General features: G+C 70.1%; 211 protein-coding genes and 1 tRNA gene. 75 read left to right on the top strand and 137 right to left on the bottom strand.

Annotation, left to right across the window (positions count from 1 at the left end; translation table 11 throughout):
- Positions 1–62 precede the first annotated feature (62 nt).
- The 3 genes from BGO45_RS11440 to BGO45_RS11450 form a co-directional block, all read right to left on the bottom strand.
- The gene (locus tag BGO45_RS11440; protein WP_366515009.1) at positions 63–926 is read right to left on the bottom strand and encodes a DDE-type integrase/transposase/recombinase; all 864 of its coding nucleotides are present in this window, start codon (positions 924–926) and stop codon (positions 63–65) included.
- A 7-nt stretch (positions 927–933) separates the two neighbouring features.
- Positions 934–1530, bottom strand: a complete 597-nt coding sequence (locus tag BGO45_RS11445; protein ID WP_292694343.1) for a recombinase family protein — start codon at positions 1528–1530, stop codon at positions 934–936.
- A gap of 185 nt (positions 1531–1715) precedes the next feature.
- Positions 1716–2120: a heavy metal-responsive transcriptional regulator gene (locus BGO45_RS11450; RefSeq protein WP_183151636.1), complete on the bottom strand. Its 405-nt coding sequence runs from the start codon at positions 2118–2120 to the stop codon at positions 1716–1718.
- A 54-nt stretch (positions 2121–2174) separates the two neighbouring features.
- On the opposite strand from BGO45_RS11450, the gene BGO45_RS11455 reads away from it, so the two are divergent.
- The gene (locus BGO45_RS11455) at positions 2175–2489 is read left to right on the top strand and encodes a hypothetical protein (protein ID WP_060921760.1); all 315 of its coding nucleotides are present in this window, start codon (positions 2175–2177) and stop codon (positions 2487–2489) included.
- Complete coding sequence (locus BGO45_RS11460; RefSeq protein ID WP_082750005.1) at positions 2486–3835, top strand: NAD(P)/FAD-dependent oxidoreductase; 1350 nt, start codon at positions 2486–2488, stop codon at positions 3833–3835. The genes BGO45_RS11455 and BGO45_RS11460 overlap by 4 nt, the downstream gene beginning before the upstream one ends.
- A 225-nt stretch (positions 3836–4060) precedes the next feature.
- Here the strand turns inward: BGO45_RS11460 and BGO45_RS11465 are convergent, their stop codons facing one another.
- From BGO45_RS11465 to BGO45_RS11480, 4 genes are all read right to left on the bottom strand, one after another.
- Positions 4061–4666 (bottom strand): phosphatase PAP2 family protein, encoded by a 606-nt coding sequence (locus BGO45_RS11465; RefSeq protein ID WP_292694360.1) that lies wholly within the window; start codon positions 4664–4666, stop codon positions 4061–4063.
- 80 nt (positions 4667–4746) lie between these two features.
- On the bottom strand, positions 4747–5439 hold the full coding sequence (locus tag BGO45_RS11470) for a DedA family protein (protein ID WP_366515010.1): 693 nt from the start codon (positions 5437–5439) through the stop codon (positions 4747–4749).
- Positions 5436–6680, bottom strand: coding sequence for a hypothetical protein (locus BGO45_RS11475; RefSeq protein ID WP_292694365.1), 1245 nt, complete (start codon positions 6678–6680; stop codon positions 5436–5438). Before BGO45_RS11475 ends, BGO45_RS11470 begins: the two co-directional genes overlap by 4 nt.
- A 129-nt stretch (positions 6681–6809) precedes the next feature.
- On the bottom strand, positions 6810–7115 hold the full coding sequence (locus BGO45_RS11480; RefSeq protein WP_292694367.1) for a hypothetical protein: 306 nt from the start codon (positions 7113–7115) through the stop codon (positions 6810–6812).
- A 228-nt stretch (positions 7116–7343) separates the two neighbouring features.
- On the opposite strand from BGO45_RS11480, the gene BGO45_RS11485 reads away from it, so the two are divergent.
- The 5 genes from BGO45_RS11485 to BGO45_RS11505 all read left to right on the top strand — a co-directional run bounded on the left by BGO45_RS11485 (position 7344) and on the right by BGO45_RS11505 (position 10837).
- Positions 7344–8027: a response regulator transcription factor gene (locus BGO45_RS11485; RefSeq protein ID WP_292694370.1), complete on the top strand. Its 684-nt coding sequence runs from the start codon at positions 7344–7346 to the stop codon at positions 8025–8027.
- Positions 8024–9037 carry a sensor histidine kinase KdpD gene (locus tag BGO45_RS11490; protein ID WP_292694375.1) on the top strand — a complete coding sequence of 338 codons (1014 nt, stop codon included), beginning with the start codon at positions 8024–8026 and terminating at the stop codon, positions 9035–9037. The genes BGO45_RS11485 and BGO45_RS11490 overlap by 4 nt, the downstream gene beginning before the upstream one ends.
- 341 nt (positions 9038–9378) lie before the next feature.
- Positions 9379–9705 carry a helix-turn-helix transcriptional regulator gene (locus tag BGO45_RS11495; protein ID WP_058233674.1) on the top strand — a complete coding sequence of 109 codons (327 nt, stop codon included), beginning with the start codon at positions 9379–9381 and terminating at the stop codon, positions 9703–9705.
- Positions 9702–10313: a cadmium resistance transporter gene (locus tag BGO45_RS11500; protein ID WP_160897565.1), complete on the top strand. Its 612-nt coding sequence runs from the start codon at positions 9702–9704 to the stop codon at positions 10311–10313. Before BGO45_RS11495 ends, BGO45_RS11500 begins: the two co-directional genes overlap by 4 nt.
- The gene (locus BGO45_RS11505) at positions 10310–10837 is read left to right on the top strand and encodes a signal peptidase II (RefSeq protein ID WP_058233650.1); all 528 of its coding nucleotides are present in this window, start codon (positions 10310–10312) and stop codon (positions 10835–10837) included. Before BGO45_RS11500 ends, BGO45_RS11505 begins: the two co-directional genes overlap by 4 nt.
- An 81-nt stretch (positions 10838–10918) precedes the next feature.
- Here the strand turns inward: BGO45_RS11505 and BGO45_RS11510 are convergent, their stop codons facing one another.
- The 8 genes from BGO45_RS11510 to BGO45_RS11545 form a co-directional block, all read right to left on the bottom strand.
- Entirely contained in the window at positions 10919–11791 is an 873-nt protein-coding gene (locus BGO45_RS11510) for a F510_1955 family glycosylhydrolase (RefSeq protein ID WP_278100873.1), read from the bottom strand.
- Positions 11792–11854: 63 nt separating this feature from the next.
- Positions 11855–12457, bottom strand: a complete 603-nt coding sequence (locus BGO45_RS11515; protein WP_058233676.1) for a DUF305 domain-containing protein — start codon at positions 12455–12457, stop codon at positions 11855–11857.
- Between the two features lie 88 nt (positions 12458–12545).
- The gene (locus tag BGO45_RS11520; RefSeq protein ID WP_292694386.1) at positions 12546–13013 is read right to left on the bottom strand and encodes a DUF6153 family protein; all 468 of its coding nucleotides are present in this window, start codon (positions 13011–13013) and stop codon (positions 12546–12548) included.
- A 90-nt stretch (positions 13014–13103) separates the two neighbouring features.
- Positions 13104–13508: a four-helix bundle copper-binding protein gene (locus BGO45_RS11525; protein ID WP_058233652.1), complete on the bottom strand. Its 405-nt coding sequence runs from the start codon at positions 13506–13508 to the stop codon at positions 13104–13106.
- Positions 13509–13600: 92 nt separating this feature from the next.
- Positions 13601–15658 (bottom strand): heavy metal translocating P-type ATPase, encoded by a 2058-nt coding sequence (locus BGO45_RS11530; RefSeq protein WP_292695164.1) that lies wholly within the window; start codon positions 15656–15658, stop codon positions 13601–13603.
- An 89-nt stretch (positions 15659–15747) separates the two neighbouring features.
- Positions 15748–18054, bottom strand: a complete 2307-nt coding sequence (locus tag BGO45_RS11535) for a cation-translocating P-type ATPase (protein WP_292694390.1) — start codon at positions 18052–18054, stop codon at positions 15748–15750.
- Positions 18051–18374 carry a cation transporter gene (locus BGO45_RS11540; RefSeq protein ID WP_292694393.1) on the bottom strand — a complete coding sequence of 108 codons (324 nt, stop codon included), beginning with the start codon at positions 18372–18374 and terminating at the stop codon, positions 18051–18053. Before BGO45_RS11540 ends, BGO45_RS11535 begins: the two co-directional genes overlap by 4 nt.
- Positions 18375–18402: 28 nt before the next feature.
- Positions 18403–18684: a metal-sensitive transcriptional regulator gene (locus BGO45_RS11545; protein ID WP_058233655.1), complete on the bottom strand. Its 282-nt coding sequence runs from the start codon at positions 18682–18684 to the stop codon at positions 18403–18405.
- An 89-nt stretch (positions 18685–18773) separates the two neighbouring features.
- Between BGO45_RS11545 and BGO45_RS11550 the strand changes: the two genes are divergently transcribed.
- Both BGO45_RS11550 and BGO45_RS11555 read left to right on the top strand, forming a co-directional pair.
- The gene (locus BGO45_RS11550; protein ID WP_076677834.1) at positions 18774–19151 is read left to right on the top strand and encodes a helix-turn-helix transcriptional regulator; all 378 of its coding nucleotides are present in this window, start codon (positions 18774–18776) and stop codon (positions 19149–19151) included.
- Complete coding sequence (locus tag BGO45_RS11555) at positions 19148–19819, top strand: cation transporter (protein WP_076677837.1); 672 nt, start codon at positions 19148–19150, stop codon at positions 19817–19819. The genes BGO45_RS11550 and BGO45_RS11555 overlap by 4 nt, the downstream gene beginning before the upstream one ends.
- Before the next feature lie 71 nt (positions 19820–19890).
- On the opposite strand, the gene BGO45_RS11560 is transcribed toward BGO45_RS11555, so the two are convergent.
- The 18 genes from BGO45_RS11560 to BGO45_RS11645 all read right to left on the bottom strand — a co-directional run bounded on the left by BGO45_RS11560 (position 19891) and on the right by BGO45_RS11645 (position 36488).
- The gene (locus tag BGO45_RS11560; RefSeq protein ID WP_176776671.1) at positions 19891–21597 is read right to left on the bottom strand and encodes a cytochrome c oxidase assembly protein; all 1707 of its coding nucleotides are present in this window, start codon (positions 21595–21597) and stop codon (positions 19891–19893) included.
- 236 nt (positions 21598–21833) lie between these two features.
- The gene (gene ccsB / locus BGO45_RS11565; protein WP_256334329.1) at positions 21834–22817 is read right to left on the bottom strand and encodes a c-type cytochrome biogenesis protein CcsB; all 984 of its coding nucleotides are present in this window, start codon (positions 22815–22817) and stop codon (positions 21834–21836) included.
- 11 nt (positions 22818–22828) lie between these two features.
- Positions 22829–23302: a DUF4307 domain-containing protein gene (locus BGO45_RS11570; RefSeq protein WP_308192667.1), complete on the bottom strand. Its 474-nt coding sequence runs from the start codon at positions 23300–23302 to the stop codon at positions 22829–22831.
- Positions 23278–23604 (bottom strand): M23 family metallopeptidase, encoded by a 327-nt coding sequence (locus BGO45_RS11575; RefSeq protein ID WP_239278227.1) that lies wholly within the window; start codon positions 23602–23604, stop codon positions 23278–23280. Before BGO45_RS11575 ends, BGO45_RS11570 begins: the two co-directional genes overlap by 25 nt.
- A gap of 535 nt (positions 23605–24139) precedes the next feature.
- The gene (locus tag BGO45_RS11580) at positions 24140–24805 is read right to left on the bottom strand and encodes a copper resistance CopC family protein (protein ID WP_083709108.1); all 666 of its coding nucleotides are present in this window, start codon (positions 24803–24805) and stop codon (positions 24140–24142) included.
- 749 nt (positions 24806–25554) lie between these two features.
- Complete coding sequence (lnt, locus tag BGO45_RS11585; RefSeq protein WP_239278247.1) at positions 25555–27120, bottom strand: apolipoprotein N-acyltransferase; 1566 nt, start codon at positions 27118–27120, stop codon at positions 25555–25557.
- Positions 27117–28043: a cytochrome c oxidase assembly protein gene (locus tag BGO45_RS11590; protein WP_076677849.1), complete on the bottom strand. Its 927-nt coding sequence runs from the start codon at positions 28041–28043 to the stop codon at positions 27117–27119. The genes lnt and BGO45_RS11590 overlap by 4 nt, the downstream gene beginning before the upstream one ends.
- 10 nt (positions 28044–28053) lie before the next feature.
- On the bottom strand, positions 28054–29742 hold the full coding sequence (locus BGO45_RS11595) for a cytochrome c biogenesis protein ResB (protein ID WP_076677852.1): 1689 nt from the start codon (positions 29740–29742) through the stop codon (positions 28054–28056).
- Positions 29723–30490 (bottom strand): cytochrome c biogenesis CcdA family protein, encoded by a 768-nt coding sequence (locus BGO45_RS11600; protein WP_076677854.1) that lies wholly within the window; start codon positions 30488–30490, stop codon positions 29723–29725. Before BGO45_RS11600 ends, BGO45_RS11595 begins: the two co-directional genes overlap by 20 nt.
- Positions 30487–31074 carry a TlpA disulfide reductase family protein gene (locus tag BGO45_RS11605; protein WP_076677856.1) on the bottom strand — a complete coding sequence of 196 codons (588 nt, stop codon included), beginning with the start codon at positions 31072–31074 and terminating at the stop codon, positions 30487–30489. The genes BGO45_RS11600 and BGO45_RS11605 overlap by 4 nt, the downstream gene beginning before the upstream one ends.
- On the bottom strand, positions 31071–31403 hold the full coding sequence (locus BGO45_RS11610; protein ID WP_076677858.1) for a DUF6804 family protein: 333 nt from the start codon (positions 31401–31403) through the stop codon (positions 31071–31073). Before BGO45_RS11610 ends, BGO45_RS11605 begins: the two co-directional genes overlap by 4 nt.
- Positions 31400–31942 carry a signal peptidase II gene (locus BGO45_RS11615; protein ID WP_083709109.1) on the bottom strand — a complete coding sequence of 181 codons (543 nt, stop codon included), beginning with the start codon at positions 31940–31942 and terminating at the stop codon, positions 31400–31402. The genes BGO45_RS11610 and BGO45_RS11615 overlap by 4 nt, the downstream gene beginning before the upstream one ends.
- A 423-nt stretch (positions 31943–32365) precedes the next feature.
- Positions 32366–33334 carry an NAD(P)-binding domain-containing protein gene (locus BGO45_RS11620; RefSeq protein ID WP_239278268.1) on the bottom strand — a complete coding sequence of 323 codons (969 nt, stop codon included), beginning with the start codon at positions 33332–33334 and terminating at the stop codon, positions 32366–32368.
- Positions 33335–33366: 32 nt separating this feature from the next.
- The gene (locus BGO45_RS11625) at positions 33367–34035 is read right to left on the bottom strand and encodes a thioredoxin domain-containing protein (protein ID WP_076677862.1); all 669 of its coding nucleotides are present in this window, start codon (positions 34033–34035) and stop codon (positions 33367–33369) included.
- Positions 34036–34114: 79 nt separating this feature from the next.
- Positions 34115–34549 (bottom strand): hypothetical protein, encoded by a 435-nt coding sequence (locus BGO45_RS11630; protein WP_076677865.1) that lies wholly within the window; start codon positions 34547–34549, stop codon positions 34115–34117.
- 111 nt (positions 34550–34660) lie between these two features.
- The gene (locus BGO45_RS11635) at positions 34661–35602 is read right to left on the bottom strand and encodes a cation diffusion facilitator family transporter (protein WP_076677867.1); all 942 of its coding nucleotides are present in this window, start codon (positions 35600–35602) and stop codon (positions 34661–34663) included.
- Complete coding sequence (locus BGO45_RS11640; protein WP_083709113.1) at positions 35602–35982, bottom strand: helix-turn-helix transcriptional regulator; 381 nt, start codon at positions 35980–35982, stop codon at positions 35602–35604. The genes BGO45_RS11635 and BGO45_RS11640 overlap by 1 nt, the downstream gene beginning before the upstream one ends.
- A gap of 263 nt (positions 35983–36245) precedes the next feature.
- Positions 36246–36488, bottom strand: coding sequence for a DUF305 domain-containing protein (locus tag BGO45_RS11645; protein ID WP_083709110.1), 243 nt, complete (start codon positions 36486–36488; stop codon positions 36246–36248).
- A 77-nt stretch (positions 36489–36565) separates the two neighbouring features.
- Here BGO45_RS11645 and BGO45_RS11650 point away from each other — a divergent pair, with 77 nt between their 5' ends.
- Entirely contained in the window at positions 36566–36814 is a 249-nt protein-coding gene (locus BGO45_RS11650; protein WP_292694422.1) for a hypothetical protein, read from the top strand.
- A gap of 516 nt (positions 36815–37330) precedes the next feature.
- Here the strand turns inward: BGO45_RS11650 and BGO45_RS11655 are convergent.
- The 6 genes from BGO45_RS11655 to menC all read right to left on the bottom strand — a co-directional run bounded on the left by BGO45_RS11655 (position 37331) and on the right by menC (position 43011).
- On the bottom strand, positions 37331–37528 hold the full coding sequence (locus tag BGO45_RS11655) for a hypothetical protein (RefSeq protein WP_143733834.1): 198 nt from the start codon (positions 37526–37528) through the stop codon (positions 37331–37333).
- Positions 37529–37715: 187 nt separating this feature from the next.
- Positions 37716–38519, bottom strand: a complete 804-nt coding sequence (locus BGO45_RS11660; protein WP_292694428.1) for an ABC transporter permease — start codon at positions 38517–38519, stop codon at positions 37716–37718.
- On the bottom strand, positions 38516–39526 hold the full coding sequence (locus tag BGO45_RS11665; protein ID WP_292694430.1) for an ATP-binding cassette domain-containing protein: 1011 nt from the start codon (positions 39524–39526) through the stop codon (positions 38516–38518). The genes BGO45_RS11660 and BGO45_RS11665 overlap by 4 nt, the downstream gene beginning before the upstream one ends.
- A 228-nt stretch (positions 39527–39754) precedes the next feature.
- Positions 39755–41143, bottom strand: coding sequence for a glycine--tRNA ligase (locus BGO45_RS11670; RefSeq protein WP_292694434.1), 1389 nt, complete (start codon positions 41141–41143; stop codon positions 39755–39757).
- 57 nt (positions 41144–41200) lie between these two features.
- On the bottom strand, positions 41201–41881 hold the full coding sequence (locus tag BGO45_RS11675; protein WP_292694437.1) for a hypothetical protein: 681 nt from the start codon (positions 41879–41881) through the stop codon (positions 41201–41203).
- Entirely contained in the window at positions 41878–43011 is a 1134-nt protein-coding gene (gene menC / locus BGO45_RS11680; protein ID WP_292694438.1) for an o-succinylbenzoate synthase, read from the bottom strand. Before menC ends, BGO45_RS11675 begins: the two co-directional genes overlap by 4 nt.
- A gap of 263 nt (positions 43012–43274) precedes the next feature.
- Between menC and BGO45_RS11685 the strand changes: the two genes are divergently transcribed.
- Positions 43275–44084 carry an SDR family oxidoreductase gene (locus BGO45_RS11685; protein WP_292694440.1) on the top strand — a complete coding sequence of 270 codons (810 nt, stop codon included), beginning with the start codon at positions 43275–43277 and terminating at the stop codon, positions 44082–44084.
- Positions 44085–44088: 4 nt separating this feature from the next.
- The gene (locus tag BGO45_RS11690) at positions 44089–44298 is read left to right on the top strand and encodes a multidrug transporter (RefSeq protein WP_292694443.1); all 210 of its coding nucleotides are present in this window, start codon (positions 44089–44091) and stop codon (positions 44296–44298) included.
- A 1-nt stretch (position 44299) separates the two neighbouring features.
- On the opposite strand, the gene BGO45_RS11695 is transcribed toward BGO45_RS11690, so the two are convergent.
- Positions 44300–44992, bottom strand: coding sequence for a GNAT family N-acetyltransferase (locus tag BGO45_RS11695; protein ID WP_292694446.1), 693 nt, complete (start codon positions 44990–44992; stop codon positions 44300–44302).
- Between the two features lie 142 nt (positions 44993–45134).
- On the opposite strand from BGO45_RS11695, the gene BGO45_RS11700 reads away from it, so the two are divergent.
- Positions 45135–45539, top strand: coding sequence for an MFS transporter permease (locus BGO45_RS11700; protein WP_292694449.1), 405 nt, complete (start codon positions 45135–45137; stop codon positions 45537–45539).
- Between the two features lie 42 nt (positions 45540–45581).
- Here BGO45_RS11700 and BGO45_RS11705 read toward each other — a convergent pair whose 3' ends face one another.
- Positions 45582–46907, bottom strand: a complete 1326-nt coding sequence (locus BGO45_RS11705; RefSeq protein WP_292695166.1) for a nitrate/nitrite transporter — start codon at positions 46905–46907, stop codon at positions 45582–45584.
- A 193-nt stretch (positions 46908–47100) separates the two neighbouring features.
- Here BGO45_RS11705 and purU point away from each other — a divergent pair, with 193 nt between their 5' ends.
- The 3 genes from purU (at position 47101) to BGO45_RS11720 (ending at position 49890) form a co-directional block, all read left to right on the top strand.
- A complete protein-coding gene (gene purU, locus BGO45_RS11710) occupies positions 47101–47988 on the top strand; it encodes a formyltetrahydrofolate deformylase (RefSeq protein ID WP_076493715.1) in 888 nt (295 codons plus the stop codon).
- A 181-nt stretch (positions 47989–48169) separates the two neighbouring features.
- A complete protein-coding gene (locus BGO45_RS11715) occupies positions 48170–48694 on the top strand; it encodes a helix-turn-helix domain-containing protein (RefSeq protein WP_292694453.1) in 525 nt (174 codons plus the stop codon).
- Complete coding sequence (locus BGO45_RS11720) at positions 48691–49890, top strand: MFS transporter (protein WP_292694455.1); 1200 nt, start codon at positions 48691–48693, stop codon at positions 49888–49890. The genes BGO45_RS11715 and BGO45_RS11720 overlap by 4 nt, the downstream gene beginning before the upstream one ends.
- Positions 49891–50025: 135 nt before the next feature.
- On the opposite strand, the gene BGO45_RS11725 is transcribed toward BGO45_RS11720, so the two are convergent.
- The 5 genes from BGO45_RS11725 to BGO45_RS11745 all read right to left on the bottom strand — a co-directional run bounded on the left by BGO45_RS11725 (position 50026) and on the right by BGO45_RS11745 (position 55006).
- Positions 50026–50913: an FHA domain-containing protein gene (locus tag BGO45_RS11725; protein WP_292694457.1), complete on the bottom strand. Its 888-nt coding sequence runs from the start codon at positions 50911–50913 to the stop codon at positions 50026–50028.
- 14 nt (positions 50914–50927) lie between these two features.
- The gene (locus tag BGO45_RS11730) at positions 50928–51203 is read right to left on the bottom strand and encodes a hypothetical protein (RefSeq protein ID WP_292694459.1); all 276 of its coding nucleotides are present in this window, start codon (positions 51201–51203) and stop codon (positions 50928–50930) included.
- Positions 51204–51306: 103 nt separating this feature from the next.
- A complete protein-coding gene (locus BGO45_RS11735; protein ID WP_292694462.1) occupies positions 51307–52248 on the bottom strand; it encodes a 3-hydroxyacyl-CoA dehydrogenase in 942 nt (313 codons plus the stop codon).
- Positions 52245–53516: an iron-containing alcohol dehydrogenase gene (locus BGO45_RS11740; RefSeq protein WP_292694464.1), complete on the bottom strand. Its 1272-nt coding sequence runs from the start codon at positions 53514–53516 to the stop codon at positions 52245–52247. The genes BGO45_RS11735 and BGO45_RS11740 overlap by 4 nt, the downstream gene beginning before the upstream one ends.
- Positions 53513–55006: an NAD-dependent succinate-semialdehyde dehydrogenase gene (locus tag BGO45_RS11745; protein ID WP_292694466.1), complete on the bottom strand. Its 1494-nt coding sequence runs from the start codon at positions 55004–55006 to the stop codon at positions 53513–53515. Before BGO45_RS11745 ends, BGO45_RS11740 begins: the two co-directional genes overlap by 4 nt.
- 107 nt (positions 55007–55113) lie before the next feature.
- On the opposite strand from BGO45_RS11745, the gene BGO45_RS11750 reads away from it, so the two are divergent.
- Both BGO45_RS11750 and BGO45_RS11755 read left to right on the top strand, forming a co-directional pair.
- Positions 55114–55821: a GntR family transcriptional regulator gene (locus tag BGO45_RS11750; RefSeq protein WP_292694469.1), complete on the top strand. Its 708-nt coding sequence runs from the start codon at positions 55114–55116 to the stop codon at positions 55819–55821.
- A 133-nt stretch (positions 55822–55954) separates the two neighbouring features.
- Positions 55955–57676 (top strand): helix-turn-helix domain-containing protein, encoded by a 1722-nt coding sequence (locus tag BGO45_RS11755; protein WP_076493217.1) that lies wholly within the window; start codon positions 55955–55957, stop codon positions 57674–57676.
- Between the two features lie 211 nt (positions 57677–57887).
- On the opposite strand, the gene BGO45_RS11760 is transcribed toward BGO45_RS11755, so the two are convergent.
- Positions 57888–58235 (bottom strand): metalloregulator ArsR/SmtB family transcription factor, encoded by a 348-nt coding sequence (locus BGO45_RS11760; protein ID WP_292694473.1) that lies wholly within the window; start codon positions 58233–58235, stop codon positions 57888–57890.
- An 88-nt stretch (positions 58236–58323) separates the two neighbouring features.
- On the opposite strand from BGO45_RS11760, the gene BGO45_RS11765 reads away from it, so the two are divergent.
- A complete protein-coding gene (locus tag BGO45_RS11765; RefSeq protein ID WP_292694476.1) occupies positions 58324–59646 on the top strand; it encodes an NAD(P)-binding domain-containing protein in 1323 nt (440 codons plus the stop codon).
- A gap of 62 nt (positions 59647–59708) precedes the next feature.
- On the opposite strand, the gene BGO45_RS11770 is transcribed toward BGO45_RS11765, so the two are convergent.
- The 4 genes from BGO45_RS11770 to BGO45_RS11785 all read right to left on the bottom strand — a co-directional run bounded on the left by BGO45_RS11770 (position 59709) and on the right by BGO45_RS11785 (position 65310).
- The gene (locus tag BGO45_RS11770; protein ID WP_083696652.1) at positions 59709–60767 is read right to left on the bottom strand and encodes an ABC transporter permease; all 1059 of its coding nucleotides are present in this window, start codon (positions 60765–60767) and stop codon (positions 59709–59711) included.
- On the bottom strand, positions 60764–63331 hold the full coding sequence (locus BGO45_RS11775; protein ID WP_292694479.1) for an ATP-binding cassette domain-containing protein: 2568 nt from the start codon (positions 63329–63331) through the stop codon (positions 60764–60766). Before BGO45_RS11775 ends, BGO45_RS11770 begins: the two co-directional genes overlap by 4 nt.
- 25 nt (positions 63332–63356) lie before the next feature.
- Entirely contained in the window at positions 63357–64076 is a 720-nt protein-coding gene (locus tag BGO45_RS11780) for an SDR family NAD(P)-dependent oxidoreductase (RefSeq protein ID WP_076493214.1), read from the bottom strand.
- 73 nt (positions 64077–64149) lie between these two features.
- Positions 64150–65310 (bottom strand): ABC transporter substrate-binding protein, encoded by a 1161-nt coding sequence (locus tag BGO45_RS11785; RefSeq protein ID WP_292694482.1) that lies wholly within the window; start codon positions 65308–65310, stop codon positions 64150–64152.
- 250 nt (positions 65311–65560) lie between these two features.
- Between BGO45_RS11785 and BGO45_RS11790 the strand changes: the two genes are divergently transcribed.
- From BGO45_RS11790 to BGO45_RS11805, 4 genes are all read left to right on the top strand, one after another.
- Positions 65561–66484, top strand: coding sequence for an alpha/beta hydrolase (locus BGO45_RS11790; RefSeq protein ID WP_292694484.1), 924 nt, complete (start codon positions 65561–65563; stop codon positions 66482–66484).
- A 26-nt stretch (positions 66485–66510) separates the two neighbouring features.
- The gene (locus BGO45_RS11795; protein ID WP_292694486.1) at positions 66511–68166 is read left to right on the top strand and encodes an NAD(P)/FAD-dependent oxidoreductase; all 1656 of its coding nucleotides are present in this window, start codon (positions 66511–66513) and stop codon (positions 68164–68166) included.
- A gap of 61 nt (positions 68167–68227) precedes the next feature.
- Positions 68228–68998 carry an SDR family NAD(P)-dependent oxidoreductase gene (locus BGO45_RS11800; RefSeq protein ID WP_076493209.1) on the top strand — a complete coding sequence of 257 codons (771 nt, stop codon included), beginning with the start codon at positions 68228–68230 and terminating at the stop codon, positions 68996–68998.
- Positions 68995–69225: a glutaredoxin domain-containing protein gene (locus BGO45_RS11805; protein ID WP_292694488.1), complete on the top strand. Its 231-nt coding sequence runs from the start codon at positions 68995–68997 to the stop codon at positions 69223–69225. The genes BGO45_RS11800 and BGO45_RS11805 overlap by 4 nt, the downstream gene beginning before the upstream one ends.
- Positions 69226–69230: 5 nt before the next feature.
- On the opposite strand, the gene BGO45_RS11810 is transcribed toward BGO45_RS11805, so the two are convergent.
- Positions 69231–70199, bottom strand: coding sequence for a serine hydrolase (locus tag BGO45_RS11810; protein ID WP_292694490.1), 969 nt, complete (start codon positions 70197–70199; stop codon positions 69231–69233).
- A 42-nt stretch (positions 70200–70241) separates the two neighbouring features.
- Positions 70242–72215 carry a M13-type metalloendopeptidase gene (locus tag BGO45_RS11815; protein WP_292694491.1) on the bottom strand — a complete coding sequence of 658 codons (1974 nt, stop codon included), beginning with the start codon at positions 72213–72215 and terminating at the stop codon, positions 70242–70244.
- A gap of 98 nt (positions 72216–72313) precedes the next feature.
- On the opposite strand from BGO45_RS11815, the gene BGO45_RS11820 reads away from it, so the two are divergent.
- The 3 genes from BGO45_RS11820 to BGO45_RS11830 are packed head-to-tail and all read left to right on the top strand — an operon-like array spanning position 72314 to position 74611.
- On the top strand, positions 72314–73642 hold the full coding sequence (locus tag BGO45_RS11820) for an MATE family efflux transporter (protein WP_292694493.1): 1329 nt from the start codon (positions 72314–72316) through the stop codon (positions 73640–73642).
- 42 nt (positions 73643–73684) lie between these two features.
- The gene (locus BGO45_RS11825) at positions 73685–74233 is read left to right on the top strand and encodes a hypothetical protein (protein ID WP_292694496.1); all 549 of its coding nucleotides are present in this window, start codon (positions 73685–73687) and stop codon (positions 74231–74233) included.
- 51 nt (positions 74234–74284) lie between these two features.
- Positions 74285–74611: a hypothetical protein gene (locus BGO45_RS11830; protein ID WP_292694497.1), complete on the top strand. Its 327-nt coding sequence runs from the start codon at positions 74285–74287 to the stop codon at positions 74609–74611.
- Positions 74612–74660: 49 nt separating this feature from the next.
- Here the strand turns inward: BGO45_RS11830 and BGO45_RS11835 are convergent, their stop codons facing one another.
- Together BGO45_RS11835 and BGO45_RS11840 are read right to left on the bottom strand one after the other, a co-directional pair.
- Positions 74661–75710 (bottom strand): hypothetical protein, encoded by a 1050-nt coding sequence (locus BGO45_RS11835; RefSeq protein WP_292694499.1) that lies wholly within the window; start codon positions 75708–75710, stop codon positions 74661–74663.
- Positions 75711–75808: 98 nt separating this feature from the next.
- On the bottom strand, positions 75809–76408 hold the full coding sequence (locus BGO45_RS11840; protein ID WP_292695168.1) for an RNA methyltransferase: 600 nt from the start codon (positions 76406–76408) through the stop codon (positions 75809–75811).
- Positions 76409–76624: 216 nt separating this feature from the next.
- On the opposite strand from BGO45_RS11840, the gene BGO45_RS11845 reads away from it, so the two are divergent.
- From BGO45_RS11845 to BGO45_RS11855, 3 genes are all read left to right on the top strand, one after another.
- Entirely contained in the window at positions 76625–77902 is a 1278-nt protein-coding gene (locus BGO45_RS11845) for an Nramp family divalent metal transporter (RefSeq protein WP_292694501.1), read from the top strand.
- A 9-nt stretch (positions 77903–77911) separates the two neighbouring features.
- A complete protein-coding gene (locus tag BGO45_RS11850; protein WP_076493198.1) occupies positions 77912–78547 on the top strand; it encodes a metal-dependent transcriptional regulator in 636 nt (211 codons plus the stop codon).
- A gap of 99 nt (positions 78548–78646) precedes the next feature.
- Positions 78647–79075 (top strand): hypothetical protein, encoded by a 429-nt coding sequence (locus tag BGO45_RS11855; protein ID WP_292694503.1) that lies wholly within the window; start codon positions 78647–78649, stop codon positions 79073–79075.
- Here the strand turns inward: BGO45_RS11855 and BGO45_RS11860 are convergent.
- Positions 79027–81510 carry an HAD-IC family P-type ATPase gene (locus BGO45_RS11860; RefSeq protein ID WP_292694505.1) on the bottom strand — a complete coding sequence of 828 codons (2484 nt, stop codon included), beginning with the start codon at positions 81508–81510 and terminating at the stop codon, positions 79027–79029. The genes BGO45_RS11855 and BGO45_RS11860 overlap by 49 nt on opposite strands.
- 42 nt (positions 81511–81552) lie before the next feature.
- Positions 81553–82500: an SDR family NAD(P)-dependent oxidoreductase gene (locus tag BGO45_RS11865; protein WP_292694506.1), complete on the bottom strand. Its 948-nt coding sequence runs from the start codon at positions 82498–82500 to the stop codon at positions 81553–81555.
- A gap of 188 nt (positions 82501–82688) precedes the next feature.
- Here BGO45_RS11865 and BGO45_RS11870 point away from each other — a divergent pair, with 188 nt between their 5' ends.
- The 4 genes from BGO45_RS11870 (at position 82689) to BGO45_RS11885 (ending at position 84511) form a co-directional block, all read left to right on the top strand.
- The gene (locus BGO45_RS11870; protein WP_076493705.1) at positions 82689–82859 is read left to right on the top strand and encodes a CsbD family protein; all 171 of its coding nucleotides are present in this window, start codon (positions 82689–82691) and stop codon (positions 82857–82859) included.
- A gap of 91 nt (positions 82860–82950) precedes the next feature.
- The gene (locus BGO45_RS11875) at positions 82951–83781 is read left to right on the top strand and encodes an HAD-IIA family hydrolase (protein WP_076493194.1); all 831 of its coding nucleotides are present in this window, start codon (positions 82951–82953) and stop codon (positions 83779–83781) included.
- 1 nt (position 83782) lies between these two features.
- Positions 83783–84358 (top strand): YdeI family protein, encoded by a 576-nt coding sequence (locus tag BGO45_RS11880; RefSeq protein WP_292694509.1) that lies wholly within the window; start codon positions 83783–83785, stop codon positions 84356–84358.
- A 12-nt stretch (positions 84359–84370) separates the two neighbouring features.
- Positions 84371–84511 carry a hypothetical protein gene (locus tag BGO45_RS11885; protein ID WP_292694511.1) on the top strand — a complete coding sequence of 47 codons (141 nt, stop codon included), beginning with the start codon at positions 84371–84373 and terminating at the stop codon, positions 84509–84511.
- A gap of 124 nt (positions 84512–84635) precedes the next feature.
- On the opposite strand, the gene pyrE is transcribed toward BGO45_RS11885, so the two are convergent.
- Entirely contained in the window at positions 84636–85214 is a 579-nt protein-coding gene (pyrE, locus tag BGO45_RS11890; protein WP_292694513.1) for an orotate phosphoribosyltransferase, read from the bottom strand.
- Positions 85215–85496: 282 nt separating this feature from the next.
- Here pyrE and BGO45_RS11895 point away from each other — a divergent pair, with 282 nt between their 5' ends.
- The 4 genes from BGO45_RS11895 (at position 85497) to BGO45_RS11910 (ending at position 88483) form a co-directional block, all read left to right on the top strand.
- Positions 85497–86342 (top strand): exodeoxyribonuclease III, encoded by an 846-nt coding sequence (locus BGO45_RS11895; protein ID WP_292694515.1) that lies wholly within the window; start codon positions 85497–85499, stop codon positions 86340–86342.
- Between the two features lie 81 nt (positions 86343–86423).
- Positions 86424–86651: a hypothetical protein gene (locus tag BGO45_RS11900; RefSeq protein ID WP_292694517.1), complete on the top strand. Its 228-nt coding sequence runs from the start codon at positions 86424–86426 to the stop codon at positions 86649–86651.
- A 168-nt stretch (positions 86652–86819) separates the two neighbouring features.
- Complete coding sequence (locus BGO45_RS11905; protein WP_022878177.1) at positions 86820–87248, top strand: YciI family protein; 429 nt, start codon at positions 86820–86822, stop codon at positions 87246–87248.
- Positions 87245–88483 (top strand): RNA polymerase sigma factor, encoded by a 1239-nt coding sequence (locus BGO45_RS11910; RefSeq protein WP_292694519.1) that lies wholly within the window; start codon positions 87245–87247, stop codon positions 88481–88483. Before BGO45_RS11905 ends, BGO45_RS11910 begins: the two co-directional genes overlap by 4 nt.
- A gap of 97 nt (positions 88484–88580) precedes the next feature.
- Here BGO45_RS11910 and BGO45_RS11915 read toward each other — a convergent pair whose 3' ends face one another.
- The gene (locus BGO45_RS11915) at positions 88581–89153 is read right to left on the bottom strand and encodes an NADPH-dependent FMN reductase (RefSeq protein WP_292694520.1); all 573 of its coding nucleotides are present in this window, start codon (positions 89151–89153) and stop codon (positions 88581–88583) included.
- Positions 89154–89296: 143 nt separating this feature from the next.
- Here BGO45_RS11915 and BGO45_RS11920 point away from each other — a divergent pair, with 143 nt between their 5' ends.
- The 4 genes from BGO45_RS11920 (at position 89297) to BGO45_RS11935 (ending at position 93344) form a co-directional block, all read left to right on the top strand.
- A complete protein-coding gene (locus BGO45_RS11920; RefSeq protein ID WP_292694521.1) occupies positions 89297–90562 on the top strand; it encodes a sensor histidine kinase in 1266 nt (421 codons plus the stop codon).
- The gene (locus tag BGO45_RS11925) at positions 90555–91235 is read left to right on the top strand and encodes a response regulator transcription factor (protein ID WP_292694523.1); all 681 of its coding nucleotides are present in this window, start codon (positions 90555–90557) and stop codon (positions 91233–91235) included. Before BGO45_RS11920 ends, BGO45_RS11925 begins: the two co-directional genes overlap by 8 nt.
- 100 nt (positions 91236–91335) lie before the next feature.
- Positions 91336–92220, top strand: coding sequence for an ABC transporter ATP-binding protein (locus BGO45_RS11930; protein ID WP_292694525.1), 885 nt, complete (start codon positions 91336–91338; stop codon positions 92218–92220).
- Entirely contained in the window at positions 92217–93344 is a 1128-nt protein-coding gene (locus BGO45_RS11935) for an ABC transporter permease (protein ID WP_292694527.1), read from the top strand. Before BGO45_RS11930 ends, BGO45_RS11935 begins: the two co-directional genes overlap by 4 nt.
- A 74-nt stretch (positions 93345–93418) precedes the next feature.
- Here BGO45_RS11935 and BGO45_RS11940 read toward each other — a convergent pair whose 3' ends face one another.
- The 4 genes from BGO45_RS11940 to BGO45_RS11955 all read right to left on the bottom strand — a co-directional run bounded on the left by BGO45_RS11940 (position 93419) and on the right by BGO45_RS11955 (position 97183).
- Positions 93419–93799: a VOC family protein gene (locus BGO45_RS11940; RefSeq protein WP_292694529.1), complete on the bottom strand. Its 381-nt coding sequence runs from the start codon at positions 93797–93799 to the stop codon at positions 93419–93421.
- Between the two features lie 16 nt (positions 93800–93815).
- Positions 93816–94481, bottom strand: a complete 666-nt coding sequence (locus BGO45_RS11945) for a hypothetical protein (protein WP_292694531.1) — start codon at positions 94479–94481, stop codon at positions 93816–93818.
- Between the two features lie 165 nt (positions 94482–94646).
- Entirely contained in the window at positions 94647–95372 is a 726-nt protein-coding gene (locus BGO45_RS11950; protein WP_292694533.1) for a hypothetical protein, read from the bottom strand.
- A 41-nt stretch (positions 95373–95413) separates the two neighbouring features.
- Positions 95414–97183 (bottom strand): glycoside hydrolase family 15 protein, encoded by a 1770-nt coding sequence (locus BGO45_RS11955; protein WP_292694535.1) that lies wholly within the window; start codon positions 97181–97183, stop codon positions 95414–95416.
- Between the two features lie 114 nt (positions 97184–97297).
- On the opposite strand from BGO45_RS11955, the gene BGO45_RS11960 reads away from it, so the two are divergent.
- Together BGO45_RS11960 and BGO45_RS11965 are read left to right on the top strand one after the other, a co-directional pair.
- Entirely contained in the window at positions 97298–98665 is a 1368-nt protein-coding gene (locus BGO45_RS11960; RefSeq protein ID WP_292694536.1) for a glucose-6-phosphate dehydrogenase, read from the top strand.
- A 96-nt stretch (positions 98666–98761) separates the two neighbouring features.
- Positions 98762–99346 (top strand): nitroreductase family protein, encoded by a 585-nt coding sequence (locus BGO45_RS11965; RefSeq protein ID WP_292694538.1) that lies wholly within the window; start codon positions 98762–98764, stop codon positions 99344–99346.
- Between the two features lie 118 nt (positions 99347–99464).
- Here BGO45_RS11965 and rraA read toward each other — a convergent pair whose 3' ends face one another.
- Entirely contained in the window at positions 99465–99932 is a 468-nt protein-coding gene (gene rraA, locus BGO45_RS11970) for a ribonuclease E activity regulator RraA (RefSeq protein ID WP_292694540.1), read from the bottom strand.
- Positions 99933–100104: 172 nt separating this feature from the next.
- Positions 100105–102306 carry an AAA family ATPase gene (locus tag BGO45_RS11975; protein WP_292694542.1) on the bottom strand — a complete coding sequence of 734 codons (2202 nt, stop codon included), beginning with the start codon at positions 102304–102306 and terminating at the stop codon, positions 100105–100107.
- A gap of 131 nt (positions 102307–102437) precedes the next feature.
- Between BGO45_RS11975 and BGO45_RS11980 the strand changes: the two genes are divergently transcribed.
- Positions 102438–103814: a DUF2252 domain-containing protein gene (locus BGO45_RS11980; RefSeq protein ID WP_292694544.1), complete on the top strand. Its 1377-nt coding sequence runs from the start codon at positions 102438–102440 to the stop codon at positions 103812–103814.
- 144 nt (positions 103815–103958) lie between these two features.
- On the opposite strand, the gene BGO45_RS11985 is transcribed toward BGO45_RS11980, so the two are convergent.
- Complete coding sequence (locus tag BGO45_RS11985; RefSeq protein WP_292694546.1) at positions 103959–104945, bottom strand: GlxA family transcriptional regulator; 987 nt, start codon at positions 104943–104945, stop codon at positions 103959–103961.
- A gap of 85 nt (positions 104946–105030) precedes the next feature.
- On the opposite strand from BGO45_RS11985, the gene BGO45_RS11990 reads away from it, so the two are divergent.
- The gene (locus BGO45_RS11990; RefSeq protein WP_292694548.1) at positions 105031–105276 is read left to right on the top strand and encodes a hypothetical protein; all 246 of its coding nucleotides are present in this window, start codon (positions 105031–105033) and stop codon (positions 105274–105276) included.
- On the opposite strand, the gene BGO45_RS11995 is transcribed toward BGO45_RS11990, so the two are convergent.
- The 4 genes from BGO45_RS11995 to BGO45_RS12010 form a co-directional block, all read right to left on the bottom strand.
- Positions 105249–106475 (bottom strand): glycosyltransferase family 4 protein, encoded by a 1227-nt coding sequence (locus BGO45_RS11995; RefSeq protein ID WP_292694550.1) that lies wholly within the window; start codon positions 106473–106475, stop codon positions 105249–105251. The genes BGO45_RS11990 and BGO45_RS11995 overlap by 28 nt on opposite strands.
- Before the next feature lie 4 nt (positions 106476–106479).
- On the bottom strand, positions 106480–107688 hold the full coding sequence (locus tag BGO45_RS12000) for a glycosyltransferase (RefSeq protein WP_292694552.1): 1209 nt from the start codon (positions 107686–107688) through the stop codon (positions 106480–106482).
- Between the two features lie 247 nt (positions 107689–107935).
- Entirely contained in the window at positions 107936–109966 is a 2031-nt protein-coding gene (locus BGO45_RS12005; protein ID WP_292694553.1) for an ABC transporter ATP-binding protein, read from the bottom strand.
- Positions 109963–111690, bottom strand: a complete 1728-nt coding sequence (locus tag BGO45_RS12010; protein WP_292694555.1) for an ABC transporter ATP-binding protein — start codon at positions 111688–111690, stop codon at positions 109963–109965. The genes BGO45_RS12005 and BGO45_RS12010 overlap by 4 nt, the downstream gene beginning before the upstream one ends.
- Positions 111691–111831: 141 nt before the next feature.
- Here BGO45_RS12010 and BGO45_RS12015 point away from each other — a divergent pair, with 141 nt between their 5' ends.
- Positions 111832–112425, top strand: coding sequence for a hypothetical protein (locus BGO45_RS12015; RefSeq protein WP_292694557.1), 594 nt, complete (start codon positions 111832–111834; stop codon positions 112423–112425).
- Between the two features lie 26 nt (positions 112426–112451).
- On the opposite strand, the gene BGO45_RS12020 is transcribed toward BGO45_RS12015, so the two are convergent.
- From BGO45_RS12020 to BGO45_RS12045, 6 genes are all read right to left on the bottom strand, one after another.
- Positions 112452–113165, bottom strand: a complete 714-nt coding sequence (locus BGO45_RS12020) for a potassium channel family protein (protein ID WP_292694559.1) — start codon at positions 113163–113165, stop codon at positions 112452–112454.
- A 67-nt stretch (positions 113166–113232) separates the two neighbouring features.
- On the bottom strand, positions 113233–113691 hold the full coding sequence (locus BGO45_RS12025) for a MerR family transcriptional regulator (protein ID WP_292694561.1): 459 nt from the start codon (positions 113689–113691) through the stop codon (positions 113233–113235).
- Between the two features lie 67 nt (positions 113692–113758).
- The gene (locus BGO45_RS12030; RefSeq protein WP_292694562.1) at positions 113759–114748 is read right to left on the bottom strand and encodes a DnaJ C-terminal domain-containing protein; all 990 of its coding nucleotides are present in this window, start codon (positions 114746–114748) and stop codon (positions 113759–113761) included.
- Positions 114749–114756: 8 nt separating this feature from the next.
- Positions 114757–115365, bottom strand: coding sequence for a nucleotide exchange factor GrpE (gene grpE, locus BGO45_RS12035; protein ID WP_292694564.1), 609 nt, complete (start codon positions 115363–115365; stop codon positions 114757–114759).
- 12 nt (positions 115366–115377) lie between these two features.
- Entirely contained in the window at positions 115378–117246 is a 1869-nt protein-coding gene (dnaK, locus tag BGO45_RS12040; RefSeq protein WP_292694566.1) for a molecular chaperone DnaK, read from the bottom strand.
- Positions 117247–117545: 299 nt separating this feature from the next.
- Positions 117546–119309, bottom strand: coding sequence for a DEAD/DEAH box helicase (locus BGO45_RS12045; protein ID WP_292694568.1), 1764 nt, complete (start codon positions 119307–119309; stop codon positions 117546–117548).
- Positions 119310–119447: 138 nt separating this feature from the next.
- Between BGO45_RS12045 and BGO45_RS12050 the strand changes: the two genes are divergently transcribed.
- Positions 119448–120830 carry an MFS transporter gene (locus tag BGO45_RS12050; protein ID WP_292695170.1) on the top strand — a complete coding sequence of 461 codons (1383 nt, stop codon included), beginning with the start codon at positions 119448–119450 and terminating at the stop codon, positions 120828–120830.
- 177 nt (positions 120831–121007) lie between these two features.
- Here the strand turns inward: BGO45_RS12050 and BGO45_RS12055 are convergent, their stop codons facing one another.
- Entirely contained in the window at positions 121008–121523 is a 516-nt protein-coding gene (locus BGO45_RS12055) for a MarR family winged helix-turn-helix transcriptional regulator (protein ID WP_292694570.1), read from the bottom strand.
- A 110-nt stretch (positions 121524–121633) separates the two neighbouring features.
- On the opposite strand from BGO45_RS12055, the gene BGO45_RS12060 reads away from it, so the two are divergent.
- Entirely contained in the window at positions 121634–122431 is a 798-nt protein-coding gene (locus BGO45_RS12060; protein ID WP_292694572.1) for a hypothetical protein, read from the top strand.
- Between the two features lie 238 nt (positions 122432–122669).
- Here the strand turns inward: BGO45_RS12060 and dcd are convergent, their stop codons facing one another.
- Positions 122670–123275, bottom strand: a complete 606-nt coding sequence (dcd, locus tag BGO45_RS12065; RefSeq protein WP_292694574.1) for a dCTP deaminase — start codon at positions 123273–123275, stop codon at positions 122670–122672.
- Between the two features lie 200 nt (positions 123276–123475).
- Here dcd and BGO45_RS12070 point away from each other — a divergent pair.
- A tRNA-Gly gene (locus BGO45_RS12070) sits at positions 123476–123549 on the top strand.
- 1 nt (position 123550) lies between these two features.
- Complete coding sequence (locus tag BGO45_RS12075; protein WP_292694576.1) at positions 123551–124231, top strand: SGNH/GDSL hydrolase family protein; 681 nt, start codon at positions 123551–123553, stop codon at positions 124229–124231.
- Between the two features lie 11 nt (positions 124232–124242).
- Here BGO45_RS12075 and BGO45_RS12080 read toward each other — a convergent pair whose 3' ends face one another.
- The 8 genes from BGO45_RS12080 to pcaH form a co-directional block, all read right to left on the bottom strand.
- Positions 124243–124683, bottom strand: a complete 441-nt coding sequence (locus BGO45_RS12080) for a BLUF domain-containing protein (protein WP_292694578.1) — start codon at positions 124681–124683, stop codon at positions 124243–124245.
- A complete protein-coding gene (locus tag BGO45_RS12085) occupies positions 124683–124964 on the bottom strand; it encodes a hypothetical protein (protein ID WP_292694580.1) in 282 nt (93 codons plus the stop codon). Before BGO45_RS12085 ends, BGO45_RS12080 begins: the two co-directional genes overlap by 1 nt.
- An 83-nt stretch (positions 124965–125047) precedes the next feature.
- Positions 125048–125437 carry an ester cyclase gene (locus tag BGO45_RS12090; protein WP_292694582.1) on the bottom strand — a complete coding sequence of 130 codons (390 nt, stop codon included), beginning with the start codon at positions 125435–125437 and terminating at the stop codon, positions 125048–125050.
- A gap of 73 nt (positions 125438–125510) precedes the next feature.
- Positions 125511–125891 carry a 4-carboxymuconolactone decarboxylase gene (gene pcaC / locus BGO45_RS12095; protein ID WP_292694584.1) on the bottom strand — a complete coding sequence of 127 codons (381 nt, stop codon included), beginning with the start codon at positions 125889–125891 and terminating at the stop codon, positions 125511–125513.
- Positions 125891–126673 carry an alpha/beta fold hydrolase gene (locus BGO45_RS12100; RefSeq protein WP_292694586.1) on the bottom strand — a complete coding sequence of 261 codons (783 nt, stop codon included), beginning with the start codon at positions 126671–126673 and terminating at the stop codon, positions 125891–125893. The genes pcaC and BGO45_RS12100 overlap by 1 nt, the downstream gene beginning before the upstream one ends.
- Positions 126670–128073 carry a lyase family protein gene (locus BGO45_RS12105; RefSeq protein ID WP_292694587.1) on the bottom strand — a complete coding sequence of 468 codons (1404 nt, stop codon included), beginning with the start codon at positions 128071–128073 and terminating at the stop codon, positions 126670–126672. Before BGO45_RS12105 ends, BGO45_RS12100 begins: the two co-directional genes overlap by 4 nt.
- A complete protein-coding gene (gene pcaG / locus BGO45_RS12110) occupies positions 128063–128623 on the bottom strand; it encodes a protocatechuate 3,4-dioxygenase subunit alpha (RefSeq protein ID WP_292694589.1) in 561 nt (186 codons plus the stop codon). The genes BGO45_RS12105 and pcaG overlap by 11 nt, the downstream gene beginning before the upstream one ends.
- Positions 128623–129435, bottom strand: coding sequence for a protocatechuate 3,4-dioxygenase subunit beta (gene pcaH, locus BGO45_RS12115; RefSeq protein WP_292694591.1), 813 nt, complete (start codon positions 129433–129435; stop codon positions 128623–128625). Before pcaH ends, pcaG begins: the two co-directional genes overlap by 1 nt.
- Before the next feature lie 91 nt (positions 129436–129526).
- Here pcaH and BGO45_RS12120 point away from each other — a divergent pair, with 91 nt between their 5' ends.
- The gene (locus BGO45_RS12120; RefSeq protein WP_076493066.1) at positions 129527–130279 is read left to right on the top strand and encodes an IclR family transcriptional regulator; all 753 of its coding nucleotides are present in this window, start codon (positions 129527–129529) and stop codon (positions 130277–130279) included.
- A 322-nt stretch (positions 130280–130601) separates the two neighbouring features.
- Positions 130602–131780: a 4-hydroxybenzoate 3-monooxygenase gene (locus tag BGO45_RS12125; RefSeq protein ID WP_292694594.1), complete on the top strand. Its 1179-nt coding sequence runs from the start codon at positions 130602–130604 to the stop codon at positions 131778–131780.
- Positions 131781–131793: 13 nt separating this feature from the next.
- Here the strand turns inward: BGO45_RS12125 and BGO45_RS12130 are convergent, their stop codons facing one another.
- The 5 genes from BGO45_RS12130 to BGO45_RS12150 form a co-directional block, all read right to left on the bottom strand.
- Positions 131794–133290 (bottom strand): amino acid permease, encoded by a 1497-nt coding sequence (locus BGO45_RS12130; protein WP_292694596.1) that lies wholly within the window; start codon positions 133288–133290, stop codon positions 131794–131796.
- Positions 133291–133343: 53 nt separating this feature from the next.
- Entirely contained in the window at positions 133344–134342 is a 999-nt protein-coding gene (corA, locus tag BGO45_RS12135; RefSeq protein ID WP_292694598.1) for a magnesium/cobalt transporter CorA, read from the bottom strand.
- Between the two features lie 72 nt (positions 134343–134414).
- The gene (locus BGO45_RS12140) at positions 134415–135284 is read right to left on the bottom strand and encodes an EamA family transporter (protein WP_292694600.1); all 870 of its coding nucleotides are present in this window, start codon (positions 135282–135284) and stop codon (positions 134415–134417) included.
- 19 nt (positions 135285–135303) lie between these two features.
- Entirely contained in the window at positions 135304–136572 is a 1269-nt protein-coding gene (locus BGO45_RS12145) for a serine hydrolase (protein ID WP_292695172.1), read from the bottom strand.
- A 171-nt stretch (positions 136573–136743) separates the two neighbouring features.
- Positions 136744–138117, bottom strand: coding sequence for an ATP-dependent RecD-like DNA helicase (locus BGO45_RS12150; RefSeq protein WP_292694602.1), 1374 nt, complete (start codon positions 138115–138117; stop codon positions 136744–136746).
- A 210-nt stretch (positions 138118–138327) separates the two neighbouring features.
- On the opposite strand from BGO45_RS12150, the gene BGO45_RS12155 reads away from it, so the two are divergent.
- Positions 138328–139410 carry a hypothetical protein gene (locus tag BGO45_RS12155; RefSeq protein WP_292694604.1) on the top strand — a complete coding sequence of 361 codons (1083 nt, stop codon included), beginning with the start codon at positions 138328–138330 and terminating at the stop codon, positions 139408–139410.
- A 39-nt stretch (positions 139411–139449) separates the two neighbouring features.
- On the opposite strand, the gene BGO45_RS12160 is transcribed toward BGO45_RS12155, so the two are convergent.
- On the bottom strand, positions 139450–139881 hold the full coding sequence (locus tag BGO45_RS12160) for a MerR family transcriptional regulator (protein ID WP_292694606.1): 432 nt from the start codon (positions 139879–139881) through the stop codon (positions 139450–139452).
- A gap of 51 nt (positions 139882–139932) precedes the next feature.
- On the opposite strand from BGO45_RS12160, the gene BGO45_RS12165 reads away from it, so the two are divergent.
- The gene (locus BGO45_RS12165; protein ID WP_292694608.1) at positions 139933–140769 is read left to right on the top strand and encodes an NAD(P)/FAD-dependent oxidoreductase; all 837 of its coding nucleotides are present in this window, start codon (positions 139933–139935) and stop codon (positions 140767–140769) included.
- 1 nt (position 140770) lies between these two features.
- On the opposite strand, the gene BGO45_RS12170 is transcribed toward BGO45_RS12165, so the two are convergent.
- The 20 genes from BGO45_RS12170 to BGO45_RS12265 form a co-directional block, all read right to left on the bottom strand.
- Positions 140771–141901, bottom strand: coding sequence for a serine hydrolase domain-containing protein (locus BGO45_RS12170; protein WP_292694609.1), 1131 nt, complete (start codon positions 141899–141901; stop codon positions 140771–140773).
- 134 nt (positions 141902–142035) lie between these two features.
- Positions 142036–144033, bottom strand: a complete 1998-nt coding sequence (locus BGO45_RS12175; protein ID WP_292694611.1) for a cytochrome c oxidase assembly protein — start codon at positions 144031–144033, stop codon at positions 142036–142038.
- A gap of 77 nt (positions 144034–144110) precedes the next feature.
- Positions 144111–144398 (bottom strand): HU family DNA-binding protein, encoded by a 288-nt coding sequence (locus tag BGO45_RS12180; RefSeq protein WP_022878194.1) that lies wholly within the window; start codon positions 144396–144398, stop codon positions 144111–144113.
- A 412-nt stretch (positions 144399–144810) separates the two neighbouring features.
- Positions 144811–145116 (bottom strand): 30S ribosomal protein S14, encoded by a 306-nt coding sequence (gene rpsN / locus BGO45_RS12185; RefSeq protein WP_022878196.1) that lies wholly within the window; start codon positions 145114–145116, stop codon positions 144811–144813.
- 4 nt (positions 145117–145120) lie between these two features.
- On the bottom strand, positions 145121–145291 hold the full coding sequence (rpmG, locus tag BGO45_RS12190; protein WP_013584775.1) for a 50S ribosomal protein L33: 171 nt from the start codon (positions 145289–145291) through the stop codon (positions 145121–145123).
- Positions 145291–145527, bottom strand: coding sequence for a 50S ribosomal protein L28 (gene rpmB, locus BGO45_RS12195; RefSeq protein ID WP_013584774.1), 237 nt, complete (start codon positions 145525–145527; stop codon positions 145291–145293). Before rpmB ends, rpmG begins: the two co-directional genes overlap by 1 nt.
- 139 nt (positions 145528–145666) lie before the next feature.
- Positions 145667–146365, bottom strand: coding sequence for a DNA-3-methyladenine glycosylase (locus tag BGO45_RS12200; RefSeq protein ID WP_292694637.1), 699 nt, complete (start codon positions 146363–146365; stop codon positions 145667–145669).
- Entirely contained in the window at positions 146362–147768 is a 1407-nt protein-coding gene (locus tag BGO45_RS12205) for a hypothetical protein (protein ID WP_292694639.1), read from the bottom strand. Before BGO45_RS12205 ends, BGO45_RS12200 begins: the two co-directional genes overlap by 4 nt.
- Positions 147758–148615 (bottom strand): TIGR03943 family protein, encoded by an 858-nt coding sequence (locus BGO45_RS12210; protein WP_292694640.1) that lies wholly within the window; start codon positions 148613–148615, stop codon positions 147758–147760. Before BGO45_RS12210 ends, BGO45_RS12205 begins: the two co-directional genes overlap by 11 nt.
- Positions 148608–149528, bottom strand: a complete 921-nt coding sequence (locus BGO45_RS12215; protein WP_292695174.1) for a permease — start codon at positions 149526–149528, stop codon at positions 148608–148610. Before BGO45_RS12215 ends, BGO45_RS12210 begins: the two co-directional genes overlap by 8 nt.
- A gap of 94 nt (positions 149529–149622) precedes the next feature.
- Positions 149623–150036, bottom strand: coding sequence for a Fur family transcriptional regulator (locus BGO45_RS12220; protein ID WP_076493036.1), 414 nt, complete (start codon positions 150034–150036; stop codon positions 149623–149625).
- Positions 150037–150078: 42 nt separating this feature from the next.
- Positions 150079–150939 (bottom strand): metal ABC transporter permease, encoded by an 861-nt coding sequence (locus BGO45_RS12225; RefSeq protein ID WP_292694642.1) that lies wholly within the window; start codon positions 150937–150939, stop codon positions 150079–150081.
- A complete protein-coding gene (locus BGO45_RS12230; protein ID WP_292694643.1) occupies positions 150936–151748 on the bottom strand; it encodes a metal ABC transporter ATP-binding protein in 813 nt (270 codons plus the stop codon). The genes BGO45_RS12225 and BGO45_RS12230 overlap by 4 nt, the downstream gene beginning before the upstream one ends.
- Positions 151745–152743: a zinc ABC transporter substrate-binding protein gene (locus BGO45_RS12235; RefSeq protein ID WP_292694644.1), complete on the bottom strand. Its 999-nt coding sequence runs from the start codon at positions 152741–152743 to the stop codon at positions 151745–151747. Before BGO45_RS12235 ends, BGO45_RS12230 begins: the two co-directional genes overlap by 4 nt.
- Before the next feature lie 61 nt (positions 152744–152804).
- A complete protein-coding gene (locus BGO45_RS12240) occupies positions 152805–155387 on the bottom strand; it encodes a glycoside hydrolase family 78 protein (RefSeq protein WP_292694646.1) in 2583 nt (860 codons plus the stop codon).
- Positions 155384–156424 (bottom strand): NAD(P)-dependent alcohol dehydrogenase, encoded by a 1041-nt coding sequence (locus BGO45_RS12245; protein WP_292694647.1) that lies wholly within the window; start codon positions 156422–156424, stop codon positions 155384–155386. Before BGO45_RS12245 ends, BGO45_RS12240 begins: the two co-directional genes overlap by 4 nt.
- The gene (locus BGO45_RS12250) at positions 156421–157314 is read right to left on the bottom strand and encodes a carbohydrate ABC transporter permease (protein ID WP_292694648.1); all 894 of its coding nucleotides are present in this window, start codon (positions 157312–157314) and stop codon (positions 156421–156423) included. The genes BGO45_RS12245 and BGO45_RS12250 overlap by 4 nt, the downstream gene beginning before the upstream one ends.
- A 6-nt stretch (positions 157315–157320) precedes the next feature.
- Complete coding sequence (locus BGO45_RS12255; RefSeq protein WP_076493024.1) at positions 157321–158205, bottom strand: carbohydrate ABC transporter permease; 885 nt, start codon at positions 158203–158205, stop codon at positions 157321–157323.
- A 65-nt stretch (positions 158206–158270) separates the two neighbouring features.
- Positions 158271–159566 carry an ABC transporter substrate-binding protein gene (locus BGO45_RS12260; RefSeq protein WP_292694649.1) on the bottom strand — a complete coding sequence of 432 codons (1296 nt, stop codon included), beginning with the start codon at positions 159564–159566 and terminating at the stop codon, positions 158271–158273.
- 93 nt (positions 159567–159659) lie between these two features.
- Entirely contained in the window at positions 159660–160709 is a 1050-nt protein-coding gene (locus BGO45_RS12265) for a LacI family DNA-binding transcriptional regulator (RefSeq protein WP_292694650.1), read from the bottom strand.
- A 137-nt stretch (positions 160710–160846) separates the two neighbouring features.
- On the opposite strand from BGO45_RS12265, the gene BGO45_RS12270 reads away from it, so the two are divergent.
- A complete protein-coding gene (locus BGO45_RS12270; RefSeq protein WP_292694652.1) occupies positions 160847–162289 on the top strand; it encodes an MFS transporter in 1443 nt (480 codons plus the stop codon).
- Between the two features lie 195 nt (positions 162290–162484).
- On the opposite strand, the gene BGO45_RS12275 is transcribed toward BGO45_RS12270, so the two are convergent.
- Both BGO45_RS12275 and BGO45_RS12280 read right to left on the bottom strand, forming a co-directional pair.
- The gene (locus BGO45_RS12275) at positions 162485–163123 is read right to left on the bottom strand and encodes a hypothetical protein (protein WP_292694654.1); all 639 of its coding nucleotides are present in this window, start codon (positions 163121–163123) and stop codon (positions 162485–162487) included.
- Between the two features lie 253 nt (positions 163124–163376).
- Positions 163377–165629, bottom strand: a complete 2253-nt coding sequence (locus BGO45_RS12280) for an alpha-L-rhamnosidase (RefSeq protein ID WP_292694656.1) — start codon at positions 165627–165629, stop codon at positions 163377–163379.
- 119 nt (positions 165630–165748) lie between these two features.
- On the opposite strand from BGO45_RS12280, the gene BGO45_RS12285 reads away from it, so the two are divergent.
- Positions 165749–166795, top strand: coding sequence for a LacI family DNA-binding transcriptional regulator (locus BGO45_RS12285; RefSeq protein ID WP_292694657.1), 1047 nt, complete (start codon positions 165749–165751; stop codon positions 166793–166795).
- A gap of 7 nt (positions 166796–166802) precedes the next feature.
- On the opposite strand, the gene BGO45_RS12290 is transcribed toward BGO45_RS12285, so the two are convergent.
- The 5 genes from BGO45_RS12290 to BGO45_RS12310 form a co-directional block, all read right to left on the bottom strand.
- Positions 166803–168116, bottom strand: coding sequence for a dihydrolipoamide acetyltransferase family protein (locus BGO45_RS12290; RefSeq protein WP_292694659.1), 1314 nt, complete (start codon positions 168114–168116; stop codon positions 166803–166805).
- 114 nt (positions 168117–168230) lie between these two features.
- Complete coding sequence (locus BGO45_RS12295; RefSeq protein ID WP_292695176.1) at positions 168231–169196, bottom strand: alpha-ketoacid dehydrogenase subunit beta; 966 nt, start codon at positions 169194–169196, stop codon at positions 168231–168233.
- An 8-nt stretch (positions 169197–169204) separates the two neighbouring features.
- Entirely contained in the window at positions 169205–170335 is a 1131-nt protein-coding gene (locus BGO45_RS12300) for a thiamine pyrophosphate-dependent enzyme (RefSeq protein ID WP_292694661.1), read from the bottom strand.
- A 132-nt stretch (positions 170336–170467) separates the two neighbouring features.
- Positions 170468–172123: an amidohydrolase family protein gene (locus tag BGO45_RS12305; protein ID WP_292694663.1), complete on the bottom strand. Its 1656-nt coding sequence runs from the start codon at positions 172121–172123 to the stop codon at positions 170468–170470.
- A complete protein-coding gene (locus BGO45_RS12310; RefSeq protein WP_292694664.1) occupies positions 172120–172770 on the bottom strand; it encodes an LmeA family phospholipid-binding protein in 651 nt (216 codons plus the stop codon). Before BGO45_RS12310 ends, BGO45_RS12305 begins: the two co-directional genes overlap by 4 nt.
- A 182-nt stretch (positions 172771–172952) precedes the next feature.
- On the opposite strand from BGO45_RS12310, the gene BGO45_RS12315 reads away from it, so the two are divergent.
- From BGO45_RS12315 to BGO45_RS12330, 4 genes are read left to right on the top strand one after another with little or no spacing between them, the layout of a single operon-like run.
- A complete protein-coding gene (locus tag BGO45_RS12315; RefSeq protein ID WP_292694666.1) occupies positions 172953–175676 on the top strand; it encodes an MMPL family transporter in 2724 nt (907 codons plus the stop codon).
- Positions 175673–177556: a YhgE/Pip family protein gene (locus BGO45_RS12320; protein ID WP_292694668.1), complete on the top strand. Its 1884-nt coding sequence runs from the start codon at positions 175673–175675 to the stop codon at positions 177554–177556. The genes BGO45_RS12315 and BGO45_RS12320 overlap by 4 nt, the downstream gene beginning before the upstream one ends.
- Positions 177553–178251, top strand: a complete 699-nt coding sequence (locus tag BGO45_RS12325; RefSeq protein WP_292694670.1) for a response regulator transcription factor — start codon at positions 177553–177555, stop codon at positions 178249–178251. The genes BGO45_RS12320 and BGO45_RS12325 overlap by 4 nt, the downstream gene beginning before the upstream one ends.
- A gap of 3 nt (positions 178252–178254) precedes the next feature.
- Positions 178255–179640: a HAMP domain-containing sensor histidine kinase gene (locus tag BGO45_RS12330; RefSeq protein WP_292694671.1), complete on the top strand. Its 1386-nt coding sequence runs from the start codon at positions 178255–178257 to the stop codon at positions 179638–179640.
- A 13-nt stretch (positions 179641–179653) separates the two neighbouring features.
- Here the strand turns inward: BGO45_RS12330 and BGO45_RS12335 are convergent, their stop codons facing one another.
- Positions 179654–181162: a glycoside hydrolase family 43 protein gene (locus tag BGO45_RS12335; protein WP_292694673.1), complete on the bottom strand. Its 1509-nt coding sequence runs from the start codon at positions 181160–181162 to the stop codon at positions 179654–179656.
- Positions 181163–181170: 8 nt separating this feature from the next.
- Positions 181171–182247: a histidinol-phosphate transaminase gene (locus tag BGO45_RS12340; protein WP_076492999.1), complete on the bottom strand. Its 1077-nt coding sequence runs from the start codon at positions 182245–182247 to the stop codon at positions 181171–181173.
- Between the two features lie 59 nt (positions 182248–182306).
- Between BGO45_RS12340 and BGO45_RS12345 the strand changes: the two genes are divergently transcribed.
- From BGO45_RS12345 to BGO45_RS12360, 4 genes are all read left to right on the top strand, one after another.
- Positions 182307–182711: a phage holin family protein gene (locus BGO45_RS12345; RefSeq protein ID WP_292694674.1), complete on the top strand. Its 405-nt coding sequence runs from the start codon at positions 182307–182309 to the stop codon at positions 182709–182711.
- A gap of 34 nt (positions 182712–182745) precedes the next feature.
- Complete coding sequence (locus BGO45_RS12350; protein ID WP_292694676.1) at positions 182746–183252, top strand: low molecular weight protein-tyrosine-phosphatase; 507 nt, start codon at positions 182746–182748, stop codon at positions 183250–183252.
- A gap of 27 nt (positions 183253–183279) precedes the next feature.
- On the top strand, positions 183280–184659 hold the full coding sequence (gene purB, locus BGO45_RS12355; RefSeq protein WP_292694678.1) for an adenylosuccinate lyase: 1380 nt from the start codon (positions 183280–183282) through the stop codon (positions 184657–184659).
- A 348-nt stretch (positions 184660–185007) separates the two neighbouring features.
- Positions 185008–188382, top strand: coding sequence for a discoidin domain-containing protein (locus BGO45_RS12360; RefSeq protein WP_292694679.1), 3375 nt, complete (start codon positions 185008–185010; stop codon positions 188380–188382).
- Positions 188383–188418: 36 nt separating this feature from the next.
- On the opposite strand, the gene BGO45_RS12365 is transcribed toward BGO45_RS12360, so the two are convergent.
- Positions 188419–189501 carry an amidohydrolase family protein gene (locus tag BGO45_RS12365; protein WP_292694681.1) on the bottom strand — a complete coding sequence of 361 codons (1083 nt, stop codon included), beginning with the start codon at positions 189499–189501 and terminating at the stop codon, positions 188419–188421.
- Between the two features lie 206 nt (positions 189502–189707).
- Between BGO45_RS12365 and BGO45_RS12370 the strand changes: the two genes are divergently transcribed.
- A complete protein-coding gene (locus tag BGO45_RS12370; RefSeq protein ID WP_292694682.1) occupies positions 189708–190748 on the top strand; it encodes a zinc-dependent alcohol dehydrogenase family protein in 1041 nt (346 codons plus the stop codon).
- Between the two features lie 153 nt (positions 190749–190901).
- On the opposite strand, the gene BGO45_RS12375 is transcribed toward BGO45_RS12370, so the two are convergent.
- From BGO45_RS12375 to BGO45_RS12395, 5 genes are all read right to left on the bottom strand, one after another.
- Positions 190902–191240 (bottom strand): amino acid transporter, encoded by a 339-nt coding sequence (locus tag BGO45_RS12375; protein WP_292694684.1) that lies wholly within the window; start codon positions 191238–191240, stop codon positions 190902–190904.
- Complete coding sequence (locus BGO45_RS12380) at positions 191237–191866, bottom strand: acyl-CoA synthetase (RefSeq protein ID WP_292694686.1); 630 nt, start codon at positions 191864–191866, stop codon at positions 191237–191239. The genes BGO45_RS12375 and BGO45_RS12380 overlap by 4 nt, the downstream gene beginning before the upstream one ends.
- A gap of 91 nt (positions 191867–191957) precedes the next feature.
- A complete protein-coding gene (locus BGO45_RS12385; protein WP_292694688.1) occupies positions 191958–193022 on the bottom strand; it encodes a DUF916 domain-containing protein in 1065 nt (354 codons plus the stop codon).
- A 59-nt stretch (positions 193023–193081) separates the two neighbouring features.
- Entirely contained in the window at positions 193082–195070 is a 1989-nt protein-coding gene (locus BGO45_RS12390; RefSeq protein WP_292694690.1) for a metallophosphoesterase family protein, read from the bottom strand.
- A 116-nt stretch (positions 195071–195186) separates the two neighbouring features.
- The gene (locus tag BGO45_RS12395) at positions 195187–196401 is read right to left on the bottom strand and encodes a HupE/UreJ family protein (RefSeq protein ID WP_292694692.1); all 1215 of its coding nucleotides are present in this window, start codon (positions 196399–196401) and stop codon (positions 195187–195189) included.
- A 126-nt stretch (positions 196402–196527) separates the two neighbouring features.
- On the opposite strand from BGO45_RS12395, the gene BGO45_RS12400 reads away from it, so the two are divergent.
- Entirely contained in the window at positions 196528–197178 is a 651-nt protein-coding gene (locus BGO45_RS12400) for a hypothetical protein (protein WP_292695178.1), read from the top strand.
- Positions 197179–197182: 4 nt separating this feature from the next.
- Here BGO45_RS12400 and BGO45_RS12405 read toward each other — a convergent pair whose 3' ends face one another.
- Positions 197183–197470, bottom strand: a complete 288-nt coding sequence (locus tag BGO45_RS12405; RefSeq protein ID WP_292694694.1) for an LPXTG cell wall anchor domain-containing protein — start codon at positions 197468–197470, stop codon at positions 197183–197185.
- A gap of 217 nt (positions 197471–197687) precedes the next feature.
- Here BGO45_RS12405 and BGO45_RS12410 point away from each other — a divergent pair, with 217 nt between their 5' ends.
- Together BGO45_RS12410 and ppsA are read left to right on the top strand one after the other, a co-directional pair.
- Positions 197688–198557 carry a pyruvate, water dikinase regulatory protein gene (locus BGO45_RS12410; RefSeq protein ID WP_292694695.1) on the top strand — a complete coding sequence of 290 codons (870 nt, stop codon included), beginning with the start codon at positions 197688–197690 and terminating at the stop codon, positions 198555–198557.
- Entirely contained in the window at positions 198554–200971 is a 2418-nt protein-coding gene (gene ppsA, locus BGO45_RS12415; RefSeq protein ID WP_292694697.1) for a phosphoenolpyruvate synthase, read from the top strand. The genes BGO45_RS12410 and ppsA overlap by 4 nt, the downstream gene beginning before the upstream one ends.
- A gap of 51 nt (positions 200972–201022) precedes the next feature.
- Here the strand turns inward: ppsA and BGO45_RS12420 are convergent, their stop codons facing one another.
- A complete protein-coding gene (locus tag BGO45_RS12420) occupies positions 201023–203149 on the bottom strand; it encodes an MMPL family transporter (protein WP_292694698.1) in 2127 nt (708 codons plus the stop codon).
- A gap of 82 nt (positions 203150–203231) precedes the next feature.
- On the opposite strand from BGO45_RS12420, the gene BGO45_RS12425 reads away from it, so the two are divergent.
- The gene (locus BGO45_RS12425; protein ID WP_292694700.1) at positions 203232–203726 is read left to right on the top strand and encodes a MarR family transcriptional regulator; all 495 of its coding nucleotides are present in this window, start codon (positions 203232–203234) and stop codon (positions 203724–203726) included.
- Positions 203727–203910: 184 nt separating this feature from the next.
- Entirely contained in the window at positions 203911–204318 is a 408-nt protein-coding gene (locus tag BGO45_RS12430) for an NUDIX domain-containing protein (protein ID WP_292694702.1), read from the top strand.
- 28 nt (positions 204319–204346) lie between these two features.
- On the opposite strand, the gene BGO45_RS12435 is transcribed toward BGO45_RS12430, so the two are convergent.
- From BGO45_RS12435 to BGO45_RS12465, 7 genes are all read right to left on the bottom strand, one after another.
- A complete protein-coding gene (locus BGO45_RS12435; RefSeq protein WP_292694704.1) occupies positions 204347–204928 on the bottom strand; it encodes a TetR/AcrR family transcriptional regulator in 582 nt (193 codons plus the stop codon).
- Positions 204929–204953: 25 nt separating this feature from the next.
- Positions 204954–205739, bottom strand: a complete 786-nt coding sequence (locus BGO45_RS12440; RefSeq protein ID WP_292694706.1) for a CoA ester lyase — start codon at positions 205737–205739, stop codon at positions 204954–204956.
- A 96-nt stretch (positions 205740–205835) separates the two neighbouring features.
- Positions 205836–207854 carry a biotin carboxylase N-terminal domain-containing protein gene (locus BGO45_RS12445; RefSeq protein ID WP_292694708.1) on the bottom strand — a complete coding sequence of 673 codons (2019 nt, stop codon included), beginning with the start codon at positions 207852–207854 and terminating at the stop codon, positions 205836–205838.
- Positions 207855–207859: 5 nt separating this feature from the next.
- On the bottom strand, positions 207860–209410 hold the full coding sequence (locus BGO45_RS12450) for a carboxyl transferase domain-containing protein (protein ID WP_292694710.1): 1551 nt from the start codon (positions 209408–209410) through the stop codon (positions 207860–207862).
- Between the two features lie 201 nt (positions 209411–209611).
- Entirely contained in the window at positions 209612–211099 is a 1488-nt protein-coding gene (locus BGO45_RS12455; RefSeq protein WP_292694712.1) for an SDR family oxidoreductase, read from the bottom strand.
- Between the two features lie 167 nt (positions 211100–211266).
- Positions 211267–211422, bottom strand: coding sequence for a hypothetical protein (locus tag BGO45_RS12460; RefSeq protein ID WP_292694714.1), 156 nt, complete (start codon positions 211420–211422; stop codon positions 211267–211269).
- Positions 211423–211585: 163 nt separating this feature from the next.
- The gene (locus tag BGO45_RS12465) at positions 211586–212755 is read right to left on the bottom strand and encodes an acyltransferase (protein WP_292694716.1); all 1170 of its coding nucleotides are present in this window, start codon (positions 212753–212755) and stop codon (positions 211586–211588) included.
- A 152-nt stretch (positions 212756–212907) separates the two neighbouring features.
- Here BGO45_RS12465 and BGO45_RS12470 point away from each other — a divergent pair, with 152 nt between their 5' ends.
- Positions 212908–213273 (top strand): bleomycin resistance protein, encoded by a 366-nt coding sequence (locus BGO45_RS12470; protein ID WP_292694717.1) that lies wholly within the window; start codon positions 212908–212910, stop codon positions 213271–213273.
- Between the two features lie 192 nt (positions 213274–213465).
- Here BGO45_RS12470 and BGO45_RS12475 read toward each other — a convergent pair whose 3' ends face one another.
- Positions 213466–214071, bottom strand: a complete 606-nt coding sequence (locus tag BGO45_RS12475) for a TetR/AcrR family transcriptional regulator (RefSeq protein WP_254845572.1) — start codon at positions 214069–214071, stop codon at positions 213466–213468.
- A 106-nt stretch (positions 214072–214177) separates the two neighbouring features.
- Here BGO45_RS12475 and BGO45_RS12480 point away from each other — a divergent pair, with 106 nt between their 5' ends.
- From BGO45_RS12480 to BGO45_RS12495, 4 genes are all read left to right on the top strand, one after another.
- Positions 214178–215008, top strand: coding sequence for a sugar phosphate isomerase/epimerase (locus BGO45_RS12480; RefSeq protein ID WP_292694720.1), 831 nt, complete (start codon positions 214178–214180; stop codon positions 215006–215008).
- Positions 215005–216132 (top strand): Gfo/Idh/MocA family oxidoreductase, encoded by a 1128-nt coding sequence (locus tag BGO45_RS12485; RefSeq protein WP_292694723.1) that lies wholly within the window; start codon positions 215005–215007, stop codon positions 216130–216132. The genes BGO45_RS12480 and BGO45_RS12485 overlap by 4 nt, the downstream gene beginning before the upstream one ends.
- A gap of 370 nt (positions 216133–216502) precedes the next feature.
- Positions 216503–216964 carry a GNAT family N-acetyltransferase gene (locus BGO45_RS12490; RefSeq protein ID WP_292694725.1) on the top strand — a complete coding sequence of 154 codons (462 nt, stop codon included), beginning with the start codon at positions 216503–216505 and terminating at the stop codon, positions 216962–216964.
- A 154-nt stretch (positions 216965–217118) separates the two neighbouring features.
- On the top strand, positions 217119–217876 hold a 758-nt coding region (locus tag BGO45_RS12495; RefSeq protein ID WP_292694727.1), incomplete at its 3' end, for a DUF222 domain-containing protein.

Here is a 217876-nt window from a genome sequence, read left to right on the forward strand (position 1 = left end):
CCAACACGGCCTCCGAGGGGATTTCCTGCGACGACCCCTACTTCGCCACCGATTCCACCGGATCAATTCCGGGGTTTGGCAACACGCCCTAGGTGTCCGGGGAGAGTAGGGAGGAGCTCGGTGTTGATGGTGCGGAAGAAGCGTTCGATCTTGCCGCGGCCTTGGGGCCGGCCCACCGTGGAGTGGATGATCCGGATGCGCAGCTCAATGGCAGTGCGTTCAAGATGATGGCTGGTGAAGTCGGAGCCGTGGTCGACGTGGAGAACGTCGGGAATGCCGCACATCGCCCACGCGGGATCGGTCTTGCGCCAGATCGCCTGCCGGAGCGCGAGGGCCGTGTTCATCGCGGAAGGGGCACTGGTAAAGACTGTGTATCCGCAGATCGCGCGAGAGTGGTCGTCGATCACGATCGTGAGCCAGGGGCGATCAGGCTTCCCGCCCGCGGCGCTGGTAATGAGGATGTCGAGTTCGGTGTGATCGGCCTGCCAGATCTCGTTGGGGCGGTCGGCTCGGCGGCGGTACACCAGCTCGTGCCGATCGCGATACGCGGCGGGTCCATCCAGCGCGAGCGTCACGAGCGCCGGATCGAGGGACTGCACAATATCTCGGACGGTGGCGTAGCTCGGCACCGCCAGGCCCCGCCGCTCCGCTTCGGTGCTGACAAGGCGATGCAGCGTCGTGAGCGCTGGCCTCGGCCTGGTCAACGCGAGGCGCTCGATGAACGCAACCAATTCGCCCGCCGTGCGACGAGTCCCCGCGTCGGCTCTCGGATGCGGGTTGAGTGCAGTGATGCCGTGGTCGCGGTAGAGCTGCTTCCAGCGTTGCAGCGTGCGCAGGCCGATCCCGGTCTCTCGGGCAAGAGCGGTGAGAGGTATCTGGTCCTCGACATGAAGTCGAAGAATCCGCCACCGCTCCTCGCCGCTCATCGCATCTCTACATGGTGACGCTCTCGCGGCCGGCGAGGGCTTGCTGGTGACGGTAGAGCGTGGCGCGACTCCATCCCACGAGCCGCGCTGCATCCTCGGCAGTGCGACCCTTCGCTCGAGCATCGGCTGCAATCGCAAGCTTGTCGGCAATCACCGCTGGGTCCGACAGTGGTCGACCGAACCGGGTGCCGCTCTGCCTGGCTGCCGCGATGCCAGCATTCACCCGCTCGACAATCAGCTCACGCTCGTACTCAGCGAGCGTGGCGAGCATGTTCAACATCAGCCGACCCGTCGACGTCGCCGGATCTATCCCATCCGAGACGGAGCGCACATGGATACCCCGTTCGCGCAGCAGGTTCACGGTGTTCAACACGTCGATGAGGGAGCGTCCGAGGCGATCGACGCGCCAGACGACGACGGTGTCACCGGGCTCTGCGTGCTCGAGGAGCTTCTTCATCCCACGGCGCTCGATCGCGGTCTTGCTGCCAGAGGTGACATCGGCGAACACGTCGCGCTTCTGAACACCCGCCGCGACGAGAGCGTCGAGCTGCAACTGAGCATCCTGACTCGATGTGCTCACCCGGGTGTATCCAAGAAGTCTCACTCGGCCATTGTGACTCACAAACCCCTCCACGTCACCACGTTGAGACACTTCCCGATGAGACGCGTTGTTGAGACAGGCGCTGACCCGGGATCACACGGAGCAGCCATCACGCAACCAGGATCCGGACGATGTCTCAGAAAACTGTAGCTTTTCGAGATGCCCTGCTGGTGCGTACAACGACGGGTTTACGGTAGCGGCCGCGGGATGACGTTGCAGATGCTGCGCTCCGAGCACGTCGCTGGGTCGACGGCCGAACTGGTGGTGAGCATGTCGACGAGTTCTGTTTCGAGACGGGCGAGTTCTTGTTGACGGACCCTGACTTCATTGAGTTTGCCATCGAGCAGCGAGTGCACGTGCGAGCAGGGCGCCTGCCCGTCTTCCCGGAGAGTGAGGACTCCGGCGATGTCGGCCAGCGTCAATCCGGCAGATTGAGCGGCGCGAATGAATCCGACGCGGGAAGCGACCTCATCGTCATAGACCCGGTATCCATTGCTTTGTCGACTCGGTGCAGAAAGTAGCCCTTCGCGTTCGTAGAAACGAAGGGTCTGGGTGCTGACTCCCGTGGTGGCGGCGAGGTCTCCAATGCGCATACCCCCATTTCACCACTTGACCTTGTACCGGGCTGCAACGTTTACGGTCGATGCATGCAGATCACGTTGCAGTACTTCGATGGGTGCCCGAACTGGGAGACGGCCGCGGATCGCCTCACGGTGATCGCCGCGGAACGATCCGACGTCACGGTGAGCCGGCAGCTCATCGAGACGCAGGAGGAAGCGGAAGCTCTCGACTTCCGCGGGTCCCCGACTCTCCTGGCCGACGGTGTGCCGCTGTTTCCCGCGCCAGAAGCTCCGCCCGGCCTGTCGTGCCGGGTGTATTTGACACCGGCAGGTCTTGCCGGGTCGCCCACGACAGAGCAGATCCGGGACGCCATCAGGACCGTCGAAGCGGGTATCCGGTGAGTGACGCGTTCGATCTGCTGGTCATCGGTGCAGGCATGGCGGGCACGTCCGCTGCGAACAAGTGTGCGGCGCAGGGCTGGCGGGTCGGGATTGTCGACGCGTTGCCCTACGGCGGTACCTGCGCGCTCCGGGGATGCGACCCGAAAAAGATCCTCCGCCGCGGCGCCGAAATCGTCGATGCCGCCCGGCTGATGAACGACACCGGCATTACAGAAGGCGGCCTCCGTGTCGACTGGCCGGCCCTGATGCGGCGCAAGCGCGGCTTCACCGACGGTGTCCCGAAAGGCATGGAAGACGAACTCACCGGCAACGGTGCCACCACTTTTCACGGCCACGCCGAGTTCACTGGCCCGAACACCCTCACCATCGATGGCACTACCCACCACGCCGACCGCTTCCTCATCGCCACCGGGGCCACCCCGAGGCCGTTGACGTTCCCCGGTGCGGCACACCTCATCGACAGCACCCAATTCCTCGACCTCGATGCTCTACCGCAGCGGATCGTGTTCATCGGCGGCGGCTTCATCTCGTTCGAGTTCGCGCACATCGCCGCCCGCGCCGGCGCGCAGTGCACGATCATCGACCACGGCCCGCGACCCCTGCGCGAGTTCGACCCCGACCTGGTGGAGTTGCTGACCTCCCGCACCGAGCAAGCCGGCATCCACGTCTACCGAAACACCAACGTCACCGCCATCGAGGCCGCCCCCGCCGGGTTCCAGATCAGCATCAACACCCACGGCACGACCACCCGTCTTGACGCGGACCTCGTCGTTCATGGAGCAGGTCGCGTCCCCGCCCTCGATGGCCTCCATTTGGACGCTGCCGGTATTGCCGGCAGCCTACGTGGAGTCACCGTCGCCGGGCACCTGCAAAGCACCACCAACCCCGCCGTCTATGCCGCAGGAGACGCCGCCGACACCGCGGGACGTCCCCTGACTCCGGTGGCCGTGTTTGAGGGGAAAGTCGCCGCGTCGAACATGCTCAAAGGAACCACCACAGCACCCGACTACACCGGGGTCCCCACGACCGTGTTCACCATCCCGGAGCTGAACCGGGTCGGCCTCCTCGAAGAAGAAGCCGCCACAAGCCACAACACCGCCGTTCGCTTCACTGACACCAGCAACTGGTACTCCACCTACCGGGTCGCCGAAACCACCGCCGCCGCGAAGATCATCATCGATACCGACACCGATCAGATCCTTGGCGCGCACCTGCTCGGCCCCGGCTACTCCGAACTGATCAACACCTTCGGCATCGCCATCAAACTGGGTCTCACCACCCGGCAACTCAAATCCACCACCGCCACCTACCCCTCCCTCGGCTCCGACCTCGGCTCCCTACTCTGACCAACTAACACACAGAGCCGACTACCTCTGCTTTCCGTCAGTCGCCGGCCAGCCACACCCGTCACTAAGCGATCACAAAACACCGCCAAAAAGCGACAATGTCCACAGGTTGTGAGACACGACTCGCGGAAGCAGCTCGGCGGTGGGGAATCGTCTCATGAACGGTCGTTGGTAAGACTCATCCCGTGATCGATCGCCAGGTTGGCGGATGAGAGGATTCGTTGATCAGCTGCTCTTTCGGAATCCGCCCAAGCGAGGAGCGATGACGTCGACCATGACCCATCGGGCGGTGGGTGCCATCGCTATGGCCCACGCGATGGAGGCCAAGACATCAGTTGGGTAGTGGAGCCCGTCGCTGACGACGGCGAGACCGACGGTGACGGTGGACGCCGTGCCGATGATGAGCGCGATCGGCGCCCCGCGGGTGCCGCGCAGAAGAAGCCAAAAGGCGATGGTGAGGGCGGCGACGAACGCGGTGTGTCCGCTGGGGAAGGACCCATCCGTCTGCGCGGGGGTGAAGGGATGGGCCAGGGTGAGAACGTCCGGTCGGGGGCGGTTCACAATGGCCTTGATGGCAGCGGTGGGCAGCCAGGTCAACGCAACGATGCCTCCGAAGACGACTGCTGTGCGTACGGATCGAAGAACGGCCGCGATTGTGATGAGGACGAGGAGCGTGAGGAAAGCGGCGGAGATGGGCTCGAGTGCGAGATAGATGGCGACCGCCGTCCACCCCCAGGCGCCGATGTGCATGCGGTTGAACGCTTCGACAGCGGGGGCGTCGATGGGTGCCGCCCGGAGGATGAAGCCGAGGGCGGTGAGTGCCAGTCCCACGACGGCGGCGAACCATATGACGCGAGGGCCGCGTGCCGTGGGGTGAAGCAGCGCGCTTCCAACGCGGTGCGTTTGGGATCTCATGTGTTGGCCCCGTTAGTTCCGGCGCTGTCCGGTGTGCGTCGTATGCGGCGGTTGATGATCCATTTGCGGATGATGGCGATGACGACGGGCAGCACAGAAACGAGGACAACGACGATCATGAGTGCGTCGATGTTGTTGACAACGAAAGGGATGCCGCCGAGGGCGAGGCCGATGGCGGTCATGCCGACCACCCAGAGGGTTGCGCCGGTGGTGTTCCAGAGCAGAAATCGCTTGTAGGGCATGTGAGCGGTTCCGGCAGCGACGGGGACGTAGGTGCGCACGATGGGGACGAAACGTCCGAGGACGAGGGATGCGCCGCCGTACTTGTTAAAGAAGCTTTCCGCGTCAAAGAGGCGTTCTGGGCGCAGGACGCGTGCACCGTCTTTGAACATGCGTCGACCGAAGCGTCGCCCGAGCCAGTAGCCGGTCTGGTCACCCAGGATCGCTGCGGGTATCCCGACGAGGAGAACCTGCCATGGCTGGATGCCGAGAGGGCCGGCGAGGACGGCTGCGGTGACTAGCAGGGAGTCCCCGGGTAGGAAGGGGAACAGGACGCCCGATTCGATGAAGATGACGAGCGCGATGCCGACGAGGACCCAGGGCCCGAAAGCGTGAAGGATGGCTGTCGCGTCGGGGAGCACGCTCGCTGTCGGGACGTGGAGGACGGCATTCACAGGAGGGATCATCATGAGGAAAGGGTGTTCAGAAGGGTGCTGAGGGCGCTTTTCTCGGCCGCGGGATCAGGGGCGGAGGCGCGTACGGATTTGAGAACGGTGTCGATCTGACCGTCGAGGACGGTCCACCCGGTGTCATCGAGTGGTTGAAGGGTGGGCTGATCCTCATCCCAGGCTGTCTCGAGGCCGGTAACGCGCGTTTGCGCGCCTGCGTTGTCACCGGCCATGACGAGACCCAAAGTGTCTTCGACGATGGAGCGGTAGTTTGCGACGTTGCCGGCGGGGAAGTTGAGGATGGCCGATTCTCCGGGCGCGAGGGTGACGGCTGTATTGGGACCCTCCTCGCTGGCGGCGGCTGTGCTGTGAGGCTGCGCATGCGCCCAGACGAGGACGGCGGCGGCGACGGCAGCGACCGCGGAGAAGTAGATGAGCACGCCGCGACGACGGCGAGGTGTTGTCAGAGGCGGGCGGGCCTGTGCGTTTTCTGCGGTATCCGTTCGGGTGATGGTCAGGTACACCACGGTGGCGAGGATGGCTCCCAGGAAGAAGATGCTCGTGGGTCCCACGCCGATTCCCAGGCCCCCATCGCGGGCGGGGAACCCCATCCAGTCGCCCAGATTCGCGCCAAGCGGGCGGGTGAGGACGTATGCCAGCCAGAAGGCGAGGACCGGGTTACCTCCCATGCGCCAGCCAGCGATGACTGCGAGCAGAAGGCCGGCAGGAAGAAGGACGGATACTCCTGGGCTCCAACCGGTGAGCTCCAGGATCCCGTCTCCCGCGGCGGTTCCGAGAGCAAACGTCACGAGAATGGCGAGCCAGTAGAAGAGTTCGCGGCGGGTGGTGGTGATGCTATGGATCGAGAGGGTGCGTTGACTAGCCCACCATGCGCCAAACACCGCGGCCAGCACGATCGCGAAAACCGTGGTGCTGACACCGAGGGGGACACCTAGGTCGTCGGTGAGGATGTCCGTGTAGAGGGTGCCGGTGACGCTCACGACCACCACCGTCAGCCAGTAGACAAAGGGCACGTAGCGCCGCAGCGCCAGCTGCCATGAAAGGGCCGCCGCAAGAACCACCGTGAAGATCACGGAAGTTGCTTCCAGCCCCACCCCGAGGGTGGTGTTGATCCAGTCGGCGAAGCTTTCTCCGACCGTGGTGCAGAGGATCTTGATGATCCAAAACCACAAAGTGATCTCGGGCACCTTACTCAGCATGACCCGAGCAGGTGCGGCTTCGGTCGCGGATGAAGTCGTCATACGCGGGACGCTAAAACCCGCGTTCTAAGAACCGACTCAGAATTTGCGCCCGTTCGTGAGAGTCGGAGGAGGCGAGCGGACACAGATCACGTGTGGGCGGCTGGTAGCCACCCACACGTGATCGGGTGATCAGTTCGCCGGAGTGGCGGCGACGTCGTCGGCGGTCTCGCCGTCGTTCGTGCCGTCCTCGACACCCTGATCGTCGGCGGTCTCGCCGTCATTCGTGCCGTCCTCGACACCCTGATCGTCGGCAGTCTCGCCATCGTTCGTGCCGTCCTCGACGGCGGGATTGGAGGACGCGGGCGCGGGCGAGACCACCGATGTGGTCGCGGCCGATGCGGGCAGGGCCATGGCGGCGACTCCTCCTGCGCTGAACAGGACGAGCGTTGCGACGCCGAGTCCGGCGCCCAGCCACTTGCGTTTGACGGTGCTCATGTCGTTCCCTTCTGTGACTCGCGGTGAGTCATGAAGCGATGGTCCCTGGCGGCCTCTAAGAATCCGTAAAGGCTCATCACGGCCATACGCGCGGCGCCGCTGTGTGATTTCTTAGAGCGCACGAGGCAGCCTCGACGGAGCCGATGTCCGTACTTCCGTGGCCGTTCCACACTCGCGGACGAGCCAGAGTGCGACGCGATTGACTGCGCTGGACAAGGGAGAGACAGAATGGCCGACACGGTAGCCACAGTGGCGACACGACCCCGCCTTCTGCTGATCGAGGATGATCCCCAGCTCGGCCCCTTGATGGCGCAGGTTCTCGAGGAGGTGTACGACGTGACGCTCTGTGCGGACGGCGGCGAAGCATTCGATATCGCCATGGAACAGTCATTTGACGCGATGGTGGTCGATCGCCGGTTGCCCACTGTTGACGGGCTCACCATCGTTGAGTCCCTTCGCAGAGCAGGGTCACAGGTGCCGATGCTCATCCTCACGGCCATGGGGACCGTTCAGGACAAAGTCAGGGGACTGGACGCCGGAGCCGCCGACTACCTAGTGAAACCGTTCGAGTTCGACGAATTGTTCGCCCGGCTCCGCGCCATCAGGCGCGTTAGCAGCGGGGAAGGCCCGTTCGTTCGCATCGGCGAGTGGGAGTTCTACCCGGACTCGCGCGCGGTCTACTCGCCGTACGACGGCCGCACCATCCTCACGGAACGTGAAAGCGCCCTCCTGCGATTGCTAGCAACGCACCCGCAACAAACCTTCACTCGCGCTGCGATCCTTCGAGCGGTGTTCTCTCCCGACGACACTCCGGGGACCGTCGACACGTACGTGCACTATCTGCGGAAGAAAACCGAGCCAAGCATCGTCCAGACAGTCCACGGCCGCGGCTACCGACTGGGCCTGGTGTGATCATCCGACGCCCCGCGCACGACCCGGACGCGCAGCTCATACGCTCCGCCGCGCGACGGGTCGCCCTCACCATTACCCTGGCAGTTTCCGCACTCGTCGTTGCCGTCCTGATCGCGGCATTCGCCGTCGTCTTTACCCAGATCCCCCTGCCTGACCTGCTCAACCCGCAGCAGAACGAAACGGTCGTCGACATTCAGGGTCTCGACATCATCGTGGGCGGAGTCAGCGTCGGTCTCATCGCGATCGCCCTCGCCGGCCTGTTGGGATGGCTCGTCACGCGACGGGCAGTTCGGCCCTTGGTGGATGCCCTCCGACGACAGAGGCAATTCGTTGCCGACGCCTCACATGAACTTCGAACTCCGCTGGCCGTATTGGATGCACGTATTCAGTTGCTGCAACGCAGCTCGCGCGCATCGGATCCCCACCAGGAGCTCGTGACACAACTCCGCCAAGACACCCTGTCCGTCATCGGAGTCGTCTCAGACCTTCTCCACGCCGCGGAAGTCCCCACCGGTTCCAAAGCAGAATCAACCCCCGTGGCAACCTGCGTCACATCAGCGGTGTCGGCCATGACCCTCCTCGCGCGCGAACGGGAAGTGCGCATAATCAGCGCTCCCATCGCACCGGAATTGTCCGCCGCGATCCCTGACACCAGCCTGCGACGAAGCCTCATCGCCCTTCTCGACAATGCGATCAAACACTCCCCGGTAGGGACAGCCGTCACCGTGAGCGCGAGCAAGACAGGCGGTCGGGTCCACATCGACGTGAGTGATGAGGGACCCGGTATCCAGGGGATCGCACCGAATCGTGTCTTCGACAGATTCGCGCGATCCGCGGATGCGATTGATGGGGGCGGCTCATCAAGAACGGGATTTGGAATCGGATTGTCACTCGTCCAAGACACGGTGAGCCGCTACGGCGGATCGGCGCAAGTGTCGTCGTCCACCGAGGAGGGCACCACCATGACGCTCACAATCCCCCTGCCTCGGCGACGCACAGGGATCCACTGACGTCCTGCCTGAGACATGACTCGGCTTCGGCGGGCAGCAATCCCAGACTCGGATCGAGCTCGGGGGGAGGTTCCCGCTTCCCACCCCGACCGCACGTACGGCCCCAGAGGCGATAAGCGCTGTGAAGGGCGGCTGCCGGTGGCTGGCGCGGCGCCGCCTCGAACCTCCTCATCGGACGCTGAGCGACGCGGTAAGTGCGACATCTATCGCCGCGATTTACAGCATCACATCTACCCGCCAATCCACGGGATCTTGCCGACGACCTCGGGGGTGGTGCAAAACCGATCGGTTTTGCACGCCCGGTATTCATCGGTGAAAACCGATATGATCGGCGAGTGACGATGACACAAGATCTTGCAGCTGCTGTCTCCCTGTTCCACTCTCTTGCCGATCACAGTCGCCTGTCGATACTGCGTCGGCTGTCAGCCGGTGAAGCTCGGGTGAGGGACCTGACCGATGAGCTCGGCTTGGCGCAATCGACCGTGTCGGAGCACGTTGGATGCCTCCGCGAATGCGGGCTTGTCGTTGCCCGCAGTGAGGGCCGGCAGAACTTTTACTCTGTCTCCACTCCTGAGGTGATCGATGTTCTCGAAGCGGCCGAGCGACTCCTCGCCGCGACGGGTTTCAAGGTCGATCTGTGCAAGACGTACGGGAGCGACGCCCGATGATCGGAACCATCGTGGCCGCCATCGGCCTGTTCGCGGCGACGAACATCGACGACATCGTCGTCCTCACCGTTCTGTTTCTCGCGTCCGCACGCGGAGCCCTCCCGGGATGGAAGGTCGTGGCCGGGCAGTACCTCGGCTTCATCGCCCTGGTCGCAATCAGCAGCCTCGCCGCCGCGGGCCTGACCATCGTCCCGGACGAATGGGTCGGGCTGCTGGGCCTGGTCCCACTTGCGATCGGTGTTTACGGGCTGATTCGTACGCTCCGACGTCGCGGCGACGATGACGGCGACGACGAAAGCTCCATCAGCGCCGGGGGCCTGCTCGGAGTTGCCGGCATCACCATCGCAAACGGCGCCGACAACATCTCGCTGTACACCCCTGTGTTCCGCACCAACCCTGTTCCGGACACCATCGTCACCATCATCGTGTTCTTGGTCCTGGTCGCCGTGTGGTGCCTTGTCGCCCGCTTCGTAGGTACCAGCAAAGCCGTCACAGAAGCCCTCGAGAAGATCGAGCACTGGCTCGTGCCGGCCGTGTTCATCGGGCTGGGCCTGTACATCCTGATCGAGTCCGGCGTGATCGTTCGCCTCATCGAAGTCCTGTCGTGAGCAGATTCACACGCCTCCTCGCTGCCGCTGCTGCCGTAGTTGCCGCCTTCACGGTCGACCAACTCACCAAAGCGTGGGCCCTGTCCTACCTCGACGGAGGCCGTGATATCGACCTTGGGCTGGGCGTATCCCTGCGCCTCGTGTTCAACCCTGGGGTCGCATTCGGTCTCGGCGGCGATGTAGGAGCGCCGCTTGTCGTCGGCGTTATGGTCCTTGTCGCCGCGCTGCTCACGTGGATCGTCATCCGAGTGCTGCGGAGGCAGAGCATGGGCGCTACTGCGCTGCTGGCTGCCGCCGCCGGCGGCGCGATCGGCAACCTGTGGGACCGCACCACACGCGCTGAAACCGGACCGCTCAGCGGAGAGGTCGTCGACTTCATCGCTGTCGACTGGTTCGCCATCTTCAACGTGGCTGACATCTTCACAACCCTCGGCCTGCTCGGGTGGGCAGCCTTGTATCTGCTCCGTCGAGACCACGCTCCCATCAGCGGGAGCACCGGTGACGGTTCCCAGCACCGCGGCTGATCTGGGAACGAGGAGGGCCCGCACGGGTATTCGTGCGGGCCCTTCGCGGGTGGCGGAGGGCGGTGCCCGCCGCGATGCGCGTTACTGCTGGTAGGGGATGAGGCTCAGGCCGCTGTCATCGACGACGAGGATGTCGCCGTTGTTGGTGATGGTGACTGCTTGGGCGGTGCCGTGGATCGTTCCGACTTCGAACCAGTTCTGCGCTCCCGCGGTTGTGGCCCAGATCCGTCCCTGGGTGCCGATACCGACCACGCGGTTGTGGTCCGGGGAGGCGCTGAGCCCGGCAAGAAGGGGAGCATCCGGCCACGCCTGAAATGTGGCAGCCCGATCGGTGCTGACCAGCAGACCGTCCGCGGTGGAGGCCATCACTCGCCCCGCTGCGTCAACGGCAAGCGACATGGCATAGACGGGTGCCCCGGTGGGCTGCCAGGAGACACCGCCGTCTGTGCTGGTGAGCATTTCATTGGCGTCGGTGGCGACGCCGTAGAGCGTTCCGCGGGGGTCCGCGGCGAGGGCGTGAAAGTCTTTCTCGCCTGTGAATGCGGTGGGTTGCCAGCTCTGCCCGTTGTCGGAGCTTCGGATGATGCCCAGGTTGGGGGCTCCCAGCTCGGGCGGGGTGGTCCGACCGGGGTGGCCGGATGCCACGAGTGTGTCGTCGAGGACGGTCAGGCCCATCGCATCGAAGTCCGTCTTCGCCAGGCGGGCGCCCAGCTCACCGTCACGGGTGACGGTGAAGATGCCCTCGTGGGTTCCGATAAGGAATCCATCGGTGGCGGGGTCATCAACGATGCCGTGCACGTGCGTGAGCGGCTGCTCGGGGTGGTCGTCACCGGTGAGGGACGGTGAAGTGGCGCAGCCTGCGAGAGCAAGCGCGACCATGGGGACGAGGGCGGCCAAGGACAGGGCGCGGGTGCGGGAGCCCGGCGCGGTGAGGTTGGTGTGGTGGTGCTGCATGGGGGTGCGTTTCGTCTGATCGGGTGGTGGGGCGCGGTGGTTTTCGCACCCCACCACGGGTGATCAGAGAGTGGCCAGAAGCTCCTCCATGGTGGCGATCTCGGACGTTTGCGATTCGACGATCTGGTTGGCCAGGGCGACGGCGTCACTGTTTTGGCCGTTGCCGGTTTCTTCTTGCGCCATCTCGATCGCACCGCGGTGGTGCTCGATCATTTGCTGGAGGAACAGGCGGGCAGCGTCCGTACCGGTGGCCTGCTCGAGCGACTGCATGTCTTCTTCGCTCATCATGCCGCCGCCGTGGTCCATGCTGCCGGTGTCGGGGGCGCTGGCGCCCCAGTCCTCCAACCAGCCTTCCATCTGCGCGATTTCAGGTTCCTGGGCGGCCTTGATCTGCTCCGCCAGCGCGGTCACCCGCTCGTCGATGCCGTCTTTGGCCAGGAGGGTGTCGGACATCTCGATCGCTTGCGTGTGGTGCTCGATCATCATGGTGGCGAACATGACGTCCGCTTCGTTGGCGTCAGCAGATTGCGCGGGGGTAGCGCTGCTGCTGCTTCCGTGGTCCATTCCGGGCATGCTGCCGCCGGAGGTGGTTCCGCCGGAGCATCCGGCGAGGACGAGAAGGCTGGTGAGGGTGAGCGCGGCGGTCGCCGCGGCGCGGGTGTTCATGGTGGTGTTCTCCATTAGTCAGTGATGAGGCGCGACGGTTGTCGAGCCGGAAGGTGCGTTGCCCGCATGGAGGCGGGCGGACGCGTCATCACGTGCGACTGATGCAGAGAACGGTAAGTGAGGGTGGCGGAACCGGGTGGGCCGATGCGGGCGATCGGGGGTGGATCATGGCGAGTACGTCGTCTCGCAGGGTGATCCGCCAGCCGATGCGCAGCCGCGCGAACAGGATCACGCTGACAAGCAGCGCGAGAACGCAGACCATCCAGGTCATCGCGTGATCGTCGCCGCAGTCGGTGCAGCCTGCATGATCCGTGGCGGCGGTGGTGGTGTTCACCGCTGCGGTACCGGGAGAGGCGTCGTGGTGGGCGCTGGGTGGTGCCGGCTCGGCGCTGACGGCCACCGTGCCGCCGTGGCCGGCGGTGGTGGCGTGGGTGTTGAGGGAGTGCATGGCCAGGAGCCCCGCGATGACGGCGCCGACGACAGCCACCATCATCAGGAGGGTGCGGGTGACCGCGCGCTGGCCACGCAACTGGTGTGCAAGGGCAATCAGCGACATTCTCACCTCCTGATGGATTTCTAGGCTAACTTTTCCCGGCAGTGACGGCGGGCTCTGGACCCGTCGGGGTGGGTCGTTGGTGTGCCGCGGTTACAACGCCGCGAGAAGGTCGGTGCACGCCTGCTCACAGCGACGGCACGCCTCTGCGCAGACGCGGCAGTGCTCGTGCATGTCGGCGTGCTGCTCGCATTCCTGCGCGCAGGAGGCACACGCGGTGCGGCACGCCTCCACAACAGCGCGAACCACATCGGCGTCCATCGTCGTCTGTCGAGAAAGCACCGCACCGGTCGCGGCGCATACGTCGGCGCAGTTGGCGTTCTTGGTGATGCACGTCACCAGCTCGGCCACCATGTCCTCCGACAAGCAAGCGTCGGCACACGCGGTGCAGGTCTGCGCGCACTCGATGCACGCCTGGATACAGCGGGCGAGGGCGTCCGCAGCGTCAATGGTTCCGGCCTTGGGGTGCGTGGTGAGCATCTGGTCAACAGCAGTCATGGTCGCTGGTCCTTTCCCGGGGACCGTCCCCGGCGCCTGCCACGATAAAAGCGGGCGCCGAGCGCGATCCGGGGGTTGCGGGCGCGGGGAAACTACTTCGCGGCGACGGCTTGCGGGCTGAGGTCGAGCCGGCGAAGAAGTTGCGCGTTGAGTGCGACGACGATCGTGGACAGCGACATCAGGATCGCTCCGACGGACATGGGGAGGACGAACCCGATAGGGGCGAGCACTCCGGCGGCGAGGGGGACGGAGATGAGGTTGTATCCGGCGGCCCACCACAGGTTCTGCTTCATCTTCCGATAGCTGGCCCGCGACAGGTCGATCACGGACAGCACGGAGCGGGGGTCGTCGCTGGCGAGGATGACCCCGGCGGACGCGATGGCGACGTCGGTGCCCGCGCCGATGGCGATACCGACATCGGCTTGCGCGAGGGCGGGTGCGTCGTTCACCCCGTCACCGACCATGGCGACCTTGCGGGATTCGTTCTGGAGCTGCTTGACCTTGGATGCTTTGTCTTCTGGGCGGACCCCGGCGAAGTAGCGGTCGATGCCGAGGTCGGCGGCGACGGAGGCGGCAACCGCTTCGGCGTCTCCGGTGATCATGACCACCTGCACGCCCCGCTGGTGCAGTGCGTCGACCGCGGCGCGCGATTCGGGGCGGATCTCGTCCGCCAGGCGCAGCGCTCCTGCCACCTGCCCGTCGATGAGGACGTGGAGGATGATCGCACCCTCCTTGCGCCACTCGTTCGCGATCGACCGCTCAGCGGCCTTCTCCTGCTCGAGCATGTAGGGGCCGCCGACCTGGACGGTGCGCCCGGTGACCTGCGCGCGGACACCGACGGCCGGTGACGATTCAAAGTCGTTGGAGGAGGGGACGGTGAGCTGCTTCTCTTTCGCGGCGTTCACGATCGCCCGAGCAAGGGGGTGTTCAGAGTCCGCCTCGGCGGCGGCGGCCAAGGCCAGCAGTTCGTCTGCATCGACCCCTTCGGCAGGGTCGATCGCGGTGACGGCCGGCGTTCCCTTGGTGAGTGTGCCGGTCTTGTCGAACAGCACCGTGTCGACGGTGCGCATGCTTTCCAGCGCGAGACGGTCCTTGATCAGAACACCGCCGCGCGCGGCACGCTCCGTGGCGATCGACACGACGAGCGGGATCGCCAGCCCCAAGGCGTGCGGGCAGGCGATGACCAGAACGGTGATGGTGCGGATGACCGCTTCGTCGGGGAATCCCACCAGGGACCACACCAAGGCGGTGACCGCGGCCGCGCCGAGCGCGAACCAGAACAGCCACCCCGCAGCACGGTCCGCGAGCCGCTGCGCGCGAGAGGAGGAGTTTTGAGCCTCAGTGACGAGCTTCTGGATGCCCGCGAGGGCGGTGTCCTGCCCGACCGCGGTGATTTCTACGCGAACTCCGGAATCGGTAGCGACCGTGCCGGCAACCACCTGATCGCCGTCGCCGCGGCGAACCGGACGGGATTCTCCGGTAATCATCGACTCGTCCATGCTGGCCGAGCCCTGCACGATCCGCCCATCCGCGGGAACCCGCCCACCGGGGCGGACCACAACCACGTCACCGACCTGCAGCTCAGCGGGGGCGACGGTGACGGTGGTTTCCCCGTCCACCTTCTCGGCCTCGTCGGGCAGGAGCGCGGCGAGGGAGTCGAGGGCGGAGGTGGTCTGGGCGAGGGATCGCATCTCGATCCAGTGCCCGAGAAGCATGATGACGACCAGCAGCGCCAGCTCCCACCAGAAGTCCAACTCGTGGTGCAACAGCCCGAGGCTTGCCCCCCAGGACGCGAGGAACGCGACGGTGATCGCGAGGGCAATGAGAAGCATCATGCCGGGCTTGCGGGCGCGCAGCTCGCTGACGGCGCCGGTAAGGAACGGGGCGCCACCCCAGACATACATGACGGTCCCGAGAATCGGGGACACCCATCCCACCCACGCCGCGTCCGGCAGCGGGTAGCCGATCAGCATCGAGAACATGCTGGAGAAAGCCACGACCGGCACCGCGAGAACCAGCATGATCCAGAACAGCCGCCGGAACCGGGCGACGTGATCACCGTGACCGGCGTGACCGCCGTGGTCGGCGTGACCGTGCCCGGCGTGCCCCGCCGCAGGTGCCCGATCATCCGTGCCGTGCGGGTGGCCCATCGCTACGTGGTCGTGTACTGCCGTTGCCGCCGGAGCGTTGTGGCCCTGGTGGTTCGTGCGGGCCGAGTGGTTGTGATGTTCGTGCTGGCTCATGGGAGCCTCCTTCGCTGGGTGCGCCGCCACGGCGCACGATTCAGGTTCGGTTGGGGCATGGGAGTGCGGGCGATGTGCACGGGTGCCGGCTCGGGGCGGAACCGGCGCAGCCGGAGGCTGTTGGTCACGACGAACACCGACGACAGCGCCATGGCCGCCGCGGCGACGAGCGGGTTCAGCAGCCCGGCCATGGCGATCGGGATGGCGGCGACGTTGTAGGCGAAGGCCCAGAACAGATTGCTCTTGATGGTGCGGAGGGTGCGGCGGGAGAGTCGGATCGCGTCGGCCACGACGGTCAGGTCGCCGGAGACGATCGTGATGTCACTGGCGGCGATCGCCGCGTCCGTGCCGCCCCCCATCGCAAGGCCGAGGTCGGCTGCGGCGAGGGCCGCGGCGTCGTTGACGCCGTCACCGACCATTGCGACCACGTGGCCATCGTTTTGGAGCCGGCGGATCACTTCGAGCTTCCCGGCGGGGGTGACGCCGGCGTGCACGTCGGAGATGCCGACCTCAGCGGCGATCCGTGCGGCCGTGGTGTCGTTGTCGCCGGTGAGGAGCACCGGGCGCAGCCCGAGTGCGCGGAACAGTGCGATGGCGGTCGAGCTGGTCGGCTTCACCGTGTCCGCCACGCCGATCGCGCCCAGGTACCGCCCGTCGCGGCCGACCGCGATTGCGGTACTGGTACGAGCGAGCGTGTTCAGCTCCGCTGCGGCCTCCGACGGTGGGTGGATGCCCCACTGCTCGGCCAGCCAGGAGGCGCGGCCCGCGACCACCGCGGCGCCGTCCACGACCCCCTGCACACCGAACCCGGCGTGCGAGGCGAAGCTGTCCGCATATGCACCAGGCGCGGTGGCGGTGATCGCGCGGGCGACGGGATGCTCGGAGCCCGCCTCGACCGCAGCGGCGACCCGCAGCAGCTCGTCCCGGGTGACACCAGGGGCGGGGTGAACGGTGGTGACGGTCATCTTGCCGGTGGTCACGGTGCCGGTCTTGTCGAGCACGATGGTGTCGACGGTGCGGGTCTGCTCCAGCACCTGCGGTCCACGGATCAAGATTCCCAGCTGCGAGCCCCGGCCGGTGCCCACCAAGAGGGCGGTGGGGGTGGCGAGGCCAAGCGCGCACGGGCACGCGATGATCAGTGTCGCGACCGCGGCGGTGAACGCTTGTTCCAGCGATGCCCCAGCGATCATCCAGCCGACGAAGGCGGCGGCGGCAAGTCCGATGACGATCGGGACGAACACGGCCGACACCCGGTCAGCGATGCGTTGCACCTTGGCCTTGCCGGTTTGGGCTTCCTCCATCAGCCGGCGCATGCGCGCGAGCTCGGTGTCGGCGCCGACCCGGGTGATTTCTACGGTGAGGCGGCCGCCGACATTCACCGTCGCTCCTACGACACGCGACCCAGTCGTCACCTCGACGGGGACTGATTCTCCGGTGAGCATGCTGGCATCGACGGCGGAGGCACCATCGATCACCAGCCCGTCGGAGGGAATCTTCTCCCCCGGTCGAACGAGCACAGTGTCTCCGACCGACAGCTGCGCGACCAGCACCATCCGTTCGGCGCCGTCGACGAGCTGCGTGGCGTGCTTCGCGCCCATCTCCAGCAGCGCCCGCAACGCCTCCGACGATGACTTTCTCGCGCGCGCTTCGGCATACCGCCCGGCCAGGATAAAGACGGTGACCAGCGCGGCCACTTCCAGATAGATTTCGTGGCCCCCGGCCTGCGGGGTACCGACAAGGGTGAACGTCATCGTCATGCCGGGCACGCCTGCGCCACCGAAGAACAGCGCGTAAAGGGACCACCCGAACGCGGCGATGACACCAACGCTGATGAGGGTGTCCATGGTCGCCGCGCCGTGTCGGGCGTTGACGGCCGCGGCCCGGTGGAACGGCCACGCGCCCCAAACCGCCACCGGGGCGGTAAGAGTAAGGGCAAGCCACTGCCAGTACTCGAACTGCAACGCCGGGACCATCGACAACACTGCCACCGGCAGCGACAGGGCGGCACTAATCAGCAGACGCCGCCGAAGCGCCCCGACCTCGCCGTCCTCTCGGTTTGGGGTGTTCTCATCGATATCACCGCTCGGTGGCGGTGCGGGGAGAGCCGCCTGGTACCCCGCGGATTCGACGGCGGCGATCAGGGTGGCAGGGTCGACGTCGTTCCCGCGAACACGTGCTTTTTCGGTGGCGTAGTTCACCGTTGCCTCCACACCGGGAAGCTTGTTCAGCTTGCGTTCAATCCGGGTCGCACACGACGCGCATGTCATCCCGGAAATATCGAGTTCGACGTCGACCGCGCTCATGCGGGTGCGCCGGCCAGGGTGTAGCCGGCCTCCTCCACCGCGGCCCGCACTGCGGCAGCATCGATCGGGGTCAAGCTGTGGATGGTGACGCGCGACGTACCGCCGGCGTTGAGGTCTACCGTGACGTTCTCTACACCGTCGATCGCAGTCAGCTCCTCCGTGACGCTCGACACGCAGTGCGAGCATGTCATTCCGGTCACCAGGACGTCTTCTGTCACCGTCGCCGCGGTGGACGCGGGTGCGTCTGTCGCGTCGGACGTGGCGCAGCAAGCGCAGCCGGCGTTGGTGTCTTTCAGGCCGAGGTCGATGCGGTCGGTCATGATTTGCTCCTCTGGGGTCGGTGCGGGATCAGGAACGGACGAGCCGTGCAATCGCGTCGTTGGCCTCACGAATCTTCTCTGCGGCAACCTGGCCGCCCTCTGCGCTCGCCTCCGCGACGCAGTGGCGGAGGTGATCCCCGAGCAGGGATAGAGCAACCGTCTCCAAAGCCTTCGTCGCGGCGGAGACCTGCGTAAGGATGTCGATGCAGTACTTGTCTTCATCGACCATTCGGGCGATCCCTCGTACCTGACCCTCGACGCGACGCAGCCGCTTCTGGAGGTCGTCTTTGTTGCCCTCGTATCCGTTCACCTAGATACCATACCCCCCTAGGGTATGTAGCGCAACACTCCTATTCATCCCCCTGCGCGCGTCCACCGGAGTGGGCCGCCCAACCGGGGATGATTATTCAGCAAGTCCTGTACTGTCGACACGTGTCCACAGCCACTGCGACTGCCACCGTGACGCATACCGCCGCGCTCGCGCGCCTCGGCCACGCGCTCTCCGACTCCACGCGCGCGGGCGTGCTGCTGGCACTGCGGGAAGCACCCGCCTACCCCTCCGACCTAGCGGACGCTCTCGGCGTCTCCCGACAGGTCATGTCGAACCAGCTCGCGTGCCTTCGAGGGTGCGGGCTCGTGGAGGCTGTGCCGGATGGGCGGCGCACCTGGTATCGGCTTGCTGACTCTCACCTCTCACCCGCCTTGGACGAGCTGCTACGCGTCGTCCTCTATGTCGAACCGGGCTGCTGCGCCGGAGAAAGCTGCACCTGCGCATGACCACCACGACCTCTCGCCCCACAGACGACCGCCGGCACACTCTCCAACGCCGCATCAAGTGGATCGTCACCGCGACGATCGCCTACAACCTCATTGAGGCCGTCGTCGCGATCACCGCCGGCACCGTCGCCTCATCGGCTGCGCTGATCGGGTTCGGCCTGGACTCCACGATCGAGGTCCTCTCGGCGGCAGCCGTGGCCTGGCAGTTCACCCGCCGCGACCCCGAGCGGTGGGAGAAGGGCACGCTGCGCGTCATCGCCGTGGCGTTCTTCGCCCTCGCCGCCTACGTCACCGCGACGTCGGTGCTCGCGCTCGTGGGCCAGGTCGACGTGCAGCACTCCACTGTCGGAATCGTGCTCACCGCGCTCAGCGTCGTCATCATGCCATTCCTCTCGCTGGCGGAACGACGCGCGGGCCGCGAGCTGGGATCGGCAACCGCTGTGGCCGACTCCAAGCAGACCCTCATCTGCACCTACCTGTCCGCCGCGGTTCTCGTCGGCCTCATTGTCAACAGCCTGTTCGGCTGGTGGTGGGCCGATGCGATCGCCGGACTCGTCATCGCCGCCTTCGCAATCCGAGAGGGTATCGAGGCATGGCGCGGTGACGCCTGCGCCACCTCCGTGGGGATGCTCCTCGAGGAGGAGCACGACGACGACCATCACCGCTGAGCGGGTAGAGCACCTCAGATCAGCCATGACGGCTTCTGTCGCACGCCGCATGAGGAATCTAGGACGTCGTTCTACCGCGCACGGGAGAGGAACACCACCCACCCACCCAGAACGACCGCGATCGCGGAGCCAGCAGCCAGCACCACTCCACCGAAGTCTTGGTCTTCGGCTGGTGCTCTACCCCAGGTGCGGCCCATCGCACCGAACCAGTCGGCGGCTACTAGACCGGCAGTAGAGATGTACACAGATACAACCGCCATCGCCACAGCTAAACCGACGACCATCAGCAGCTTCATCTGTGTCGGCCGGCGGCTGGACCCGTCACCACCTATCAAGCCACGCACGAGCAGAGATCCCACGACGAGGGTTGCTGCCGTCGCCATTTGCCGCCCTAGGAGATCCCCTACTGTCCAACGGAGGAGGTCAGAACTGAAAAGCAGCCAAATCAACATCGCGGTGGCCGGGACAGCGACCACGGGTGCCGAAGCGAAACGCACACCTCGCGAATGCATGAGCACCTGCGCCCATTCATACCCTCCCCTGCTGCCGTCTTCGCGGCGATGGGCTGCCTTGCGGGCGAGCTCGATTGGCGCCCCGGCTGCGAGAAGGGGCACCACCCCGACAAGGAGAATGACTATCCCAAGAACGTGCGCACTGTAGATGTAGCTACGGTAAGCGCCCAACGCTCCGCTAGTGACCCATACCAAGAGGAGCGTCCCTGCCACCCACGCGGTCGCCCGCCAGGGGTTCCATCGGTACCCACGCGCCTTTAGCCGCAGCACAGCGCTCACGTAGAAGATGAGTCCGAGCACGGCGGCAACTAACCACAGCAGGTCGGGGCTCCACGCCGTGAACCAACGCGACATAGTCCACTCAGGAGGTAGCGGAGCGCCGGTGAGTACCTCAGCGGGTGTGAGCGCGCCTGCAGGTTCGGGGAGAATCGGCGGCGGTGTTCTCGCGAGAGCGGCAGCCGCTCCACTAGCCATCCCCATCAATCCCAACTCCGCACACAACAGCAGCCAGAAAGTCTTGGCGTCGCTGGGGTTGGCGCGCATCCTTCGGAGTAGACGCAGTCGGTAGATCGCCCCCAGAACACCGATGGCGGTGAGGGCTACAACCTTGACGATGAGGATGAGGCCGTAAGGGGAGGCGAGAGCACCGAGAGTTTCTAGGCCGATGGCGGCTCGAACCGTGCCCGAGAACGCGACGAGCGCGAAGGCAATAACGGCGATGGTGGAGTACCGCATCAGAACTGTCGCCATCTCACTCTTGGAAGTGACGGAACGAATGATCGCCAGCAGCAGCAGACCACCGAGCCAGACCGCTGCGGCGATGAGGTGTATGACGATGGCTGTCGTGGCTTGCTGGTGAGAGGCCTCATCACCTGAATGGCCTTGTGTTCCCATCGGGACAAGCGCTGCCAGCGCGAGAAGTGCCACGGTTGCTGTCCCGCCCCACGAACGCACCGCAAATGTGAGCACCGCGAGAATGGCACCCGCGATGGTCGTCATCAACCACACACGTCCCCCCTCGGTCTGCACGAGGTACCGGCCAAGCTGAGACCCAAATTCGGGACCGGCATTCAAAGCGGGGTTGAAGATGACCATGAAGCTGAAGAAGCCAGTAGCAGCAGATGCCACGGTGAAGATGGCGGCAGATAGCGCAGCAACATCCAACGCCAATTCAAACCCGCGCTGTTCGACGCGCAACGAGAACAAGGCGACAAAGAGCGCCCCTCCCATTCCCGCGGCGCTCATGTTCACGACGAGCTTTGACACTGGCAGCCCCCACCGTGCGAGGGGCCCGGCGTCGGCCAGTTGCAAGGGGGCAGCGCCACCGCCGACTGCGAGAGCGCACACCAAGGCAGCGACTGCGCTGACGACGAGGATGATGAGCGCAATCACGCGGTACACGTTCCACCGGCGCGGTTGCAGAGACGGAAGCCGCGTGGAGCCAGGTGCCCCCACCCTTACCGTCGAGTGGGCGTGCCCGAGCTTAGCGCCGGAAGTAGGCATCAGTTCAGCCCCGAATAGGCATGCAGACCCTTGAAGAACATGTTCACGGCGGTGAAGTTGAACAGCACCGCAGCGAACCCCACGATAGACAGCCACGCAGAACGGTTACCGCGCCATCCACGGGTGGCACGAGCGTGGATGTACCCGGCGTACAGCACCCAGATGATGAAAGTCCACACCTCTTTGGTATCAAAACCCCAGAAGCGTCCCCAGGAGTCGTTTGCCCAAATCGCGCCGGCAATCAGGGTGAAGGTCCAGAAGATGAAGCCAATGATGGCGAACCGGTAAGCCAGGGCTTCCAGATCTTCAGAGGTGGGCAGGGTTCGAAGCAGGCCCCGCCGCGTGTTGACGGAGGGGCGACTCTCACGCCGGTGTTGCAGAAGTTGCGTCACGGACAGGCCGCACGCGATGGCGAACAGCGCAGTCGCAAGGGAGGCCACGAAGACGTGGATGACAAGCCACACGCTACGCAGCGGGTCCATCAGAGGGGTGACCTCGACGTAGAACCCCAAGGTCGCACCACCCAGAAGAAGGACGACCATCCCAAGCAAGAAGGAGCCGAGGAAACGCAGGTCGTACCGCCGAAGGGCGAAAAGGAACACGCCGACGATGAGAAGAGTGCCGGTGAGTGCGAATTCGTACATGTTCGCCCACGGCACACGAGCTGCGGCGATGCCTCGGAGGACATCCCCGCTCAGCTGCAGCGCGAATCCCAAAATGGTGAGGGCGGTTCCGATACGTGCCCATACGAGACGTTCGCGCTCACGTGGCGGCACTTGCAATTGCACCGCGGCCGCCGGGGGCGCCACCGGTGGAGCCACGTCCCCGACCGTCACGAGTTCCGCAGCGGGCGCCTCGACGCGAGACACGCGCACGGCAAGGTCGATGGCATACGCCGCAAAGGCGAGCGCGTAAACGCCGATGGCCGTCCACACCATCAGCAGGGACAGCCCATCAAGGGTGAGGGCGGATGATTCGGTCACGGGTGGAATCCTTAGATTGTCCAGCACTCTTTGACGGTGCCGGTGGTTGCCAGGGCGAGAGTCGGAACGCGCTCGGTGAAGGATCGAGTGGTCTCGGGGAAGGGGGCGTACTCGACGACCCGCCACCCCACGACGCCGAAATCCTCGTCCAGGGCTTGGATGGCGCACGCGAACCGTGCGCCGGAGGGAGGGGTGGCTTGAAAGGACACCGTCACAGCCCGCTCATCGACGACGAGGTAGCCGGTCTCGGCGATGGAGATGTCGTCCAAGCTATTTTGAAGTGTGATCCAGACCAGGTAGGCAATGGCAGCCACCGCGAACACAGCAACACTGATCCAGAAAGCTCGGCGACGCCAGGGAAGCGAAGTGCGGCCGTATCGATCGTCGAGTTTCTTTTGCAGTGCCGTTCGCTGCGGTGCGGCGCGGCGCCTGCCGCCGCGCTTTGTAATGGCGCGTTTAGTCACTGAGCATTCGCTTCCAACCACGCCAGGGAATCCACGGTGACGTCGTTGACGGACACCTCGAAATGCAAGTGGTTTGCGGTGGAGCGGCCTGTGCTTCCGACGAGTCCGAGGAGTTGGCCCGCCTGCACTTCCTGGCCGCTGCCGACCTGCCGGGTGTTGTACTGCATGTGCGGGTAGACGGCCCGGATACGTTGGCCGTTGACGACGGACTCAACGGTGACAGCGACGCCGTAGGCGCCATAGCTCTCGCTCGAGACATCGACTGTCCCGGCCACGGACGCGTAGATTGGCGTGCCGCCCGCGGTCACCATGTCGGTGCCCATGTGCGCCCCGCCTCTTGCTCCGAATTGGTCCGTGACTCTGAACGTCGAGGTCAATGGCCAGCGCACAACCCCGCTACCGGCGGCGAGGACGGGGACTGCGCGTTCAGCAGCGAAGGTGGTAGCGGGCCGAGCTGCGCGTGCTGCGGCGGCCGCGGCCGCCGCAGCCTCTCGCGCCTTTTTCTGATGAATTTCTTCCTGAGACGTCGCTGCGTAGCTCTGCCTGTCCAGGGGCGAAGCGGGGAGCGCGGAGGACACGGTGAATTGTTGTGAGTCGTCCGCAGCGGCTTGCTGCAAGGTCGGCTCGGAGTCCGTGACAGGTGAGGCCGCGTACGCCGGCAGCGCCAGAGGACACATGAGCGCCAGCGCCAACGCACTCGCAACAAGCGGGCGGGCGCGCATTGCGCGCGCGGCCTCAGGACCGTGGGAGCTCCGCGCCTCACGCATCCTGAACTCATCAGCGTGGCGCCGTTCCCTGCGCGTTAGAGGGCGTGACTGGTGTGTCGACCAAATCTCACTGCTCATTGACGGTGTTCCTTCACTGCCCCACCTGCTGCTGTCGTCGACGCCGTCCGGACGAGAAAAGCACAAGCGCCGCCGCGCCCAGAATGACGACAGCGACGCCAGTCACTAACAGCGGAAGACCGATTCCGCTCCGTGGCTCTTCGACCTCCGCCACGGCGTCTGCTGTCGCGCTTTGTTCTGGTGTCGACGAGATGGCCGGGCTCTGCTCAGATGAGGAGGGGGCACCCGTGGTTGCAGAGGGGTCCGGTTCGGCGGACGCCGTGGGCGTTACGGGAGCGTCAACCGTGAACGCGTACTCACCGCTGATGGGGTGACCGTCGCTGGAGACCACGCGCCATCGCACCGTGACTACGCCTGGAGACGTGACTGGCTTCACTGCCTGGGTCACCGTCGTGTCAGCGACGACCGGAGGCGTCAGTGCAACGTTCGCTCCTGAGGAGTCAATCACTTCGACCGCGATGGCGCTGGAGGCGTCGAAGACCTCCCCGCTGTATGTCATTGACACCTCAGCGGGCGTCGCTGAGACGACTGAGTCCGCTGCTGGGGAGGACTGGACCAAAGCGTCGTGAGCACGAGCCGGCGGCGAACCGGGTAGAACGAACATCAGGGATAGTGCCGTCACGGCAATGCCGGCGGCTGCGAACCAGCGAGGCGAACGGGGGGCGAAAAGTGTGTGCATGGCGTCTTTCAGTGGGACTGCGGCGCCCGGGGATTGGGCGCCCACGGCAGTCGTCGAGCGTCGGATCAGAAACGCTCCGAGTGCACCTGTACGGCCGCGCCCGAAGGGGTGGGAAGTTGCGTTCGACTACAACTTCGTTGGCGTCAGATCAGCCGAGAAGGTGTGATTTTCGGAGCCCCGGTACGGGTCAGGTCCGTGAGAGAGACAGTTCGGTCAAGCTCAGCGTCGTGGTGTGTGAGCGGACGGTACGTAAAACGTGAGGCTGATCGCGTCGAGGTGAGCGGATGACATTGAGATTCGACCGCATGAGACGGAAGCGATGCTCCAGCAGCATTCCCGCCACACACACGCCTACCAGGCATAGCGCTACGGCCGCCGCTGGGAGAGCCTGCGTCAGGCTGTTGACAACGTCACCGGCGGGCTCATCGAGGACTGTTCGACTACCTTGATCGCTCTCCCACGTGTGGGTCGCGGACGCCGCATCGGAGGTCGTGGAAGCATCAGAGTGGCTGCTTGACCATACAGCGAGCAGACACATCAAGATTAGGACGAGGCTGGCGATGATCCTCATTCTCACGACGGAGGCGGTACTGGCCCCAAGTGGGGCGCGTCCCGTGCTTACCGGCATCGCAGCGATGGTACCAATCCGAACTGGCCGTCACAGCCAAGCCGGGGCAGCCTGGCATCGGAGGCCAAGCGTGCGCTGCTCGCGCGGGGTGCGCGATGCGGTCTGCCGTTTGTCCAGCTCATCACCGTTTCCGCGCACGAACGTGGATGCGCAGACGAACGCACAACAGCACACCGGCCGATGCAACGACCATTGCAATTTCGATGGTGGGGCTGAGCCAGCTCGCCGGCGTGATCCCCGCCCGTAGCGGCACCTCGCTCACTCGGCCAGCGGCCGTGTCCACCCCGATGGTCTCTTCGGTCGACCCATCGGGGTTGATCACTTGGCTTGTTCCCACGGTGGAGACGTTGACCACTGCGCGCCCGGTTTCGATGGCTCGCATTCGCGCGATGGCGAGCTGCTGCACGTTCTCGTCTGTTCCGCGGAAGTCGGCGTTGTTTGTCTGGAAGATGTAGACCTGCGCGCCTTGCCGTGCTGCATCGAAGATCACGTCGTCGTAGATGACGTCGAAACAGATCGCCAGCCCGACGCGGGTGCCTCCTATATCCATCACTGGCGCCGATCTGCCTGGGGTGTACTCCCTCTGGATCAGACTGACAAGGTCAGGTGCGAGACGTTCAAACAGCCACCGGTCGGGCACGTATTCGCCGAACGGGACGGGGTTGAGTTTGTCGTAGCTCTGCTCGCTACCGTCCGTCGTCCACAGCATGGTTGAGTTGAACGTTTGCTCGCCTCTCGTGGTTGCGGCGTTCATTAGGAGCGGGGCACCGTACGCGGCGGAGATTTCACTCAGCACTCGACGTGTGGGTTCTGAAGACGCCGGGTCGATGTCCACGGAGCCCTCTGGCCAGGCGAGCACGTCCATCTGCTGGCCCCGAATCGTTTTCGATGTTGATGCTTGGGCTCGGAGCATGTCGCCTTCGTTGCGGTCGTCGAAATAGCCTGCCGGCCCGTTGCCTTGGACCCACCCGACGGTGAACGTTCCGATACTCCGGGTGGCGTACTGGGGTGTGACCGCCATGAGCAGGACTCCCACGAGCGCCGGCACGCCGGCACGCAGAGTGCGACGCCCCGGTCTGAGGGCCTGCACGAGGGCGGCGCACACGCCCACGACGAGGAAGGTCACACCCGTCGTTCCCACCCAGGACGCCACTTCAGGAAATGGTCCCGACACTTGCGTCATTCCTACCCGTGCCCAGGGGAAGCCCGAGTACGGCCACATTCCGACAAGTACTTCCCGCGCGGCCCACAGGGCTGCTACCAGCGCGGGGATACCCAGCAGGTCTAAGGCCCCGCCGAGCCTACGTACCTTCACCCAACGGTAGGTGAGGGTGATGGTTATGCTGCTGACACCGATCAGGACTGTCTGCAGGGCGCTGAGGGCCAACCAGGGCACTGGTCCGAGGAATTGCGCCACCCATACGAGGTGGGCAAGGTTGAACACGGCCCCGAAGACGCAACCCACGACGAAGGAAGCGAGCGTGCCTCTTCCGAGGAGAGCCGCGAGCAGGATCGTCACGCTCACGAAAGCAAGCGGCCACCATCCGAGGTCCGGTGTGGCCGCATCCATCAGCAACCCCGCCGCTGCCGCCAAGGGCAACGCCGCCGTCACGGGCAAGGAATCCGTGCCGCTGGTCCACATAGAGGGCATGCGCAGCGCGCCGGTTGCCCCTCGAAGTGCTGTCATGCGGACCCGCCTTTCTCTAGACGGCGCAGGTACTCGTTGTACTCGTCGAGCTCTGGATCCCCGTGCGCGTCCGCCCATCTGCTTGCGGCGGCGTCACGAACGGAGTCGTGCCGGAACCACCGGTGCATCACGATCAGGATCATGATGAGTGTGGGCGCCTCGCCATAGGACCATGCAAGACCGCCGGCTACGCGTTGGTCCTCGATGGGGTCGATCCCTAGGGCAATGGTCGATTCAGCGAATGTTCCTACTACCAGACTGGTCGCCATCATGAGGAACACCCCGAAGAAGGCGTGCAACGCTGCCTCAGCGAAAAGGTCGAGTGCCCGTCCTCCGTGGCTCATGCGGACCGGTAGTGGATCTGTGGAGAGCACCGGGATGGTGAACAGGATCCCGCTGATCAGGAACGCCGATTCTAAGGCGGTGTGACCGCCGGGGAGGGCTAGGACGGGATCGAGCAGATCTGCGATGTACAGGCCGTAGAAGGCCGCGAGGTAGGCGGGTAATGCGACCCAGGGGCTTAGGGCCCATCTTGACCCTCGCCACCGCAACGCGCCGTGCGCCACTTTGAGGACACTTTTTCCGACGCCGCGGTGCGGGGTGGCACGCAGCAGAAGGGTTCCCGGGGAACCGAGCACGAGCAGCGGTGGGATGGCCATCATCAATGTCAGCTGCTGAAACATGAACACCGAAAGCAGGGCTTTGCCGTAGTCCTCTACAGCGAGGCCGGTGACGGCGGCGAGGGCTGCGCAGCCGGAGACGAAGCTCACCGTGCGCAACACCGACCACCGTCGATGCTGCCGCCACAGACGCAGCGCCCCGAGGAGGTAGATGGTGGCCATCACCGTTGCGGCGCCCGGCAAAAGGGTAAAGGGGTGCGCTGCGGGCAGCAGGTAGTCGCCAAGGTCGAGGGGGGCGTTCATAGCTGTGGACCTATCGTGGCTGCGCGGCCGTATTCGCCCGCTCACACACTTCTGTGTGAGCCTCCGCTAGGTGCTGGACCGCGCGGGCAAGCCCCGGGTCGTCTCCTCGGGCGAGGGCGGCGTACTCCACGTGGATCGTCGAGTCGGTTGTGGTCGCCGAGTGGTGGACTTTCACCCAGATTCGGCGGCGAGGTATGAGAAGTCCGGTGAACAGCCCGACGCAGGCCAGCACAGAGAACGCGAGGACCCAGCCGCTGCTGGGGTCGCGTTGGATCTGCAGGGACGCGAACCGTTTCACCGGAGCACCGTCGGCTTCCTCCCAGGTGATGGTGCCCCACCCGTTGGGCAGCGCACCGGTGGTACCGGGCCTGAGTTCAATGGATTCCTGTCCGGTGTTGCCGCCGGTGAGCTGGGTGAGTTGGTCAACTTCCAGGGCGTAGACGGAACGGGGGGTTCCATCGTCGATGCCCAGGTCGCCTGCGAATGCGTTGAGGGTGATGACGGGGTTGATTACGTCGGGGTAGATCGAGGTGGCGGCACCTGAGGGCAAGGTGTCCTGTGTGGGGTAGAAAAAGCCGATCAGCCCGAGCTGCTGCGGCAAGCCATCCGGAACTTTCACGACGCCTAGTGAGGTCATGTTGGAGTCTTGCGGGAGGAAGGGTAGTGAGTCGCTATAAACGATCTGACCTTCCGCGTCACGGATGGTGAGGGTAGGCGCGTAACCGTTTCCGAGGAGATGGATGCGGTCGGTCCCTACAGTGATGGGGTAGTTGACGACCACCCGCTCGGTTCGGTCGTCTGCTCCGGGGGATCTGATCGTGACGTTGGCGGCGAAGTCGCCCGCTTGCCCACCGCCAGGGGAGCCTGCTGGCTGGTAGGTGACGTCGAAACGGTCCAGCGTGAGGGAGTACGGCGTCAGGTTGGATCCGTCCGCGAAACGGCCGGGGTCGAAGGAGGAGAAGTCGCTGAGGGTGTTGACGAAGGTTGTCCCCTCCACCACGACGCGCTGGCCGGTGTAGGCGAACGCCTTGCCGACGACGACGGAGACGAGCACGCCGACCAGGGCGATGTGAAAGAGCAGGTTGCCGGTCTCGCGGAGGTACCCGCGTTCGGCCGAAACGGAGGTCCACCCCTTCCCGTCGTAGCGGCGGACGCGATAGCGACGCCGGGCGAGTTCTGTTTCGGCAAGATCCAAAGCTGCCGCGGGGGTGAGATGCTCGCCGGGGATGGCTCGCTCGAGGTGTTCGGGGAGTCGAGCGAACCGGATGGGTGTGCGCGGCGGTTGTCCTTTGAGAGCGCGGTAGTGGTGTTTCGCCCGCGGGATGACGCACCCGATGAGGGATACGAACAGCAGCAGATAAATGGACGAGAACCAGGGCGAGTAGTAAACGTCGAACAATCCGACGGCGTCGAGGAACGGGAACCACTCGGGGTTGTTGCGCTCCCATTGGATGACGCCGTTGGGGTCGGCGCCTCGTTGAGGAAACAGTGAGCCGGGTACTGCGGCCAGGGCGAGGGAGAGCAGGAGGATGAGCGCGGTGCGCATGCTGGTGAGCTGGCGCCATGTCCAGCGGAGCCACCCTTTGCCATCCAGCTTTACCTGTGGGCCGTCTTGATCGTTCGGGGCCCCGTCAGGATGGTCCGCCGGCCGCCGCGGGTCTGAATCGACGTGGCGGGTATCAGAGCGGGAGGGGGACATTGATTACCACCTGTTGCAGAAGTGACATGAGCGAGGTCCACACGCCCGTCACCATGAGCAGCCCGAGCAGGATGAGCACGGCGCCTCCGATGAGGTTGAGTGTGCGGATGTGAGTGCGGAGGACTGTGACGGACCGCGCAGCCCACCCCCATCCGAGCGCCAGTACGAGGAAGGGCACTCCGAGGCCGAGTGAGTAAGACAGACCGAGGAGCCCGGCTCGGGCGGGGTCACCAAGGTTCCACGACACGGACAGGATTGCTGCGAGTGTGGGGCCAATGCACGGTGTCCAGCCGACACCAAGTGAGAACCCGAGAAGCGGAGCGCCGACGAGCCCGGCTCGACGACGGAGGGTCGGACGCATGCCACGCTGTCCAAGCCGGATTGCGCCTGTGAAGACCAGCCCCAGGACGATGTTCACAATGCCGAAGACGCGGGTAAGGAGATCGGCGTAGCGCGAGAGCGCCACCCCGAAGAATCCCCCCAAGACGGTCACGGCGACGAAGACCACAGTAAATCCGGCGATGAAGAGCAGGACGCCTGCTACGAGCCGCGGGCGTGTGGTGACCGTCGTCGCACCGTCTCCTCCGGTTGTGGAGGTGGGAGGGGCGGCCACACCGCCGAGGTACCCGAGGTAGCCGGGCACCAGCGGTAGGACACAGGGCGATAGGAAGGAGATGAGACCGGCGACCAGGGCGAGGGGGATGGCAAGCCAGAGTGCGCCGTCGACGACGAGCGCCCCGGCGCTCATGGTCTCTCCGCCAGCGTGTCCGCGACGATGGTGGACAGGATGGACGCGCTGGGAAGTTGGCCGATGATGCGGGCGGCGAGGCGACCCTGGCGGTCCATTACGAGCGTTGTGGGTGTGGCCTGGATCGGGGTGAGTTGCGCGAAGGCGAGTTTCACCTGACCGTCATTGACGTCGATGACGCTGGGATAGGTGACGTTGTTCTCGCGCGCGAAAGAGAGTGCTGTCTCAGCTTGGTCGTAGGTGTTCACTCCGAGGAAGTCGACTTCCTCGTTCTGGAAGCGCAGAAAGACCTCCTCGAGCATGGGAGCCTCGACGATGCACGGTCCGCAGGCGGCGTACCAGAAGTTCACCACGAGCACCTCACCTCGGTAGTCGTCGCTGGTGACGGTTTCACCGGTTTCGATGACGCCTTCGAACTGAACGGGTTCGCCTCTGTCCGACGGGGCAATCTCGGCCACTTGGAAATTCCCATCGGAGAACGATGCGCCCGCGCCGGCGTCCGTTGTTTGGGTCGTGGCGGTGCAACCGCTCATCACGCCGACGATGATGAGCGCCGTGCCGAGGGCGAGGAGTTTGCGATTCATGCCCGCTCCCTCTTGATGATGGCTCCCGCGACAAGGAAGACGACTGCGGCTGCGGGTTGCGCCGCGGTCCAGACAACACCTTCAGCGGGGATGGGGAGCACCGGGTTCCATGCCACCGCGATCACAGCAAACACCGGCACCCACCACAGCTGCCGCTCCTGGTAGGCGAACGAGGCGACGATGAGCGCCAAGATTGCCACGATGAAGCGCACAAGCGTGAACCAGCCGCTGTCCAGCAGCGCTGGCGCCACGAACAGGGCGGCTGCGGCGATCAGACCGGGGGCGAGGGCGTTTCGTTGATACCGAGATGGCGTCTTGGTCTTTTTCATTGCTTGTCCTCCGGGGGAACCCCGAACGTGGGTGGTGTGGCAGGCGCGACCTTGGTGCCACTGTGGGCGCGTTGGCGGAGCATCAGCATCACTGCAACCGCTATCGCTCCAGCGGCGAGGAAGACGTCTGCCAAGTTGCCGATGAACAGACGCCCGTATGCAAGGAAGTCGGTGACGTGGCCGATTGCGAATCCTGGCGGCGACATGAAACGGTCGATGAGGTTGCCGACAGCTCCACCGAGGAATAGCCCCACACCACCCGCCCATCCCACCGTTCGCGCGCGGGCCGCCAGGACGAAAAGCCCGGCAACGGCTGCCACGCCTATCAAGGTGAGAACCCAGGTCATGCCCGAGCCCGTTCCCAGCACCGCGCCGGGGTTGAAGGCGAGTTGCAGACCGAATGCGTCCCCAATAATGGGCACCCGTCTCCCGTCGGCAAGCGCAGTCAGGGCGATGGCTTTACTGAACTGGTCTATCAACACCGCGGCCGCTGCCACCATGCAGGCGACGGCGAACGGCCGCGTCTTCTCAGCGGTCACCTTCTTGGCCCTTCCGGAGGTGGCGGGTTCGCCGCGCTGTGACCAGAAGCGTGACCAGCGCTCCGCCGAGAATCATCGCCACCGCGGAGACTCCCAGCACGGGAGCGACCTCGCCACCGCCGGTGGGCACTCCTCGACCGTCCGCGCGTGGGGTGGCCGTGGAATGAGGATGGGTCTGGTGCCCAGGTGATGGAGTCTCGGAGCTCGTTACGGTGGTTCCTGAACGTTCGACGCTCAGAGGCGCAGTGGTGAAGCTGACATCCATGGCCGAGCTCAGCGCCGGGGCCACGACAGCAAAGGTCGGCGCGGCGGGTCCTGCAACGATGAGGGCGGCGCTAAGAGCGACAGTGGCGCACAGCGTCACCGTGACCTGCGTTGCGCGATGGCGAGGTCTGGATACGAGGAAGAATCTCATTGGTCTTTTCAAGGTCGGGCGTAGATGAATCGGGCAATACGAGCCGCGTCCGTCCATACCCCGGGAAGGGTGTTAGCTCTGGCCTGGCTGTGCACGGGGATTCCGGCAACGAACAGACCGGGTAGCGTCGTCGCGGTGGGGATGCGTCGCTGAAGCTGCGGCTGCGTGGGCAACCACTCGTCGCCCGCTTCGTACCCGGTGGCGAACACGACTGACTGGTAGGCCTGCCGGTAGCCATCCGCGAAGGCGAACTTGGCCCCGTCCACCCCAATCGTCTCGGCGCGAATGGAGACGCCTTTATCTCGGAGTGCGTCGTAGAGGGGTTCTGGGGCGATCTTCACGCGCCGCCACGGTGAGACGCGCGGCTGGGTGGGGAATTGCCGCGGATGCGCTTCAGCCCGTCGGGTGCGGACCGCCAGAGTGACGTCGTGCGACTTCGCGAGGTCGGAAGCAACTTCCGTCCCGGCGATACCACCGCCGACAATAAGTACCCGGCCTCGCGGAATCTGCTCGGGTGTTCTGTAGGCGTTGGTGTGCATCTGTACTCCTTCGACTTCGGCGTCCGCGGCCCATTTCGGAAATCGGGGACGTGCTGCGGCGCCGGTAGCGCACACGACGTTGCGGGTCTGCACTTCGCCAACCGTGGTGCTCAAGAGCAGGGTTGGGCCGTTGCCGTGGCGAGTCACGGCGAGGGCCTGGACACCCCAGACGGGGTTTACCCCGAGCTCCGCTTCGAATCTGTGTAGATAGCCTTCGATGTCTCCCGGGGTGGGGTACCGATACGGGTCACCCTCCAGTGGTCTGCGGGGGAAGCTGGAGTGCTCAGCATTGCTGAGCAACCGCATAGAAGGCCAGCGCGCACTCCACGTGCGTTGTCCCCGCGCGGAACTGTCGATGACCACGAAGTCACGCTGCGGTTCCATGCCGCGAGCGATCAGTGCCGCTGCAGTTGCCAATCCAGCCTGCCCTGCGCCCACGATGATGACTCGTCGGTGTGACAGGCCCGCCACTAGGGGGTGCCGTCCAAGCGGGTGGTGATGGCACTTTCAAGGTCGTTCCATCGTTCAATGACAAGAGGTTCGCCGTCGACGAAGAACGTAGGGGTTCGGTCCACGCCGAGGGCGCGTCCGTCGTCGAGGTCGGATCGAACGCGCTCGAGAGTGGCAGGGTCGGCGACAGCTTCGTCGTAGGCCGTCATATCCAAGCCCAACTCGGTCGCGTACGAGCGGAACAGCTCCGCTTGGCTTTGCTGAGACTCCCCCCACTGTGCTTGCGTCTCAAAGAGACGGTTGTACATGTCTTCGAAGCGTCCCTGGGCTGCCGCGGCCTCCGCAGCGACCGCTGAGTTTTCGGAGTTGATGTGGCCGGGAAGGGGGAAGTAGCGAACGACGTAGTTGATCTGTCCCTCATACTTCACACGAAGCTCTTCGACGACGGGGTAGTAGGCGCCGCAGGCTTCGCACTCGAAGTCCAAGAACTCCACGATGGTGATGGCGCCGTCGCCGGCGTCGTCGAGGACGTGGGAGTCGTCTCTAACAACCGCTATCGACCCTCCTCCCCGTTCCTCGGCGGCAACGCGGGTGTTGTTCTGATCGACTAGGACATAGATGACAGCCCCCGCGACGACCGCGACGGCGACGGCGGCGGTAATGACCGTCGCCTTCCAGTTGATTTTCATGGGTACTCCAACACTTGACGGCACAAGAAAAGCCCGGGTTGCCCGGGATGAGTGTCGCCGCGGGGGCGACGTGCCGATGTCAGGTTCTAGAGATACCCAGTTGCGCGATTGTGAGGGCGTGGCCCTCAGGCCTGCCGGACACCGGGTGGATCAAAGACGGCGGGAGGGCGCGCCAGACGAGTGTGATCCCAGCCGGTCCGCGGCGCACCAGGAGATGAACAACGAGGTACAGCACGAATCCGCAGACGACGCCGAGAACGCACAGCGCCATTCCGGGCGATACGTCGTACACGCTCGCCTCGACGATAGAGGTAGCGACGGGTGCGGCCGGGTCGTGCGGCGCAGTGTCAGATGCCGTCGCGACCACACCGCTTACCGGGGCGTTGTCGCCATGGTTGAGGGCCACGACTCCGAGCAGCAGGAGGGCCCCGAGGGCGATGATGGTAATGAGTCGCGTTATCGCTCCGTGCTCTTTCGCCAGCGCTGAGCGCCGGGCGTGAGCGTCGGTATACATCAGCAGCCAGTGTACGGAGAGGTTCTGGGCGAATGGCTGGGAACGGCCGACGGTGTGCCGATATGCGATCGGGCTGCGAACACGCCCGTTCGAGCGGTTCGGCGCCCGCGATTAAGCGTGACGGACATCCCCGGGTTCCGAATCTTGCAGGTCGGCTGTCTCAATCTGGAAGGTGGAGTGCAGCACGGACACCTCGAAGTGTTGAGCCACACATGCTCTGACGTCCTTAAGGACAGCGGCTGCGTGTCCGTCCGTGAAGCATTCGTCTTCAACCACGACATGCGCGCTGATTGTCGGCAGGCCGGTGGCGACTGTCGAGGCGTGTAGGTCATGGACGTCTATGACGTGGTCGAGTTGGAGAATGTGAGATCTCACATCGTCCAAGTCCAAACCGTCGGGGGTGAACTCCATCAACACCGACGACGTCTCGCGTAGCAACTTGAACGCACGCGGCACGATGAGAGCGGCGATGAAAAGACCGGCGATGGCGTCCGCTTGAAAGAAACCCGTCGTCCAGATGACGACAGCCGCGACGATAACCCCCAGTGATCCCAGCGCGTCATTCAGCACTTCCAGATACGCTGCCCGCATGTTGAAGTTAGCTCCGCGACTGGAAGACAGCACGAAGATGGCGATGACGTTCGCGACTAACCCAACGACTCCAAAACCCAGCAGTTCCGCAGCTGGCACCTCCGGGGGCTCGAAGAGCCGGCGTACCCCCTCGATGGCTGTGTAACCCCCTACCGCCATCAACAGAGCCGCTTGCCCGAAGGCAGCGATAACTTCGATGCGACGGAACCCCCACGTGCGTCGCGCACTAGCCGGCCGCAGCACCAGCGTCGCGGCGATGAGTGCAACGAGAAGTCCGGATGCGTCAGTGAGTGCGTGGGCCGTGTCCGTGAGGAGGGCAAGACTGCCGGTAAAGAAGGATCCAACCGCTTGAGTCACGGCGATTGCCGCGGTGATTGCAAACGCAATCCAGAGACGCGCCCGATGGTCGGTCGGATGCCCGGCCGCGCCGGTAGACGGTGCGTGCGTGTGACCGGCGCCCATCAGGCCGCGTCCGTTCCAAGGGCGAAGTCTTCACCAGGCTGATGAAGGTGAGCGCATAGCGTGACACGCGTGCCGGTGTCTCTCAGCAGGAGTTCGGCGGCGTTAATGAGAGCCGCAGTCGCCACAGGTTGCGCAAGATCGAACCAGGAAGCCCGACCCTCCGAGCGAACAGTGACTAGTCGGCAGTCCCGCAGGAAGCTGAGGTGCTTACTTACGGTTGATTGCGCCAATCCGAGGTGCTGGACGAGATCCCGGACGCGATGCTCGCCGGACGCCAGATGCTGGAGAACCGCCAATCGCGTGGGGTCCCCAAGCGCGTCGAATAGGTGCGCGTACACAGCGGTCGCGTCAGGATCGAGTAGACCACCCTCTTTATTCATCGCCACATAGCGATGATATCGTCAAATGCCGTGTCCGTCACGTCTGCATCCAACTGGGAACCATGCTCATTCTCGCCGGATCAGTGGGCCACCCGAATGCTCGCCCACAGAGCAAGCGCGACGATTGCGGTGAGGGTGGTGAAGGACAAGGCGCGGGGCCGGAGACCGGCGCGCGGTGGTAGTTGTAGTCGCGCCACAGGGTGCGTTTCGGCTGATCAGGTGGTGGGGCGCGGTGGGCTTTCCGCGCCCCACCCCGGGCGGGATCAGAGAGTGGCGAGAAGCTCCTCCATCGTGGCGATCTCGGAGGTCTGCGCCTCGATGATGGTGTTGGCGAGTGCGACGGCGTCGCTGTTCTGGCCGTTGGTCGCTTCTTCCAGGGCCATGTCGATGGCACCGCGGTGGTGCTCGATCATCTGCTGGAGGAACAGCCGGGCGGCGTCGGTTCCGGTGGCCTGCTTGAGCGATTGCATGTCGTCTTCGCTCATCATGCCGCCGCCGTGGTCCATGCTGCCGGTGGCGGGATCAACGGCTCATGACCGTCAACGGGGCGTGAGGGCCGCGCGTGGTACAGGTTTGGTCTCCGATGTCTCAGCTGCAGCGCTCCCCCGAGCCGGGGGTGTGGTTCGTCTTCGACCGCAGCAGACGAATCGCGATTGTGCGCGTGGTCGAGGTGCAGGGGCGGAAGCTGCTGCGCTCGGTGACGTTTCACGACGATCCGGCTCAGCGGCAACTGATCGGCTATTTTCCCGAGGACGGGATGAAGCTCGCAGTGGAATGCACCTGGGCGGAGTACGTCAAGCACACCGGTCCCTCGACGAGCAACCGGAAGTGAGGACTATCGCGCTCGGCCCTCATCACCTTCGGTCACAGGAATGTCCCCGTGTACCGTTGGCATAAACGGGGGATCGAAAATGCTCCCACCAGCCAGCGTTGACCGGCGACGGGGCGAGCTCCCCGCGTGAGGGGCGTTGTCGGAACTGGCGGGACGCTCACCTATCAGGGAAGGCCGCGGTTGCGGACGCTGTCGGGGCATGACGTTTCTCCTTTGAGAACGAAGACGGACTCCATGAGACAAATGTCTAGATGGACCGTAAGTCATCTTCGGGCGCGCCCCCGGGAGCGAGTCCGGAAAGTGATTCACCCCTCCCCCGGATGCTGGGATCGTGGCACGCGGTCGATCACCGTCAAGGGCGCTGCGCGTCGCGACGCGATGCGGCGTTGCCGCACCCTGGACCGTGCTCTCCCTTGCGCAAGATCGGCATGTATCCGGTGCGAGCAGCTGATGTGGTGATGCTCGAGAACGAAGGAAGGGACCGGCCCCGTGGGCACGGTCCCTTCTCAGCGCGTGTCAGGCGGTCTTGGAGACCGTCTGGGCCTCGGGGTCGACGCCGAATCTGCGGATGTAGGTCTGGCGGATCTCTTGAAGCTGTGCGCGCTCGCGATCGCTGATCGGGTCGGCCTCGCCTGCCGCGATGCGGCGCTGGAGGCTGCCCTTGTGCGATGTCACGAAGCGTCCGGTGAAGGACGAGCGGGAATGCCGAGCCATCTGATCACCTTCCTTCTCGGTCTATTTTCCGTCGCGATTGCGGGCGTGTCTACGGCGGCTGGGCGTTGAAGGTTCTTGATCGTGCGGTAGATCATCTTGCCTTCGGTGGGGGTCGCGTCCTCGAGCAGGGCCTGGAGGGCGTCGTTTGCAACCTCGCGGTCTTCCTGGTCATCGGATGCGGCCAGCCCTAGGCCTTCCGCATGTAGGCGCGGACCGTCAACGGCGCGAACACCGCCACGATGACCGCCGCCCCGACGAGCGAGATGATCGCGTCCGACCCGATCGTGCCCGCGTTGACGAGATCGCGGACGGCCGTGACGATGTGCGAGACCGGGTTGATGTCGACGAACCACTGCAGCCACGAGGGCATGGTGTTCGCCGGCACGAAGGCGTTCGACAGGAACGTCAGCGGGAACAGGATGAGCATCGAGACGCCCTGCACGCTCGACGCGGTCCGGGCGATCACGCCGAAGAACGCGAAGATCCAGCTGATCGCCCACGAGCACACGATCACGAGCAGCCCCGCGAGCACGACCGCACCGAGACCACCCTCGGGTCGGAAGCCCATGATGAAGCCCATCGTGAAGGTCAGCGTCGTCGCGATCGCGTACCGCACCGTGTCGGCCAGGAGCGCCCCCGACAGCGGCGCGATGCGCGCGATCGGCAGCGACCGGAACCGGTCGAACACCCCCTTGTCCATGTCCTCGCGCAGCTGCACACCGGTGACGACCGAGGTCGTGATCACGGTCTGCACCAGGATGCCGGGGATGATGATCGGCAGATAGCTGGCGACATCGCCGGCGATCGCGCCGCCGAAGATGTACGTGAACATCAGGGTGAAGAGGATCGGCTGCACCATGACGTCGATGAGCTGCTCGGGCGTGCGGCGGATCTTCAACAGACCGCGCCAGGCCATCGTCAGGGTGTTGCGGAACGTCTGACCGAGTCCCGCGGTGCGAGGCAGGTCGCGGGGAACGGTGATCGCGGTCATGCGCGGACTCCTTCCAGGTCGGCGGCGCTCTCGCGGGCGGCGTCGTCGTCGGCCGGCACTCCGCTGCCGGTGAGCGTGAGGAACACCTCGTCGAGGGTGGGCTGCTGCACGCTGAACTCGCTCAGGTGCACACCCGCGGCGCGGAACGCCACCAGCAGATCGGTGACCTCGTCGGGGTCGGACATCGGCACCGTGAGGCGCGCCGCCTCCGGAGACACGATGGCCGTGGCATCCAGGACTCTTCCGATCGTCGCGCGGGCGACCTCGAGATCGGAGCCCGGCTGCAGGCGCAGCACGAGCGACGCCTGACCGACGGATGCCTTGAGCTCGAGCGCCGTGCCCTCGGCGACGACGCGTCCGCGGTCGATGACGGCGATGCGGTCGGCGAGCTGATCGGCCTCGTCGAGGTACTGCGTAGTGAGCACGACCGTGGAGCCGGTCGCGACCAGGCGGCGGATCGTGTCCCACATCTGGCCGCGGGTGCGGGGGTCGAGGCCCGTGGTCGGCTCGTCGAGGAAGATGAGCGGCGGTTGGGCGATGAGGGATGCCGCGAGGTCGAGGCGACGGCGCATGCCGCCGGAGAACTTCGCGAGCGGCCGGGAAGCGGCTTCGGTCAGACCGAACTCCTCGAGGAGCTCGGTGGACTTGCGGCGGGCGTCGACCCTCGAGAGCCCGAGCAGGCGCGCGAAGATGATGAGGTTCTCGGTGGCCGAGAGCTTCTCGTCGACCGAGGCGAACTGCCCGGTGAGGCCGATGAGCTGCCGCACGATGTGCGCGTCCTTCACGACGTCGTGGCCGAAGATCTCGGCCCGCCCGCCGTCGGGACGCAGCAGCGTCGTCAGCATGCTGATCGTGGTGGTCTTGCCGGCACCGTTGGGGCCGAGAACGCCGTAGACGGTCCCGGCTTCGACGACGAGATCGACGCCGTCGACGGCCCTGTTCGAGCCGAACGTCTTGACGAGCCCTTCGGCTCGCACCGCGGGAACGCGGGTGGATGAGGTGGTCATGACGACAGGATGCGCCGGGCGCTCTGTCGTGCCGCTGTCACGGCGGGGGTGGTGCTGTCACGGCGCTGTCACGGGACCGACCCGGGCTGCGGGGCGGCGCCACGGCATCCCCATCGCCGAGACTGCAACCCGCCGACAAAGCCACTGCAGGCTGCAATGGAGATGTCAGGCGGATGCAGTCTCGCGGGGCGCGGGCACCGGGGCACCGGGCCGTGGACCGCGCTCGGGTCAGGCCCCGCGCAGGCGCTCCGCGAGGTACGCGTGCAGGCCGTCGAGCGGGATGCGCTCCTGGCCCATCGTGTCGCGGTCGCGGACGGTCACGGCGTTGTCGTCGAGCGAGTCGAAGTCGATCGTGACGCAGTAGGGCGTGCCGATCTCGTCCTGGCGGCGGTAACGGCGGCCGATCGCGCCGGCGTCGTCGAAGTCGATGTTCCAGCCGGCCGCGCGCAGCGTGTCGGCGACCTCGCGGGCGAGCGGCGATAGACGCTCGTTGCGCGACAGCGGGAGAACGGCGGCCTTCACGGGTGCGAGGCGCGGGTCGAGCTTCAGGACCGTGCGGGTGTCGGTGCCGCCCTTGGCGTTGGGCACGTCCTCCTCGCGGTACGCGTCGACGAGGAACGCCATCATGGCGCGCGTCAGACCGAACGAGGGCTCGATCACGTACGGGGTGTACTTCTCACCCGAGGCCTGGTCGAAGTACGTCAGGCTCGAGCCCGAGGCATCCGAGTGGCTCTTCAGGTCGTAGTCGGTGCGGTTGGCGACGCCCATGAGCTCGCCCCACTCCTTGCCCGGGAAGCCGAAGCGGTACTCGACGTCGATCGTCCCGGCGGAGTAGTGCGCGCGGTCGTCTTCGGGGACGTCGAATCGCTTCATGTTGACGGGGTCGATGCCGAGGTCGACGAACCAGTTCCAGCACGCTTCGACCCAGTGCTCGAACCACTCCTGCGCCTCGGCCGGGGGCGTGAAGTACTCGATCTCCATCTGCTCGAACTCGCGCGTGCGGAAGATGAAGTTTCCGGGGGTGATCTCGTTGCGGAACGCCTTGCCCACCTGGCCGACGCCGAACGGGGGCTTGCGACGGGATGCCGTGAGCACGTTCGAGAAGTTCACGAAGATGCCCTGCGCGGTCTCGGGGCGCAGGAAGTACAGGCCCGACTCGTCGTCGACGACGCCGAGGTACGTCTTGACCAGGCCGGAGAACGCCTTCGGCTCGGTGTACTGGCCCTTCGTGCCGCAGTTCGGGCACGGGATGTCGGCGAGGCCGTTCTCGGCCTTACGGCCCTTGCGCGCCTCGAAGTCCTCGATGAGGTTGTCGGCGCGGAAGCGCTTGTGGCAGTGGAGGCATTCGACCAGCGGGTCGGTGAAGGTCGCGACGTGACCCGACGCCTCCCACACGCGCTTGGGCAGGATGATGCTCGAGTCGAGCCCCACCATGTCGCCGCGGCCGCGCACGAACGTCTGCCACCACTGACGACGGATGTTCTCCTTCAGCTCGGTGCCGAGGGGGCCGTAGTCCCAGGCCGAACGGGAACCGCCGTAGATCTCACCGGCCTGGAACACGAACCCGCGGTGGCGGGCGAGCGAGATGACCTTGTCGAGGCGGGACTGTTCGGCCACGGTGGCTCCAATGGTCGGGAAAGCTGTGGGTGCGAGCGCGAGTGCGCGGCATCCAGTTTATCGAAGCGGACCGGCCTCACCCTGACCGCCCGACATCGCCCTGTCGCGCTCGGTGCGCCAGTTCTCGAGGTACGGCATGGCGACATTCGCGTCGTGCGCGGCGACGGTCGCGCGAGCAGCCTCCGCGAGGGCTTCGGGGGTCGCGGCGTCCGCGGCGGGCGTGTGCGCGATCGGGTACGGGAAGCGGTTGCGGAACATGTCCATCCACAGCAGCACCAGGTCGTCGCGATGGGCCAGCGTCGCGGTCTCGACCGCACCGCGTTCGTGCCGACGGATCTGCCATCCCCCGCGCGTCTCGGTCGCCGCGTAATCGGGGTCGCCGCCCCATGCCCAGCGGCCCCGACCGCCGGTGGGCGTTCCGTAGCCCCCGCCGTTCAGCGCCCGGGCGAGGGCCTCCGGCGTCCACGGCGCCGGGAAGAACGTCGACAGGCTCACGCCCAGCGCGAGCGGCGACAGGACCGACGACGTCTCGGCACCGCGCCGAGGCAGCTCCGCGTCGAGCGCGGCGGCGAGCGCGATGGTCGTCGCGGCGGGTCCGGCCCCGTCGAGGAGCAGCAGGAACGTCTGCAGCGACCGCACGTACGAGCGGTGGGCCGCGGCATCCGCGAAGGGCGGCAGGGGGATGCCGGCGACGGGCGGACGCCCCCACGGGACGTCGCGGCCGGACGTCTCGTTCATCGCGTGATCCGCTCGCGGTGCACGGTGAAGGCGTCGAGCGCCGTCTCGTCGATCTCGACGCCCAGGCCCGGGTCGGTGGGCACGCGCACGTGTCCGTCCTCCAGCACGGCGGGCGCCGTCACGATGTCGCGGTCGTAGAAGCGCGCGGATGCCGAGATGTCGCCGGGCAGCAGGAACCCGGGGAGAGCAGCGAGCGCGGCGTTCGCGGCCCGCCCGATGCCCGTCTCGAGCATGCCGCCGCACCACACGGGGACCCCGGCGGCGCGGCACCGGTCGTGGATCGCCAGCGCCTCGAGGTAGCCGCCGACGCGTCCGGCCTTGATGTTGATGATCGCCGCGGCACCGAGCTGCAGGGCATCGGCCGCGGCCTTGTCGGACACGATCGACTCGTCCAGGCACACCGGCGTCGTGAGACGCCGGGCGAGCGTCGCGTGGTCGACGATGTCGTCCTCCTGCAGCGGCTGCTCGATGAGGAGCAGGTCGAAGGCGTCGAGCCCCTGGAGCGTGTCGGCATCCGCGAGGGTGTAGGCGGAGTTGGCATCCACTTGCAGAGGGATGCCGCCGAAAGCCGCCCGCACGGCGGCGGTGTCGTCGATGTCGCGCCCCGGCTTGATCTTGATCTTGATGCGGACGTAGCCCTCGTCGAGGTAGCCGCCGACGGTGTCGACGAGGGCGGCGGGATCGCGCTGGATCCCCACCGAGACACCCGAGGGCACGCGGTCCTTCTCGGCGCCGAGGTACTGCCCGAAGCTGCGGCCGTCGGCGCGGAGCGCGGCGTCGATCACCGCGAGTTCGAGTCCGGCCTTGGCCATGCGATGCCCGACGACCGGGGCCAGGATGCCGGCGACCTCCTCGGGCGCGACCGCGCGGCGTTCGAGGAGGGCCGGCGCGAGAAAACGGGTGAGGACGTCCCACGCGCCCTGCGTGTACTCGCTGGAGTAGAACGGCTCCGCCTGCGTCACCACCTCGCCCCACCCCACGCCGTCGGACGTCTCGGCGCGGACGACGATGACCTCGCGCACCGTCTCGGTGCCGAACGACGTCGTGAACGGCGAGACCAGCGGCATGTGCAGGATCCGCAGCTCGACGGCATCCAGGGTCACGGGGGCGGCGGGGGTGCGGGGCGGCATGAGGGCAGGGTATCCGGCGGCGTCCCCGGCGCGCGCCCGCGGCGTGCCCGGCGTGCGCCCGCGGCGTGCCCGGCGCGCGCCCGCGGCGTGCCGAGCTCCGGAGAATTCGACGTTCGGGCCGCACCTCGGGCCTCCAGCGCCCCGATCACGCGCGTTTCTCCGGAGTTCGGCACGGGCCGCCGCGTCGGCGCGCGACCGTAACGCGCCCACACGGGCCTGGCAAGGGCGCTCGCCGCCGCCGTGCCCGCGCGTACCGTCGCGGCATGACCGACTTCTCTCCCCGCCACGCGATCGTCACCGGCTCGGACTCGGGCATCGGCGCGGCCACCGCGCTCGCCTTCGCCGCCGCCGGCATCGACGTCGCCATCACCTACAACAGCGACGAAGACGGCGCGCAGAAGGTCGCCACCGCCGTCCGCGAGCGCGGCGCCCGCGCGGTCGTGGCGCAGTTCGACGCCACCGACTTCGACGCGATCCCGGATGCCGTGAACTCCCTCGCCGACGAACTCGGCGGCCTCGACGTGTTCGTCAACAACGCCGGCGGCGGAATCGGCGGCAGCTTCCTCGACCTCGACATGAAGACGTGGCGCACCGACGTCGCGCTGAACCTCGACGGCGCCTTCCTCGCGCTGCACACCGCCGCGAAGCGCATGGTGGCGGCCGGCAACGGGGGACGGCTCATCGCCGTGTCGAGCGTGCACGAGCACCAGCCGCGCGTCGGCTCCGCCCCCTACGTCGCGGCGAAGCACGGGCTCGGCGGACTCATCAAGACGATGGCGCTCGAGCTCGGGCAGTACGGCATCACCGCGAATGCCGTCGCGCCGGGCGAGATCGCCACTCCCATCAACGACATGGACCCCGAGGATGCCGACCGCATCCACCGTCCTGGGATCCCGCTCGGTCGCCCCGGCAAGCCGAACGAGATCGCCGACGTGATCCGGTTCCTCGCGTCGCCGTCGGGCTCGTACGTCACCGGCGCGAGCTGGGTCGTGGATGGCGGGATGCTGCAGATGGGCCCGCAGGCGGGGTCGCACATGGAGTCGGACGCGTGGCGTTCGGCCGGAAAGGAGTGACGCGATGAGCGACGAGAAGAGCTTCGAGGAGAACCGTCACGACCAGCTGACGAGCGCACCGAAGGCGACGGAGGCCGACGCGGCTCCGCGCATCGACGTCACGCAGCACGACGGTGTCACCCGCATCGACGTGCGCGACGACGCGGCCGTGCGCCCCGGCCCCGGTCCCGGCGACCCCGCGGCGGAGGAGGACGTGCCCGTCTCGGGCGACTGACTCAGACGAGCAGGTAGCCGCGCGCGTCGACACCGCCGATACGAAGACCGGATGCCAGGTGCCCCCGCAGCTCCTCGCGCACCCGGTACCGCCACTCAGCGGCGGCCGCCGGGTCGGTGCGACGGAGCGCCTCGACGTCGTCGGGGATCTCGACGATCGCGCGCACGGCCTCGTCGGCGGGCGTGGGGGCGGGCGGCTCGGCCACCGCCCACGACACCATGAGCCGGTCGGATTCGTCGCCGCGGTTCACGTCGTCGGGCATCTCGCCGTACTGGTTCACCAGGTATTCGGTGGCGCTCGCGCCGAGGACGGCGAGGTTGAAGTGGGCGTTGCGGCGGATCAGCGGGTCGAACGTCCAGGTGATGCGGCCGATCCCCCGCTCGAGCGCCCATTCGCGCTGGTGCGCCTTGAGCTGGCGGCCGAGCCCGCGCCCCTGGTATCCGGGCAGGATGCCGGTGATATGCGAGTGCATCGTCCGCTCCGCGGGCGGGCCGAAGAACGCCGCGGACGCCCCGATCATCCGGTCGCCGTCGTACAGCCCGACGACGTAGTTGCCGGAGTGTTCGAGCGCCCGCAGGATGTTCGACGGCATCGTCGCGCGGTCACCCACCCACACGTCGTCGAACAGCTGCGCCCCGGCGACGATGGCCTCGAGGGTGTCGAGCGGGCGGATGTCGATGCCGGTCGTGCTCATGCGTCGAGTCTGGCACCCGCCGCGCGCGGCCGCGCCGCACCTCCAGCCAGGCGGGATCCCGCCGCGGCGTGACGAAGCGCCGCCACGGACCGTCCTATCCGTGAAGCCCGGATCGCCCGGGCCCGGATGAGAGGACGAGACGATGAGAGCCGGACGCGCCACGACCGCCCGCCGACCGCGCGGAGTCCTCGTGACGACGGGGATCGGAGTCGTGCTCGTCGTGCTCGTCGCCGCGGGACTGTTCCTGCCGCTCGTCGGATTCCTCGCCGGGGCCACGGCATCCACGGTCGGCCTCGTCCCCTTCCCCGGGCTGAGTGTGACGCTGGTGAGCCTGCTCGGGGTCGTCGTCTGCGCCGGCCTGCTGTTCGCGGCCCTCACCCGTCGGCGCACCGCGACCGCGATCGCGTGGACCGTCCTGGCCGTCGTGGTCGCGCTGGCCGTGACGGCGTTCCCGCTCATCGCCGTGGTCACCGGCTCGGCGGACCGCGCGTCCGACCTCGCGCCGATCATCGGCGACCTGTGGGGCCGCCTCACGGGCCAGGGCTGATCCCGGCCGCCCCGCCGGCCGACACGACGCGGCACCACCCGATCAGCGCGGCAGCTCACCGCCGACGTGACGGATCGTGCGGGCGCGCTCGACGACGATCGCGATGCCCCCGACCAGCCACAGCGGCACCTGCGTGAGGAACGCCAGGCGGAAGGCATCCAGGGAGTAGGTGTCGGGGGTGCCGGCGCCCTGGACGTCCATCGCGATGCCGATGAAGAGGATCGCCAGCAACGCCGCGAGGAAGCCGCCGCCGTTCACGATGCCGGTCGCCGTGCTCAGGCGATGGCTCGGCGTGAACGTGCGGGCGTGGTCGAAGGCGATCATCGACGCCGGGCCGCCGGTCGCGAGCGCGAACATCAGCACGATCAGCAGCCACAGCGGGGCGGGCCCCGGCCACGCGGCCACCGCGATCCAGGCGAGCGCCTGGAACACGACCGTGGGCAGCACCAGCCAGCGCGAGCGCCGGCGCGGATGCCGGCTCGACAACGCACCGATCACCGGACCGCACAGGATGCCGAAGAACACGAACAGCGTCATGATCGCCGATGCGGTCGCCGGCGGCAGCCCCTCCCCGGCGGTGAGGAAGGGGAATCCCCACAACAGCATGAACGCCGTGCCGGCGAAGGGCGTGGCGAAATGCGACCAGAACCCCAGACGCGTTCCCGGGTGGGCCCACGATTCGCGGAAGCCCTGCCGCAGATCGGCCGCCGAGGTGACGACGCGGATCGTGCCGGTCTGCGTGTCGACGGACGTGTCGACCGCGTCATCCCGCCGCTCGGGCGGGCGGTTGCGGATGATCGCGTACGTCAGCACCGCGAACAGCACACCCAGCCCCGCGACGCTGCCGAACGCGACGCTCCAACTCGTCGCGTGCAGGAGAGCGGCGAGGGGGACGACCGCCACGATCTGCCCGAGCTGGCCGATGATGCCGGTCAACTGCACGAGCACCGGCGCCCGCTGCGCCGGGAACCACGTCGCGATCACGCGCAGGACGCTGGGGAAGATCATCGCGTCGCCCGCACCGATCAGGACACGGGCCAGGATGCCGATCCCCACCGCGTCCGCGAACGCCATCACCAGTTGGCCCGCCGCCATCAGCAGCATGCCGATGGCGATCATCGGTCGCGCGCCGTAGCGGTCGAGCAGCAGGCCGACGGGGATCTGCATCGCGCCGTAGACGAACAGCTGGATCACCGCGAACAGCGACAGCGCCGAGGCGTCCGCGTGGAAGCGGGTCGCGGCATCCACCCCCACCGCCGACAGGGACGTGCGGTTGACGATCGAGACGACGTACGCGAGAACGCCCACGCCCCAGAGCGTCCACGTCCGCCACCCGGGGCGTTCGAGGCTGCTGATCACGTTTCCCAGGCTAGTCGCGGCCTCCGACGTCGATGCTCCGTCCGCCCTCCACGGGGAAGCCCGATCGCTGACTTCGGAGACACGTCCGCGAAAGCCGAGCGCGAGCGTACACAAGACCGAAGTCAGCGAGCAGGGACGGCGGGCGCGGGCAGGGACGGCGGGCGTGGTCACCGCCGTCACCGGGGCACGGCAGAATGGTCCGATGGTCTCCGCGAGCCCCCACCTGCAGCCCGATCACGCGTGCCTCATCGTCCACGGCAGCGACACCCCCGGCATCATCGCCGCGGTCTCGGCTCTCATCGCCCGCCAGGGCGGCAACATCGTCGCCTTCGACCAGTACTCCGACGGCACGCGCGGCGGGGCGTACTTCCAGCGCGTGGTGTTCCACCGCCCCGACCTCGCGGCATCCCTGCCCGAGATCCAGGCCGACCTCCACCGGACGCTCCGCGACGGCTTCGAGCTGGAGTGGAAGCTCACCGACCTCGCCACCCCGAAGCGCATGGCCATCCTCGCCTCGAAGCAGGACCACTGCCTCCTCGACCTGCTGTGGCGCCACCGCCGCGGCGACCTGCCCGTGAGCATCCCGATGGTCGTGTCCAACCACACGACCTCCGCCGACGACGTCCGGTCGTTCGGCGTGCCGTTCTTCCACGTGCCCTCGACCCCCGGCCCCGACAAGTCGGCCTCCGAGGCGCGCATCCTCGAGCTCCTGGTCGGCAACGTCGACTTCGTCGTGCTCGCGCGCTACATGCAGATCCTCTCGCCGGAGTTCCTCGAGAAGATCGGGGTGCCGGTGATCAACATCCACCACTCGTTCCTGCCCGCCTTCATCGGCGCGGAGCCCTACAAAAAGGCCAAGGAACGCGGCGTCAAGCTCATCGGCGCGACCTCGCACTACGTCACCGGCGACCTCGACGAGGGTCCGATCATCGAGCAGGACACCGTCCGGGTGACCCACGCCGACTCCGCCGCCGAGCTCGCCCGCCGCGGCGCCGACGTCGAGCGCCAGGTGCTCTCGCGCGCGGTGCTCTGGCACGCCGAGGACCGCATCATCCGCCACGGCAACCACACCATCGTCTTCACGTCCTGAGGACCGGGCCCGACGTCGTCGCCGCGGTGTCGGCGCGCCTCGGTGCCGAGACTGCATCCCGCCGACGACTCCACTGCAACCTGCAGTGGAGTTGTCAGGTAGATGCAGTCTCGCGGTTCCGGGCCCGACGACCCCCAAAGAGACATTTGACGGTCGGCCGCGAGCGCGCGAGCATCGGGGGATGTCCCGCATCGATGAGCTGCGCGCCACCGCGCACCCGCTCCGCCTCCGGATGCTGTCGCTGCTGACCGGAGCGGCCATGAGCGCCGCCGAGGTCGGGCGAGAGCTCGGCGTCTCCCAGGCCGCGGCCAGCTACCACCTCCGCGTGCTGGAGCGGGTGGGCCTCATCCGCGTCGTCGAGACCGTGCGGTTGCGCGGCGGGGATGCCAAACGCTACCGCCACGAGTCCTCCTCGCGCCGGATCGACCCCGACGCTCCCCCGACCACGCGCGTACCCGCCGAAGACGCGGCGTCGTACACCGAGGCGGTCATCGACGAGCTGCGGCGCCGCGAACGGCGGCGCGCCGACGGCCCCGGCGTCACGACCGACGCCGAGCTGTGGGTCGATCCGGAAGTGTGGCGGCGGGTGGTGCATCACGTCGCCGAGGCGTCGGCTCTGCTGCACGCCGCCGCCCGGCCGCCGCGCACCCCCGGGACGCAGCCGGTCTCGATGACGGCCGCCCTCTTCCGCCTGGAGCGCCCGTGACCGGGCCGGGACCGCTCCGCCATGCGGCCTTCCGGTGGCTCCTCGCGGCGCGGACGACGAGCATCGTCGGCAACGCCGTCGCCCCGATCGCCCTCGCCTTCGCCGTGCTCGACCTCACGGGCTCCGCCGCCGACCTGGGGCTCGTCGTCGCGGCGCGCTCGATCACGAACGTCGCCGTCCTCCTCTTCGGGGGCGTCCTCGCCGACCGCCTCCCCCGGAATCTCCTGCTGGTCGGGACGTCGGTCGCGGCGGCACTCACGCAAGGCGGCGTCGCCGCCCTCGTCGTCACCGGATCGGCGACCGTGCCGGCACTGGTCGTGTTGAGCATCCTGAACGGCGCGGTCGCCGGCGTGAGCCTGCCCGCGTCCGCCGCACTCGTACCCGACACCGTTCCTCCGGAGCAGCTGCGCCCGGCCAACGCGCTGCTGCGCCTCGGGCTGAACGCCGGCACGATCCTCGGAGCCTCGGCGGGTGGCATCCTGATCGCCGCGGTCGGGCCGGGCTGGGGTCTGGCCGTGGATGCCGCCGCCTTCGCGGCCGCGGCCGTGTTCTTCTCGCGGCTGCGCCTGCCGGAGCGGGCCAAGGTCCCGCGTGCGTCGGTGATCGCGGACCTGCGCGAGGGGTGGCGCGAGTTCACGAGTCGATCCTGGGTCTGGATCGTCGTGCTGCAGTTCGCCGTGCTGAACGCGGCGTTCACCGGCGCCGTCGCCGTGCTCGGGCCCGTGGTCGCGGACCAGACGGTGGGGCGCTCGGCGTGGGGGTTCGTCATCGGGGCGCAGACCCTGGGCTTCGCGCTGGGAGCGGTGGTCGCGCTGCGCTGGCGGCCCCGCCGCGCACTCGGGATCGGCGTCGCCGCGATGGCGTTCGCGGCGGTGCCGGTCGCGACGCGGGCGGCCGCACCCGTGGTCGCGGTACTCATCATCGGGTTCGCGCTCGGCGGCTTCGCGACCGAGCTCTTCGCGATCGCCTGGGACCAGTCGCTGCAGTCGCACATCCCGCGCGACGCGCTCTCGCGCGTGTACTCCTACGACATGGTCGGGTCGTTCGTCGCCGTGCCCCTGGGCGAAGCGGTCGTCGGTCCTGTGGCCCACGCGGTCGGGACGACCCCCGTGCTCTGGACCTGCGCCGCGCTCATCGTGCTGGCGACGCTGGCCGCCGCATCGATACGGAGCGTGTGGCGCGTGACGGCGCCCTGAAGCCGAGCGCGGGTCGCGGCCGGACCGGTCGGGCCCGTGTCCCCGAGAACGCCGAGACTGCACGGGCCCGACAAACCCCCCGCAGGCTGCAATGGGTCTGTCGGGCGGATGCAGTCTCGGCGTTCCGGGGCGGGCTCAGTCGGGATCGGATGCCGTGGCGAGCGGGCCCGTGCCCCCGCGGGGCGGTTGCTTGCGCTGACGCGCGAGCTCGCCGCCCACACGACCGCCGTAGGGACGGCCGTGGTCGGCCCACTCGGCGCGGAAGTACGCCAGGCGCCAGTCGCCCAGCTCGATCCGCGCGCCCGTGCGCAGGATGCGCCCGTCTCCGCGACGCCCCTCCGGCGCGGCACCGCCGCCGCCGACGACGTCGAACCCGTAGAGGACGTACTCGTCGTCGCCTTCGTGCCGGATCTCGGCGTGGATGGGGGCGAGGCCGGGGAGCCGCAGGTCGGCCCCGTCGCCGGACCCGATCACGGTCTTCGTGGGCAGCAGGTCGAACTCGCGGGGACGCGATCCGTCCCACGACCCATCGCCGATCGCGAAGATGAGCCGAGGGCGTCCGGAGCCCGGGGTGTAGTGCGTCGTGGTGATGCGGCGTCGGACGGAGCGGTTGACGGTCGGCACGAGAGGGAGCGGGGTGCCCGGCGGGACGGGGAATGCCAGCGCCTGCCCGTCCTTGCGTCGCGTGAGCAGGGGCGCGAGCGCGGCGACGGAGCCGAGCCGGATGTGCGGGGAACCCGTGACGACCCGTTGCAGCAGGCTGCTCTTGACGTCACCGAGCTGCAGGATCGGACCGTCCGGTCCTTCCACGCGCACCGAGATCCCGCGCGCAGCCAGGGCGTCGGCGACCGTCGACAGCTCGGCGAGCGTGCGACGGCCGTTGCCGGGCAGCCGCGACGGATCGCTCAGGGTGATCCGCACCTCGGAGCCCGCGGCGGTGATCGTGCCCTCGAACGGCGGGAGGGTGGCATCCGTCCCCGCCTCCTCCTCCGAGAAGGCGAGGTCGATGTCGAGGCGCACCATGACGGCGCCCGCCCTCAGTTGCCGCGGTACGGGTCGGAGCCCGGCGCGGTGTCGTCGCTGGTGGTGACGCGCAGGGTGCCGTTGAGCTTCCACGTCGCCCGGGGCGCGTCCGGACCGATGTCGCGCGGAACCTCGACCGTCATGTCGACGAACGAGTAGTTGACCGCGGCGCCGCGGCCGGTGAGGTACGACCACATCTCCCGACCGAGGTCGGTCCAGTCGGTGATCGAGTGCCCCTCGGGGCCGGAGGAGTTGGCGAACGGGTCGGTGGATGCGGTGGTGTCGGACATCGTCCCAGTCCTTTCTGGTGTTCGGGGGCACCAGGCTCCCACCGGGCCGGTTCGCGCACGGAGGGATTGCGTTCCCGGCCGATGTGCGGGATAACCGCCCGCCTCAGTCGGCCGAGTCCCAGAGCGGGGTCAGCGCCATGAGGCGGGCGTCGCGCCACCGCACGCGCGCGTCCCAGTCTTCGAGCGGCAGCGCCGCGCGACGCTCGGCGGCGACGCGGGCGACGAGCTCGGGGGTCCAGGGGTCGTGCTGGCCGCGCTCGGCACCCATGCGGGCGTACGACTCCCCCATGCGTTCGGCGTGGGCGGCGATGCCGCCGCGCACGTTGAGGTCGCTCGTCTCGAACGGGCCGATGATGCTCCACCGTCGGCCGAGACCGCTGCGGACGACCTCGTCGACGTCGGCGGCGTCCACGATCCCGTCCCGCACCAGGCAGTACGCCTCGCGGAGCAGCGCGCCCTGCAGCCGGTTGAAGACGAAGCCCTCGATCTCGCGACGCAGTACGACCGGACGCAGCCCCACGGAGCGGTAGATCCCGGCAGCGCGATCGACGGTCGGGGATGCCGTGACCGGCGACGGCACGACCTCGATCACCGGCAGCAGATACGGCGGGTTGCCGGGGTGTCCGACGACCAGCCGGGCGGCGACCTCGGGCGCGAGCCCCTCGGCCAGGACGGAGGGCTGGATCGCCGACGTCGAGCTCGCGAGCACGGCATCCGCGGGCGCGACCGCCGCGAACCGCGCGAGGACCTCGCGCTTGAGGTCCGCGCGTTCGGGGGCGCACTCCTGCACGAGCTCGGCGTCGTGCGCGGCCGCCGCGGCATCCGTGTGCCATCCGATCCGCGCCGCGACGACGGCAGGATCCTCGGCGAGGAGGCCGGCGTCCGCGAGCAGCCGCAGCCGCGCCTCGACGTCCGCGCGGCCGCGGTCCAGCGCGGCGTCGTCGATGTCGAACACCTCGGCGGTGCGGCCGGCCCGGGCGAACAGCACCGCGAACGCGACGCCGATCGCGCCCGAGCCGACGATCGCGACGGGTCGGCCGGTCACTCGCCCCACCAGTCGCGGTCGGCGGCGTGGCCTCGACGGAGGATTTCGAGCACCGCGTCGCGGCTCAGCTCGCGGGGGTTGTTCGCGGTCAGCCGCGTCGCCAGCATCGCCTGGTCGGCGACGAAGCCGAAGTCGTCGGGCGAGAGCCCGAGGGTCGCGAGGTCGGTCGGGGCGCCGAGCGCCCGCAGCAGATCCTCCACGGCCCGGATGCCGTCCCGAGCACGCTCCTCCTCACTCGCCGACGCATCCCCGGCGCCGAGCAGCCGCGCGATCTCGGCGAACTCCGCGACGCGGGCGGGCAGGTTGTACCGCATGATCCAGGGCAGCAGCGCGGCTACACCGAACCCGTGCGGGGTGTGGGTCAGGTTGCCGATCGGCGACTGGATGGCGTGCGCGCCCGCGGTGCCCGCGGTGTTAATCGCCATGCCGGCGCAGTACGACGCGAACATCGTGTCGGTGCGCGCGGCGAGGTCGGACCCGTCGGCGGCGACGGCCGGCAGCGAGCGACCCAGGAGCGCGAGCCCCTGCCGTGCGTAGACGTCGGTGAGGAGGTTCTTCCCGGCATAGAGCTTGGTCGCGAGTTCCTCCGGCGTGGGGTTCTTCGCACGACCCGTGAACGCCTCGACGAGGTGCGACAGGGCGTCGGCGCCGGTGGCGGCGGTGAGTCCGGGCGGGCAGGTCAGCGTCAGCTCGGGGTCGATGACGGCGACGGTGGCCTCGAGGTGCGGACTCGCGACCCCGACCTTCATCCCCCGCTCGCCGTCGAAGACGACCGAGATGCACGTGACCTCGGCGCCCGTGCCGCCCGTGGTCGGCACGGTGACGACCGGGACACCGGGCCCCGGGACGAGGAACTCGCCGTAGTAGTCGCGGACGTCGCCGCCGTTGGCGAGCACGACCGCGGACACCTTCGCGAGGTCGAGGCACGACCCGCCGCCCACGCCGACGATCACGTCGATCGGAAGGTCGCGGTAGCGCTCGGCGACCTCCATGACGTTCTCACGCGGCAGTTCGGGCTCGGTGCGGTCGAACACCTCGACCTCGACGCCCGCGCCCCGGAGCCCGTCCGCGATCTCGCGGAATTCGGTACTGGATGCCATCCGCTCGTCGGTGACGAGGAGGGCGTGGCGACCGATCTCGGCGACCACGCGCGGCAGCTGGCGACGTTGGCCCGGACCGAACAGGACCGAGCGCGGCTGCCGCAGCAGCCCGAGCGCGAGGTCGTTGTCGGTGCGGGTCGGGGCGGGGAGGGCGGTGGTGTCGCTCACGAGAGGGCTCCTTCTTCGTCGACGGTGACGGCCAGGTACTTCGGCTCGAGGAATTCGTAGATGCCGTCCTGCCCGCCTTCGCGGCCGAGGCCCGACGCCTTCACGCCGCCGAACGCGGCGGCGGGATCGGCCATGATCCCGCGGTTGATGCCCACCATGCCGAAGTCGAGTCGCCCGGCGACGGCGAACGCGCGGGACAGGTCGCGCGTGAACACGTACGCGGCCAGACCATACCGGGTGTCGTTGGCGAAGCGAACGGCATCCGCGGTGCTCTCGGCACGGTAGATCGCGGCGATGGGGGCGAAGAGCTCGCGGTGGCACACGTCGCTCTCGCGGTCGTGCACCTCGAAGACGGTCGGCTCGAAGAAGTAGCCGTCGCCGTCGATCGCGCGACCGCCGGCGAGGAGCGTCGCGTCGATGCGCTCGAACTCCGCGACGAGGTCGGCCACGCCGTCGCGCTGCCGGGCCGAGATGATGGGGCCGACGTCGGTGCCCGCGTCGAATCCGCTGCCGACCCGCAGGGCCTTCGCGAGCGCGACGAAGCGCTCGATGAACGCGTCGGCGACTCTCTCGTGCACGATGATGCGGTTCGCGGCGACGCACGCCTGACCGGCGTTGCGGAACTTCGCGACGATCGCCTGGGCCGCGGCGGCTTCGACGTCGGCGTCGTCGAGCACGACGAACGGTCCGTCGCCCCCGAGCTCCATGGAGGCGTTGACGATGCCGGGGGCCGCCTGCCGCAACAGCGTCGAGCCGACCTCGGTGGAGCCGGTGAAGCTCACCTTCCGCAGCCGCGGGTCGGCCATGACCTCGGCCGAGATCGCCGACGAGGACGTGGTGTGGACGAGGTTCACCACGCCGGGTGGGAACCCGGCTTCGGTCAGCACCGACACGAACAGCGCGCAGGTGAGCGGCGTCTCGCGCGCGGTCTTCACGACGGTGGTGCAGCCGGCCGCGAGCGCGGCGCCGGCCTTGCGGGCGATCATCAGCAGCGGGAAGTTCCACGGCGTGATGAGGAGCGTCGGCCCCACGGGCTGGTGGGTCGTGACGATGCGATATCCGCCGCGCGATCCGTGGGCGAACGAGCCGTGCAGGTGGGCGATCTGCTCGGTGTACCAGAGGAAGAAGTCGGCGCTGAGCTGGAACTCCGCGCGCGACTCGGCGAGGGGCTTGCCGCTCTCGAGCGTCATGATCTCGGCGATGGCATCCCCTCGCTGGAGGAGCAGTCGGTGCGCGCGGGCGAAGAGGTCGGCCCGGTCGCGCGGAGGCATGGCCGCCCACGCGGCCTGCGCGCCGGCCGCGGCATCCAGCGCCGCCTTCCCGTCCGCCGCGGTGCCGTCGGCGACGCGCGCGATCTCTCCTCCGGATGCCGGGTCGTAGACGGCGAAGTCACCGTCGCCGGCGCGCCATTCGCCGTCGATGAACAGATCCAGGGGCACGGAGTGTCCGCGCAGAGTCGCCGTTCGCGACGGCGGGGCGAGAGTGGTCATCGGTGATCCTTTCCGGAATCGTCATCTCGTATTACGGTAATAGCGACGCCCGCCGCCGACCGGCGAGTGTCTCGATGTGAGACAGCTTCCGAAAGGCCGGTGGCCCCATGCCCGTCATCGAACGGCACGCCGCTCCCCTGCGTCAGCAGGTGCTCCTCCTGCTCCGCGACGAGATCCTGGAGGGGCGACGCGCACCCGGCGAGCGCCTCCGCGAGAACGACCTGTGCGCCGCGTACGGCGTCTCCCGCACGGTCATCCGCGAGGTGCTCCGCCAGCTCGAGAGCGAGAGCCTGATCTCGGTGATCCCGGGTCGCGGTCCCATCGTGGCGGTCCTGACCAAGCGCGAGATCGAGTCGCTGTACGAGGTGCGCGCGGCGCTCGAAGGTCTCGCGGCGGCGCTGTTCGCGCGGCGCGCGAGCGCCGCCGATTGCGCCCGGCTGATCGACCATCACGCCGCGATGACCGCGGAATACCTGCACGGAACCCTCGCCAGCCGGGAGGAGAGCAAGTCGGAGTTCTACCGGATCCTGCTCGCCGGCGCCGACAACGACGTGCTCTCCGACGAACTGTCCGGCGTGCACACCCGGATCGGGCTGTTCCGCCGCTACGCCTTCCTCGACGACGACCGCGTCGCGCAGTCGTTCGAGGAGCTGACCGCCATCGTCCAGGCCACGGCGGTCGACCGCGACCCGGTCGCCGCGCGCGCCACGAGCGAGCACCACATCGAGCTCGCCGGACGCCTCGCCGTGCTCGAGTACGAGCGCCGCGTGACCCCCGAGGGCGGGCTCGTGCACCTCGACGAGGTCGCGGTATGAGCGCCCCGCGCCCCATTCCCCCACGCACGCGGGTGGGGTACTCTCAGCGCACCCGACAGCCCACCCCTCGCATCCGGATCACCTGATCCGCATCGACGGGCGAGCGAGCCCGTCCTCGACGAAGGAGTCGAAGATGACCCCCACCTCCGCACGGCTCATCGAGCAGGCCAAGAGCGAGATCCTGTCCGCCTCGTCGGCGACGGCCGCCCTCCGCCCCGACCTCGTGACCTCGTGGCAGCGCTCGAAAGAGGCCCTCGGTTCGCCCGATCGCATCCGGGACGTCCCGCAGGTCGGCGTCGACCTCCTCGACCGTCACCTTTTGGAGATGTTCCAGGCCCCGCTCGCCCGCGTCTCCGACGAACTCGACGGCACGGGTCTGGGTCTGCTGCTGGCCGATTCCGAGGGCCGCATCCTGCAGCGCTGGACCCACGACCGCGCCGCCGCAGATCACCTCGATCGGCTCGGCACCGTGCGGGGAGCCGTGCTGTCGGAAGAGACCGTCGGCACGAACGGCGTCGGCACGGTCGCCGCCACCGGACGCAGCGTCCAGATCACCGGCAACGAGCACTTCGCCGAGTTCTACCGCTCGGCGGTGTGCACGGGCAGCCCCGTGCGTCATCCGCTCACCGGGCGACTCCTCGCCGTGATCACGCTGTCCACGCACATCACCGAACGCCCCGAGCTCCTCCGCCCCCTCACCCACTCGATCGCCACGCAGCTCGGCCAGCACGTCATGGATGCCGAGCGCCCGGCGGCCCGCAGCATGCTCGCCGCGTTCCTCGCCGCCTCGCGCGTCCAGCAGGGGCCGGTCGTCGCGCTCGGGCCCGACGGCCTGCTGATGCAGAACCAGCGCGCATCCCGGCTCTCGACCGCGGACATGGCGCTCGTCCAGCGCCTGTGCGCCGAGGAGTCGCGCGGGGGTCGCGTCAACGTCGAACTGTCGTCGGGATACGCCGACGTGCAGGTCACCCGGTTGCAGGACGGGGCCGGCAGCGTCGCGGTCGTCAACGTCGGCGAGCGGCCCGTGACGCACGGCGGCTTCGGCCCGCTCCGCCCCGCCCTCGCCGGGCGGTCGACGGAGTGGCTCGCCGTCGCGCAGACCGTCGCCCGTCACCGCGAGGCGCGCACACCGCTGCTGATCGCGGGCGAGCCGGGCACGGGCAAGACCTCGCTCGCCCTCGGACTGCCGCACCGCCCCGGCGCGGCCCGCGCCGCGACCGTGGTCGACGCGGCCGAGCGTCACGTGCTGGGCGCGCGGCGGTGGTTGCAGCGCCTGTCCGAGCGGCTCGCCGCCGGAGCACCGGTCGTGGTCAAAGGCATCCAGACCCTCGAACCCGGGTCGCTCTCGGGCATGGTGTCGCTCATCGACTCGACGCCGTCGCGCGGCGCCGTGCTGCTCACGCTCTCGGCGGCGGATCGCGCCGAGGCGGGCTCCTTCGCGACCCGCGTCGGCTACCCCACGACGTGGGTGCCGTCGCTGCGGGAACGCTCCGGTGACGTCGGTCCGCTCTGGCGCGCGCTCGCCGACCACGCCGCCTCATCCGCACACCTCGAACCCACGCGTGACGCGCTCTCCGCCCTGGAGGCGCACGCGTGGCCGGGCAACATCGTGGAGCTCCGCAATGTGATCGAGCAGCTCGCCCTGAGCGGTCGCCGCGGTGCGATCGGCGCGGCCGATCTCCCCATGTCGGTCCGCGGGGCGCGCGCCATGACGATGATCGAACGCGCCGAGCTGGAAGCCATCCAGCGCGCGCTGCAGGAAGCGGGCGGCAATCGCTCCCGGGCCGCCGAGATCCTCGGTCTGTCCCGCGCCACGGTCTACCGGAAGATGAAGACGTATCGCCTGACGGCCTGAGGCGGGATCAGCCCGCCACGCGACGCTCGACGAGGATCGTGTCGCGCCACTGCCCCGCCCAGGGGCCGTACGCCATGAGGGCCGGAGTCGAAGGCGTCCCACGCCGGGGGATCGGTCTCGAAGGTGGCGTTGCCGGTGGCGATCCCCTGACGGAAGATCTCCTCGACCGCGGGCCCATCGGCCGCGACCATCGGTCGCACGCGGAGGAGGGTCACGGCCGGAGGGCGTCCGCGGCCTGCGCGAGCGCGTCGGTCACGACGCGGTAGTAGGCCCAGCGGCCGCGCTGCTCGCGGGTCGCGAGGCCGGCGTCCACGAGCAGCTTCATGTGGTGCGAAACGGTCGGCTGCGACAGGCCGACGGGCTCGGTGAGGTCGCAGATGCAGGCCTCTCCCCCGCTGGACGCCGCGATCAGCGACAGCAGACGCACCCGAGTGGGGTCGCCGAGAGCCTTGAAGGTGCGCGCGATCGCCTCGGCTTCCTCGGCGGACAGCGCCCCTCCGGTGACCGGCGAGCAGCACACGGCGGCGTCGGTCGGGAGCAGGGGGAGCGTCGTGGGCATGCAGCGATTCTGACATGACGCATTGACATTTGTCGATACATCGAAGACTCTCGATCTATCGAAGTCCGTCGATCCCTGGAGGAGTCCCGTGAGCACGAACCCGCTGCCCGTCGTCGTGGTGGGAGCCGGCCCCCAGGGGCTGGCCGCCGCCGCCCACCTCGTGGAACGCAACCTTCCCGTCGTCGTCCTGGAGGCAGGCTCCGGCCCCGCGTCCGCGGTGGCGGAGTGGGGGCACGTGCGCCTGTTCTCGGAATGGCCCGAGCTGGTCGACGCAGCCGCGGCGCGCCTGCTCGCGCCCACGGGATGGCACGCACCGACCGCCGGATACCCGACGGGCGCGCAGTGGGTCACCGCCTACCTCGCCCCGCTGGCGGCGGCACTCGGCGACCGGGTGAGCTACGGCGCGCGCGTCGTGGGGGTGTCGCGGCGGGGCCGCGATCGCCTGGTCGACGCGGGGCGCGCGGAGCAGCCGTTCACCGTGCACGTGCACCCGTCCGGGGGAGACGAGTACCTCCTGCAGGCGCGCGCGGTCATCGACGCCTCGGGCACCTGGTCGTCCCCGAACCCCGCCGGCGCCGACGGTCTGCCCGCTCTCGGCGAGCGCGCCGCGGAGGGGGCACTGACGTACCGCATCCCCGACTTCCGCGATCGCGCGGGCTTCGAGGGGAAGCACACGGTCGTGATCGGGTCCGGGCACTCCGCCCTCACGGCGGTCCTCGCGCTGGCGAGGATGGCGCGCCGTGACCCCGCCACCACGGTCACCTGGGCGCTCCGCCGCGCGACGGCCGCGAACGCGTTCGGCGGCGGCGACGCCGACGATCTCCCCGCGCGTGGGGCCCTCGGCATCCGCGCGAAAGAACTCGTGGATGCCGGACTCGTGACGCTGGTGACGGGGTTCCGCGTCGAGCGGGTGGACATGGATGCCGATCGGCCGACGCTCGTGGCGGAGGACGGCCGCGCCCTCACCGCCGATCGCGTCGTCGTGCTGACGGGGTTCCGGCCCGACCTGTCGTTCCTGTCGGAGCTGCGGCTGGAGCTGGACCCCACGCTCCAGGCTCCCGTCCGTCTCGCCGCGGAGATCGACCCCAACATGCATTCGTGCGGGTCGGTCGCGGCGACCGGGGTCGCGGATCTGGCGCAGCCCGAGCCCGACTTCTACCTCGTGGGCGCGAAGTCCTACGGCCGGGCGCCGACCTTCCTCGCCCTCACCGGCTACGAGCAGGTGCGCAGCGTCGTGGCGGAACTCGCGGGCGACCATGACGCCGCCCGCCGGATCGAGCTGACGCTCCCCGACACCGGCGTGTGCGGCGGCGCCGGACTCTTCGACGCTTCGGGCGCATCGCTCGGCGTCGCGTGCTGCACCCCGCCCGCCCTCTCCCCGCAGATCGGCCGCGCCCCCGCCGCGGTCTGACGGAATGCGGAAGGGCGGAGGCACCCGACGCGCCTCCGCCCCCGCCCCGCACCCGACCGCGGTCAGGACTCCCGCGCCATGCGGCGCACGGCCCGACGCCGGACGAGCACCGGCACGAGCTCACGGATCACCACGACCAGCACGAGCACGATCGCCTGCGTCAGCAACTGGAGCGCGTCGGGCCACCCGACCGACCGCAGCAACTGTCCGAGCTGCGTCAGGAACAGCGCGGCGACCGCGGTGGCGGCGATCGACGCGATGCCGCCCGTGAGCGCCGTCCCGCCGAGGACCACCGCGGCCACGGTCGGCAGCAGGTACTGGTCGCCGAGGAACAGCGCCGGGGTCTTCGTGTACCCGGCGAGCAACACGCCCGCGGCGCCGTAGCAGAGCCCCGCGAATCCGTAGGCCGCGACCTGGTAGACGCGTACCCGCACGCCGACCACGGCCGCGGCGGGCTCGCTCACCCCGACGGAGGTGAGACGCCGCCCGATGATCGAACGCTGCGTGACCACCGCGGCCACCGCGATGACGACGATCGCGATGAGCGCCGTGTTCGGCACCCCGAGCGTGCGCGCGAGGGCGAAGCGGTTGAGCTCGTCGGCGGCCCCCGAAGGTGTGCCGTTCGCGATCGAGAACACCGTGCCGAGGAGCACCGCGTTCATCCCGAGCGTCGCGACCAGCGGCATGATCCGCAGCCCCGCGACGATCGCGCCGTTGAAGAGCCCGAAGACACCCGGCAGCACGACCGCGGCGACGACCGCGGGCCACACGCCCCAGCCGTACTGCTGGGGCAGGGCCGTGGCGAGCACCGCGGCGAGCGCGATCATCCCCGGCACCGAGAGGTCGAGGCCGCGCTGCTGCACGATCAGCGTCTGCCCGGCGGCGGCGATCGCGAGGACCGACGCGAAGGGGAGCATCGACAGCAGGGGCGCGGCATCCAGGCTTCCCGGCGCGATCACCGGACTCACGAGGAACAGGGCGGCGGTCGCGACCGTGATCGGCACCCAGCTGCCCGCGAGCGCCCTCCGCCACACCGCTTCGGCCGAGCGGCCCGTCGGCGGCACGGGGAGCGATGTCGTCGTGGTCTCCGGCGCGGAGCGCGGAGCATCGAGTTGAGTCATGAGACACCTCCGGGAGAAGCGATGGCGGCACCGCGGGGGCGACGCCGCCGGCGCCCGCTCCCGCGCAGTGCGGCGTAGAGGCCTGCGGCGGCGAGGGTCACGAGGCCCGGCAGCCAGTACGACCACGCCTGCGACAGGCCGAGGAACGGCGAGACGTTGAGGATCTGCTGCACGAGGAACGCCGCCGCGATGACCGCGAGGAACGACCCGCGCCCACCGAAGATGCTCGTGCCCGCCAGGACGACGACGGTGACGGATGCCAGCGTGTAAGACAGCGACGGCCGCCCGTCGCCGATGCCGATCTGGGCCATGAGGATCACGGCCGCGGGGAGCACCAGCAGCGAGCACAACACGTACGAGAGGAACCGCACCCAGCCGACCCGGATGCCGAGGCGGGCCGCAGCCGCGTCGTGCGACCCCACGGCCCGCAGCTGGACGCCCCAGCGGGTGCGGCGCAGGGCGACCTCGAGCAGGACGAGCAGCACGACGCCGGCGATCGTCGCGATGGGCACGAGGCCGACCCGGGCCTGGATCATGTCCGAGACCCCCGCGAAGATGACGCCTCCGGGCGTGGAGCGCAGCAGCAGGTAGAGGCCCTGCAGCGCCATGAACATCGCGAGGGTGGCGACGACCGGACTGATCCCGAACCTCGTCACGAGCAGCCCGTTGATCACCCCCACGCCGACGGCCCCGGCGAGCATGAGCGCGAGACCGACGTACAGGTTGCCCCCGTCGACGATCCAGAACGACGAGAGCACGACGAGGAACCCCATGAGCGGGCCGACCGACAGGTCGAACCCCGACCCCAGGACGACCACCTGCTGCGCGGCGCCGACGAACAGCAGCGGCGCGATCATGAAGAGCAGGTTGTTGAGGTTGAACGGCGAGAAATAGGCGCCGTTCGTGGTCGCGACCGCGACGGCGAGGGCCACGAACACCGCCGCGAGCGCGACGGCCGGGGCGTGGTCGCCGCGCAGCCAGGCCCGCAGCCGGTGACGTCGGCCGTCGGTCTCCTCCCGCGCACGCACGGTCGTGGACGTCAGGGCCGCCCGCGCGATGGCAGTCTCGGTGACCTCCGCCCCGGACAGCTCCTGGACGACCTCGCCGCGCGAGAGGATCAGCACACGGTCGCACAGCCCCTCGAGTTCGACACCGTCGGACGACAGCACGACCACCGCGGCACCGTCGTCGGCGGCCTCGCGCAGGATCCGGTAGATGTCCACGCGCGCTCCGGCGTCCACGCCCTGCGTCGGCTCCTCCGCCAGGAGCACGCGCGGCCGGGCCAGGAGCGTGCGCGCGAGCACGACCTTCTGCTGGTTGCCGCCTGACAGCGACGCGACGGCGGTGCGGGGGCTGGGCGTCTTGATCGACAGGCGCGAGATCATCTCCTTCGCGCGGGCCATCATCCGCCGGTCGCTGACGAACCCGCCGACGGACGCCTGCGGCAGCGTGCCGGCCGAGACGTTCTCGGCGACGGAGAGCGGCAGGAAGACGCCCTCGCGGTGGCGGTCGGCGGGGACGTACACGACCCCCGCGGCTGCCGCTCCGGCGGATCCTCCGCTCACGCGACGGCCGTCGACGCTCACCTCCCCCGTGGATGCCTCGAGCCCGGCGAGTGCGCGGATGAGCGCGGCCTGGCCGTTGCCCTGAACGCCGGCGAGTCCCACGATCTCGCCCGAGCGGACGGTGAGGGAGACGTCGTGGAAGTGGTCGCCCCGGAGACCGCGGACCGCCAGCCGGTCGGCATCCCGGATCGTGCCGGCGCTGCTGCCCTTCTCGGGGAACACGGCCTCGAGCTTGCGCCCGATGGCGCGTTCGATGATCTGCGCCTCGTCGACCTCCGCGGCGGGGAACGTGCCGCGCACCTTGCCGTCGCGCAGCACCGTGATGCGATCGGAGATCTGCTTGACCTCGGGGATCCGGTGCGAGATGTAGACCACCGCGGCGCCGCCCGCGACGACCTCGCGCACGCGGGCGAACAGCTTCTGGACCTCCTCGATGCTGAGGTGCTCGGTCGGCTCGTCGAGGATCAGGACGCGCGGGTCGAGGGCGAGCGCCTTGGCGATCTCGACGACGAAGCGCTGTTCCACCGAAAGGTCGGCGACGCGGGTGCGCGGGTCGATGCTCATGTCCCACGGCGCGAGCTGCGCGGTCGCCCAGGCGACGGCGCGCCCGAGTCCTCCGACCCGGCGGATGCCGACGCCCACCGCCATGTTCTCGGCGACCGTGAGGTCGGGCAGGAGCGCGGGGTCCTGGCGGACGATGCCGAGGCCGAGGCGGCGGGCCTCCTGCGGATCGGCGGACGTGAGCAGGGTGCCCGCGATCCAGACGGAGCCCTCGTCCGCGGCGAGCGCGCCGGACGCGACCGCCATCAGCGTGGACTTGCCGGCGCCGTTCTCGCCGACGAGGGCGTGGATCTCCCCGGCACGCACATCCAGATGCACGTCGGTGAGGGCCCGGACGCCGGGGAAGGTCTTCGTGATGCCGTCCAGCCGCAGGAGCGACGAGACCTCGGTGCCCGCGCCCGGCGGCGCGGGGGCCGTTCCGATGTCGATGTCAGTCATGGCGAATCCGTTCTGTGGGGGTGCATCACTGGGCGAGGTAGCCGCCGTCGATGACGAGCTCGGAACCGGTGACGAAGCTGGCTTCGTCGCTGGCGAGGAACACGACGCCGGCGGCGATCTCGCGCGGCTGCCCGGCGCGGCCCATGGGGGTCTGCGACACGACGTAGGCGTTCACCTCGGCGGCCTGCGCGTCGGTGAGGGGCGTCTCGATGAAGCCCGGGTGCAGGGAGTTCACGCGCACGTTCTGAGTGGCGTAGGTGATCGCGGCGTTCTTGGACATGTTCCGGACGGCGCCCTTGGTCGCGTGGTAGGCGTGCGCGCCGCCGACCGCGGCCGAACCCCAGATCGACGAGATGTTGATGATCGAGCCGCCGCCCTGCGCGATCATGTGCGGGATCACCTCGCGCATGCCGAGCCAGACGCCGGTCTGATTGGTGGCCACGACGCTCTGCCAGTCGTCCATGGACAGCTCGTGGAGCGGGTCGTACGCGATGATCCCGGCGTTGTTGACGAGCACGTCGATGTGCCCGTGGGCGTCGAGCACGTCCCCGATGACGCGGTGCCAGTCGTCCTCGGATGCCACGTCCAACGGCGCGTACGCGATGGGACCGAAGGTGGGGTCCGCCGAGGAACGCGAGGTGGCGATCGTCGTCGCCCCCTCTTCGTGCAGCGCCTCGGCGATGGCGCGGCCGATGCCACGGCCGGCGCCCGTGACGACGGCGACCTTTCCGGTGAGTCGGTTCATGAGGGGTTCTCCTCCTGGGAGTGGGACGGGGTGCCGGGGCCGCGGCACGTTCGCCCGCGGCCCCGGCGGGGGATCACTGGAACAGCTGCTTCAGCTGGTCGACCGAGAGGCCGGAGGAGAGGATCGCGTCGGCGGGCAGGCTGCTCTCGCACTTCGGCTGCTTCGACTGATCCGTGGAGTCCTCGATGATCTCGAGGTTGTAGGTGGACGGCTCGTCGTTCGGCAGGCCGTTGGCCGCCGCGAGCGCCTTGTGCAGGGCCACCGTGACGATCCAGTTGCGGGAGGATTCCGTCGCGATCTGGTAGGTCGGCTGGGTGTCCTTGTACTCGTACCAGAGGCAGGCGAACTCGTTGCTGTCGTTGGCGGACCACACCGGGAACGGCTTGCCGGCGGCCTCGAAGGCACGGATGCCGCCGACCGAACCGCCGCCGTAGTCGGCCACGATCCCGTTGATGTCGCCGTACTTCGTGATGAGTCCGGCCACAACCTGCTGCGTCTTCCCGGGCTCCCAGTCGGTCGCGACGGGACCGTCGGTGTTGAGCAGCGTCACCCCGGGGTTCTCCTTGACGGCTTCGAGGACGCCCTCGTAGACACCCTGCGAGTAGGAGTTGCCGGCGATGCCGCCCAGCATGACGAGGTTGCCCTTGCCGCCCATGGTCTTGATGGTCCAGTCGGCGAGGTTCTTGCCGTAGGTGGTGATGTCCTCGGACACGAAGTCGACGTAGTCCTTGCCGGGCGTCCCGCCGGGCGACCCGACGAAGGGCACGACCTTCACGCCCGCCGCGGTGGCCTTCTGGATGGTCGGCAGCAGCGCCTCTCCGCCGTCGACGAACGTGACGATGACGTTCACGCCCTGCGCAACGAGCGAGTTGATGTCGCTGATCGCCTTCTGGGTGTCGCCCTGCGCGTCGGTGTAGAGGACCTTCTTGATGTTCGGGCACTTCGCGGCCTCGGCCTCGAAGATCGCGCGGGTGATCTTGCGCCAGGAGTTGCCGCCGAAGCCGTCGGCGAGGGCGACGGTGATGTCCTTGTCGCCGCAGAAGTTCGAGATGTCCTGGATGTCGCCCTGGACGCCGACGGTGCCGGTGGTGACCTGGCTGTCGGTCGCGCCCGCCGACGCGTCGTCGCCCGAACCGGCCGAGGACAGCGACCCGGTGGAACAGGCCGAGGTGAGCAGGAGTGCGCCGACGGCGGCGAAGACCGCCGCGGTGCGCAGCGCGGTGCTGTGTCGCATGTGCGTGCCAACTTTCTCGTCATTGAGAGCCGGCCGGAGGGTGGGTCCCCCGCTGTGGATGCCGGCACGGATGTGGTGGTGTCCAGCAGTCTGTTGCGGCGGGAGGGGGGCTGATCGCGTCACGGTGAGACGGGGGTGACTCATTCTGCGACACCCCGTCGCGGCGGCCGGAGGGCGGTTCATCCTGGGGTCACCGGGGCGCTCCGATGCCCCGCAACGACCTGGAATCCACGATGAGGAGGATCCGCGAATGGCCGAGAACAGGCCCACCGACCCCCTGGGGGAGATCTACGCCGAGTGGACCGTCGAGTTCACCGCCGCCCCCGACATGTCGCTCCCCGTCCTTCGATGGGTCTTCGAGGACTGGCAGCGCGCGACGGCCGAACCGGAGGACGTGACCTACCGTTCGACGAGCATCGGGGGTGTCCCCGGCATCCTCGTCACTCCGCTGGAGGCGGACCGCGAGCGGGTGCTGCTCGTGCTCCACGGCGGCGGGTTCGCCCTCGGATCGTCGGCGAGCCACCGGAAGATGGCGGGGCACCTCGCCAAGGCTGCCGGCTCGTCGGCGTTCGTCGCCGACTTCCGGCTCGCCCCCGAGCACCCGTACCCCGCGCAGCTGGACGACGCGGACGCCGTGATCGACGCCCTCATCGCGGACGGCATCGCCGCCGAGGCGATCACCCCGGTCGGCGACAGCGCGGGGGCGAGCATCGCGATCGCGACCGTCCTGCGTCGGCTGCAGCGCGGCGCGGCGCTCCCCGGCAGGGTCGCGACGATCTCGCCGTGGGTCGACATGGAGAACTCGGGCGAGACGATCGAGACCAACGACGCGACCGACTTCCTGATCGCCCGCGAGGGGTTGCAGGGCAACATCGACCGCTACCTCTCCGGCGGGGCCTCGCCCACCGACCCGCTCGTGAACCCGCTGTACGCGGACTTCACCGGTTTCCCGCCGCTGTTCCTCACCGCCAGCGACGCCGAGTCCCTGTACGCCGACGCGGTGCGTCTCGCCGAGCGCGCCGCACGCGACGGCGTCGACGTGACCTTCGAGACCGTCTCGGGCGAACAGCACGTCTGGCCCCTGCAGGCGGGACGCCACGCGGCCGCCGACACCTCCATCCGTCGAATCGCCGAATGGGTGCGGGCGACCAGCTCGACCCGCGTCTCGGCATGACCCCCTCCACCGAAAGGACCCCCGCCATGAGCGACACCCCTGCACGCGGCAGCGACCGCGACTACGACGCCATCGTCATCGGCGCCGGATTCTCCGGCCTGGCGATGCTGCACCACCTCCGCGAGATCGGGCTGCGGACGATCGCCGTCGACGGCGAGGACGGCATCGGCGGCACCTGGTGGGTGAACCGCTACCCCGGTGTCCGCACCGACAGCGAGTACTCGTACTACTCGTTCTCCTTCTCGAAGGAGGTGCGCGACGAGTGGACCTGGACCGAGCGCTACCCCTCCGGCGAAGAGGTGCTGTCGTACCTCAACTTCGTCGCCGACCGACTCGACCTCCGTCGCGACATCCGGCTCAACACCCGGGTCGAGTCCGCCGCGTACGACGAGGATGCCAACACCTGGACGGTCTATCTCGCGGGCGGCGACACGCTCACCACGAAGTACCTGGTCAGCGGCATGGGCGTGCTGTCGCAGCCGATCTTCCCCGAGATCCCCGGCATCGAGACGTTCCGCGGCGAGAAGTACCACACGGCGCAGTGGCCGCGGGAGGGAGTCGACCTGTCGGGCAAGCGCGTCGGGCTCATCGGCCTCGGCGCCTCCGGCATCCAGATCGTCCCCGTCATCGCCGGTCAGGTCGACGAGTTCTTCGTCTTCCAGCGCACGCCGAACTTCATCGTCGAGACGAACAACGACAAGGTCTCGGAAGAGGACATGGCGTGGCTCCGCGAGAACTACGACCTCGTGTACGAGAAGGCCGCCAACCACCCGTTCGGCGTCGCGATGGAACCCGCGGAGCACAGCGCGCTCGAGGTGTCCGAGGACGAGCGGCGCCGCATCTTCGAGAGCAAGTGGAACGAGGGCGGATTCCACTTCGCCAACGAGTGCTTCAACGACCTCGCGACCAACCACGAGGCCAGCGAACTGGCATCCGAGTTCATCCGCACGAAGATCGCCGAGATCGTGAAGGACCCCGACACGGCGGAGCTGCTCTCGCCGCGCACGTACTCGTTCAACGGCAAGCGCGTCCCCACGGGGCACGGCTACTACGCCGCGTTCAACCACGACCACGTGCACCTGATCGACACCGCCGAGACCCCCATCACGGCGATCACCGAGAAGGGCGTGAAGGTCGGCGACACCGAGTACGAACTCGACGTGCTGATCTTCGCCACCGGCTTCGACGCCATGACCGGCACGCTCACCCACATCGACATCGTGGGCCGCGGCGGCCGGACGCTCCGCGAGAAGTGGGCCGAGGACGGCCTGAAGTCGAACCTCGGCATCAACGCGCACGGCTTCCCGAACTTCTTCATGTCGCTCGGGCCGCAGACGCCGTACTCGAACCTCATCGTCCCCATCCAGCTCGGCGCGCAGTGGCTGCAGCGGGCGCTGAAGTGGGCCGAGGAGAACGGCGTCGAGTACTTCGAGGCCACGCCGGAGTCCGAGGACTGGTGGCGCGAGGAGACCGAGAAGACCGGCCGCCAGACCGTCATGTACACCGAGGGCAAGAAGGCCAAGGCCTGGTTCCTGGGCGAGAACATCCCCGGCAAGCCCGAGGAGTTCCAGGTCTACATGGGCGGCGGGCAGGTCTACCAGCGGTACTGCCGCGAGCTCGAGGAGTCGGGCTACGCCTCGCTCCTCCACCGCGCCGACGCCAAGCAGCCCGTCGACGCCTGACCGACCCACCCCGGCGGGGACGCGTGCGAACGCGTCCCCGCCGTCACGAAAGGACTCCCCCATGGCACGACTGCAGGGAAAGCGTGCGGTGATCACCGGCGCCGCCTCCGGAATGGGCCGCGCGACGGCCGAACTCTTCGCCGCGGAGGGGGCGCGCGTCGCGCTCCTGGACGCGCAGCCCGACGCCGGCGAGGCGGTGGCCGCCGGCATCCGGGACTCGGGCGGCGACGCGCTGTTCACGCGCGCCGACGTCACGAGCGAGACCGATGTGCGCGCCGCCGTCGACGGCGCCGCGGCGGCCTTCGGCGGGCTCGACGTGCTGATCAACTGCGCCGGGATCATCGGCGCCGACAAGCCCACGCACGAGGTCACGGAGCAGGAGTGGGATGCCGTCTTCGCCGTCGACGTGAAGGGCGTCTTCTTCGCGACCAAGGCCGCCGTCCCGCACTTCCTCGAGGCCGGGAAGGGCGCGATCGTCAACTTCTCGTCGATCTACGGGATCCTCGGCAACGACGAGTTCACGCCGTACCACGTCGCCAAGGGCGCCGTGAACATGCAGACCAAGCAGGATGCCGCCAGCTACGGCCGGCACCGGATCCGCGTCAACGCGGTGAACCCGTCGACCGTCCTCACCCCGCTCGTCGAGGGCATCGCCGCCGAGTACCCCGGCGGGATGCCGGCGTACGAGGAGATGATGACCGCGCACCAGTCGATCCGCCGACTCGGCCGCCCGATCGACGTCGCGTACGCGGTGCTGTTCCTGGCCTCCGACGAGGCCGACTGGATCACCGGCGTCACGCTGCCGGTCGACGGCGGGTACACGGCCCGATGAGCGAGATCGTGGTCTACGGCAAGCAGGAGTGCGCCGACACGCTCCGCACCCGCGCGCTGCTGACCGACCTGGGCGTCGCGCACGCGTTCGTCGACGTCGAGGCGTCGGCGGCGGACGCCGCGCGCGCGGCCGAGATCGGCGGGAGCACGAGGGTGCCGGTCGTGGTGCTGCCCGACGGCGCAGCGCTCGTGGAGCCGTCCGACGATGAGGTGCGCGCGCACCTCTGAGGCCGTCAGTACACGTACTCCATCAGCTCGACACCGAGGACGCGGAAGGCGTCGTGAGCGCGGAGCCGGTGCGCGATCGACAGGTCGTCGAAGTTCACGATCAGCGCGTAGGCCACACCCGCGCGCGGGCCGCCGAGCACACCGGCCTCGGCGCGCACCCCCTCCGACCGCCCCGTCTTGTTCACGAACAGCAGACCATGCCGGTCGTTCTCGTGCGCGAACGGGTCGAGGCCGGTGGCGGATGCCACGAGCGAGAGGTCGTGGTTGAGGCTCAACCACTCCGCGACCTGCGCGCTGACACCCGGCGACACCACCGTCGAATTCACCAGCCCCGCGAACACCGAGGCCATCTCGCGCGCGGTCGACAGCGCCACGTGCGGCGCGTCGTCGGGGCCGCGGTCGTCGCGGAACCGGTCGAGCAGGGCGGTGCGCCGCAGTCCCAGCTGCTCGATGCGCGCGCGGACCGCGGGCAGCCCGACGCGCTGCAGCAGGGCGTTGGCGGCCAGGGCGTCGCCCGCCGACGCGGCCAGCACCACCACGTCCACCAGCGGCAGCGCCGGAGCCTTCAGGTGCTGCCACACGCCCCCGGCCGACGCAGCGTGCACGGAGGACCGGTCGATGATCTCGAGCGCGTCGACGCGGCCGGCCTCGATCGCCGCGGCCACCTCGATCAGCAGCGGGACGAGCCCCAGCCCCGCCACCGGCAGAGTGACGAAGTCGTCGCCCTCGAGCACCGCGGAGCCGCCGTCGAGGTCGTCGATGCGCACCGACACCTTCGCCCCGGATGCCGCGAGCTCGTCGAGCGCGCGGAGCGTCGCCGTGAACGACCGGCGACCGGCGGCCGCCCGTCGCGGCAGGCGTCGGGGTCCCTTCCGCGCCGAACCCCGGAGGGCCGGGGCGTCGCGTCGCGACGATTCCACGGACCCTCCGGAAGGCTCGGGTGCGGCAGGCTCGGGAACCGGTGGCATGCCCACGAGCGTGGCTCCTTCCGGGTCAGGAGAGCAACAAACGCGACCTCACCAAATGGTGACGCGCTGGTCCGCGTCGAGCCACAGGGCATCGCCCTCGGTGACCTCGAACGCGTCGTAGAACGCATCGATGTTGCGCACGATCTGGTTGCAACGGAATTCGTTCGGCGAGTGCGGGTCGATCGTCAGCAGGCGGATGGTCTCGGCATCCCGGCCCTTCTGCTGCCAGATCTGCGCCCAGCTGAGCAGGAGCCTCTGGATGCCGCTGTACCCGTCGACCACGGGACCGTCCACGGGCTCGTCCTCGCCGAGCGACAGCCGGTAGGCGCGGAGCGCGATGCCCAGGCCCCCGAGGTCGCCGATGTTCTCGCCGATCGTGAGCGCGCCGTTGACGTGGTGCTCTTCGCTCAGCCCCTCGGGGACGAGCGCCTCGTACTGGGCGATGAGCGCCTTGGTGCGCTCCTCGAACGCCGAGCGGTCGGCATCCGTCCACCAGTCGCGCAGCGACCCGTCGCCGTCGAAGCGGCTGCCCTGGTCGTCGAACCCGTGGCCGATCTCGTGGCCGATGACCGCGCCGATCCCGCCGTAGTTGGCGGCGGCGTCGCGGTCGGCGTCGAAGAACGGGTACTGCAGGATCGCCGCGGGGAACACGATCTCGTTCATCAGCGGGTTGTAGTAGGCGTTGACGGTCTGCGGCGTCATGTACCACTCGTCGCGGTCGATCGGCTGGCCGACCTTCGCCAACTGCCGGTCGTGCTCCCACACATGGGCACGGCGGACGTTCCCGACGAGGTCGGCGGCGTCGATCTCGAGGTCGGAGTAGTCCTTCCAGCGCACCGGGTAGCCGATCTTCGGCGTGAAGGCGTCGAGCTTGGCGAGGGCGCGTTCCCGGGTCTCGGGCGTCATCCACTCCAGCGCCGTGATCGACTCGCGGTACGCCTCGATCAGGTTCTTCACCAGGACGTCCATGGCATCCTTCGCCGCGGGCGGGAAGTGCCGCTCCACGTACACCTTGCCGACGGCTTCGCCCAGCGCCGCCTCGACGAGGCCCACGCCGCGCTTCCACCGCTCGCGGTTCACCGGCACACCCGTGAGCTGCGTGCCGTAGAACGCGAAGTTCTCGGCCACGAACTCCTCCGACAGGAACGCCGCGGCGGAGTGCACGACGGCGAACCGCAGCCACGCCTTCCAGTCCTCGAGGCGGTCCTCGACCAGGAGCGCGCCGAGGGACTCGAGGAAGCTCGGCTGGTAGACGACGACCTCGGCGAAGGCGTCCTCGTGCCCCGGGGCGACACCCGCACGCCACGGGACGAGGTCGAGGCCGGCGAGGCCGACCATCTCGTCCCACGTGCGGAGGTTGTAGGTCTTGACGGCGTCGCGGCTGTCCTCGCGCGACCAGTGGTGCGTCGCGAGCTCGGTCTCGAGGGCGAAGACACGATCGGCGGATGCCGCCGGCTCGGCGATTCCGGCCAGCTCGAACATGCGCTCGATGTGCGCGCGGTACGCGGTGCGCGTGTCGGCGAAGTTGTCGAGCCGGTAGTAGCTCTCGTCGGGGAGCGACAGACCGCCCTGGTACACCACCGGGACGTAGCGCGTGGGGTCGCCCGGGTCGGGCTCGACGAAGAGGGTCAGGAGGCCGCTGAGGCCGTCGCGCTCGAGCTCGCCGACGAGGTGCAGGAATCCGGGCACGTCGGTCACGGCATCGACGCGGGCGAGCTGGTCCGCCAGCGGCGCCGCCCCCGCCTCCTCGATGCGCGCGGTGTCCAGGAAGCTCGCGAACAGATCGCCGATCTTGCGGGCCTCGCTGCCCGGCTCGGCCTGCTGCGACTCCTCCACGATGGTGCGGACGTCCTTCTCGGCCTGCTCGGCGATGAGATGGAAGCTGCCCCATCGGGCTTTGTCGTCGGGGATCTCGGTGCGCTCCAACCAGCGGCCGTTCACGTGACGGAACAGGTCGTCCTGGGGGCGGATCTCGTCGCTCAGTTCTTCGAGCGCGAGACCGGAGCGGGGGGTCTCGGTCATGCAGAACAGGATAAGTCCCCCGGCTCCACGCGGGCTCGGTGGGAACGCGGATGCCACGGCCTCCGGCACGTGTCGGGGGCCGGCCGTAGGCTCGAACGGTGACCACCCCCGCGCCGGCGACACTGAACCGCGCGATCGTGCGACTGGCCGTCCCGGCGCTGGGCGCGCTGATCGCCGAGCCGCTGTTCCTCATCGTCGACGGCGCCATGGTGGGACACCTCGGTGTGGCGCCGCTCGCGGGGCTGGGAATCGCGAGCGCGGTCCTGCAGACGGTGGTCGGACTGATGGTGTTCCTCGCGTACGCGACCACGCCCGCGGTCGCCCGACGCTACGGCGCGGGCGAGCTGGGTCGCGCGGTGTCGGTCGGCATCGACGGCATGTGGTTCGCACTGACCATCGGGGCCGCGCTCGCCGCCGCCGGCGTCCTCGCCACCCCGGCACTCGTCGACGTGTTCGGCGCGGCGCCCGACGTCGCCGAGAACGCCCGCGTGTACCTGTCGATCTCGATGTGGGGCCTTCCCGCGATGCTGGTCGTGTTCGCCGCGACCGGGCTGTTGCGCGGAATGCAGGACACCGTGACCCCGCTGTGGATCGCAGGGCTCGGCTTCGGCGCCAACGCGCTGCTGAACCTCCTGTTCATCTACGGCTTCGGCTGGGGGATCGCGGGCTCCGCGATCGGCACCGTCGTCGCGCAGTGGGGCATGGTGGGCGCCTACGTGGTCATCGCCACGCGCCTGGCCCGCACGCACGCGGCGTCGCTGCGCCCCGAGCCCGGCGGCCTCCGCGGCACGGCACGCTCCGGTGGATGGCTGTTCCTGCGCACCCTGAGCCTGCGCGCGGCGTTCCTGGCGACCGTGGCGGTCGCCACGGGCCTCGGGTCGGCCGAACTCGCGGGATGGCAGATCGCCTTCACGATCTTCTCGACCGCCGCCTTCGCGCTCGACGCCCTCGCGATCGCGGCGCAGGCGCTCGTCGGCAAGTCGCTCGGCTCGGGCGACGTCACGGGGGCGCGGCACGTGCTCTCACGAACGGTCGCCTGGGGCCTGTGGTTCGGAGTCGTGGTCGGGGCGCTCGTGGCCGCGGCATCCGGGGTCCTCGGTCTCGTCTTCACCGGGGATGCCGAGATCGCCGCCCTCATCCAACCGGCGCTCCTGGTGCTCGCCGTCGCGCAGCCGCTGGCGTCGTTCGTCTTCGTGCTCGACGGGGTGCTCATCGGCGCGGGCGACGCCCGCTATCTCGCGATCGCGGGGCTGCTCAACCTCGTCCCCTACGTTCCCGCGCTGGTGCTCGTGGCCGTGTTCGCCGGTGGCGGCGCGGCGGGCCTGGCCTGGCTCGCGGCGGCGTTCTTCGGGGTCTACATGCTGGCCCGGGCGGCCACCCTCGGGCTCCGTGTCCGCGGAAGGGCGTGGATGACCGCGGGCGCGTGACATGCCCACGCGACTCCCAGGAGTCGCGCGTACCGTGCCGCCATGAGGTCGAACCCCCCGGCCCGCGCGGCCCTCCCCGCCCTGTTCCTGCCGGCGCTGTTCCTGCTCGCGGCGTGCACCGCGACCGATGCGGCGTCGCCCGCGCCCCCCGCGTCCTCGGCCGCCCCCTCGACGTCCAGCCCGTCGCTCTCGCCCTCCGCGCCCTCCCCCGGCACGGTGCTGCCGAGCGATCCCGCGACGCTCGAGCAGTGGGCGGCGACGGCCCTGCCCGAGAACGGCCTCGGCGGCAGCACGGCCGTCGCCCGCGGGAGTGGCGAGGTCGGGCCGACCGGCGCGAGCGCGGCCCTCCAGCCCGTCGGCGGATCGTGGGACGTCGTCGTCGCGTGCGAGAGCACCACGGGCGCCCCCCTCACGGTCGCGATCGACGGCGACACCGGCACGACGACCGACGTCGCGTGCGGCATCCCCGGCGGGTCCGGTGCGTCACCGACCACGATCCGATGGGATGCCACGTCGGCGGCGACCCTCCGATTGGATGCGACCGAGGAGGCGGTGTTCGTTTACGAAGTGCATCCGCGCGCCGGCACGTGAAATCGACCCGAACCCGTGCATGTGGCGGGTGACGTCCCTATCCTGGGTCGCATGCGGGGGCATCTGGGGGCAACGCTGATCGTGGCCATCGCGCTGATCGTGGCCATGGCCATCTTCTGCGCGGGAGGCTTCTACTACGTCGAGTACCAGGTGTGGGATTCCGCGACCTCGACGTACGTGTACCGGGGCCGGCCGTTCTCGGGCGCGGTGCTCGGGGTTTCGGTGGTGATCAGCGGCGTCGTGCTCTGCACCGCCGCACTGCTGCTGCGACGGGCCGGTCGGGTCCACGGGAAGCCGGTTCTCGACGAATGCCCGAACCACGCGCAGGCCGGTCGGCCGGCGGGTGTCACGCCCAGCGGCGACACCACTCGTACATGACCACGGCGGTGGCCTCGGCCCCGGCCGACGGCGGCGCCGCGACGACGGGTCAGGAACCGGGCTGGTTGATGTAGCTCTGGGACACGGCGCGCTGATTCGGGTCGTTCGCGGTCGCCGCGCTGTAGCTGATCTGCGACGAGCCGCCCGCCAGCGGAGTCGCGCCGCTGCCGCCTTCGTACGCCAGGGTGAACTCGACGCGGTCATCGGCGGCGAGCGGGGAGGTGAGCGCGAACACCACCGATCGCTGTCCGCCCGAAACGGTGTTCGTCTGCTCGGAGAGCAGGTCGGGTGCGGCCGAGCCGTTCAGCGTGACCGCCTGGGCGACGACCAGGTCGCCGAGCGCCGGGTCGAACCCCACACGGACCACATCACCCACGGCGGTGGGGTTGGGGCCCACCGAGGTCAACGTCGCCCGCGTCGGGCGATACGCCGATCCGCCGCCCACGTCCACCCGTTCGAAATCGGCGGTCAGCGTGGCCCCGAAGGGTGTCGCGTCGACGGGGTCGCCCGGGCCGTTGACCCACACGCCGTCGGAGGGGTCGGTGTCGGACGGGTCGACGATGACCCAGGAGCTCGTCGAGTCCTCCGGCGCGAGGGTGTCGTTCGGGTAGTCCCCCAGGAACGTCAGCTGCGGCCGCACGAGGATGCCCGTGTACGGGTCGCTGTCGGGGGCGACCGTGGCCGCGAACGACACCGTGTAGACGGCGCGGTCGCCCGAGACGTCCGGGCCGCTGAAGCTCGCGGCGCGCTCGCCCTGGCCGTCACGCGGGTCGTACGTGAAGCCGGAGACCTCCCAGAGGCGGCGGTCGACCTCGAAGCGCATCACCACCGGGCCGCTGTACGCGGTGCCGCTGGTGTTGCCCACCACCACTCCCACCGGTTCGCTGGCGACGTAGCGCTGGGTGAGCGAGGGCGTGAACATCGGCACGCCGCTGCCGAACTGCGGGCTCAGCAAGGCGAGGTTCGCGGTGGTGCTGGCGCTGGCGGCCGGTGCGGCGACCGCGACGGCGATGACGGGAACGGACCACGCTCCGGCCTTCAAGACGGAGCGGCGGTCGAGACCGCGGGACACGGGCGAGGTCGAGGGCGCAGAGCTCATGGGGGATCTGTCCATCCATCGGGGGGCGAGTACGGAATGACCCCCGAAGTCTCCGGCATATCGCCGCCGATCTCACCCTTCTGCGGATGAGAAAGCTCTCATCCCCAGCGGCGACACCACTCGTACATGACCACGGCCGCGGCCGAGGCTGCGTTGATCGACCGCGTCGAGCCGTACTGCGTGATCTCGACCACGCTCGTCGCCGCATCGAGAGCTTCGGGCGAGAGCCCCGGGCCTTCCTGACCGAAGAGCAGCACGCACGCTTCGGGCAGGTCGGCGCGGTCGACGGGCACCGAACCGTCGACGTTGTCGATCGCGAGGACGGGAAGCCCCTCCGCGCGCGCCCACTCCGTGAACGCGGCGACGTCCTCGTGGTGCCGCACGTGCTGGTACCGGTCCGTCACCATCGCGCCCCGGCGGTTCCAGCGCCGCTTGCCGATGATGTGCACCTCCGCCGCGAGGAAGGCGTTGGCGCTCCGGACGATCGATCCGATGTTGAGGTCGTGCTGCCAGTTCTCGATCGCCACGTGGAACGGATGCCGCCGGGCGTCGAGGTCGGCGACGATCGCCTCCATCGTCCAGTAGCGGTACGGGTCGACCACGTTGCGCCGGTCGCCCTCCGCGAGCAGTTCACGGTCGTAGCGGGGGTCGTCGGGCCATGCGTCGGGCCCGCCGGGCCAGGGCCCCACGCCGTGCAGCGGCGCGGGCGGCGCGTCGTCGGGTGCGGCATCCGCGGGCTCGGGGGTCGCGTCGCCGTGGGTCACGGCTCCAGGCTATCCGCCGGGCCGCGTCCGCCTGGTCGTGCCGAGGTGCAGGACGCGTTGCCCCCACGCGGGCCGGGCGCCTCCGCCGAGCTCCGTCCGCGCGCGAGCGATCGCGTTTTCGGGCGCCCGAAATATCGCTAGGGTTTCGGCATGCCGAAAAATCCGGATGCCACGATCCCGCGCCGCGCACCCGGCCGCGCGCCCTGGCTCCTGGGCCCGGCGATGGTCGCGGGAGTCGCCTACCTCGACCCCGGCAACGTGGCCAGCAACATGACGGCGGGAGCCGTGTTCGGGTACCTGCTCGTGTGGGTGGTGGTGCTGGGCAACGTGATGGCGTGGCTCATCCAATACCTGTCGGCGAAGCTCGGCATCGTGACGGGCGAGAGCCTGCCGCAGCTCCTCGGCCGCCGGATCCACCGCCCCTGGGCTCGCCGGGCGTACTGGCTGCAGGCCGAGCTCGTGGCGATGGCCACCGACGTCGCCGAGGTCATCGGCGGCGCCGTCGCGCTCGATCTGCTCTTCGGCATCCCTCTGCTGTGGGGTGGGGCGATCACCGGAGTCGTGTCGATCGCCCTGCTGATGGTGCAATCGCGCCGCGGCGCCCGCGCTTTCGAGACGGTCGTGATCGGCCTCCTGATCATCATCGCCGTCGGCTTCACCGCGGGACTGTTCTTCGCGCCCCCCGATCCTGCCGCCGTCGTCGGCGGGTTGGTGCCCCGGTTCGACGGGGCCACGTCGGTGCTCTTGGCGGCCTCGATCCTGGGCGCGACGATCATGCCGCACGCGATCTACGCCCACTCGGCGCTGAGCCGCGACCGGTTCGCCCCCGCCGAGCCGACCGGCGCCGCCGACCTGGAAGCGGCGCGCGGCGTGTCGACGCCGCGGCTGCTGCGCGCGACGCGGTGGGACGTGACCATCGCCCTCGCCGTCGCCGGCACCGTGAACCTCGCGATCCTGCTGCTCGCCGCCGCGAACCTCACCGGCGTCGAGGGCACCGACAGCCTCGAGGGCGCGTACGCGGCCCTCCGCGACGGACTCGGGCCGATGGTCGCGACGTTCTTCGCGGTCGGGCTGCTCGCGAGCGGGCTCGCCTCGACGTCCGTCGGCGCGTACGCCGGCGCCGAGATCATGCACGGGCTGCTCCGCGTCCGGATCCCGCTCCTCCCCCGTCGCCTCGTGACGTTGATCCCCGCCCTCCTGATCCTCGGGGCCGGCATCGACCCGACGCTCGCCCTCGTCCTCAGCCAGGTCGTGCTGTCGTTCGGCATCCCGTTCGCCCTCATCCCGCTGGTGGCGCTCACCGCCCGCCGAGAGGTGCTCGGCGAGTACCGCAACCGCACGCTCACGACGGTGGCCGGCGTTGCGGCGTCGGTGTTCCTCGTCGCGCTGAACGCCGTGCTCCTGTGGCTGGTGTTCAGCGGCGGTTAGGCTGAGGGCGTGGAATCGCCCGTGGCCGACGACTATCTCAAGGCCATCTACCACCACACCGAGTGGCAGGACGACCCGATCACGCCCTCGCAGCTCGCCGGCGTGCTGGGCCTGGCGCCTTCCAGCGTCACCGAGATGGTGAAGAAGCTGGCCGCGCAGGGGCTGGTCAGTCATCGGCCCTACGGCCCCGTCTCGCTCACGGCCGCCGGCGAACGGCGCGCGGCGTCCGTGATCCGCCGCCACCGCCTGATCGAGACCTGGCTCGTCCGCGAGTTCCGCTACTCGTGGGACGAGGTGCACGACGAGGCCGAGGTGCTCGAGCACTCGCTCAGCGACCGCCTGCTCGAGGGCATCGACGATCGGCTCGGGCGCCCGCGGTTCGACCCGCACGGGGATGCGATCCCGGATGCCACCGGCGCGGTGCACCGCGAGCCCTTCGTGCTGCTGCAGGACGCGGCATCCGGTCACTCGGGGCGCGTGCTGCGCGTGAGCGACCGCGACCCCGAGCTGCTGCGGGCGCTCGTGGAACGCCGGATCGACGTGGGCCACGAACTCGAGGTCGTCTCGGGCGACGTCGTCCGCGCCGACGGCGTCGAGGTCGCCCTGCCCGAAGGCGCCGGCGCGTCGGTCTGGCTCACGCGCTGAGTCCGCTCGCGCGCCCCGCACCGCTCTTCTCCCTCGCGTTGCGGTGACCGCCGTTACGCTGACCCCACCGGCTCCCACCGAGCCCCCAGGGAGGCATCCATGACCAGCACCGCCGCGGCCCGCCGCCCGCTCCCCGTCACCGTGGCGGTGGCGCTCGTGTACGTCGGCGGTTTCGCGAACACCGCGCTCGGCATCCTCGTCCTGCTGGCCCGCTACCAGGTGGACGCCGACGACGTGCTGCCCGTGTCGCTCGTCGGCGCGGCGACCATCCTGCTGGGCCTGCTCACGGTCGCCGGCGGCTCGTCGCTCGCTCGCGGCAGCCGCCTGGCGCGGAATCTGCTGACCGCGTACCTGTCGCTGCTCGTCGTCCTGCAGGCTCTCGCACTCGCCCTCACCGAGCTCGACCCGACGATCATCGCCGCCCTGCTGGCCGCGGTGGCGGTGCTCGCCGCGGTGTGGATCCCCCCGACCGCGCGGCGCTACTTCCGCCCGACGCCCTCCGCGGGCGCCCCGTCGCCGATGCTCTGACCCGACGCTCCGACGGCGGCGGCCGGCATCCCGAGCATCCGCCGCACGAAGCGCCGATGGGCGAACCGCACGACCTCGATCGCTCCGACGGCGACGATGACCACCCCGGTGACCAGCCACGCGCCGTCTTCGCCCGGATCCTGCAGCTGGAAGAACTGCCCGAGCGGCGGGATCGTGAAGATCGCGGTGAGCGCGATGAACATCGCTCCGATGACGAGCACCTTCACCCGGGTCACGGGCCGCGAGAGCACCGTGAGCACCCAGATCGCCACGATCGCGAGGATGATCGTGGCTCCGGTCCGCAACTGCTCGACGCTCAGCCCCAGCGCCATCGCGGCGCGCGTGTAGAGCGTCAGCGCGACGGCGATCACCAGGCCCGCCGGGATCGCGAAGCTCAGCGACCGACGCAGGAACCCCGGCACGTAACGCTGCGTGTTCGGCAGCAGGGCGAGGAAGAAGGCCGGGATGCCGATGGTCAAGCCGTCGGTGATCGAGAGCTGACGGGGCAGGAACGGGAACTCCATCACCAGGGCGCCGAAGAGAACGGCGAGACCCGTGGCGTAGACGGTCTTGGTGAGGAAGAGCATCGAGACCCGCTCGATGTTGGCGATCACCTGGCGCCCCTCGGCGACGACCGACGGGAGGTGCGAGAAGCGTCCGTCGAGCAGGACCAGGCGCGCCACCGCCTTGGTCGCGGCGGCGCCCGAGTTCATCGCGATGCCGATGTCGGCGGTCTTGATCGCCAGCGCGTCGTTGACGCCGTCGCCGGTCATGGCGACGACGTGCCCGCGCCCCTGCAGGGCCGAGACCATGCGCCGCTTCTGGTCGGGCGTGACGCGTCCGAAGACCGTGTGCTCCTCCAGGATGCGTCCGAGCTCGACGTCGTCGTCGGGGAGAGTGCGCGCGTCGTACCCTTCGTCGACCTCCAGGCCGACCTCGCGGGCGATCGCGGCGACCGTGCGAGGGTTGTCGCCCGAGATCACGCGCACGGCGACGCCCTGTTCGCGGAAGTAGGCGAGCGCCTCGGCGGCGTCGGGGCGCACCGCTTCGACGAAGGTGAGGACCGCCACCGGCGTGGCGCCCGCGGGGAAACGCTCCGCAGCGACGTCGGCGTCGTCGAGCGCGGCCGCGGTGTGCGCGAGCACCAACGTGCGCCGCCCCGACGAGGCGAGCCGGGTCACGGCCGCACCGAGGTCGCTTGCGGCATCCGCGGCCGTATCGCCGAACACCATCTCGGGTGCCCCGAGCACCCAGGTTCCGGCGGCGGCCCCCGCGAACGACACGGCGCTCCACTTCCGGGCCGACGAGAAAGGGATCCTCTGCATCACCGTCAGCGGCACCGCGACCGGGAAGGGTTCGCGAAGGCACTGCGCGGTGGCGTTGGCATCGTCGGCCGCGCCGTACCAGGCGAGCACGTCGCGCCAGCCGTCGGCCGGCTGCATCTCGAGAGCGGCGTCGAAGCGGATCTCGCCCGCCGTGAGCGTGCCCGTCTTGTCGAGGCAGATGATGTCGACCCGCGCGAGGCCCTCGACCGCGGGCAATTCGTTGACCAGCACCTTCTTGCCCGCCAGACGCGCGGCCCCGACGGCGAACGCGATGGAGGTCATGAGCACGAGGCCGAGCGGGATCATCGCGGTCAGCGCCGCGATCGTGTTGACCACGGCCTGCGACCACGTGCCCTGCTGCCACGCCTGCACCCAGCCGCCGGCGACCATCATCTGCGCGTTCAGCACGAGCAGCCCGATGGGCCCGATGCCCCAGCCGACCCATCGGAGGACGCGGTCGATCGACGTCCGCAGCTCGCTCGAGACGAGCTGGAACCGCTTGGCCTCGGACGCGAACGCGTTGGCGTACGACTCGGCGCCGACGCGCGTGACGCGCGCCGTGCCCTCACCGGCCACGACGATCGACCCCGACAGCGCCTCATCGCCCGGCCTCTTGTCGACGGCATCCGACTCGCCCGTCAGCATCGACTCGTCGATCTGCAGGGCGCGCGTCTCGACGACGACGGCGTCGGCGGGAACCTGGTCGCCCGCGCGGAGGACGAGCAGGTCGTCGCGGACCACCTCGGCGGGGGCGATCTCGGCGTCGACGCCGTCGCGGCGCACTCGCGCGCGCGGCGCGTTCAGCAGCGCCAGGCGGTCGAGCGCCGCCTTGGCGCGGAACTCCTGCACGCAGCCGATCACGGCGTTCGAGAGCGCCGCGACGCCGAACAGCGCGTCCTGCCAGCGGCCGAGGAGGAGCAGCACGAGGAAGCACGCGCCCACGATCCCGTTGAACAGCGTGAAGACGTTGGCCCGGACGATGTTCCACGCGGAGCGGCTGCTGTCGGCGACGAAGGCGTTCGTCTGACCGGCCGCGACCCGCTCGGCCACCGCAGCCGCCGTCAGCCCGCGGTCATCGGCCACGGTCCCGGCGGCGGTGGGGGATTCCATGCGATCACTGTAGAGGCACGGCCCGACATGGCGGCGGTGGGCTCAGGATGCCGTGCGGCGCACCCGCTCGAACGGCCACCGGACGTGCGTCGCGGTCTCGCACGCCCGCCACAGGTCGGCGCTGAGGGAGCCGTCACGCGTCAGCCGCGCGGGGGTCGCCCGACGCGGGGCACCGCGCACGACCTGCGCCGGTCCGTACATCGAGCCGCCCTCGGCGAGCGGATCGACCAGCGCGCGCACCAGCGCCCACGCCCCCTCGTCCTTGCTCTGCGTGAAGGCGGCCTGCAGGTTGTCGACGAAGCGCGTGAGGCGCGTGGGTTCGTTCACGCCCCGGATGCCACGGGTCCGGCCGCTCGTGGAGTATCCGGGGTGGGCGACCAGGCTCTCGACCGGCACGCTGTGCGCCTTCAGCCGCCGGTCGGCCTCGAGCGCCAGCATCGTCGTCGCCGCCTTGGACTGCACGTACGCGCGCCACGGCGTGTATCCGTCGACGAGCTCGGGGTCGGTGGGGACGTGCTTCCAGAGCGAGGTGGACATGCTGCCGACCCACACCATCCGGCCGCGCGCAGTGGCCAGCGGGGTCAGCAGTTCTCCGGCGAGCGCGAAATGTCCGAGCACGTTCGTGGCGAAGACCTTCTCGTGTCCGCCCGACAGCTCGCGGGTCTTGGGCGGGTGCACGATGCCGGCGTTCATCAGCAGTCCGTCGAGACGGCCCCGCGCACGGACCGTCGCCGCGGCGGCGCGCACCGACCCGAGATTGCTCGTGTCGAGCAGGAGCGTCTCGATGGAGGCATCCGGGTGCGTCCGACGCACCGCCTCTTTCGCGAGCACGAGCCGATTGGGGTTCCGGCCGGTCAGGAGCACGTGCGCGCCCGCGCCGGCCAGCTGCTCGCACGCGAAGTAGCCGAGTCCGCGGGTCGCCCCGGTGACGAGGTACGCGCGGCCCGTGAGGTCGGGAAGGTTCCGGGGGTCCCACTCGTCGCGCGCCACCCTTCGACCCTAACGATCTCTCTCGACGCCGTCACGGGTGCATTCCGGATGCGGAATACCGATCTCGTGAACTTTTTCGCTCGGTCGTGTGACGAATGGCCGGGTCGGTGCGTCTGAGGAGTGAGCACACCGGCTCCGCCGCAGCCGTCACCCGGCGCGACGACGTCATTTCAGGGAAGGAACCGATCATGGGTCTCGACGACAAGATCAAGAACGCCGCTCAGGACATCGTGGGCAAGGCCAAGGAAGCCATCGGCAACGCCACCGACAACGACAAGCTCGCCGCCGAGGGCAAGGCCGACCAGGTCAAGGCCGACGCGAAGAAGGCCGGCGAGAACGTCAAGGACGCCTTCAAGTAAATCGCCGCGTTCGAACGGGCCGCCGACCTCGCGTCGGCGGCCCGAGCTTTTGCCCCATGGTCGTGTCCGACCCCGGAGATAGGCTGATCGCATGCGAACCCGTGGCGACGTGGAGTGCTGGCTGACCGACATGGACGGCGTGCTCGTCCACGAGAACACCCCGATTCCCGGTGCGTCCGAACTGCTCGCGCAGTGGCGCGCCGAAGGCACCCCGTTCCTCGTGCTGACCAACAACTCGATCTTCACTCCGCGCGACCTGAGCGCGCGGCTGCGGTCATCGGGTCTCGTGGTGCCCGAGTCCTCGATCTGGACCTCGGCGCTGGCCACGGCCGACTTCCTGCGCTCGCAGATGCCGGGCGGCTCAGCCTTCGTCATCGGCGAGGCGGGACTCACCACGGCGCTGCACGAGGCCGGTTTCATCATGACCGAGACCCACCCCGACTACGTGGTGGTCGGCGAGACGCGCAACTACTCGTTCGAGGCGATCACGAAGGCCATCCGCTTCATCCGCGACGGCGCCCGTTTCATCGCCACGAACCCGGATGCCACGGGCCCCTCGACCGAGGGAGTGCTCCCCGCGACGGGGGCGATCGCCGCGCTGATCACGAAGGCGACCGGCAAAGAGCCGTACATCGTCGGCAAGCCGAACCCCATGATGTTCCGTTCGGCGCTCAACCGGATCGGCGCGCACTCCGAGAACACCGGCATGATCGGCGACCGGATGGACACCGACATCGTGGCCGGCATCGAGGCGGGGCTGCACACCGTCCTGGTGATGACGGGCATCAGCGACCAGAGCGAGATCGAGAAGTACCCGTTCCGTCCCGACGAGATCCTGGCATCCGTCGCCGACCTGGTTCGCGACGAGCCGGTCGAGTCCGACCTCGCCGACGGCGAAGAGGGCCTGGCCGAAGGCCTGTGACGTGGGCGCGCTCGACGACGGGGTGAAGGTCGCGGCGCTCGACGCCGCCGAGTGGGGCCGCTGGCTCGAAGAGAACCACACCGTCTCGAAGGGCGCGTGGCTGCTGCGCGGCCGGGGCGCCCACGCGGGGCGCTACGTCGAGTACGAAGAGGCGATCTGCGAGGCACTGTGCTTCGGGTGGATCGACGGTCCCGTGCGGGTTTTCGATGAGCTGAGCTCGGGGCTGTGGTTCGCTCCCCGCCGCGCGACCAGCGGGTGGGCGGCGACGAACAAGGCCCGCATCGCCCGGCTCGAGGCCGAGGGGCGCCTGCGACCGGCCGGACTCCGCGCGCTGGAGGTCGCGCGCGCGAACGGCGCGTGGGAGATCCTCGACGGGCGCGAGGCGGGCATCGAGCCGCCCGAGCTGACGGCCGCTCTCGACGCCGTGCCCGCGGCCCGGGCGAACTGGGACGCGTTCCCTCCCTCGGCCCGCAAGTTCGGGCTCACGCAGATCGCGATGGCCGTCCGGCCGCAGACCCGCGCCACGCGGATCGCCAAGATCGTGGCCGACGCCGCCGCGGGCACACGCCCCGCCTGACCAGGAGACCCGATGGACGACCGCACGCTCTGGCTCCTCACCGCCTTCCTGATCACCGCAGGCACGTTGGTCGCGTTCATCGTGCAGTGGCGGCGGTCGCGTCGCGGGGACCATCGCGATCCGTTCGACGGTCCGGGCGACGGCGGGGAGTGACCCGGGCGGCCGCGTGCGCGGCATCCGGCTGCGAGAACAGGGCATCGTTCGGCGACAGGACGATCCGTGCCGAGACGGTCCTGTTCTCGGCGAATCGCCTGTTCTCGAAACGGCCGCGAGCGGATTACTGCGGCTGCAGGCCCAGGTCGTCGAGGTCGATGGATGCCAGCCACTTCAGGCCCTCGGCCTCGATCGCGGCCTGCGCGCCGGTCTTGCGGTCGACGATGACGGCGACGGCGACGACCTCGGCGCCCTCGCGGCGCAGCGCTTCGACGGCCTTGAGAGCCGACTGGCCGGTCGTGGAGGTGTCCTCGACCACGACGACGCGCTTGCCCTTGACGTCGGCGCCCTCGATCTGACGGCCGCGGCCGTGGTCCTTGGGCTCCTTGCGCACGACGAACGCGTCGAGCGGGTGGCCCGCGTGCACCGACTCGTGCATCACGGCGTTGGCGATCGGGTCGGCGCCGAGCGTGAGCCCACCGACGGCGACGACACCGTCGAGGTCCTTCACGAGGTCGAGCACGAGACGGCCGATCGCGGGGGCGGCACGGTGGTCGAGCGTGAGCTTGCGCATGTCGACGTAGTAGGTCGCCTTCTTGCCGCTGGAGAGCGTGAAGTCGCCGTGGAACACCGCCTCGGCGTTGATCAGGCCGATGAGGGCCTGGCGGTCGGCTTCGAGCTCGGGCGTTGCGGCGGTGGTCACGGCGTCGAGTCTATTGCGCCGTGGTTCGCGGCATCCCTCCCGCGGACCTCGTGACCGACACACCGGGCACGGACGGCCACCGACGGCGTGTCGCCCGCCGGCTCCGCAGGACGGTACGCCCGACCAGGGGCCCCGCCCGGAGGCCGCGGCATCCGTCTCGCGGAGTTCCTCGGCGACACGCGGCACCGACGCGGACGAGAACGGCGTGTCGCCGACGAACTCCGCACGGCGGACACGGCCGACCGCCCGGCGATGTCGCCACCCGAAAGTAGGCTGGATGCCATGCGCCTGGCCACCTGGAACGTCAACTCCATCCGCGCCCGCGTCGCCCGCACCGTCGAGTTCGCCGTGCGCGAGCACATCGACGTTCTGGCGATGCAGGAGATCAAATGCAAGACGGAGCAGTTCCCGTACGCGGCGTTCGAGGAGGCCGGGTACCACGTGGTCGCGCACGGGCTGAATCAGTGGAACGGCGTCGCGATCGCGAGCCGTGAGCCGATCGAAGACGTCGAGATCGGGTTCCCCGGCATGCCCGGGTTCGAGAAGGGCAAAGAAGGCCCCGACCTGCCGAAAGAGGCGCGCGCGATCGGCGCCACCATCGACGGCGTACGCGTGTGGAGCCTGTACGTGCCGAACGGCCGCGGTCTCGACGACCCGCACTACCGCTACAAGCTCGACTGGCTCGAGGCCCTCCGCCGCCACACAGAGGACACCCTCGTGGCGAACCCCGGTCTCCCGCTGGCCCTGACCGGCGACTTCAACATCGCCCCCACGGATGCCGACAACGGCGACCCCACGGTGATCGAGGGCGTGACCACGCACGTCTCCCCGCCGGAGCGCGCCGCGTTCGCCGCCTTCGAGTCCGCGGGACTCACCGATGTCGTGCGGCCGCTCATCCCCACCGGCTACACGTACTGGGACTACAAGCAGCTGCGTTTCCCCCGCAACGAGGGGCTGCGGATCGACTTCATCCTCGGCTCGACGGCGTTCGCCGACGCCGTGCAGGGCGCCGAGATCCATCGCAACGAGCGCAAGGGCGAGGTGCCCAGCGACCACGTGCCCGTCGTCGCCGACCTCGACTTCTCACACGGTGAGGACGACGACGATCTGCCGATGATCTTCGGCTGACGGCATCCGGTCCTCCGTCGCACGGGGGAGGCGGGAGCGACGGCACCCTCCGTAGGCTCGCCCTCTTGAGGGAGGAGCTCCATGACATCGACGAACGCCCCGCAGGGGTCCACGGCTGTCTGGTACTTCGTGGCGGCGGTGTTCGTGCTGACATTTCCGAACCTCTTCTTCCCCGATGTGAACCTGGCGCTGCGCATCGCGCTCCTCGTCGCCGGCCTCGCCCTCATGGGCGCGGGGTTCGTCCAGCTCCGTCGGGAGATCGCCGCGAAGAGCCACCCCGACGACACTCCACGCGCCGACGAGGAGTGACCCGCAACGACCGGCGCAGCCGCGTCGTCCCGCGCATGATCTTCGGCTGACGGCATCCGGCGATCTTTTTTCGCCCCTCTGTCGATTCCGCCCGTCGCCGTTCGACGCGATAGTAGGGGCAGGCATCCGCTCCCCCGGAACCCACGGCAGCGAGGAAGAGAAGAGACCATGACGAAGTACATGCTGATCATGCGCGGCACCGACGAGGCGTACGCGGCGTACAAGCAGATCCCGTTCGAGCAGATCATCAACGACATGGGTGCGTACAACGAGTCCATGATCACCGCGGGCGTGCTCGTCGCCGGCGACGGCCTCGCCGAGGACATGAGCCAGAACTTCGTCGTCGAGTTCGGCGGTGAGGAGCCCGTGGTCACCGACGGTCCCTACGGCGAGACGCACGAGCTGTTCAACGGCTTCTGGATCATCGAGGTGTCCTCGCGCGACGAGGCGATCGAGTGGGCGCGCCGCGCGCCGCTCATCGCCGGCAACAAGCTCGAGGTCCGCCGCGTGACCGACGAGACCGACTTCGCCGCGTTCGCCGACAACGAGTACATCCAGAAGGAGGAGGGCTGGCGCGAGGAGCTGTCCGGCCGGTGACCCCCGACCCCGAGGTCGCGCGCCGCGTCGCGGCGATCTGGCGCATCGAGGGCGCCCGGATCGTCGCGGCGCTGGCCCGCGTGGTCGGCGACCTCGGCACCGCGGAGGACCTCGCGCAGGACGCGCTCGTCGAGGCCGTGGAGCAGTGGGGGCGCGACGGCGTCCCCCGGAACCCCGGGGCGTGGCTGACGGCGGTGGCGAAGCGGCGCGCGATCGACGGCTGGCGGCGCGAGCAACGCCTCGGCGAGAAGTACCGGCTCCTCGCCGCCGACCTCGACGAGGTGGCCGACGACGTGTGGGAGCCCATCGACGACGACGTGCTGCGTCTCGTGTTCGCCGCCTGTCACCCGGTGCTCTCGCGCGAGGCGCAGGTGGCGTTGACGCTGAAGGTCGTGGCCGGCCTCGACACGGAGGCGATCGCGCGCCTCTTCCTCGTGCCGGTTCCGACGATGCAGCAGCGGATCGTCCGGGCGAAGAAGGCGCTCAGCGCCGCCCGCGCGCCCTTCGCGGTGCCCGAACCGGCGGAGTGGCCGGCGCGGCGCACCGCGGTGCTCACGGTCGTGTACCTGATCTTCACCGAGGGCTACGTCGCGAGCACCGGTGACGCGGTGCTCCGCACCGAGTTGGCGCACGAGGCGCTGCGGCTCGGTCGCGTCCTCGACCGGCTGCTCCCCCGCGAGCCGGAGGTGCTCGGGCTGTCCGCGCTCATGGAGTTCCAGGCATCCCGCTTCGCGGCCCGCGTCGACGGGAACGGGGATGCCGTGCTCCTGGCCGACCAGGACCGACGACGGTGGGACCGCTCGGCGATCGCCCGCGGGCGCGCGCTGCTCGACGGGGCCGATGCGCTGGGCAAGGGTCGCGGTCCCTATCAGCTGCAGGCGGCGATCGCGCTGTGTCACGCGGAGGCGGCGAGCGTCGACGAGACCGACTGGGACCGCATCGTCCTGCTGTACGAGATGCTCGGCCGGATCACCGCGAACCCGGTCGTCGAGCTCAATCGCGCGGTCGCCGTGTCGATGGCATCCGGCCCCGAGGAGGGGCTCGCGATCGTCGACGGGATGGATGCCACGCCCCTCCGCGGCTCGCATCTGCTGCCCTCGGTGCGCGGCGAACTGCTCGCGCGCCTGGGTCGCGTCGAGGATGCTCGCGCCGCGCTGCTCGAGGCCGCCGACCTCACCCGCAACGCCCGCGAGGCGGCACTGCTGCGGCGGAAGGCCGAGGCACTCCGCCGCTGAGGGGTCGAGGAGAACGATTTTCGGGGCGCGTTCCGCGCTTCGGGGCGTGAGGTGCGCGGCCCGAAGCGCGAAACGCGCCCCGAAGGGAGAAGCGGGGTCAGGCCGCCGGCACCGGCGCGGGAGCCGTCCGCTGGGCGAGCGTCACGAGCGCCTCGATGATCGAGCGCAGGAACGCCGCCGTGCCCTCGTCGGTGACGGTGCCGTCCTCCTCGAAGAGGCCGGGCGTGGACTGGATGTAACCCTCGGGCTGGCCGAGGACGAGGGCGTTGTAGTGCAGGAGCACCGAGCGCAGGTGCTGCTGGCCGGCCGCCGTGGCGATGCCGCCCTGCGACGTGCCGATGACGGCGGTGGGCTTGTCGTTGAACGACGCCTCACCGTAGGGACGCGCCGACCAGTCCAGCGCGTTCTTCAGCACGCCGGGGATCGAGCGGCTGTATTCGGGGGTCACGATGAACACCGCGTCGGCATCCTCGATCGCGTTCTTGAAATCGACCGCGACCTGGGGGAAGTTGCCGTCGTAGTCGGGCGAGTAGAACGGGAGGTCCTTGATCGGGATCTCCTTCAGGGTCACGCCCTCGGGCGCCACCTTCTCGAGCGCCTTCGCCAGGCGGCGGTTGATCGAGGTGCTGGAGATGCTTCCGACGATGTAGCCGATGGTGTGGTCGGTCACGATGATCCTTCCTGGACGACGAGGGCGCGGGCGCCCGAATGCATTCACGTGCAAGCTTTTCGTTTCTCGGACTATTCCCCGCGGGGCTTGACTCCGCCCCCAGGGGGATGCCGGACGTCGGAAGCCCCCTCTACCGTGGAGGGATGCCGAACCTCACCCGGGCGCAGTGGCGCAGCGACATCGTGCTCGCGGCGGTGCTGTTCGTCGGAGGGCTGCTCAGCGCCGTGCTCTCCGCGGTCGCGGGGATCTACGGCGATCAGCAGGCCGAGTTCGTCCTCGCCGTCGCGTACGTCGCGGTGCTGTCGATCCCGCTCGCCTTCCGGCGACGCTGGCCGTCGATCGTGGCCGTGATCGTCTCGGCGGCGTACTTCTTCGCCGTGACGCTGAGAGTGCCCGAGGTGTACGCGGGCAACATCGCGATGTTCATCGCGATCTACACGGTCGGAGCGTGGTCGACGAACCGACGCCGGGCCACGATCGTGCGGGCGGCCATCATCCTGGGCATGTTCGCGTGGCTGTTCGTGGTGATGTTCCAAGATGCGACCATGCCGGTCGACCAGGTGCCCGAGGGATTCCCGTCGCGCACGGGCGCCTTCTCGCCCTTCGTCGCCTCGCAACTGCTGGGGCTCGCCCTCAACGCCCTCTTCTTCGGCGGCGCGTACTTCTTCGGCGAGCGCTCGCATCAGCAGCGCCTGCAGCGTCTCGCCCTCGAGGAGCGCACGGCCGAACTCGAGGCCGAGCGCGAGATCACCGCCGCCCAGGCCGTCGCCCTCGACCGGGTGCGCATCGCGCGCGAACTGCACGATGTCGTCGCCCACCACGTCTCGCTGATGGGCGTGCAGGCCGGAGTCGCCCGCTCGGTCATGGACCGCGACCCGGACACATCGCGCGAGGTGCTGAGCGGCATCGAGGAGTCGGCGCGCACTTCCCTGCGCGAGCTGCGCCAGCTGCTCGAGACGCTCCGCACCCCGGATGCCGGCGAGGAGCCGAACGTCGACACCGCTCCGACCACCCACGGGCTGGCATCCATCCCCTCCCTCGTCGAGGCGGCCTGCGCCGCGGGACTGCCGACGACGTTCGCCGTCATCGGCGAACCGGCGACCGAGCCGTCCCCGGTGGTGCAGGTGAACCTGTTCCGCATCGCCCAGGAGGCGTTGACGAACGCCCGTCGGCACGCGGGGCCGGATGCCACGGCCGACGTGCGTGTGCGGTTCGACGACTCGACCGTCGAACTCGAGGTGACCAACACGGGCCGCCGCGCGTCCGGAGCCCCGGGCCTCGGGCAGCGCGGGATGCGCGAACGGGCGGCCGTGTCGGGCGGCAGCATCGAGATGGGGCCGCGCACGCGCGGCGGCTATCTCGTGCGGGTGCGTGTTCCCCTGGCGGAGGCGGAGGTCGCGCATGTCTGACCTGCGCGTGCTGCTGGTCGACGACCACGCGATGATGCGGGCGGGGTTCCGCACGATCCTGTCGCTCGAAGACGACATCGAGGTCGTCGGCGAAGCGCGCACGGGGATCGAGGCGATCGCCGCGGCGGAGACACTGCAGCCCGACGTGATCTGCATGGACGTCCAGATGCCCGACATGGACGGGCTCGAGGCGACGCGGCGCATCGTCGCCGACCCCGGCTCGGACGCCGCCGTCCTCATCGTCACGACGTTCGACCGCGACGACTACCTGTTCGACGCCCTTGCGGCGGGCGCGAGCGGCTTCCTGTTGAAGAACGCGGGACCGGAAGAGCTGGTGGGCGCGGTGCGCGTCGTGGGCGCGGGCGACGCGCTGCTCGCCCCCGAGGTCACGCGCCGCGTCATCGCGCGGTTCGCGGGCCAGGGCGGCGAGGCCGTGGCATCCCCCGCACAGCGTCCGGCCGCCCCGCCCCTCGTCCTCGCCGAGCCGCTCACCGACCGCGAGACCGAGGTGCTGAAACTCGTCGCCGAGGCTCTGAGCAACGCCGAGATCGCCGCGCGGCTGTTCATCGGCGAAGCCACCGTGAAGACGCACGTGTCGAACGTGCTGCAGAAGCTCGGCGCGCGCGACCGCGTCCAGGCCGTCGTGCTGGCCCACCGCCACGGCCTGGCGTAGGGCTCCCCCGCACGACGGAGGGACGGAACCCGCCCCCGGACGGATGACGCGCCGCACGGCCGTCCGTAGCGTGGATGCCATCACCAGAAAGGGGTGGACCGTGCTCGAACTGAACGGCATCACCAAGAGCTACGGCGGACGCCGGGTGCTCGACGACGTGACCTTCACCGTGGCCCCGGGGCGTCTGACGGGATTCGTCGGCGGCAACGGCGCGGGAAAGACCACGACCATGCGGATCGCGCTCGGCGTGCTCGGGAAGGATGCCGGCACGGTGTCGATCGACGGCGCCGAGCTCACCGCCGGGGACCGCCGCCGCTTCGGCTACATGCCCGAGGAGCGCGGCCTGTACCCGAAGATGAAGGTCGTCGAGCACATCGCCTACCTCGCGCGCCTCCACGGCTTCGGCAAGGCGGAGGCCACCGCGAAGGCGACCGCCCTGCTCGAACGCCTCGGACTCGGCGAGCGCCTGAACGACCTGGTCGAGACGCTGTCGCTCGGCAACCAGCAGCGCGCGCAGATCGCCGCGTCGCTCGTGCACGAGCCGGAGGTCCTGATCCTGGACGAACCGTTCTCGGGCCTCGACCCGCTCGCGGTCGACGTCGTCGCGAGCGTGCTGCAGGAGAAGGCGGCGACCGGGACCGCCGTGCTCTTCTCCTCGCACCAGCTCGACGTCGTCGAGCGGCTGTGCGACGACCTCGTGATCATCGCCGCCGGCACGATCCGTGCGGCCGGCAGCCGCGACGCGCTCCGCGCGCAGCACGCGACGCACCGGTACGAGCTGCTCTCCGGCGGCGACGCGGGCTGGCTCCGCGACCAGCCCGGCATCACGGTCCTCGACTTCGACGGCGGGTACGCCGTCTTCGACGCGGCCGACGACGACGCGGCTCAGGCCGTGCTGCGGGCGGCGGTCGCCCGCGGCGACGTGGCGAGCTTCGCGCCTCAGCGCCCGACCCTCGCCGACATCTTCAAGGAGGTCATCCAGTGAGCACCGCACCCACCTCGCGCCGGTCGGCGCCGGGCGCTCCCAGCGAACTGCAGAGCGTGTGGCTCGTGGCCGAGCGTGAGATCGGATCGAAGCTGCGCAGCAAGGTCTTCGTGATCTCGACGGCGATCCTCGTGCTCGCCGCCCTCGCGTCGGTGCTCTGGGGCGGTTTCGCCGCGCAGAACGCCGGGGGCAGTGGCATCCCCGTCGCCGTCACGAACCAGACGCAGCCCGCGCTGTCGGGGGTCGAGGGCGTCGACGCGACGGTCGCCGATTCCGACGCCACCGCCCGCGCGCTCGTCGAGGACGGGACGGTGGATGCCGCCCTCGTGTCGGGATCGTCGAACCCCGCGTTCGACTACACCGTCGTGGTGAAGGACAAGGTGCCGGGGGCGCTGCTGCAGCTGCTCAGCGAGACTCCCGAGGTGGAGACGATGGAACCCGGCGCGGGCGCGGCGGATGCGCTGCGCTACTTCATCGCCCTCGGGTTCGGCATCGTGTTCCTGATCGCCGCGAGCACCTTCGGCGGGACGATCGCCCAGAGCGTGGTGGAAGAGAAGCAGACGCGCGTCGTCGAGATCCTGATCTCCGCCATCCCGGTACGGGCGCTGCTGGCGGGCAAGGTGCTCGGCAACACCATCCTCGCGATGGCGCAGATCGTGCTGCTCGCGGCGGTGGCCGTGATCGGGCTCGCGGTGACGGACCAGGTGGGGGTGCTCGGTGCTCTCGGCGCACCGATCGCGTGGTTCGCGATCTTCTTCCTCTTCGGATTCACACTGCTGGCCTCGCTGTTCGCCGCGGCCGCCGCGATGGTGTCGCGCCAGGAGGACATCGGCGCGACCACGACCCCGATCACGATGCTCGTGATGGCGCCGTACTTCCTCGTGATCTTCTTCAACGACAACCCCGTCGTGCTGACGATCATGTCGTACGTGCCGTTCTCGGCACCGGTGGGGATGCCGCTGCGGATGTACCTCGGTGACGCGCAGTGGTGGGAGCCGGTGCTGTCCCTGGTGATCCTCATCGCCTCCTGCATCGCCGCGATCGCGATCGCCGCGCGGATCTACCAGAACTCCCTGCTGCGCATGGGCGCGCGCGTCAAGCTCGCGGAGGCGCTGCGGGGCTGACCGGCTCGGGCCCGGTCACCGGCGGGATGGATGCCACGGCTTCTGGCATCCATCCCGCTTTCCGTGTCGCGAGGTCACTCTTCGAGGACGGCGAGGACGTTGCCCGCGGGATCGCGGAACCAGGCGATCAACGGTCCTCCTTCGCGCATGATGCCGCGCGAGTCCGTGGGGATGTCGGCGTCGTCGTAGATCTTGGTCTCGACGCCGCGCGAGCGGAGATCGTCGACGGCGGCCTCGACGTCGGCGACCGGGAAGTTCAGGACCGTGAACGACGCGGGCTCGTGATGCGGTTTGCCGTACACGAGCACGCGCCCACCGGATCCGAGGTGCAGGACGAGGAACCCGGATCCTTCGAGCACCTCCACCCGTATGCCGAGGGTGTCGGCGTAGAAGCGGTGGGCGGCGTCGAGGTCGTCGACGGCCAGGCCAGAGAAGGCCCCGTCAGGATCGAACATGGTCGTGCCCCTTTCTCTAGTTCGGCCGCACGTAGGCCGTGACGCTGTCGGAGAGTCGGATCGGCGTCCCCGCGACGGTGTCGTCGGCCGGGTCGCCGATGGCGACGGAGAGGTTCTCGTCGACACCGAAGACCGCCGCGCCGGGCTGCGCGCCGCTCGCGCACCCCGCCGACCACGGCCGGTTGTCGGTGGAGGTGAAGACGGCGATGCACCGGCCGTCGCCGTCGTCGGGGACGGCGAGGTAGATGCGGAAGTCGCGGATCGTGGCGATGTAGCGGATGCTCGCCGGGTCGATGCCGCTGTCGGACAGGATGTCGCCGGAGATCACGTCCTCGGAGGTCTGCACGAAGGCGAGTTCGGGCAGGCCGGATGCCGTGGCGTCGGTCGGGGCGGGCTGAGTGGCCGCGGCGAAGCCGATCGCGATGCCGAGCCCGAGGAGGGCGACCGCCCCGAGGGCGGTGAGGATGCCGCGCGTGACGCGACGGGGCGGTCGCGGGGTGGCATCCGTCGGCTCGTCGCGCTCGACCGGCGCGGTGGGCGCAGGCTCGTCCGGTGCCGGGTCTGCGCGGGCTCGGTCCTCGAGGGCGCTCAGCCGGGCGATCTCCTCGACCGTCGGAGCGCTCCCGCGCCCGCCGTACACGCGCTCGCGCAGCCGCGCGAGCTCGACGTCGTCGCCGCTCATCCCTCGACTCTAGGGCGCGGCCGGTGGGGCGGCTCCGTGGGGGTCGGGAGGCCGGGCGTCGGCTCAGGGATCTGCACAGACTCAGTGGCATCCGCCCCGATCGGACTGACATTGCGCGGATCGCTGACATGGCGCGAATCGCCGAGGGCGCGCGCCGCGCCCGCCTCACTCCGTCACGTAGGCCGTGACCGACTCCGACAGGCGCACGGGCGTTCCGCGGATCGACATCCGGGACGTGTCGCCGAGCGCGACGCTCAGGTGCCGGTCGATGCCGAACACGGCGCCGTCGTCGAAGGGTCCTCCGGTCGTGCATCCTGCGGACCACGGCTGATCGTTGACGACGATGAACGTCACCACGCACACCCCCTCCCCCCGCTCCGGCTGAGCGAGGAACACGCGGAAGCCGCGCATCACGGCGATGTACCGGGTGGTGGCGGGGTCGATCCCACTGTCGTCGATGATGCTCGCCGAGATGACGTCGTCGTCGGTCTGCGGGAACGCCAGCTCGGGGTACCGCGTCGACGGGGTCGGAGACGGGGTGGCCGAAGCGGCGACGAGGGACGGTGCGGCCACGCCCGCGGCGTACCCCGCCCCGAGCAGGACCCCCGCCGCGACGACCGCCGCGATCACCGCGAGCGCGCGGTGGCGCGGGGGTGCGGCATCCCTCGGCGCCCCCTCGTCGGCAGGGTCGCCGGGCGGGTCCACGGGCTCGGCGGATGCCAGGGAAGCGGCGGCCGGAGCGTGATCGGCGGCAGGGCTCGGGGCACGGCGGGCACGGGCGGCCTCTTCGAGGGCCGTGAGGCGTGCGATCTCGTCCGGTGTCGCCGGGAGGGCGGCAGCGCCGTAGACGCGCTCGCGCAGGTGGTTCAGCTCGACGTCGTCGTCGCTCATGCCCCGACTCTAGAACCGCCCGGGGCAGGGTGGGGCGGTCGTCAGGGAGCCGTGGCGCCCAGGGCGTCCGCCGCGCCCACGAGCGCGAGGTGCGACAGCGCCTGCGGTGTGTTGCCGGCCTGCCGCTTCCCCTTCGGGTCGTACTCCTCGGACAGCAGCCCCACGTCGTTCGCGACCGCGGTCAGCCGCCGCATGAGGGCGACGGCGTCGTCGCGTCGGCCCGTGCGCGCGTACTGGCCGACGAGCCAGAACGAGCACGCCAGGAACGGGTGCTCGTCGCCCGCGAGCCCGTCGACGCCCGTCGTCCGGTAGCGCAGCAGCCACCCGTCGGGCATGAGGGTCTGCTCCATGCGCGCGACGGTGGCGAGCATGCGCGGGTCGTCGTACGCGCAGAAACCCACCTGCGGCAGGATCAGCAGCGACGCGTCGACCTCGTCGGTATCGGCGTGCTGCGTGAACCAGCCGCCGCCGTGCACGCCGTGCGCGTCGATGTCGCCCCGGAGGCGATCGCGCAGCTCACGCCACGTGTCGACCTCGCCGTCCAGCCCGTTCTCTTCCACGGCCCGGATGCCACGATCGAACGCCGCCCACACCATCGCCCGGGAGTGCGTGAAGAAGTGCGGGTCGCCGCGCATCTCCCAGATGCCGTTGTCGGGACGGTCGACCCACTGCACGAGCTGATCGAGCAGCGTGCGCTGCAACGCCCACGAGAACGTGGTCTCCTCGACGCCGGCCCTCCGGGCGGCCTCGAGGGCGACCATGACCTCGCCGATCACATCCGCCTGGTACTGATCGACCGCGCCGTTGCCGATGCGCACCGGCCGCGCCCCCTCGTAGCCGGGCAGGCTCGTGATCTCGCGCTCGGGCAGGTCGCGCTCCCCCGCGATGCCGTACATGATCTGCACGTCGGCGGGATCGCCGGCGATCGCCCGCAGCAGCCACGTGCGCCAGCGATGCGCGGCGTCGAGGTAGCCGTGGTCGATGTACGCGACGAGGGTGAGCGCCGCGTCGCGGAGCCACACGTAGCGGTAGTCCCAGTTCCGTTCCCCGCCGAACGCCTCGGGCAGCGAGGTGGTGGCCGCGGCCACGATACCGCCGGTCTCCGCGTGGGTCAGCGCGCGCAGGACCAGGAGCGAACGGGTGACGAGCTCGGCGTGCTCACCCGCCGCCTGCACGCGCTCCGCCCACGAGGCCCACCACTCGATGGTGCGTTTGAGCGTGGCATCCACGTCGATCGGGGCGGGCGCCTCGCGCCACGACGGCCCCCATTGCAGCACCGAGTCGACGCTCTCGCCCGCGACGGTCGTCCACCGCGCGCGGTGCGCGGTGTCGACCGCGATCAGGCGCGGACCGCGCAGGACCACGGCATCCGGCCCGGCGACCGCGAGGATCGCGTGCGCGTGGCCGTCCCCGATCTGCCGCACCCACGGCACCGCCCGGGCGTAGTCGAACCGGAACCGCACCTCGCTGACGAAGTCGACCTCGCCGGAGATCCCGACCACGCGCCGCACCACGGCCTCGACGCCCTCGTCGATCGGCATCGCGTCGTGCACCTCGGCCACCCCCGTCGCCGTCTGCCAGCGCGTGACCAGCACGAACGTGTCGGCGTCGTAGTGGCGGGTGACCGTGGCATCCGGATCGCTCGGACGCAGCGACCAGGCCCCGTGCGACTCGTCGCCGAGCAGCGCGCCGAACATCGACCCGCTGTCGTAACGGGGCAGGCAGAGCCAGTCGATGCTGCCCCAGCGGGACACCAGGGCGGCGGATCGGCAGTTGCTGAGGACGGCGTAGTCCTCGATCGCGGTGCTCACCCTCGTGATTGTGACAGGGGATGCCGACATCGTGGCCGTGCATCCCGCCAGTGGCATCCGTGGGCTCGCTGCAAGCGACCACGCGGTGTCGGACGGGGACGCTACGGTGGCCCCATGCCGGCGGACACCACCCTGATCATCCTGGGCGCTTCGGGCGACCTCACCTCGCGCCTCCTGCTGCCCGCCCTCGGGCAGTTGCTCACGCGCGAGCCGAGCCGCTCGGTCCGGCTGCACGGCGCCGGCATGGAGGACTGGACCGACGAGAAGTGGCGCGACACCGTGCGCGCCTCCTTCGCGACGATGGGCGCCGAGAAGGCCTTCGAGAAGGTGGCCGACACCACGTACAGTCAGGCCGACATCACGAAGACCTCCGACCTGCAAGAGCTCCTGGATGCCGCGGAGGGCCGGCCGGCGCTGTACTTCGCCGTCCCCCCGGCGGTCGCCGAGAAGGCGTGCGTCGCGCTGGCCGACGCGACCCTCCCCGACGGGACGATCCTGGCTCTCGAGAAGCCGTTCGGCACCGACGAAGCCAGCGCCCACGCTCTCAACGAGCAGGTCGCGAAGCTCGTCCCCGAGAACCAGGTGTTCCGCATCGACCACTTCCTCGGCCGTTCGACGGTGCTGAACCTGCTCGGCGTGCGCTTCGCCAACCGTCTCATCGAGAGCGTGTGGTCGGCCGACGACATCGCCGGTGTCACGGTCGACTTCCCCGAGAAGCTCGGGCTCGAGGGGCGCGCGGGCTACTACGACCACGCCGGGGCCCTGGTCGACATGATCCAGAGCCACCTGCTGCAGGTCATGGCGTTCGTGACGATGGAGCCGCCGTCCTCGCTCGACCAGCTCGATCTCCGGGATGCCACCTCCGCGGTGCTGCGTGCGACGCACGTGTGGGACGACGACGCCGTGAAGAACTCCCGCCGCGCCCGGTACACCGAGGGCACGATCGGCGACCGGCACTTCCCGTCGTACACCGACGAGCCCGGCGTCGACCCCTCGCGCCAGACGGAGACGCTCGCCGAGATGACGGTCGAGGTGCGCACCGCGCGCTGGCAGGGCGTGCCGATCGTGCTGCGGTCGGGCAAGGCACTGGGCCCGGATGCCGGCGACCCGGCCGTGACGGTGACCTTCAAGCCCGTGCGGCACCTGCCCGACGGATTCGTCGGCGAGAGCGCCCCCTCGGTGCTGACGTTCTCCCTCGGCCCCGACACCATGAGCCTCGGGCTGAACGTCAACGGCGCCGACGACCCGCTGGAGCTGGAGCGCGTGACCCTCGCGGCCGACCTCGGCGAGGGCGGCCTGAAGGCTTACGGCGAGGTGCTCTCCGGCATCCTGGACGGCGACGCGATGCTCGCTGTCCGCGGCGACGCCGCCGAGCAGTGCTGGCGCATCGTGCAGCCGGTCATCGACGCGTGGCGCGCCGATCGGGTGCCGCTCGACGAGTATCCGGCGGGGACGGCCGGTCCGACCTCCTGGGGGCTGTGACTTTCTCCGTCACACGGGAACATCCGGGGGTCCGACGGCGTTCGATGGACTGGGTCAACGGCGCCCCGGCAACGTTCTCACCCTCAGGAGTACCCCATGTCCCACGTTCTCGACCGCACCGCCCAAACCGACGTCCCGATCCTCGACGTCCTGGCCGAGCGCTGGAGCACCCGCGTCTTCGACGCCGCCGCCCCCGTCGACGAAGAGGCGCTGCGCGCCGCCCTCGAGGCCGCCCGCTGGTCGCCGTCCGCCAACAACACCCAGCCGTGGCGTTTCCTCCTCGCCCGCCGTGGAACCGACGCGCACGCGAAGATCGTCGAGTCGCTCGTCGGATTCAACCAGGGGTGGGCGCCGGCCGCCGGTGCCCTGCTCGTCGTGCTGGCCGAGACCGTCGACTCCGACGACAACGCTCGCCCCTGGGCGACCTACGACGCCGGACAGTCCGCCGCGTTCTTCACCGTCGAGGCCCACGCCCGCGGCCTCGCCACCCACACCATGGGCGGCTTCTCGGGCGAAGACCTGCGTGACGCGTTCGACATCGACCCCCGCTTCACCCCGGTGACCGTCATCGCCGTGGGCGCCTTCGGTGACCTGGATGCCGCCGACGAGGCCGTCCGCGCCCGCGAGTCGGCGCCGCGCACGCGCCGGCCCATCGCCGAGTCCCTGCTGCTCGACGCCTGACACGACGCCGGTCTCCGGCATCCATCCGCCCCCGTATCCGCGCCCGCGGTGCGGGGGCGGACCCGTCTGCGGCGGAGAACCGGCGCGACATCGCGCACGGGTGAGTGCCGCACCCGGCTCAGCGCTCGACCAGCACGCCGTCCTCGTCGGCCCACACGTGCCGCCCGGGCGTGAACACCACACCCGCGATCGTCACGGGGACATCGACCTCGCCGACGCCGTCCTTCGCGCTCTTGCGCGGGTTCGAGCCGAGCGCCTTGACCCCCAACGGCAGGGATGCCATCGCCGCCCGATCGCGGATCGCGCCGTGCACGATGATCCCCGCCCACCCGTTCTCGACGGCCGACGCGGCGATGAGGTCGCCGACGAGCGCGGACTCGAGCGAACCGCCACCGTCGACGACCAGCACGGCGCCCGCTCCGGGCGTGGCGAGCACCCGCTTCACGAGCGCGTTGTCGCGGTGGCACCGCACGGTACGGACGAGGCCGTCGAACGCGATGCGCCCGCCGAGGTCGAGCATCTGCAGGGAGAGCGAATCGAGCTCGTCGCCGCGCTCGTCGTAGAGGTCAGCCGTAGCGATCGTCATGCGGCCAGGCTAGCGACGGGGGCCTGCGCGGGGCGTCTGGCCGTGGCATCCACCCCTCAGCGATAAACGCGATTCACGGCGAGACACGGCGGGAGAGCGCGTTTATCGCCGGGAATCGCGTTTATCGGCACCAGAGGCGGGGGGGCCGAGCGCGGGCGGGCGGGACGCGGGGCTACTCGATGATCTCGGCCTCGATCACGTCGTCGTCGCCGGGCTCCGGCTCGGCGGCGGGGCCGGCGCTCGTGAGCACCAGCGACTCGCCGTCGCTCGCGACGTCCACCTTCACCAGGTCGCCGTCGCGCACGCCGCCCGCGAGGATCGCCATCGCGAGGCGGTCCTGCACCTCGGACTGGATCAGGCGACGGAGCGGACGCGCCCCGTACACCGGGTCGTACCCGCGCTCGGCGAGCCACGACCGGGCGTCGGGCGTCACCGCGAGGGTGAGCCGACGCTCGCGCAGCCGCTTGTGCAGCGCGTCGACCGCGAGCTCGACGATCTGGGCGAGGTCGTCCTCGGTCAGCGCCTGGAAGATGACGATGTCGTCGAGACGGTTCACGAACTCGGGCTTGAACGCCTGCCGCACCAGCGCCTGCACCTGCGCGCGCTTGACCTCGATCGACAGCGTGGGGTCGATGAGGATCGGCGAGCCGAGGTTCGACGTCAGGATCAGGATGACGTTGGTGAAGTCGACCGTGCGGCCCTGGCCGTCGGTCAGCCGACCGTCGTCCATCACCTGCAGCAGGATGTCGAACACCTCGGGGTGCGCCTTCTCGACCTCGTCCAGCAGCACGACGCTGTACGGCCGCCGACGCACGGCCTCGGTGAGCTGACCGCCCTGCTCGTAGCCGATGTATCCCGGAGGGGCACCGACGAGACGCGCGACGGAATGCTTCTCGCCGTACTCCGACATGTCGATGCGGACCATGGCGCGCTCGTCGTCGAACAGGAAGTCGGCGAGCGCCTTCGCGAGCTCGGTCTTGCCGACACCCGTCGGGCCGAGGAACAGGAACGAACCGACCGGGCGGTTCGGGTCGCTGATGCCGGCGCGCGAGCGCCGCACGGCGTCGGACACCGCCTTCACGGCATCCTTCTGTCCGATCAGGCGCTTGCCGAGCTCGCGCTCCAGGTGCAGGAGCTTCTCGGTCTCGCCCTGCAGGAGACGCCCGACCGGGATGCCGGTCCACGCGGCGATGACGGCGGCGATGTCTTCGTCGGTGACCTGGTCGTTGACCATGCGGTCGCCGGCGGGCTCCTCGCGCTCGGCGGTCATCAGCTCACGCTCGAGCGCCGGGATGTCGGCGTACAGCAGGCGCGACGCGCGCTCGAGGTTGCCCTCGCGCTGGGCGCGTTCAGCATCCACCCGGGCCGCGTCGAGCCGCGTCTTGAGGTCGCCGACGCGGTTGAGCGACGCACGCTCGCGCTCCCACCGGGCCTGCAGCTCGTCGAGCTTGGCCTGCTCGGCGGCGAGGGTTTCGCGCAGGGTCGCCAGGCGCTCCTTCGAGGCGGCGTCCTTCTCTTTCTTCAGCGCCAGCTCTTCGAGCTTCAGGCGGTCGACGTGGCGGCGCAGCTCGTCGATCTCGAGCGGAGCCGAGTCGATCTCCATGCGCAGCCGGGACGCGGCTTCGTCGATCAGGTCGATGGCCTTGTCGGGCAGCTGCCGCGAGGGGATGTAGCGGTGGGAGAGGGATGCCGCAGCGACGAGCGCCGCGTCGGCGATGGCGACCTTGTGGTGCGCCTCGTACCGCTCCTTGAGTCCGCGGAGGATCGCGATGGTGTCTTCGACCGTGGGCTCGCCGACGTAGACCTGCTGGAAGCGGCGTTCGAGCGCGGCATCCTTCTCGATGAACTCGCGGTATTCGTCGAGCGTGGTCGCGCCGATGAGGCGCAGTTCGCCGCGGGCGAGCATGGGCTTCAGCATGTTGGATGCCGCGACCGAGCCCTCGCCGCCGCCCGCGCCCATGAGCACGTGCAGCTCGTCGATGAACGTGATGATGCGGCCGTCGGACTCGGTGATCTCCTTGAGGACGCTCTTCAGCCGCTCCTCGAACTGGCCGCGGTACATGGCACCGGCCACGAGGGCCGAGATGTCGAGCGACACGAGCTCCTTGTTCTTGAGGCTCTCGGCGACGTCGCCGGCGACGATGCGCTGCGCGAGCCCCTCGACGACGGCGGTCTTGCCGACGCCGGGCTCGCCGATGAGGACCGGGTTGTTCTTCGTGCGGCGGGTGAGCACCTGGCTGACGCGCCGGATCTCGCTGTCACGCCCGATGACGGGGTCGAGCTTGCCCTGGCGGGCCCGGTCGGTGAGGTTGATGCCGAACTGCTCGAGGGCGCTGCGCGCGTCCTCCTGCCCCGGCTGTTGTGTGGCGTTCATCTCGTTCTCCTGGGAAGTCGTTTCGCAAACTTGAGTTGCGTTGACTCAAGTTTAGCAGCGGCACAACCGGAGGGCAATGGATGCGGAGACACCCCTGCCGACGCCGCCGGGGGCGGGTCTATGGTGAGCGCGTGAGCACCGGTACGGCCACCGCGCCCCGCCCCGACATCCCGTGGAACCCGCCACCCTCGTCGCCCGAGCGGCGCGCCCAGGGTCGCGCGATGCGGGCGCGGGTACCGCGGCGCGATCTCGCCCGCCTCACCGTGGAGGGCCGTGACCCGCTCGGCATCCTGGCCGCGCAGAATGCGACGCGGATCCCCGAACTCGTACCGCTCCGCATCGAGCGGATGTCGGCGAACCCCTTCGCCTTCTACCGCGGCGCCGCGGCCGTCATGGCCGCCGACCTCGCACGCGACCCGTCCACGCCGTTCCACGTCGCCTCCTGCGGCGACGCGCACGTGGCGAACTTCGGCTTCTACGCCTCACCGCAGCGCACGCTCGTCTTCGACCTCAACGACTTCGACGAAGCGGCCTGGGCCCCGTGGGAATGGGACGTGAAGCGGCTCCTCACCAGCGTCGTCCTGGCCGGCGCGGAGACGAACCGCGACCCCTCCATCGTCCGGGATGCCGTCGAGGCGACCGTCCGCTCCTATGTCCGGGCGATCCGCACCCTCACCCGGCGCGACCCGATCGAGCGCTACTTCGAGCACTTCGGCCCCCGGGACGTCCTCGACTCGCTCGATCGCGCGTCACGGGCGGTACTCAGCCGCGCCATGTCGGACGCCGAACGTCGCACCGGCGCCCGCGCCGTCCGACGGCTCACCACCGACGTCGGTGCGGGTCGTCTCGCGTTCACCCCTCACCCCCCGCTGATGACCCCCGTCGACGCGGAACTCGCCGCCCGCGTCCTCGCCGTCGACGGCGCGTACCGGACCTCGGCGAACGTCGACGTGCGTCTCACCCTCGAGCAGTACAGCATCACCGACGTCGCCCGACGCGTGGTCGGGGTGGGCAGCGTCGGAACGCGGTGCTATCTCCTGCTGCTGCAGGACGGCGACGCGCACGCCTTCGTCCTCCAGGGCAAGCAGGCCGGCGCCAGTGTGCTGCAGCAGTTCGGTGGCATCCGTCAGCCGGAATCCCTGGTCGCACTCATCGCGTCCGACGGCGAAGGAGCCCGGGTCGTGTCGCTGCAACGCGTGCTGCAAGGTGTGTCCGACCCGTTCCTCGGGCACGTCCGCGGCGCCGACGCCGATTACTACGTCCGCCAGTTCCACGACATGAAGGGGGGTATCGAGATGGTGGAGTTGACCGACAAGCCGTTCCGTCGGTACGCGCAGGCGTGTGCCGTCACCCTCGCGCGCGCGCACGCGCAGTCCCCCGATGCCGCCGCCGTGGCGGGCTACGTCGGGTCCGGTGGCGCCCTGACCGACGCCCTGGCATCCTGGGCCTTCGCGTACGCCGACCTGTCGCGCGCCGACCACGCCGCGTTCGTCGCCGCGCACGCCTGACGCCACTGCAGTACTGCGACGCACCGCCCCGCGGAGTTCGTCCGCGACACGCCGGCCCGGACACGGCCCACCCGGCGCGTCCGTCACCATCTCCGCACGACGGCCCGGGTCGATGGATGCCAACGGCCCGGCCACGTGCCAGACTCAGGCCGACACGGCTTCCCGGGACGCGACCACCTCGTCGCCGCACGAGAACCGCGCGCGGTACGCGGTGGGCGTGAGACCCATCGTGCGGGCGAAGTTCTGCCGCAGCACCGCCGCGGACCCGAAGCCGCACTCGGACGCGATCCGGTCGAGCCCGAGATCGGTCTCTTCGAGGAGCCGCTGGGCGTGCAGCATCCGCTGCCGCGCCAGCCAGGCGGCCGGCGTCGCACCGAAGTCGGCTTTGAACCTGCGCGCGAACGTCCGCGGCGACATGTGCGCGCGGGCCGCGAGTCGCTCGACCGGCAGGTCGGCGTGCAGGTTCTGCAGCATCCACTCGGTGACGGGCGCGAGCGACAGCGACGCGTCGACGGGGATCGGGGCCGCGATGAACTGCGCCTGGCCGCCGTCCCGCTGCGGAGCGACGACCATCCGTCGGGCGATGCGGTTGGCCAGTTCGGCGCCCAGTTCCTGCCGGAGAAGGTGCAGGCACGCGTCGAGCCCGGCGGCGGTGCCCGCGCTCGTGACGATGTTGCCCGACTGGACGTACAGCACGTCGGGGTCGACCTCGATCGCGGGGTACATCCGCGCCATCGTGTCGGCGTACCGCCAGTGGGTGGTCGCGCGACGCCCGTCGAGCACCCCCGCGGCGGCGAGCACGAAGGACCCGCTGCACACGCTCAGCAGCCAGGCGCCCCGCGCGTGCGCTCGGCGGACGAGGTCGAGCACGCGTTCGTCGACGGCCTCCCACTGCGCGCGGGGGATCGGGGCGAGCACGAGGATGTCGACGTCGTCCGCGACATCGAGACCGTGCTCGACGTTGATCGAGAACCCGATGTTGGACGGGACGACGCCCGGGTCGGGACTCACGATGCGGAAGTCGAAGTTCGGGATGCCGTCGTCGCTGCGGTCGAGCCCGAACGCCTCGCACGCGAGGCCGAACTCGAACGGGGCGAAGCCGGGTTGGACGACGACGGCGACGGAACGCATGGATCCTCCGGGTGGCAGGAATACTTCGAACGTCGTCCATCATGCCACTCGTGGGCATGATTCGTACAGACGTAGTTTCTCTGCCATGGCTTACTTCATCGCCCTCGGCATCCTCGCCCTCATCGGGACCGGCTCCACCCTGTGGCTGGTCCGCACCGACGGACACCGTCGCGTGCCCACCGACCCACGTCGCCTGCCCGGCGGCACCGAGCTGCGCGCAGCGCGAGAAGACACCGCGGCGGCAACCGCACCGGAAGACGTCGAGGCTCCGCGGCGCGCCGCCCCCGGCCGCATCCGGCGCGGTCAGCGCGGCGCGACCGCGCGGGCGTAGACCCCGACCATCGCCGCCGTGCGCGACGACTGCCGGAACCGCTCCCCGATCGACGGATCCACCGCGACCGGGGAACCCGCGGCGATGTCCGCGGACGCGCGGCGCAGAGTCTCGGCGAGCGCCGGGACCGTGGCATCCGCGACGCTCCAGACGCCTCCGCCGAGCTCCGCGGCGATGTCGGGGTCGCTGACGACGGCGGGCGTTCCGAGCGACGCGGCCTCGAACACCGTCATGCCCTGCGTCTCGAAGCCGATCGACGTCTGCACGACCGCGTCCGCCTCGGCGAGGCGGGCGAGCGTCCGGGCGTACGGCATCCGTCCCGAGAAGCGGATGGATGCCACCTGCCGCGAGCGCTCCACGAGGCGACGGGCCGCGCGCAGCTGCGCTCCGCCGCCGATCACCTCGACCTCGGCGTCGATCCCGGACGCCGCCACCGCCTCGAGGAAGGGCAGCAGGCGCTTCTCGGGACTCATCCGACCGATCCAGACGAACCGCGGGCGGCCGGGGCGGCGCTCGACGGGTCCGCCCGCGAGCGCGGCATCCAGGATGTCGTCGTCGATGCCGTTCCAGACCACGTCGACGCCCGCGGTCTCCACGGAGCCGGAGGCCCCCGGCACCGCGCCGTGCGCCTCGAGTCGCCGCGCGAAGTGCGCCGACGGGGCCGTCACCGCGGCCGAGAGCCCGGCAAGCCGACGCAGGTAGGCCCAGCCGTCCGGCGCCTGCCGCGCCTCACGGACGCGCAGCGCCGGGCGCAGCGCGCGCCGCGCCCACACGTTGAGCACCCGCAGCACCAGCGCGGGGAACGGCGCCGTCGCCTCGATGCCGACGTCGACACGGTTGTGCATGGTGTGCACCACCGGCAGCCCGTGGCGTGCGGCGTAGCGGTGGCCGATGAACGCGCCCCAGAAATCCGCCTGCACGTGCACGACGTCGACCGGCGCGCGGCGCGCCATCGCGGCATCCACGAAACGGTCGGTGCGGATGCCGGGCCACGACAACGCGTACTCCCGGTCGGGGGTGACCGGGATCGACGGGAGGTCGACGTACGCCGGATCGGTGGGAGCCGGGCGGTGCATCCGAGGGGCGACGACCGTGACGGTGTGCCCGGCGCGCTCCAGGAACCGGCGCTGCAACCGCATCGACACCTGCGCACCGCCCAGCGACTCCACGTGCTGGTCGGCGAACATCACCACGTGCACGCGGTCACTCCGGGATCGGCCGACCGCGGTAGAGCGCCTCGAACGTGTCGAGCGTGCGACCGATGTCGTGGACCCGCACGCCGTCGAGCGACGCCTGCTGCATGCGACGGCGCTCATCGGGCTCGGCGGTGAGCACGTCGGTCAGCCGCGCGGTGAGCTCCGCGACGTTGCCCGGTTCGAAGAGGTACCCGTTCTCGCCGTCGTGCACGAGGTGCGGGAGCGCGACGGCGTCCGCGGCCACGACGGGAAGACCGGATGCCATGGCCTCCATGGTGGCGATCGACTGCAGCTCCGCGATCGAGGCGATCGCGAAGACACTGGCGCGCGTGTACAGGGCACGCAGGTCTTCCTCCGACGCGTGCCCGTGGAAGGTCACACGATCGGCGACACCCAGCTGGGCGGCGAGCTGCTCGAGGTTGCGGCGCTGGTCGCCGCCTCCGACGATGTCGAACGTCGCATCGAGAGCGGGGTCGAGCTGTGCGAGCGCGCGCAGGACGACGTCGATGCCCTTCTCGGTCGTGAGGCGACCGACGAACAGGATGCGGTTCGCCTCGCGCGGCTCGAGATCGGCGGTGTAGTTCGAGCGGTCGATGCCGCACGAGATGGGGATGACGCCCCGGATGTCGATGGTCTCCTCGAGGAAGTCCGCCGCCCGCCGGGTGGGGGTCGTCACGGCGCGCGTGAGGGCGAACGTGCGCTTCGCGTCGGCCCAGGCGAGCTTGACGAAGATGCGATCGAGGAAGTCGGGCAGGGTCGTGAAGTCGAGGATGTTCTCGGCCATGACGTGATTCGTGGCGATGAGCGGGATGCCCCGCTTCCGCGCCTCGCGAGCGAGACCGCGACCGATGACGATGTGCGACTGGATGTGCACGACGTCGGGCTTCACCTGATCGAGCACCCGCCGAGCGTAATGCTTCGACCGCCACGGCAGGACGAACGTCAGCCAGTCGTGCGGAAGGAAACGGTACGAGGGGAGGCGATGCATCGTCATCGGCTCCCCCTCGATCACCTCGGTGAACGTGCCGGAGTTGCCGTGTCCGACGCTCGGGGCGGCGACGTGAACGTCGTGTCCGCGCGCCACGAGACCGGCCGCGAGCCGCTCGGCGAAGCGGGCGGCGCCGTTGACGTGCGGCAGGAAGGTATCGGCGCCGATCAGGACCTTCAAGGGGCGGTCGGCCGAGGACGAAGGGGCGGGCGTCGCAGGAGTGGTCACGGGTGGTGAGGCCTATCTGTGCGGCGGAACGGGTCGCACTGTGCGGTGCATGCGCGCTCCAACTCTACCCGAGGCCGTTTTCCGCCCCCTGGATGCCGAGCGACCCCGCAGCCGCGACGGCGGGGGACACGTGGATGTCGGACCGGGGCGGATTCCGGTGTTCGGGGCGGGATTCTCGCTCCCCGAACGGCGGAACCCGCCCCGAACCCGACTGTCCGCGACCCGGCCGCGGGCGGACTCGGTGGTGTCAGGTGCGCGTCGCGGTCGGATCCAACTCGGGAGTGGCCGCATCGTCGCCCGCCGCGGCCTCGAACTGCGACTGGTACAGGCGCCAGTAAGCGCCGTGCGCCGAGATCAGTTCGTCGTGCGAGCCCTGCTCAACGATGTCGCCGTGCTCCATCACGAGGATGAGGTCGGCGTCGCGGATCGTCGACAGGCGGTGCGCGATGACGAAGGAGGTGCGGCCCTCGCGGAGCGCCGCCATGGCCTGCTGCAGCAGCAGTTCGGTACGCGTGTCGACCGACGACGTGGCTTCGTCGAGGATCAGCACCGACGGCCGTGCGACGAACGCGCGGGCGATCGTGATGAGCTGCTTCTCGCCGGCGGAGACGTTCGCGGCATCCTCGTCGAGGACCGTGTCGTACCCCTCGGGCAGGGAGTGCACGAACTGGTCGACGCGCGTCGCGACGGCGGCCTCCACGATCTCTTCGTCGGTGGCCGACTCGCGACCGTACCGGATGTTGTCGCGGATCGTGCCGGCGAACAACCACGGGTCCTGCAGCACCATGCCGGTGCGCGACCGCACGTCGTCGCGACGGAGGTCGGCGATGTCCTGCCCGTCGAGGAGGATCCGCCCGCCGTCGAGCTCGTAGAACCGCATGATGAGGTTGACGAGGGTGGTCTTCCCCGCCCCGGTCGGACCGACGATCGCGACGGTCTGACCGGGCTCGACCCGGAACGACAGGTCACGGATGAGCGGCCGCTCCGGCGTGTACGAGAAGCGGACCGACTCGAACTCGATGACGCCGCGGCCCTCGACGTGGGCCGGGGCGTCATCGGCATCCGGGTCTTGCTCGTCGGCGTCGAGGAGCGCGAACACGCGCTCCGCGGAGGCGGTGCCCGACTGCACGACGGCGGCCATTCCACCGAGTTGCGACAGAGGCTGAGTGAACTGCTGCGAGTACTGGATGAACGCCTGCACGTCACCGAGACGGATCTGTCCGCCGGCGACCATCAGGCCGCCCAGCACCGCGATGCCGACGTAGGTGAGGTTCCCGACGAACATCATGCCGGGCATGATCATGCCGGACAGGAACTGGGCCCGGAAGCTCGCCTCGAACAGCTCGTCGTTCTCGACCTCGAACTTCTCGCGCGCGTCCTTCTCGCGGCCGTACACCTTCACGAGCGCGTGGCCCGAGAAGGACTCCTCGATGCGGGCGTTGAGGCGACCGACCTTCTTCCACTGCTCGCCGAAGGCCTTCTGCGACTTGGGGCCGATCACCCCGAAGATCACCGCCATGAGCGGCAGGGAGACGAGGGCGACGAGCGCCAGCTGCCACGAGATGCTGAACATCATGATGAGCACGCCGAGCACCGTCAGCACCGAGGTGAGTGCGCTGGAGAGCGACTGCTGCATCGTCTGCGTGATGTTGTCGATGTCGTTGGTCACGCGCGAGATCAGCTCGCCGCGCTGGACCCTGTCGAAGTAGGACAGCGGCAGGCGGTTGATCTTCGCCTCGACGTCTTCGCGCAGGCGCCACATCGTGCGAACCATGATCACGTTGATGACGTAGCCCTGGATCCACGACAGCAGCGACGAGCCGACGTAGATCGCGAGCACCGTGACGATGACGATGCGCAGCGCGTCGAAATCGACCCCGGCGCCGACCTGGAAGTTGTCCATCGCCGAGACGATGTTGGCGACGTCGCCTTGACCGGCAGACCGGAGGGCCTCGACGACGACGTCTTTCGGGGTGCCCTCGGGGAACCCCTGCGCCAGGGATTTCGAGACGACGCCCTCGAAGATGATGTTCGTGGCGTTGCCGAGGACCCGCGGCGCGAGCACCGCGAGCACCACGCCGACGGCCCCGAGGAACGAGACGAAGGCGAACGCCCAGGCGTAAGGGCGCAGCAGACCGATGAGTCGGCGGAAGCTCGGGCCGAAGGCGGCGGCCTTGCCCGGAGCGACACTGTTCCAGTCGCCGGAGTTCTGCCGCGCCTGCTCGGCGAGCTCGAGTTCCGCGCGGTCTTCTTCGGTGAGGGCGTCGGGCGTGCTCATGCTTCCACCCCCAGCTGCGACTCGACGATCTCGCGATACGTGGCGCTGGAATGCAGGAGGTCGTCGTGGGTGCCGAGTCCGACCATGCGGCCGTCTTCCAGCACCACGATGCGGTCGGCTCCGGTGATCGTCGAGACGCGCTGCGCCACGACGATCTTCGTGACCTCCGGTAACTCTTCCCACAGGGCTCTGCGCAATCGCGCGTCGGTGGTCAGGTCGAGGGCCGAGAACGAGTCGTCGAAGACCAGGACGCGCGGCCGGTGCACGATCGCGCGGGCGATGGCCAGGCGCTGGCGCTGCCCGCCGGACACGTTCGTGCCGCCCTGCGCGATGCGGGCCTCGAGGCCGCCCTCCATCTCTCGCACGAAGTCGCGGCCCTGCGCGATCTCGAGCGCACGCCACAGCTCGTCGTCGGTGGCCTCTTCGCGCCCGAACCGCAGGTTCGAGGCGACGGTGCCGCTGAAGAGGAACGGACGCTGGGGCACGAGCCCGATCCCGCGCCACAGCTCATCGAGATCGGCCTGTCGCACGTCGACGCCGCCGACGCGCACGGCGCCGTCGGTCACGTCGAACAGGCGCGGGATGAGCGAGACCAGCGTCGTCTTGCCGGATCCCGTCGATCCGACGATCGCGACGGTTTCCCCCGGAGCCGCGGTGAAGCTGATGCCCGAGACGACGGGGGCCTCGGCGCCGGGGTAGGCGAACGCGACGTCGTCGAAGACGACCTCGCCCGGCGCGGGGAACGCGGCGACCGGGTTCTCGGGACGGACGAGGGTGGAGGTGCTGTCGAGCACCTCGCCGATGCGTTCGGCCGAGACGGCGGCCCGCGGGATCATCACCGTCATGAAGCTCGCCATGAGGACGCCGCCGAGGATCTGCGCGACGTACTGGATGAAGGCGAAGAGCGTACCGATCTCGACCCCGCCGGCGTCGACCTGGATGCCGCCGAACCAGATGACTCCGACCACGGTGACGTTCAGGACGAGCATCGCGAGCGGGAACAGCAGGACGAAGAGGGACCCCACCTTGCGCCCGACCACGAGGATGTCGGTGTTCGCGCCGCGGAACCGCTCTTCTTCGATGCGCTCCCGCACGAACGCCCGCACGACGCGGACGCCGGTCAGCTGCTCGCGCATGATGCGGTTCACGGCGTCGAGCTTGGCCTGGTAGCTGCGGAAGAGCGGCACCATCCGGGCGATGATCAGCGCGACCAGGACCAGCAGGACGGGCACCGCGACGCCGATCAGCCAGCTCAGCCCCACGTCTTGCTGCAGCGCCATGATGATGCCGCCGATGGCCAGGAGCGGGGCGCTGACGAGCATCGTGGCGCCCATCATCGCGAGCATCTGGACCTGCTGCACGTCGTTGGTGTTGCGCGTGATCAGCGAACCGGCGCCGAACTGCGAGAGTTCCCGTTCCGAGAAGCCGCTCACCCGCTCGAACACATCGCGTCGGATGTCGCGCCCGGCGGCCATCGCCGCGCGCGCGGCGAAGTACGTGGCGATGACGGATGCCGTGATCTGGCCGAGCGAGATGACCAGCATGATCGCGCCGCGCGACCAGATGTAGCCGGTGTCGCCGCGGGCGACGCCGAGGTTGATGATGTCGGCGTTCAGGCGCGGCAGGTACAGCGTCGCGACGGCGGACGCAGCCTGGAACGCCAGGATGGCGACGAGGAGCCAGCGGTACTTCGAGAGGTACCGAATGAGGAGCTTTCCGAGCACGACGTTCTCCGGATGTCAGATCGTGGCGGCGCGACCACCGCGGAACAAGAGTCGCATGAACCTCCGACATCGCGGGAGTGCTTCCGCCGACGGCGTACCACGGCCCCGGCATCCCGGCATCCGGGCTCGTAGGCTGGGGCCATGCCCCGACTCCAGGCCGACGCTTCCGCCGCTCTCTGGGTGCCCGTCACCGGTTCGCTCGGGCTGCGCGGCAGGCGCCACCGCAAGGCGGCGATCCGGATGCTCCTGACCCAGGCCAATCGCGCGGTCGGCGCGACCGAACGCCCCGGCAGCGGACTCTTCGCCTGGGTGGCGAGCCAGGCCGCGCCTCTGCTCATGCGCCGCGCCGGGGGCCGCGTACTGGTGTGGGTGTGGAAGAGCGACCCCGACCTGCTCGTCGTGATGGCGCAGTTGCAGGAGGCGACCTCGCAGCTGCGTGCCGCCCGCGCGATGATGCCGATGGAGTACGACGACACCGAGTCGTTCCGCAATCCACACCTGGGGGTCGGCGAGAAGCTGGCCATGCCGCTTCCCGCCGACGCGCGCACGCCTCCCTTCGCGACCTACACGTGGGACACCGGGGCGCACTTCGTCACCGTCACCGCGGTGTGCGCCGATCGCGAGCGGTTCGGCACCGTGATCGGCGCGGTCGACGACGTGGCCCGCTCCCTCCGCGTGGTCGACGACCTGCGCGTGGGCGAGTCGGCCACGGTGCTCCGGCTCGGCCCGGCCTGACGGGAGCGGATGCCACGGCGGGGCCCTCAGCCGCGCGGATGGTCGGCGTCGGACGCCTGAGCCCGCTTCCGTTCGTGGGCCTGCGCGACCCGCTCGCTCGCCCACGACGAGATCGTCGCGACGATGAGCCCGACGAGCACCACACCTCCGGCCATGAGCACGACGGCCGCGAGGCGACCCGTGACCGTGACCGGCGCGTAGTCGCCGTATCCCACCGTCGTCACGGTGCACACGGCCCACCAGATCGCATCGCCGAAGGTCAGGATGTTCGCCCCCGGGGTATGCCTCTCGGCCTGCAGCACCACCAGGGCGACCTGCCAGATGAGCAGCGACACGCTGCCGAGACCGTAGATGATCAGTTGTGCGCGCACCGAACTGCCGGCCGTGCGGGTGAAGCTCGTCAGCCGGGTCAGGGCACCCAGCAGCCGCACCGGCCGGAGGATCGGCACGAACACCACGGCGAGATCGAGCAGATGGGCCCGGAACCACACACCCCGCGGCCGCGCCCACAGCAGGCGCACAAGGTAGTCGCCGGCGAAGACGACCTGCACCGCGAACATGAAGGCCCACGTGACGCCCTGCCATGTCCCCCGGACGTCGCCGATGACCTGCGCGGTGTAGACGATCACCCACACCAGGGCGAGGCCCGTGAGCGGCCAGTAGGTCCAGCTCTCCCATCTCCTCGTCGCGGCACTCTCGCCGCGTTGGCGCACCGGAAGGGGAACGGAGGAGAGCGTCATGCTCGCACTCTAGAACCGTCGATGCGCACCGACGAGGCGTCGCCGCGCCGCAGGGCACCGGGCGAATTCAGCGGGTGCGTCCGTCGTCGTCGCGGTCGAGGAGACCGTGCGGTCGCCACAGCACGACATCGGTCGCACGGCGTACGCGCGCGCCGTGGCGGAGCGTCACGACCGAGCCGGTCACGCCGGCCGCGAACACGCGGGCACCGGGGCGCGACTGACGCTCGGCCATCAACTGCCGCTCGAGGTCGGTGACGCGGCGCGCGAGTTCGTGCACCCGCTCCTCGAGCGCGAGGAGCCGCGCGATGGCGGGAAGGCTCATGCCCTCGCTCGACAGGCGCGCCACCTCGCGCAACTGCTGCACGTGGCGGCTGGAGTACCGCCGCGATCCGCCCTGCGTGCGGGCGGGGACGACCAGACCGAGCCGGTCGTACTGCCGCAGCGTCTGCGGGTGCATGTTCGACAGCTCCGCGGCCACGGCGATCGCGAAGATCGGCGCATCCTCATCGAGTTCCTTGTCGGACACGGCCTCTCCTCTCTCGTCGATCGCCTGCTCCTGGCATCCGATTGTGGCGGATGCCAGGAGTCCGGCGTCACTGCCGCGCCTTGGCCATCAGGTCGGCGCGGGGGTTTTCCTTCGGTTCGAGCTCGTGGAAGCGCTCCAGCGCCTCGCGGGCAGCCTCGTCGAGATGACCGGGGACGGCCACCTGGACCTCGGCGAGCAGGTCGCCGGTGCCCTTGGACGAATGGATGCCGCGTCCCTTGACCCGCAGCACGCGGCCGGACGGGGTGCCCGGGGCGACGCGCAGCCGCACGGGCTCGCCGCCGAGGGTCGGGACCTCGATCGTGGCGCCGAGGGCCGCCTCGGTGAAGGTCACGGGGACCGTCAGACGAAGGTTGAGGCCGTCGCGGGTGAAGACCGGGTGGGGCCGCACCGCGACCGTCACGACGATGTCGCCGGTCTCACCGCCGTCCGGGGACGGCCGGCCGCGACCGCGGAGTCGGATCTTCTGGCCGTCGGCGACGCCCGCGGGGATCTTCACCTTGAACGGCACGCCGTCCTCGCCCTGCAGCGTGATCGTCTCGCCCTTGGCGGCGGTGACGAAGTCCAGCGTCGTCCGGGCCGTGACGTCGGCGCCGCGCTGCGGACCGCCGAAGCCGCGGTATCCGCCCGTGGTCTGACCGAACCGGCCGGAGCCGAAGCCGCCGCCCTGCTGGTCGAACATCGAGAAGAAGTCGTCGAAACCGCCCGGAGCCGATGCTCCCCCGCGCTGCTGCCCGAACCGGCTGAAGACGTCGTCGAAACCGCCGCCTCCGCCGGTACCGGGCGCGGAGAACCGCGCCCCCGAGCCCATCGCACGGATCTGGTCGTACTCCTCGCGCTGCTCGGGGTCGTTGAGCACCGCGTAGGCCTCGCTGATCTCCTTGAACTTCGCCTCGGCCTTGGCGTCACCCGGGTTCGAGTCGGGGTGGTATTGGCGCGCGAGCTTGCGGTACGTCTTCTTCAGATCGGCAGCGCTCACGCCCTTGTCGACACCCAGGACCTTGTAGAAGTCCTTGTCGAACCAGTCCTGACTCGCCATGTGTCCTCCTACTCGACCGGCACGGCGACGACGACCTTGGCCGGGCGCAGCTCGACGGAGCCGAGGCGGTAACCGACCTCGACGACCTCGAGCACCGTGGCCTGGGTCACGCCCGGGGTGGGCGCCTGGAAGATCGCCTCGTGCTGCTGCGGGTCGAAGGGCTCGCCGGCCGTGCCGTACGAGACCACGCCCAGCCGCTCCGCAACGGCGCGCACCTTGTCGCCGATCGCGGCGAACGGAGTGCCCTCGACGAGGTCGCCGTGCTTCTCGGCGCGGTCGAGGTCGTCCATCACGGGGAGCAGGCCCTTCACGGCCTCGCCCTTCGCCCGCTCGATCTCGCGCTCGCGCTGCTCCTCGGTGCGCCGACGGTAGTTGGCGTACTCGGCCTGCAGGCGCTTGAGGTCGATCAGCAGCGAGGCCTCCTTGTCGGAGGAAGCACCCTCCGCGGCGGCCTCGGGCGTCTGCTCGGCGCCGAGGATGTCTTCGATCGTCAGGCCCTCGGCATCCGGGTTCTGGTCTCCCGACGGCGCGGGGCCGGAGGTGTTCTCCTCCGGCCCCGTCGTCTCGTCAGGACCGGCGCCCGAGCCCTGGGGCTGTTCGTCGTCCTTGTGTGCCATCAGTTCTGTCGCTTACTTCTTCTCGTCGGTCTCGTCGTCGACGACCTCGGCGTCGATGACGTCTTCCTCGGGGTTGGGCGTCTCACCGTTGCCGGGCTGGCCGACGTTCGGGTCGGCCTGCTCGCCCGCTGCCTGCGACGACGCGTAGATCGCCTCGCCGAGCTTGCCCTGGCTGGCGTTGAGCTTGTCGAACGCGGTCTTGACCGCGTCGTCGTCGTCGCCCGCGAGCGCCGTCTTCAGGGCGTCGACGTCGGCCTGGACCTCGGTCTTGACCTCTTCGGGCAGCTTGTCCTCGTTCTCCTTGATCAGCTTCTCGACCGAGTAGGACAGGGTCTCGGCCTGGTTGCGGGTCTCGGCGGACTCGCGGCGCTTCTTGTCTTCCGCGGCGTTCTCCTCGGCCTCGCGGACCATGCGCTCGATGTCCTCCTTCGGGAGGGACGAACCGCCCGTGATGGTCATCGACTGCTCCTTGCCCGTGCCCTTGTCCTTCGCGGACACGTGCACGATGCCGTTGGCGTCGATGTCGAAGGTGACCTCGACCTGCGGGATGCCACGGGGAGCCGGCGCGATACCGGTGAGCTCGAACGTTCCCAGCGGCTTGTTGTCGCGGGTGAACTCGCGCTCGCCCTGGAAGACCTGGATCGCGACCGACGGCTGGTTGTCGTCGGCGGTGGTGAAGGTCTCGCTGCGCTTGGTCGGGATCGCGGTGTTGCGCTCGATGAGCTTGGTCATGATGCCGCCCTTGGTCTCGATGCCGAGGCTCAGGGGGGTGACGTCGATGAGCAGGACGTCCTTGCGCTCGCCCTTGAGGACACCGGCCTGGAGGGCTGCGCCCACGGCCACGACCTCGTCGGGGTTGACGCCCTTGTTCGCGTCGCGACCGGTCTCCTTCTTCACCAGCTCGGCGACCGCGGGCATGCGGGTCGAGCCGCCGACGAGCACCACGTGCGCGATGTCGTCGACCTTGACGCCGGCCTCGCGGATGACATCCGAGAAGGGCTTACGGGTGCGGTCGAGGAGGTCCTTGGTGAGGTCCTCGAACTTGGCGCGGGTCAGCGTCTCGGACAGCGACACGGGGCCCGAGTCGGTCAGCGAGAGGTAGGGCAGGTTGATGGATGCCGAGGTCGAGCTCGACAGCTCCTTCTTCGCCTGCTCCGCGGCCTCCTTGAGGCGCTGCAGGGCGATCTTGTCGCCCGAGACGTCGACACCGGTGGTGTCCTTGAACTGCTTGATGAGGTAATCGACGACGCGCTGGTCCCAGTCGTCTCCACCGAGGCGGTTGTCACCGGCGGTGGCGCGCACCTGGATGGTCGAGAAGTCGTCGTCCTTGCCCACCTCGAGCAGCGACACATCGAACGTTCCGCCACCGAGGTCGAAGACGAGGATGAGCTCGTCCTCCTTGCCCTTGTCGAGGCCGTACGCGAGAGCGGCGGCGGTGGGCTCGTTGATGATGCGCAGGACGTTCAGGCCCGCGATCTCGCCGGCCTCCTTCGTCGCCTGGCGCTCAGCGTCGTTGAAGTACGCGGGCACCGTGATGACGGCATCCGTCACGCTGTCGCCCAGGTACTCCTCGGCGTCGCGCTTGAGCTTCTGGAGGATGCGCGCGGAGATCTCCTGCGGCGTCCACTTCTTGCCGTCGACGTCGAACGTCCAGGTCGTGCCCATGTGGCGCTTGACGGACGAGACCGTGCGGTCGACGTTGGTGACGGCCTGGCGCTTGGCGGTCTCGCCGACGAGCACCTCGCCGTCCTTGGTGAAAGCAACGACCGAGGGGGTCGTGCGGAAGCCTTCGGCGTTGGCGATGACCTTCGGCTCGCCACCCTCGAGCACGCTCACGACGGAGTTGGTCGTCCCGAGGTCGATTCCCACTGCACGTGGCATATGTGTCTCCTTGATCATGAGCCGGGCGGATGCCACGACTCGGGGTTTCGTGAAGTCTGCTGCGCGGGTTGAGCCGCGATGACTCAAGGCTAGCGCAGCCCGTTCCGGGCGTCAAGCAGACTTGATATGGATTGGCTCAACTTCTGTTCCGCCGGGCGGTACCACGCCTCCGCCTACGGGGCCCGTTCCGTGCACCGGGGCGGTCGATGGACGCCCCACTGCACGAAACGCGCCCCGGCGTGCGGACGCCCCCGCGACCGACGAGGTCGCGGGGGCGTCGAAGAAGGGATGCCGCGGGCTCAGTCCCGGTCGTACGAGCGTCGCTGCGGGCGCTCGGTGCGCTTCGCGGAACGGCCGCCCTGGTCCAGGCGCAGGTCGATGAGGACACCAGAGATGCGGGTGTCCGTGAGCCGGTTGAGGGTGTCGCGCGACAGGTCGGCCGGGAGCTCGACGAGCGAGAAGTCCTGGCGGATTTGGATCGCCCCGAAGTCGTTGCGGCGGAGGCCCCCCTCGTTCGCGAGCGCCCCGACGATCTGCCGCGGCTCGACCCGCTGCCGACGTCCCACCGCGATGCGGTACGTCGCGAAGCGGCCGTCGCTGCTGCGCCGGTCGCCGCGGTCGCCGCGGTCTCCGCGGTCGCCGTCGCGCGGCGCACGGTCGCGGTCCGAACGGTCACGGTCGAAGCGCGGCTGCGAGATCGTCTCCTCCTCCATCAGGAGGGGCGTGTCACCCTGCGCGACCACGGCGAGCGCCGCGGCGACGTCGGCCTCGGGCACGTCGTGGTGGGCGACGTAGTGGGCGACGACATCGCGGAACGTCGCGATCGCGGCGGTGTCCTCGAGCGCGGCGGTGATCGCGTCGTCGAAGCGGGTCAGGCGCGTGGCGTTGACGTCGTCGACGCTGGGCAGCGACATCTCGGTCAGCGGCTGGCGGGTCGCCTTCTCGATCGCGGTGAGCATGCGGCGCTCGCGCGGGGTCACGAAGCTGATGGCATCCCCGGTCCGCCCCGCGCGGCCGGTACGGCCGATGCGGTGCACGTACGACTCGGTGTCGATCGGCAGGTCGTAGTTGACGACGTGGCTGATGCGCTCGACGTCGAGACCGCGGGCGGCCACGTCGGTGGCGACGAGGATGTCGAGCTTGCCGGACTTCAGCTGGTTGACCGTGCGCTCGCGCTGCACCTGCGCGACGTCGCCGTTGATCGCGGCGGCCGTGTAGCCGCGGGCGCGCAGCTTCTCGGCGACGGTCTCGGTCTCGTTCTTCGTGCGGGTGAAGACGATCATGCCCTCGAAGTTCTCGACCTCGAGGATGCGGGTGAGCGCATCGATCTTCTGCTGGTACGACACCACGAGGTACCGCTGGGTGATGTTCGCGGAGGTAGTGGTCTTGGTCTTGACCGTGATCTCTTCGGGGTCGTTGAGGTACTGCGCCGAGATCCGGCGGATCTGCGCGGGCATCGTCGCCGAGAACAGCGCGACCTGCTTGGTGGACGGGGTGTCGGCGAGGATCGTCTCGACGTCCTCCGCGAAGCCCATCTTCAGCATCTCGTCGGCCTCGTCGAGCACGAGGTACTTCAGCTCGCTGAGGTCGAGCGTGCCCTTGTCGAGGTGGTCCATGATGCGACCGGGCGTGCCCACGACGATGTCGACGCCGCGGCGCAGCGCCGACAGCTGCTGGCCGTAGCCCTGGCCGCCGTAGACCGGCAGCACCGAGACGCCCTTGATGTGCGCGGCGTACTTCTCGAACGCCTCGCACACCTGCAGGGCGAGTTCGCGGGTCGGGGCCAGCACGAGGGCCTGCGGATTCTTGTGGCCGGTCTCCATCTGCGACAGCACCGGCAGAGCGAACGCGGCGGTCTTCCCCGTGCCGGTCTGGGCGAGGCCGACCACGTCGCGGCCCTGCAGGAGGACGGGGATCGTGGCGGCCTGGATGGCCGACGGGGTCTCGTAGCCGACGTCCTTGAGGGCCTTGAGCACAGCGGCATCCAGTCCCAGGTCGGCGAAGGTGAGCTGCTCGGGGGCGGTGTCCGCCTCTGCGGAGGGGACGGGGTTTTCGGATGCCATGACTCCACGGTAGTCCGCCACCCCGGGAAACCCCCGTTCGAGGCCGCACCAGGGTCTACCCTGAGCGGACGCGCCGACGTCGGCGCGTCCGCGCCGGACGTCTCCGCGCGTTCACCGAAGGGTTCTAGCGTGAGCGACATGTCCACTCCCGGCGCCGCGCCCGCGGCATCCCTCCCCTCCGTCGACGGCAAGCGCCCCGTCCTCGCCTGGGCGCTGTGGGACTGGGGTTCGGCGGCGTTCAACGCGGTCGTCACGACCTTCGTGTTCAGCACGTACCTTTCGAGTTCGCTGTTCGTGGATCCCGCGATCGTCGCGGCCGCCGGCGACGACGACCGCAACCCCGCGCTGGTGAAGGCGCTGGCCGAGAACGCGAGCCTCGTCGGCACCGCGCTGATGATCGCGGGGATCGCGGTCGCACTGCTGGCCCCCGTGCTCGGCCAGCGCAGCGACGGCTCCGGTCGTCGCAAGCTGTGGCTCGCGATCAACACGGGCGTCATCGTGCTCGCCATGGCCGCGATGGTGTTCGTCGAAGGCGCGCCCCAGTACCTCGTGCTGGGCGCGACGCTGCTGGCGGTCGGAAACGTCTTCTTCGAGTTCGCGAGCGTCAACTACTACGCGATGCTCTCCCAGGTCTCCACCCGCGAGAACGTCGGACGGGTGTCGGGGTTCGGTTGGGGTATGGGCTACGTCGGCGGCATCGTGCTGCTGCTGCTCCTCCTGGTGCTCTTCATCCAGGGGTTCGGAACCCCGGATGCCGCCGGCCTCCTCGCCGTGCCCAAGGACGGCGGTCTGAACGTGCGGTTGGCCGTTTTGGCATCCGCCGTCTGGTTCGCGGCGTTCGCGATCCCGGTGCTCGTGCGCGTGCCCGAGATCCCGGCGCAGAACCGGAGGGTGCGCGTGGGGTTCTTCCAGTCGTACGTTCTGCTGTGGGGGACGCTGCGGTCGCTCTGGCGCGACAGCCGCCCGGTGCTGCTGTTCCTCGTCGCCAGCGCGATCTTCCGCGACGGCCTCGCCGGTGTCTTCACCTTCGGGGCGATCATCGCGGCGCAGGTGTTCGGGTTCTCGTCGACCGAGGTGCTGTACTTCGCGGTCGCCGCGAACGTGGTCGCCGGCATCAGCACGATCTTCGCCGGACGCCTCGACGACCGCTTCGGCCCGAAACGCGTCATCGTCGTCTCGCTCGCCGGACTCATCGTGCTCGGCACCGTGATCCTGTTCATCGGGACGTCGCAGACGGCCTTCTGGGTCGCCGGCCTCGGGCTCGGGCTCTTCGTCGGGCCCGTCCAGTCGGCCAGCCGCACCTATCTCTCGCGGGCGACGCCGGAGGGCCGCGAGGGTGAGATCTTCGGCCTCTACGCCACGACCGGTCGCGCGGTCTCGTTCCTCGCCCCGGGGCTCTTCGCCCTGTTCGTCTCGCTGACCGGTGACACCCGGCTCGGGATCGTCGGGATCGTGCTGATCCTCGCGGTGGGCCTGGCGCTGATGATCCCGGTGCAGAACCGCGGCGCCGAGATCCGCTGACGCGGGGCGAGGCGTGCCGGGCTCCGGAGACTCCGGCCGGCTCCCGCTCTTACCCGGCGATCCAGCGTCCGTCGGGGTCGGTTTCTCCGGAGCGCGGCACACCACTCTCCCGGCACTCCGGTCCGGATGCCGACAGGTCACCCCGGATTCCGGCACTCCGGCACGGATGCCGCGGACTCAGTCCTGCGGCCAGGCGTCGGCGAACTTCGCCAGGAGGCGGGCGAAGTCGGCGCTCTCGGTCTCGGTGAAGGACTCCAGGGCGGAGCGCACGGCATCCCTCCGCCGACCCCGGAAGCTGGAGACGAGACGTTCACCCTCGGCGGTGATCCGCACGCGCGTGCGGCGGGCGTCGTCGGGGTCGGGCTCGCGCTCCACGAGGCGCATCTGCACGCCCTGTTGCACGAGGCGAGACGCGCGGGGCTGATCGACGCCGACCGCGTCGGCGATCTCGCTCACGGTCAGGGAGCCGGGTGCCGCGATGAGCGCGTCGAGCATCCGCAGGCGCGCGACGCCGGCGAACCGTCCTTGACCGGGGTCGGCCCACGGGGGACCGCCGTGGAACGGATGCCGACCGTGATGCTCGTGGCCGTGCGGACCGCCGTGACCCCCGCCCGGACCGAAGGGCGGGCGCGGGCGCCGACCGCGCAGCTTGGCGAGGGCGGCGGCGATCTCGTCGGCGGGGTCGGCGGTCATGGCACCGATTTTACATGTCTCTTGACAAGTATTCGGAATACATGTCACAGTACATCCGTTGTCACATGACATGTAACCGGCGGACCCTCCGCCACACGAAAGGAACACCCATGAACACCTCCACACCTCTGGACCCCCGCAGCCTCGCCCATCGCCTCACCACGGTCGGGCACGCGTTGCGCCACCGCCTGTTCGCGCAGCTGCGCGACAGCGACCTGCACCCCAAGACCGTCCTCGTGCTCCGCGCGATCGACGGCCGCATCGACGCCCCGTGGATCACCGAGCGCCTCGCCCGCGGCGGCAAGCGCGTCACCGCGCTCGCCGAACGCGGATGGATCGAGCGCACCGACGACGGCTGGGCGCTGACCACGGAGGGTCGTGAGATCCTCGACCGGGTGGATGCCGACCGCACGGCGCTCCTCGCCGACGTCCCCGCCGAAGAGCTCGAACGCCTCGTCGCCGCGCTCGACGCGGTGTCGGCGGCGCTCGGCATCGACGAGTCCGACGCGGCTCCCCTCGGCCCCGGCCGCGCGCCCGGCATGCGCGGCTTCGGACCGTTCGGCCCCGGCTTCGGTCCCGGCGCGCGGGGTTTCGGCCCCGGCTTCGGGCCCGGCATGCGCGGCTTCGGCCCCGGCATGCGCGGCTTCGGCCCAGGCATGCGCGGCTTCGGCCCCGGCATGCGCGGTGAGCGCACCGTCGAGCACGACGGCACCCCCCACGACCGCGGATGCGATCCCCGCCACGGCGGCCGCGCGCCGCACGGCGGACGGCACCACGGGCGACACGGGCACGACGGCCGCGGCCACGACCGCCGGGCCGCGCAGCGCGCGTACGAGCGCGGCTTCGACGCCGGGTTCAGCCGGGGCCGCGAAGGTTCCGCAACCGGTGAGGCGGCGGCATCCGAGTGATCCCCGATAAACGCGATCGGCGACGAAACACGGCACGACGTCGCGTTTCTCGCCGGGAATCGCGTTTATCAGTGGATGCGGCGCCGCCGGAAACGCGCCGCACCCGGAGCGCTACGCCGCACACGCGCCGCACCCGGAGCGCTACGCCGCACGCGGGCCACAGCCGGAGCGCTACGCCGCACCCGAGGCGCCTAAAGCGAACAGCCCCGTCTACGCGACGGGGCTGTTCGCGCGCGGGTCAGCGACCGGGCGAGCCGGCGTCGGTCGTGCCGACGTTCGTGCGGTGGAAGTTGAGCGCCGAACGCGACGCCGTCGGGCCGCGCTGACCCTGGTAACGGTTGCCGTAGGGCCCTGACCCGTAGGGGTTCTCGGCGGGAGAGGTCAGGCGGAAGTAGCAGACCTGCCCGATCTTCATGCCGGGCCACAGCTTGATCGGCAGCGTCGCGACGTTGGAGAGCTCGAGCGTGACGTGACCCGAGAAGCCCGGGTCGATGAAGCCGGCGGTCGAGTGGGTCAGCAGCCCCAGGCGGCCGAGCGACGACTTCCCCTCGAGCCGTGCGGCGACATCGTCCGGAAGGGAGACGCGCTCGAACGTCGATCCGAGCGCGAACTCACCCGGGTGCAGGATGAACGGCTCGTCGGGCTCGACCTCGATGAGGCGCGTGAGCTCGGGCTGGTCCTCAGCGGGGTCGATGAACGGGTACTTGTGGTTGTCGAACAACCGGAAGTACCGGTCGAGGCGCACGTCGACGCTCGACGGCTGCACCATCGCCGGATCGAAGGGGTCGAGCCCCAGGCGGCCGTCGGCGAGTTCGGCGCGGATGTCGCGATCGGAGAGCAGCACGCGCCCAGCCTAGGGCGTGGGGCTTGCGCCGGTGGCGCGGGGTTCGCCAGATCACGTGATCTGGGCGAACCCACCCGCAATGCCGCGCCACGGCGGGTGATCTCGGCCACGTCACGTGATCTGGGCATTCACGACGCCGAACCGCGACCCGGATGCCACGGAAGACGCTGTTATGCTGGCGGGAGTGCCTCACGGCGCTCGGGGCTGTAGTTCAATGGCAGAACTTCTGCTTCCCAAGCAGACAGCGCGGGTTCGATTCCCGTCAGCCCCTCCACATGTATCGCGCGCTCGGCATCCTGATCGGCGCTCTCCTCGCGCTCGGCCTCACGGCGTGCGGGCCATCTGCGCAGCCGGAGCCCACGAAAGCGGCCGGCACGACCACCGTCGCGTTCTACGGCGACTCGTACACGCGCGGCACGGGCGCGAGTTCGTCCGAGAAGCGGTGGTCGACGATCATCTGCGCCGAGCGCGGGTGGACCGAGATCAACCGCAGCGAGAACGGCCTCGGCTTCGTGAACCGCCGGGCGAGCATGGGGCCGGGGCTCGACGACATCCCCGCGCAGATCATCCGCGACGAGCCCGACATCGTCTTCGTCACGATGGGCCTGAACGACAACTTCAGCTACGACAGCGCCGCCGCCGAGATCCACGCGGCGATCGACAGCGACCTGGACCGGCTGCGCCAAGGGCTCCCGCGCGCACGGATCGTCGTGGTCGAACCGTTCTGGTGGACCGCCGACCGACCGGCATCCGTCGACGTCATCATCGGCTGGGTGCGCGACGCGGCCGACCGCATCGGCGCCGACCACATCGCCGGCGCGAGCCACTGGCTCGACGGCCACTACGCCGACGACGCCGACAGCTGGATGGCCGGCGACGGACTCCACCCCGACGACGTCGGCTACGCCCGGATCGCCGAGCGAATGGATGCCGAACTCCAAGCGCTCGGCCTCTGACACCGCCGCGGCTACGCCGCGCGCCGCGCCGATCGCACGCGGAACCACAGGGTCAGCTCGGCGAGCGCCCGCGCGGTCACCGTGGCATCCCCGGAGTCGAGGTCGTCGAAGCTGTCGCGGAAGCCCTCCGGCGGTGCCGACGTCGACGTTCCGAGCGGTTCGTAGCCCATCGTCCAGTCGGGGAACCGGCGTTCCTCGATCGACTCGGACACCAGAACCCGCACGTCGCGGTGCCGGGGATCGTTGCCGATGCGGTCGAGGGCATCGCGGACCGCCGGCTCGGGGCCCTCGAGCACCTGGAGGAATCGGCCGCCGCGGAAGAGCAGCAGTCCCGACAGATCGGTGCCGACGTTGGCGACACGGCTGGACTCCAGGAGCCGGGCGAGCTCGTCGTCTCCGAACGGCACGGACGCCGTGCTCGAGTACGTCAGCGAGAACAGGTCGTCCGTCATCACTGCATCACCGACCCGGGGAAGACGTCGGGGACCTGGCGCAATTCGATCTCGGGCGCGGTGTTCGTGGCATCCGCGTGCGCGTGCGCGACGGCCGCCATCGCGGCGACCAATCCGGGGAAGCGTCCGACGAGACGCGAGCGTCCGTTGTAGGCGAGATAGCTGCCATCGGCCTCGCGGTCGATGTAGCCGAGGAAGACGCCGCGCGCGCTGGCGACGTGGAAACCCTCCTCCACCCGCGCCCAGACGACACCGGCACCGGGTCGATCGTCAACAGTCATGCGTGCGTCCTTCCGCCCCGGCAGGGCCCCCTCCGAAAGTACACATGCCCGAGAGGCGGTCCAGACGCTTGACAGCGAGAGGGTCAGAGCACCGCGGCGCGGATCGCCTCGGCGTCGTCGGTTCCGGATGCCTCGACGATGCGGCCCCGCGTGACCCGGTACATCGCGAACGCGGCGATGCTGACCCGGCGACGCGTCGGCGGCAGGTGCCGGAAGATCCCGGTGTGCGTACCGCTCCCCCTCAGGTGGACGGCGAGACGATCCTCTTCGACCACGATCTGGATGCGCCGCCACTGCCAGTCGGGGAAGCCGCGCACGAGGTCGGCGTAGTCGTCGAGCCAGGCGTCGGCACCGGCGGGGAGGTGCGCGCGGCGCACGTCGGGGGCGAGGAACTCCCGCACCGCCTCGGGGTCATGGCGGTTCAGCGACTCGAGGAACTCCTGGAACCACTCGCGCGTCTCCCAGGCCTCCACCCGCCCCATTATCCGCGCGTCAGGGGTCAGTTTCTGTCGCTCGTGGCATCCCGAAGCAACAGGAAATGAGTCCTCACGCGTCTTCCGCGAACACCTCGGAGGCGATGCGGAACGCGGTGTTCGCGGCGGGGACGCCGGAGTAGATCGCCGACTGCAGGATGACCTCGCGGATCTCGTCGATCGTCAGGCCGTTGCGGATCGCCGCGCGCAGGTGCATCGCGAGCTCCTCCTGGTGGCCGTGGGCGATCAGCGACGACAGCACGGCGACCGACCGCGACCGGCGGTCCAGCCCGGGCCGCGACCACACGTCGCCCCAGGCCACGCGCGTGATGAAGTCCTGCCAGTCGGCGGTGAGGTCGGTCGCGGCGGCCGTTGCGCGGTCCACGTGCGCGTCCGAGAGCACCTCGCGGCGGACGACCATGCCCTGGTCGTGACGTTCCTGGTCGGTGGCCATCAGGCGTCCTCTCCCGAGACGGATGCGAAGAACTCGCGCAGCAGCGCGGCGACGGCCTCGGGCTGCTCGGCGGGCGGCAGGTGTCCGGCGTCGTCGATGCGCACCGCACGCCCGCGCGCGACGCCGTCGACGATCTCGACGGCCTTCTCCTCGGGCGCGACGGCGTCGAACCGCCCCCACGCGGCGAGCACCGGCACGTCGATCCGTCCGAGCGAGGAGCGCACGTCGTACGTGGCGAGCGCTTCGCAGCAACGGGCGTAGCTCTCGTCGTCGGCGTCCTGCAGCACGTGCAGCAGTCGGCCGCTGAGCTCGGGGCGCCGCGCCATCGAGTCGGGCGCGAACCATCGCTGGGCCGACCCGATGATGAGGCTGGAGGTGCTCTGCGTGCGCGCCTGCGCGGCGCGGGCTGTCCACGACTCCGGGTCGCCGAGCTTCGCCCCGGATGCCACGATCGCGGCGGCCCGCAGCCGGGGGCCGTGGCGCAGCGCCAGCTCGAGGCCGGTCGCCCCGCCGAGCGAGACCCCGGCGTAGAGGAACGTCTCGTCGGGGACGGCCGCGGCGACGGCGTCGGCGAGGTCGGCGACGGTGAACGGGCCGGTCGCCACCGGCCCCGCGCCGTGGCCGGGAAGGTCCCACGCCGCGACGCGGTAGTCGTCGGCGAGCAGCGGGACGACGTCCTCCCACAGGATCGTCGAGGTGCCGAGCGACGGCCCCAGGACGACGAGCGGCGCGTCGGCGGGACCGACGGGCGCCGTCAGTGAGATCAGCGAAACCGCACTCATTCGTCCACCCCGTATCCGTTGGCATCCGATCCCGTGCGGTCTCGGCGATCGGGTGCGGTCTCGGCGCCGTCACCCGCTCCCGACGACCCGCCCCGGGCCAGGCGTGGCGCGAGACCGACGTAGCCGGCCGGGTCGAGCAGCGCGTCGAGGTCGAGGTCGCGGGTCTCCGGAAGCGCGCGCAGCGCCTCCCCGAGGTCGCCGTCGCCGCCGACGAGCGCCGCGAAGCGGTCCGCCCCGATCAGCGGCACGAGGATCCCCCGCAGGCGTTCGCTGACGATCCGGCCGTCGGTGAGCGCGAGGTTGCGGGCCACGGCATCCGTGTCCACGCGCAGGTGCGCCGCGAGCGAAGACGCGTGCCACGACGCACCCAGCGCGAGACGCAGCAGTTCGCGGAGCGTCGGCCATTCGGCGTGCCAGGCGCCGTCGGGGCGCTCGTCGACCGCGAGAGCGGATGCCAGGTGCAGCGTCGCGGCCAGCTGCGGCGCGCGCAGAGCGGCGGAACGGATGAGCACCGCCTCGGCCGGGTTCTGCTTCTGCGGCATCGCGGAGGAGCCGCCGCCGGCGCCTTCGGACACTTCCGCGATCTCGGTGCGGCTGAGGGTCGCGACGTCGGCGGCGAACGCACCGAGCGCGTCGATCGCCTGTGCCAGTGCGTCGCCCAGCTCGGTCACCGGCCACCGCGTGACGTGCCACGGCGCGTCGGGCACGTCGAGCCCCGCAGCCTCGGCGTAGGCCTCGGGCAGGGCGGCAGCGGCATCCACCGATCCCGTGATCTCGACGAACGACGCCAGCGTGCCGGCCGCCCCGCCGAGCTGCGCGGCGAAGACCAGCACGTCGAGCCGGTCGAGCGAGCGACGGATGCCGCGTTCCCACGCCGCCGCCCGGGCACCGACCGTGGTCGGGACGGCGTGCTGCGTGAGCGTGCGTGCCGCGGCGACGGTGTCGGCATGCCGCTCGGCGAGCGCGCGCAGCCACTGGGCGGCGTGCGTGAGCGACGCGCGCAGCTGCGCGACCGCGGCGCGCGCCACGATCATGATGGCGGTGTCGAGGATGTCCTGGCTCGTGGCTCCGCGGTGGATCCACCCCGCGTGCTCCGCGGGCACCTCGGCCTTCAGCCGACCGACGAGCGGGATGACCGGGTTGCCGCCGGCGACCGCCGCCGCGGCGAGCGCGTCCAGGTCGAGTCGCAGCGAAGGACGCCCGTACTTCTCGTCGAGGCCGAACGCGTGGTCGACCGCGACCGTCGCGGCGCGCGGTGCGACACCGAGGTCGGCGTAGGCCGTGACGAGCGCGCACTCCGCTCGCACGAGCGCGTCGAGGTACGCCCGATCCGAGACGAGGCTGTCGTGACCGACGGTCGCCGGCGAGAGGAGACCGGCGTCGAGGGGGTCAGAAGGCAAGGAAGACCGTCTCCTTCTCGCCCTGCAGCCGGATGTCGTGGTGGAGGTGTCCGTCGGGCGTTCGCGTCGCCACGAGGCTAGCGCGCTCCTCCGCGTCGAGCGAGGACAGCAGCGGGTCGGCGGCGAGCGCCGCGTCGTCGCCGGGCACGTAGATACGCGTGTGCAGCTTGTTCGGCAGCCCGCGGGCGAACACGATCGCCGCGAAGAACGCCGCCGAGCCACCGATGCCGCCGGGCTCGCGCGTCCAGAACTCGAAATGCCCCTCGTCGTCCGTGAACGCGCGGCCGAAGCCGGTGAACGTGTGCTCGTCGCGGCGGAAGGCGCCGCGCGCGCGGGGCACCGCGCCGTCGGCATCCGCCCCGAAGATCTCCACCAGCGCGTCGGGGATCGGGGCGCCCGCCCCGTCGTACACCGTGCCGCCGAGCACGATCGCGCCGGGAGAGTGCGGGAAGGCGACCTCGTGCTGCTTCGGGAACTCCAGGCCGTACGCGAAGAACGGCCCGACCGTCTGACCGGGGGTGGGGCGGTGGGTCTTGGCGGGGGTGCTCATCACTCGTCGCCCTCCTGCTCGAAATACGTCTGGTCGGGGCCGTCGACGACGATGTCGAAGCGGTAGCCGGTCGCCCACTCGGGCGAGGTGAGGTCGTGGTCGTAGACGCCGACGAGGGCGTCGCGGTCCTTCTGCCGGTGGATGCTGTTGTAGATCGGGTCGAGCGCGAACAGCGGGTCGCCGGGGAAGTACATCTGCGTCACGAGGCGCTGCGTGAACGACGTGCCGAACACCGAGAAGTGGATGTGCGCCGGTCGCCAGGCGTTCCGGTGGTTCTTCCACGGGTACGGGCCCGGCTTGATCGTCGTGAAGGCGTACTCGCCCGCGTCGTTCGTGACCGCGCGACCGGCACCGGTGAAGTTGGGGTCGAGCGGGGCGGGGTGCTGGTCGCGCTGGTGGATGTAGCGCCCGGCGGAGTTGGCCTGCCAGATCTCGATCAGCTGGTTCGCGAGCGGCCGGCCCCACGAGTCGAGCAGGCGGCCCCGCACCGTCATGCGCTCGCCGAGCGGCTCTCCGGCGTGCTGCAGCGTGAGGTCTGACTCGATCGCGGCGACGTCGCGCTGGCCGAACGCCGGCGAGAACAGTTCGATGGTCTCGGGGTCGACGAGCTTCGGGTTCTTCGTGGGGTGGCGGAGCACGCTCGACCGGTACGCGGGGAAGTCGTAGGCGGTGGCGGGCACCGTCTCGCCCGCGGCCTCGCGGGCGTCGAGGGCGGCGTGCGCGGCATGGATCTCGCGGGTGATCTCGGCCTGCGTCGCCTGATCCGGGGCGGCGAGGAGCGATTCGGGGGCGGCGGCGGGGGTGCGGGGCATCGGGTCTCCTTCGACCGGTCCATGTTCCGGCATGCCCCGATTCGTGCGCCAGTGCGTTCCCGCTGAATGGGAGTCGTGGCATCCTGTGTCCATGGCCAACTCCCCCTCGGGCGACTCGGTGACCGACCGACTGGTGCGCATCCTCGAGACGTTCACGCCCACGCGCACCGCGCAGACGACCGCGGAGATCGGCCGCCGCGCCGACCTGCCGAGCTCGTCCGCGCACCGCATCGTGAACGAACTGGTGGATGCCGGCCTCCTCGAACGCGACGAGGAGCGGCGCGTTCGAGTGGGCATGCGCCTGTGGGAGCTGGCGACCCGCTCCTCGCACGCGCTGCGGTTGCGTCAGGCCGCCCTGCCGTTCATGGAGCGCGTGCAGGTGCGCGTGCGCGAGCACACGCAGCTGGCGATCCTCGAGCAGGACGAGGCCCTGTTCCTCGAGCGCTTGAGCGCACCCGGCTCGGGGGCGAACGTCACGCGCGTCGCGGGGCGCCTGCCCCTGCACGCCTCGTCGTCGGGCCTGGTGCTGTTGGCGTTCGCGCCGCACGATCTGCAGGAGCGCGTCCTCGCCGGCCCGCTCGCGGCCGTCACGCCCGCGACGATCGTCGACCCGGCCGCGCTGCGGCGCACGCTCGCCGAGATCCGCAGCCTCGGCCGCGTCATCGCGCCCGGCTACGTCGACGAGGTGTCCACGGGTGTCGCGGTGCCGGTGCGCGATGAGACGGGCGCCGTGATCGCGGCGCTCTCGGTGGTGCTGCCGCGCGACGCCGAGACGCAGTTCGCCCTCGGCGAGCTGCACCGCGCGGCCCGCGACACCGAGCGCGCCCTCGGCTACCGGCGCTGACCTCGCGCCTCCCCTCGCCCCCGATGTTTCGTTGACTTCGGGGAAACGTACGCGAGCGTCGCGTCCCGGCGTACGTTTCCCCCAAGTCAACACCTCCCGCGCCCCGCGCCCCGCGCCGCTGCCCACCGCGCCCGCCCCGCCCGCGCCCCTCCGCGCCCCTCTCGGTGACTTCGGGCTTGTGTACGCGCCGCCAGGTGCCCGGCGTACGCTTCCCCGAAGTCATCGAGGGTGGGTGGCCCATGGCATCCCGTTCAATGAGAGAGCGCGCGTGCGGGGCGGCGTCGGCGGGCAGCATGACGACAGCACCGTCGAAGGAGACGCCATGACCCCCACCGTCCGCACCCGTGTCGCGATCATCGGCGCCGGCCCCGCCGGGCTCCTCCTCTCGCACCTCCTGGATGCCGTCGGCATCCCCTCGGTCGTCATCGACCAGCGCTCGCGCGACGAGATCGAGAGCACGATCCGCGCCGGCATCCTGGAGCAGGGCACGGTCGAGCTTCTCGACACCCTCGGCGACGCGTCGCGCGTGCGCACCGTGGGGAACCGCCACGACGGCATCGAGCTGCGTTTCGCCGGCGAGGGGCACCGCATCGACTTCCCGTCGCTCGTCGGCCGCGCGGTGTGGCTGTACCCGCAGCACGAGGTGCTGAAAGACCTCATCGCCGCACGCCTCGCCGCCGGGCAGGACCTGCGGTTCGGCGTCACCGCGGAGAGCGTCCAGGATGCCGATACCGACCGACCGCGCGTCATCGCGCGGGACGCCGACGGGCAGCCGTTCGAGATCGAGGCGGAGTTCGTCGTCGGGTCCGACGGGTCGCGCAGCGTCGCCCGCGCCGCGGTGACGGGCTCGAGCACCGGCGGCTACTTCCGCGAGTACCCGTTCGCGTGGTTCGGCATCCTGTGCGAAGCGCCGCCGAGCTCGGACGAGCTGATCTACAGCAACTCCCCCGACGGCTTCGCGCTCATCAGCCAGCGGTCGGCGACCGTGCAGCGGATGTACTTCCAGTGCGACCCCGAGACCGACACCGCAGCGTACTCGGAGGCGCAGCTGTGGGACGAGCTGCAGAAGCGCGTGCCGGGAACGACGCTGAGGGAAGGGTCGATCTTCCAGCGCGACGTGCTGCGGTTCCGGAGCTTCGTCGCGCACGAACTGCTCCGCGGCCGGGTCGCGCTCGTCGGCGACGCGGCGCACACCGTCCCGCCCACCGGCGCGAAGGGCATGAACCTCGCGATCGCCGACGTACGGCTGCTGGCCGACGCCCTGGGCGCGCTGCTCCTCGACGGCGACGCGCGCCCGCTCGAGACGTACCCCGAGCGGGCGCTGCACCGCATCTGGAAGGCGCAGCACTTCTCGTGGTGGATGACGAGCCTGCTGCACGTCGCCCCGGATGCCACCGACTTCGACCGCCGCCGCCAGCTCGGCGAACTGCGCTCGGTGGTGGAGTCGGACCACGGCCGCGCGTACCTCGCCGAGGCGTACACCGGCTGGCCGCAGTCCTGAGCGCGCCCGCCGCCTACTCCTTCGAGAACGGGGACGGGACCACCGGCACCGAACCCGTGTAGCCCTCGCGCTCCTCGGCGAGCTCGGCGATGCGCTTGCGGCACGCGAACCACCCGATCGCGATGCAGATGGATGCCACCACCGCGACGAGCGCGGTCGCGGGCGAGTCCACGAACACCAGCACGAGCACGATCGCCAGGAACGCCAGCGTCAGATACCCCGTGTACGGAGCCCAGAACAGCCGGAACTTCGGGCGCACCAGCTCGCCGCGGTCGGTGAGGCGCTTGAACTTCATCTGGCAGAGCATGATGGTCGCCCAGGTGACCAGGATGCCGACGGCGGCGACGTTCAGGACGGTCTCGAACGCGTCACTGGGCGCCACGAAGTTGATGACGACGCCGAAGAGGGCCACGAACGCGGTGATCGCGATGCCGCCGTACGGCACACCCGCCTTGTTCATGCGGGCCGCGAACTTGGGCGCCGAGCCGGCGACCGCCATCGACCGCAGGATGCGCCCCGTGGAGTAGAGCCCCGCGTTCAGCGACGACAGCGCGGCGGTCAGCACGACGAGGTTCATGATGACGTCGACGCCCGGCACGCCGATCGACGCGAAGAACGTCACGAACGGGCTCTCGTCCTTCGAGTAGGCCGTGAACGGCAGCAGCAGCGAGAGCAGCAGCACCGAGCCGACGTAGAACACCGCGACGCGGATGATGACCGAGTTGATCGCGCGCGGCATGACCTTCTCGGGGTTCTTCGTCTCGCCCGCGGCCGTGCCGATCAGTTCGATCGAGGCGTACGCGAACACGACGCCCTGCATGAGGATGATCGCGGGCAGGATGCCGTTGGGGAAGAAGCCGCCGTTGTCGGCGATGAGCGAGAACCCGACCGGGGCTCCGGTGGGCGTGCCGAAGACGACGAAGTAGATGCCCACGAGCAGGAACGCCACCAGGGCCGTGACCTTGATGAGGGCGAACCAGAACTCCAGCTCGCCGAAGACCTTCACCGACACGAGGTTGACGGCGAGCACGGTGACCAGGGCGGCGAGCGCCCACACCCACTGCGGCACGGCCCCGATCCACGGCACGTACTTGCCGAAGAAGTTCATGTAGAGCGCGGCCGCGGTGATGTCGACCATCGTCGTCGTGGCCCAGTTGATCCAGTAGAACCAGCCCGACACGAACGCGGCCTTCTCGCCGAAGAACTCGCGCGCGTACGACACGAACGAGCCCGAGGTGGGGCGGTGCAGCACCAGCTCGCCGAGCGCGCGGAGGATGAAGAACGCGAAGAGCCCGCAGACGGCGTAGGACAGCACGATCGCCGGACCCGCCTGCGCGAGGCGGCCACCGGCGCCGAGGAACAGACCGGTGCCGATCGCGCCGCCGATCGCGATCATCTGCACCTGACGCGAACTCAATCGCTTGTGATACCCCTCGTCCTCGAGGTGAACGGTCGAGGTGGTGATCGGCTCGGCAGCGCCGCCGGAGCCCGCAGGAGTGGTGTCAGTCACCCGTCCATCATCGGCATCCCGACGCCGGCGCCCGTGAAGCGCGCCGTGCGCTCTCAGAGCCAATGCTTGCGTTTGAAGGTCAGCCACAGCCCGAACGAGGTCGCCGCCATGAGCGCCAGGGCCATCGGATACCCGAGGGTCCAGTCGAGCTCGGGCATGTTCTTGAAGTTCATGCCGTAGATCCCGCCCACCAGCGACGGTCCGAACAGGATCGCCGCCCAGCCCGAGATCTTCTTGACCTGTTCGTTCTGCTCGAGCGACGTCTCGGTCTGCCGGTGCGTGACGAGCGTCGCGTTCACGGTGAGGGCGTTGTCGAGGATCGCGCGGAGCGAGGCCAGCTTGTCGCACTGACGGAGGACGTGGTCGAGGACGTCGCGCAGCGATCGCTGCAGCTCGATCTCGACCCCGTACTTGTCGGCACCGCGCAGCAGCGCCTGCAGCATGTCGCGCAACGGCTCGGTCGCCCGCTGGAAGTGGATCACCTCGCGTGCGAGCTCGTAGATGCGCTGTGTGAGCTCGGCGTCGCCCGCGCCGAAGAGCTGGTCCTCGATCTCGTCGACGTCGTTCTGCAGGCCCGCGGCGACGGGGTCGTACTGGTCGACGACCTCGTCGAGGATGGCGTACAGCACCGCCTCCGGACCCCGCGCGAGCAGCTCCGGCTGCCCCTCGAGACGCCGGCGCACCCGCGAGAGGTCGGGCACCTCCGCCTGCCGCACCGTGACGACGTAGTCGGAGCCGACGAAGACGTGCAGCTCACCGAAGTCCACCGTCTCGGTCGCATCGTCGTAGCGCGCCGGTCGCAGCACGGCGAAGAGGTTGTCGCCGTAGCGTTCGAGCTTGGACCGCTGGTGCCCGGCGAGGGCGTCCTCGACCGCCAGCGGGTGCAGCGAGAACTCGGCCGCGACGCGCTCGAGCTCCTCGGGAGACGGGCGCAGCAGACCGATCCAGGCCATGCCGCCGTGGGCCTCCATGTACTCGAACGTCTGGTCCAGGCTCGACGGGTTCTCGATGCGGTGGCCGTCGACGTACACGGCGCTGTCGATGATGGGCATGCGTCCGTTCTACCTCCCGAAGATGGACGGCGGATGCCCCTGGCGCGGGGCGCCGCGACCTGGCATCCGTCCTCAGCCGACGGGTTCGACGGCAGGGCGCCGGGATGCCGCCGTCACGGCGCCGATGCTCGCGGCGATGACGAGGGCGATGCCCGCGATCTCGAGCCACGACAGGTGCTGACCGAGCAGGAGGAAGCCCGCGAGCGACGCCGTCGCGGGGCCGAGGCTCATCATGATCGCGAAGGCGGAGGCCGGGAGGCGCCGCAACGCGATGAGCTCGAGGGCGTAGGGAACGGTCGACGACAGCAGGGCGACCGCCGCGCCCAGTGCCAGGATGGCCGGGTGGAGCAGCACGGCGCCGGCCTGCGCGATCCCGAAGGGCAGGGCGATCACGGCGCCGACCGTCATGGCCAGCGCGAGACCGTCCAGCCGCGGGAACTCCCGTCCGACCCGCGCCGAGGCGAGGATGTACAGCGCCCAACTCACGGCCGCGGCCAGGGCGAACACGACGCCGAGCGCGTCGAGACGGTCCCACCCGCCCGCGCCGAGTGCGACGACGCCCGCGAGCGCGAGGCCCGCCCACAGCCACCGAGCGAGGCCCGTCGCGGTGAGGATCGAGAGCGTGAGGGGCCCCAGCACCTCGATGGTGACGGTGACGCCGAGCGGAAGTCGCTCCAGGGCGAGGTAGAACAGCCCGTTCATGGATGCCAGCACCACACCGAACCACACGACCGAACGCCACGCGCCCGCCGTGTGCCCGCGCAGCCGGGGCCGCGCGATCGCGAGCAGCAGCAGGGCCGAGAAGACCAGACGCAGCATGACGATGCCGAGCGGCCCGGTGTCCGGGAAGAGCATGACCGCGAACGAGGCCCCGACCTCCTGGCAGGCGAGACCGACGAGGACCAGCGCCGCCGCGGATCCGCGACCCGTGCGCGCGGTCATCGCGCGACCACGCCGACGGTCACTGCGCGGGAGGGCAGATGGCGATGGTGCCGAGGTTGTCGCGCATCTGCTGGGCCGTCCACGGCAGGCCCGCCTCGGGCACCGTGCGGCCTTCGGCGGCGGGCGCCTTCGACGCGATCGCCGCGAGCTCCCACGCGAGCCATGCACCGGCGTTCTCGTTCGCTCCCGAGTTGTTCAGCACCACGGCGACCGACATGCCCGTCGAGGGGTCGGCGAACGCGCCCACGATGTAGCCGGGGGCGGAGCCGAACTGCCCGATGAGCGAACCGGCCTGGTACGCGGCGCCGGTGGCGGTGAACCAGGTCGGGGCGTCGCCGCTCACGGGCAGCGGGGAGGCGAAGCGCGTGGTGTCCTGAGGCAGCAGCGCACCGGTGGCGAGGGCCTGCGCGTAGCGGCCGAGGTCGGTGATGTCGGTCACGACCCCCGAGTCGCCCGCACCGAAGCTCGCCGAGGTGACGGTGTAGTCGCCGGGGTCGGTGCAGTTCCACGCACCGTCGGCCCCCGGCCGCGACCAGTAGCCGTTGAGCGGGTCGTCGGAGGGCGCCGCGGCGGCGGCACCCGGCAGCGAGGTCGCGTCGAGTCCGAGCGGACGCGCGACGCGCTCGGCGATCAGCTGGGAGAGCGACTCGCCCGTGGCGCGTTCGACGGCCATGCCCGCGAGGAGGTAGTTCGTGTCGGCGTTGGCGTACGCCGCGCCCGGAGCGTTCTGACGGGGGCTGGCGATGCCGTACGCCATGAGTTCACGGGCGTTCCAGGCTCGGTCGGGATTGCTCAGCACCAGGTTGGAGAGGTACGACTGGTAGCCGCCGAGACCCGAGGTTCCGTTGCACAGCTGGCCGAGGGTGATGTCGTCGAAGCCGGGGAGGCCGCTCACCCACTTCGTCACGGAGTCGTCGAGCGAGAGCGTGCCGTCGGCGGCGAGCTCGTAGACGATGTCGCACGTCATCGCGCGCGTCACGTCGGCCGCGCGGAAGCCCATGTCGGCGGTGACCTCGGCTCCGCCCGGGCCCTGAGTACCGAGACCCGAGACCCAGGAACCGCTCCACGGCGCCCAGACCCCCACGATCGCGCCGGTCGAGCCGGTGATCGCCATCGCCGAGGTCACGGCATCCCGGAGCTGCGTGACGGTGTCGTCGGGGAGCGACCCCTGCGCCTGCTCGGGAACGTCGACGGGTACCGACGTGTCGGGCGTGCACCCGGTCAGGGTGACGGCGATGATGCTGGCTCCCGCGACCACGACGGCCACTGATCGGCGCCAACCCCGCATGTCCACCCCCGGATGATTCCGCGCACGACGAAGCGGCGCTCGAAGAATTCAAACACACGCCGAACACACGGAGCGTCGGCTTGCACCTCCGCGGAGTCACGTCTGCATCTCGATTGCCGGGACCTCGCCCCCTCCACCGGCGCGCAGGCATCGCACCCGCGCGGCCGACCGTCAGGCCTGCGCCGCCTGCTGCCGGCCGAGCCACGCCTGCTTCATGAACCGCCGGACGTCCTCGTCGACGCGGATGTCACTCGGGCGCAGCGGTCGGGAGAGGTACAGGCCGTCGAGCGAGGTCAGTCGGCTCAGGGCGACGTAGGTCTGTCCGGGCGCGAACGCCCCGGCCCCGAGATCGACGACGGCGCGATCGTAGGTCTTGCCCTGCGACTTGTGGATCGTCACCGCCCACGCCAACCGGAGCGGGAACTGCGTGAACTCCGCCACGATCTCTCGCGACAGGTTCTTCGTGCCGGGGTCGTAGGCGTAGCGGTATCGCTCCCAGACGGCCGGTTCGACGTCGTGCTCGATCCCGTCGACCTCGACGCGCACACTGTCGCCCGCGATCCGGGTGACCGTGCCGATCGTGCCGTTGACCCACCGCGACGCCTCGCCGAACTGGGCCGAGTCGTTGCGGAGGAACATCACCTGCGCGCCGATCTTGAGCGTCAGCGCCGGCTCAGCCGGGTAGTTGCCCTCACCGCGTCCGAAGTCGCCCGAGATCTCGGCGTTGGCCGTCTGCGTGCGGCCGACGAGTTCTTCGAGGTGCCGCCGGTTGATCTCGTTGACACGGTCGTTGCGGGTGGCCAGCGTGATGATCGGGTGCTCGCCGTCGGCGGGGTGCGGCGGCGTGCGCGCGCCGGCCGTGTTCAGGATGCCGGCCATCTCGGCCGTGACCCGCCCGTACCGCACCGCATTCAGCAACGTCTTGAAGCCCGGGTCGGACTGCCGGTGGATCTCGACGAGCTCGTTCACGTGCAGGTCGGCGCCGTGCCGGCCGATGTCGATGAGGCCGTCGCTCGCCGCTTCACCCGACCACACCTTGGCGTCGAAGAACCAGAACGAGCGGTAGTGATCGCGGATGTAGCGCGCCTCGTCGCCCCGCGGCGGAACGGGCGCGAGCTGGTACGGATCGCCGAACATCACGATCTGCGTCCCCCCGAACGGCTCGGCGCGGCGACCGCGGGCCTGGCGGAGCGAGCGGTCGATGGCATCCATGAGGTCGGCGTTCACCATCGAGATCTCGTCGATCACGAGGGTGTCGATCGCGTTGAGGAGCTTGCGGGTCGCGTCGTTCTGGTCGATGTCGCCGTTGGCGATGAGCCCGATGGGCAGACGGAACAGCGAGTGGATCGTCTGTCCCTCGACGTTGAGGGCGGCGACGCCCGTCGGCGCGCACACCGCGATCTGCTTCTTCGTGTTGTACGCCAGGTGCTGCAGGAGCGTGGACTTGCCGGTGCCCGCGCGCCCGGTGACGAAGACGTGCTCGCGCGTGTCCTCGATCAGGCGGAACAGCGCCTGCTGCTCGGCCGAGAGAGGGGGCGTGGTCACCGGTTCATGCTAGTTCGCGCGGGATGCCGGGGCCGGGCCTGTGGACTACTCCGGGTTCGGGGCGCGTTCCGGCGTTCGGGGCGGAGGATTCGCGCCCCGAACCGAATTTCGCGCCCCGACCCGTCGTTACGCGACTCTCGACGTCTCCGCCGCGCCCGCGTGAACTCTGCAATTCCGCTCCCGCACAGCTCGCCTTCCTAGACTGGGGGCGTGCACGCGACGGACGGGGGCCCGGCAGCGCCTGAGGGTGCTGTCCCGACGCGCCCGCGCCACCTCGCACGCGACCTCACGATCCTCGGCGTCGTCGGCGTCCTGCTCCTGGCCGCACTCGGAGCGGGGGCGGCGGCGGCCTACCGCGAGTTGTACAGCCCGCGCGCGTTCGTGCTGCACTACCTCGAGCTCCTGCAGGATCGGAACGCCGCCGAGGCTCTCGCCGTCCCCGGCGTCGCCGTCGACTCGACCGAGCTCCAGAACGCGGGGCTGCCCGCCACGGCATCCGATGCCCTCCTCCGCACCGACGCCCTGCAGACGATCACCGCGGCGCACGTCACCGCCGAGACCGTCGTCGACGACGTCACCCGCGTCACCGTCGAGTACCGCGCCGGTTCCTACGACGGCCGCACGACGTTCGCGGTCCGTCAGGACGGCTGGATGGGTGTCGCGCCGCGCTGGCGATTCGACGTGAGCCCCCTCGCCGTCGTCGACCTCAGTGTGCGCGGATCGATGCGCTTCTCGGTCAACGGCTTCGACGTGGACAAACGCCAGGTCTCCGTCGACGGCGTGGATGCCGATCCCTCGGCGGCCGTGCCCCTGCTGGTGTTCTCGCCCGGGCTGTACTCGGTCGCGGTCGACACGCCGATCTCGGCGACCCCGGGTGTCGCGATCCTCGCCGACTCCCCGCTGACCGGCGTTCCCGTCGACGTGCAGGCCGAGCCCACGGAGGAGTTCGTCTCCGTGGTGCAGCAGCGCGTCGAGGATTTCCTCACGGGCTGCGCCGAGCAGAAGGTCCTGCAGCCCACGGGATGTCCGTTCGGATTCACGGTCCGCAATCGGATCGACGGCGCGCCGACCTGGACGATCGTCGAGCAGCCGACGGTCTCGGTCGTCCCCGACGGAGCCGGCTGGCGCATCCCGTCGGCGAAGGCCACGGCGCACATCGAGGTCGACATCCGCTCGATCTTCGACGGGTCCGTCCGCACCGTCGAGGACGACGTGCCCTTCACCGTGGACGGGCAGATCTCGGTGCAGCCCGACGGGTCGGCATCCATCTCGATCGGCGGAAGCCTGGACTGACCGGACTCCGCCCCAGTGACCCATCGCCGCGGGGCGTGCTCAGGACGGCGGCTCGGTGTTCACGACGCGCCAGCGCGCGGTGCCCTCGAGGACGTCCTCGACGTGGCTGCGGAAACGCGGGCACTGCGTGATGTCGTGCGAGCGACACCGGAGGGCGTGCGCGGTCATCGCCCGCGCCTGCGCGATCTCGTCGGCGCGGCGGTCGAGCTCGGCCACGTGCTCCTCGAGCACGCGATGCCGATCGGGGGCATCCTCGTCGAGGAGCACACGGATCTGGTCGAGGGACATCCCCGCGGCCTTGTTGCGCAGGATCACCGCGATCCGCACCAGATCGGCGTCCGCGTACCGGCGTCGATCGGCGTCGTCGCGCGCGGGGCGCAAGAGCCCGGCATCCTCCCAGTGCCGGAGCACGTGGGTGTCCAGCCCGAACCGCGCCGCCGCGTCGCCGATGCTCTCGCCGCTTGACTTCATGTCGACATGAAGTCACACCATGGTCGCGAACGCAAACGGAAGGAGCCCGTCATGTACGAGGCCATCATCATCGGCGGCGGCCCGGCGGGGCTCCAGGCCGCGCTCACCCTGGGCCGCATGCACCGGCGCACCGTGCTGCTGGACTCCGGCGAGTACCGCAACGCCACGGTCGCCCACGCGCACAACCTCCTCGGCCACGACGGCGCGGCCCCCGCCGACCTGCGCCGCCGCGGCCGCGCCGAGCTCGCGGCCTACGCGTCGGTGGAGGTGCGGGATGCCACCGTCACCGCGGTCGCGGCCGACCCCGACGGCGTGCGGGTGGAGGTCGCGGGCGAGACACTGCGCGCCGGGCACCTCGTGCTCGCGACGGGACTCGCCGACGAGCTCCCGCCCGTTCCGGGACTCGCGGAGCACTGGGGGGATCTCGTCGCGAGCTGCCCGTTCTGCCACGGGCACGAGTTCGCCGGACGCCCCGTCGCGATCCTGAACGCCTCCCCGCACGCGCAGGTGCTCCGGGGCATGCTGGCGCCCGTGGCATCCGAGGTGTTCGTCCTCGATCCCGCTCGGGTGACGCGCGTGGAACCCGCGGACGACGGGCTTCGCCTCGTGCTCGACGACGCCTCGACGCTCTCCGTCGCCGGAGCATTCATCGGCCCCGCGCCCCGTCAACGCGCACCGTTCGCCGAGGACCTCGGCCTGGCGCTGCAGGAGTCGGGGGCCGTCCGGGTCGACCCGTTCGGACGCACGAGCGTGGAGCGGGTCTTCGCCGTCGGCGACATGGCGCACGCCGACCATTTCCCCGGCCCCATGGCAACCCTCGCCGCCGCGATCGCGGCCGGTCAGCTGGCGGCCGTCGCCATCGTGCAGACCCTCGCCGCGGCCCGCTGAGTCAGCGTGGCCGCCGCGCTCGCCCGGCGGCCACGCGCGCGAGGCTCGAGAGCTCGATCGCGCGAGCGTCGACCCCGCCGGGGATCGTCATCCGCGTGGGGATGTAGCCGAATGAAAGCCCGTGCGCCGGGTCGGCGAAGGCGATCGCCCCACCCGCACCGTCGTGACCGTAGGCGCGGAAGCTCCCGAACGGCATGTCCGCGTGGGGCTTCATGAAGACGACGCCGAAACTCAGCGGGATGTCGAGCACGAGATCCCGGCCGCGCACGTGCATCTGGCCCATGTCGGCGAACGTGTCGGGCGGTGCGATCGGATCACCGATGTACCCGAGGGTCGCCGCGTACAGCCGGGCGAGCCCGCGCGCGGATCCGACCCCGCCCGCCGCCGCCGTCCCCCGGCGACGGACCGCCGGGGTGTGCGGACCGAACCCGTTCAGGAGCGCATCGCCCGCCTGGCCGACCGGGCCGAAGGAGGCCGCGAAGAGGTTGTCGCGCGGGCCCGGATCGGGGGCATCGCCCACGAACGCCGGTCGCGGGTCGACGTAGCGCGCGGCCTGAGAGTCGGGCAGGCCGAGATAGAAGTCGATGTCACGCGGAGATCGGATGCGGTCGTCGTAGATCGCCTGCAGCTCCTGCCCGGTGATCCGGCGCACCAGCTCCTCCATCAGGATGCCGATCGTGATGCCGTGATACCCGAATCCGCTCCCCGGTCGCCAGAGGGGCCGCTGTCGGGCGAGGCGCTCAGCTCCCGCGCGGGAGTCGAGCGCGTCCTCGGGCCGGATTCCGTCGTCGGTCGCGGGCAGGCCCGCTTGATGCGACAACAGCTCGCGGACCGTGATCTCGGCCTTCCCCGCCGCGGCGAACTCCGGCCAGTAGTGCGCGACGGGACGGTCGAGCTGGAGCTCGCGCTCCCCGAGCAGCAGAGCGATCACGGTGCCCGCCACGCCCTTGGTCACCGAATACACGCCGGTGATGGCATCCGCACCCGGCCCGCAGGTCAGGTCGACCACGACCTCGTCGCCGACGAGGACGCACACCTGCGCACCGTAGTCCGGGTCGGCGGAGGACCACTCCGAGAGACGCTCGCTCACGGACGCGAAATCGGGATGGACCCGCCCCTGGACCGAGTTCACGGCATCCTCCTCGATGGCGCCCCCACCGCCCCGGTGGCGGGCAAGACGAGACTAGCGGGCGCGGCGCATTCCGCTTCCCGGTCTCCGTCGACCGCGTGGATGCCACCCCCACGGCGACTGTGCCGGTTGCCGCCTCAGCGGCCCTTCGCCGCGGCGCGTTCGGCCGCGCGGGCGTCGCGCTCAGCCAGCCGCTGCAGCTCGGCGTTGTACTCGTCCAGCTCGACGTCGCCCACCCGGTCCACGTGCCGGTCGCGGCGTCGCTGCTGCCGTTCGTCGCTGCGGCTCCACTGGATCGCGACGGTGATCGCGAGGATCAGTGTCGGGATCTCGCCGACGCTCCACGCGACGCCGCCACCGGTGTACTGGTCTTCCAGCGGGGTGGCGCCCCACGTCCGCCCCATCGATCCGAACCATTCGGCCGCCATGAGGCCGGAGTTCATCATGATCGCGATGCCGAAGAAGGCGTGCATCGCCATGACCGCGATCAGGATGAGAAGACGTCCCGGGTAGGGCAGGCGGTAGGGCACCGGATCGATGCCGATGAGGCTCAGCACGAACAGGTACCCCGTGATGAGGAAGTGCGCGACCATCCAGATGTGGCCGACGTGGTCGTACAGCGACCAGCGGAACAGGTCGGTGTAGTAGAACGCCCACAGCGAGACGATGAACAGTCCCGCCGCCACGAACGGGTTCGTGAGGACCTTCGCGACCGGGTTGTGCACGGCCCACAGGATCCACTCGCGGCCACCGCGCGACCCGTCGTCGCGCTTGCGGATCGCCCGCGCGGCGAGCGTCACCGGGGCTCCGGCGACCAGCAGGAGCGGGATCGCCATCGACAGCAGCATGTGCTCGATCATGTGGACGCTGAACAGGTAGTCCTGGTACACGTTCAGCGGGCCCGACGTGACCCAGAAGATCGCCAGCATGCCGAGCGACCACAGGATCGTGCGGTGGATCGGCCAGGAATCGCCGCGACGACGGAGACGCCACGCGCCGGCGAGGTAGAAGAACAGGCCGAAGCCCGCGACGAACGCCCACAGCAGGTCGATGTCCCACGCGGTGAACCACCGGTCGAGCGTGAACTCGGGCGGGAGGGGCGACCCCGTCAGCACCTCCGCGGGAGTCGTCCCGATCAGCGGCAGGTCGGCGGCGGGCGGGGGCGTGCGTGCGAGGGCGACCGCGATTCCGCTCGCGACGCCCATGAACACCAGCTCGAGCAGGACGACGCCCCAGAAGCGACGCGAACCCTCGTCGTCGCTCATCCGGGCGATGAGGCGCCGGCGGTACCAGGCACCGAGGATGCCCATCGCCACGAGCGCGGTCACTTTGACCAGGACCAGGATGCCGTACGGCGACAGGAGGTTCTGCCATCCGACCAGGCCGATCGAGGCGCGCACGGTGCCCGAGATCGCCACGACGAGGAACGCGACCAGGGCGATCGAGGAGTATCGCAGCAGCGTCGTCTGCAGCTGCGGACGGCTCATCGCGGGACGCACGACGACCAGCAGGATGAGGCCGCCGAGCCAGACGGCGGCGGCGAGGATGTGCAGCACCAGCGACGTGACCGCGGCGGTGTGGCTGGCCTCGGTGCCGGCGTGGCCCTGCGTGCCCATCGGGATCAGTGAGGCGAGGGCGAGGAGCGCGACCAGCAGCGTGGGAATCCACGTCCGCACCGCGAAGGTGAGCACCGTGAGGACCGCGCCGGCGATCGTCGTGATGAGCCACGCGGGGCCCACCTCGGTCTCGACGAGGAAGCGCCCGAGCTGCTGGCCGAAGAGCGGGTCGAGCGTCGGGGTCGCGTTGATGACGTTCAGGAACGTCAGGAACCCGGTGGCCGCGGCCGAGACGGTGAAGACCGCGGCGCCGATGGATGCCGTGTCCAGAGCGATCTCGAACGGCCGCTCCCCCGCGGGCAGGGCGAACAGCGCCAGCACGAGCGCGCCGACCATGGTCGCGGCCGACAGGTTGACCACGAGCGTGGCGACGGGGAGGCCCCACCGGACGAAGGGGCCGGGATCGGCCAGGAGCGTCGGCGCCGCGCCGCCGCCGTAGGCGAGACCTGCGACGACGCAGATCACCGAGACCACGACCAGGATGACGGGTCCGGCCACGCGCAGGGCTCGGGGATTCACCCCCCAAGCCTACGTCGCGCGGGAACACAAGAGGGGGGATGCCACCGGCATCCCCCCTCTCGACAGCTCGCGTCGTCTTACTTGACGGCAGCCTTCAGCTTCGAGCCGGCGGTGACCTTGACGCGCTTGCCCGCGGGGATCGAGATCTCCTCGCCCGTCTGGGGGTTGCGGCCGGTGCGGGCCGACGTGGCGACCTGCTCGAACGCGATCCAGCCGGGGATCGAGACCTTGCTGCCCTTGGCGACCGCCTCGGAGACGGTGGAGAAGAGGGAGTCGAGCACGCTCGACACGGCGGACTGGCTCTGTCCGGTCGCGCTGGCGATGCTCGCGACGAGCTCGGTCTTGGTGATGGACTTGTCGGCCATGTGGTTTGTCCTCCAGGCGACGGTCGGGTCGCCTCTCGTTACATCGGACGAGGAGAGATTCCCCTCGGTGGTCGGGAGACCGCCTCGACAGTATCAACCGAACCGCGGAATTACGCGGATTTTGACCGATTTCGCCCTTTGCGTACCGGCGTGTCGCGCGCCGCGTGGGGCCGGAGTGCCCTCTGGGGCGTGCGAGACGGTGCCGAGGCCGCACCGTGGCGGAGCCGCGAGCGTGGTCGCGGCGGGGCCGAGCCGTAGAGCGGAGTCCGTGGTCGACACGCCGGTTCAGGATGCCACGGCCCGGGGTGTCCCCGACGTTCTCCGCTCGACGGTCCGCCGCGGAGCGGGCCGGAGAACGACGAAGGGCGGGAATCCCTCTCGGGACCCCCGCCCTTCGCGGTGGTGCGGGTGCTTACCAGCTCGACTTGGTCACGCCGGGCAGCTCGCCACGGTGGGCCATGTCGCGGAAGCGGACGCGCGAGACGCCGAACTTCGTGAGGACGCCACGGGGGCGACCGTCGATGACGTCGCGGCTGCGCACGCGGGCGGGCGACGCGTTGCGGGGCAGCTTCTGCAGGCCCACGCGGGCGGCCTCGCGGGCCTCGTCGGTCGCGTTGGGGTCGACCAGGGTCTTCTTCAGCTCGGCGCGCTTCGCGGCGTAGCGCTCGACGACGACCTTGCGCTGCTCGTTGCGCGCGATCTTGCTCTTCTTAGCCATGTGCTTAGCGCTCCTCTCGGAAGTCGACGTGCTTGCGGACCACGGGGTCGTACTTCTTCAGCACGATGCGGTCGGGGTTGTTGCGGCGGTTCTTGCGCGTCACGTAGGTGTACCCCGTGCCGGCGGTCGAACGCAGCTTGATGATCGGACGGACGTCCTGAGCCTTCTTCGCCATTACAGCTTCACGCCCTTCGCCTGCAGGTCACGGACGACGGCCTCGATACCGCGGGCGTCGATGACCTTGATGCCCTTCGCCGAAACGTTGAGCTTGATGTTGCGACCCAGCGACGGAACGAAGTAGGTCTTCTTCTGCACGTTCGGGTCGAAGCGGCGCTTCGTCCGGCGGTGCGAGTGCGAGATGTTGTGACCGAAGCCGGGAACCGCTCCAGTCACCTGGCACACTGCTGCCATGGTGATGTCTCCTTCTGTACCGTGACACCGGACGGTGTCACCCAAGATCCCTTGTCTGCACCCCGTTCCGGGCACAGCACGAGGCCGGGATCGGAAGAGGGGGTACGTACTGCGTGCTGGAGTGCGCGCAGACAAGCGTTCAGTCTAGCATGCCCGGCGTGTCGCCTTGACGGGCGGCGGCTTCCGCCGCTCCCCGCCCCCATCGGAAGGTCGACACCGTCGGGTCGCCGCCGATCCAGAACCGCCACGGGAAGGCATCCGTCCCCGCGACCCCGGCCACGCCCACCCGTGGTCCCGTCGTCGGTGCAGCCGGTTCGTCGGGGAGGAACAGCCGCGCGCGGGCACCCGCCCGTTCGGCGCCCGTGACAGCGTCGATCCCGTCGTGGATCGGATGCCGCAGGCCCACGGCATCCCCCAGGCGTCCCGGTCCGCGGGCGAGGTCGCGCGGCGTCCGGACGACGCCTCCGCGCTCCCGCCGACGTCGGTCGGCGACGTCGGCGCCCTCGATCACCTCGCCGCCGCGCAGCAGCACACCGCCGGCGACGCCGTCGGGGCCGCACACGACGTTGACGCACGAATGGATGCCGTGGCTCAGGTACACGTAGAGGTGACCGGGTTCTCCCCACATCGTCGCGTTGCGCGCCGTGGGACCGCTGCGCGCGTGCGAGCCGGGATCGGGGCGGTCCCCCGTCCCGAGCCCGTGGTACGCCTCGACCTCGCTGATGCGCAGCAGAACGGTCTCGCCGCCAACGACGGTCTCGAGACAGGCGCCGAGCAGCGACGGCGCGACCTCGACCGGAAGCCCCGCGAGATCGTCGCGCGTGGCGGGTCGCGTCATCCGGGCGGCACCTGGCACCACGACAGGTCGAACCCCTGCAGGGCCGCGACCTCCTGACCCGAGTCGATCTCGACCAGGTGGGTCTGCAGCCGCCCGGGCAGGGGCAGCTGATAGCGGTCGAACGGATTGTCGACGGCCTTCGGCGCGACCAGCACCGCGGCGTAGCGTCCGCTCGGCGACACGCACGTCTGCAGCACCGTGTCGGTGCCGGGAACCTCGAGCAGCGGTCGCACGGTGCCGTCGGTGTCGACGTGTCCGATCGTCGTGGCGCGATAGGCGCCGTCGGAGCCGATGTCGGCGAACGACCGGATCGTCCCGGCGCCCGTCCCCGGGACCGGCGTCGCCCGGCCCGGCATGCCCGGCGGGTCGACGGGGTCTTCGAGCGGCTGCTCGGAACCGTCGGTCAGGTTGATCTCGCGGATGCCCTCCAGCCGCTCGACGATCGCGACCGAGGATCCTCGGGCGATGCCGTCGATCGACAGGGCGCTCCCCAGCGGGGCGGCGTTCCCGCCCTGCGCGTCGGTGAGCAGCAGCCGCGAGTCGAACGTCAGCACGAGCATGCTGTCGGTGTCGGGCACGAACCGCCAGTCGCCCACGCGCACGTCACCGCCGTTGAGACCGATCTCCACCGGCGGCGCGTCGTCCGCGGCCGACGCCGTGAACAGCTTGCTCTCGCGCCCTCCGGCGGTGCCCAGAGTGGCATCCGAGAAGGTGAACCCGATGCGCTCGCCACGGTCGGCCGACTGCAGGTTCGAGACGAACCCCGGGCCCGGCAGGGCGATGTCGCGGGCGTTCTGTCCGTCGAGGTCGGTCACGATGACCCGCGCACGGTCGCCCTCGCGCACCGAGATGACCAGGTGGTTCGCGGTGGCCCGGAAGTCTTCGATGTGCTCGTGGGTGAACACCGGCAACCCGGCATCGCCCTGGAGGTCGGTGCGGAAGATCGTGTCGCCGTCGGCCGTGCCGCGCTGCATGAGGAACGCCGACAGCGGCGGGGTGCGGAAGGTCTCGGTCAACGTCGAGGCGGGCCCCGCGCCGAGGCCCTTCACGCCGTTCACGGTCACGGTGTAGTCGGAGTCGTCGCGCAGGGGCAGCGTGAAGCGGATCCCGACGCTGCGGCCGGACGTGTCGACGGTGAACGGCGTCGCCGGCTCGACCTGGACCTGCGAGACGTCGATCTTCTCGAGCGACTGGGTCGTGGTGAGGATGACGCGGGCCCCGGATGCCGCGACGGCGGCGGCGGGATCGACCTGCACGTCCGTCACCCGCGGGCCCTGCGCCACCGAGACGACGCCGCCGACGCCGCCCACGAGGACGAGGGCGCCGATCACCGCGGCGAAGGCGAACAGGTATCCACGACCGCGGCGTCGGCGCGTGCGGGCACGACGAGAGTCAGTACTCATACGGATCCGCCGGCTCGTCGATCGCGGCGACCTGGTCGGCGTGCACCTCGAGCGCGCCGTCGCCGGTGGACCGGACCGTTCCGGTCACCGTCACCCACTGCCCGGTCGACGGAGCGGACCCCGCCGCCGTGATCGGCAGCCGCGCCGTCTGGGCGTCGATGACGCAGTGCGTGATGACCAGGCGCGTGAGGTCGAAGCTCGCGCCGTCCTGCCCGGGGGTGATGAACCCGGTCAGGGTGACGGGCTTGCCGTCGAAGGTCTCGGGGTTGGTCGCGTGCGCGAAGACCGCCGACCAGTCGCCGATGCCGAACTTCGAGGTGTCGCCCGACGCGGCGAGGGTCACCACGTCCGAGCCGACGAACAGCGGCGGAGCCCCGACGTCGCGCGAGACGGCGAGCTCGGCCGACAGCGAGGCGGGCGGGGTCAGCAGCACGGCCACCACCGCTCCGGACGCGATGAGGCCGCCGCTGAACGCCGCGAGACCCGCCGCTGTGAGGCGGGGCCGCGCGGCGAGGTGATCGTGGGCGGCGGCGTCGTGTGCGTCGGGGGCATCGCCGTGGTCGTGATCCGCGTGCGCGAAGGCCTCGCGGCGGGCGCGGGCGGGCGCGACGGAATGCCCGTGTTCGTGATCGTGGCCGTGGTCGGCCTCCGCGCCGAGCGGGAGCGCGAACGTCGCGATCGCGCCGAGCAGCGCGACGACCGACATCCCGACGGCGAACCAGGCCGAGTCGGGGTTGATGTACAGCGAGATGCGACCCGTGATCCACAGCGCGATCGTGGTGACCGCGAGACACGCGGTCAGTCCCACGCCGAGCCACCGGGTGGCCAGAGCGCCCGTTCTAGACAAGGAGGTTCACCACCGTTCCCAGGGCGAAGGCCGACAGCACGACGATCGCCGTCAGCCCGACGAGCACGCGGGTGGTGAAGGTCGTGCGCAGCAGCGCGTACATCTTGAGGTCGACCACCGGGCCGACGACCAGGAACGCCACGATCGAGCCCGGCGTGAAGGTCGAGGCGAACGACAGGGCGAAGAACGCGTCCACGTTCGAGCACAGCGACACCACGACGGCCAGCACCATCATCGCCGCGATCGACAGGGCGGGGTCGGAGCCGATCGCCAGCAGCGCGCTGCGCGGGATCAGCACCTGCACGGCACCCGCGATCATCGAGCCGATGATGAGCGCCGGCATGACCGAGCGGAGCTCGACGACGAGCTGCGCGAGCGACCGGCGACCCCGGCCGCCGCGCTCCTGGACCACGATCTCGCACGTCTCGAGGAAGCGCTCGGTGAGGAGCTTGTCGGGGTCGGGATGCCGGCTGTACAGCCAGCCGATGAGGTTCGCGACGAGGAACCCGCCGACCAGGCGCGCCACGAGGATGCCGTCGCTGAAGCCGAACGCGGCGTGCGTGCTGATGATGACGATCGGGTTCACGATCGGCGCGGCCACGAGGAACGTCAGCGTGTCCGACACACGGAAGCCGCGCATGAGCAGCCCGCGCGCGAACGGGACGTTGCCGCACTCGCACACCGGGATGAGCATGCCGAGCAACGACAGCACCGCCCGGCGCGCCCACGCGGCACGTGGCATCCAGCGCTCGATCGCCCCCGGCGGCACCCATACCTGCACGATGATCGACAGCAGCACGCCCAGCACCACGAAGGGCAACGACTCGATCAGGACGCTGAGCGCGAGGGTCAGTCCGTCTTGCGCGCGGGTGGGCAGGGGGGCGGTGAAGAACGTCGGGGCGAACGCGTCGATGAGGAAGAGCGCGGCAACGACGACCGCGCCCACGCCGAAGCCGACGAGGGTGCGCGTGACGCCGGAACGCGGGGGTGCCGACGCGACGGAGCGACTACTCGTCGCCACGCTCACGGGCGCGCGCGAGCGCGCAGTCGGCGCAGACACCGAAGATGTCGACCACGTGCTCGGCCTGGGAGAAACCGTGCTGGGCGGCGGTGCGCTGCGCCCACTCCTCGACGGCGTCGGCCTCGATCTCGACGGCGACGCCGCACGAGCGGCAGATCAGGTGGTGGTGGTGTCCGCGGGTCTCGCACGCGCGGAAGAGGTTCTCGCCCTCGGGGCTCTGCAGCGAATCGGCATCGCCCTGGGCCGCGAGTCCCGCGAGCGCACGGTACACGGTGGCCAGACCGATGCCGGTGTTCTCGTCGCGCAGGGTCGCGTGCAGCGACTGGGCGCTGACGAAGCCGCCCGCACCAGCGAGCGCTTCGCGCACGCGCTCGCGCTGCCACGTGTTGCGCTGGACCATGCGGTCGAGTCTACCGAGGCCCGATGGTGAATCGGCTGGGGACTACACCGCCCGGGTGGTGCGGTCGCGACGCGCCCCGATCACCCGGCAGACGAGGTAGATCAGGAACGAGATCGTGGTGATGTACGGGCTCACCGGGAGGGTCCCGGCCACGGCCAGGAGCACGCCGCCGACCGCGGAGACGAAGCCGAACGACGCCGCCAGCAGCGGCACCGACAGGGGACCGGATGCCACCCGCATCGCCGCCGCGGCGGGCGTGACCAGCAACGCCATGACGAGCAGGGCGCCGATGATGTGGACCGCGACGGCGACGATGAGTCCGAGCAGCAGCATGAACCCGAGCGACACGGCCGTGGTCGGGACGCCGCGCGCGGCGGCGGACTGCGGGTCGAGCGAGTCGAAGCGCAGCGGGCGCCAGATCATCAGCAGCGCGAGCAGCACGATCAGTCCGATGACGACGAGCCAGCCGAGCTGGGCGCTCTGCACCGACACGATCTGCCCGGTGAGCAGGCTGAACCGGGTGGCGCTGCGGCCGTTGTAGAGCGACAGGCACAGGATGCCGACACCCAGGCCGAACGGCATGAGCACGCCGATGATCGAGTTGCGGTCGCGGGCGCGCGCTCCGAGCAGCCCGATGATCGCCGCCGCGATGAGCGACCCCACGATCGAGCCAGAGACGACGTCCACCCCGATCAGCAGCGCCACCGCCGCGCCGGCGAAGGAGAGCTCGCTGATGCCGTGCACCGCGAACGCCATGTCGCGCTGCATCACGAACACGCCGATGAGTCCCCCGACCAGGCCGAGCACGGCGCCCGCGTAGACGGAGTTCTGCACCAGTTCGAGGATCGCGCCGTACTGGCTCACCCCGCCGAACAGGGCGTTTCCGACGTCGGACCAGTTCATGCGTCTTCCTCGTCGTGATGGTGGTGCTCGTCTTCGGCGTCCGGAGCTCCGACGACGACGAGTCGTCCCCCGGCGCGGGTCACGAAGACGGGCGCGCCGTACAGCGCGGTCAGCGTCTCGGACGTCAGGACCTCTTCGGGGGTGCCGAGCGTGAAGCGGCCGTGGGCGATGTAGAGGATGCGGTCGACGTGGGCGAGCACGGGATTGACGTCGTGGGTGACCAGCAGCACCGCCGCGTCCCGCTCGCGCCGGTGGCGGTCGATCAGCCGCACGACGGCCTGCTGATTGGCCAGGTCGAGGCTCGTCAGCGGCTCGTCGCACAGCAGCAGCCGCGGGTCGTCGGCGAGGGCCTGCCCCACGCGGAGCCGCTGCTGCTCCCCGCCGGACAGCAGCCCCACCGGGCGGTCCGCGAACGCGTCGGCGCCCACCGCGGTGAGCAGCTCCTCGATGCGGACGCGGTCTCTGCGGCGCGAGAACGGCAGCCCGAACCGGTGTCCGTCGACGCCGAGACCGACGATGTCGCGTCCGCGCAGCGGCGTCTCGCGCGGCAACGGCCGCTGCTGCGGGACGTAGCCGATGCGGCGGTTGCCGGCGCGGCGGACCGGCGAGCCGAGCGCCTCGATGGTGCCGCCGCTCAGCCGTTCGAGCCCGAGGATGGCGCGCAGCAGCGTCGTCTTGCCCGAGCCGCTGGGCCCGAGCACCGCAACGAGCTCGCCGGGCCCGACCTCGAGGTCGAGCCCGGACCACAGCTCACGCCCGCCCCGCTCGAGGGCGGCACCGCGGATACGCAGGGGGGCGGTGTCGCTCACGCCGCCAGGGCGTCCGACAGCGCGGTGATGTTGCTCTGCATCCACGAGAGGTAAGTCTGGCCCTCGGGGAGGGTCTCGGTGAACTCCAGCACCGGAATGTTCTTGGCCTTCGCCTCGTCCATGACCTGCGTGGTCTCGGCGCCACCGGTCTGCGGGTTGACGATCATGACCTTGATCTGGCCGGAGTCGATCAGCTGCAGCGACTCGAGCAGGGTCGCGGGCGGCACGTCCTGGCCCTCTTCGACCGACTCGCTGAACTCGTTGGGAGTCGCGTTCACCAGACCCGCGGCTTCGATGAGGTACACGGGCACGGGCTCGGTGACGAAGACCTTCGCGCCGGCATCCTTCGCCTCGATCTGGCCGAGCGAGTCCTCGAGGCCGGCCACCTGCTGAACGAACGCGTCGGCGTTCGCGGTGAAGTCGGCGGCGTGGTCGGGCGCGAGCTCGCCGAGGTGCTCGGCGATCGCCTTCGCGAGGTCTTCGACCGTGTGCGGGTCGTACCAGACGTGCTCGTTGAAGCCCTCGATGTGGTCGTGACCGTCGCCCTCGGCGTGGGCGTGGTCGTCGGCGCTCTCGCTGGGCGCGGCGCTGGCATCGTCGTGCGACTCGGCACCGGGGTAGTCGTGGTTGTACTCCACGGCGGTGAGCACCTCGGCGGACGATCCGCTCGCGTCGATGAGCGATTCCATGAACGCGTCGTAGCCGGCGCCGTTCTCGATGACCAGCTGCGCCCCCTTGAGGGTGAGCTGGTCCTGCGCGCTCGCCTCGTACTCGTGCGGGTCCTGCGTCGGCGACGTGATGATCGACGTCACGTCGACGAAGTCGCCTCCGATGGACTCGGCGATCGACCCGTAGACGTCGGTGGATGCCACAACGGAGACCTTGCCGGATGCGTCGGTCGCACCACCGGCCGACGGGGCGGTGCCGGCGCAGCCGGCGAGGGCGAGCACGGAGGCCGCGCCGAGGACGAGAGGGGCGAGGAGGCGTCGGGTCATGACCCTCACTGTATCGGTAGTGATAACCGTTCTCAAACTCAGGAGCGGACGGCTCCTCTCGTCATACGCCGATGACGACCCCCACCGGCGCAACGAACTCGTGCAGGCCTGACGCCACTTCGAATCGCCGGCCGTCGGGGAGGTCGACCACACCGGTCACCCCCGTCGGGACTCGTACCTCGACCGCCAGCTCACCGTCGGCGATGCGCCACGCGATCGCGGCGCGTCCGTATGGCGTCTCGTGCTCCGCCGACGCATGGGTCAGCCCACCGCCCGGACGCGGCGCGAAGACGATCCGCCGGTATCCGGGCTCGAGCGGCGCCAGCCCGCCGACGGTGCGGTGGATCCAGTCAGCCACCGCGCCGAGCGCGAAATGGTTGAACGAGGTCATGCCGCCGGGGTTGACCGTGCCGTCGGGGAGCAGGCTGTCCCAGCGTTCCCACGTGGTCGTGCCGCCCGAGAGCACCGTGTACATCCACGACGGGCACTCCTTCTCGAGCAGGAGGTCGTACGCGGTTTCGACGTGCCCCGACCGCGTGAGCGCGTCGGTGATCAGCGGGGTCCCCGCGAAGCCCGTCGCGATGCGGTTGCCGCCGGCGCGGACGAGCTCGGCCAGGCGTGCACCCCAGACGTCGCGTTCCGCCGTGTCCGCGTACAGCTCGAACTCGATGGCCAGGGCGTACGCGGTCTGCGCGTCGCTGGAGAGGAGTCCCGACGCCGTCACGTACTCGCGGCGGAACGCCTCGCGCACCTCGTCTGAGAGCTGTGCGTAGATCGCCGCGTCGTCCGCGCGGCCGAGCACCTCCGCCGTCTTCGCGAGGTGACGGCTCGACCAGGCGAAGTACGCCGTCGCGACGAGGTACCGATCGGTCGTGGCATCCGCGGGATCGTGCGGAGGAGCCGCCGGGTCGAGCCAGTCGCCCAGCTGGAAGCCGGTGTTCCACAGGCGTGCGGGCCCCGCGAGCCGGGAGACCAGATCGACCCACTTGCGCGCCGAGTCGTACTGGTCGCGGAGGATCCGCGCATCACCGAACTGCCGGTAGAGCGTCCACGGAGTCAGGACCGCCACGTCGCCCCACGCGGCGCCCGGGCGGATCGGCGTCCACTCCTCGCCACCGGGGATGACCGGCACGTACCAGGGCACGGTGCCGTCCGGCAGCTGCTCGACGGCGACGTCGCGCAGCCACGAGCGGAGCATTCCGGAACAGTCGTAGAGGAAGGATGCCGCGGGCGCGAACACCTGGAGGTCGCCGGTCCACCCCAGTCGCTCGTCGCGCTGCGGGCAGTCGGTGGGGATGTCGACGAAGTTGTCGCGCATCGACCACCGCACGTTCTCATGCAGCCGGTTCAGCAGCGGATCCGACGACGAGAACCATCCGGTCCGCTCCATGTCGGTGTGGTAGACCCGCGCGGTGATCGCACCGGGCGCGATGTCGCCCGGCCACCCCGTGACCTCGGCGTAGCGGAAGCCGTGGATCGTGAAACGCGGCTCCCACTCCAGGCCCCCGCCGCGATGCACGAGGACGTCGGTGGCCTCGGCCCCGCGGAGGGGCCGGGTGTACAGCTCGCCACCCTGGAGCACCTCGGCATGACGGAGGGTGATGACGCGTCCCGGCTCGGCATCCACCGACAGGCGCAGGCGTCCCGAGATGTTCTGACCGAAGTCGAGGACCCAGGCCCCCGTCGACGACCGCGTCACCTCGACCGGAGCGAGTTCCTCGGTGCACCGCACGGGCGGGCCCTCGGGCGCCACGAGCGTCGCGTGATCGACCGGGAGGAGCCGCGCGGGGGTCCACGCCGGGTCCTCGACCGTGGCCCAGTCCGGGGCGTCCCGTCGCGCGTCGAAGTGCTCGCCCTCGTAGAGGCCGGTCGACACGATCGGGCTCGGTGCCGCCTCCCATTCGGCATCCGTCGCCACGACCGACCGTGTGCCGTCGACGTGCTCGATCTCGAGCTGCGCGATGAGACCGATGTCGCTGCCGTAGAGGTTCGGGTAGCCGCCATGGAACCCCAGGCGCCCGCGGTACCAGCCATCGGCAAGCCATGAGCCGATCGCGTTCGCTCCTTCGCGGAGGTGCTCGGTCACGTCGTACGTGTAATACCGGAGCCTCTCGCCGTAGACCGTCCAGCCCGGGGAGAGCGCGTCATCGCCCACGCGACGGCCGTTGATCTCGACCTCGTACAGACCGTGCGCCGAGACGTACAGCCGCGCGCGCCGGACCTCCGACGCGACTTCGAACGCGCGACGGACGCGAGGCGGATGCCGCAGCTCCTCGGGTTCCTCGTCCCACGCGGGCCCGACGACGCCCGCGATCCAGTCCGCGGCATCCAGCAGTCCCGCCTCGACCCGCGACGGCGGCGACCACGCCGACGCCACGTCGTCGTCGCCGAAGAGACGCACGCGGAGGGTCGCGCCTTCGCGCGAGGCGAGCGGAGCGAAGGGCCAGTCGACCAGCACCGACTCGGCGCTGCGCACGGGACCGGACGTCTCGACGCCGCGCCCGGTCGTGATCTCGAGCTCGTAGCCGGTCTGCCGCCACCCGGCGGGGGCCGTGGTCTTCCAGGACACGCGCGGGGCCGCCACGCCGATGCCGAGGGCATCGCGGAGGTGTTCGAACGTGAGGGGGGATACGTCTACGGTCATGCGGTGGTCATCTCATCCTGCTGCGGGTGAACCATGGGCTTGAGGGCGGCGCGATCGCGCCCGGGGAGAAGAAGGGCGTCGTGCACGGCGCCGAGAGGGTGCACGCTCGTCACGAGGCGGCGCAGATCCACCCGTCCGCTCGCGGCGAGCGCGATGGCATCCGGGTACTGGTTCGCGTAGCGGAACGTGCCGGTCAGCGAGATCTCGCGCGACTGGAGCACATCAAGCGGGAGCGTGACCTCGCCGTCCGCGGCCATGCCCACCAGCACGGCGCGACCGGCCGGCACCAGCGCCGCGATCCCGGCGCGGATGGCCGCGGCGACTCCCGAGCACTCGATGAGCACCGTGCGGTCCGCGGGCAGCGGGTCGCTACGCGGGTCGACGGTCGTCGACGCGCCCAAGTCCATGGCCACGGCGAGACGCTCCGTGGACACGTCGCTCACGCACACCTCGGCACCCGCCGCGAGCACCACCTGCAGCACGAGCAGACCGACGGGGCCCGCGCCGCTGACGAGGACGCGGTCGCCGATCGCGATCCCCGCCTTCCGCGCGGCCCATAGCGCGACCGCGAGCGGCTCGATGAGTGCCGCCTCGTCGTCGTCGAGGGCATCGGGGACGTCGTGGGCGAAGTCCGAGGAGACGGCGACGTGGGTCGCGAACGCCCCGTCGACGGGCGGGGTCGCGAAGAAGCGCACGTCAGGGCACAGGTTGTAGCGCCCGGATCGGCACTGCCCGCACTGCCCGCACGGCACGCCGGGCTCGATGGCGACGCGACGACCCCTGCGGGTGTCGGAGACGTCGGCGCCGACCGCGACGATGACCCCGGATGCCTCGTGCCCGAGCACGAGGGGATCCGCGACCCGCGTCGCGCCGATGCGCCCCTCGCGATACCAGTGCACGTCCGAACCGCACACGCCGACCGCGCGGATCTCCACGAGCACCTCGTGCGGGCCGAGGACGGGCACGGGCCGGGTCTCGACGACGGTCGTGTCGACCGCCGTCATCACGGCCGCGCGGACGGACTCGGGAGCCGTCATCCCTTCACCGCGCCGCTGGCCAGGCCCGCCATGATGCGCTGGTTGAGCACGAGATAGATCGCCAGGATGCCGAACACGTTGATGCAGATCGCCGCGAACAGCGGGCCGTACTGCGTCGCACCGAACTGTCCGGTGAAATTGAGCAGTCCCACCTGGACCGTCCGCAGCTGCGACGAGTTGGTGAACGTCAGGGCGATGAGCAGGTCGTTCCAGAAGAAGAAGAACTGCACGAGCCCGACGGTGACGATCGAGTTGCGGGCCATGGGCAGCGCGACGGAGAAGAAGGACCGGAAGATCGACGCGCCATCCAGCGTCGACGCCTCGAACACCTCCCGGGGGATCGCCCGGAAGTACGTGGCCATCATGAACACCGTGAGGGGCAGACCCGTCGCCGTGTAGGTGATGATGAGCGGCCACAGCGACCCGGTGATGCCCGCCTGGAAGTACACCGAGAAGAGCGGGAGCAGGATCATCTGGCCGGGCACCATGATGCCCGCGAGGAAGAGCAGCAGGATGCCGCCCCGCCCGCGGAACACCATCACCTCGAGCACGAACCCGGCGGCGACGCCGAGCAGCAGCATGAGCGCCAGCGCGGGGAACACCGCGACGACGCTGTTGCCGAGGTACTGGCCGATGTTGCCGGTGACCCAGGCATCGACGTAGTTCTGCAGGTTCAGCTCGCGCGGGAGCGCCCAGGTGGGGGCGTTGAGGAACTCGTCTTGGCTCTTGAAGGAGTTCATGAGGAGCCAGAGCAACGGGAGCACCTCGATCGCCACGAGCAGGACGATGAGGACGGTGCCGGGGATGCGGCGGACCGAGCCCGAGCGCGAAGCCGGGCGGCGTCGAGGACGCAGCTGTTCGGAGGAGGTCGGAAGGGTGGCGGTGGACATGGCGGATCAGCCCTTCGTGACGTCGCGACGAGACGACCGGAAGATGAAGACGGTCACGATCAGGCACAGGATCGTCAGCAGCAGCGCGATCGAGGCGCCGTAGCCGTATTCGCCGTAGCTGAACGAGGTCTGGAACATGTAGAGGGTCAGCGGAGTGGTCGCCGTTCCCGGGCCTCCGTTGGTCAGGGCCACGATCGAGTCGAAGACCTTGAGGGTGCCGTTGATCGAGAAGATGATCGACGAGAGCAGGACCGGCAGGGACAGCGGAAGCACGATGCTGCGCACCATGCGCCAGCCGTTCGCGCCGTCCAGGCGCGCGGACTCCATGATGTCGTCGGGGATGTCGAGCAGGCCCGTGTAGAGCAGGACCGCGTAGAAGCCCATCGACCGCCAGAGATCCATGATCACCAGGACGACGATCGCGCTGACGGGGCTGCCGAACCAGTCGATGGATGCCACCCCGAAGACGTTCAGCAGGGCGTTCACCGGGCCGGTCTGCGGCGCCACCTCGAAGAGCTTCTGGAACATGAGGGCGACGGCGACGGTGGGGATGATGACGGGGAAGAACACCAGGGTCCGGACGACGCTGCCGCGGTTGCGGAGGACGAAGACGTAGAAGAGCGCGAGCAGGTACCCGAGCAGCACCTGCCCCGCGGTGATGATCACCGCGTAGAGCAGCGTGAAGCGGAGGGCCTCGGCGACGCGCGGGTCCGTGAACAGGCGCACGAGGTTGTCGGTGCCGACGAACTCGAATCCCGAGATCGCGTTGCCCTCGAAGAGCGTGTACCCGAGCGACCACACCACAGGGATGAGCATGACGAGGGTGTAGACGAGGAGCGCCGGCCCGAGCAGCAGCGCGATCGCGCGGCGGTCGCCGAGGACTTTGTTCATGGGGATTCCTTCGGAGGGGAGGGGAGGCGGGGGCGAGGCTGGTCGCCCCCGCCTCGGAGGACACGTCAGCCCAGGTCGGCCTGCACCAGGCTCATGAAGTCCTGGGGAGAGGTCGCGCCGGTGAGCAGCTGCGCCGCGTTCTTCTGGCTCGTCTCGGTGGCCTTGGCGCTGAAGAGCGCCTCGAACCACAGCACCGATTCCTTGGTGGAGGAGATCTGGTCCTGCACGAGCTTGGTCAGGTCGTCGACCTGGACGTCACCGTCGACGGTGAAGCCCGAGATGGTGTCGGCCTTCGACAGGGACTCGGCGCCGTAGTTGTTCGCGATGCAGGTGAGCCACTTGCCGGTGTTGTCGTTGTAAGCCTTGGCCGACAGCGCCATGGGCAGACCGACGTTCGCCGGCGTCTGGCTGGCGTCGCCCTTGCCGCCGGTGACGCTGGGGAAGGGCAGGAACCCGATGTTGTCCGAGCCGATCTGGTTCGCCGTCTCGTCGGCGAAGTTCGCCAGCGCCCAGCTGCCCATGTAGAAGAAGGCGGCCTTACCGGTGAGGAAGGTGTTGAACGCCGTGTCGTAGTCGATCGAGCCCACGCCCTGACCGAAGTAGCCGGCGGTACCGAGATCGGCGACGGCCTGGGCTGCGGCGACGTACTCCGGGTCGGTGAGCTTGGCTTCGCCGTCGGCGACCTTCTGCAGCGCATCGGGACCGAGGTCGCGGAAGATGTAGCCGCTGATCAGGCGGGTGATCGGCCAGCCCTGCTCACCCGAGGCGGAGAACGGCTGGACGCCCGCGCCCTGGAGCTTCGCGGCGGCTGCGGTGAGCTGGTCCCACGTCTCGGGAACCTGGAGGCCGTTGTCGCTGAGGAGCTTCTTGTTGTACCAGATGCCCTCGATGTTGTACTGGTACGGCAGGACGTTGAAGCCGCCGTAGAGCTGCTCGATGGTGGAGATGGCGGCGGGCTGGATCTTGTCGATGACGCCCAGATCCGTGAGGGTCTTCTTCAGATCGAGGACCTGGCCGCCCTTGGCGAGCTCCTTCGTGAGGGCCGGGGCGTTGCCCGCCGCGTACTGCGTGGGCAGCGCGTTCTGGCCGGCGAGCAGCTGGAGTTTCTGGTCGAGCTGCGTCTGGGGGACCGTCTCGACCTCGAGCGGCTGCGCGTCGTTCTCGGCCTTGCACTGATCGGTGCTGAGGCTCGTCAAGAGATCGGGGATCGTGGTGTTCTCCTGGTTCACCAGGAACGAGAACTTCGACCCTCCGGCGGCGTTCCCGCCGCCACCGGCGCAGGCGGTGAGGGCCAGGAGCGCGGCGGCACCTGCCGCGACGATGGCGACCGTCCGGCGCGACCGCATGAATGCTGTGGACACTTTTCCTCCTCGAAAACGCGCCTCCGTCATTGAAGCGCTTCAAGAGGATTATGCAAGCCTCCCGCAGGTGAGTCAAGGATTTTTTGAAACGCTTCAGAGATCGGGGTTCGCGGCAATGCGACGACCGACCGTGCTCTCCCGAACGACGAGTTCGGGCTGGAGCATCGTGGTGACGTGGACGTGGTCCGCCCCGTCCTCGATCTCGGCCATCAGCAGCCGGACGGCTTCGCGGCCCATGTCGAGGCCCTGCATCTGGACCGATGTCAGCGGGATCATGCCGCCCCACGCTGCCGAGTTGTGGTCGCATCCCATCACGGCCACGTCGCCCGGGACCTCGATGCTGTGCGCGTTGAACACCTGGATGATCGCCATCCCGAGGAGGTCGGTGACCGCGATGACCCCGTCGAGACGGCCGGCGCGCACCTCCCCCGCGAGTTCTTCCCCTGCCCGCAGACCGCCGGGAGGGTCGAGGTTCTCCGTCGGGACCTCCTGCAACGAGACCCGACCGCCCTCCTCCTCGACCGCACGCCGCACGCCGCGCCGACGCAGCGCCACCGGCTGCAGGTAGTCGCGGCCGCCGACGAAGGCCAGACGGGTGCGTCCCATGTCGATGAGGTGGCGCGCGGCCAGGTACCCGACCTCCTCGTTGTCGATCAGCACCTGGCAGCAGTCGGCTTTGCCCGAGTCGTAGTTGAGGACGACGGTCGGTCGACCGTGGCTCCGGATGCGCGCGACGTCGTCACTGGCATCCTCCATCGGAGCCAACAGGATGCCGCTCACGCGGGCCTCGTCGAAGAAGTCCAGGTCGGCGCGCTGCTGATCCGCGCGATTGTCGCTGTTGGCGACGAGGACGTTCATCCCCAGCTCGGCCGCGAACCGCTGGGCACCCCGCGCGATGTCGACGAAGAGCGAGTTGCTGATGTCAATCACGACCAGACCGATGCTGCTCGAACGCCCCGCCGCGAGCTGCTGGGCATTGGAATTGCGGACGAAGCCGAGCTCGGCGATCGCACCTTGCACTTTGGCGAGCGTGGCCGGCGAAACCTTGGCGGGGTGGTTCAGCACGTTCGAGACCGTGCCCAGAGCCACCCCCGCGACGCGCGCCACGTCCGCCATGCTCGGCGTGCGCATCCCGTTCGACACCCGCGCCCCCTTCGTCCGCCTCGACCGTCTGCTTCGGATGCTAGCCGATCCCAGGAGGGGGTTGATGCGTTTCAATGTCGGGCGGACCAGCGGGGATGCCGACCCTCGAACCGGGCGGGACGGATAGCCTGGAACCGATGTCACGGGACGAGAACGCGCGCAGAAGACTGTCCCGGAGCACCCCGAACGGCGCGGTGGTCGCCGTGCTGGCCGTCGCGGGCCTGTGCTCGTCGTTCCTGTTCACCCTCGTGGTGCCGATCCAGGCGAAGCTGCCCGAGCTCCTGAACGCCTCGAGGGACGACACCGCCTGGGTCGTGACGTCCACGCTGCTCGCGGCCGCCGTCATCACGCCGATCGCCGGACGCCTCGGCGATATGTACGGCAAGCGACGCATCGTCCTCGTTCTGCTGGCCGTGATGATCGCCGGGTCGGTGATCGCGGCGCTCTCGCCCGGCATCATCGGGTTGATCGTGGGGCGCGCCCTGCAGGGTGCGGTGGTCGGCGTCGTCCCCCTGGGCATCTCGATCATGCGCGACGTCCTGCACGAGAACCGGGTCGACAGCGCGGTCGCCCTCATGAGCGCCACCCTCGGCGTCGGCGGCGCCGTGGGCCTCCCCATCAGCGCCCTCGTCGCGGAGAGCACGGACTGGCACTGGCTGTTCTGGATCGCCGCTGCCCTCGGCGCCGTCGTGTTCGTCCTGGTGCTGTGGATCGTGCCGGTGAGCGTGCTGCGCACCGCCGGGCGCTTCGACTACGTCGGGGCGGCGGGACTCGCGGTCGGCCTGATCGGCGTGCTCCTCGCGGTGTCGCGCGGCAACTCGTGGGGGTGGGCGTCGCCGCTCACCCTCGCTCTGGCCGCCGGCGGCATCCTCATCCTGCTGGCGTGGGGCTGGTACGAACTCCGCATCGACGAGCCGCTCCTCGACCTGCGCGTCGCCGCCCGGCGTCCCGTGCTGCTCACCAACCTCGCCTCGATCGCGATGGGCTTCGCCCTGTTCACCTCGAACGTGTCGCACCCGCAGATCCTCGAGCTCCCGACCGCCACGGGGGTCGGTCTCGGCCTGTCCCTGTTCACCGCGAGCCTGGTGGTCATGCCCTCGGGTCTGGTGATGATGGTGCTCTCGCCGCTCTCCGGCGCCCTCGCTCGCACCATCGGCCCGCGGGTGCTCCTCGTCGCCGGTTCGGTGTCGCTGATCCTCGCCTACGGTTTCAGCCTGATGTTCTCGACCGAGGTCTGGCACTTCGTCGTGGCGAACATCCTCATCGGCTTCGGGATCGGCTTCGGCTACGCCGCGATGCCCATGCTCATCATGCGTTCGGTGCCACCGAGCGAGACGGGCGCGTCGAACGGCCTCAACGCCCTCGCGCGCTCGCTGGGCACGAGCACGTCGGCGGCCGTGGTCGGTGTCGTCCTGGCCACGCTGTCGACGGGCGAGGGCGAGGCCCGCGTCCCGACGGCTCAGGCCTTCGACGTCTCGTTCGCCCTCGGTCTCGGCGCGGCGATCGTCGCGCTCGTGCTGGCGCTGCTCATTCCGGCGCGTCAGGCACCGAGCGAGAGGCATCCCGCGCTTCCCGAGTGACGTAGCCCCGCCGGCGCTCCGCTTGCGCCGACAGGTGAAAGACTGGCTCTTCCTCGCCGCCGCGGGGGTCTCCCTGCTCGCCGCCGTCGCCGCGTCCGGCGCACGGGCAGAACGGCACTGACACGTTCGGGCCGCTCCCCCACACACGACAGTGGCGCCACCCCGGAGGGTGGCGCCACTGAGCGGGTGCAGAGGTCAGCGGAGGATGCCGCCGAGGTCGAGCGCACCGTCGACCACGTCATCGACGCCCGAGGTGACGCCACCGACGACGTCGTTCACCGAGCCGGAGATGTCGCCGACCGACGCGCCGTTGTCGCCCGTGGAGACGCCGGCGTCACCCGTGGACACGCCGGTGTCGTTGCCGGAGCCGACGGGGGCGTCGACCGGGGCGGTGACGTCGTTGCCCGAACCGATCTCGTTGCCGGAGCCGAGGTCGTTGCCCGAGCCGATCGGTGCGGTGGTGTCGTTGCCCGAACCGACGGGCGCCGTGGTGTCGTTGCCCGACACGACGGGGGTCTGGTTGCCCGACGCGACGTCGCCGTTGAGCGAGTCGCTGACGAGCGGACCCTGCACCAGCGGTCCGATGTTGGCGATGTCGCCCACTGCGGTCCGGGGGCTGGCGGTGAAGTCGCCGCTGTCGATGAGGTCGCTGACCCACGTGTAGAACGGGTCGGACGCGTCGACGAACTGCGTCGCGGTCGTGGAGGCATCCGTCGAGGTGACGTCGTCGTCGGCCGAGGCCGGCAGCGCGAGTCCGGCGACGGCGAGAGCCGCAGCTCCGGTGCCGGCCGCAGCGATCATGCCGATTCGGGTCTTCGTGTTGTACGTACGCATCAGGTTTCCCTTTCCGTTTCCGTCTGCGGCGCTTCCGCCGCACGAGAGGTCATCCGGGGGCGATGCGGAATCGGATGGGCGGGATGCCGGCGGGAGGCGCTTCCGCCGGCGTTCGGGCGCGACGGGATCCGCGTCACGACGGCGATCGCGGGGAACCCTGGCAGAAACCTGGCAATGGCGATCCGGCACGGCATCCTTCGCTCGCGAGAGGGATCGTCGCCACGGGACCGGCGGCGCCCGGCCCGCCTGTCGCTCACGCGGTGGCGGCGGGTGCGACCTCCGCAGAGAACCGGTGGTCGCCGGCTCCGACCTCCTCGGCGATGTCGCCGACGCGGATCTCGGCGACGACGCCCTCGGGCACGGTGGCCACGAGGTGCACGACGGTTCCCTCCCGATGCCAGGACACCGCCACCCGGCCGTGCCGGCTGTCGAACGAGGTCTGCGCGTGATCGACGCCGTCGATCGGCTGAGGGGCGATCCGGACGCGCGAGTATCCGGGCTCCACCGGCGTCAGCCCTCCCAGGACGCGGTGCATCCAGTCCGCCACCGCGCCGAGCGCGTAGTGGTTGAACGAGGTCATCTCGCCCGGGTTGATGCTGCCGTCGGGCAGCATCGAGTCCCACCGTTCCCAGATCGTCGTCGCGCCCATCGTGACCGGGTAGAGCCAGGAAGGGCACTCCCGCTGGAGCAGCAGCCGTCCGGCGACGTCGACATGCCCGGTACCGCTCAGGGCATCCAGGATGTACGGCGTGCCGGCGAAGCCGGTCGAGATGCGGTGACCGGATGCCACGACCAGGTCGGCGAGATTCGCTCCGGCCCACGTCCGCTCGTCGTCGTCGAACAGCCCGAAGACGATCGCGAGGGCGTAGGAGGTCTCGCAGTGGTTGCGCAACCGGCGTGCACCGCGATCGACGTAGGCGTCGCGGAACGCCGCGCGGGTGCGGTCCCGCAGAACGCCGAGCTCGTCCCGCACCTCCGTGCGACCGAGAACACCGGCGATGCGGAACGTCAGGTCGGCAGAACGGTAGAGGCTGGCGGTGGCGACGAGGCCGCGGTCGGCTTTGGCATCCGCCGGGCGGTCCGGGGGCGCGTCGGGGTCGAGCCAGTCGCCGAACTGGAATCCGCGGTCCCAGAGACCGGATGCCGATACCAACGCGTCGACGTGACGCAGGTGGGCCAGCATCCCCTCGAAGTTCTCGACGAGCACACGAGTGTCTCCGGATGCCATCCACACCGCCCACGGCACCCAGACGATGGCGTCGCTCCACACGGCGGTCGAATCGACCGGGGCGATGTCCTCAGGCACGCCGACGTGCTTCAGGACATCCGGCACCACGTACGGAACGACGCCGCCCTGGTGCTCCTGCTCGGCCGTCACGTCGCGAAGCCAGTCCCGGAGGAAGTCCTCGACGTCGAAGAGGTAGGCACTGGTCGCCGCGAAGACGGCGATGTCGCCCGTCCACCCCAGTCGCTCGTCGCGCTGCGGGCAGTCCGTGGGCAGGTCGACGAAGTTGCCGAGCGTGCTGTTGACGACGTTCTGGTGGAGTCGATCCAGGAGGGGCTCCGAACTCGAGAACGTCCCGGTGCGGCGCAGACGCGAACCGATCCGCACGGCTTCGACACCCCCTCGGCGCACGGCGTCCAGCCCGCCGGGCCAGCCGTCGACCTCGACGTAGCGGAACCCGTGGAACGTGAATCGCGGCTCGAACACGTCGTCGCCGCCGGACAGGATGAACCGGTCGGTGGCACGGGCCGAGCGGAGGGGACGGATGCCGATCTCACCGTCCTCGAGGACCTCGGCGTGACGCAGCGTCACGATGTCGCCCGGGTCACCCGACACCCGCGCGCGCACCCAGCCGACGAGGTTCTCGCCGAAGTCGACGATGATCCTGCCGCTCGACGACGTCCAGGCATCTTTCACGCCCAGGGTCTGCAGGGGCACCACCGGTGGGCCGACGTAGGGCTCGAACCGGTCGCCGGGCTCGTCAACGATGCGCACCGCCTGTTCAGGGGAGTCGCTCCCCCGGCGCCGAGCGTCGATGGTCTGGCCGTGGTAGAGGTCGTCGGAGAGGATGCCGCCCGCGCGCACCGTCCACCGTTCGTCGGTCCCCCAGACCTGGGCGTGGCCGTCCTCGAACAGGAGGTGGATCTCGGCGATGGCCGCCAGCTCGTCGCCGTACACGGCGGTGGCGCCCATCCAGGTCAGGCTTCCCCGGTACCACCCGTTACCCAGGGTGAGCTCGAGCGTCGACCGCGCCGCGACGAGCGCCGTCACGTCGGTCTCGGCGACGCGGAGGCGCCACTCGTAGCTCGACCACCCGGGGGTGAGGAGCTCGTCGGAGACGCGGGTCCCGTTGAGCACCGCCTCCACGATCCCGAGGGCGGAGTAACGGAGCGTGGCCCGGACGACACGACCGTGCCCCTCGTCGAGGGCGAGCCGGCCGACGAGGGTGGGAGCGCCGTCGACGGGTGCGGTCGGCGCGATCAGACGAGAGATCGTGAACATGGATCAGCCCTGGGTCGTGTGTAGACCGATCTACATAACCGGGTGGAGGAGACGATAATCGACGGAGAAGACCTTCGTCAACCGATCTACACCGGGGGCGAACCGACGGAAGGAGACCGATGCGCGATCCCGTACCCTCCCCCGCGTCGGCGATCCGGGCGGCGACCATCGACGATGTCGCCCGTCACGCCGGCGTGTCCCGGGCGGCCGTCTCGAAGGTCATCCGCGACGCCTACGGGGTGAGCGACCGGATGCGCGAACGCGTGACCGCCTCGATCGAGGCCCTCGGCTATCGGCCGCGGGTGGCCGCCCGCGCCATGCGCGGGTCCACGTCGACGATCGGTGTTCAGCTGCCGCGCATGGACAACGGCTTCTTCACGCGCATCCTGACGGGCGTCGTGGACTCCCTGCGCGAGTCGGACTACCAGCTCATCATCGCCCCCATGACCGATGCGGTCAGCGGCACGACGGCGCTCGAGAGCCTGTACGACAGACAGGTCGACGGGATCATCGCCGTGGCCCCCGGCATACCGCAGGCCTGGCTCGAAGACCTGGGACAGCGCGTGCCCGTCGTGCAGGTCGGCCAGCACGACCGCCCCCGCCACTACGACGTCGTCCTCGGAGACGATGACGAGGGGGCCCGCCTGGTGATGGAGCACCTGTTCGCCGCCGGTCATACGCGGATCGCACACGTCACCAACGACGAACGGATCCTCGTCGAGCCCCGTACCGACCCGCACCCCCGACGCCGGCGGGTGTACGAACAGCTCATGCGGAAACGCGGGCTGGACCCCGAGGTCATCCGCATCCACCCCGCCGAGGGGGACGCGCGCGACGCCGTGGCAGGTCTGCTCGATCGTGCGGTGCGTCCGACCGCTATCTTCGCCGGGCACGACTCCCTCGCGCTCTCGGCGCTCGAAGTCGTCGCGAACCCAGGTCTCGGCGCCGCCGATGTCGCCGTGGTCGGCTACGACGACGTACCGATCGCCGCGCACCCGCTGGTCGGGCTGACGACGGTCGACCAGCACGGGCAGCAGATGGGGGCGGCGGCCGCAGATCTCCTTCTCGAACGCATCCGCGGACGGGTGACCCCCGAGCGGCGGGTGTTCACGCCCGAACTGCGCGTGCGGGCCACAAGCGGCCCGCCGCGCACCACTGCGGGGTGAGACGCCGTCAGTCCAGCAGCAGCGCCGGCTCTTCCAGAACGGATGCCACGTCCGCGATGAACCGCGAGATGCCGTCGCCGTCGACCACGCGGTGATCGAACGAACCCGACACCGTGGTCACCCAGCGGGGGCGCACCTCGCCGTCCACGACCCACGGCTTCTGCCGGATCGCGCCGAGGGCGATGATGCCGGCCTCGCCGGGGTTGATGATCGGGGTGCCGGCATCCACTCCGAACACTCCGATGTTGGTGATCGTGAACGTGCCGCCGACCTGATCAGCCGGGCTCGTCTTGCCGTCGCGCGCGGTGAGCGTGAGGTTCTCCAGTGCCTTCGCCAGCTCGCGCGTGTTCATCGCCTGCGCGTCCTTGATGTTCGGGACGAGAAGACCCCGGGGCGTCGCGGCGGCGATGCCGAGGTTCACGTAGTGGCGCACACGGATCTGCGCGCCGTCCTCGGTGTCGACCCAGGCGGCGTTGATCATCGGGGTGCGGCGCAGCGCCCAGATCACGGCGCGCGCCATGATCAGCAGCGGCGAGATCTTCACGTCGGCGAAGTCCGGCGAGGCCTTCAGGCGCTTGACGAGCTCCATCGTGCGCGACGCGTCGACGTCGACCCACACGGAGACGTGCGGGGCCGAGTAGGCGCTCGAGGTCATCGCGTTCGCGGTGGCCTTTCGCACGCCCCGCACCGGGATGGACTCCTCCCGCGCGTCGTCGACCGGCGCGGGCGCCGCGGGGGCTGCGACCGGGATGGTCTCCTCGCGCACGGTGCCCCATTCGGGCGTCTCGATGTTGCGGAAGACGCTCGCCTGCTCGGCGTGCTTCACGACGTCGTCGCGCGTGACCTCACCGGCGGGGCCGCTCGGCGTCACGGCCGACAGGTCGACGCCCAGGTCGCGGGCGAGCTTGCGGATGGGAGGCTTCGCGACCACCCCGACGGATGCCTTGACCGGCCGCTCCGCCGGCTTCCGACGCCGCGACGACACCGCGCCGCCCGTGCCGTAGCCGACCAGGACGGCGCCGCCGGCGTCGTCGGGCTCGGGCACGCTCACCGGTTCGGCGGGCGCCGGGCTGCCGGCATCCGTCGATCCGATCGTGATGATCGGCGCACCGACCTCGACGGTCGCCCCCTCGGATGCGAGGAGCTCGCCGACCGTGCCCGCGAAAGGCGACGGCAGCTCGACGAGCGACTTGGCGGTCTCGATCTCGACGAGCACGTCGTTGACGGCCACCTCGTCGCCGGGCGCGACGCGCCACTGGACGATCTCGGCCTCGGTGAGTCCTTCACCGACGTCGGGGAGGACGAAGGTCTGCTCGGTCACGGTGATGTCCTTTGCTCGCGAGACTTCAGCTCACCGACGAGGCTGCGGCGCGATGTCGCGGTCTCGCCGGTGCGATGAAGTCTCGCGGTTCATGGCGGGGAGAGGAAGAGCGGGTCAGTACGCGAGGGACCGGTCGACGGCCTCGAGGATGCGGTCGGCGTCGGGGAGGTACGTTCCCTCGAGCTTCGCGGGCGGGAACGGCACGTCGAAGCCCGACACGCGCAGCACCGGCGCTTCGAGCGCGAAGAACGCCCTCTCCATGACGGTGGCGGCGATCTCGGAACCGAGCGACGTGAACCCCGGCGCCTCCTGCGCGTAGACCATGCGACCGGTGCGGCGCACCGAGTCCAGCAGCGGACCGTAGTCGACCGGTGAGAGCGAACGCAGGTCGATGACCTCGCAGCTCGTGCCCTCGCTCTCGGCGAGCGCCGCGGCCTGCAGCAGCGTCGTCACCATGGCGCCGTGACCCACGAGCGTCACGTCCGTGCCGCGACGGACGACCCGGCTCGCGTGCAGCGGCAGCGCCGGGGCCTCGGTGTCGACCTCGCCCTTCTGCCAGTACTTCGCCTTGGGCTCGAGGAAGATCACCGGATCGGGCGAGTCGATCGCCTGCTGGATCATCCAGTAGGCGTCGTTCGCGGTCGACGGGCTGACGACCCGCAGACCCGCGGTGTGCGTGAAGTACGCCTCGGGACTCTCCTGGTGGTGCTCGACCGCGCCGATGTGTCCGCCGTACGGGATGCGGATGACGACGGGCATCTGCACGCCGCCCTCGTGGCGGTTCGTGATCTTCGCGAGCTGCGAGGTGATCTGGTCGAACGCGGGGAACACGAAGCCGTCGAACTGGATCTCAAGCACGGGACGGAAACCGCCCATCGCGAGACCGATCGCGGTGCCGACGATGCCGGACTCCGCCAGCGGGGAGTCGATCACGCGACGCGGCCCGAAGTCCTTCTGCAGACCCTCGGTGACGCGGAAGACCCCGCCGAGCGGCCCGATGTCCTCACCCATGAGCAGGACGCGGTCGTTGGTCTCGAGCGCGCGACGGAGACCGGCGTTGAGTGCGCGGCTGATCGGCATGTTCTCGGTCACTGCGCGCCCCCTTCCATCGACGCCTCGTAGTCGTCGAGCCAACGCTGCTCCTCCTGCACGAGCGCGTGCACCTCGGAGTAGACGCTCTCGAACATGTGGACGCGCGGGATCGTGCCGAGCTCGTTCGTGCGCACGCGCACATCGTCGGCGAGCGCGCGACCCTCGGCATCCGCGTCGTCGAAGAACTGCGGCGACGCCCCCCTCGCCTCGAGGTACGCGCGCATACGGGCGATCGGGTCACGACCGGCCCACGCCTCTTCTTCGGCGGAGGTGCGGTACTTCGTCGGGTCGTCGCTCGTGGTGTGCGCGCCACGGCGGTAGGTCATCGCCTCGATCGCGCGGGGTCCGCCGCCCGCGCGGGCCTCGTCGAGCGCGAGCTTCGACACCGCGTAGCTGGCGAGCACGTCGTTGCCGTCGACCTGGACACTCGGGATGCCGTACCCCGCCGCCCGCTGGTACAGCGGGGTGCGCGACTGGGTGGCGACCGGGACGGAGATGGCCCACTGGTTGTTCTGCAGGAAGAACACCTCGGGCGTCTGGAAGCTCGCGGCGAACACCATCGCCTCGTGCACGTCGCCCTGGCTGGACGCACCGTCGCCGTAGTAGACGATCACCGCCTCGTCGCGCTCGGGGTCGCCGGTGCCGCACTTTCCGTCGAACACCAGGCCCATGCCGAGGCCCGTGGCGTGCAGCGTCTGCGCGCCGAGCACGAGCGTGTAGATGTGGGTGTTGCCGTTCTTCGGGTCGGACGGATCCCATCCGCCGTGCGTGAGCCCGCGCATGAGCCGGATGATGTCGAGCGGGTCGACGCCGCGGATGCGGGTGACCACGTGCTCGCGGTACGAGGGGAAGATGTGGTCCTGCGCGCGGGCGGCGCGGGCCGAGCCGACCTGGGCGGCCTCCTGCCCGAACGACGGCGGCCACAGAGCCAGCTGCCCCTGCCGCTGCAGGTTGGTCGCCTGCACGTCGAACGCGCGGATCGACACCATGTCGCGGTAGAAGGTCTCGAGATCGGTGTCGGAGAGGGCCTCGATCAGGGGCAGATAGCGCTCGGCCTCAGGGGTGGGCGCGAGCGTGCCGTCGGCCGCCAGAACGCGCACGAGAGCCGGGTCGTCGAGCGGGGTCATGTCCCTACGCTAACGGTCGCGTCATGCCCTGCACCGCATGAGGTGCACAACGGATGCCGCGATCCGGCGTTGGATTCCGACAAGCGGCGTGTGCGGACCGGCGCCCGGGCGCCGAGGAGATCGCCCGTGATGTCAACAGCATTCGAACGCGACTGCACCTCGCGCAAACCCGAGAGCGCTCCCGTCCTCCGGCTGCTCGGCCAGTCGCTCGATCAGCGCTTCGAGGTCCTCCGCGCGGATGAAGTGGCCGTCGCGGACGACGGCGGTGATGGATCCCAGAGCGGCGACGTCCAGCGTCGGATCCGACGCGAGCAGAAGCAGGTCGGCATCCGCGCCCGGTGCGATGACGCCCATCGTCGCGGTCCGGCCCAGGTAGCGGGCCGGAGCAGTAGTGGCCATCCGAAGGATGTCCAGGGGACGGATGCCGGCTGTCGCCAGCTCCTGGAACTCGAGCTGCAGGCGCTGGCCCGGAGCCTTGCCCTGACCATCGGTGGCAGCCATCATCGGCACCCCCTCGTCGTGCAGGATCTTCGTCACCCGCAGCACCGCGGTGTAGACGTCGCGGTAACTCTGGCGTGTGATGTCCGGGAGCTCGCGGAAGGTCGCCAGGACATCGTCGTAGTCGCGGCGAGCGTTCTCCGTCATGAGGGGCAACCACGGATCCGTCTCATACTCGGCCGAGTCCATGAGGTATTGCGTGCGGAGGCGGACGAGGGTCGGCGCGTGCCACGTGTCGTTCTTCACGAAGGTCGCGGCGAGCGCACGGGCGCGATCCTCATCGAACGCCTGCACAGCCTCCCGCTTGAAGGCGACGGCATCCGGCGAATCGAAGGCGGCGGGGTTGATCAGCTTCTTCTCCGAGGTGGCGGTGAAGATCCCACCGACCCCGGGCAGGCCCGCGATCCACGCCGGCAGAGGCAGCCCGGTGTCGTCCATCGCCCACAACTCGTCGCGGCGGGAGGAGGCCTCGATCCAGATCCCGTCGGAGGCGCCGAGGTGTTCGATCGAGTCGAACCCCGCCGCCGAGGCTTCTGAGGGGAGAACGGATTCCGGGAGGTGCCCGGCGATGCGGAGGCCCTTCGCGTGGGCCCGCTCGACCGCCGCGAAGAACACGTCGCGGTCGGTCAGCACCATCTTGATGAAGTCGGCGCCGTCGTCGTACTGAGAATCGATCGCTTTCTGCACGGCATCCACGGATCCCGCGGTGAACGGGGTGAGGATGTCCCCCGGCATCGCGAGCAGTCGCGGTGCGTTCACCGACAGCGGCAGCCGGTTCGCGGCACGGTGGGCGAGCATCTCGGATGTGCCCAGCATCTGACGCATCCCCGTGACTCCCTCGGCGAGCATGGTGGCCATCATCAGGGCCGGGTTCTGCGCCTGGAGAGCGTGCGTGTGCATGTTGTTGTAGCCGGGCACCGCGAAGCGTCCCGCCCCGTCGACGGTCGGAACGCCCGGATCGGATGCGAGGGATGCCACGTCCGCGACCGCGATGATCCGCCCGTCGCGGATGAGGATGGAGGCGTCGTCATGGCGGCTCCCGTCTCGTGGGTCGACCACCGTGACGTGATCGATCCGCAGGGAGCCCGGCGCCACCGGTACCCTGCGCGGCGGGAGGGACCCCGACGCCAGCCCACGGATGAGCGGCATTCCGACACCGATCGCCGCCCCCGCGGTGAGCGCACCGAGTCCGGCGCCCCAGAGGAACTGGCGGCGCGTGCGGGTCGACCGGCCGACCGCGTGGTCGGCAGTCGCGTCCGAGGCAGGCTCGTCGGAAGAGGGCGTGGTCATCGGGACTCCTGGAGTGACGTCGGGTCGCACGAGAGGGCGGCGAGCGGGCGAGCGGAGGATGGGCCGTCCGGGTCGAGGGGCGCCGTGACGAGCAGGTGCGCTTCACCTGATGCGAGGCGGACACCTGTCACGGTGAGCCCACCCATCGCGGGCAGGCGAAATCCGGTTGACAGCCACTCCGGGGCCCGATCGCCGAGGAGCCGTCCGACCGCTGACGGAGGCAGGGCGAACCCTCCGACGTCGACGCTCTCGGCTTCCAGCACCCACGCTCCATCCCGGGAGTCGGCGACGAACGTGGCACGCGCCGGAACGGACCTGCCCCGGAGATCGAGGTCGGTCTGAACAGCGATGCCGCCGGCACTCGTCGCGACCTCGACGTCTTTCCCCGTGCGGCATTCGAGGGCGTTCGCCACCGCCGCGTCGCCCAGAGCTATGTCGATGTCCACGTGCCCGGTCGCGAGAGACCACAGCGCGAGCCCGTCGGCGGGCGAGGCGTGCACGCCCGGGACTTCCGCGGTGAGGGACTCGAGGCGCGCATCCAGGCGCGCGCGAACGGTGATCTCTACGACGGCCGCGACGGCGAGGACGACGATGAGGACGGAGCCGAGCGAAAGGAAGACGGCACGACGGGAGCGGGGGAAGGCCATGCCGCGAGTCGAGCACGGCGGGCTTCCGGCAGAGCGGCAGGGACGCTGGCGAAGCCCTGACGGATCGCTGACGGCAGCGGTCCGGACGGATGCCGTCAGGAGACGGTCAGGTCCGCACCCCGGCGGCCGTCAGGCCCGGCCGCTCGGATGGAAAGCGATCCCACGTTCGTCCCGGAGGACCCATGTCGCTCGCTCTTCATCGCCTCGGCCGTTTCATCGGTCGCCACCGCCTCGCCGTCATCGGCGTGTGGGTGGCGGTCCTGCTCCTCATCGGCGGTGTGGGATTCGGGGCCGGAGCGGCCTTCGAAGACGACAACTCAATCCCGGGCACCGAGTCTCAGGAAGGACAGGACGTCCTTGCGACGCGCTTCGGCTCCTCCGCGTCGGGAGCGAGTGCTCAGCTGCTGTTCCGTGCGGACGACGGTGATATCACCGGCGCGGACGACCGCGCGGTCATGCAGGCACGCCTCGACGAGATCGCCACCGTGGACGGCGTCGCGGGGGCCAGCTCCATCGACGACCTGACGATCGACGAGGGAGGCGACGCGGCGCTGGCCACCGTCCAGTTCGATGACCGGAAACCTTCCGAGTCGGTGCTCGACGGAGTCCAGGACGCGGCCGTCCGCGACACGGATGGCGTCACCTCCACGATCGGCGGAAGCGCCTACAACATCCAAGAAGAACAGAGCCATCTGGGCGAGGTGATCGGCCTCGCCATCGCCCTGCTGGTTCTGATCATCGTCTTCGGATCATTGCTGGCCGCGGGGATGCCGCTCGTGGGTGCGCTCACGAGCGTGGGCACGACGCTGGGCGCACTGTTCCTCGCCTCGCATCTGACCGCGATCTCCCCATCGACCTCCGCCTTCTCGAGCATGCTCGGACTCGCCGTGGCCATCGACTACTCCCTCTTCGTCCTCTCCCGCCATCGCCACGAACTCGCGCGAGGACAGTCACCCCACGAGGCGATGGCACGGGCTCTGGGCACAGCCGGCACCGCCGTGGTCTTCGCGGGAGTCACCGTCGTCATCGCGCTCGGCGGACTGTTGGTCGTCGGCATCCCGACGCTCACGACGATGGCGGTGGGCGGCGCGCTCGCGGTGACGATGGGGGTGCTGGTCGCGCTCACGCTGCTACCCGCCGTCGCGCTGCTCGCGGGCGCACGCCTCCGACCACGGGACCGCGCCAGGTCCACGAATCGAGCTTCGAGACCGCCGCTCGCGCAGCGATGGGTGAGCTTGGTGACCCGGGCGCCGGCGGTCACCATCGTGCTGGTCGTGCTCGGGGTGGGAGTCGTCGCGGTACCGACGATGTCGATGCAACTGGGCCTGCGAGATGCGAGCACTCAACCCGTCGGCACGATCCCCCGTGATCACTACGATGCCATCGCGGCATCGTTCGGGCCCGGCTGGAACGCTCCGCTCCTCATCACGGCGGACGTGCTCTCGCCGAGCAACCCGGTGGAAGTGGTGGATCAGCTGCAGGGCGACCTGGAGCATCTCGACGGGGTCGTCGCCGTCCCCCTGGCGACGCCGAACGCAGCCGGCGACACCGCGCTGTTCCGGGTCATTCCCGAGGGCGGCCAGAACGACCCCCGGACGGCAGACCTCGTGGCGGAGCTTCGCGCTCAGGCACCGGCCTGGGAGGAGAAGTACGGCATCTCGGACATCCGGGTGACGGGGACGACCGCCGTGAACATCGACATCTCCGCGCGTATGCAAGCCGCCCTCGTGCCGTTCACTCTCACGGTCGTCGGGCTGTCGCTCGTGCTCCTCCTCCTGGTGTTCCGCTCCCTCTGGGTGCCGATCAAGGCGACGCTCGGCTTCCTGCTCTCCGTCGGAGCATCGTTCGGAGCGATCGTCGCGATCTTTCAATGGGGATGGTTCCCCGCTCTGCTCGGCGGCGACTCGCCCGGGCCGCTCGTGAGCTTCCTGCCGATCCTCGTCATGGGCGTGCTGTTCGGACTCGCCATGGACTACGAGATGTTCCTGGTCAGTCGGATGCGCGAGGAGTACAGCCACCTCGGCGACGCACGGGAGGCCGTGGCCGGCGGATTCACGCACTCGGCTCCGGTCGTCACGGCAGCCGCGGTCATCATGATCTCGGTCTTCGTCGCGTTCATCCCGGGGGGTACGGACACGATCAAACCGATCGCGGTCGGTCTCGCCGTGGGGGTCTTCGTCGACGCCTTCCTGGTCAGGATGACGCTGATCCCGGCGATCATGGTCGCGCTCCATCGTCACGCCTGGTGGTTGCCGCGGTGGCTGGACCGGATCCTTCCCACGGTGGACATCGAGGGGGAGGCGGTGATGCGGCAGGCGGCGGTCGACGACGGCCCGGTGGCGGCACTCGCGCTGAGCGCCCGCGACCTTCGGGTCGATCCGGACGACGTCCCCCTCACGCGCGACGTCCGATTCGGCGAGGCCGTGACCATCGACGACTCGCTCCGACACCGCCTCGCCCCCGCGCTCAGTGGGCGCGCGGACTTCGCCGCGGGCACGCTGGTCGTCGCGGGCAGAGTGCTGCCGGACAGCAGCGTCGCGGTGCGTCGACTCACCGCGGTGATCTCACCGGAAGACGCCTCCGGCTCCGATTCGGCGCGCCGGTTCGCGACGACGATGATCACCCTTGCCGGGGGCGGTCGGCGACGGCGGCGGCAGCGTCTGGGGATCGTCGAGCACCTCGTACCGGATCTGGACGTCCGGATCGCCGACCTCGACTCCGTGGGCCGACAGATGCTGTCGGCGGCGGTGGCATACGCCTGCGGTGCCTGCGTCCTGTTCTTCCGCACCCCTCCACGACCCGAAGACGTCCGCGCGCTGACGGAAGCCGAAGCGACCGTCATCGTCGTCTCCCCGGTCGCCGGCGCTGAATCCCCCTCCCCCCTCGAGATCGGAGCCTCCGCGTGACCTGGAACAGCCGACGCACGATCGCGCTCGCCGTCGCCGTCGCGATCGCCCTCCCGCTCCTCGGCTCCGCCGTCGCCGCGGCCGGCCTCGCCGACCGGATGAACCGGTCCGACGCTATCCCCATCGCCATCGTCAACAACGACCAGATCGTGACCGGTGATCGCCCCATGGCCGCAGGTCGCGCCCTCACCGATGCGCTCGTCCACCACGACGGTGTCGCGCTCGGCTGGGTCGTGACGGATGAGACGGATGCCGCGGAGGGGCTCCGCGACGGCGACTACTACGCCGTCCTGACCATTCCGGAGGAGTTCTCCGCTTCGGTGCTCTCGGCCGGGGGAGACCATCCCGTCGCCACCGAAGTGACGCTGGAGACCGACCCCGGCGCGTCCGCCGCAGCATCCGCGGCATCGCAGGTCGTCGCTCGGACCGCTACCGAAACTCTCGGGCGCGAAGTCACCACGGCCTTCGTCTCGAGTACGGTCACCGGCATCGACCAGCTCTCGACCGCGCTGTCCGACGCCGCCACCGGCGCCGGCCAACTGGCCGACGGCACCGGGCAGGTCCGGGACGGCACGGTGCAGGTCGCCTCCGGGACCACCGAGGTGGCGGACGGGCTTCAGCAGCTGAGCACAGGGGCGGACGACCTCGCGGCCGGAAGCCACCGGGTGGCGGACGGGGCGACGAGTCTTTCGGGGGGCGCCGCAGATCTGCGGGACGGAACCGCGGGAGTCGCGTCGGGGACGGCGCGGGTCGGCGAGGCCACGTCCGCGACCGCGGCCGGCTCCCGGCAGCTGGCGGATGGTCTCGCCGCACTCGCTTCCTCCTGCCCGCCCACGGCGGGCGCGCAATACTGCGCCGCGGTCGCGGGCGCGGCGACGACCGCGAGTTCCCTCGCATCCTCGGCGGGCCAGGCGGCGGCGGGAGCGGCGACGACCGCGAACGGGGCCCAAACGCTTTCGACCTCGTCCGGTGCGCTCGTGCAGGGCGCGGCGGATCTTGCGGCCGGTGCTCGAGATTCGGCCTCGGGCGCCGACCGGCTCGCCGCCGCCGCAGCGTCCGCCGCCACCGGTGCGGACACCCTTTCGACGGGCGCGACCGACCTGGCCGCCGGTGCCACTGATGTGGCATCCGGGGCAGAGGAGTTGGCCACCAAGCTCAGCGACGGTGCCGCGGCGGCGCCGACCTACACCGACGATCAGATCACCCAGATCGCCGACGTGGTCGCGCAGCCCGTGACCGTCGCGACGACGAGCGACGGCTCGGCGGCCGGGTGGCTCCCCGCGGTGATCGCCGCTGCGGTGCTGTGGATCGGCGCCATCGCCACCCTCGCGATCCGCTCGCGGGCGCTTTCGGCGGCGGCCCTCGTCTCGCCGACGTCGAGCGGGCGTCTGACGCGGGCCCTGTTGCGCCGCAATCTCGCAATCGGCGCGGCCCAGGGGGTCGCCGTGACCGCGATGCTCGCCATCTTCCGGATCGACCTCGCGGCGGTCCTCGGGTTCGGCGCGCTGGCCGTGCTGGCCGCACTGACCTTCGTCACGCTGGTCTCGGGGCTCCATGTCCTGCTCGGCCGGTGGGCCATCGTGGCCATCGCGCTTCTCACCCTTCTCGAGGCGTCGACGCTCTCCGGCGCACTCCCCCTCCAGACCGCGCCGTCGTGGCTGGCGGCCGTAGCGCCCTTCCTTCCCGTCTCCGCCTTCCTGCGAGTCGGCGCGCAGGTCGCCGAGGGGACCGTCTCGTCCGACCTGATCGCCCCCGTGGTGTGTCTCGCCCTCTGGTCGCTCGTCGGGGCGGGGCTGGTGCTCCTCGGCATCCGGCGCTCCCGGTCGCTTCCCGCGGCGTCCCCCTCCCCCGGGAGACGGGCTGAAAGGATGGCGACATGAACCCGCGCGTGCTGCTGGTCGACGACGACGAAGAGATCCGAGCGATGCTCGAGTCGACGCTGACCTTCAGCGGGTTCGACACCGTCCTCGCGGACGGCGCGCTCGCGGCGATGGAGGCGATCTCCTCCAGCTCTCCGGATGTCGTCGTGCTCGACGTGATGATGCCGGTCATGGACGGGTTCGAACTCGCTCGCCTCATTCGCGCCCGGGACGCCCGCATCCCGATCATCTTCCTGTCTGCTCGGGACGGCGTCGACGATCGTGTGCGCGGCCTCCGACTCGGCGGCGACGACTACCTCGTGAAGCCGTTCACCGCGATCGAACTGATCGCACGGATCGAAGCGATTCTGCGTCGCCGGGACACCGACGACACGTCGCCCCCTCCCCACGACACCCTGCAGGTCGCCGACCTGCGCGTCGACGTCGACCGACACGTCGTCTCGCGAGGCGGCACGACCATCGAGCTGTCTCCAACGGAGTTCCGCCTGCTGGAACTGCTCATGCGCAACGCCGGGAGGGTGCTCTCCAAGACCGTCATCCTGCAGGAGATCTGGATGTACGACTTCGGGGGCGACGCCAACGTCGTCGAACGCTTCATCTCGAGCCTGCGGCGGAAGATCGACGGCGATCAGCCCTCGATGATCGTCACGGTGCGGGGGTTCGGTTACCGCATCGACGACCCGGGTGCGGCGTAGCGCATGCGTTCCATCCGTGGCCGATTGACCCTCAGCCTCTCGCTGGTCGTCGTCGTCATCGTGTTGGGCTTCGCCGCGATCGGCGCTGTCGCGGTCCCGTCGATCCTGCTCAACCGCGACACCGACCGTCTGACCGCGGCGGGGGATCGCGTGCTCACGAGCCTTCGGCTCAGCGGCGGTGTCACCATCGACCTCGACGTGCTGCAGAACTTCGTCGCCAACGACATCGGTGTCGTGCTCCTCGCCGGAGACGAAGCCGTCGCGACATCGGGGCTTCCCCCGGAGGACGTCGCCGAGGTCGTCGCCGAGGCGGGACCCGAAGTCCGCCGAGCGTCAGGGCCGTATCTCACGGAACGGATCGACGTCGAGGGGTTGGGCCTCGCCTACGCCGACACCGGCAGATCCTCGGAGGTCACGGCGGTCGTCCTGGGCATGCGGAGCGCGCCAAGGGACATCACGACCACGCTCGTCGTCACCGCCCTCGTGGTCGTCGCGCTCGCCACGACGTCGGCGCTCATCGCGGTCGCCGCCATCGTCGTCGGTCGTGGGCTGCGACCGCTGGCGGATATGGCCAACCGCGCGGAGCGGATCGCGGGGGGCGACCGCACCCTGCGCCTCCCCGTCGACGAGTCCGGCGACCCCGCGATCGCACGCATGGCCAACACTGTGAACACCGCATTCGATGCCCAGGAAGACGCGGAGAATCGGGTCCGGGCCTTCGTCGCCGACGCCTCGCACGAGCTCCGCACCCCGCTGACGGCCGCGCACGGGTGGATCGAGCTGTACTTGCGCGGCGGCCTCCGCGACGAGAATCAGCGGGATGCCGCCATGCTGCGGGTTGCGCGTCAGCTCCAACGTCTCGGCGAGCTGACCGACGAACTGGCCCTGCTCGCCAGGACCGACGCGGGACGGCCGCTCCTGAGCGAGGAGGTCGATCTCGGTACGCTCGCGCGCGACGTCGTCGCGGATGCTCAGATCGTCCATCCGGCCCGCTCCCTCCACCTCGCCGTCTCGGGGGAACCGAGAGTGCTCGGCGACGGGGCACGTCTTGCGCAGGTTGTGCGCAACCTGGTCGGCAACGCCCTGCAGCACACCGACGGCGATGTCGGGGTAGACATCGTCGCCGGAGATGCCCGCCACACCATTCGGGTCCGCGACTCGGGGCCGGGAATCCCCAGCGAGGCGCTGCCTCACATCTTCGAACGATTCTGGCGCGGCGACACAGCGCGCAGCGCGTCCGGCGGTTCCGGTCTCGGCCTGGCGATAGTCCAGGCCCTGGTGTCGGCCCACGACGGCACGATCAGGGTTACGAGCGCTCCCGGGAAGGGGACCACCTTCGAAGTCTCACTGGCCGCGCACACTCCCCAGCGGAAAGACTCCGGCACCTGACTCTGCGCGGTCGTCACTCGTCGCCGAGCGGCACGTAACGCACGCGCGCGATCCGCGCCGGCGTCGACCCGAGGGCGCGCAGCCCGAGGGTGCGGCCGGTGAACCCGCCCGCGACCTCGGTCGAGAGGTAGCGGCCGTCGAGGGCCGCGATCCATCGCTCGCCGTCCGCGTCGACCAGGCCGAACCGCAGGTCGTCGGGGCCGTCGTGGGTGGCATCCGTCGCCTCGACGACGAGCGTCACGGCGTCGCCGACCGTGCGGGCGGAACCCGGGGATGCCTCGAGCGGTCCGATGCGGGCCCGCACCTCGACCGCAGCTCCATCGAGCGCGACCTCGTACCAGTGCCGCTCATCGAGTCGGACCCGCAGGGCCACACCCGCCGAGGTGTCGACGCGCGCCTCGTACCGCCAGCGCAGATCGCGCACCCGCACCGACAGCGCTGAGGGCGCGCCGTTCACGGCATCCCGACGATCGAGCTGGAGGCCGCCGTCGGGATGGGGGCGCGCGAACGCGGCGAGCGCCGCGCCGGGCGACACCCACCGCGGGTGCAGCACCGGGGCGGAGAAGTCGTCGACGAACGCGGTGTCGGGCCGGGCGGGCAGCTCGTCGTCGGTGTGCACGACCGGCCAGTCGTCGACCCAGGCGATGCGGGCGAGGAAGGTCTCGCGACCCACGACGTGGAACCCGGGCGTGAAGCCGCGCGGCCGCACGCCGAGGTGGACCATCGCCCACTCCCCGTCGGGTCGCTCGACGAGGTCGGCGTGCCCGGTGTTCTGCACGGGGTGGCCGGTGCTGCGACGGCTGAAGATCGGGTTCGACGGCGCGGGCTCGAACGGACCGTCGATCGCCCGCGACCGCGCCACGCACACCGCGTGTCCGCGCTCGGTGCCGCCTTCGGCGGTGAGCAGGTACCACCACTCCCCGCGCCGGTACAGGTGCGGGCCCTCGGGGTGCGCGAGGCCGCTGCCCCGCCAGATCACCCGCGGCTCTTCGAGACGGATGCCGCGCTCGAGGTCGACGCGCACCTGCGCGATCACCGGCAGTGTGCCGCCCGCGGATCGCAGCGTCTCATCGAGGGCGCAGTAGGTGAGGAAGCATCGGCCGTCCTCGTCCCACGTCAGGTCGGGGTCGATGCCGCCCAGGCCCGGGAACACGATCGGCTCCGACCAGGGCCCGGCGGGATCCGCGGCCGCGACGACGAACTGCTCGCCGCCCCGCTCGACGTTCGTGCCGACGACGAAGAACATGCCGTCGCGGTGGCGGATCGTGGGCGCGTAGATCCCCCGGCTCGCCCCTGAAACCCCGGCCGGGAACTGGCTCCCGCTCACCAGGACGTTCCCGAGCTGCGTCCACGTCCGAAGGTCACGACTGTGGTGGATCGGGATCCCGGGCGCGTACTCGAACGACGAGTTGACCAGGTAGTAGTCCTCGCCCACGCGGCACACCGAGGGGTCGGGGAAGAACCCGGGGATGACGGGGGTGGTCCCGGCATCCCGGATGCCGACGGCCGGCGACTCGGTCACCGGAGGTCTCAGCGCGGGACGACGGACGCGGCGACCTCGATCACGCGGTCGATCGACTCCTCCTCGCCGACCGAGATGCGGACCCCGTCGCCGGCGAACGGTCGCACGATGAGCCCGGCCTCCTCGAACACCGCGGCGATCTCGAGTGCACGCTCGCCCGCGGGGAGCCACACGAAGTTGCCCTGCGCCTGGGGCACGTCCCAGCCGCTCGCGCGGAGGCCGGCGGCCAGGCGGTCGCGCCGCTCGGCGAGGACGGCGACACGGTGCAGCAGCTCGCTCTCGGCATCCAGACTGGCCAGGGCCGCCTCCTCGGCCGCCGCCGTGACGGCGAGCGGGATCGCGGTGCTGCGGGCCGCGTCGAGCACGCGCGTGTGCCCGATCGCGTAGCCGACGCGCAGGCCCGCGAGGCCGTACGCCTTCGAGAACGTACGCAGCACGACGATGTTGGGACGCGCGAGCAGCGCGCGCACGCGGTGCCCCTCGACGGCATCCGGGTCGGTGACGAACTCGGCGTACGCCTCGTCGAGCAGCACGAGCACGTCCGAGGGCACCGCCTCGACGAAGGCGGCGAACTCGTCGAAGCCGACCGTGGGACCGGTGGGATTGTTGGGGCTGCACACGACGATGACGCGCGTGCGGTCGGTGACGGCGGCCGCCATCGCCGGAAGATCGTGACGCGCGTCCGCCGTGAGCGGCACCTGCACGCTGGTCGCGCCGGTGACCGCGACGAGCGACGGGTACGCCTCGAACGAGCGCCACGCGTAGACGACCTCGTCGCCCGGGCCGGCCGCGGCGGACAGCAACTGCGCGAGCAGCGACACGCTGCCCGCGCCGATGTGCACCTCGTCGGGCGACACCCCGTAGCGCGCGCCGAGGCGTGCACGCAGCCGGGCGGCCGTGGCATCCGGGTACCTATTGATCGACGTCGCGGCCTGAACTGCCTCGACCACCCCCGGAAGAGGACCGAACGGGTTCTCGTTGCTCGACAGCTTGAACGCGTCGGGGCTCGCCTGCTTGCCCTGCCGGTACGCGGGCAACGCGGCGATCTCGGGACGGATACGGGGGAGGACCGGCTCTTCACTCACATCGCGAGCCTAACCGCGACCCTCGTGCGCATGTCAGACCCCCGTGCCACGATGGCCTCATGCGCTTCGTCGTCCGCGTGGCCGTCAACGCCTTCGCCATCTGGATCGTCACCCTGCTCCCGGCCCTGCAGGTGACGCTCATCCCCTTCGCCCCCGGCGAGGGACTGCAGGTGGCGCTCACCCTGCTGCTGGTCGGGCTGATCTTCGCCCTGGTCAACACCATCGTCGGCACGGTCGTGAAGATCGTCGCCTTCCCCCTCTACATCCTCACGCTCGGACTCATCTCGCTCGTGATCAACGGCTTCCTGCTGTGGCTCACCGCCGTGATCACCGCCAACTGGGACTGGGGGCTGCGCACCGGCGAGTTCTGGCTCACCGTCGTCGCGGCGCTGCTGATCGGCATCATCAACGCGATCCTCGGCGGCCTCCTGCGTCCGCGGAACGACGAGCGCGCACGCCGCTGATGCGCTCGCGCCCGGTCCCCGCCATGATGGAGGGATGACCGCGAGTGCCGACGCGCCCTTCCGCGTCGTCTTCGTCTGCAGCGGCAACATCTGCCGGTCGCCGATGGCCGACGTGGTGTTCCGGCGTATGACGGAAGAGGCGGGCCTCGGTTCCCGCGTCGTCTCGACCTCGGCCGGCACGGGAGACTGGCACGTCGGCGAGCGCGCCGACCACCGGACCCTCGCCGCCCTCGAACGTCTCGGCTACGACGGTGCCGCGCACCGCGCGCGACAGTTCACGTTCGCCGACTTCGCGCACAACGACCTCGTCGTCGCCCTCGACCGCAGCCATGAGCGTGTGCTGCGCGGCTGGGCCCGTCACGACGACGACGCCGACAAGATCGCGCTGCTGCTGTCCTTCCTCCCGGATGCCGAGACCCTCGACGTCCCCGACCCCTACTACGCCGGCCCTCCGATGTTCGACGAGGTGCTCGGTATGATCGAACGCGCCAGCCGAGCCCTGTTCCGGCAGCTCGAGCCCGCCATCCGTTCCGCGGGCTGACTTCTTCGCGCGACCCCCGGGAGACCCGTGTCCGCTCTGCCCCCGCAGCCCCTCAGCCCGCTCGACGGTCGCTACTTCGCCACCGTCTCGGAGCTCGGCGACTACCTGTCGGAGGCGGGCCTGAACCGCGCTCGCGTCGAGGTCGAGGTCGAGTGGCTCCTGGCCCTCACCGACCGGTCGCTCTTCGGCACTTCGCCCGTCTCGGACGCCGACCGCGCGCGTCTGCGCGCGCTGTACGAGGACTTCGGCGCCGACGAGATCGCCTGGCTGAAAGAGAAAGAGGCGGTCACCCGCCACGACGTCAAGGCCGTCGAGTACCTCGTGCGCGACCGGCTCGACAGCCTGGGCCTCACCGCCCTCGCCGAGCTCACGCACTTCGCGTGCACCAGCGAGGACATCAACTCCACCGCCTACGCCCTCACCGTGCAGCGCGCGGTGCAGCGCGTGTGGCTCCCGAAGCTCCGTGCCGTCACCGCCGCTCTCGCCGAGCTGGCGGTCGAGCATCGGGATGCCGCGATGCTCTCCCGCACGCACGGCCAGCCCGCGACGCCCACCACGATGGGCAAGGAGATCGGCGTCTTCGCGTGGCGTCTGGAGCGCGTCATCCGTCAGCTGGATGCCGGCGAGTACCTCGCGAAGTTCTCCGGCGCGACCGGCACCTGGTCGGCGCACGTCGCCGCCGAGCCCGACGTCGACTGGCCCGAGCTCACGCGCACGTTCATCGAGTCGCTGGGCCTGGGGTTCAACCCGGTCACGACGCAGATCGAGTCGCACGACTGGCAGGTCGAGCTGTACGACCGCGCGCGGCACGCGGGTGGCATCCTGCACAACCTCGCCACCGACATCTGGACGTACATCTCGCTCGGGTACTTCACCCAGATCCCCGTCGCGGGGGCGACCGGCTCGTCGACGATGCCGCACAAGATCAACCCGATCCGGTTCGAGAACGCCGAGGCGAACCTCGAGATCGCCGGCGGACTGTTCTCCACGCTGGCATCCACGCTCGTCACGAGCCGGATGCAGCGCGACCTCACCGACTCCACGACGCAGCGCAACATCGGCGTCGCCTTCGGCCACTCGCTGCTCGCGCTCGACAACCTGCAGCGCGGTCTCACCGAGATCTCGCTCGCCGAGAACGTGCTGCTCACCGACCTCGACGCGAACTGGGAGGTGCTCGCCGAGGCGATCCAGACCGTGGTGCGCGCCGAGATCGCCGCGGGCCGCTCGAAGATCACCGACCCGTACGCGCTGCTGAAGGACCTCACGCGCGGACGCCGGGTCGGCGGCCCCGAGCTCGCCGAGTTCGTCCGCGGTCTCGACATCGGGGATGCCGCGAAGGAGCGCCTGCTCGCGCTCACCCCGGCGACCTACGCGGGTCTCGCGTCACGGGTGGTCGACGCGCTCTGAGGCCGGGCCGGTTCCCGCCGGCGCTCCGCCCCGCGACGGCAGGTGCGGCTGCACCGTCCCGCGGCGGCAGGTGCGGCAGTACCGTCCTGCGGTGGCGGGTGCGGCTGTACCGTCCTGCGGAGAACGGCCGCGACACACGGACAGGCGGCATCCCCGTTCGGCGTGTCCCCCACGAACTCCGCACGACGGAGCGGCACGGGACGGCGGCGGCGGCGAGCCGCGGTGAGCGGGTGGATGCCGCCGCCTCGACTGCATTCCGGAAACGGCATGTGATCGAACAGTGGACGTGCGGGCACCTCGCACCCTACGGTGTTGACGTCAACATCCCCTTGCGACCCTGGGTCGCCCATGCGTCGCGACGTCGCGACGCGGAACGGAACCGACGCGATGACGCATCGACGCGCCCTCTCCCCCCGCCGACTCCTCGCGGCCGCCACGGTCGCCGTGCTGGCCGGAGCGCTGGCATCCCCCCTCTCCGCCGTCGCCCTCGACACCGACCCGAACGACGGAGTGCCACGGGTGGACCCCCCGGTCACGTACACGTCCTTCGAGCCCCTCGCCGACCCCGGGCTCGGCGCCGCCGACTACTTCCAGCCGAAGTGGTACGACACCGACGGGCGCCACATCCAGGCGCACGGCGGGCAGATCGTCACGACCCACGAGAACGGGCAGACCGTCTACTACTGGTACGGCGAAGACCGCACGAACGGCTACTGGAACAGCCCCGGGGTCGCGGTCTACCGGTCGACGGATGCCATGAACTGGACCAACCTCGGCGACGCGCTCCGCAGCATCACGACCCGTGACGATCTGCTGACGCCGTACTTCGAGAACCTGTACGACACCGTCGACGACAACGGTCAGCCCCGCAACGACAAGATCGACGCCCTCGCGTACCACCTGAACTCGCAGCGGTCGGCGGACTACACCGCGATCTTCGAACGCCCCAAGGTGCTGCACAACGACAAGACCGGGCAGTGGGTCATGTGGTGGCACGCCGACGGCCGTACCGAGCCCGGCGGCAGCACGTACGCGCGTTCGATGGCGGCCGTGGCCGTCTCGGATTCGCCGGCCGGCCCGTTCCGCATGACGGGCGCCTTCCGCCTGCCCAACCGCACCGACTACCAGGCCTGCACGCCCTGGGCCGTGCCGGGCCAGGCGCGCGACATGACCGTGTTCCAGGACGACGACGGCAAGGCCTACATCTCCTACTCGTCGGAGGAGAACTACTCGCTGTACGTCGCCGAGCTCGACGACACGTACACGAACGTCACCCACACGACCGATCGCGACACCCTCGACGTGCACCAGTACTCGGAGGACGGCCGATTCCCGTACGTGTTCGCCGACGGCAGCGCCGGGGCCCCGGTGCGCGGCGAGGACTTCCAGATCGTGAAGGAGTGCGGCCACCTCGAAGCGCCCGCCATCTTCGAACGCGACGGCACGTACACCGTGCTCGCCTCGGGCGCGACCGGCTGGGCGCCCAACCCGCAGACCTACTACACCGCGAAGAGCCTGATGGGCACGTGGATCCGCGGTGTCCAGGCGGGCGACGCGAACGAGACCGTGAACTACGCCAGCATCCCCGACGGCGGCGACGGGCTGCTCTCGGTCGGCGACACGAACCGGTCGACCTTCGGCTCGCAGACGACGAACGTGTTCGAGATCGAGCCGGGCAAGTTCGTCTACATGGGCGACCGGTGGAACGAGGGTCAGTCGGACTCGACCTACGTCTGGCTGCCCCTGACGATCGGCGAGAACGGTCGTCTCGAGATGCACAACCCCGCCGCCGAGGACCCCGCGCGCTACGGCGACGGCTGGGACACCTCCTACTGGGACGACAAGGGCTTCGGCCACGGCACATGGTCGCTCACCCCGAACGCGGTGCCCGAGACCGTCCGGCGCGGAACCGCCCCGAACCTGCCCGCGACGGTGAACGTCGACTCGGACGGCACGGTCGGACCGGTGGCCGTGACCTGGTCGACGCTCGACACGAGCGTCCTCGGACCGCAGACCGTGACCGGCACCCTGGCCGCCGACGCCCACTTCACCGCCGGGCGCACCTTCCAGCGCACCATCACGGTGACCTCTCCCGGTCTCGCCGACATCGCCCCCGAGGCGACGGTCACGGCATCCAGCCGCAACACGCTCGTCGGCACGATCGTCGACGGCAACCCCACGGGCAAGGGATGGGACGACTGGACCGGCAACGGATATCCGCGCGACAGCTGGCTCGCGTTCGATTGGGGCACCGTCCGCACGTTCGACTCGATCGTCGTGCACACCTACAAGGACGGCCCCACGGCGACCTGGCCCTCGCGGATCCAGGCGCAGTACCGCGACGGGTCCGGCGCGTGGGTCGACACCGAGGTCGGCGCGACACTCGCTCAGGATGCCTCGAGCCCCGCGCCCGTCGCCGTCCTCGACGCGCGATCGCTCCCGGCCTCCAGCGCACTGCGGCTTCGGCTGACCAGCGAGGCGAACACGTGGCAGTCGATCGCCGAGGTCGACGTGTGGGGGAACGCCTCGGTGCCGAACGTCTGCCGCGGGGGCGACGCCACGGTGTCGGCATCCTTCCACCAGACGAAGTGGGCCACGATGCCCGCCGGGAACGCGTGCGACGGCAAGCAGAACACGCAGTGGTCGACCTGGACGGACGCGGGATTCCAGGACACCGCGACCTTCACGGTCGAGACGACGGAGATCCACCGCCTCGACAGCGTGTCGTTCACCAACACCGAGGGCACGGTGACCGGCGTCACGGCGGAGTACCGCACCCCGGCGGGTGAATGGAAGCCGGTGGAGCCCACCGGAGACGCCCCGACGGTGACGAACGGGACCGAGACGACCCTGTCCTTCACGAAGGTCCTCGCCACGGGTCTCCGCCTCACCTTCGCCACACCGGGTTCGTACCTCAAGATCCCCGAGATCGTGCTGCCCGAGACCGGCGGCATCGCCGCGATCACGCCGATGCTGGGCGCCGAGCCCAACGCGGCCGGATGGTTCGACGCCCCGGTGACGGTCCAGCTCTCGCACGACGGTGGCACCGACGTCGTCGTGCAGCACCGCATCGACGATGGCGAGTGGGTCGACGGCACCGATTTCACGGTCGACACCGACGGTGCGCACACGGTCGCGTACCGCGCTCTCGTCGATGAGGTCGAGCAGGAGGACGTCTCCGGCTCGCTGACCGTGCGTATCGACACGGTCGCTCCGGTCACGACGGCGACCACCGGTTCCGCCTCCGACGCGCTGCGCACCCTGGCGGTGCCTGCGGTGGCCGCGGTGGCCGCGACCGTACCGAGCACCGGGACCGCGACGTTCACAGCGACGGATGCCACCTCGGGCGTCGAGCGCACCGAGTACTCGCTGGACGGCGGGCAGACCTGGATCACCGGGTCGGCGGTCACGGTGACGGATGCCGGTTCCCACGACGTGCAGTACCGCTCCGTCGATGTGGCCGGGAACGTCGAGGGCGCGCGGACGGTCACCCTCCGAGGGGACGAGGGCGGAACGGATCCGGGCACGGACCCCGGCACGGATCCCGGAACGGGCACCGGGAACGGCGACGGATCGGGCACGGTCCCGGTGACCTCGGAGACCACCCCGCGCACCGGCGGTCTCGCCGCGACCGGAACGGAGCTTCCGATCGCCCTGGGGATGGTGGGGCTGCTCGCCCTCGCCGTGGGTGTCACGCTGTCCGCACGGCGCCGACGGAGCTGACCGCCGTCACCATCGCGACGCCCTCTGACTCACGGGTCAGGGGGCGTCGCGCCACCGGCCGGCACAGAGAACCCGCCGCTCGCCGGCGTCCGTCCAGACCACCGCGTCGGCCGGGCTCCCCGGCCTCAGCGGGGCCGGGAGCCCGAGCAGACGCGACGCCGTGAGCGACGACACGGCGGCCAGTTCGTCGTCCCCCGGGGCGAAGAGCGCGGCGAATCGGTCGACGGCATCGCCGAGCGGCGTCGTGCTGCCCGCGAGGGCGCCGTCCGCAACGGACCGCGCGGTGCCGTCGATGACCTCCACCGGCGACCCCGCGACGACGTATCGGCCGTCGGCGCAGCCGGTCGCGGACACGGCGTCCGACACCAGGACCAGGCGCCCGGGAGCGAGTCTGCGCACCACCGCCACGATGTCGTCCGCGACGTGGTGACCGTCCACGATCAGTTCGAGCGTCACGCGCTCGTCCACCAGCGCGACGGCGATCGCGCCGGGATCCCTGTGGTGCAGCGGCCGCATGCCGTTGAAGGCATGCGTCACCAGGCGCACCCCGGCGTCGATCGCTGTGCGCATCTCGTCGGCCGTGGCATCCGTGTGCCCGACGGCCGCGACGGCGCCCGACGCGACGGTGTCGGCGATGACCGCGGGCGACCCCGGAAGCTCCGGTGCGAGGGTGACGATCCGCACCGCGCCCTCGCCCGCGTCGAGGAGATCGCGGATCTCGCCACGATCGGGCCGGCGCAGCAGCTCGGGGGCGTGCACGCCGCGTCGGCGCGGTGACAGGTACGGACCCTCGAGATGGATGCCGGCGAGCACACCCTCCCGCACGAGGCCGCGCAGCCGCACGATCGCGGCGCGCATCTCGTCGAGCGGCGCCGTCGCCACCGAGGCGACGAGGGCGGTGGCCCCGCGGGCCCGGTGGAACGCCGCCGCACGGCGAGCCTCGTCGACGGTGCAGCTCGCGAAGTCGGCGCCGAGCGCGCCGTGGCAGTGCAGGTCGACGAATCCGGGGAGGACGCGCGCCGCCGGCACGACCTCGCCCTCCCCGTCGTCGTCGACGACGACGGCATCCCGGACGGCGATCCGACGGACTCCGGGCGCGTCGATGACGAAACGGCGCATGTCGGCTCCCTCCGGTCGGGCCGAGTCTAGGCCGGGCGCCGGTGCCTCGACCGCGTGCCCCGGACCGTCGAGCGGAGAACTTCGCCGACGCGCCGGGACACGCCGTCCCACCCCGGCGTGTCGCGTACGGCCTCCGCGCGACGGACCGCACCGCGCGCGCGGGCGAGAACCCGACCGCACCGCGCGCGCGGGCGAGAATGGATGCCGTGCGCGCGATGATCATGGATGCCCTGGCCCAGCCCCTCGAGGTGCGGGAGGCGCCCGCACCGACCGCACCGGCAGGCGGGGTCGTGGTCGGGGTGCACGCGACCGGGCTGTGCAAGAGCGACTGGCACGCGTGGGTGGGGCACGACGACGTCGCCCTCCCCCACGTCCCCGGACACGAGTTCGCGGGCGTCGTCGTCGAGCTCGGCGAGGGCGTTCACGACTGGAACCTCGGCGACCGGGTCACCGTCCCGTTCGTCATGGGCTGCGGCGAGTGCGAGTGGTGCCGCAGCGGCAACGCGCAGGTCTGCCCGCGCCAGGAGCAGCCCGGCTTCACGCAGTGGGGCTCGTTCGCCGAACGCGTCGTCGTGCGGGCGGCCGACACCAACCTCGTCGCCGTTCCGGACGGGGTGTCGTTCGAGGCCGCGGCGGCCCTGGGATGCCGCTTCGCCACCGCGTTCCGGGCCCTCACCGGCCGCGCGCGCGTGCGTGCCGGCGAATGGGTCACCGTCGTCGGGGCCGGGGGCGTGGGGTTGAGCGCCGTGATGATCGGCGCCGCCCTGGGCGCGCGCGTGATCGCCGTCGACCGGACGCCCGCCGCGCTCGAGGTGGCCCGGCGTCTCGGCGCGGAGCACACGATCCTCGCCGACGGCGTCGATGTCCCGGCATCCGTGTCGGCCCTCACCGACGGCGGCAGCCACGTCTCGATCGATGCCGTCGGCAGCGCGCAGACCGCGCGCGATGCCGTGCTGAGCCTGCGCCGGCGCGGTCGGCATGTGCAGATCGGCCTGCTGCCCACCGCCGACGGTCAGACGCCGATGCCGATGGCCCGCGTCATCGCGTGGGAGCTCGACCTGCTCGGCAGCCACAGCATGGCGGCCGCGGACTATCCCGAGATGCTCGACCTCATCGCGCGCGGGGCGCTGCGTCCGCAGGACCTGGTCGAGCGGGTCGTGGGCCTCGGCGAGGCCGCCGAGATGCTGCCGCGCATGGACACCGCGACTCCCGCGGGTATGACGATGATCGACCCCCGGCGGGCCTGAGCGTCCACTCGGCGCGTTCGAGGTCGCCTAGCCCGGACCGTCACGCGGAGAACGTCGGGGACACGCCGAGCCGCGGCATCCGCAACCGGTGTGTCGGCCACCGACTCCGCCGGACGGCACATCCGACCGACGCCCCACGGCGGCGCTCGGGGATCAGGACCGGGGGGCCTCGGGGCCGTCGTTCGTCTCGGGAGCCGCGGTCTTGTCGTCGTCCTTGGGCAGGAGGAGCGGCCGATCGACCTGCTTCGCGACCTGCGCCGGGTCGACGGCCAGCAGCAGCAGGGCGACGCTGACGAGCACGACGATGAACGTGACGCCCGCGGCGACGGCCCCGACGACGAGCGCGCGCTGGATCTCGTCCGCGGGGCGGGCCTGGAAGGCTCCCATCGACACGAGGGTCACGACACCGGCGAAGATCGCCGCGCCGAACGCCAGCCCGAGCAGCTGGACGGGCTTCATGAGATCGCGGCGGGTGGGCTTGTGGTCGGTCATGATGCGGCCTCCTCGGCGGGTACGGCCGGAACCGGCTCCGGGCGGCGCGGCGAGAACCCGGCGATCGCCAGGTACACGGCGATGATCGCCGCGTAGCCGCCGAAGATGCCCACCGCGATGGTGATCCCCGTGAGGGTGAAGGTGCCGGCGCCCTCGATCGTGTAGTCGTAGGAGAACGCCGGGCTGGTGAAGAGGAATCCGACCGCCAGGATCAGCGTGATGATCCCCACCGTGAGCCCGTCGCGGGAGTCGGGGCGTCCCGCGCGGCGATCGCGCAGGGCGCCGATGATCTCGATCGCCCCGGAGACGACGGCCCACACGATCACCAGGACGAAGAAGAAGGTCGTCGTCCGCCACGCGCCGATACTGGTCGCGAGCCCGGCGAGACCGGTCACCACCGCGAGCAGGAGGGGCGTCATCCGCTGACCGTTCGGGTACACGAGCCAGACCGACAGCACGAGGACGAGGGCCGTGGCCAGCGCGAAACCGCTGAAGACGCTCGATCCGACGGCCGCCGAATGGTCCGACGAGAAAGTGACCATGACGGCGGCGACGGCGGCGAAGAGCGCGCGCGCCAACTGCACGTGGCGCACATCGAAGGAGCGCACAGGAGAAGGAGTGGTCACGGAGGGTCCCGGTGAGACGGAGTCGATGGCATCCAGTCTATTCCCCGCGGGCTGAGCGCCCTCCGTGTGCACCGACGTCGAGATATCCCGCTCAGCCCGCGGGCGTCGCGACCTCCTCCTTCTCGGCGAGGGTGCGCGCGACGGCCTCGGCGACGCGGGCGTCCTCCGCCTCCTGACGACGGCGACGGCGCGTGCGCAGCCGGCGCGGGCCGAAGACCGCCGCCGCGACGAGCAGCAGGACGACGACGAGGATCGGCCACGGCACCGCCCAGCCCATCGCCGACGCGGTCACCGTGTCGAGGTCGGTCGTCGAGCCGGAGGCATCCGTCACGGTCGGGATGGCGGTGACCGACGCCCACACCAGGCCCATCGCGGCCACCGCGGGCACGCGGACATCGCGCTGCCACGACTCGCCGGGGAGCAGCACCGGTGTGGCTTCGCCGGGCGCAGCAGAGACCTGACCCCAGCCGAACGGCCCCGCGACGGCGTCGGTGTCGTCGGCCGAGAGCGAGACGTTGCCGGTGTTGTGCAGGCTGTAGTGCAACGTCGCGTCGCCGAACAGGAGGGGCACGAGCCCGCCGTCCCAGTCGACGCTCACTCCTTCGACGGACAGCGCGGGCGCGAGGTCGCCCCCGACCCGGATGCCGGTACGGATGCCGAGACGACGGTCGACGGTGACGTTCGCGGTCTGATCGGCGACGGTGAGCGAGGTCACGACGCCACCGGCGTAGTCACCGGGGGTCGCGTCGGACGGGATGTCGACGGTGAAGGGGACCTCGACGGTCTGACCCGCGGGCACCGAGACGTGGTGCTGCGGCACGACGATCCACTTGCCGACGCCGACCGGCGCTTCGGCGGCGAGGCGGAGGTCGAGCGCGCCGGTCGAGGTCGTGTAGCCGTCGGCGGCGTAGACGTCGAGCTCGACGGGCTCGGTGCCCCGATTGGCGACGACGAGGGCGTCGTCGAGGTGCGCGCCCGGGTTGAGCGTGTACGAGAAGTTCGTGCGGTCGGCACCCAGCGAGTTCGACGCGGTGCGCACGGTCCACGTGACGTCGTCGGTGGCCGCGGATGCCGTCGCGGGCACGCCGACCAGAGCGGCGGCGGCGGCGAGGAGCGGCGCGAGGGTGGCGGCGAGGAAGCGGGGAGAGATGTTCATGAGGGTCCTTCGAGAAGGACCGGCGGGGAGGGTCGCTCCCCGCCGGTCCGGTTCGCTGGTCAGCCGGCCAGCGCGGTGAGGGTCAGGGTCGCGCGGTAGCTGCCCTTGTCGATCGTGTTCGGGATCTTCAGGTCGAGGTCGGCACCGACGACACCGGCACCACGGTCGTGGCCCATCGGAGCCGAGCTCAGCGAGCGCGAGGTCGACAGACCGTCACCCCCGTCGTAGCCCGAGCCGACCGCGGCACCCGCGACGGCACCGGCACCCGGCGTGACGACCTTGGGCGTCCAGCCGAGGTACTTGGCCTCGAACGTCTTCTGGCCGTCGACGAAGTCGCCGACCGACGCGGAGATCGACCACGCGGCCTTGCTGGCGCGGGTGTCGGTCACCGTGATCGGGTTGATCTCGCCGGTGGCCTCGAAGTACTGGAGGTTCTTCTCCTCCGCCGTGCCGAGGTCGACGAGACCGTTGTGGCCGTTGATGGTCCAGCCGAACTCACCCGGAGCCGTCGTGGGGACGTCGACCTGGATGTCCTGGCCGTCGCCGTGGTTCGGGTGGATCTTGACTTCGTCCTGGATCGAACCGATGGCCTCGGCCGGCTGGGTGCCGTTCTCCGGACCGCACCACAGGACCTTGCCGAGCTCGACGGCCGCGTTGGGGGCGGCGCAGTCACCGGAGCGGATGTTCTGCACGACGAGCTGGTCCTTCTGGACCTGCACCTTCACATACGTGCGGACGTGCTCCTGGTTCTGCACGGAGTTGTACCAGTAGTCGGCCGGGTTCAGCGGGTCGGCACCGTTTCCGGCACCGCTCGTGCCGCTGTTGTCCGGCGTGGTGAGGTCGTAGTACTTCGAGCCGGAGGCCGAGTTGGCCGTGACGTACACGACACCGCCGGGGCCCTCGAACACCTCGTCCTGGCCGGGCTGCTCGTCCGCGTTCGCCTTCGCGCCGTTCTTGATCTCATACGAACGCGAGTAGCTGTGGTCGTGACCCTGGAGGACCAGGTCGACGCCGAGCTTCGAGAACGTGGTCGGGAAGTCGACGCGACGGACCTTGTTGTCGCCGTCCTTCGCGTGGTCGGCCGGCGAGTAGATCGCGTGGTGGTAGACGAGCACCGTGTACTTCGCCTGGGCGCCGTGCTTGTTCACGACGTCGGTGACGTACGCCACGTGCGCGTCGTCGCCACCGCCGCCCTGCGAGGTGGCGTAGCTGTTGCTGTTGAGGTCGATGAAGAGCGTGTCCTTGTAGATGAACCAGTAGTCACCGCCGGACTCGGTGCCGATGCTCGAGGCGCCCTTGCGGTAGTACGCGGCCGAGCGGTCGGTGTTCGGGGTGAAGAAGTGCTGCTCGTACGACGTGCCGCCCACGTCGTGGTTGCCGATCGTCGCGGCCCAGGGGTACTGGCGCAGCTGGTCGGGAGCGAGGAACGCGTCCCACTGGTCCTCGCGGTTCGCGGCGTCGACCTGGTCGCCGCCCGAGACGAGCAGTTCGGCGTTCGGGTTGGCGTTCAGGGCGACGTTCATCGTGTCCACCCAGCCGGCCTGGTCCTTCGGGATGTTGCCCGACGAACCGATCTGCGGGTCACCGAAGAACAGGAAGTCGTAGTCGCCCTCGAACGACTGCGTCGTGAACGAGTACGTGGTCGACCAGTTGCCGTCGGAGCCCACGCGGTACGAGTAGGCAGTGTTCTCGGCGAGGCCCGTGATCGTCGTGTGACGGTTGAAGCCGCTCGTCGAGGTGTTGGCGGCGCCGGATGCCGAGAACGTCGTCGCCGTGGCGGGGAACTGCCCGTTCACGAGCGTCGACGTCGGGGCGACCTGAACGGTCTGCGCCGTGTCCGCCGAGGAGTACCAGCTGACGTTGCGCTGCGACTCGTCGGCTCCGACGCCGAGGATGACGCCGGAGAGGGTGGCCGTGGTGTCGGCCAGGGCGGCCGGAGCGGTCGCGGCGCCCGAAAGCACGAGCGACGCGCCGACGGCGGCCGTTGCGATCCACGAGACACGGCGACGCGTACGCGCCCCGTGCGACGTCGATGCTGTGAGGAGCATGGCTGTCCATTTCTGTAGGTGAGGGGCCCGCGGTCGGGCGGGCCTTCCCACGCTCTGCCCGCTCGGTGACCATCGCGTGAATGGTTGACCGAGCACATCTATCGATCAGGGCAACGTCACTCGATCCCGAGGATGCGCTGCACGAACCAGATCAGGCCGGCGACGGTCACGACGACGGCGAGCAGGCCGCTCGCCCACATCCCGATGCGGGGGAACCGGCGGCGCAGCAGGACCAGCAGCGGGAACACGACGACGATGATGCCGATCTGCACCGCTTCGATTCCGATGTTGAACACCAGCAGCGACCACAGCAGCGTCCACGACCACGGCTCGTCGATGCCGAGCGCCGAGGCGAAACCCAAGCCGTGCACGAGGCCGAACAGGAACACCACGCCCACGCGCAGCCAGCCCGCGCGGTCGAGGCGGAGGAATCCGTGCGCGTGGGAGAGGTCCTGATCGACCTTGCCGCCGCGCCACAGGCGCCACAGATACCAGGCGCCGACGACGGCGATGGACAACGCGATGGTGGGTTCGACGATCTCCGCGGGGGCGGCGACGAGACCCGTCGCGGCCAGGATGAAGGTCACCGAGTGCGCCAGGGTGAACGTCGTCGCGGCGATCACGACCTCGCGGAGTCGACGCGAGCCGACGATCAGCGCGAGGAGGAACAGGATGTGGTCGATCCCGGTGAGCAGGTGCTCGGCGCCGAGGCGGAAGAACTCCCAGAACCGTTCGAGGGTCGTCTGCGCCGTGGTGAACGACGGGTGCTCGGCATCCAGGACCGTGCTTCCGTCGTGGATGTCGAGGGCGTAGGTCAGGATCGTCTTGGTGCCGGTGACGAAGCCCTCGTCGTCGGGGAAGAGGGTCGAGACGACGGCGTGCCCGTTCTCGGACGGCGGGCAGGCGTAGTCGAACTCCACGGCCGCGTAGGGGACGCCGTCCTGGGCCGTCATCGTGATCGGGTCGGCGAGCGTGGGGGTGCAGTCCGCGCCCCCTGCGTCGATCCGGAAGTGCTGCGCGACGTACCCCGTCACGTCACCGCGGTACTGCTCCAGGGCGGCGGCCTGCTGCGCCGCGTCCCTGTCTTCGAACGCGGCCGTCCCCGCCTGGAAGAACGCGTCGTCGTGCGCGGCGTCGGCGGCGGACACGACGAGCAGGTCGTACTCGAGCTGGAGCTTCGCGCGCACGACGCCCGTCCCGCCGCTCGACAGGTCGGCGTAGGCCACCGACGACATGCCGTGCGCCTGGGCGGGGGCCGCCGAGAAGAGGAGGGCGAGGATTCCCGCGCCGAGGAGGAGGACGCGCGCGGCGCGCCGGATCACTGCAGACATGAAGGCCTTTCCGCGTCGAGGGTGCCCGGCGGGCGTGAACGTTTGTGCCCGACGTGGGGAACGGAAACGGAACGTGCGCCTCGTGTTCTCCCGCGCGCCACCCGCATCGCGCAGGGTGGAGCGGTGATGCGCAGGACGACGATGGTGGCCGTGATCGTGGCGGCGATGATGCTGACGGGCTGCTCCTCGGCATCCGGCTGGAGCGAGATGCGTGCGCACCCGGCCGCGGTCGGAACCCCCGGCGCGGGGTTCGCCCCGAAGGAACCTCTCGCCCCCGAAGCGACGTACGCGCCCGAGGCCGGGTCGTGGGATGCCGTGAAGGCCCCCGCCGGGTACCGCGTGGTGCTGCTGACGGTCGGCGACGATGCCCCCACCGCCACGCTCGTCACCGCCGTGGAGGACTGGGCCGCCGAGACCGGCGCGGACCTCCGCGTGGTGCACGCGGACGCCGACATGATCGACGGGGCCGTCGAGGCGATGCGGATGAATCCCGACCTCATCATCAGCGCCGGGGACGCCCTCGTCGACCCGCTCGCGACGGTGACCGCCAACCACCTCGATCGACAGTTCCTCATCATCGGCGCGGAGCTGGCCGAGCCGACCGAGAACGTCACCGCCGCCGACTGGACCGGCGCCGCCTACCGCGGCGAAGGCCTCGGCAAGGCCTCCGCGTACGACCCGGCGTCGTTCACACCTGAGCGCGCGGCGGCCGCCGTGCGCGCCGGTGTGGCCTCGGTGCTGACCGGCCAGCGCGGCATCGTGCTCTGGCTGGACTGAGCGCTCACGCGGCGGCGCGTCGGCGCCGTCGGACCAGGATGCCGGCCACGAGCGCCGCGACGCCGAGCACCACCGCGGCCGCCGACGCAGCAGCGTCCCACCCCGTCGCCGGGAGGTCGGACCGGGGGCCGGCGGACGGTGCCGGGGTGGGCATCGCCGCGGAGGGGGTCGGGGTCTGACGCGCGCTCGCGGGCACCTCGACGACGATGACCTGGGTGTCCGCCGTCGAGTCCGCGGGCGGTGGCGAGACCGCGGTCGCGAGGACCAGCGCGAGCACGAGCGTCACGGGCACGTCGGACTCCTTCCTCTCGCCACCGTGGCGCGCCGAGGTGGACGCCGACCTCTTCGCGCTCGGCCGGGCGGGAAACGCCGGGGGAAGAACGCACGACTGCGAGCGGGCGGCGCTGTGGTCTGACCACAAAAGGGATCCTTAGCACGGAGACAAGATTTCCGTTTCTTTCGTTCATTGAGTTCGTGAAGATCGCGAATGACGCCCCTAACGTCGTCGCATGGCCCCTCCTTTCGACGCGTCGATCGCGCACGCCGCCGCGGCTCGTGCGGTGTTCTTCGTGTCCGACAGCACCGGGATCACCGCCGAGACCCTCGGCAGCGCCCTGCTGGCCAACTTCCCCGGCGCGCACTTCACGCGGCACACGATCCCCTTCGTCTCGTCCGCGACGGCCGTCGACGCAGTCGTGGCCGCCCTGCAGCGCGCAGCCGCGGACGGGCACGCCCCCATCGTGTTCGCGACGCTCAAGGACGCCGGCGTCCGCACGCGGCTGGCCGCGGCGGGGGCCGTCGTGATCGATCTGCTGGCCGGACACCTCACCGAGCTCGAGGCCGAACTCGGCGCGACCGCCGAGACCCGTGCCGGTCAGTACCACGGCCTGGGCGACCTCGAGCAGTACTTCCGCCGTATGCGGGCCGTGGAGTTCGCCATCGAGCACGACGACGGCCAGAGCGGGCGCGACCTCGCCAGCGCCGAGGTCATCATCGTCGCGCCGTCCCGCTGCGGCAAGACGCCCACCACGATGTACCTCGCCCTGCACTACGGGCTGCTGGTGGCGAACTACCCGCTCACCGACGACGACTTCCCCACCGACGGCCTGCCGCGCATCGTCGCGCCGCACGCCGACCGCTGCTTCGGACTCACCACCACCGCGCTGCGCCTCAGCCAGGTGCGCCACGAACGCCGACCGCATTCGACGTACGCCAGCCTCGCGCAGTGCACCCTCGAGATCCGCCGAGCCGAAGACCTGTACCGCCGCACCCACATCCCGTTCCTCAGCTCCGCGACCCGGAGCGTCGAGGAGATGTCCGCCGTGATCCTGCAGTCCATGAACCTGCGCGACCGACCCCACGAGAGGCCCCTCACATGACCAACATCCTGCGCTTCGACGAGATCGGCATGGGCGACCTGGCCCGCGTCGGCGGCAAGAACGCCTCGCTCGGCGAGATGGTGTCGCACCTGGCATCCGCCGGCATCCGCGTCCCGCCGGGGTTCGCGACCACCTCGGATGCCTTCGGGCGCTTCCTCTCCCACGGCGATCTCGCCGCGCGCATCCGCGACGCGGTCGAGGGGATCGACGTCGACGACGTCGCGGCCCTCAGCCAGCTCGGCGGTCGCGTGCGGGCCTGGATCGAGGAGCAGCCTTTCCCGGCCGACCTCGAGGCCGACATCCGCGACGCGTACGCGGTGCTCGTGGCGGGCGAGACCGACCCCGAGACGGTCACCTGGGCCGTGCGCTCCAGCGCCACCGCGGAAGACCTCCCGGATGCCTCGTTCGCCGGGCAGCAGGAGACGTTCCTCAACATCGGCGGGATCGAGAACATCCTGCAGGCGATCCGCCGCGTCTTCGCGTCGCTCTACAACGACCGCGCGATCGCGTACCGCGCGCACCACGGCTTCGACCACCACGAGGTCGCCCTCTCCGCCGGCGTGCAGCGCATGGTCCGCTCCGACGTCGGAGCCTCGGGCGTGATGTTCACGCTCGACACCGAGTCGGGCTTCGACGAGGCGGTGTTCCTCACGAGTTCGTACGGCCTGGGCGAAGCGGTCGTCCAGGGCGCGGTGAACCCCGACGAGTTCTACACCTACAAGCCCGCCCTGCGCGCGGGTCGCCCGGCGATCCTCAAGCGCTCCGTCGGCGAGAAGGCCATCGCGATGCGGTACACCGACGGACGGCACGTCGACGGCAGCACGGCCTTCGTCGAAGTGGATGCCGCCGACCGCCGCCGGTTCTCGATCACCGACGCGGAGGTCGAGGAGCTCGGCCGGATCGCGCTCGTCATCGAGGAGCACTACGGCCGCCCGATGGACATCGAGTGGGGCAAGGACGGCATCGACGGGCACCTGTACGTGCTGCAGGCCCGCCCGGAGACGGTCGTGTCGCGCCGATCCGCGAACGTCCTGAGCCGGTACGTGCTGGCCGAGCGCAGCGCCGTCCTCGTCGAGGGACGCGCGATCGGGCAGCGCATCGGCGCCGGCCGCGTCCGCGTGCTGCGCTCGATCGACCAGATGGCGGACTTCGCGCCCGGCGACGTGCTCGTGGCCGACATGACCGACCCCGACTGGGAGCCCATCATGAAGCGCGCCTCCGCGATCGTCACCGACCGCGGCGGGCGCACGTGCCACGCCGCGATCATCGCGCGCGAGCTCGGCATCCCCGCCGTCGTCGGCACCGGCGTCGCCACCCACGCCCTCACCGACGGACAGGAGGTGACCGTCTCGTGCGCCGAGGGCGACGACGGCGTCGTGTACGACGGCATCCTGGACTTCGCCGAGGAGGTCACCGAGCTCGACCGGATGCCGGAGGCCCCCGTCAAGATGATGATGAACGTCGGCACCCCCGACCAGGCGTTCGCGTTCTCGCGCCTGCCGAACGCCGGGGTGGGCCTGGCACGGCTGGAGTTCATCATCAACCGGCAGATCGGCATCCACCCGCGCGCGCTGCTCGAACTCGACCGCCTCGACGGCGAGCTCGCCGACGACATCCGCGCCCGCATCGCCGCCTACCCCTCGGCGGAGGAGTACTTCATCCAGCGCGTCGCCGAGGGGGTGTCGATGATCGCCGCGGCGTTCGCACCCGAACCGGTCATCGTGCGCCTGTCGGACTTCAAGTCGAACGAATACGCAGGCCTCATCGGGGGGACGCTCTACGAACCCGACGAGGAGAACCCGATGCTCGGGTACCGCGGCGCCGCCCGGTACGTCTCGCCCGAGTTCCGCGCGTGCTTCGACATGGAGTGCGAGGCGCTCCGGCGTGTGCGCGACGAGATGGGGCTGACGAACGTCCAGATCATGGTGCCGTTCGTGCGCACGGTCGGCGAGGCCACGGCCGTCGTCGAGTTGCTCGCGCAGAACGGCCTGCGTCGCGGCGAGAATGGGCTCAAGGTCGTGATGATGTGCGAGCTGCCGGCCAACGCGATCCTCGCCGAGCGGTTCCTCGAGCACTTCGACGGCTTCTCGATCGGTTCGAACGACATGACCCAGTTGACCCTGGGACTGGACCGCGACTCGGCGCTCATGGCATCCGCCTTCGACGAGCGCGACCCCGCCGTTCTGCACCTGCTCGGCCTGGCCATCGATGCGTGTCAGCGACAGGGGAAGTACGTCGGGATCTGCGGGCAGGGTCCCAGCGACCACCCCGACTTCGCCCAGTGGCTCGTGGCCCGCGGCATCCAGTCGCTGTCGCTCAACCCCGACACGGTGGTCGAGACCTGGCTCGCCCTGGCGGCGAACGAGCGGCCCAAGGCCGAGATCCTCGCCCAGGCGCACCTGTCGCGGTTGTGACGGCGGGCTCCGGGCCGGGAGGTATCTGGGGCTTCTCCCGGCCCGGAGGTCTCAGGAGACCGGCTCGCGCTTCCGGCGCTCGGCGCGGGTCCGCGGGATCTCGGGCTCGGCGTGGGCGGCGGCCTCGGCATCCGTCACCGCCGGGCGGCGCGGCCACCAGAACCTGTCGCCCGCGATGAAGGCCATCGCGGGGACGATGACGGTGCGCACGAGGAGCGTGTCGATGAGCACGCCGATGCAGACGATCACGCCGATCTGGGTGAGCGTGATGAGGGGCAGCACGCCCAGCACCGCGAACACGGCGGCGAGCAGGATGCCGGCACTGGTGATGACCGCGCCGGTGGCGGCGAGCGCACGGATCATGCCGTTCGTCGTGCCGAGGGTGCGGGTCTCCTCCTGCGCCCGGGTGACGAGGAAGATGCTGTAGTCCACGCCGAGGGCGACGAGGAACAGGAAGCTGAACAGCAGCACGTTCGTGTCGATCGCGGGTAACCCGAACAGCGGCGTCTGGAACAGCCACCACGCGGCGCCGACCGCCGAGAAGAAGCTGGCCACCACGGCGATCAGCAGCAGGATCGGCGCCAGCAGCGCTCGCAGCAGGATCACGAGCACGAGGAACACGAGCACGAGGATCAGCGGGATGATCAGGTCCTGATCGCGCTGCTGGGCCCCGGCGACGTCGAGGGCCTGCGCGTCGAGACCGCCCACGAGAGTCTGACCCGAGCCGATCGAGTCGAGGTCGGCGCGCAACCGCTCGATCGTGGCGAACGCTTCCGGCGTCTCGGCCGACGCGTTGAGGGTGACGTCGATGCGGGTCCAGTCGGTCGTCTCCTCGACGACGCGGGCGGAGTCGACGCCCTCGATCTTCCCGGCCGCGTCCACGACCGCCTGGGCGTCGTCGACCGGCGCCATGACCGTCGCGGGCGACGTCGCTCCCGCCGAGAACGCCTCGGCGAGCACCTCCTGCCCCTTCACGGCGTCGGGCTTCTGCAGGAACCGGTCGTTCTGCGACAGGCCGGTCTGCACGAAGAACAGGCCGCTCGCGAGCGCGCCGAGCACGACCGCGCCGGTCAGGGCGACGACGACGGGACGCTTCGAAACGCCACGGCCGAGCTTGCCCCACGGGCTGCGCGAGATCGCATCGGGCGAGCCGAAGCGCGGGACGTACGGCCAGAACAGCCACCGGCCGAAGAGCACGAGCGCGGCGGGCAGCACGAGGAGGGCGAACGCCATGGCCACGACCACACCGACGGCGCACGCGAGCCCCAGCGCGCGGTTGCCGGACAGCTCGCCGAGCAGCAGCGTCGCCAGAGCCAGCGCGACGGTCGATCCGCTCGCGATGATCGCGGGGCCCGCGCCCCGCACCGCACGGCGCATCGCCTCGCGGCGGTCTTCGGCGAGGCGCAGCTCGTCGCGGTAGCGCGCGATGAGCAGCAGGGCGTAGTTCGTTCCCGCGCCGAACACGAGCACGGACAGGATGCCGGTGACCGAGGCATCCAATTCCACTCCCGCGAGCGCGGCGACACGGCGGGCCACGATGCCCGCGGAGGCGTCGGCGGTGCCGATGACGATGAGCGGCACGAGCCACAGCCAGGGGCTGCGGTACGTGATGAGCAGCAGCACGGCGACCACGATCACCGTGGTGAGGAGCAGCGTGAAGTCGGCGCCGTCGAACACCGCGGCGATGTCGACCTCGAAGCCCTCGGGGCCGGTGAGGTAGGTGTTCACGCCGGTGAGTCCATCGGCGGCGAGGGTGCGGATCTCGTCGGCGCGCTCGCTTTGGGCGGCGACGTCTTCTTCGGGCGTGAGCGGCACGACCAGCAGCGCGACGGTGCCGTCCTCGGACACCTGCGCGGGCGGGATGAAGCCGTCGGGCGTGAGCTTCACCAGGTCGCCGAAGGCCTTCTGCTGGATCGCGGCGACGGTGTCGGCGGGGAGGGCCTCGCCGTTCTCGGACGCGAACACGAGCAGGGCCGACGTGGTGTCGGCATCCGGGAAGGTGTCGAGGATCTTCTGGACCTGGACGGACTCGGCCGAATCGGGGAGGCCCGAACCCGGCGCGGTCTCGGACGACGAGCCGGAGCCGAGTGCGAAAAGAGCGGCGACGCCCGCGAACGCGACGACCAGCACGATCCAGGACGTACGCGCCGAGGTGAGGAAACGCAGGAAGCCGTTCATCGTCATCTTTCGCTAGGTGGTGAAGTATCTAGAAAATCGAGATACGAGAAAGGTAGCGCAATTTCGACGTAGGATGCCAGTCATGGAAGCGACCGAATCTTCCACCCTCCCCGCTGGTCCCGGGTTCCCGCCCGTGCGGCCCGCGACCGCGCTGGTGCGCGCCCTCTTCAGCGCCGGGACCGAGTTCGAGAAGTCGCTGCAGCACGAACTCTCCGTCAATCCCACCGGCCTCGACGCGATGGGGCACCTCGTGATGTCGGGCCCGCTCTCGCCCGGCGAGCTCTCCCGCCGCCTCGACCTGACGACCGCGGCGACGACCGCGGCGATCGACCGCCTGGTGGCGCTCGGACACGTCACCCGCGCACCGCATCCGACCGACCGCCGCAGCCTGCTGGTCGTGCCGACCGAGGCGTCGGTCCAGCGCGCGATGAGCCACCTCGCCCCGATGATCGCGGGCGTGGACGAAGTGCTCGACGACTTCAGCGACGACGAGCAGGCCGTGATCACCCGGTACCTCGAACGGGTGGTGGCCTCGTACGGGATGCCGCCCGACGACGGCACCGCCCGGCCGCGCTAGCGGGTCTGACCCCGCCCTCGTGCGGATCTCGTCGGCGACACGCCGTCTCCGCGGAGGTCGGCACGGCGTGTCGCGACGAGACTCCGCGGGACGACCCGCGGCGGGCCCAGCCGGGGCCGTAGCGCGGGCGCGCGGCACGTCGGCGCGGCACAGGCGGGCGACGCGCCGGTGCTAGCGTGCGGGGGTGACCCCGGATGCCACGACTCCCCGCCTCATCCACGTCTCGGCCGCGGTGATCACCGACGCCGACGGGCGTCTGCTGCTCGTCCGCAAGGCCGGGACCACCGCCTTCATGCAGCCTGGCGGCAAGCCCGAGCCCGGGGAGACGCCGGCCGAGACGCTCGCGCGCGAACTCGCCGAAGAGGTCGGGCTCCGAGTCGACCCCGAAGCCCTTGAGCCGCTCGGCGTGTTCACCGCCACGGCGGCGAACGAACCCGGCTTCGCGGTGGTCGCCGACGTGTTCCGCGTCGACATCGGCGGGCAGCAGCCGATCCCGGATGCCGAGATCGCCGAGCTCCGCTGGGTCACCGCCGCGACGGCATCCGGGATCGAGATCGCCCCGCTCGCGCGGGAGTACTTCCTGCCGGCCTGAGCCGGACGCGCGGGAACGCGCGGCCGCGTCAGCCTGCGTCCCGACCGACCAGCGCCCGCAGCGCCATGGCGGCGAGGACGTCGGCCGCGGACGCGGCGACCGCACTGTGCGGGGTGGAGTTGAGCAGACCGAAGGTGCCGAGGAGGCGCGTCTGCCGGTCGGCGGCATCGAGTTCGGGACGGACGGATGCCAGCACGGCATCCCACTCCTGCACGTACTGCCGCTGCAGACTCCGCACCTGCTGGTTCGCGTCGAGGGGCAGCTGCGCGAGTTCGCGGTCCTGGATGCGGATCGTGTCGGGGTCGGCCGTGGCGAAATCGAGGTGGAAGCGGACGAGCCGCGACAGCACCTCATCAGGGGTGCCGGGCTCGGCCACGAGGGCGCGGCATCCCTCCAGCAGGCGTCGGCTGGCGTCGATCAGCACCTCCGCGAGCAGCGCCTCCTTGCTCGGGAAGTAGTTGTACAGCGCCGGACCGCTCATGCCGACGGCGTCGCCGAGGTCGGCGGTCGACACCGCGGCGAACCCGCGCTCGGCGAACAACCGCGCCGCGGACCTCATCAGCGAGGCGCGGCGGTTGGCCTTCTGCGTGGCCCTCCACGTCGCGGTCACGGCGTCACTCCCCTCACGGATCTGCTCAGCGCAGCATCTCACGCGCCTGCCGCAGCACGGGTTCGTCGATCATCCGCCCACGGAAGCGGAACACCCCGGGCTGCCCCTCCGCCGCGGCGAGCACGGCCGCGGCCCATTCCCGCTCCGTGTCCGTACCGGCGTACGCGGCCCGGATGACGTCGACCTGACCCGGATGGATGCAGGCCGAAGCGGTGAAGCCCGAGGCGGCGGCATCCTCGCATTCCGCGCGGAGCCCGTCGATGTCGGCGATGTCCAGGTGCACGGCGTCGATCGCGGCGCGACCGTACGCGTGGGCGGCGAGGAGCACCGACGAGCGCGCCGCGCGCGCCACGTCGCGGTAGCGGCCGTCGGCGAAGCGACTGGAGCGCCCGTTCATGCTCGCGATGAGGTCTTCGGCACCCCACATGAGCCCCACCGTCGCGGGGTGCGCCGCGATCTCGGCGGCATGGACGACGCCCCGGGCCGTCTCGCACAGCGCGACGACCTCGAACGCCGCAGTCGCCTCGACGTCGGCGGACGACTCGGTCTTGGCGAGCATCACGCGGGTGTAGCCGGCCCGGCGGACCGCGTCGAGATCGCGCGCGTGCGCGTCCGTGTCGGCGGGATTCACCCGCACGATGGTGCGCGCCGGGTCCAGCGGCGTCGCGGCGAGCGCCTCGCGCGCCCGCGCCTTGTCGGCCGGGGCCACGGCATCCTCCAGGTCGAGGATGACGGTGTCGGCCGCAGCCGCCGCCTTCGCGTAGCGGTCGGGCCGATCGGCCGGGCAGAAGAGCAGGGCGGGTCCGTTCATGTGCGGCGTCCTTTCGTGGCATCCCTCTGGTGCAGTGTCGCGGCGCGGTGTCGCGGCGGGGTTCGGTGTCGCGGCGGGGTTCGGGCTCCAGGACACTCAACGCTCGGGCGGGAGCGCGGCGGCGGGCGGGAGCGCGGCGGCGGGCGGGGACGCGGCGGGGTCGGGCGCGGCGGCGGGCGTGACCACGGCGAGCGTCTGCCCGCGGGTCACGGTGTCGCCGACGTGGGCGTGCAGCGCCACCGTCCCGGCGACGCTCGATCGCACGACGTGTTCCATCTTCATCGCCTCGACCGCCATCACGGCGTCGCCGACCTCGATCGCGTCGCCGTCCGCGACACGCACGAGCACCACCGTGCCGGGCATCGGCGACACGAGGACCGGGTCGACCTCCGCCGCCGCCGCGGTGCCGTGATGTGCGCGCGCGGGCTCCGCCCGCCGCACGGCGCCGCGGTCGGCGATCCAGACGGTGTCGCCGTCGACGAGGGCCGCGAAGGTCCGCGCCGCCCCGCCGACATCCACCGTCACCGTCCCCTCGTCGTGCGATCGCACCCGCGCGGGCCGCCCGTCGACCGACAGCGTGTCGCCGGACCCGCACACCTCGACCGTCCGCCCCTCGCCCGCCACGACCAGGGGAAACCGGCGCGCCGCCGGCTGACCGAGCCGCCACCCGTCGCCGCGCCCCCACGGTCCGGGTCCCGCGGCCGCGGCCCGATCGAGCAGCAGCGCCGCCTCGGCGAACACCCGATCGTCGACGGAGGTGGCCGAAGGCGTGCCCGACTCCCGGGCGATGAGTCCCGTGTCCATGGTGCCGGCCACGACGTCGGGCAGCCCGAGCAGCGCCCGCAAGAACTCGACGTTCGTCGGGAAGCCGAACACCGCCGTGTCACCCAGGGCGGCGACGAGCCTCCGCCGCGCGCTCTCCCGGTCCGGCCCCCACGCGATGATCTTCGCGAGCATCGGGTCGTAGTCGACCGAGACGTCGAGGCCATCCTCCAGCGCCGTGTCAACGCGGATGCCCGCGCCCTCCGGGTGCACCACGCGAGCGACGTGTCCGCCCGTCGGCAGGAACCCGGATGCCGGGTCCTCGGCGTACACGCGCGCCTCGAACGCGTGCCCGGTCAGGGTCACGGCATCCTGGGTCAGATCCAGCGGCTCGCCGGCGGCGATCCGCAGCTGCTGCTCGACGAGGTCGAGCCCGGTGATCTCCTCGGTGACGGGGTGCTCGACCTGCAGGCGCGTGTTCATCTCCATGAAGAAGAACGCGTCCGGGGCGTCGGCCGAGACGATGAACTCGACGGTTCCGGCGCCGCGGTAGCGGACGCTGCGGGCGGTCTCGCACGCGGCCTCGCCGATGCGGGCGCGCGTCGCGGCGTCCAGCAGGGGGGACGGCGCCTCCTCGATGACCTTCTGGTGCCGGCGTTGCAGCGAGCACTCGCGCTCACCCAGGTGCACGACCGTCCCGTGGGCGTCGGCGAGGATCTGCACCTCGATGTGCCGCGGACGGTGCAGGTAGCGCTCGAGGAACAGCGTGTCGTCGCCGAAGCTCGCGGCCGCCTCGCGCCGCGCCGCGGCGAGCGCCGGGGCGAGGTCGGCTGCGTCCTCGACGACGTGCATGCCCTTGCCGCCCCCGCCCGCGGAGGGCTTGATGAGGAGCGGGTACCCGATGCCGTCCGCCGCGGCGATGAGGTCGCCGTCGGTCATCCCGGCGCGCGCGACGCCCGGAACGGTCGGCACGCCGCGGGCCTCGACGGCGTGCTTCGCGGTGATCTTGTCGCCCATCGTCGAGATGGCATCCGGGGTCGGACCGATGAACACGAGCCCGGCCTCCGCGCAGGCGCGGGCGAATGCCGCGTTCTCGGCGAGGAAGCCGTACCCGGGGTGGATCGCCTGCGCCCCCGTGTCGCGCGCGGCCCGCAGGATCGCGTCGACGTCGAGGTAGCTCTGCGCGGCGGCGGCGGGTCCGATGCGTACGGCGACGTCCGCGAGGTGCACATGACGGGCGGCCGCATCGGCGTCGCTGTACACGGCGACCGAGCGGATGCCGAGGCGGCGGAGGGTGCCGATGACGCGGCAGGCGATCTCGCCCCGGTTGGCGATGAGGACGGTGTCGAACATGCGGATCACATCCGGAAGACGCCGTAACCCGGCGCGTCGAGGGGGGTGCGGGAGACGACGTCGAGCGCGAGGGCGAGCACATCGCGGGTCTGGGCGGGTTCGATGATCCCGTCGTCCCAGAGCCGCGCGGTGGAGTAGTACGGGCTCCCCTGTTCCTCGTACTGCGCGCGGATCGGCGCCTCGAACGCCGCCTGATCGTCGGCCGTCCAGGTTTCGCCGCCGGCCTCGATCTGGTCGCGACGGACCGTGGAGAGAACGGATGCCGCCTGCGGACCGCCCATGACCGAGACCCGCGCCCCCGGCCACAGCCACAGGAACCGCGGCGAGTAGGCCCGTCCGCACATCGAGTAGGTGCCGGCGCCGAACGATCCGCCGACGACGACGGTCAGCTTCGGGACCGAGGCGCACGCGACGGCGTTGACCATCTTCGCGCCGTGCTTCGCGATGCCCGCCGACTCGTACTCGCGCCCCACCATGAAGCCGGCGATGTTCTGCAGGAACACCAGCGGGATGCCGCGCTGATCGCACAGCTCGATGAAGTGCGCGCCCTTGAGCGCCGATTCTCCGAACAGCACGCCGTTGTTCGCGATGATCCCGACGCGGTGCCCCTCGATGCGGGCGAAGGCGGTGACGAGGGTCTCGCCGTACTCGCGTTTGAACTCGTGGATGCTGCCGGCGTCGACGATGCGCGTGAGGATCTCGCGGGCGTCGTAGGGGGTGGTGAGTTCGACCGGCACGACGTCCTCGAGCTCTCGCGGGTCCTTCTCGGGTTCGGCGGCGGGTGCTGGCATCCGCTGTTCGGGCGGCGGCAGTGTCGCGACGATGTCGCGCACGATCTCGAGGGCGTGCGCGTCGTTCTCGGCGAGGTGGTCGGCGACGCCCGAGACCCGGGTGTGGACGACCCCGCCGCCGAGGTCTTCGGCGCTCACGACCTCGCCGGTCGCGGCTTTCACCAGCGGCGGCCCGCCGAGGAAGATCGTGCCCTGGTTCCGTACGATCACCGTCTCGTCGCTCATCGCCGGCACGTACGCCCCGCCCGCGGTCGACGAGCCGAGCACCGCGGCGATCTGCGGGATGCCGTCGCGCGACATCCGCGCCTGGTTGTAGAAGATGCGGCCGAAGTGGTCGCGGTCGGGGAAGACCTCGTCCTGCATCGGCAGGAACGCCCCGCCCGAGTCGACGAGGTACACGCAGGGGAGGCGGTTCTCCGCCGCGATCTCCTGCGCGCGGAGATGCTTCTTGACCGTGATCGGGTAGTACGTCCCGCCCTTCACCGTCGCGTCGTTGGCGACGACCATCACGTGCCGACCGTGGACCAGGCCGATCCCGGCGATCACTCCCCCGGCGGGACAGTCGCCGCCGTACATGTCGAACGCCGCGAGCGGCGCGACCTCGAGGAACGGGCTGCCGCGGTCGAGCAGCGCGTCGATCCGGTCGCGGGCGAGCATCTTGCCGCGGGCGGTGTGGCGCTCGCGCGCCCTCTCGGGCCCGCCTTCGGCCACGACCGCGCGCCTCTCGCGCAGCTCCTCGACGAGCGCGCGGTAGTCCTGCGCCATGACGACCCTCCGTTGGGTTATCGGTCTGTAACTGAATTCAGGTTACTGCTCGATAACCGAAGTGTCGAGGGCGCGGGCGACGGGCGCACCCGACGACACCGTCGACCCGGCGAGTGTCCACGACACGCCGCATCGCGACCCCCGCCAACGGCGTGTCTTGGACACTGGGCAGCAGGTCACGCGCGACCCAGCGCCGTCACCTCACCACGAGCTCTTGCGGTAGTCCTTCAAGAAGATGCCGAAGAGGTCTTCGCCGGCCTCGCCGCGCACGATCGGGTCGTACACGCGGGCGGCGCCGTCGACGAGGTCGAGCGGGGCGTGGAAGCCCTCCTCGGCCAGACGCACCTTGGTGAAGTGCGGGCGCTCGTCGGTGATCCAGCCGGTGTCGACGGCGGTCATCAGGATGCCGTCGGACTCGAACATCTCGCGGGCACTCGTGCGCGTGAGCATGTTGAGGGCGGCCTTGGCCATGTTCGTGTGCGGGTGGCCGGGCCCCTTGTATCCGCGCCCGAAGACGCCCTCCATCGCCGAGACGTTGACGATGTACTTCCGCCGCGCCGTCGACGCCGCCATCGCGGGACGCAGCCGGCTCACCAGCAGGAACGGCGCCGTCATGTTCGCCAGCTGCACCTCGAGCATCTCGAGGGGTTCTACCTGGTCGACGTGCTGCGTCCAGCTGTTGATGCGGTCCTCGTCGGGGATGAGTCCGCCGGCGTCGATCGCGGTTCCCGTCATCAGGCGTTCCAGCGACGACGACCCCGCGGCCATCGCCTCGGCCGTCAGCTCCTCGGCCGTGCGCGCGGCCGACGCGAGGATGGGGTGTGCCGACACCGACTGCGCCAGCGCGAGCGGGTGCGCATCGTTGGTGTGGCCGAACGTGACCAGCTCGGGCAGCGGTCCGTCCGGGAGCGGTGCGAGTTCGGCATCCACCAGGGGTTTGTACGCACCCGGCGAGCGCCGCACGGTCTGCGCGGCGTTGTTGATGAGGATGTCGAGCGGGCCATCGGATGCCACCGACTCGGCGAGCCCGATCACCTGGGCGGGGTCGCGCAGGTCGATGCCGACGACCTTGAGCCGGTGCAGCCAGTCCGCGCTGTCGGGCAGCGACGAGAAGCGCCGCACCGCGTCGCGCGGGAAGCGGGTCGTGATCGTCGTGTGGGCGCCGTCGCGCAGCAGGCGCAGCGCGATGTACATGCCGATCTTCGCGCGGCCACCGGTGAGCAGCGCGCGCTTGCCGGTGAGGTCGGTGCGCGCGTCGCGCTTGGCGTGGCTCATCGCCGCGCAGTCGGGGCACAGCTGGTGGTAGAAGGCGTCGACGAGCGTGTAGAGCTCTTTGCAGATGTAGCAGTTGCGCGGCTTGATCAGCTCGCCGGCGTACGGCGTCTCGACGCGGGTCGCGAGCGGGATGCCGCGCGTCTCGTCGTCGATGCGGTCGGCCGCCCCGGTCGCGGTGGCGGCGACCACGGCTTTGTCGGCGTCGGCGATCCGCTGGCGCTTCTCTTTGCGGGACTGCCGCTTGACGTCTTTGTAGAGCTTCCCGGTCTGCCGGCGCAGCGCGATGTAGGCCGGGTCTTCGGGGTCGAGGGCCGAGGCCGCGTCGAGCACGCGCAGCGCGATCTCGAGCTCGTGGGGATCGATGGATGCCACGCGGCCGGCCTCGCGATCGGGTGTCGGGAGTGTTTCGGGCACGGAAGAGTGTACCGAGGCGCGGCTGGGAGGCACCCGGGGCGGGCCCACCCGACTCGGTGTCCACGACACGCGGGCGGTAGCGCGCGGCATCCGCGTGTTCTGGACACTCAACGCTTCACGCGCGGCGTCGACGCGTGTCCTCGACGCGACGCGACGCGGCGCGGGCGTCAGGGTTTGCCGTTGTCGACCCACCGCGTGTGCGACTTGAGCGCGTGCGTCACCGCGAGTCGCACGGCGAAGTACACCGCTCCGCCGATCACCGCGAGGCCGACGGCCCACGCCAGCAGGAGAACGATCACGTGGAGCCCGCCCATTGCCACCATCCGGCGACTCTAGCCGCGGGTGCCGGCGCGGCCAAGCGTCCTGGCATCCGTTCGCCAGAACAGGGGATGCCACGAGAACAGGCCGCATCGCGCGAGATCCGTCCTGTCCTCGGCGAATCGCCTGTTCTCAGCGCGCGGCCGAGTGCGGTGCCGCGGCGCCGGGTCAGCGCACCGCCACCGCCGCGGCATCCACCGCGCGCGGAGCCGATGCTGCCCGCCGGTCGGGGTCGAAGCGCAGCAGCACGCGCTGCATGCGGACCTCGACTCCCCGGTGCAGCACCCAGGCGAGGCCGAGCGAGATCGCGAACGCCACCGCGGCGAGTCCGATGGCACGGGGCCAGTGCAACTCCGGGTGTCCGTCGGGCCACGCCGACGAGACCGACGCGATGACGAGCAGGTGCACGAGGTAGAACGCGAACGACAGGCGTCCGAGCTCCTGCCACACCGGGCCGGCGAGGAACGTCGACGAACGGTGCGCGTCGGCCGACGCGAGCGCGGCGACGAGCAGCGCGAAACCGCCGACGGTGATCGTGAGGCCCGGGTGGATGTCGGTGCCGGGGAGCGCCGGCGCCTCGGAAACGGCGTACCCGAGCACCGCGAGCGGCACCGCGAGGCGGAGCGACGCCGGACGCCACGCCGTCTGCTTCATCAGCAGCGCCAGCACCACGCCCAGGACGAACTCGGGCAGCCGCAGCAGCGGGGTGGATGCCGCGGACATCGGCACGGGCGAGCCGGCGGCGATCGCGGGGGCGAGGGCGACGAGCACGAGCGCCCCGGCCGCGACGGCCCAGAGGACGCGGGCCGAACGCCCGGCGACCAGGCGGATCACCAGCGGGAAGGTCAGGTAGAAGAACGCCTCGCAGACCAGCGACCAGCTCGCGGGATTCCCCGCCTGCCACCAGTCGGGAACCCACCCGCTGAGCAGCAGCACGTTCGCACCGAGCGGCGCGACGCCGTCGGTGCGGATCTCGGGAATCAGTGTGGCGGCGGCGATCACCGCCAGCATCACGCCCACGACGTGCAGCGGATAGATGCGGGCGGCGCGATGCAGCCAGAACGAGCGTGCCGTCTGCGCGGGCTTGTACCCCCACGCCAGCACGAACCCGGACAGGATGAAGAACAGCGTGACGCCGGTCTTCCCGGCTTCGAAGACGAATCCCCACAGGTCGCCCGCGCGCCCGCCGAAGTACTCCACAGCCATGAGGTGGTGGCCGAAGATGAGCATCGCGGTGAGCCAGCGGAGTCCCGTGAGCGAGGGAAGGTGCCGCGCGGCCGGCGGACGACCGGATGCCAGAGCCCGGACGTCGGGACGGGGAGCCGTCGTGGTGGTCATGCTGGTCATCGCCTCCCGGAACGCTCGCGTCGGCGGCGCGAAGGCCGCGCAGACCCGGAACGTTACCCGTTCGTGATGTAGAGAAGCCTGAGAGACGCCGGGCTTGACGAGCACCGCGGGCCGTGGCATCCGCGAGTCAGTAGTCTTCGCCCATGTCCGACCACGCGGTTCCCAACCTGCCGTCTCGCGATCTCGACGCGACGGCCTCTTTCTACGGCGCGTTCGGGTTCGCACGGGAGTATCGCGACGATCAGTGGCTCATCCTTCGGCGCGGAGAGCTCCGACTGGAGTTCTTCCCGCACCCCGACCTGGTGCCCGAGGAGAGCTCCTTCATGTGCAGCCTCCGCGTCGATGATCTCGACGACCTGTACGAGCGGATCGCCGCATCCGGCGTCGCCGAGACGACGACCGGGCGTCCCCGACTCCATCCCGTCCGGATGCAGCCATGGGGGCAGCGGGCGGGGTTCCTCATCGACACGGACGGCACCCAGCTGCACCTGATCGAGAACGCCGACTGAGGCGCCGTCGCCCTCGTCTCCCCGCGGACACGCGGCGAGCGGAGGAGATCCGGGCAGCGGAGGACCGGTCGCGGCTGAAGGGCCCTCCCTCCGCCGAATCTCCTCCGCTCGACCACCGCCTCCGCACCCCCGACCCGGCCACACGGGGGACGAGGATGCCGGGAAACCGCGCCGGCACGACTCCGGCGCCCGTCAGCCGCGCGGCGCCTGCAGCAGCATCCCGAACGTGCGCAGCGTGTCACTCAGGCCCACGGACGCGTCGAGCAGCCACTGGATCTGCAGACCGTCGGATGCCGCGATGAGCAGCGCCGCGAGGTGGTCCGCCGACACGTCGTCGCGGATCCGCCCCTCGGCCTGCTGCGCGCGGAACGTCTCGCCGAGCTCGGCGCGCAGCCGCTCGAAACGGGTCGTGAAGTAGTCCTTGCCGACGCCGCTGTCTACCTCGAGCGCGGCGGCGACGAGGGTGGAGTAGAGCTGCACGAACCCCGGAACCTCGACGTTCGCGGTCGCGGCGGCGATCATGCCTTCGACACCCCCGTCCACCGGATGCGCCGCCTCCGCCTCGGCCTGCTTCGCAGCGGCGTGGTCGTAGACGGCGACGAGGAGCTGCTCGCGCGAGTCGAAGTAGTGCAGGAGCGCGGCGTGCGAGACGCCGATCGACTCGGCGATGCGCCGCAGCGACGTCCCGTCCGCGCCGCGGCGACGGAACACCTCGATCGCCCGGTCGAGGATCTCCTGACGTCGTTCGACACCTCGCCGCCGCTGCCCGGGGCGGCCGATCGTGGCATCCTCGCTCATCCGCCCACCTTCTCGCATCCGTCGGGACTAGCGTAACCTCCACATGGAGGTTAGAGTGACGACACGGCCCCTTCGGCCCTCAACGACGATCTGTAGAAGGACTCCGATGACCACCTCCCTCCCAGAAGCCTCGGTGCAGCTGTACACGCTGGCATCCGAGTTCTCGGCCGACATGTCGGGCTCGCTCGACAAGCTCGCCGCCCTCGGCCTCCGCAACGTCGAGGCGTTCGCGTTCGTCGACCGCCCCGCCGAGATCCGCGCGGCCCTGGATGCCAGCGGCCTGGCCTCCCCCACCGGCCACGCCCCGCTGCTCAGCGACGAACTGTGGACGCCCGACGGCTCGATCCCCACGCCCGCACCCGAGGTCGTGTTCGAGGCCGCAGCCACGATCGGCATCCAGACGGTCATCGACCCGTTCGTCTCGGCCGACCGCTGGCTCACCGAGGACGGCGTCGCCGACATCGCCGAGCGCCTCAACCGCGCCGCCGACGTCGCCGCGACGTTCGGCTTGAGCGTCGGCTACCACAACCACGCGCAGGAGTTCGTGGCCGACTTCGACGGGCAGACCGCCTACGACCGCTTCGTGTCGCTCACCGACGCGCGCGTGCAGCTCGAGCTCGACCTGTTCTGGGCGCTGACCGGCGGCCAGGACGTGCCCGCCCTCGTCGCGAAGCTCGGCGACCGCCTCACGGCCGTGCACGTCAAGGACGGCGTCGTCCCGGCATCCAACCCCTGGGGTCCGGACGCCGCCGAGCTGTCGACCGCGACGCTCGACCAGCGCCACGCCGGCACCGCCGACGTCCCGCTCGCCGAGTCGCTCCGCGCGGGCAGCGGCATCCGCTACGCCGTGATTGAGTACGACCGCGCCCCCGGCGACGTGTTCGCCGACATCGCCGCGAGCCTGGCATTCCTCAAGGACGGCGGGTTCGTCGCATGACCCGGCCCCTCGGAGTCGGCGTCATCGGCGCAGGCGTCATCAGCCAGACGTACCTCGAGAACCTCACGTCGTTCCCCGACGTGAACGTCGTCGCCGTGGGCGACCTGCTGCCCGACCGCGCGCGGGCGAAGGCCGAGGAGCACGGCGTCCCCTCCGCCGGCACCCCCGATGACGTACTGGCGAACCCCGACGTCGATCTGGTCGTGAACCTCACGATCCCGCAGGTGCACGTCGAGGTGTCGTCGGCCGCCATCGCCGCGGGCAAGCACGTCTGGACCGAGAAGCCGATCGGCCTCGACCGCGACGCGACCCGCGCCCTCCTCGCGCAGGCGGATGCCGCGGGCCTGCGCATCGGCTCCGCGCCCGACACCCTGCTCGGACCGGGATTCCAGTCCGCCAAGCGCGCGATCCAGAAGGGCGTCATCGGCGAGCCGATGTTCGTGCAGACGTCGTTCCAGACGCAGGGCCCCGACCTGTGGCATCCGGATCCCGAGTTCCTGTTCGCCCGCGGTGCGGGTCCGCTGCTCGACATGGGTCCGTACTACTTCTCGGCCCTGGTGAGCCTGCTCGGCCCGATCGCCGCGGTGACCGCGCGCGGTTCGCGCCCGCGCCTCGAGCGCACGATCCACGCCGGACCCCGCGCGGGCGAAACGTTCCCGGTCGAGGTCCCCTCGAGCATCCAGGTGCTGTCGTCGTTCGCGGGCGGCCAGCACGGCACGCACCTGATGAGCTTCGACTCCGCGCTCGAGCGCCACGGCGTGCTCGAGATCCACGGCACCGAGGGCTCGATCGTGCTGCCGGACCCCAACCGCTTCGACGGCCGCATCGCGTACGTGAAGCCGTTGGGCGTCATCCGCGACGGCATGCGCTTCGAGCAGGACTGGGTCGAGATCCCCAACGAGGGCACCGTCGTCGGCCGCGGCATGGGCGTGCTCGACATGGCCCGCTCGATCGCCGCCGACCGTCCGCACATCGCCACGGGCGAGCTCGGGTTCCACGTGCTCGACGTCATGCTGTCGGCCGAGGAGTCGTCCGCCACCGGCCAGACGCTCGAGATCGGCAGCACCGTGGCCCCCGTGCCGCTGCTCAACGAGGGCTTCGACCCCTTCGCGTCGACGCTCTGACGCGCGCACTTCCGCCCCGTGGTGTCCTGTGGATGCCACGGGGCGGTGGTGTTTTCCGGGCGGTGGTGTTCTCGGGGCGTAGGGGTGCGGCGGGGTCGGGTGGGGGTCCCGGCGGTGCCGGGGGGGGCCGGGCTCGGGCTCCGGGCTCGCGCTCGGTGTCCAAGACACGCGGACGGGATGCCGTGGCATCCGCGTGTCCTGGACACTCAACGCCGCGCGCTCGCCACGGCCTCGCATCACCCCGGCGAGTGTCCAGGACACGCCGCATCGCGACCCCCGCCAACGGCGTGTCCTGGACGCTCGACGCCGCACGAGCGAGGGCGCCGGGCCCGGCCACGGGTCCGCCACGGCAGAGTGCTTGACTGAGGGGGTGGATCTCGAGCGGTGCGGGCCGGACGACATCGAGGCACTCACGGCGTTCCTCGGCGAGGTGGATCTCACGCGGAGCGGCCTGGATGCCGCGAGCGTGCGGCTCTGGCTCGCGCACGACGGCACGGGCGTGATCGTCGGCAGCACCGGCTACGAGATCAGCGGCGACGGTGACCACGCGCTGATCCGCAGCGTCGCGGTGAGTGCGGACCAGCGCTCACGCGGTCGCGGGAGTGCCCTCGCGACCTTCGCGCTCGCGCGCGCGGCCGAGGAAGGCGCGCGCAGGGCGTGGCTGTTCAGCCGGCGTTCGGGTCCGTTCTGGCAGAGCCTCGGGTTCGAACCCGCCGATCGCGACGAGCTCGCCGAAGTCCTGGCCGACACGCACCAGGTGCGGCTCTTCCGGCAGACCGGCCAGTTGGGACGGGAGGTCGCCTGGTCGCGCCCCCTGGCGGCGGGCGAGTAGCTGCGGGAGATTTCACCCGGTTCACTCTTTTCCCAGGTCAGATGCTGTTCCCGGGATGGCTAAGGCTCCTCCACAACCCACAGACGACGGGATCCATCCCCCGTCGCCCGTTCGAGCCCGCTCTGATGTCGGACCCCCTCGCTAGCATGCATGCATGTCCTTCGATTCGCGTTCACCGCTCCCCGATGACGGGGCTGTCGCCCTGTCGGCGGTGCTGGTCGAGGTGCGGGGAGTGGATGCCGAGGTCGCCTCCGCCGAGGCCCGGCGGGTGCGGGCGTTAGCCCGGGCGGGGCACCTCGCCCTCGATGCTTCCGCGGGGCTGCGGGCGGTGTCGCGGGCGGCCGAGATGGCGCTGCGGGAGGTCGCGTCCGAGATCGCGGCCGCGTCACACCTGTCCGATCGCGCCGTGCAGGGACAGATCGGTCAGGCGATGACCCTCACCGACGACTTCCCCGTCACCCTGGACGCGTGGGAAGCGGGGGCCCTGGCCCACGCGCACGTGCGGGTGATCGTGGATGCCGGGACCCCACTGCCGCCGGAGCGTCGGGCGGAGTTCGACGTCCTCGCCGTCACCACCGCCGAAGGACTGAGCCCCGGGCGGTTGAAGGCGCGACTGGCGGCGTTGGCGGAGGCGCTGCAGCCCACCACCCTCACCGAACGCCACCGACGCGGCCGAGAGACCCGGTGCGTCCGCGTCGTTCCCGGGGTCGACGGGATGTCCGACCTGATCGCGACGCTCCCGACCGTGCTGGCGGTGGGGATCTACGACCGACTCGTGCAACAGAGCGCCGCGATCATCGACGCACGCCGGGACACCCCGCGAGAGGGGCCGCAGTCTCCCGCGGGCACCGGGATCGCCGTCAACACGCACGGCGCCGAGGGTGGGGCCGCGGGCAGCGGCGGGTGGGCGGA

Source organism: Microbacterium sp. 71-36 (genome assembly GCF_001898305.1).
In the GTDB taxonomy this organism is placed as follows: domain Bacteria; phylum Actinomycetota; class Actinomycetes; order Actinomycetales; family Microbacteriaceae; genus Microbacterium.

Excerpts from the sequence above, each read along its gene's own strand:
- BGO45_RS12050 (WP_292695170.1), top strand. The coding sequence starts at position 119,448 with ATGTCCACTCCCGGCGCCGCGCCCGCGGCATCCCTCCCCTCCGTCGAC.
- BGO45_RS12075 (WP_292694576.1), top strand. The coding sequence starts at position 123,551 with ATGTATCGCGCGCTCGGCATCCTGATCGGCGCTCTCCTCGCGCTCGGC.
- BGO45_RS11725 (WP_292694457.1), bottom strand. The coding sequence starts at position 50,913 with ATGGTGCGCCTCGACATCGACCTCGCCTTCTCGGAGGAGGAGGCGGGG.
- BGO45_RS12250 (WP_292694648.1), bottom strand. The coding sequence starts at position 157,314 with ATGTCCACCGCCACCCTTCCGACCTCCTCCGAACAGCTGCGTCCTCGA.
- BGO45_RS11925 (WP_292694523.1), top strand. The coding sequence starts at position 90,555 with ATGTCTGACCTGCGCGTGCTGCTGGTCGACGACCACGCGATGATGCGG.
- BGO45_RS12085 (WP_292694580.1), bottom strand. The coding sequence starts at position 124,964 with ATGACTGTTGACGATCGACCCGGTGCCGGTGTCGTCTGGGCGCGGGTG.
- BGO45_RS12445 (WP_292694708.1), bottom strand. The coding sequence starts at position 207,854 with ATGTTCGACACCGTCCTCATCGCCAACCGGGGCGAGATCGCCTGCCGC.
- BGO45_RS12350 (WP_292694676.1), top strand. The coding sequence starts at position 182,746 with ATGACCGCGAGTGCCGACGCGCCCTTCCGCGTCGTCTTCGTCTGCAGC.
- BGO45_RS11700 (WP_292694449.1), top strand. The coding sequence starts at position 45,135 with ATGAGAGCCGGACGCGCCACGACCGCCCGCCGACCGCGCGGAGTCCTC.
- BGO45_RS11440 (WP_366515009.1), bottom strand. The coding sequence starts at position 926 with ATGAGCGGCGAGGAGCGGTGGCGGATTCTTCGACTTCATGTCGAGGAC.
- BGO45_RS11755 (WP_076493217.1), top strand. The coding sequence starts at position 55,955 with ATGACCCCCACCTCCGCACGGCTCATCGAGCAGGCCAAGAGCGAGATC.
- BGO45_RS12300 (WP_292694661.1), bottom strand. The coding sequence starts at position 170,335 with ATGACCCCGCTCGACGACCCGGCTCTCGTGCGCGTTCTGGCGGCCGAC.
- ppsA (WP_292694697.1), top strand. The coding sequence starts at position 198,554 with ATGACCAACATCCTGCGCTTCGACGAGATCGGCATGGGCGACCTGGCC.
- BGO45_RS11960 (WP_292694536.1), top strand. The coding sequence starts at position 97,298 with ATGCCGGCGGACACCACCCTGATCATCCTGGGCGCTTCGGGCGACCTC.
- BGO45_RS11905 (WP_022878177.1), top strand. The coding sequence starts at position 86,820 with ATGACGAAGTACATGCTGATCATGCGCGGCACCGACGAGGCGTACGCG.
- BGO45_RS12440 (WP_292694706.1), bottom strand. The coding sequence starts at position 205,739 with ATGAACGGACCCGCCCTGCTCTTCTGCCCGGCCGATCGGCCCGACCGC.
- BGO45_RS12240 (WP_292694646.1), bottom strand. The coding sequence starts at position 155,387 with ATGACCGTAGACGTATCCCCCCTCACGTTCGAACACCTCCGCGATGCC.
- BGO45_RS12410 (WP_292694695.1), top strand. The coding sequence starts at position 197,688 with ATGGCCCCTCCTTTCGACGCGTCGATCGCGCACGCCGCCGCGGCTCGT.
- BGO45_RS11895 (WP_292694515.1), top strand. The coding sequence starts at position 85,497 with ATGCGCCTGGCCACCTGGAACGTCAACTCCATCCGCGCCCGCGTCGCC.
- BGO45_RS12400 (WP_292695178.1), top strand. The coding sequence starts at position 196,528 with ATGCGCAGGACGACGATGGTGGCCGTGATCGTGGCGGCGATGATGCTG.
- BGO45_RS11990 (WP_292694548.1), top strand. The coding sequence starts at position 105,031 with ATGGCTTACTTCATCGCCCTCGGCATCCTCGCCCTCATCGGGACCGGC.
- BGO45_RS12235 (WP_292694644.1), bottom strand. The coding sequence starts at position 152,743 with ATGACCCGACGCCTCCTCGCCCCTCTCGTCCTCGGCGCGGCCTCCGTG.
- BGO45_RS12100 (WP_292694586.1), bottom strand. The coding sequence starts at position 126,673 with ATGAGTGCGGTTTCGCTGATCTCACTGACGGCGCCCGTCGGTCCCGCC.
- BGO45_RS12030 (WP_292694562.1), bottom strand. The coding sequence starts at position 114,748 with ATGGCGAGTCAGGACTGGTTCGACAAGGACTTCTACAAGGTCCTGGGT.
- BGO45_RS12280 (WP_292694656.1), bottom strand. The coding sequence starts at position 165,629 with ATGTTCACGATCTCTCGTCTGATCGCGCCGACCGCACCCGTCGACGGC.
- BGO45_RS11660 (WP_292694428.1), bottom strand. The coding sequence starts at position 38,519 with ATGACCGCGATCACCGTTCCCCGCGACCTGCCTCGCACCGCGGGACTC.
- BGO45_RS11635 (WP_076677867.1), bottom strand. The coding sequence starts at position 35,602 with ATGGGCGCCGGTCACACGCACGCACCGTCTACCGGCGCGGCCGGGCAT.
- BGO45_RS12365 (WP_292694681.1), bottom strand. The coding sequence starts at position 189,501 with ATGCGCCGTTTCGTCATCGACGCGCCCGGAGTCCGTCGGATCGCCGTC.
- BGO45_RS12345 (WP_292694674.1), top strand. The coding sequence starts at position 182,307 with ATGCGCTTCGTCGTCCGCGTGGCCGTCAACGCCTTCGCCATCTGGATC.
- BGO45_RS11715 (WP_292694453.1), top strand. The coding sequence starts at position 48,170 with ATGTCCCGCATCGATGAGCTGCGCGCCACCGCGCACCCGCTCCGCCTC.
- BGO45_RS12060 (WP_292694572.1), top strand. The coding sequence starts at position 121,634 with ATGAACACCTCCACACCTCTGGACCCCCGCAGCCTCGCCCATCGCCTC.
- BGO45_RS12425 (WP_292694700.1), top strand. The coding sequence starts at position 203,232 with ATGGAAGCGACCGAATCTTCCACCCTCCCCGCTGGTCCCGGGTTCCCG.
- BGO45_RS11785 (WP_292694482.1), bottom strand. The coding sequence starts at position 65,310 with ATGCGACACAGCACCGCGCTGCGCACCGCGGCGGTCTTCGCCGCCGTC.
- BGO45_RS11940 (WP_292694529.1), bottom strand. The coding sequence starts at position 93,799 with ATGTTCGATCCTGACGGGGCCTTCTCTGGCCTGGCCGTCGACGACCTC.
- BGO45_RS11540 (WP_292694393.1), bottom strand. The coding sequence starts at position 18,374 with ATGACCGACCGCATCGACCTCGGCCTGAAAGACACCAACGCCGGCTGC.
- BGO45_RS12285 (WP_292694657.1), top strand. The coding sequence starts at position 165,749 with ATGCGCGATCCCGTACCCTCCCCCGCGTCGGCGATCCGGGCGGCGACC.
- BGO45_RS12125 (WP_292694594.1), top strand. The coding sequence starts at position 130,602 with ATGACCCCCACCGTCCGCACCCGTGTCGCGATCATCGGCGCCGGCCCC.
- BGO45_RS11975 (WP_292694542.1), bottom strand. The coding sequence starts at position 102,306 with ATGAACGCCACACAACAGCCGGGGCAGGAGGACGCGCGCAGCGCCCTC.
- BGO45_RS11665 (WP_292694430.1), bottom strand. The coding sequence starts at position 39,526 with ATGACCACCTCATCCACCCGCGTTCCCGCGGTGCGAGCCGAAGGGCTC.
- BGO45_RS11455 (WP_060921760.1), top strand. The coding sequence starts at position 2,175 with ATGCAGATCACGTTGCAGTACTTCGATGGGTGCCCGAACTGGGAGACG.
- BGO45_RS11870 (WP_076493705.1), top strand. The coding sequence starts at position 82,689 with ATGGGTCTCGACGACAAGATCAAGAACGCCGCTCAGGACATCGTGGGC.
- BGO45_RS12055 (WP_292694570.1), bottom strand. The coding sequence starts at position 121,523 with ATGACCGCCGACCCCGCCGACGAGATCGCCGCCGCCCTCGCCAAGCTG.
- BGO45_RS11525 (WP_058233652.1), bottom strand. The coding sequence starts at position 13,508 with ATGACTGCTGTTGACCAGATGCTCACCACGCACCCCAAGGCCGGAACC.
- BGO45_RS11470 (WP_366515010.1), bottom strand. The coding sequence starts at position 5,439 with ATGATGATCCCTCCTGTGAATGCCGTCCTCCACGTCCCGACAGCGAGC.
- BGO45_RS12270 (WP_292694652.1), top strand. The coding sequence starts at position 160,847 with ATGTCACGGGACGAGAACGCGCGCAGAAGACTGTCCCGGAGCACCCCG.
- BGO45_RS11675 (WP_292694437.1), bottom strand. The coding sequence starts at position 41,881 with ATGAACGAGACGTCCGGCCGCGACGTCCCGTGGGGGCGTCCGCCCGTC.
- BGO45_RS12480 (WP_292694720.1), top strand. The coding sequence starts at position 214,178 with ATGACCACCTCCCTCCCAGAAGCCTCGGTGCAGCTGTACACGCTGGCA.
- BGO45_RS12165 (WP_292694608.1), top strand. The coding sequence starts at position 139,933 with ATGTACGAGGCCATCATCATCGGCGGCGGCCCGGCGGGGCTCCAGGCC.
- BGO45_RS11530 (WP_292695164.1), bottom strand. The coding sequence starts at position 15,658 with ATGGGCCACCCGCACGGCACGGATGATCGGGCACCTGCGGCGGGGCAC.
- BGO45_RS11535 (WP_292694390.1), bottom strand. The coding sequence starts at position 18,054 with ATGAGCGCGGTCGACGTCGAACTCGATATTTCCGGGATGACATGCGCG.
- BGO45_RS12145 (WP_292695172.1), bottom strand. The coding sequence starts at position 136,572 with ATGCGGGGTTGGCGCCGATCAGTGGCCGTCGTGGTCGCGGGAGCCAGC.
- BGO45_RS11945 (WP_292694531.1), bottom strand. The coding sequence starts at position 94,481 with ATGAGCGGCGACGACGTCGAGCTCGCGCGGCTGCGCGAGCGCGTGTAC.
- BGO45_RS11695 (WP_292694446.1), bottom strand. The coding sequence starts at position 44,992 with ATGAGCACGACCGGCATCGACATCCGCCCGCTCGACACCCTCGAGGCC.
- BGO45_RS11745 (WP_292694466.1), bottom strand. The coding sequence starts at position 55,006 with ATGACCACTCTCGCCCCGCCGTCGCGAACGGCGACTCTGCGCGGACAC.
- rpsN (WP_022878196.1), bottom strand. The coding sequence starts at position 145,116 with ATGGCTAAGAAGAGCAAGATCGCGCGCAACGAGCAGCGCAAGGTCGTC.
- BGO45_RS12180 (WP_022878194.1), bottom strand. The coding sequence starts at position 144,398 with ATGGCCGACAAGTCCATCACCAAGACCGAGCTCGTCGCGAGCATCGCC.
- BGO45_RS11825 (WP_292694496.1), top strand. The coding sequence starts at position 73,685 with ATGAGGTCGAACCCCCCGGCCCGCGCGGCCCTCCCCGCCCTGTTCCTG.
- BGO45_RS12325 (WP_292694670.1), top strand. The coding sequence starts at position 177,553 with ATGAACCCGCGCGTGCTGCTGGTCGACGACGACGAAGAGATCCGAGCG.
- BGO45_RS11590 (WP_076677849.1), bottom strand. The coding sequence starts at position 28,043 with ATGAACGCCCCCCTCGACCTTGGCGACTACCTGCTGCCCGCAGCGCAC.
- BGO45_RS11760 (WP_292694473.1), bottom strand. The coding sequence starts at position 58,235 with ATGCCCACGACGCTCCCCCTGCTCCCGACCGACGCCGCCGTGTGCTGC.
- BGO45_RS12390 (WP_292694690.1), bottom strand. The coding sequence starts at position 195,070 with ATGCTCCTCACAGCATCGACGTCGCACGGGGCGCGTACGCGTCGCCGT.
- BGO45_RS11595 (WP_076677852.1), bottom strand. The coding sequence starts at position 29,742 with ATGTCCCCCTCCCGCTCTGATACCCGCCACGTCGATTCAGACCCGCGG.
- BGO45_RS11965 (WP_292694538.1), top strand. The coding sequence starts at position 98,762 with ATGTCCCACGTTCTCGACCGCACCGCCCAAACCGACGTCCCGATCCTC.
- BGO45_RS12385 (WP_292694688.1), bottom strand. The coding sequence starts at position 193,022 with ATGAACATCTCTCCCCGCTTCCTCGCCGCCACCCTCGCGCCGCTCCTC.
- BGO45_RS11845 (WP_292694501.1), top strand. The coding sequence starts at position 76,625 with ATGCCGAAAAATCCGGATGCCACGATCCCGCGCCGCGCACCCGGCCGC.
- BGO45_RS12395 (WP_292694692.1), bottom strand. The coding sequence starts at position 196,401 with ATGTCTGCAGTGATCCGGCGCGCCGCGCGCGTCCTCCTCCTCGGCGCG.
- BGO45_RS11855 (WP_292694503.1), top strand. The coding sequence starts at position 78,647 with ATGACCAGCACCGCCGCGGCCCGCCGCCCGCTCCCCGTCACCGTGGCG.
- BGO45_RS12220 (WP_076493036.1), bottom strand. The coding sequence starts at position 150,036 with ATGGTCCAGCGCAACACGTGGCAGCGCGAGCGCGTGCGCGAAGCGCTC.
- dnaK (WP_292694566.1), bottom strand. The coding sequence starts at position 117,246 with ATGCCACGTGCAGTGGGAATCGACCTCGGGACGACCAACTCCGTCGTG.
- BGO45_RS11605 (WP_076677856.1), bottom strand. The coding sequence starts at position 31,074 with ATGAATCGCAAACTCCTCGCCCTCGGCACGGCGCTCATCATCGTCGGC.
- BGO45_RS11885 (WP_292694511.1), top strand. The coding sequence starts at position 84,371 with ATGGACGACCGCACGCTCTGGCTCCTCACCGCCTTCCTGATCACCGCA.
- BGO45_RS11480 (WP_292694367.1), bottom strand. The coding sequence starts at position 7,115 with ATGAGCACCGTCAAACGCAAGTGGCTGGGCGCCGGACTCGGCGTCGCA.
- BGO45_RS11685 (WP_292694440.1), top strand. The coding sequence starts at position 43,275 with ATGACCGACTTCTCTCCCCGCCACGCGATCGTCACCGGCTCGGACTCG.
- BGO45_RS11650 (WP_292694422.1), top strand. The coding sequence starts at position 36,566 with ATGTCTCAGCTGCAGCGCTCCCCCGAGCCGGGGGTGTGGTTCGTCTTC.
- BGO45_RS11780 (WP_076493214.1), bottom strand. The coding sequence starts at position 64,076 with ATGAACCGACTCACCGGAAAGGTCGCCGTCGTCACGGGCGCCGGCCGT.
- BGO45_RS11770 (WP_083696652.1), bottom strand. The coding sequence starts at position 60,767 with ATGACTCAACTCGATGCTCCGCGCTCCGCGCCGGAGACCACGACGACA.
- BGO45_RS12315 (WP_292694666.1), top strand. The coding sequence starts at position 172,953 with ATGTCGCTCGCTCTTCATCGCCTCGGCCGTTTCATCGGTCGCCACCGC.
- BGO45_RS12275 (WP_292694654.1), bottom strand. The coding sequence starts at position 163,123 with ATGCGTACGTACAACACGAAGACCCGAATCGGCATGATCGCTGCGGCC.
- BGO45_RS12360 (WP_292694679.1), top strand. The coding sequence starts at position 185,008 with ATGCGTCGCGACGTCGCGACGCGGAACGGAACCGACGCGATGACGCAT.
- BGO45_RS11860 (WP_292694505.1), bottom strand. The coding sequence starts at position 81,510 with ATGGAATCCCCCACCGCCGCCGGGACCGTGGCCGATGACCGCGGGCTG.
- purU (WP_076493715.1), top strand. The coding sequence starts at position 47,101 with ATGGTCTCCGCGAGCCCCCACCTGCAGCCCGATCACGCGTGCCTCATC.
- corA (WP_292694598.1), bottom strand. The coding sequence starts at position 134,342 with ATGCCCATCATCGACAGCGCCGTGTACGTCGACGGCCACCGCATCGAG.
- pcaG (WP_292694589.1), bottom strand. The coding sequence starts at position 128,623 with ATGAGCACCCCCGCCAAGACCCACCGCCCCACCCCCGGTCAGACGGTC.
- rraA (WP_292694540.1), bottom strand. The coding sequence starts at position 99,932 with ATGACGATCGCTACGGCTGACCTCTACGACGAGCGCGGCGACGAGCTC.
- BGO45_RS11580 (WP_083709108.1), bottom strand. The coding sequence starts at position 24,805 with ATGCACACACTTTTCGCCCCCCGTTCGCCTCGCTGGTTCGCAGCCGCC.
- BGO45_RS12120 (WP_076493066.1), top strand. The coding sequence starts at position 129,527 with ATGGCCAACTCCCCCTCGGGCGACTCGGTGACCGACCGACTGGTGCGC.
- BGO45_RS11495 (WP_058233674.1), top strand. The coding sequence starts at position 9,379 with ATGACACAAGATCTTGCAGCTGCTGTCTCCCTGTTCCACTCTCTTGCC.
- lnt (WP_239278247.1), bottom strand. The coding sequence starts at position 27,120 with ATGACAGCACTTCGAGGGGCAACCGGCGCGCTGCGCATGCCCTCTATG.
- BGO45_RS12225 (WP_292694642.1), bottom strand. The coding sequence starts at position 150,939 with ATGAACTGGTCCGACGTCGGAAACGCCCTGTTCGGCGGGGTGAGCCAG.
- BGO45_RS11875 (WP_076493194.1), top strand. The coding sequence starts at position 82,951 with ATGCGAACCCGTGGCGACGTGGAGTGCTGGCTGACCGACATGGACGGC.
- BGO45_RS11985 (WP_292694546.1), bottom strand. The coding sequence starts at position 104,945 with ATGCGTTCCGTCGCCGTCGTCGTCCAACCCGGCTTCGCCCCGTTCGAG.
- BGO45_RS12475 (WP_254845572.1), bottom strand. The coding sequence starts at position 214,071 with ATGAGCGAGGATGCCACGATCGGCCGCCCCGGGCAGCGGCGGCGAGGT.
- BGO45_RS12470 (WP_292694717.1), top strand. The coding sequence starts at position 212,908 with ATGTCCGACCACGCGGTTCCCAACCTGCCGTCTCGCGATCTCGACGCG.
- BGO45_RS11775 (WP_292694479.1), bottom strand. The coding sequence starts at position 63,331 with ATGACTGACATCGACATCGGAACGGCCCCCGCGCCGCCGGGCGCGGGC.
- BGO45_RS11835 (WP_292694499.1), bottom strand. The coding sequence starts at position 75,710 with ATGAGCTCTGCGCCCTCGACCTCGCCCGTGTCCCGCGGTCTCGACCGC.
- BGO45_RS11600 (WP_076677854.1), bottom strand. The coding sequence starts at position 30,490 with ATGAGCGCCGGGGCGCTCGTCGTCGACGGCGCACTCTGGCTTGCCATC.
- BGO45_RS12485 (WP_292694723.1), top strand. The coding sequence starts at position 215,005 with ATGACCCGGCCCCTCGGAGTCGGCGTCATCGGCGCAGGCGTCATCAGC.
- BGO45_RS11575 (WP_239278227.1), bottom strand. The coding sequence starts at position 23,604 with ATGGGCACCGACATGGTGACCGCGGGCGGCACGCCAATCTACGCGTCC.
- BGO45_RS12160 (WP_292694606.1), bottom strand. The coding sequence starts at position 139,881 with ATGAAGTCAAGCGGCGAGAGCATCGGCGACGCGGCGGCGCGGTTCGGG.
- BGO45_RS11625 (WP_076677862.1), bottom strand. The coding sequence starts at position 34,035 with ATGAAAATCAACTGGAAGGCGACGGTCATTACCGCCGCCGTCGCCGTC.
- BGO45_RS12450 (WP_292694710.1), bottom strand. The coding sequence starts at position 209,410 with ATGGCGCAGGACTACCGCGCGCTCGTCGAGGAGCTGCGCGAGAGGCGC.
- BGO45_RS12200 (WP_292694637.1), bottom strand. The coding sequence starts at position 146,365 with ATGACGCGACCCGCCACGCGCGACGATCTCGCGGGGCTTCCGGTCGAG.
- BGO45_RS11950 (WP_292694533.1), bottom strand. The coding sequence starts at position 95,372 with ATGAGCGACGACGACGTCGAGCTGAACCACCTGCGCGAGCGCGTCTAC.
- BGO45_RS11485 (WP_292694370.1), top strand. The coding sequence starts at position 7,344 with ATGGCCGACACGGTAGCCACAGTGGCGACACGACCCCGCCTTCTGCTG.
- pcaH (WP_292694591.1), bottom strand. The coding sequence starts at position 129,435 with ATGCCCCGCACCCCCGCCGCCGCCCCCGAATCGCTCCTCGCCGCCCCG.
- BGO45_RS12375 (WP_292694684.1), bottom strand. The coding sequence starts at position 191,240 with ATGACCGACCACAAGCCCACCCGCCGCGATCTCATGAAGCCCGTCCAG.
- BGO45_RS11920 (WP_292694521.1), top strand. The coding sequence starts at position 89,297 with ATGCCGAACCTCACCCGGGCGCAGTGGCGCAGCGACATCGTGCTCGCG.
- BGO45_RS11900 (WP_292694517.1), top strand. The coding sequence starts at position 86,424 with ATGACATCGACGAACGCCCCGCAGGGGTCCACGGCTGTCTGGTACTTC.
- BGO45_RS12140 (WP_292694600.1), bottom strand. The coding sequence starts at position 135,284 with ATGACCGCGCGCACGGGTCGCGGATCCGCGGCGGCGCTGGTCCTCGTC.
- rpmB (WP_013584774.1), bottom strand. The coding sequence starts at position 145,527 with ATGGCAGCAGTGTGCCAGGTGACTGGAGCGGTTCCCGGCTTCGGTCAC.
- BGO45_RS12045 (WP_292694568.1), bottom strand. The coding sequence starts at position 119,309 with ATGGCATCCGAAAACCCCGTCCCCTCCGCAGAGGCGGACACCGCCCCC.
- BGO45_RS11475 (WP_292694365.1), bottom strand. The coding sequence starts at position 6,680 with ATGACGACTTCATCCGCGACCGAAGCCGCACCTGCTCGGGTCATGCTG.
- BGO45_RS12245 (WP_292694647.1), bottom strand. The coding sequence starts at position 156,424 with ATGACGGCTCCCGAGTCCGTCCGCGCGGCCGTGATGACGGCGGTCGAC.
- BGO45_RS11655 (WP_143733834.1), bottom strand. The coding sequence starts at position 37,528 with ATGGCTCGGCATTCCCGCTCGTCCTTCACCGGACGCTTCGTGACATCG.
- pcaC (WP_292694584.1), bottom strand. The coding sequence starts at position 125,891 with ATGGCCACCGACCAGGAACGTCACGACCAGGGCATGGTCGTCCGCCGC.
- BGO45_RS12420 (WP_292694698.1), bottom strand. The coding sequence starts at position 203,149 with ATGAACGGCTTCCTGCGTTTCCTCACCTCGGCGCGTACGTCCTGGATC.
- BGO45_RS11515 (WP_058233676.1), bottom strand. The coding sequence starts at position 12,457 with ATGAACACCCGCGCCGCGGCGACCGCCGCGCTCACCCTCACCAGCCTT.
- BGO45_RS12005 (WP_292694553.1), bottom strand. The coding sequence starts at position 109,966 with ATGAGCACGCCCGACGCCCTCACCGAAGAAGACCGCGCGGAACTCGAG.
- BGO45_RS11800 (WP_076493209.1), top strand. The coding sequence starts at position 68,228 with ATGGCACGACTGCAGGGAAAGCGTGCGGTGATCACCGGCGCCGCCTCC.
- BGO45_RS11630 (WP_076677865.1), bottom strand. The coding sequence starts at position 34,549 with ATGTATACCGACGCTCACGCCCGGCGCTCAGCGCTGGCGAAAGAGCAC.
- grpE (WP_292694564.1), bottom strand. The coding sequence starts at position 115,365 with ATGGCACACAAGGACGACGAACAGCCCCAGGGCTCGGGCGCCGGTCCT.
- BGO45_RS11690 (WP_292694443.1), top strand. The coding sequence starts at position 44,089 with ATGAGCGACGAGAAGAGCTTCGAGGAGAACCGTCACGACCAGCTGACG.
- BGO45_RS11640 (WP_083709113.1), bottom strand. The coding sequence starts at position 35,982 with ATGAATAAAGAGGGTGGTCTACTCGATCCTGACGCGACCGCTGTGTAC.
- BGO45_RS12205 (WP_292694639.1), bottom strand. The coding sequence starts at position 147,768 with ATGAGTACTGACTCTCGTCGTGCCCGCACGCGCCGACGCCGCGGTCGT.
- BGO45_RS11645 (WP_083709110.1), bottom strand. The coding sequence starts at position 36,488 with ATGGACCACGGCGGCGGCATGATGAGCGAAGACGACATGCAATCGCTC.
- BGO45_RS11550 (WP_076677834.1), top strand. The coding sequence starts at position 18,774 with ATGATTATTCAGCAAGTCCTGTACTGTCGACACGTGTCCACAGCCACT.
- BGO45_RS11450 (WP_183151636.1), bottom strand. The coding sequence starts at position 2,120 with ATGCGCATTGGAGACCTCGCCGCCACCACGGGAGTCAGCACCCAGACC.
- BGO45_RS11830 (WP_292694497.1), top strand. The coding sequence starts at position 74,285 with ATGCGGGGGCATCTGGGGGCAACGCTGATCGTGGCCATCGCGCTGATC.
- BGO45_RS12295 (WP_292695176.1), bottom strand. The coding sequence starts at position 169,196 with ATGCCGATCAGCCGCGCACTCAACGCCGGTCTCCGTCGCGCGCTCGAG.
- BGO45_RS12465 (WP_292694716.1), bottom strand. The coding sequence starts at position 212,755 with ATGACCACCACGACGGCTCCCCGTCCCGACGTCCGGGCTCTGGCATCC.
- BGO45_RS11510 (WP_278100873.1), bottom strand. The coding sequence starts at position 11,791 with ATGCAGCACCACCACACCAACCTCACCGCGCCGGGCTCCCGCACCCGC.
- BGO45_RS12460 (WP_292694714.1), bottom strand. The coding sequence starts at position 211,422 with ATGGTGGCAATGGGCGGGCTCCACGTGATCGTTCTCCTGCTGGCGTGG.
- BGO45_RS12080 (WP_292694578.1), bottom strand. The coding sequence starts at position 124,683 with ATGACGGACGACCTGTTCTCGCTGACGTACTCGAGCACGGCGTCCGTG.
- BGO45_RS11520 (WP_292694386.1), bottom strand. The coding sequence starts at position 13,013 with ATGTCGCTGATTGCCCTTGCACACCAGTTGCGTGGCCAGCGCGCGGTC.
- BGO45_RS12310 (WP_292694664.1), bottom strand. The coding sequence starts at position 172,770 with ATGGCCTTCCCCCGCTCCCGTCGTGCCGTCTTCCTTTCGCTCGGCTCC.
- BGO45_RS11500 (WP_160897565.1), top strand. The coding sequence starts at position 9,702 with ATGATCGGAACCATCGTGGCCGCCATCGGCCTGTTCGCGGCGACGAAC.
- BGO45_RS11795 (WP_292694486.1), top strand. The coding sequence starts at position 66,511 with ATGAGCGACACCCCTGCACGCGGCAGCGACCGCGACTACGACGCCATC.
- BGO45_RS12015 (WP_292694557.1), top strand. The coding sequence starts at position 111,832 with ATGCCCCGACTCCAGGCCGACGCTTCCGCCGCTCTCTGGGTGCCCGTC.
- BGO45_RS11555 (WP_076677837.1), top strand. The coding sequence starts at position 19,148 with ATGACCACCACGACCTCTCGCCCCACAGACGACCGCCGGCACACTCTC.
- BGO45_RS12255 (WP_076493024.1), bottom strand. The coding sequence starts at position 158,205 with ATGAACAAAGTCCTCGGCGACCGCCGCGCGATCGCGCTGCTGCTCGGG.
- rpmG (WP_013584775.1), bottom strand. The coding sequence starts at position 145,291 with ATGGCGAAGAAGGCTCAGGACGTCCGTCCGATCATCAAGCTGCGTTCG.
- BGO45_RS11790 (WP_292694484.1), top strand. The coding sequence starts at position 65,561 with ATGGCCGAGAACAGGCCCACCGACCCCCTGGGGGAGATCTACGCCGAG.
- BGO45_RS11750 (WP_292694469.1), top strand. The coding sequence starts at position 55,114 with ATGCCCGTCATCGAACGGCACGCCGCTCCCCTGCGTCAGCAGGTGCTC.
- BGO45_RS11815 (WP_292694491.1), bottom strand. The coding sequence starts at position 72,215 with ATGACCGAGACCCCCCGCTCCGGTCTCGCGCTCGAAGAACTGAGCGAC.
- BGO45_RS11610 (WP_076677858.1), bottom strand. The coding sequence starts at position 31,403 with ATGAAAAAGACCAAGACGCCATCTCGGTATCAACGAAACGCCCTCGCC.
- BGO45_RS11805 (WP_292694488.1), top strand. The coding sequence starts at position 68,995 with ATGAGCGAGATCGTGGTCTACGGCAAGCAGGAGTGCGCCGACACGCTC.
- BGO45_RS12330 (WP_292694671.1), top strand. The coding sequence starts at position 178,255 with ATGCGTTCCATCCGTGGCCGATTGACCCTCAGCCTCTCGCTGGTCGTC.
- BGO45_RS12305 (WP_292694663.1), bottom strand. The coding sequence starts at position 172,123 with ATGACCACGCCCTCTTCCGACGAGCCTGCCTCGGACGCGACTGCCGAC.
- BGO45_RS11730 (WP_292694459.1), bottom strand. The coding sequence starts at position 51,203 with ATGTCCGACACCACCGCATCCACCGACCCGTTCGCCAACTCCTCCGGC.
- BGO45_RS12020 (WP_292694559.1), bottom strand. The coding sequence starts at position 113,165 with ATGACGCTCTCCTCCGTTCCCCTTCCGGTGCGCCAACGCGGCGAGAGT.
- menC (WP_292694438.1), bottom strand. The coding sequence starts at position 43,011 with ATGCCGCCCCGCACCCCCGCCGCCCCCGTGACCCTGGATGCCGTCGAG.